195 protein-coding genes, 1 tRNA gene, 7 pseudogenes and 1 riboswitch (2 of these 204 only partly in view) are annotated in these 230,686 nt (G+C 59.7%); of the genes and pseudogenes, 98 read left to right on the top strand and 105 right to left on the bottom strand.

The features are described 5' to 3' along the window. Positions 1-197, bottom strand: partial view of a putrescine utilization regulator PtrR gene (ptrR, locus tag NMB39_RS09815; RefSeq protein WP_046068948.1) — the beginning only. It extends 676 nt beyond the left edge of the window; the window shows 197 of its 873 coding nt (coding positions 1-197); it begins with the start codon at positions 195-197; its stop codon lies beyond the left edge, outside the window. 103 nt (positions 198-300) lie between these two features. Here ptrR and NMB39_RS09810 point away from each other — a divergent pair, with 103 nt between their 5' ends. Then, positions 301-1,692, top strand: a complete 1,392-nt coding sequence (locus NMB39_RS09810; RefSeq protein ID WP_494339336.1) for an aldehyde dehydrogenase family protein — start codon at positions 301-303, stop codon at positions 1,690-1,692. A gap of 38 nt (positions 1,693-1,730) precedes the next feature. Here NMB39_RS09810 and NMB39_RS09805 read toward each other — a convergent pair whose 3' ends face one another. Both NMB39_RS09805 and NMB39_RS09800 read right to left on the bottom strand, forming a co-directional pair. Further along, positions 1,731-2,036 carry a protealysin inhibitor emfourin gene (locus NMB39_RS09805; protein WP_057024626.1) on the bottom strand — a complete coding sequence of 102 codons (306 nt, stop codon included), beginning with the start codon at positions 2,034-2,036 and terminating at the stop codon, positions 1,731-1,733. A gap of 28 nt (positions 2,037-2,064) precedes the next feature. Further along, on the bottom strand, positions 2,065-3,126 hold the full coding sequence (locus NMB39_RS09800; RefSeq protein WP_464006325.1) for a M4 family metallopeptidase: 1,062 nt from the start codon (positions 3,124-3,126) through the stop codon (positions 2,065-2,067). Positions 3,127-3,260: 134 nt separating this feature from the next. On the opposite strand from NMB39_RS09800, the gene NMB39_RS09795 reads away from it, so the two are divergent. Further along, positions 3,261-4,190, top strand: a complete 930-nt coding sequence (locus NMB39_RS09795) for a DNA/RNA non-specific endonuclease (RefSeq protein WP_494339337.1) — start codon at positions 3,261-3,263, stop codon at positions 4,188-4,190. A gap of 8 nt (positions 4,191-4,198) precedes the next feature. Here NMB39_RS09795 and NMB39_RS09790 read toward each other — a convergent pair. After that, a pseudogene (locus NMB39_RS09790) lies at positions 4,199-4,288 on the bottom strand (outer membrane lipoprotein carrier protein LolA); the annotation flags it as partial. 23 nt (positions 4,289-4,311) lie between these two features. Next, a riboswitch (cobalamin riboswitch) is annotated at positions 4,312-4,505 on the top strand. Positions 4,506-4,609: 104 nt separating this feature from the next. Here NMB39_RS09790 and NMB39_RS09785 point away from each other — a divergent pair. From NMB39_RS09785 to NMB39_RS09775, 3 genes are read left to right on the top strand one after another with little or no spacing between them, the layout of a single operon-like run. Continuing rightward, positions 4,610-5,620, top strand: coding sequence for an ABC transporter substrate-binding protein (locus NMB39_RS09785; RefSeq protein WP_057024623.1), 1,011 nt, complete (start codon positions 4,610-4,612; stop codon positions 5,618-5,620). Next, positions 5,617-6,621 (top strand): FecCD family ABC transporter permease, encoded by a 1,005-nt coding sequence (locus tag NMB39_RS09780; RefSeq protein ID WP_494339338.1) that lies wholly within the window; start codon positions 5,617-5,619, stop codon positions 6,619-6,621. The genes NMB39_RS09785 and NMB39_RS09780 overlap by 4 nt, the downstream gene beginning before the upstream one ends. Then, positions 6,618-7,382, top strand: a complete 765-nt coding sequence (locus NMB39_RS09775) for an ABC transporter ATP-binding protein (protein ID WP_057024621.1) — start codon at positions 6,618-6,620, stop codon at positions 7,380-7,382. The genes NMB39_RS09780 and NMB39_RS09775 overlap by 4 nt, the downstream gene beginning before the upstream one ends. 160 nt (positions 7,383-7,542) lie before the next feature. Here NMB39_RS09775 and NMB39_RS09770 read toward each other — a convergent pair. The 7 genes and pseudogenes from NMB39_RS09770 to tspO all read right to left on the bottom strand — a co-directional run. After that, positions 7,543-7,740: pseudogene (locus NMB39_RS09770) on the bottom strand (GNAT family N-acetyltransferase); the annotation flags it as partial. Positions 7,741-7,927: 187 nt separating this feature from the next. Beyond that, positions 7,928-8,113 (bottom strand): annotated as a pseudogene (locus NMB39_RS09765) (GNAT family N-acetyltransferase); the annotation flags it as partial. Between the two features lie 198 nt (positions 8,114-8,311). Further along, a pseudogene (locus NMB39_RS09760) lies at positions 8,312-8,509 on the bottom strand (GNAT family N-acetyltransferase); the annotation flags it as partial. Between the two features lie 172 nt (positions 8,510-8,681). Continuing rightward, a complete protein-coding gene (locus NMB39_RS09755) occupies positions 8,682-9,173 on the bottom strand; it encodes a GNAT family N-acetyltransferase (RefSeq protein ID WP_367236549.1) in 492 nt (163 codons plus the stop codon). Further along, a complete protein-coding gene (locus NMB39_RS09750; protein ID WP_068967490.1) occupies positions 9,170-9,394 on the bottom strand; it encodes a hypothetical protein in 225 nt (74 codons plus the stop codon). Before NMB39_RS09750 ends, NMB39_RS09755 begins: the two co-directional genes overlap by 4 nt. Positions 9,395-9,429: 35 nt before the next feature. Beyond that, positions 9,430-10,383 (bottom strand): alpha/beta hydrolase, encoded by a 954-nt coding sequence (locus NMB39_RS09745; protein ID WP_367236550.1) that lies wholly within the window; start codon positions 10,381-10,383, stop codon positions 9,430-9,432. Beyond that, the gene (gene tspO / locus NMB39_RS09740; protein ID WP_043047529.1) at positions 10,383-10,823 is read right to left on the bottom strand and encodes a tryptophan-rich sensory protein TspO; all 441 of its coding nucleotides are present in this window, start codon (positions 10,821-10,823) and stop codon (positions 10,383-10,385) included. Before tspO ends, NMB39_RS09745 begins: the two co-directional genes overlap by 1 nt. Positions 10,824-10,996: 173 nt before the next feature. On the opposite strand from tspO, the gene chrA reads away from it, so the two are divergent. Then, entirely contained in the window at positions 10,997-12,196 is a 1,200-nt protein-coding gene (gene chrA / locus NMB39_RS09735; RefSeq protein WP_464006404.1) for a chromate efflux transporter, read from the top strand. Here the strand turns inward: chrA and NMB39_RS09730 are convergent. Continuing rightward, a complete protein-coding gene (locus tag NMB39_RS09730; RefSeq protein WP_198720698.1) occupies positions 12,185-12,757 on the bottom strand; it encodes a nucleotidyltransferase family protein in 573 nt (190 codons plus the stop codon). The genes chrA and NMB39_RS09730 overlap by 12 nt on opposite strands. Positions 12,758-13,011: 254 nt before the next feature. On the opposite strand from NMB39_RS09730, the gene NMB39_RS09725 reads away from it, so the two are divergent. The 3 genes from NMB39_RS09725 to NMB39_RS09715 are packed head-to-tail and all read left to right on the top strand — an operon-like array spanning position 13,012 to position 17,067. Next, entirely contained in the window at positions 13,012-14,352 is a 1,341-nt protein-coding gene (locus NMB39_RS09725) for a cytochrome C (RefSeq protein ID WP_494339339.1), read from the top strand. A 4-nt stretch (positions 14,353-14,356) separates the two neighbouring features. Further along, entirely contained in the window at positions 14,357-14,848 is a 492-nt protein-coding gene (locus tag NMB39_RS09720; protein ID WP_198720696.1) for a sorbitol dehydrogenase, read from the top strand. Then, positions 14,845-17,067, top strand: a complete 2,223-nt coding sequence (locus tag NMB39_RS09715) for a GMC oxidoreductase (RefSeq protein WP_494339340.1) — start codon at positions 14,845-14,847, stop codon at positions 17,065-17,067. The genes NMB39_RS09720 and NMB39_RS09715 overlap by 4 nt, the downstream gene beginning before the upstream one ends. 87 nt (positions 17,068-17,154) lie before the next feature. Here NMB39_RS09715 and NMB39_RS09710 read toward each other — a convergent pair whose 3' ends face one another. Next, positions 17,155-17,676 carry a DUF2846 domain-containing protein gene (locus tag NMB39_RS09710; protein WP_057024613.1) on the bottom strand — a complete coding sequence of 174 codons (522 nt, stop codon included), beginning with the start codon at positions 17,674-17,676 and terminating at the stop codon, positions 17,155-17,157. A gap of 63 nt (positions 17,677-17,739) precedes the next feature. After that, positions 17,740-18,342: a hypothetical protein gene (locus NMB39_RS09705; RefSeq protein WP_494339341.1), complete on the bottom strand. Its 603-nt coding sequence runs from the start codon at positions 18,340-18,342 to the stop codon at positions 17,740-17,742. Positions 18,343-18,869: 527 nt separating this feature from the next. Here NMB39_RS09705 and NMB39_RS09700 point away from each other — a divergent pair. After that, positions 18,870-19,103 carry a DUF6124 family protein gene (locus tag NMB39_RS09700; RefSeq protein WP_281914632.1) on the top strand — a complete coding sequence of 78 codons (234 nt, stop codon included), beginning with the start codon at positions 18,870-18,872 and terminating at the stop codon, positions 19,101-19,103. 216 nt (positions 19,104-19,319) lie between these two features. On the opposite strand, the gene NMB39_RS09695 is transcribed toward NMB39_RS09700, so the two are convergent. Then, positions 19,320-20,972, bottom strand: coding sequence for a hypothetical protein (locus NMB39_RS09695; protein WP_494339342.1), 1,653 nt, complete (start codon positions 20,970-20,972; stop codon positions 19,320-19,322). Positions 20,973-21,609: 637 nt separating this feature from the next. Here NMB39_RS09695 and NMB39_RS09690 point away from each other — a divergent pair. Both NMB39_RS09690 and NMB39_RS09685 read left to right on the top strand, forming a co-directional pair. Further along, positions 21,610-22,230, top strand: a complete 621-nt coding sequence (locus tag NMB39_RS09690; protein ID WP_494339343.1) for a tyrosine-type recombinase/integrase — start codon at positions 21,610-21,612, stop codon at positions 22,228-22,230. Between the two features lie 256 nt (positions 22,231-22,486). Then, positions 22,487-23,161, top strand: coding sequence for a hypothetical protein (locus tag NMB39_RS09685; RefSeq protein WP_494339344.1), 675 nt, complete (start codon positions 22,487-22,489; stop codon positions 23,159-23,161). Positions 23,162-23,412: 251 nt separating this feature from the next. Here the strand turns inward: NMB39_RS09685 and NMB39_RS09680 are convergent, their stop codons facing one another. Beyond that, positions 23,413-26,766: a P-loop NTPase fold protein gene (locus NMB39_RS09680; RefSeq protein ID WP_494339345.1), complete on the bottom strand. Its 3,354-nt coding sequence runs from the start codon at positions 26,764-26,766 to the stop codon at positions 23,413-23,415. Between the two features lie 641 nt (positions 26,767-27,407). Here NMB39_RS09680 and NMB39_RS09675 point away from each other — a divergent pair. After that, complete coding sequence (locus tag NMB39_RS09675; protein ID WP_494339346.1) at positions 27,408-28,319, top strand: ion channel; 912 nt, start codon at positions 27,408-27,410, stop codon at positions 28,317-28,319. A 272-nt stretch (positions 28,320-28,591) separates the two neighbouring features. On the opposite strand, the gene NMB39_RS09670 is transcribed toward NMB39_RS09675, so the two are convergent. Then, the gene (locus tag NMB39_RS09670; protein ID WP_494339347.1) at positions 28,592-29,107 is read right to left on the bottom strand and encodes a GNAT family N-acetyltransferase; all 516 of its coding nucleotides are present in this window, start codon (positions 29,105-29,107) and stop codon (positions 28,592-28,594) included. Between the two features lie 118 nt (positions 29,108-29,225). Between NMB39_RS09670 and NMB39_RS09665 the strand changes: the two genes are divergently transcribed. The 3 genes from NMB39_RS09665 to NMB39_RS09655 all read left to right on the top strand — a co-directional run bounded on the left by NMB39_RS09665 (position 29,226) and on the right by NMB39_RS09655 (position 31,486). After that, on the top strand, positions 29,226-29,708 hold the full coding sequence (locus tag NMB39_RS09665; protein WP_494339348.1) for a GNAT family N-acetyltransferase: 483 nt from the start codon (positions 29,226-29,228) through the stop codon (positions 29,706-29,708). A gap of 470 nt (positions 29,709-30,178) precedes the next feature. Further along, the gene (locus NMB39_RS09660) at positions 30,179-30,601 is read left to right on the top strand and encodes a hypothetical protein (RefSeq protein WP_494339349.1); all 423 of its coding nucleotides are present in this window, start codon (positions 30,179-30,181) and stop codon (positions 30,599-30,601) included. Positions 30,602-30,670: 69 nt separating this feature from the next. Further along, on the top strand, positions 30,671-31,486 hold the full coding sequence (locus NMB39_RS09655; protein WP_494339350.1) for a hypothetical protein: 816 nt from the start codon (positions 30,671-30,673) through the stop codon (positions 31,484-31,486). A 73-nt stretch (positions 31,487-31,559) separates the two neighbouring features. Here the strand turns inward: NMB39_RS09655 and NMB39_RS09650 are convergent, their stop codons facing one another. The 4 genes from NMB39_RS09650 to NMB39_RS09635 all read right to left on the bottom strand — a co-directional run bounded on the left by NMB39_RS09650 (position 31,560) and on the right by NMB39_RS09635 (position 35,118). Next, on the bottom strand, positions 31,560-32,564 hold the full coding sequence (locus NMB39_RS09650) for a DUF1176 domain-containing protein (RefSeq protein WP_494339351.1): 1,005 nt from the start codon (positions 32,562-32,564) through the stop codon (positions 31,560-31,562). A gap of 106 nt (positions 32,565-32,670) precedes the next feature. Beyond that, a complete protein-coding gene (locus tag NMB39_RS09645) occupies positions 32,671-33,321 on the bottom strand; it encodes a hypothetical protein (protein WP_046071939.1) in 651 nt (216 codons plus the stop codon). 3 nt (positions 33,322-33,324) lie between these two features. Next, a complete protein-coding gene (locus NMB39_RS09640; RefSeq protein ID WP_494339352.1) occupies positions 33,325-34,686 on the bottom strand; it encodes a M48 family metallopeptidase in 1,362 nt (453 codons plus the stop codon). A gap of 3 nt (positions 34,687-34,689) precedes the next feature. Continuing rightward, a complete protein-coding gene (locus tag NMB39_RS09635; RefSeq protein ID WP_494339353.1) occupies positions 34,690-35,118 on the bottom strand; it encodes a hypothetical protein in 429 nt (142 codons plus the stop codon). 173 nt (positions 35,119-35,291) lie between these two features. Here NMB39_RS09635 and NMB39_RS09630 point away from each other — a divergent pair, with 173 nt between their 5' ends. After that, positions 35,292-36,239: a helix-turn-helix transcriptional regulator gene (locus tag NMB39_RS09630; protein ID WP_057024603.1), complete on the top strand. Its 948-nt coding sequence runs from the start codon at positions 35,292-35,294 to the stop codon at positions 36,237-36,239. A gap of 170 nt (positions 36,240-36,409) precedes the next feature. Here the strand turns inward: NMB39_RS09630 and NMB39_RS09625 are convergent, their stop codons facing one another. After that, entirely contained in the window at positions 36,410-36,829 is a 420-nt protein-coding gene (locus tag NMB39_RS09625; RefSeq protein WP_046071936.1) for a tautomerase family protein, read from the bottom strand. Positions 36,830-36,938: 109 nt separating this feature from the next. Here NMB39_RS09625 and NMB39_RS09620 point away from each other — a divergent pair, with 109 nt between their 5' ends. Continuing rightward, a complete protein-coding gene (locus NMB39_RS09620) occupies positions 36,939-37,820 on the top strand; it encodes a LysR family transcriptional regulator (RefSeq protein ID WP_082636710.1) in 882 nt (293 codons plus the stop codon). A gap of 312 nt (positions 37,821-38,132) precedes the next feature. Here NMB39_RS09620 and NMB39_RS09615 read toward each other — a convergent pair whose 3' ends face one another. The 4 genes from NMB39_RS09615 to NMB39_RS09600 form a co-directional block, all read right to left on the bottom strand. Further along, a complete protein-coding gene (locus NMB39_RS09615; RefSeq protein ID WP_231989012.1) occupies positions 38,133-38,741 on the bottom strand; it encodes a hypothetical protein in 609 nt (202 codons plus the stop codon). A 183-nt stretch (positions 38,742-38,924) separates the two neighbouring features. Next, a complete protein-coding gene (locus tag NMB39_RS09610) occupies positions 38,925-39,554 on the bottom strand; it encodes a DUF3885 domain-containing protein (RefSeq protein ID WP_494339354.1) in 630 nt (209 codons plus the stop codon). Between the two features lie 336 nt (positions 39,555-39,890). Then, positions 39,891-40,334, bottom strand: coding sequence for a GNAT family N-acetyltransferase (locus NMB39_RS09605; RefSeq protein ID WP_124401323.1), 444 nt, complete (start codon positions 40,332-40,334; stop codon positions 39,891-39,893). A gap of 66 nt (positions 40,335-40,400) precedes the next feature. Continuing rightward, entirely contained in the window at positions 40,401-40,634 is a 234-nt protein-coding gene (locus tag NMB39_RS09600; protein WP_020302473.1) for a hypothetical protein, read from the bottom strand. Between the two features lie 161 nt (positions 40,635-40,795). Here NMB39_RS09600 and NMB39_RS09595 point away from each other — a divergent pair, with 161 nt between their 5' ends. From NMB39_RS09595 to NMB39_RS09580, 4 genes are read left to right on the top strand one after another with little or no spacing between them, the layout of a single operon-like run. Next, positions 40,796-41,338, top strand: a complete 543-nt coding sequence (locus NMB39_RS09595) for a GNAT family N-acetyltransferase (RefSeq protein WP_057024599.1) — start codon at positions 40,796-40,798, stop codon at positions 41,336-41,338. A 33-nt stretch (positions 41,339-41,371) separates the two neighbouring features. Continuing rightward, positions 41,372-41,614 carry a hypothetical protein gene (locus tag NMB39_RS09590; protein WP_057024598.1) on the top strand — a complete coding sequence of 81 codons (243 nt, stop codon included), beginning with the start codon at positions 41,372-41,374 and terminating at the stop codon, positions 41,612-41,614. A 58-nt stretch (positions 41,615-41,672) separates the two neighbouring features. Continuing rightward, positions 41,673-41,972: an META domain-containing protein gene (locus NMB39_RS09585; protein ID WP_043047549.1), complete on the top strand. Its 300-nt coding sequence runs from the start codon at positions 41,673-41,675 to the stop codon at positions 41,970-41,972. A 15-nt stretch (positions 41,973-41,987) separates the two neighbouring features. Beyond that, positions 41,988-42,353 carry a hypothetical protein gene (locus NMB39_RS09580; protein WP_494339356.1) on the top strand — a complete coding sequence of 122 codons (366 nt, stop codon included), beginning with the start codon at positions 41,988-41,990 and terminating at the stop codon, positions 42,351-42,353. A gap of 10 nt (positions 42,354-42,363) precedes the next feature. Here the strand turns inward: NMB39_RS09580 and NMB39_RS09575 are convergent, their stop codons facing one another. After that, positions 42,364-43,083, bottom strand: coding sequence for a class I SAM-dependent methyltransferase (locus NMB39_RS09575; protein ID WP_306958411.1), 720 nt, complete (start codon positions 43,081-43,083; stop codon positions 42,364-42,366). 205 nt (positions 43,084-43,288) lie between these two features. On the opposite strand from NMB39_RS09575, the gene NMB39_RS09570 reads away from it, so the two are divergent. Further along, the gene (locus NMB39_RS09570) at positions 43,289-43,732 is read left to right on the top strand and encodes a putative periplasmic lipoprotein (RefSeq protein ID WP_198720831.1); all 444 of its coding nucleotides are present in this window, start codon (positions 43,289-43,291) and stop codon (positions 43,730-43,732) included. A 57-nt stretch (positions 43,733-43,789) separates the two neighbouring features. On the opposite strand, the gene NMB39_RS09565 is transcribed toward NMB39_RS09570, so the two are convergent. Then, entirely contained in the window at positions 43,790-45,250 is a 1,461-nt protein-coding gene (locus NMB39_RS09565; protein WP_367236576.1) for an MFS transporter, read from the bottom strand. A gap of 134 nt (positions 45,251-45,384) precedes the next feature. Between NMB39_RS09565 and NMB39_RS09560 the strand changes: the two genes are divergently transcribed. Beyond that, positions 45,385-47,145, top strand: a complete 1,761-nt coding sequence (locus NMB39_RS09560) for a S8/S53 family peptidase (RefSeq protein ID WP_494339357.1) — start codon at positions 45,385-45,387, stop codon at positions 47,143-47,145. A gap of 19 nt (positions 47,146-47,164) precedes the next feature. Here NMB39_RS09560 and NMB39_RS09555 read toward each other — a convergent pair whose 3' ends face one another. Next, positions 47,165-47,647, bottom strand: a complete 483-nt coding sequence (locus NMB39_RS09555) for a GNAT family N-acetyltransferase (protein WP_057024593.1) — start codon at positions 47,645-47,647, stop codon at positions 47,165-47,167. Positions 47,648-47,781: 134 nt separating this feature from the next. Here NMB39_RS09555 and NMB39_RS09550 point away from each other — a divergent pair, with 134 nt between their 5' ends. Next, on the top strand, positions 47,782-48,162 hold the full coding sequence (locus NMB39_RS09550) for a cupin domain-containing protein (protein WP_057024592.1): 381 nt from the start codon (positions 47,782-47,784) through the stop codon (positions 48,160-48,162). Positions 48,163-48,339: 177 nt separating this feature from the next. Here NMB39_RS09550 and gbdR read toward each other — a convergent pair whose 3' ends face one another. The 7 genes from gbdR to NMB39_RS09515 all read right to left on the bottom strand — a co-directional run bounded on the left by gbdR (position 48,340) and on the right by NMB39_RS09515 (position 55,881). Next, complete coding sequence (gene gbdR, locus NMB39_RS09545; RefSeq protein ID WP_494340601.1) at positions 48,340-49,425, bottom strand: choline metabolism transcriptional regulator GbdR; 1,086 nt, start codon at positions 49,423-49,425, stop codon at positions 48,340-48,342. Between the two features lie 22 nt (positions 49,426-49,447). Continuing rightward, on the bottom strand, positions 49,448-50,854 hold the full coding sequence (locus NMB39_RS09540) for an amino acid permease (RefSeq protein WP_057024590.1): 1,407 nt from the start codon (positions 50,852-50,854) through the stop codon (positions 49,448-49,450). Positions 50,855-50,992: 138 nt separating this feature from the next. Beyond that, the gene (locus NMB39_RS09535; RefSeq protein ID WP_494339358.1) at positions 50,993-51,733 is read right to left on the bottom strand and encodes a BPL-N domain-containing protein; all 741 of its coding nucleotides are present in this window, start codon (positions 51,731-51,733) and stop codon (positions 50,993-50,995) included. Between the two features lie 117 nt (positions 51,734-51,850). After that, entirely contained in the window at positions 51,851-53,581 is a 1,731-nt protein-coding gene (locus NMB39_RS09530) for an OPT family oligopeptide transporter (protein WP_494339359.1), read from the bottom strand. Positions 53,582-53,767: 186 nt separating this feature from the next. Then, positions 53,768-54,394 (bottom strand): glutathione S-transferase family protein, encoded by a 627-nt coding sequence (locus tag NMB39_RS09525; protein WP_198720836.1) that lies wholly within the window; start codon positions 54,392-54,394, stop codon positions 53,768-53,770. 67 nt (positions 54,395-54,461) lie between these two features. Continuing rightward, the gene (locus tag NMB39_RS09520) at positions 54,462-55,157 is read right to left on the bottom strand and encodes a tRNA (adenine(22)-N(1))-methyltransferase (RefSeq protein ID WP_494339360.1); all 696 of its coding nucleotides are present in this window, start codon (positions 55,155-55,157) and stop codon (positions 54,462-54,464) included. Between the two features lie 10 nt (positions 55,158-55,167). Continuing rightward, the gene (locus NMB39_RS09515; protein WP_057024585.1) at positions 55,168-55,881 is read right to left on the bottom strand and encodes a FadR/GntR family transcriptional regulator; all 714 of its coding nucleotides are present in this window, start codon (positions 55,879-55,881) and stop codon (positions 55,168-55,170) included. On the opposite strand from NMB39_RS09515, the gene NMB39_RS09510 reads away from it, so the two are divergent. From NMB39_RS09510 to gudD, 3 genes are all read left to right on the top strand, one after another. After that, entirely contained in the window at positions 55,874-56,128 is a 255-nt protein-coding gene (locus tag NMB39_RS09510; RefSeq protein ID WP_494339361.1) for a hypothetical protein, read from the top strand. The two genes, NMB39_RS09515 and NMB39_RS09510, sit on opposite strands and share 8 nt — an antisense overlap. Before the next feature lie 89 nt (positions 56,129-56,217). Further along, complete coding sequence (locus NMB39_RS09505; RefSeq protein WP_494340602.1) at positions 56,218-57,576, top strand: MFS transporter; 1,359 nt, start codon at positions 56,218-56,220, stop codon at positions 57,574-57,576. A 20-nt stretch (positions 57,577-57,596) separates the two neighbouring features. After that, positions 57,597-58,922 carry a glucarate dehydratase gene (gene gudD / locus NMB39_RS09500; protein WP_057024584.1) on the top strand — a complete coding sequence of 442 codons (1,326 nt, stop codon included), beginning with the start codon at positions 57,597-57,599 and terminating at the stop codon, positions 58,920-58,922. Positions 58,923-59,118: 196 nt separating this feature from the next. Here gudD and NMB39_RS09495 read toward each other — a convergent pair. The 5 genes and pseudogenes from NMB39_RS09495 to NMB39_RS09475 form a co-directional block, all read right to left on the bottom strand. Then, positions 59,119-60,120: pseudogene (locus NMB39_RS09495) on the bottom strand (chitinase); the annotation flags it as partial. A 40-nt stretch (positions 60,121-60,160) separates the two neighbouring features. Continuing rightward, positions 60,161-60,796, bottom strand: coding sequence for a lytic polysaccharide monooxygenase auxiliary activity family 9 protein (locus NMB39_RS09490; RefSeq protein ID WP_057024582.1), 636 nt, complete (start codon positions 60,794-60,796; stop codon positions 60,161-60,163). A gap of 323 nt (positions 60,797-61,119) precedes the next feature. Next, entirely contained in the window at positions 61,120-61,464 is a 345-nt protein-coding gene (locus tag NMB39_RS09485) for an addiction module antidote protein (protein ID WP_494339362.1), read from the bottom strand. A gap of 31 nt (positions 61,465-61,495) precedes the next feature. Beyond that, positions 61,496-61,798: a type II toxin-antitoxin system RelE/ParE family toxin gene (locus NMB39_RS09480; RefSeq protein WP_032896084.1), complete on the bottom strand. Its 303-nt coding sequence runs from the start codon at positions 61,796-61,798 to the stop codon at positions 61,496-61,498. Between the two features lie 320 nt (positions 61,799-62,118). After that, positions 62,119-63,000 (bottom strand): MBL fold metallo-hydrolase, encoded by an 882-nt coding sequence (locus NMB39_RS09475; RefSeq protein WP_057024580.1) that lies wholly within the window; start codon positions 62,998-63,000, stop codon positions 62,119-62,121. A gap of 122 nt (positions 63,001-63,122) precedes the next feature. On the opposite strand from NMB39_RS09475, the gene NMB39_RS09470 reads away from it, so the two are divergent. The 3 genes from NMB39_RS09470 to NMB39_RS09460 all read left to right on the top strand — a co-directional run bounded on the left by NMB39_RS09470 (position 63,123) and on the right by NMB39_RS09460 (position 65,465). Further along, a complete protein-coding gene (locus NMB39_RS09470; RefSeq protein ID WP_057024579.1) occupies positions 63,123-64,133 on the top strand; it encodes a GlxA family transcriptional regulator in 1,011 nt (336 codons plus the stop codon). Between the two features lie 76 nt (positions 64,134-64,209). Continuing rightward, positions 64,210-64,821, top strand: coding sequence for an LbetaH domain-containing protein (locus NMB39_RS09465; protein ID WP_124401337.1), 612 nt, complete (start codon positions 64,210-64,212; stop codon positions 64,819-64,821). A gap of 338 nt (positions 64,822-65,159) precedes the next feature. Next, on the top strand, positions 65,160-65,465 hold the full coding sequence (locus tag NMB39_RS09460; RefSeq protein ID WP_494339363.1) for a DUF6124 family protein: 306 nt from the start codon (positions 65,160-65,162) through the stop codon (positions 65,463-65,465). Between the two features lie 269 nt (positions 65,466-65,734). On the opposite strand, the gene NMB39_RS09455 is transcribed toward NMB39_RS09460, so the two are convergent. Next, positions 65,735-67,093: a hypothetical protein gene (locus NMB39_RS09455; RefSeq protein ID WP_494339364.1), complete on the bottom strand. Its 1,359-nt coding sequence runs from the start codon at positions 67,091-67,093 to the stop codon at positions 65,735-65,737. Between the two features lie 79 nt (positions 67,094-67,172). After that, positions 67,173-67,685, bottom strand: coding sequence for a hypothetical protein (locus tag NMB39_RS09450; RefSeq protein ID WP_494339365.1), 513 nt, complete (start codon positions 67,683-67,685; stop codon positions 67,173-67,175). A gap of 232 nt (positions 67,686-67,917) precedes the next feature. Between NMB39_RS09450 and NMB39_RS09445 the strand changes: the two genes are divergently transcribed. Both NMB39_RS09445 and NMB39_RS09440 read left to right on the top strand, forming a co-directional pair. After that, positions 67,918-68,946, top strand: coding sequence for an alpha/beta hydrolase family protein (locus NMB39_RS09445; RefSeq protein WP_494339366.1), 1,029 nt, complete (start codon positions 67,918-67,920; stop codon positions 68,944-68,946). A gap of 23 nt (positions 68,947-68,969) precedes the next feature. Beyond that, complete coding sequence (locus NMB39_RS09440; protein ID WP_494339367.1) at positions 68,970-70,364, top strand: aminotransferase-like domain-containing protein; 1,395 nt, start codon at positions 68,970-68,972, stop codon at positions 70,362-70,364. Here NMB39_RS09440 and panB read toward each other — a convergent pair. Beyond that, the gene (gene panB, locus NMB39_RS09435; protein WP_494339368.1) at positions 70,352-71,167 is read right to left on the bottom strand and encodes a 3-methyl-2-oxobutanoate hydroxymethyltransferase; all 816 of its coding nucleotides are present in this window, start codon (positions 71,165-71,167) and stop codon (positions 70,352-70,354) included. The genes NMB39_RS09440 and panB overlap by 13 nt on opposite strands. 153 nt (positions 71,168-71,320) lie before the next feature. Here panB and NMB39_RS09430 point away from each other — a divergent pair, with 153 nt between their 5' ends. Further along, complete coding sequence (locus NMB39_RS09430; RefSeq protein WP_494339369.1) at positions 71,321-71,491, top strand: DUF2986 domain-containing protein; 171 nt, start codon at positions 71,321-71,323, stop codon at positions 71,489-71,491. Here the strand turns inward: NMB39_RS09430 and NMB39_RS09425 are convergent. The 5 genes from NMB39_RS09425 to NMB39_RS09405 all read right to left on the bottom strand — a co-directional run bounded on the left by NMB39_RS09425 (position 71,463) and on the right by NMB39_RS09405 (position 75,501). After that, on the bottom strand, positions 71,463-72,458 hold the full coding sequence (locus NMB39_RS09425; protein WP_494339370.1) for a GlxA family transcriptional regulator: 996 nt from the start codon (positions 72,456-72,458) through the stop codon (positions 71,463-71,465). The two genes, NMB39_RS09430 and NMB39_RS09425, sit on opposite strands and share 29 nt — an antisense overlap. Before the next feature lie 4 nt (positions 72,459-72,462). Continuing rightward, the gene (locus NMB39_RS09420) at positions 72,463-73,005 is read right to left on the bottom strand and encodes a cysteine hydrolase family protein (protein WP_057024571.1); all 543 of its coding nucleotides are present in this window, start codon (positions 73,003-73,005) and stop codon (positions 72,463-72,465) included. Positions 73,006-73,095: 90 nt separating this feature from the next. Further along, the gene (locus tag NMB39_RS09415; protein WP_198720851.1) at positions 73,096-73,629 is read right to left on the bottom strand and encodes a GNAT family N-acetyltransferase; all 534 of its coding nucleotides are present in this window, start codon (positions 73,627-73,629) and stop codon (positions 73,096-73,098) included. Further along, complete coding sequence (locus NMB39_RS09410) at positions 73,619-74,830, bottom strand: YeeE/YedE family protein (RefSeq protein ID WP_274355155.1); 1,212 nt, start codon at positions 74,828-74,830, stop codon at positions 73,619-73,621. Before NMB39_RS09410 ends, NMB39_RS09415 begins: the two co-directional genes overlap by 11 nt. A gap of 53 nt (positions 74,831-74,883) precedes the next feature. After that, positions 74,884-75,501 carry a TetR/AcrR family transcriptional regulator gene (locus NMB39_RS09405; protein ID WP_367236593.1) on the bottom strand — a complete coding sequence of 206 codons (618 nt, stop codon included), beginning with the start codon at positions 75,499-75,501 and terminating at the stop codon, positions 74,884-74,886. Between the two features lie 133 nt (positions 75,502-75,634). Between NMB39_RS09405 and NMB39_RS09400 the strand changes: the two genes are divergently transcribed. After that, positions 75,635-76,075 carry a hotdog fold domain-containing protein gene (locus NMB39_RS09400; RefSeq protein ID WP_494339371.1) on the top strand — a complete coding sequence of 147 codons (441 nt, stop codon included), beginning with the start codon at positions 75,635-75,637 and terminating at the stop codon, positions 76,073-76,075. A gap of 12 nt (positions 76,076-76,087) precedes the next feature. On the opposite strand, the gene NMB39_RS09395 is transcribed toward NMB39_RS09400, so the two are convergent. Further along, entirely contained in the window at positions 76,088-77,305 is a 1,218-nt protein-coding gene (locus NMB39_RS09395) for an MFS transporter (protein WP_494339372.1), read from the bottom strand. Positions 77,306-77,426: 121 nt separating this feature from the next. On the opposite strand from NMB39_RS09395, the gene NMB39_RS09390 reads away from it, so the two are divergent. After that, entirely contained in the window at positions 77,427-78,092 is a 666-nt protein-coding gene (locus NMB39_RS09390) for a TetR/AcrR family transcriptional regulator (RefSeq protein ID WP_494339373.1), read from the top strand. A gap of 17 nt (positions 78,093-78,109) precedes the next feature. Here the strand turns inward: NMB39_RS09390 and NMB39_RS09385 are convergent, their stop codons facing one another. Together NMB39_RS09385 and NMB39_RS09380 are read right to left on the bottom strand one after the other, a co-directional pair. Continuing rightward, positions 78,110-79,420 (bottom strand): sensor histidine kinase, encoded by a 1,311-nt coding sequence (locus tag NMB39_RS09385; protein ID WP_494339374.1) that lies wholly within the window; start codon positions 79,418-79,420, stop codon positions 78,110-78,112. Further along, on the bottom strand, positions 79,413-80,087 hold the full coding sequence (locus NMB39_RS09380) for a response regulator transcription factor (RefSeq protein ID WP_057024564.1): 675 nt from the start codon (positions 80,085-80,087) through the stop codon (positions 79,413-79,415). The genes NMB39_RS09385 and NMB39_RS09380 overlap by 8 nt, the downstream gene beginning before the upstream one ends. Positions 80,088-80,377: 290 nt before the next feature. On the opposite strand from NMB39_RS09380, the gene NMB39_RS09375 reads away from it, so the two are divergent. Together NMB39_RS09375 and NMB39_RS09370 are read left to right on the top strand one after the other, a co-directional pair. Beyond that, positions 80,378-80,680: a hypothetical protein gene (locus NMB39_RS09375; RefSeq protein ID WP_082636708.1), complete on the top strand. Its 303-nt coding sequence runs from the start codon at positions 80,378-80,380 to the stop codon at positions 80,678-80,680. Positions 80,681-80,770: 90 nt separating this feature from the next. Beyond that, on the top strand, positions 80,771-81,322 hold the full coding sequence (locus NMB39_RS09370; RefSeq protein WP_057024562.1) for a hypothetical protein: 552 nt from the start codon (positions 80,771-80,773) through the stop codon (positions 81,320-81,322). A 13-nt stretch (positions 81,323-81,335) separates the two neighbouring features. Here the strand turns inward: NMB39_RS09370 and NMB39_RS09365 are convergent. From NMB39_RS09365 to NMB39_RS09330, 8 genes and pseudogenes are all read right to left on the bottom strand, one after another. Beyond that, positions 81,336-81,508 (bottom strand): annotated as a pseudogene (locus NMB39_RS09365) (ParA family protein); the annotation flags it as partial. A 901-nt stretch (positions 81,509-82,409) separates the two neighbouring features. Further along, a complete protein-coding gene (locus NMB39_RS09360) occupies positions 82,410-83,825 on the bottom strand; it encodes a TolC family protein (RefSeq protein ID WP_494339375.1) in 1,416 nt (471 codons plus the stop codon). Then, complete coding sequence (locus NMB39_RS09355; protein WP_494339376.1) at positions 83,822-85,996, bottom strand: peptidase domain-containing ABC transporter; 2,175 nt, start codon at positions 85,994-85,996, stop codon at positions 83,822-83,824. The genes NMB39_RS09360 and NMB39_RS09355 overlap by 4 nt, the downstream gene beginning before the upstream one ends. A gap of 11 nt (positions 85,997-86,007) precedes the next feature. Next, positions 86,008-87,264: an HlyD family secretion protein gene (locus tag NMB39_RS09350; RefSeq protein WP_494340603.1), complete on the bottom strand. Its 1,257-nt coding sequence runs from the start codon at positions 87,262-87,264 to the stop codon at positions 86,008-86,010. Positions 87,265-87,337: 73 nt separating this feature from the next. Then, positions 87,338-88,324: a tetratricopeptide repeat protein gene (locus NMB39_RS09345; RefSeq protein ID WP_198720859.1), complete on the bottom strand. Its 987-nt coding sequence runs from the start codon at positions 88,322-88,324 to the stop codon at positions 87,338-87,340. Beyond that, positions 88,281-89,510: a retropepsin-like aspartic protease gene (locus NMB39_RS09340; protein ID WP_198720860.1), complete on the bottom strand. Its 1,230-nt coding sequence runs from the start codon at positions 89,508-89,510 to the stop codon at positions 88,281-88,283. The genes NMB39_RS09345 and NMB39_RS09340 overlap by 44 nt, the downstream gene beginning before the upstream one ends. Beyond that, the gene (locus NMB39_RS09335) at positions 89,497-89,817 is read right to left on the bottom strand and encodes a bacteriocin (protein WP_494339377.1); all 321 of its coding nucleotides are present in this window, start codon (positions 89,815-89,817) and stop codon (positions 89,497-89,499) included. Before NMB39_RS09335 ends, NMB39_RS09340 begins: the two co-directional genes overlap by 14 nt. Before the next feature lie 94 nt (positions 89,818-89,911). Next, positions 89,912-90,694 (bottom strand): Fic family protein, encoded by a 783-nt coding sequence (locus NMB39_RS09330; RefSeq protein ID WP_494339378.1) that lies wholly within the window; start codon positions 90,692-90,694, stop codon positions 89,912-89,914. Positions 90,695-90,961: 267 nt separating this feature from the next. Between NMB39_RS09330 and NMB39_RS09325 the strand changes: the two genes are divergently transcribed. After that, complete coding sequence (locus tag NMB39_RS09325; RefSeq protein WP_057024556.1) at positions 90,962-91,474, top strand: DUF6932 family protein; 513 nt, start codon at positions 90,962-90,964, stop codon at positions 91,472-91,474. 2,348 nt (positions 91,475-93,822) lie between these two features. Here NMB39_RS09325 and NMB39_RS09320 read toward each other — a convergent pair. Further along, positions 93,823-93,898: transfer RNA gene (locus NMB39_RS09320), tRNA-Asn, on the bottom strand. Positions 93,899-93,958: 60 nt separating this feature from the next. Next, positions 93,959-94,855: a LysR family transcriptional regulator gene (locus tag NMB39_RS09315; RefSeq protein WP_494339379.1), complete on the bottom strand. Its 897-nt coding sequence runs from the start codon at positions 94,853-94,855 to the stop codon at positions 93,959-93,961. A 100-nt stretch (positions 94,856-94,955) separates the two neighbouring features. On the opposite strand from NMB39_RS09315, the gene lldD reads away from it, so the two are divergent. Both lldD and NMB39_RS09305 read left to right on the top strand, forming a co-directional pair. Continuing rightward, positions 94,956-96,086, top strand: a complete 1,131-nt coding sequence (gene lldD, locus NMB39_RS09310) for an FMN-dependent L-lactate dehydrogenase LldD (protein ID WP_068967522.1) — start codon at positions 94,956-94,958, stop codon at positions 96,084-96,086. A gap of 458 nt (positions 96,087-96,544) precedes the next feature. Then, positions 96,545-97,471 (top strand): GGDEF domain-containing protein, encoded by a 927-nt coding sequence (locus tag NMB39_RS09305; RefSeq protein ID WP_057025475.1) that lies wholly within the window; start codon positions 96,545-96,547, stop codon positions 97,469-97,471. A 21-nt stretch (positions 97,472-97,492) separates the two neighbouring features. Here the strand turns inward: NMB39_RS09305 and NMB39_RS09300 are convergent, their stop codons facing one another. The 5 genes from NMB39_RS09300 to trhO all read right to left on the bottom strand — a co-directional run bounded on the left by NMB39_RS09300 (position 97,493) and on the right by trhO (position 104,256). Then, positions 97,493-98,269 (bottom strand): iron-containing redox enzyme family protein, encoded by a 777-nt coding sequence (locus tag NMB39_RS09300; protein ID WP_232923421.1) that lies wholly within the window; start codon positions 98,267-98,269, stop codon positions 97,493-97,495. 77 nt (positions 98,270-98,346) lie between these two features. Next, the gene (locus tag NMB39_RS09295; RefSeq protein WP_198720434.1) at positions 98,347-100,809 is read right to left on the bottom strand and encodes an EAL domain-containing protein; all 2,463 of its coding nucleotides are present in this window, start codon (positions 100,807-100,809) and stop codon (positions 98,347-98,349) included. Positions 100,810-100,880: 71 nt separating this feature from the next. After that, on the bottom strand, positions 100,881-102,683 hold the full coding sequence (locus tag NMB39_RS09290) for an ABC transporter ATP-binding protein (protein WP_057025477.1): 1,803 nt from the start codon (positions 102,681-102,683) through the stop codon (positions 100,881-100,883). Next, positions 102,676-103,311 carry a DsbA family protein gene (locus tag NMB39_RS09285; RefSeq protein WP_057025478.1) on the bottom strand — a complete coding sequence of 212 codons (636 nt, stop codon included), beginning with the start codon at positions 103,309-103,311 and terminating at the stop codon, positions 102,676-102,678. The genes NMB39_RS09290 and NMB39_RS09285 overlap by 8 nt, the downstream gene beginning before the upstream one ends. A 3-nt stretch (positions 103,312-103,314) precedes the next feature. After that, complete coding sequence (gene trhO / locus NMB39_RS09280; RefSeq protein WP_043047608.1) at positions 103,315-104,256, bottom strand: oxygen-dependent tRNA uridine(34) hydroxylase TrhO; 942 nt, start codon at positions 104,254-104,256, stop codon at positions 103,315-103,317. A gap of 323 nt (positions 104,257-104,579) precedes the next feature. On the opposite strand from trhO, the gene NMB39_RS09275 reads away from it, so the two are divergent. Genes NMB39_RS09275 through NMB39_RS09265 form a run of 3 tightly spaced genes read left to right on the top strand, consistent with a single transcriptional unit; the run spans position 104,580 to position 116,362 of the window. Continuing rightward, positions 104,580-106,931 (top strand): Tc toxin subunit A, encoded by a 2,352-nt coding sequence (locus NMB39_RS09275; protein WP_494339380.1) that lies wholly within the window; start codon positions 104,580-104,582, stop codon positions 106,929-106,931. 36 nt (positions 106,932-106,967) lie between these two features. Continuing rightward, complete coding sequence (locus tag NMB39_RS09270; protein ID WP_494339381.1) at positions 106,968-111,845, top strand: Tc toxin subunit A-related protein; 4,878 nt, start codon at positions 106,968-106,970, stop codon at positions 111,843-111,845. Then, positions 111,842-116,362: a SpvB/TcaC N-terminal domain-containing protein gene (locus NMB39_RS09265; RefSeq protein ID WP_494339382.1), complete on the top strand. Its 4,521-nt coding sequence runs from the start codon at positions 111,842-111,844 to the stop codon at positions 116,360-116,362. The genes NMB39_RS09270 and NMB39_RS09265 overlap by 4 nt, the downstream gene beginning before the upstream one ends. 55 nt (positions 116,363-116,417) lie before the next feature. Here the strand turns inward: NMB39_RS09265 and NMB39_RS09260 are convergent, their stop codons facing one another. The 3 genes from NMB39_RS09260 to NMB39_RS09250 form a co-directional block, all read right to left on the bottom strand. Then, positions 116,418-119,117: an RHS repeat domain-containing protein gene (locus tag NMB39_RS09260; RefSeq protein WP_494339383.1), complete on the bottom strand. Its 2,700-nt coding sequence runs from the start codon at positions 119,115-119,117 to the stop codon at positions 116,418-116,420. A gap of 137 nt (positions 119,118-119,254) precedes the next feature. Further along, positions 119,255-119,548, bottom strand: coding sequence for a BolA family protein (locus NMB39_RS09255; RefSeq protein ID WP_057025482.1), 294 nt, complete (start codon positions 119,546-119,548; stop codon positions 119,255-119,257). Positions 119,549-119,554: 6 nt separating this feature from the next. Further along, positions 119,555-120,073, bottom strand: coding sequence for a DUF2059 domain-containing protein (locus NMB39_RS09250; protein WP_003236690.1), 519 nt, complete (start codon positions 120,071-120,073; stop codon positions 119,555-119,557). Positions 120,074-120,269: 196 nt separating this feature from the next. Between NMB39_RS09250 and NMB39_RS09245 the strand changes: the two genes are divergently transcribed. After that, positions 120,270-121,652, top strand: coding sequence for a class II fumarate hydratase (locus NMB39_RS09245; RefSeq protein WP_464006377.1), 1,383 nt, complete (start codon positions 120,270-120,272; stop codon positions 121,650-121,652). On the opposite strand, the gene NMB39_RS09240 is transcribed toward NMB39_RS09245, so the two are convergent. The 3 genes from NMB39_RS09240 to pap form a co-directional block, all read right to left on the bottom strand. Continuing rightward, positions 121,649-122,605, bottom strand: coding sequence for a DMT family transporter (locus tag NMB39_RS09240; RefSeq protein WP_494339384.1), 957 nt, complete (start codon positions 122,603-122,605; stop codon positions 121,649-121,651). The two genes, NMB39_RS09245 and NMB39_RS09240, sit on opposite strands and share 4 nt — an antisense overlap. 177 nt (positions 122,606-122,782) lie before the next feature. After that, complete coding sequence (locus NMB39_RS09235) at positions 122,783-123,967, bottom strand: thiolase family protein (RefSeq protein ID WP_494339385.1); 1,185 nt, start codon at positions 123,965-123,967, stop codon at positions 122,783-122,785. Positions 123,968-124,223: 256 nt separating this feature from the next. Then, positions 124,224-125,738 (bottom strand): polyphosphate:AMP phosphotransferase, encoded by a 1,515-nt coding sequence (pap, locus tag NMB39_RS09230; RefSeq protein ID WP_057025486.1) that lies wholly within the window; start codon positions 125,736-125,738, stop codon positions 124,224-124,226. 153 nt (positions 125,739-125,891) lie between these two features. Here pap and mnmC point away from each other — a divergent pair, with 153 nt between their 5' ends. Further along, on the top strand, positions 125,892-127,883 hold the full coding sequence (gene mnmC / locus NMB39_RS09225) for a bifunctional tRNA (5-methylaminomethyl-2-thiouridine)(34)-methyltransferase MnmC2/FAD-dependent 5-carboxymethylaminomethyl-2-thiouridine(34) oxidoreductase MnmC1 (protein ID WP_494339386.1): 1,992 nt from the start codon (positions 125,892-125,894) through the stop codon (positions 127,881-127,883). Between the two features lie 7 nt (positions 127,884-127,890). Here the strand turns inward: mnmC and NMB39_RS09220 are convergent, their stop codons facing one another. Next, positions 127,891-132,705: an NEL-type E3 ubiquitin ligase domain-containing protein gene (locus tag NMB39_RS09220; protein ID WP_494339387.1), complete on the bottom strand. Its 4,815-nt coding sequence runs from the start codon at positions 132,703-132,705 to the stop codon at positions 127,891-127,893. Positions 132,706-133,015: 310 nt separating this feature from the next. On the opposite strand from NMB39_RS09220, the gene NMB39_RS09215 reads away from it, so the two are divergent. The 4 genes from NMB39_RS09215 (at position 133,016) to NMB39_RS09200 (ending at position 138,196) form a co-directional block, all read left to right on the top strand. Continuing rightward, positions 133,016-134,788 carry an N-acetylglutaminylglutamine amidotransferase gene (locus NMB39_RS09215; RefSeq protein WP_057025489.1) on the top strand — a complete coding sequence of 591 codons (1,773 nt, stop codon included), beginning with the start codon at positions 133,016-133,018 and terminating at the stop codon, positions 134,786-134,788. 3 nt (positions 134,789-134,791) lie between these two features. Continuing rightward, positions 134,792-136,537: an N-acetylglutaminylglutamine synthetase gene (ngg, locus tag NMB39_RS09210; protein ID WP_057025490.1), complete on the top strand. Its 1,746-nt coding sequence runs from the start codon at positions 134,792-134,794 to the stop codon at positions 136,535-136,537. Positions 136,538-136,708: 171 nt separating this feature from the next. Further along, on the top strand, positions 136,709-137,893 hold the full coding sequence (locus NMB39_RS09205) for an osmoprotectant NAGGN system M42 family peptidase (protein WP_057011711.1): 1,185 nt from the start codon (positions 136,709-136,711) through the stop codon (positions 137,891-137,893). Between the two features lie 75 nt (positions 137,894-137,968). Further along, positions 137,969-138,196, top strand: a complete 228-nt coding sequence (locus NMB39_RS09200) for a YheU family protein (RefSeq protein ID WP_003192759.1) — start codon at positions 137,969-137,971, stop codon at positions 138,194-138,196. Between the two features lie 10 nt (positions 138,197-138,206). On the opposite strand, the gene csrA is transcribed toward NMB39_RS09200, so the two are convergent. Both csrA and NMB39_RS09190 read right to left on the bottom strand, forming a co-directional pair. Further along, the gene (gene csrA / locus NMB39_RS09195) at positions 138,207-138,410 is read right to left on the bottom strand and encodes a carbon storage regulator CsrA (protein ID WP_057025491.1); all 204 of its coding nucleotides are present in this window, start codon (positions 138,408-138,410) and stop codon (positions 138,207-138,209) included. 127 nt (positions 138,411-138,537) lie between these two features. After that, entirely contained in the window at positions 138,538-139,353 is an 816-nt protein-coding gene (locus NMB39_RS09190) for an SDR family oxidoreductase (protein WP_367236853.1), read from the bottom strand. Between the two features lie 327 nt (positions 139,354-139,680). Here NMB39_RS09190 and NMB39_RS09185 point away from each other — a divergent pair, with 327 nt between their 5' ends. After that, on the top strand, positions 139,681-139,833 hold the full coding sequence (locus tag NMB39_RS09185) for a DUF3309 family protein (RefSeq protein WP_015885095.1): 153 nt from the start codon (positions 139,681-139,683) through the stop codon (positions 139,831-139,833). Positions 139,834-139,904: 71 nt separating this feature from the next. Here NMB39_RS09185 and NMB39_RS09180 read toward each other — a convergent pair whose 3' ends face one another. Next, entirely contained in the window at positions 139,905-141,992 is a 2,088-nt protein-coding gene (locus NMB39_RS09180; RefSeq protein WP_124412775.1) for an LTA synthase family protein, read from the bottom strand. Positions 141,993-142,710: 718 nt separating this feature from the next. Between NMB39_RS09180 and NMB39_RS09175 the strand changes: the two genes are divergently transcribed. From NMB39_RS09175 to NMB39_RS09140, 8 genes are all read left to right on the top strand, one after another. Further along, positions 142,711-142,887 carry a hypothetical protein gene (locus tag NMB39_RS09175; protein ID WP_156382953.1) on the top strand — a complete coding sequence of 59 codons (177 nt, stop codon included), beginning with the start codon at positions 142,711-142,713 and terminating at the stop codon, positions 142,885-142,887. 77 nt (positions 142,888-142,964) lie between these two features. Continuing rightward, the gene (locus NMB39_RS09170; RefSeq protein ID WP_057025494.1) at positions 142,965-144,182 is read left to right on the top strand and encodes a YcaO-like family protein; all 1,218 of its coding nucleotides are present in this window, start codon (positions 142,965-142,967) and stop codon (positions 144,180-144,182) included. A 7-nt stretch (positions 144,183-144,189) separates the two neighbouring features. Further along, entirely contained in the window at positions 144,190-144,864 is a 675-nt protein-coding gene (locus NMB39_RS09165; RefSeq protein ID WP_057025495.1) for a TfuA-like protein, read from the top strand. A gap of 10 nt (positions 144,865-144,874) precedes the next feature. Next, the gene (locus NMB39_RS09160; protein WP_198720800.1) at positions 144,875-145,609 is read left to right on the top strand and encodes a hypothetical protein; all 735 of its coding nucleotides are present in this window, start codon (positions 144,875-144,877) and stop codon (positions 145,607-145,609) included. A gap of 3 nt (positions 145,610-145,612) precedes the next feature. Continuing rightward, positions 145,613-145,885, top strand: a complete 273-nt coding sequence (locus tag NMB39_RS09155; protein WP_494339388.1) for a MoaD/ThiS family protein — start codon at positions 145,613-145,615, stop codon at positions 145,883-145,885. A gap of 1 nt (position 145,886) precedes the next feature. Then, positions 145,887-147,011, top strand: a complete 1,125-nt coding sequence (gene moeB, locus NMB39_RS09150) for a HesA/MoeB/ThiF family protein (RefSeq protein ID WP_082636737.1) — start codon at positions 145,887-145,889, stop codon at positions 147,009-147,011. Positions 147,012-147,057: 46 nt separating this feature from the next. Continuing rightward, complete coding sequence (locus NMB39_RS09145) at positions 147,058-148,362, top strand: MFS transporter (RefSeq protein WP_494339389.1); 1,305 nt, start codon at positions 147,058-147,060, stop codon at positions 148,360-148,362. Positions 148,363-148,403: 41 nt separating this feature from the next. Then, positions 148,404-149,537 carry a spermidine synthase gene (locus tag NMB39_RS09140; RefSeq protein ID WP_494339390.1) on the top strand — a complete coding sequence of 378 codons (1,134 nt, stop codon included), beginning with the start codon at positions 148,404-148,406 and terminating at the stop codon, positions 149,535-149,537. A 76-nt stretch (positions 149,538-149,613) separates the two neighbouring features. Here the strand turns inward: NMB39_RS09140 and NMB39_RS09135 are convergent, their stop codons facing one another. The 4 genes from NMB39_RS09135 to NMB39_RS09120 all read right to left on the bottom strand — a co-directional run bounded on the left by NMB39_RS09135 (position 149,614) and on the right by NMB39_RS09120 (position 152,893). Beyond that, positions 149,614-149,805 (bottom strand): PLDc N-terminal domain-containing protein, encoded by a 192-nt coding sequence (locus NMB39_RS09135; protein WP_003172956.1) that lies wholly within the window; start codon positions 149,803-149,805, stop codon positions 149,614-149,616. Positions 149,806-149,873: 68 nt separating this feature from the next. After that, on the bottom strand, positions 149,874-150,404 hold the full coding sequence (locus NMB39_RS09130) for a hypothetical protein (protein ID WP_057025499.1): 531 nt from the start codon (positions 150,402-150,404) through the stop codon (positions 149,874-149,876). A 40-nt stretch (positions 150,405-150,444) separates the two neighbouring features. After that, positions 150,445-150,960, bottom strand: a complete 516-nt coding sequence (locus NMB39_RS09125) for an ankyrin repeat domain-containing protein (RefSeq protein WP_057025500.1) — start codon at positions 150,958-150,960, stop codon at positions 150,445-150,447. A 106-nt stretch (positions 150,961-151,066) separates the two neighbouring features. Continuing rightward, on the bottom strand, positions 151,067-152,893 hold the full coding sequence (locus NMB39_RS09120) for a long-chain-acyl-CoA synthetase (RefSeq protein ID WP_494339391.1): 1,827 nt from the start codon (positions 152,891-152,893) through the stop codon (positions 151,067-151,069). Positions 152,894-153,301: 408 nt separating this feature from the next. On the opposite strand from NMB39_RS09120, the gene NMB39_RS09115 reads away from it, so the two are divergent. Continuing rightward, the gene (locus tag NMB39_RS09115) at positions 153,302-153,580 is read left to right on the top strand and encodes a DUF3509 domain-containing protein (protein WP_003172952.1); all 279 of its coding nucleotides are present in this window, start codon (positions 153,302-153,304) and stop codon (positions 153,578-153,580) included. Positions 153,581-153,638: 58 nt separating this feature from the next. On the opposite strand, the gene NMB39_RS09110 is transcribed toward NMB39_RS09115, so the two are convergent. The 4 genes from NMB39_RS09110 to aroC all read right to left on the bottom strand — a co-directional run bounded on the left by NMB39_RS09110 (position 153,639) and on the right by aroC (position 156,960). Further along, positions 153,639-153,908, bottom strand: a complete 270-nt coding sequence (locus NMB39_RS09110) for a response regulator transcription factor (RefSeq protein ID WP_043047637.1) — start codon at positions 153,906-153,908, stop codon at positions 153,639-153,641. Positions 153,909-154,119: 211 nt separating this feature from the next. Further along, positions 154,120-154,650, bottom strand: coding sequence for a 1,2-dihydroxy-3-keto-5-methylthiopentene dioxygenase (locus NMB39_RS09105; RefSeq protein WP_198720806.1), 531 nt, complete (start codon positions 154,648-154,650; stop codon positions 154,120-154,122). After that, positions 154,647-155,810 carry an MFS transporter gene (locus NMB39_RS09100; protein ID WP_306958450.1) on the bottom strand — a complete coding sequence of 388 codons (1,164 nt, stop codon included), beginning with the start codon at positions 155,808-155,810 and terminating at the stop codon, positions 154,647-154,649. Before NMB39_RS09100 ends, NMB39_RS09105 begins: the two co-directional genes overlap by 4 nt. Before the next feature lie 58 nt (positions 155,811-155,868). Further along, complete coding sequence (gene aroC, locus NMB39_RS09095) at positions 155,869-156,960, bottom strand: chorismate synthase (protein WP_306958451.1); 1,092 nt, start codon at positions 156,958-156,960, stop codon at positions 155,869-155,871. 143 nt (positions 156,961-157,103) lie between these two features. Here aroC and NMB39_RS09090 point away from each other — a divergent pair, with 143 nt between their 5' ends. From NMB39_RS09090 to NMB39_RS09080, 3 genes and pseudogenes are all read left to right on the top strand, one after another. Next, positions 157,104-158,066 (top strand): alpha/beta hydrolase, encoded by a 963-nt coding sequence (locus tag NMB39_RS09090; protein WP_198720809.1) that lies wholly within the window; start codon positions 157,104-157,106, stop codon positions 158,064-158,066. 99 nt (positions 158,067-158,165) lie between these two features. Next, a complete protein-coding gene (locus tag NMB39_RS09085) occupies positions 158,166-158,969 on the top strand; it encodes a hypothetical protein (RefSeq protein ID WP_494339392.1) in 804 nt (267 codons plus the stop codon). A gap of 434 nt (positions 158,970-159,403) precedes the next feature. Beyond that, positions 159,404-159,523 (top strand): annotated as a pseudogene (locus NMB39_RS09080) (outer membrane lipoprotein carrier protein LolA); the annotation flags it as partial. Positions 159,524-160,105: 582 nt separating this feature from the next. Here NMB39_RS09080 and prmB read toward each other — a convergent pair. Next, on the bottom strand, positions 160,106-161,014 hold the full coding sequence (prmB, locus tag NMB39_RS09075) for a 50S ribosomal protein L3 N(5)-glutamine methyltransferase (protein ID WP_046071857.1): 909 nt from the start codon (positions 161,012-161,014) through the stop codon (positions 160,106-160,108). A gap of 241 nt (positions 161,015-161,255) precedes the next feature. On the opposite strand from prmB, the gene NMB39_RS09070 reads away from it, so the two are divergent. The 5 genes from NMB39_RS09070 (at position 161,256) to NMB39_RS09050 (ending at position 164,032) form a co-directional block, all read left to right on the top strand. Then, on the top strand, positions 161,256-161,846 hold the full coding sequence (locus NMB39_RS09070) for a cysteine hydrolase family protein (RefSeq protein WP_043051836.1): 591 nt from the start codon (positions 161,256-161,258) through the stop codon (positions 161,844-161,846). A 135-nt stretch (positions 161,847-161,981) separates the two neighbouring features. Continuing rightward, positions 161,982-162,302, top strand: a complete 321-nt coding sequence (locus tag NMB39_RS09065; RefSeq protein WP_046071855.1) for a hypothetical protein — start codon at positions 161,982-161,984, stop codon at positions 162,300-162,302. Between the two features lie 75 nt (positions 162,303-162,377). Further along, positions 162,378-162,935: a Smr/MutS family protein gene (locus tag NMB39_RS09060; RefSeq protein ID WP_057022974.1), complete on the top strand. Its 558-nt coding sequence runs from the start codon at positions 162,378-162,380 to the stop codon at positions 162,933-162,935. Positions 162,936-163,013: 78 nt separating this feature from the next. Then, the gene (gene folE, locus NMB39_RS09055) at positions 163,014-163,559 is read left to right on the top strand and encodes a GTP cyclohydrolase I FolE (RefSeq protein WP_043051833.1); all 546 of its coding nucleotides are present in this window, start codon (positions 163,014-163,016) and stop codon (positions 163,557-163,559) included. Positions 163,560-163,660: 101 nt separating this feature from the next. After that, positions 163,661-164,032, top strand: coding sequence for a glutathione S-transferase N-terminal domain-containing protein (locus tag NMB39_RS09050; RefSeq protein WP_306958453.1), 372 nt, complete (start codon positions 163,661-163,663; stop codon positions 164,030-164,032). A gap of 120 nt (positions 164,033-164,152) precedes the next feature. Here NMB39_RS09050 and NMB39_RS09045 read toward each other — a convergent pair whose 3' ends face one another. Genes NMB39_RS09045 through NMB39_RS09035 form a run of 3 tightly spaced genes read right to left on the bottom strand, consistent with a single transcriptional unit; the run spans position 164,153 to position 167,089 of the window. Then, positions 164,153-164,473 carry an AtuA-related protein gene (locus NMB39_RS09045; protein ID WP_046071852.1) on the bottom strand — a complete coding sequence of 107 codons (321 nt, stop codon included), beginning with the start codon at positions 164,471-164,473 and terminating at the stop codon, positions 164,153-164,155. After that, the gene (locus NMB39_RS09040) at positions 164,470-165,795 is read right to left on the bottom strand and encodes an acyclic terpene utilization AtuA family protein (RefSeq protein ID WP_494339393.1); all 1,326 of its coding nucleotides are present in this window, start codon (positions 165,793-165,795) and stop codon (positions 164,470-164,472) included. Before NMB39_RS09040 ends, NMB39_RS09045 begins: the two co-directional genes overlap by 4 nt. A 1-nt stretch (position 165,796) precedes the next feature. After that, positions 165,797-167,089 (bottom strand): CitMHS family transporter, encoded by a 1,293-nt coding sequence (locus NMB39_RS09035; protein ID WP_046071850.1) that lies wholly within the window; start codon positions 167,087-167,089, stop codon positions 165,797-165,799. Positions 167,090-167,200: 111 nt separating this feature from the next. On the opposite strand from NMB39_RS09035, the gene NMB39_RS09030 reads away from it, so the two are divergent. Continuing rightward, positions 167,201-168,097: a LysR family transcriptional regulator gene (locus NMB39_RS09030; RefSeq protein WP_198719154.1), complete on the top strand. Its 897-nt coding sequence runs from the start codon at positions 167,201-167,203 to the stop codon at positions 168,095-168,097. Positions 168,098-168,582: 485 nt separating this feature from the next. On the opposite strand, the gene NMB39_RS09025 is transcribed toward NMB39_RS09030, so the two are convergent. After that, the gene (locus NMB39_RS09025) at positions 168,583-169,185 is read right to left on the bottom strand and encodes a glutathione S-transferase family protein (protein ID WP_043049804.1); all 603 of its coding nucleotides are present in this window, start codon (positions 169,183-169,185) and stop codon (positions 168,583-168,585) included. Between the two features lie 308 nt (positions 169,186-169,493). On the opposite strand from NMB39_RS09025, the gene NMB39_RS09020 reads away from it, so the two are divergent. Both NMB39_RS09020 and NMB39_RS09015 read left to right on the top strand, forming a co-directional pair. After that, positions 169,494-170,840 carry an NCS2 family permease gene (locus tag NMB39_RS09020; RefSeq protein WP_057022980.1) on the top strand — a complete coding sequence of 449 codons (1,347 nt, stop codon included), beginning with the start codon at positions 169,494-169,496 and terminating at the stop codon, positions 170,838-170,840. A gap of 66 nt (positions 170,841-170,906) precedes the next feature. Beyond that, entirely contained in the window at positions 170,907-171,536 is a 630-nt protein-coding gene (locus tag NMB39_RS09015) for a LysE family translocator (RefSeq protein WP_057022981.1), read from the top strand. Here the strand turns inward: NMB39_RS09015 and NMB39_RS09010 are convergent. Continuing rightward, positions 171,523-176,745 (bottom strand): dermonecrotic toxin domain-containing protein, encoded by a 5,223-nt coding sequence (locus NMB39_RS09010; protein WP_494339394.1) that lies wholly within the window; start codon positions 176,743-176,745, stop codon positions 171,523-171,525. The two genes, NMB39_RS09015 and NMB39_RS09010, sit on opposite strands and share 14 nt — an antisense overlap. Positions 176,746-176,907: 162 nt before the next feature. Beyond that, positions 176,908-177,261: a hydroxyisourate hydrolase gene (gene uraH, locus NMB39_RS09005; protein ID WP_038447273.1), complete on the bottom strand. Its 354-nt coding sequence runs from the start codon at positions 177,259-177,261 to the stop codon at positions 176,908-176,910. Positions 177,262-177,691: 430 nt separating this feature from the next. Between uraH and puuE the strand changes: the two genes are divergently transcribed. The 7 genes from puuE (at position 177,692) to NMB39_RS08970 (ending at position 184,662) form a co-directional block, all read left to right on the top strand. After that, a complete protein-coding gene (puuE, locus tag NMB39_RS09000; protein ID WP_057022983.1) occupies positions 177,692-178,618 on the top strand; it encodes an allantoinase PuuE in 927 nt (308 codons plus the stop codon). Then, a complete protein-coding gene (gene uraD / locus NMB39_RS08995) occupies positions 178,615-179,130 on the top strand; it encodes a 2-oxo-4-hydroxy-4-carboxy-5-ureidoimidazoline decarboxylase (RefSeq protein ID WP_057022984.1) in 516 nt (171 codons plus the stop codon). Before puuE ends, uraD begins: the two co-directional genes overlap by 4 nt. Positions 179,131-179,171: 41 nt before the next feature. Next, positions 179,172-180,167, top strand: a complete 996-nt coding sequence (alc, locus tag NMB39_RS08990) for an allantoicase (RefSeq protein WP_057022985.1) — start codon at positions 179,172-179,174, stop codon at positions 180,165-180,167. Between the two features lie 124 nt (positions 180,168-180,291). Beyond that, positions 180,292-180,795 carry an ureidoglycolate lyase gene (locus NMB39_RS08985; protein ID WP_005789953.1) on the top strand — a complete coding sequence of 168 codons (504 nt, stop codon included), beginning with the start codon at positions 180,292-180,294 and terminating at the stop codon, positions 180,793-180,795. 50 nt (positions 180,796-180,845) lie between these two features. Beyond that, entirely contained in the window at positions 180,846-182,120 is a 1,275-nt protein-coding gene (locus NMB39_RS08980) for a urate hydroxylase PuuD (RefSeq protein ID WP_494339395.1), read from the top strand. A 175-nt stretch (positions 182,121-182,295) separates the two neighbouring features. Further along, positions 182,296-183,645, top strand: a complete 1,350-nt coding sequence (locus NMB39_RS08975; RefSeq protein ID WP_124412796.1) for a nucleobase:cation symporter-2 family protein — start codon at positions 182,296-182,298, stop codon at positions 183,643-183,645. Positions 183,646-183,876: 231 nt separating this feature from the next. Continuing rightward, on the top strand, positions 183,877-184,662 hold the full coding sequence (locus NMB39_RS08970) for an outer membrane protein OmpK (protein ID WP_198719152.1): 786 nt from the start codon (positions 183,877-183,879) through the stop codon (positions 184,660-184,662). 111 nt (positions 184,663-184,773) lie between these two features. Here the strand turns inward: NMB39_RS08970 and NMB39_RS08965 are convergent, their stop codons facing one another. Both NMB39_RS08965 and NMB39_RS08960 read right to left on the bottom strand, forming a co-directional pair. After that, positions 184,774-185,922 (bottom strand): patatin-like phospholipase family protein, encoded by a 1,149-nt coding sequence (locus tag NMB39_RS08965; RefSeq protein WP_494339396.1) that lies wholly within the window; start codon positions 185,920-185,922, stop codon positions 184,774-184,776. Between the two features lie 30 nt (positions 185,923-185,952). Continuing rightward, positions 185,953-186,888, bottom strand: coding sequence for a lipid A biosynthesis lauroyl acyltransferase (locus NMB39_RS08960; protein ID WP_057022989.1), 936 nt, complete (start codon positions 186,886-186,888; stop codon positions 185,953-185,955). A 119-nt stretch (positions 186,889-187,007) separates the two neighbouring features. Between NMB39_RS08960 and minC the strand changes: the two genes are divergently transcribed. The 8 genes from minC (at position 187,008) to NMB39_RS08920 (ending at position 195,214) form a co-directional block, all read left to right on the top strand. Beyond that, a complete protein-coding gene (gene minC / locus NMB39_RS08955; RefSeq protein WP_034117002.1) occupies positions 187,008-187,745 on the top strand; it encodes a septum site-determining protein MinC in 738 nt (245 codons plus the stop codon). 200 nt (positions 187,746-187,945) lie between these two features. Beyond that, positions 187,946-188,758: a septum site-determining protein MinD gene (minD, locus tag NMB39_RS08950; protein WP_003175251.1), complete on the top strand. Its 813-nt coding sequence runs from the start codon at positions 187,946-187,948 to the stop codon at positions 188,756-188,758. 3 nt (positions 188,759-188,761) lie between these two features. Next, a complete protein-coding gene (gene minE, locus NMB39_RS08945; RefSeq protein WP_003175252.1) occupies positions 188,762-189,016 on the top strand; it encodes a cell division topological specificity factor MinE in 255 nt (84 codons plus the stop codon). 96 nt (positions 189,017-189,112) lie between these two features. Continuing rightward, the gene (locus NMB39_RS08940; protein ID WP_005789965.1) at positions 189,113-189,748 is read left to right on the top strand and encodes an RluA family pseudouridine synthase; all 636 of its coding nucleotides are present in this window, start codon (positions 189,113-189,115) and stop codon (positions 189,746-189,748) included. A gap of 184 nt (positions 189,749-189,932) precedes the next feature. Beyond that, positions 189,933-191,222, top strand: coding sequence for a M18 family aminopeptidase (locus tag NMB39_RS08935; protein ID WP_005789967.1), 1,290 nt, complete (start codon positions 189,933-189,935; stop codon positions 191,220-191,222). A gap of 214 nt (positions 191,223-191,436) precedes the next feature. Next, on the top strand, positions 191,437-191,613 hold the full coding sequence (locus NMB39_RS08930; protein ID WP_164484829.1) for a hypothetical protein: 177 nt from the start codon (positions 191,437-191,439) through the stop codon (positions 191,611-191,613). 72 nt (positions 191,614-191,685) lie between these two features. Further along, the gene (locus NMB39_RS08925) at positions 191,686-193,851 is read left to right on the top strand and encodes a mechanosensitive ion channel family protein (protein WP_306958460.1); all 2,166 of its coding nucleotides are present in this window, start codon (positions 191,686-191,688) and stop codon (positions 193,849-193,851) included. Between the two features lie 16 nt (positions 193,852-193,867). Then, positions 193,868-195,214, top strand: coding sequence for an amidohydrolase (locus NMB39_RS08920; protein WP_306958461.1), 1,347 nt, complete (start codon positions 193,868-193,870; stop codon positions 195,212-195,214). Positions 195,215-195,323: 109 nt separating this feature from the next. Here NMB39_RS08920 and NMB39_RS08915 read toward each other — a convergent pair whose 3' ends face one another. The 5 genes from NMB39_RS08915 to NMB39_RS08895 form a co-directional block, all read right to left on the bottom strand. Next, the gene (locus NMB39_RS08915; protein WP_057022992.1) at positions 195,324-195,548 is read right to left on the bottom strand and encodes an MbtH family protein; all 225 of its coding nucleotides are present in this window, start codon (positions 195,546-195,548) and stop codon (positions 195,324-195,326) included. A gap of 82 nt (positions 195,549-195,630) precedes the next feature. Then, positions 195,631-197,028: an aspartate aminotransferase family protein gene (locus tag NMB39_RS08910; protein WP_494339397.1), complete on the bottom strand. Its 1,398-nt coding sequence runs from the start codon at positions 197,026-197,028 to the stop codon at positions 195,631-195,633. Positions 197,029-197,290: 262 nt separating this feature from the next. Then, the gene (locus NMB39_RS08905; protein ID WP_494339398.1) at positions 197,291-198,058 is read right to left on the bottom strand and encodes an N-acetylmuramoyl-L-alanine amidase; all 768 of its coding nucleotides are present in this window, start codon (positions 198,056-198,058) and stop codon (positions 197,291-197,293) included. Positions 198,059-198,182: 124 nt separating this feature from the next. Continuing rightward, positions 198,183-199,502, bottom strand: coding sequence for a sensor histidine kinase (locus NMB39_RS08900; protein WP_057022995.1), 1,320 nt, complete (start codon positions 199,500-199,502; stop codon positions 198,183-198,185). After that, on the bottom strand, positions 199,502-200,182 hold the full coding sequence (locus NMB39_RS08895; protein ID WP_057022996.1) for a response regulator: 681 nt from the start codon (positions 200,180-200,182) through the stop codon (positions 199,502-199,504). The genes NMB39_RS08900 and NMB39_RS08895 overlap by 1 nt, the downstream gene beginning before the upstream one ends. A gap of 177 nt (positions 200,183-200,359) precedes the next feature. Between NMB39_RS08895 and dsbD the strand changes: the two genes are divergently transcribed. The 3 genes from dsbD to dsbG are packed head-to-tail and all read left to right on the top strand — an operon-like array spanning position 200,360 to position 203,684. After that, positions 200,360-202,087 (top strand): protein-disulfide reductase DsbD, encoded by a 1,728-nt coding sequence (gene dsbD / locus NMB39_RS08890; RefSeq protein WP_198719147.1) that lies wholly within the window; start codon positions 200,360-200,362, stop codon positions 202,085-202,087. Beyond that, entirely contained in the window at positions 202,087-202,932 is an 846-nt protein-coding gene (locus NMB39_RS08885; protein WP_367236093.1) for a prolipoprotein diacylglyceryl transferase family protein, read from the top strand. The genes dsbD and NMB39_RS08885 overlap by 1 nt, the downstream gene beginning before the upstream one ends. Continuing rightward, the gene (gene dsbG / locus NMB39_RS08880) at positions 202,908-203,684 is read left to right on the top strand and encodes a thiol:disulfide interchange protein DsbG (protein WP_057022999.1); all 777 of its coding nucleotides are present in this window, start codon (positions 202,908-202,910) and stop codon (positions 203,682-203,684) included. The genes NMB39_RS08885 and dsbG overlap by 25 nt, the downstream gene beginning before the upstream one ends. Before the next feature lie 115 nt (positions 203,685-203,799). On the opposite strand, the gene NMB39_RS08875 is transcribed toward dsbG, so the two are convergent. Beyond that, on the bottom strand, positions 203,800-216,696 hold the full coding sequence (locus NMB39_RS08875) for a non-ribosomal peptide synthetase (RefSeq protein WP_494339399.1): 12,897 nt from the start codon (positions 216,694-216,696) through the stop codon (positions 203,800-203,802). A gap of 66 nt (positions 216,697-216,762) precedes the next feature. Next, the gene (locus NMB39_RS08870) at positions 216,763-217,515 is read right to left on the bottom strand and encodes a thioesterase II family protein (protein ID WP_057023002.1); all 753 of its coding nucleotides are present in this window, start codon (positions 217,513-217,515) and stop codon (positions 216,763-216,765) included. A gap of 301 nt (positions 217,516-217,816) precedes the next feature. Here NMB39_RS08870 and NMB39_RS08865 point away from each other — a divergent pair, with 301 nt between their 5' ends. Next, positions 217,817-218,368 (top strand): RNA polymerase factor sigma-70, encoded by a 552-nt coding sequence (locus tag NMB39_RS08865; protein WP_043049829.1) that lies wholly within the window; start codon positions 217,817-217,819, stop codon positions 218,366-218,368. Between the two features lie 185 nt (positions 218,369-218,553). On the opposite strand, the gene NMB39_RS08860 is transcribed toward NMB39_RS08865, so the two are convergent. Further along, positions 218,554-219,342, bottom strand: a complete 789-nt coding sequence (locus NMB39_RS08860; RefSeq protein ID WP_198719142.1) for a substrate-binding periplasmic protein — start codon at positions 219,340-219,342, stop codon at positions 218,554-218,556. Positions 219,343-219,435: 93 nt separating this feature from the next. Further along, positions 219,436-220,059, bottom strand: a complete 624-nt coding sequence (locus NMB39_RS08855; RefSeq protein ID WP_046071823.1) for a TetR/AcrR family transcriptional regulator — start codon at positions 220,057-220,059, stop codon at positions 219,436-219,438. A gap of 153 nt (positions 220,060-220,212) precedes the next feature. Here NMB39_RS08855 and NMB39_RS08850 point away from each other — a divergent pair, with 153 nt between their 5' ends. The 8 genes from NMB39_RS08850 (at position 220,213) to ppnP (ending at position 229,397) form a co-directional block, all read left to right on the top strand. After that, positions 220,213-221,991, top strand: coding sequence for an acyclic terpene utilization AtuA family protein (locus NMB39_RS08850; protein ID WP_494339400.1), 1,779 nt, complete (start codon positions 220,213-220,215; stop codon positions 221,989-221,991). A gap of 12 nt (positions 221,992-222,003) precedes the next feature. Beyond that, complete coding sequence (locus tag NMB39_RS08845) at positions 222,004-222,876, top strand: SDR family oxidoreductase (RefSeq protein ID WP_057023006.1); 873 nt, start codon at positions 222,004-222,006, stop codon at positions 222,874-222,876. Positions 222,877-222,880: 4 nt separating this feature from the next. Beyond that, complete coding sequence (gene atuC / locus NMB39_RS08840; protein WP_494339401.1) at positions 222,881-224,497, top strand: geranyl-CoA carboxylase subunit beta; 1,617 nt, start codon at positions 222,881-222,883, stop codon at positions 224,495-224,497. Positions 224,498-224,520: 23 nt separating this feature from the next. Then, a complete protein-coding gene (gene atuD, locus NMB39_RS08835; RefSeq protein WP_494339402.1) occupies positions 224,521-225,678 on the top strand; it encodes a citronellyl-CoA dehydrogenase in 1,158 nt (385 codons plus the stop codon). Beyond that, on the top strand, positions 225,675-226,436 hold the full coding sequence (locus NMB39_RS08830; protein ID WP_494339403.1) for an enoyl-CoA hydratase/isomerase family protein: 762 nt from the start codon (positions 225,675-225,677) through the stop codon (positions 226,434-226,436). Before atuD ends, NMB39_RS08830 begins: the two co-directional genes overlap by 4 nt. 111 nt (positions 226,437-226,547) lie before the next feature. Next, positions 226,548-228,431: an acetyl/propionyl/methylcrotonyl-CoA carboxylase subunit alpha gene (locus tag NMB39_RS08825; protein ID WP_494339404.1), complete on the top strand. Its 1,884-nt coding sequence runs from the start codon at positions 226,548-226,550 to the stop codon at positions 228,429-228,431. A gap of 75 nt (positions 228,432-228,506) precedes the next feature. Further along, positions 228,507-229,049: a 3'-5' exonuclease gene (locus NMB39_RS08820; RefSeq protein ID WP_057023011.1), complete on the top strand. Its 543-nt coding sequence runs from the start codon at positions 228,507-228,509 to the stop codon at positions 229,047-229,049. A 63-nt stretch (positions 229,050-229,112) separates the two neighbouring features. Further along, complete coding sequence (gene ppnP / locus NMB39_RS08815; protein ID WP_494339405.1) at positions 229,113-229,397, top strand: pyrimidine/purine nucleoside phosphorylase; 285 nt, start codon at positions 229,113-229,115, stop codon at positions 229,395-229,397. A gap of 48 nt (positions 229,398-229,445) precedes the next feature. Here the strand turns inward: ppnP and NMB39_RS08810 are convergent, their stop codons facing one another. Then, entirely contained in the window at positions 229,446-230,249 is an 804-nt protein-coding gene (locus NMB39_RS08810; RefSeq protein ID WP_494339406.1) for an MOSC domain-containing protein, read from the bottom strand. A gap of 38 nt (positions 230,250-230,287) precedes the next feature. Continuing rightward, positions 230,288-230,686, bottom strand: partial view of a chemotaxis protein CheV gene (locus tag NMB39_RS08805; protein WP_046071813.1) — the final stretch only. The gene runs 537 nt beyond the window's last position; only the last 399 of its 936 coding nucleotides appear in the window; its start codon lies off the right edge, out of view — the gene reads right to left on this strand; it ends in the stop codon at positions 230,288-230,290.

Raw genomic sequence — 230,686 nt, 5'->3', positions numbered from 1 at the left:
CCGAGGAAATTCCAACCGGCCGGGGACAGGCGCAAACGGCTTTTCTCGCGGATAAACAACTCCACGCCCAGGTCCTGTTCCAATTGCTTGATGCGCGTGGTGAGGTTTGACGGCACCCGATGAATCAGCTGCGCGGCAGCGCTGATGCTGCCTTGCTCGGCAACGGCCTTGAAAATTTCCAGCTGCACCAGATCCACATCATTCTCCAATCGTGAATGTATTGCTTAATATTATTCAGTTTCCAGAAAAGATACAGCCCCGTACGCTGGCCCCATTCCACTTATTCAGCCGGACGGTGCCATGAACGCAATGACCCACCAGACCCACGCCTTGTCGATCAACCCCGCCAATGGCGAAACAGTCGCCAGCTATACCTATGAAACCGCGGCACAGTTGGACGCCGCCCTCACCCGTTCGGCCAGCGCGTTCCGCACTTGGCGCCGCCAGCCGGTCAGCCAACGCGCAGAATTGCTGCTGGCCCTGGCCGCCGCCTTGCGCGGGCAAGCCGAAGCCATGGCGCAAATGATCACCCTGGAAATGGGAAAGCCCATCGCCCAGGCCCGCGCCGAGATCGAAAAATGCGCCCAACTCAGCGAGTGGTACGCCGCTCATGGCCCGGCCATGCTCGCCCCTGAGCCGACCCTGGTAGACAACGGCAGCGCCCGGATCGAATACCGCCCGCTGGGCCCGATCCTCGCGGTGATGCCGTGGAACTTCCCGGTCTGGCAGGTGCTGCGCGGCGCCGTGCCGACCTTGCTCGCCGGCAACACCTACGTGCTCAAACACGCGCCGAACGTGATGGGCAGTGCCTATCTGATCCAGCAGGCGTTGCGCACAGCCGGTTTCGCTGAAGGCGTGTTCGAAGTGATCAACGTGACCCAGGACGGCGTGTCCAGCGCCATCGCCGACCCGCGCATCGCCGCCGTGACCCTCACCGGCAGCGTGCGCGCCGGTATCGCCATTGGCTCCCAGGCCGGCGCAGCATTGAAGAAATGCGTGCTGGAACTGGGCGGCTCCGACCCGTTTATCGTGCTCAACGACGCTGACCTCGACGCTGCTGTGCAAGCGGCCGTGATCGGCCGATTCCAGAACAGCGGCCAAGTCTGCGCCGCCGCCAAGCGCCTGATCATTGAAGCTGGGGTGGTAGAAGCCTTCACTGCCAAATTCCTTGAGGCCAGCCGCGCCCTGGTGATGGGCGACCCGACATTGACCACTACCTATATCGGCCCCATGGCCCGCTTCGACCTGCGCGACGAACTGCACGGCCAGGTCCAGGCGACCCTGGAAGAAGGCGCGACCCTGCTGCTGGGCGGCAACAAAGTCCCAGGCGCGGGCAATTACTACGAACCGACCGTGCTGGCCGGCGTCACCGATCAGATGACCTCGTTCAGACAGGAACTGTTCGGCCCCGTGGCGTCGATCATCACCGCCCGCGATGCCGAGCATGCTGTGGCCCTGGCCAATGACAGCGAGTTTGGCCTCACCGCCAGCATCTTCACCACCGACTCAGCCAAGGCCCGCGATATTGCCGAGCAACTGGACACCGGCGGGATATTCGTCAACGCGTTCAGCGTGTCAGACCCTCGGGTGGCGTTTGGCGGTGTGAAGAAAAGCGGGTTCGGCCGCGAGCTGTCGCACTTCGGCGTACGCGAGTTCTGCAATGCGCAGACAGTGTGGCTGGATCGCAAATAGCCAGACAGGGGCGACTGCGCAGCAACCCCAGTCGTGCATCAACTGCGGATGTGCCGTCGCACGCATTGCACCAACCCTTCCAACGCCTGCGACTTCACCGGCGCGAGCACACAGACCGTGTGCTCACGCTCGCCCTCCGCCACTGTCAGGGTGTAGTGCACTCGGTCGGGGTTACCGGCTTCGGGCACGGTGCTTTGTGGCAACTGAAAAAAATCCGAAGCTTCGATCAGTTGCCGCAATTCCTGCTGGTCCGGCTCGGGTAGCTTCTCCAGCTCTACCGTACGCGGCTTGGCCAGCCCCGGAAAAAACGCCGGCCCACCGCTTTCCTTGATTGAGATTCGCATGGCTGTTCCTCGCCGCCCAAGCGGCTGGTCAAACATTGATGCCCACGGCTTTCCACCCCTCCTTGACCGCTTTCTGTTCATCCTTGTTCGCGCCGTAAAGACCCCCGGCCACATCATAGGTAATACGCGCAAAACGCAGGAACCCCGAGTTCGGTCGCAGCCGCGCATCCCGCAGTGCGTCATACCAGATGCGCCCTGCACGCTCCCAGGCGAACCCGCCAATCTTGGTCGCCACCTGATAGAACGCGTGGTTGGGAATGCCGGAATTGATATGCACCCCGCCATTGTCCTCGTATGTCTGTACAAAATCATCCATGTGACCCGGCTGCGGGTCCTTGCCCAGCAGCTTGTCATCAAACGCAGTGCCTGGGGCTTTCATCGAGCGCAGAGCGGTGCCCTTGATCTTCTTGGTGAACAACCCTTTGCCGATCAACCAATCAGCCTCCTCGGCGGTTTGCTTCAACGCATACTGCTTGATCAGTGAACCGAACACGTCGGACAGCGACTCGTTCAACGCGCCGGACTGGTTGAAGTACATCAGCTTGGCCTCATCCTCGGTAACGCCATGGGCCAACTCATGGCCAATCACGTCGAGCGCCACGGTGAAGCGATTGAATAACTGCTGGTCACCGTCGCCGAAGACCATCTGGGTCGAATTCCAGAACGCGTTGTTATAGTCCTGGCCGAAGTGCACCGTGGCGTCCAGGGCCATGCCGGCATCGTCGATGGAATTGCGGTCGAATACCTGGTCGAAAAAATCGAAGGTCGCGCCCAAGCCTTCATAGGCTTCGTCCACCGCGGCATCGCCACTGGCCGGTTGCCCTTCGCCGCGGATCAGCTTGCCAGGCAGGCTGTCGGTGTTTTCAGCGCTGTAGATCGAGCGCTGTTTCTCGGCGCCCATGGCCAACGCCATGCGGGCTGGGCCCTTGGCGGGTACCGCGACCATGCGCAACGAGCGGAACGTGCTGTCCTTGGCGCGAGTGCGTAATGCGACTTCCCGTTGGGCTTTATCCCCGTGGCGGGCGATCTGGTCGAGCATATAGGGTGGGATCAGACAGAAAATCGGGTTGCGCGGCTGGCGAACACACATAAGCTGGCTCCTTTTTGGCGTGTGATGAACGTCCGGTAGCGGTTTCAGGATAGCCCTGTGTTCGCCACCTGGGCCAAATTGTCATGAGTTTGTGTTGCAGTGGTGTTTATCCGAGGCCCATAAGGAACATGCCCATGCCCGCCCGCACAGCCAAAATCGACCTTTCCCACCGCCCCAGGCTTTCCGACCTGCGCCCATTGGTCGCGCTCAGCCCCACCCTGCTGGAAGCCAGAACCGCGACACCGCGCGTCACCGCGGCCAAGGACCTCAAAAACCGCGATGGCTATGCCCATGATTTCCTCAGCGACTTCGTGGTGCCATGGCCCACGGTCGGCGAGCCACTGTCGAGCGACGTGCAACCCAAGCGCCTGGACTACACGCATTTCTCCATCACTATGTCGCGTTCCCGACGACTGGCGCTCTACGTGGGGGTGAATATCGACGGCTCAAAGCATGTGGACATCACGCGCAGCAACGACACTTGGGCCTACGATGGTCGCCTGCCCCTGGATGCGCAGGTAGGTGAAGACCTCTACGCCAGCAATGGCCTGGACCGCGGCCACCTGGTGCGGCGCCAGGACCCCAACTGGGGCGAGGAGGCCAACACCGCCAACTTCGACACCTTCCATTTCACCAACTGCTCGCCGCAAATGAGCGGCTTCAACCAGAAGACCTGGCTGGAACTCGAAGACTACATTCTTGACAACACCCAACGCTGGAAAGCCCGGGCCACGGTGTTTACCGGCCCGGTATTCGCCGATGACGACCGACTTTATCGTGGGGTGAAAATCCCCAAGGCGTTCTGGAAAGTTGTGGCCTACCTCGGCGACGATGGCAAACCCTCCGCCAGCGCCTACATGATCGACCAAAGCCGTGAGCTGGGGCAGCTCGACCTGGTGTTCGGCCAGCTTCGCACCTACCAGCGCAGCGTGATCCAGATCGAGCAACTGACCGGCATCCGCTTCGCCAACCTGGCCGACTATGACGGGTTCAGCAATGAAGAACGTGCGACAGGTACGCGGATTGAAGCGCTGATCCGCGGCCCCCAAGACATACGACTCTGAGAGCGGCCCATTGTAGGAGCGAGCTTGCTCGCGAAGCACCTGAGAGCGCTGCGGCGTATCAGGTTTCCCGCGTTATCGTTGACGACCTTCGCGAGCAAGCTCGCTCCTACAGGGGGTGATCGCTTACCATACCGCCGCCGGTTCCCGTATGGGACTAATAGGGAATTCGAAACGCCGCCCGCGACGTCAATCGAAACTGCCCCCGCAACTGTAGGTGCCGAGCCTGCTCCCCACTGCCACTGGACCCTGTCCGGGAAGGCGGGAGCGAGGCGACGACGCATCAGTCAGGAGACCTGCCGGCCCAGCAAAACCACTAACCGGCGGGGTGTCCGGGAAGGACATCCTTGCCTGCCCGATCGGCAGCGTTCGAGGCTGTATTTCCGAGCCGTACCGCCCCTGCTGCACTCGGAGATCACCCCATGCTGCCACGCGTTACCGCCCTGATCGCAGGCTTGGGTGCCTGTGCAATGGCCCAGGCCACGCCCACCCATTACCCGCTGACCCTGGAAAACTGCGGCAGTACCCTGACCTTCCAGCACGCGCCTGCACGCAGCGTAACCATCGGCCAGGCCGCCACCGAGATGCTCTACGCCTTGGGCGTGGGCGATAAAGTGGTTGGCACTTCGCTGTGGTTCAACAACGTGTTGGCGCAGTACAAGGCACAGGACGCCACCATCGAGCGCCTGGCCAACAACGAGCCGAGCTTCGAAGCGGTGATCGCCAAGCGCCCGCAACTGGTGGCCGCCGAGCTGGAATGGGTGGTGGGGCCACAAGGCGTGGTCGGCACCCGCGAGCAATTCCATGAGCTGCAGATCCCCACCTACCTGCTGCCCTCGGACTGCGAAGGCAAGGACAACCTGGTAGGTGCCGACGGCACGCGGCTGGAGCCGTTCCGCATCGACACGATTTATAAAAGCATCCGCCAACTGGCGCAGATTTTCGACGTCCAGGATCGCGGCCAGCAGCTCAACGACGAACTACAGGCGCGCCTGGCCAAGTCCATCGCCACCGCGCAAGGCAAAGGCTTGAAGCAAGCCAGCGCGCTGGTGTGGTTCTCCAGCGCCGAAATGGCCAGCGATCCGTACGTGGCCGGGCACAAGGGTATTCCGCAGTTCATGTTGCAAACCCTCGGCCTGCGCAATGTGGTGCAGTCCGATGAAGAATGGCCCGCCGTCGGCTGGGAAACCATTGCCAAGGCCAACCCGACGTTCCTGGTGATCGCACGCATGGATCGGCGCCGCTACCCCGCCGACGACCACGAGAAGAAACTCGCCTTCCTGCGCAACGACCCGGTGACCCGCAACATGGACGCGGTGAAAAACAACCGCATCATCATCCTCGATGCCCTGGCGCTGCAGGCCAGCCTGCGCACCTTCGATGGCCTGGAACAACTGGCCGCCGCCATCGACGGCTACGACCTGCCGAAATGATACGGACCCTGCTCGCCCTCACACTGCTGTTGCTCGCCCTGCTCGCCGGCGTGGCCATCGGCGAGACCGCCATCTCGCCACAGGTGGTGCTCAAGGTGCTCGCCAACAAGCTGTGGGCCGCGGGCTTCGTGCTCGACCCCATCGATGAAGGCGTGGTGTGGAACTACCGCCTGACCCGCGCCCTGGTGGCCGCTGCCTGCGGTGCGGGGTTGGCGACCTGTGGCGTGATCCTGCAATCGTTGCTGCGTAACCCGCTGGCTGATCCTTACTTGCTCGGCATCAGTGCCGGCGCGTCGACCGGCGCGGTCCTGGTCGCCTTGATTGGTGTGGGCGGCGGGCTGGTGTCGCTGTCGGCGGGGGCATTTGTAGGGGCAATGGCAGCGTTTGCGCTGGTGATCCTGCTGGCGCGGGCCAGTGGCTCGTCCAGCGGCACCGGGCAGATCATCCTCGCGGGCATCGCCGGCTCGCAATTGTTCAATGCCTTGACCGCGTTCCTGATCACCAAGTCAGCCAGCTCCGAGCAAGCCCGCGGCATTATGTTCTGGCTGCTGGGCAACCTCAGCGGCGTGCGCTGGCCGTCGGTGTGGCTGGCGGTGCCGGTGGCGATCGTTGGGCTGGCGGTGTGCCTGTGGCATCGTCGCGCATTGGATGCCTTTACCTTCGGCAGCGACTCGGCGGCGTCCCTGGGCATCCCGGTGCGTCGCGTGCAGTTTGTGCTGGTGGCCTGCGCTGCGCTGGTGACGGCGGTGATGGTGTCCATCGTTGGCTCCATCGGTTTTGTCGGCCTGGTGATTCCCCATGCGGTGCGCCTGCTGCTGGGCACCGGGCATTCGCGGTTGCTGCCGGCGAGCGCTCTTGGCGGCGCGTTGTTCTTGATTGCGGCCGATGTGCTGTCGCGCACCTTGATCAAGGGCCAGGTGATTCCCGTCGGTGTGGTCACGGCGTTGGTGGGCGCACCGGTGTTTGCGCTGATCCTGATTGGCCGCAGGAACGCGCGATGAGTGTGCTCAGTTGCACCGGCCTGGGTTTCAAGGTGCGTGACGCTGAGTTGCTGCGCGATGTTCACCTGGACGTGCAGCAAGGGGAAACCCTCGGCATCGTCGGGCCCAACGGCTCGGGCAAATCCACCCTGCTCAAATTGCTCGCCGGCTTACGCGCCCCGGCCAGTGGTGAAGTACGCCTGGGCGCCAAGCGCCTGGGTGAGCTGTCGCGCCGCGCCATCGCGCAACAGCTGGCGGTGGTGGAACAGCAGGCTGACACTGACGATGCCATCCGCGTGTTCGACGCCGTGGCCCTGGGCCGCACGCCATGGCTGTCGGCGCTGAGCCCGTGGTCTAGCGAAGACGACGCCATCGTCCGCCAGGCCCTGCACGACGTAGACGCCACCCACCTGAGCCACCGTGCCTGGCGCAGCCTCTCCGGCGGCGAACGCCAACGCGTGCACATCGCCCGAGCCCTGGCGCAACGACCGCGGATTCTGTTGCTGGATGAGCCGACGAATCACCTGGATATCCAGCATCAACTGGCGATCTTGAAAGGCGTGCAAGGCTTGCCGGTGACCACCTTGATTGCCCTGCATGACCTGAACCAGGCGCTGACCTGTAATCGCCTGGCCGTGCTGGATCGCGGACGATTGGTGGCGCTGGGTACGCCGTTGGAGGTGCTGACGCCAGAGCGCCTGCAAGAGACATTCGGGGTGCAGGGGCATTACCTCACAGACCCGTTCGACGGCGCGCAAATCCTGCGCCTGCGCCCTACCTGACCTGAAACACCTCGGTCAAAAATGTTGGAGGGGGCTTGCCCCCGATGAGGGAGTGTCAATGAATACACCTGGGGCTGACCCACCACCATCGGGGGCAAGCCCCCTCCCACATTTTTGACCCAGGGGTGTCAGCCAGGCCGCCGCCCCTGCCACATTTGATCTACAGAGGCCGGTGCATACGGGTGGTCTGCCATACCGGATCAGCTTCCACATCCACCACCTCGAATCCTTGCCGGATCCAGAAATCAATCGCCCCGGGCAGAAACGGGTGGGTATGCAGGTAAACCACTTCCACCCCGTCCGCCCGCGCCAGTGCCTCCAGCGAACGGTATAACTCACCCACCAGACCGCAGCGACGCCCTACCTGACACACCTGGGACAAATGTGGGAGGGGGCTTGCTCCCGATGAGGGAGTGTCAGTGAATACACCTGGGGCTGACCCACCGCCATCGGGGGCAAGCCCCCTCCCACATTTGACCGAGGTGTGTCAGTCAGGCCGCCAGCGGCGTACCCGTGATCGTCGCATCGCCACTGCCACATTTGATCTACAGAGACCGGTGCATATGGGTGGTCTGCCATACCGGGTCAGCTTCCGCATTCACCACCTCGAATCCTTGCCGGATCCAGAAATCAATCGCCCCGGGCAGAAACGGGTGGGTATGCAGGTAAACCACCTCCACCCCGTCCGCCCGCGCCCGCGCTTCCAGCGAACGGTAAAGCTCACCCGCTAGCCGCATCGACGCCCTACCTGACACACCTGGGACAAATGTGGGAGCGGGCTTGCCCCCGATGAGGGAGTGTCAGTGAATACACCTGGGGCTGACCCACCACCATCGGGGGCAAGCCCCCTCCCACATTTGACCGAGGCGTGTCAGTCAGGCCGGCGGCGGCGTACCCGTAATCGTCGCATCGCCCCTGCCACATTTGATCTACAGAGACCGGTGCATATGGGTGGTCTGCCATACCGGGTCAGCTTCCACATCCACCACCTCGAATCCTTGCCGGATCCAGAAATCAATCGCCCCGGGCAGAAACGGGTGGGTATGCAGGTAAACCACTTCCACCCCGTCCGCCCGCGCCCGCGCTTCCAGCGATCGGTATAGCTCACCCGCCAGACCGCAGCGACGCCCTACCTGACACACCTGGGACAAATGTGGGAGGGGGCTTGCTCCCGATGAGGGAGTGTCAGTGAATACACCTGGGGCTGACCCACCGCCATCGGGGGCAAGCCCCCTCCCACATTTGACCGAGGTGTGTCAGTCAGGCCGGCGGCGGCGTACCGCCCTTCCCGCATTTGATCTACAGAAGCCGGTGCATATGGGTGGTCTGCCATACCGGGTCAGCTTCCACATTCACTACCTCGAATCCTTGCCGGATCCAGAAATCAATCGCCCCGGGGAGAAACGGGTGGGTATGCAGGTAAACCACCTCCACCCCGTCCGCCCGCGCCAGCGCCTCCAGCGAACGGTATAGCTCACCCGCCAGGCCGCAGCGACGAAATGCCGGATGTACGTACAGGCGCACCACCTCCACTGTCTTGCAGCCCTGGTAGTTCAACTGTGCAAAGCGGCCGTCGTACGGCAGGTAACCCACCGCCGCAACGATCTGGCCTTCGGCACGAGCAATCAGAAACTGCCCGTCGCCCTGCAGGTAAATAGTTTCGAACTGCGCCAGGTCATCCGGTATCCCGGTTGCGCTGAGCTTTGGGAACAGTTCATCACGTGCCTGCAACGCGAAGCTGAGTACTTCGGGCAGATCAGCCAGGGTGACGACCTGGATTTTCGGCCTCATACCACCTCGATCCGTGTGATCCCCACCACCTGCGCCTGCTCCAGGACCTCCTCCGGCGTTGCATCCGCGGCAGGCATGATCAGGCCGTTTTCCGCATCGCCGAAATGCAATGCCAGCAAATGCATCGCCGCCTCATGCTTGGGCAATTCAAGCTGCTTGAGGTCGAAGCTGTGAGTGCGAGGCTCATCATTGAAAAGGTAGTTCAGGGTGTAGGCACGCATGCGGGAATCCTTGTAAGGGAAGAAGGCGCAACTGATTAACCTGACTCGGCGATCAGCTTTTTAGTTCCTACTTGATGCAGGTGCTGCGTTATCCATTTGCGGCTGTAGGCCAACACGTTGTCTGCCATCGCCAATGGAAAATGAATGAAACCATGGGCCGCCTCCGGCAGCAGATGCGCTTCTGCCCCGCCCCAGCGCTCGGCGATCAGCAGCGTGTCGTCTTTGAGCGGGTCCAACTCGCCCACAAACATCAGCGCTGGCGGCAACCCCGCGAAGTCCCCGTACAACGGCGACAACGGCGGCTGCCGGCGCGCCTCGTCGGTGATGCCCGGCGTCAGCATGCGTAGCGCCTCGACCATGCCCGGCCCGTCCAGCAACAAGGTATCCGGCCCTGCCGTGCGCACGCTCGGCGTGCCGGTCAAGTCGTAGACGCCGTAATACAACACCGCGCCGCTTACCCGCTCGAGCAACTCCGGCCACTGCTTGAGCGCCAGCAACGTGGCCGCCGCCAAGTGCCCGCCGGCCGACTCGCCGACGACGAACACCGGCAGGTCGGCAAACTCCGGGCAATCCCCCAGAAGCCAGCGTGCAGCGACCAGGCAGTCTTCCAGCAGCCCTTCTATCGGCGTGTCCACCGCCAGCCGATAATCCACCGACACCACCGCCACGCCGCAGGCGTTGACCATGCCGAGGTTGAGGTCGTCATCCATCTGCGCATTGCCGATCACCCAGCCGCCACCGTGGATATCCAGCACTACGCCTTTGGGCTTGCCGCTGGGCCGCAGGATGCGCACCGGCACCGAGCCCACCTTTTTGCGTTCTGCCACGGGCGCCTTCTTCAGCGTTTGACTGGCGCGCAACAGCGCCTGGATCAGACGCGGCGTGACGCGGTTGCGGATTTTAAAGCGCGGCATCCACCCAAGCTTCTGATTGAAGCGGCGCATCTGGGCCAGTTCCGGCTCGCTGGCCGGCCAATGTTGGTAGGTCATCAGCGGTTATTGCGCAGGATCGAGAAGTTCAACGCCGCGGCTACACACAACCAGGCGAGGTAAGGGAACAGGATCAAACCGGTGATCAGGTCCAGGCGCACGGCCAGCACCACCATCGCCGCCACGGTGAGCCACAGCAGCACGATAATCACCATCCCGGCCAGCAGTCGGTGGGCGCCGAAGAACACCGGTGTCCACAAGGTATTCAGGGCAATCTGCGCCGCCCACAGCGCCAGCACCATTTGGCTGCCGGGGATCAGGCTCAAGCGGTAACCGGCCCAGGCCAGCAGCAGATAGATGATTGTCCATGCCACCGGAAACAGCCAGTTAGGCGGAGTAAAGCTGGGCTTGACCAGGGATTCGTACCAGGCGCCGGGCTTGAAGATCACACCGGTACTGGCGGCGGCGGCGCAGGCCAGGAGGAAGATAAAGAAGGTCATGGTCAGTCCTTGAGGTCGGGTGGGTGAAAGCAACGCTATGCTTCAATGACTCAAGCCACCACCGATAAATTCAATGAATAGGTCAAAAACGCCGTCTCTTCTGCACGTCATGAAAATTGGGTATGGTCTGCAAAATACCGGCTACGCCTACCCCACCAGCAGAGCACCCGACCTTGGCCAACTCACCTACCGATCGCCCTGACAGCCCCTGGTCGGTGTTCCTGATCTTCCTGCGCCTGGGCTTGACCTCCTTCGGCGGGCCGATTGCGCACCTGGGCTATTTCCGCGAGGCGTTCGTCACTCGGCGGCAATGGTTGAGCGAGCGCAGCTACGCTGAACTGGTCGCCTTGTGCCAGTTCCTCCCCGGCCCGGCCAGCAGCCAGGTCGGCATTGCCCTGGGCTTGTCCCGCGCAGGCTACGGCGGCGCCGCAGCGGCCTGGGCCGGGTTTACCTTGCCGTCGGCCATCGCCCTGATTCTCTTTGCCGTCGGCCTCTCGCACTACGGCACCGCCATCCCCGGTGGCGCCTTGCATGGCCTCAAGGTCGTCGCCGTGGCCGTCGTCGCCCAGGCCGTGTGGGGCATGGCGCGCAACCTATGCCGAGGTGCCGTGAAGCTCACGCTGATGCTGATCGCCGCATGCATCGTGCTGCTGGCGCCATCCGCCTGGAGCCAGGTCGGGGTAATCGCCGCCGCAGGCGTGGCCGGCCTGCTGCTGTTCAAGCCCCAAACCCAGACCGAGCCCGACAGCCTGCCCATCGCCATCAGCCGCCGCGCCGGGGCCATATGGCTGGTGCTGTTCGTGGTGCTATTGGTGGGCTTGCCGATCCTGGCCGACGGGCTGCCCAATCCCGTCCTCGCCCTGGTGGACGCCTTCTACCGCACCGGCGCCCTGGTGTTCGGCGGCGGCCACGTGGTGCTGCCGCTGCTGCAAGCTGAAGTGGTGCCGCCGCAGTGGGTGAGCAATGACGTATTCCTCGCCGGCTACGGCGCCACCCAAGCCGTGCCCGGCCCGCTGTTCACCTTCGCCGCCTTCCTCGGCGCCTCGATGACCCACGCCCCCAGCGGTTGGCTCGGCGGCGTGATCGCCCTGCTGGCGATCTTCGCCCCTTCGTTCCTGCTGATCTGCGGCGCCTTGCCCTTCTGGGCCAGCCTGCGCACAAGCCCGCGCACCCAGGCGGCACTGGCCGGGGTGAATGCGGCGGTGGTTGGGCTGTTGCTGGCGGCGCTGTACCGGCCGGTGTGGACCAGCGCGATTTTCAACGGGTATGACTTTGCCCTGGCCGTGCTCGCATTGGTCGCGCTGATGGTCTGGAAGCTGCCGCCCTGGCTGGTGGTGATAGGTTGCGGCATGCTCGGCGGCTTACTCGGCTAAGCCTGGCTCGACGATCCTGAGCCAGGGCCAGCGCGCCTGATAACTTCTGGCCTTGTGCAAAAACAGCTGCGGTTCGGGATGCAGTGGGTTGATGCGCAGCACGCCCTGCTCCACATCCTCTAGCCCATAGGGTGCATACACCTCGCCGGTGGTGATATCCAACGCGATGCAAGTGCCCGCCACCAGGTAACGATCAACCCCCTGCCTGGCCGAGTGCAATTGCGGATAGGGCCGGCCGAATCGCTCAGGGTACCAAAGGTGCACACGGGCCTGATTCCTGACCTCCACATTCACCCCCAGGTCCTGGAACAGCGCCTGCGCCGCACGAATCACCGCGTCTTCCGCCTCGTAGGACAGGTCTGTGTCGAAGTAAAAAACATCGTAGTCCTTCACGCCCTGATCAGCCGGCAGATTCGCCTGATGATTCCACACCGCCTGGAACAGACAACCCGCGGTGAGCAGGCACTGCTGCACCCCAAGGTCCGGCAGGCGCGCCGTGATTTGGGCATTGAGCGGGTTAGCCATGGCCAATTCGAACAAGGTGTCGACAGTCAATGTCAAGTTCAGTCCTCCATAGTCTGGCGCAACCATACCACCCCCAACATGTCACTCCTGTAGGAGCGAGCTTGCTCGCGAAAACCCCAAGCCACGCCGTGCGGCGATCCTGCTTATCCCTACCTTTAGTCGGATATTTCTGAGGGTACTGACGCAACGGCTAGCCTTCAGCCTAGCGTAAGGGATAACGCTGAACATTCGGTCCATGAAGGGCCAGTACGCCTCGTCGTCCCGACGCTTTATCTGCTGAGGAGACGATAATGAAAATAACCTTGAAACGGTTGGCGTGCCTGGGTGCAAGCTTCACCAGCGCGCTCGCCATGGCCGATGCGGCCGGCCCGCCAGTGCTGTCCCCTGCGATACCCTTCGACGTCACTGCCAACCCTCCCTTCACCCTGGACAACCTGCAACACGAGTTCGACGTGCTTTCGTGGCAGACCTTCGTCGCCCTGAACTGGCCCGCAAAGGCCGACGGCAGCGCCGACACCTCGGTGAAAATCGGCGCGCCGGGGCAGACGGTTTGGGAGTCGTGGAAGGAGAGCTACGCGATTTTCCTGCCCCAAGGCCAGAAGCCGCTCGCCTGGGACCAGCACACGCCGCCACCCGCCGCCTGCCAAGGCAAGGGTGACCTGCCCGTACTGCAACAGATGGGCAAGGTCGCCGGTGTGCTCGACGAATTCATCCAGCCGTTCAAGACCGGCCCGCTGGTGGACCAGAACGGCACCTACACGCGCAACGCGATCATGGTCAACCAGCCGATGTTCGACGACATCGTCAACAAGGGTCTCTACAGCAAGGAAGGCCAGCAAGCGTTCCTGAGCAAGGCCGACAACCGCATTGCCTTCTCCTGCGGCACGAAGGAGACCCAGCAGGTCGGCGCGATCATGGTCAAGTCGGCCTGGAAGGTGCTCGGCGGCAACGACAACCCGCAGGAATTCCACGCCGTCGACGCCTTGGTCTACACCCCGGGCAACACCGACCCGAACACGGGCGCGGTGATCCCCGAGTCGTGCAGTGCGCAGAAAGTCGGGCTGGTCGGCCTGCACATTGTGCACAAGACCAAAGATGCGCCGCAGTGGGTGTGGTCGAGCTTCGAGCACATGCGCAACGTGCCGGAAAAGACCACGCCGATGAACGAGCGCAAGGGCCCCTACCTGTTCTACGACGCCCAAGCCAGCGACCGCCCGGTGAACGAGCCGCCAGCGCGGCCGTGGGACCCGTCGAAGAAAGCCACGCCGTCGCAGATCGTGCGGGAAATACCGCTCACCGCCGCGACCCACCAGCTCAACGCGCAGTGGCAAGGCGCGCTGAAGGGCACGGTGTGGGCCAACTACCAGCTGATCAGCACCCAGTGGCCGACCGCCCCCGCCGATGACTGCCAACTGCCGTCGCCAACCAACCCGCTGGGCACACCCGCCCCGTCCTTCCTGGCCAACGCGACCCTGGAAACCTACAACCAGGGCACCACGCCACAGGCCTCGTCCAGCTGTATGGAGTGCCACAACAACGCGACCACCCGGGTGACCCAGTCCCCGCGCACCAGCTTCGCCGATTTCACCTTCCTGCTTGAACGTGCCCAATCCACTGGCGCCAAGGAGTGATGCCATGAGCGACCCGAACCTGCAAGACTTCATCGACCTGTCCGCTGTGCTCACTGGCCTGTCAGCCAAACTGCTGGCGCCTTCCCCCGACCCGATCAAACTGCCGCCGCTGTTCTTCGCCACTGCCCAGCAAGGCATGGGCACTGCTGCGTTCAGCAACCTGCTGGGGCTGTACGCCAGCATCAAGAACCAACCGCCTGCGCAAATCGCCAGCGCCGTGCTCGGCAACTCGGACCCGCAGATCGCCCAGGGCGCCCGCTCGATCATGAAGCTGTGGCTGCTTGGCAGCTGGTACCAGCCTTATGTCCAAGGCAACGCCCACACAGGTGACACCCGCGTGGTCTCCGACCAGGCCTACAAGGAAAGCTGGGCGTGGAAAATCGCCCAATCCCACCCCATGGGCTACAGCCAGTACCACTTCGGCTACTGGGCCGAGCAGCCACCGACCCTCAAGCAATTCACCGGTGTCGACGCCAAGGAAGGGCAGCAACCATGAGCACTCTACACACCCAGAACATCGAAACCGCCGATGTGATCGTCGTGGGCGCCGGCATGGCCGGCAGCGTCATGGCCTATCAGTTGGGCCTGGCCGGCTTGAAAGTGCTGGTGCTCGAGTCGGGCCCGGCGATCCCGCCTAACCGCAGCGAGTACCTGGAGCGTTTCTACACTGCCGTGTTCAAGTCGCCCGAGTCGCCTTACCCACCGGAGCAGACCGAGCAGACCCCGGCCAAACAGTTCGCCCCGCGGGCGACTATCCAGGACTTGATCACTGCCGGCAGCGACGACCCGGACAAGGTGCAGAAGAGCTATCTGGTACAAAAGGGACCGCACCTGTTCGCCAGCACCTACGAGCGGGTAGGCGGCGGCACCATGTGGCACTGGATGGGCACGGCCCTGCGCCTGCTGCCCAACGACTTTCGCATGCGCACTGCGTACAACGTCGGGGTCGACTGGCCGATCAGCTACGACGACCTGCAAACCGCCTACTGCCGCGCCGAGCAAGAGATAGGCGTCTCCGCCGATGTCGCGTCGCAGACCTACCTGGGCGTGACCTTCCCCCAGGGCTATCAATACAGCATGCACGGCATCCCGCCGTCGTTGGTCGACCAGGGCCTGGGCAAGGCCATCGATGGCACCCAGTACCAGGGCATCACCCTCAACGTGCGGCAGACCCCGGCCGGGCGCAACTCGCAGAGCGACAACGGCCGCCGGGTGTGCGCCGGCAACACCAGCTGCACGCCGATCTGCCCGATCCAGGCCAAGTACGATGCCACCGTGACCATGGCCAAGGCACTGGATACCGGCAATGTGCGTATCCTCTACCAGGCCGTGGCGAGCCAGGTGCAGGTCGATGCCAACGGGGTCACGGGTATCGATTTCATCCAGTACCAGAACAACGGCACACAACAGAACGGCACGGCCCAGGGCAAGCGCTACGTGATCGCCGCCCACGCGATCGAAACGCCGAAGCTGCTGCTCAACTCCATCGGCCCGCACAGCGCCAAAGGGGTCGCCAACAGCAGCGGCCAGGTCGGCCAGGCGTTGGCCGATCACCCGGTGTACCTGGCCTGGGGCCTGATGCCCGAAGGCAAGCCGCTGTTCCCGTTCCGCGGGCCGTTGTCCAGTTCGGGGATCGAGGACATGCGCGATGGCCCGTTCCGCAGCCAGCGTGCCGCCTGGCGTATCGAGATCGGCAACGAGGGTTGGAACTGGTCGGTAAACGACCCCTACACCTCGGTCTGCGATTTCATCGACGGCACCAACCATGGCGGCGCCAACCCCAATAACCAGGCGTTGTCCGGCGTGGCGCTGGTGCAGCAGCTCAACAGCGTGCTGACCCGCCAATTCCGCCTGGGCTTCTTGATCGAGCAGGTCGAGAAAGATCCTGACAAAGCGCTGTGCCGGGTAGAGAGGGCCGAGGGGTTCACCGACGGTTTGGGCCTGATCAGGCCACAGATCACCTACGAACTATCCGACTACACCAAGGAGGGTTTCAAGCAGGCGCGCCTGGCCGCCACGCATATCATCACCAAGCTGATGGGCGCCACCGAGCTGACCGACCTGAACCCTGAACTCAAGCCCGGCTCGCAAACGGTGTTCAAGTACGACGGCCAGAACTACGCGTTCTTCGGCGCTGGCCACCTGATGGGCACCTACCGCATGGGCTCGGACCGCACCAAGTCAGTGGTAGACAAGGACCAGCGCAGCTGGGACCACCCCAACCTGTTCCTGGTCGGCGACGGCGTGTTCCCCACCACCGGCACTGCCAACCCGACCTTGACCATCACCGCGCTGACCTTCCAGGCCGCCGACGTGGTCGCCAGCGACCTGCTCAAGCGTACTGTGCAGGTGCAGGCCAACCAGGCCTGGCAAGGCACCGGCGTGCAGGTCAACGGGCATAGCTGGCAACTGGCGGTGTGCACCGGTGGGCAGTGGACGGCCAACCCGGGCACCGGGATGGTCGGCGCGGCGGGCAACTCAAGGTTGACCGCCAAGCCCGGCTATACCTTGCCCGGTCAAGCGGAAGGTGCGTTGATCGGGCGTATCGGCAACAGCGGCGCGCCGTTCCTGGTCGGCAACCAGGCGCAATTGCCGCGTGCCCAGCAGGGGGAGTTGCAGTTGTGCATCAATGACGACCTGACCGGACGTTACGGGGCTGGCCTGAGCGATAACAGGGGCAGCCTGTCGGTGGAGGTGCGTTTCGGCACGGTGTAAGCGCTGGCATAGCAACCCCACAGTGCTGCGGTATTGTGGGGCTGCTCTCTTTCGGCAAGTTGGCTTTTGACGAAGTGGGACGCCCGGTTACCGTGCGGTTGCCGGCAACTCCTGGCACCACTTGATAGAACGCAGCGCTTCCTCGGCAGGCACAAGCGCGTAGCGCGAGTAAAACATTGTTCCACCGAAACTACCCTCGTCGACTTCACCCAAGGTCTGCCCGTCCTTGTAGACGGAGATGCTGAGTTGGTCGGCGATGTAATACACCTTGCCATTCTCGACGTTGATATCGAAACGCTTGTTCACCATACCGCTGATGATCGGTGGCGAGGTGGAGGCGATGCTGTGCTTGCCGGCGGGCATGCCGGCCTTGAAAAAACTACCGGAAGGCAAGCTGCCGACAGCGCGGCCATCGACCTGAATGGTCGGGGCCACCCCGTCACCGATGCTGGCCGCCGTGCGATAGAAATACACCGTGGCCTCATCCGCACGGGGCTCTGCCGGTGACGTGAAGAACGGTTGGCCTTTGAGGTCCGGACCGCTGATGCAGCCGGTCAGTGAGGCCAGGGCTGCGAACAGGCCGACCCAGAGTAGCGTAGAGCGCTTCATGCATGAATTCCTTGAACGTGAATCAATGGGCGTCGGGTTTGATGACTGTCACCGTTACCGGGTTCAGATCGTGCACAGCCCTTTACCGAAGTCAGTGGCATCAGAACTCGGCCAAGGCGCAAAACCGCTCTTCGGCGTCAGATTCACGATGTTGCGGTCCTTGAGCATCGGGTACTTGCGCTTGAGCGCCTGCACCGTGTCCTCGGCATTGTTCACGTTGGACAAGCAAAAGCGCAGGGCATCGGCGCGCAGATCGCCGATATAGAGGGTTTCCCCGGCCTTCACCGAGAAAACCGCAGGCACAGGGCGCGCCATCGATTTACCCGCGTAATACACGTAATGCCACTGCGTGTACTCATACTCACCCGGCGGCACTTCATACATGAAGTAATGGCCCAGCACAGAGGGTGATGGCTGATCATCTTCATTGCCTAAGGTCGTCAGCCGTATTGCGGTGCCGGGTGCTCCCTGTTGGTCGATTTCAACCACCAGCCCATGGGCCTGCATCATCGGAAAGCTCTCACCAATCGAACCCACAATGATCGCCTTACTCGGGTCCGGCGCGTGCTTGCCGTCGTAGCGTGACGTAGCGCACCCGGACAGAAGGGTCGCGCAGAGCGCGACCGCGCCCCAGACGAGATGTTTACTGCTGACTTTCCCTAGCATTGGTCTTTTTTCCGATCAGTAATCTTGCAGTTTGTAGAGCCCAGCTGAGCGAACCAAACGTTCGCACGCCTGGTGCTTCGTTGTTGGCTCGTCGGCATCTATTGTCCAGCTACCCGCACCTTGATAACAACCCACTCTTGACCCACTCCTGTAGGAGCGAGCTTGCTCGCGAAAAACCCAAACGATAACGCAGCGCCTGAAGGCAAAATCCGATTCCTTCGCCACGGCTTGCTCCATTGCCTACGCGTGCGTCAGAATCCGCCGGCTTGTGCGCTGGGGTGGCCGTCTCTAAGGTGGCTCGGTCGCTGAATTGTTCAGTGATCGGGTTTAGTAGCCTGAGGGTTTATCCAAACAATGTGCACAAGCTTCATCGATCAGACATTGCGTTTGTGTTTGATGGTGGCTGTGCGCAGGGCACCTTCGGGTGCGCCGGCTTTGTTTGGATTCCCCGGTCTACTAACCTGCGCACAGCCGCCACCCTTATGTTTAGTAGCTAAAGGATGGTGGCCCTAAACGGGAATTCAAACATGCTCAAATCAGATTCAACCACGCTCTTCACCGTTGCCCCCAACGCCAGCAACGAAACCCTCATCACCAACAGCTACGAAACCTTCACCAGCGTCAGCACCCTGCTGCTCGACCTGTCCGAAGACCTCAACGGCAAACACCGCGACATCGCCCTGGCGATCCACCAACTGAGCGAACTGGGCGTACTGCTTACCGCCAGACTCCTTGACCGCGAAGCGCCCTGCCCTGGCTGATGGTTAACCCTTCAATTCAATAGCTCGATAACTCGCCGCGTCGTCATAAGCCACCTACAACGACTCGGCGATTTGGCTTGATGGGCGTGTGATGGGTGGGTTGGATGACGACAGCCACGTCTGCTCTCGATCAGAAGCTGCCCTTCGCAAAGGACTGCTATCGGCCATAAGCAGACGTTCGACTCGGTCTGCTTTCGACTCGCATCAAAGAGCAAATCAAAGTGAGAGAGCGTTAAGCTCATCTTTGAATGAGAGTTTAGGAGAGTATAAGTTATGAAAAGCCCTGCCTATAGCGCCGGAGAATATTACAAGCTTTGGATTTTTACTACCTCCCATTAAAATATGACTCATCGCAATCCCTGGATAAGGATCAATGTAATAAATCTCTTTGATCCCTAATTGATAAGCTTTTTTTGAACATAGTTCACAGGGACTAGCTGTCGTGAATAATTTCCCATCTTCAACGCCTCTTCCACCATACTTTGCAATTTGCAGAAAAGCATTTTCTTCTGCGTGAAGTGACCTTGTGTGAACTTGATTGTCCTTTCCTGTAAGCTGGTTGTATTCATCCTTAAAGCAATAGGAGATATTTCTTCCTGCACTTGCGACTTTTAAGAATTTTTCATTCCCGGCCAGAGCGGCACTTATGAATTTAACATCAAGCTTTTCATATTCTGAATAAGCGTCTTGGTCATGTCCATTCGTTAAATCAAACCGATTACGTAGGCTGCACGGAACTTGTCCAAACGGTGTGTCATTCCAACCAACAGACTGCACTGAAAAATTGACATCGGTTACTACAGCACCTACTTGCCTTGAGATACACCCAGAGTTTAGTTTTGCGGTATAAGCAATTTGCATGCATCGCTCTAAAGGAGTAGGCGTTACTAGTCCGGGCCTGATCATTAGCGCGACAAATGTCAACAACTGGTCGGCTAAAGAGTTAAAATGCGAGACCATATTTCCCGAGTCCGGGTTGCTCACATGTAAGTCTGCTCGCTGCAGGCAGGCTTTGATGTCTTGCTTAACATAAGCTTTTTGATTGGTCGCATCTAACTTGCCGTACTCTTCTTTGTCAACAACATCTATTTCAGCGTCTGTATAGCCAAGCCCGCGCAATCGCCGCTTACGTTCGTCGTCATTGCAAGAAACAGCCATCAGATAAAATGATGAGTATCTATCTTGGAAGTATATAGCCTCAAACGGGTTTCTTATTGCATCGATCACTATAAATGTTTTGTCACCATCCACTCTCGCTTTACGAATCTCCTTGATTATTATATTGATTCGCTCAGCCAATGAAAATAATTTGCCACTAACTACCTCGCCTGAAGTAACGTCGCCGGAGTTTCGCAAATTATTTCCAATAAGCTGAAATAGTTTTACATATGCTGCCCCACCCATCACAGTTTTTAGCTCGGAGTTTTTCTCCGGTAGAAATTCAGTATAAAACCTTCGCAATGAGCTGATATCATCTAAATCAAATTTCTGGTCTCGAATAGACTTTAGGATATCAGTGGTCTTTTTGGCAGTATCAGCTTTCAAGTCACCTGAGCGACCTATAAAAACCCCCGAATCTTCGATGCTTACTTCGGAGAGCATCATTAGCAAAACGGTGCTGGCTTGGATGGTTATGAAAGGCTCCCAATTATGCTTGAAACAATTGAATATAACTTTTTGCTTTCTTTGAACATTGTCTTTTGGGTTGTGGCCTGAAAATAGAGAGTGTCTAATTTCGTGTTTCTTGCTTGAGAGAATATTTGCCACTGTAGAACAACCACTCCCAGTACGGCCGGTCAATCCAATAACGACAAAGTCATCATCGTCGCCATAGATTTTTGAGATTGTATCTTGAAAATAATTATCCATTTTGTACTCCTCATCCATCAGCACTTTTTATTGATACGAAGGTACACGAGGGGAAATCAAAATGCCATCATGCCTTCGCTCATATTAAATCTGTAGAAATTGATTTTTTGCCGCTGTGGAAGAGTTCGCGGGTTCTGCATTCACCGACCTGTTTTCTGCTTCTTGGCCTCTCAGTCAAAGGCTGACGGTTGCGACCTGATGGGACTGATGCGAATTTGAGCCAGGTCGCTGAGTTTGACTGCCCCATATATGGCACGCTGAAATCCCGCGCAAAGACATGGTTCGCTGAGTATTCGGGTAGGTAAATGAATCCCGGCAGTCTGGGTAAAAATCGCGTCAGCGCCAGTTGGGAGGATCACCGGAGCACTTCGGAGAGTGGGTTGCCTAGGGAAGTCCGGTTGATCGTTTTAAGCAGATCGCCCATTTGCATTGCTGACCAGTGGCAGATTTCTGCTGGCATTTATTGGACAGGGAGGTTTGCCACGTGCGAAATCAAGGAGATCAGCTGACTGAGGCGGTGCCGAGCTGATCGAATTGCGCCGGGTTTTCTAGGCAGGCCTGACAGGCTCCGTTTGGCCGGTTAGCGACCGTTGCTCCGATTAGCCATCCTTGTCCTTCCACACGTGGAGGACTTGTCATGAACATCATCGCTACCTGCAGCCGTCAGCCCTGGAACAAAGGAAAACTAGTCGGGCAGAAAGCCCCACTCCGACTGAGAGATATCTGGGCCATCCGAGTAAGGCTTCAAATTGCGGAAAGAACCCGGGATCTGGCTCTCTTCGATCTGGCCATCGACAGTAAGCTTCGAGCCTGCGACCTAACCAAGCTCCGCGTGCGCGATGTCGCCCATGGCGAGCACGTATCATCACGAGCCATGGTGATGCAGCAGAAAACACAGCGGCCAGTGCAGTTTGAGATCACTGAGCAAACACGATCTGCTCTCGGGGCCTGGATACATCGGGCCCGGCTACGCAGCGAGGACTACCTTTTTCCTAGCCGGCTGCATACTTCAGACCATCTATCTAATCGTCAATACGCTCGTATCGTCAAAGGCTGGGTGAAAGCCGTGGGCCTTGATCCAGCCATGTATGGCACACACACAATGAGACGTACGAAGGCATCACTGATATATCGCAGGACGAAGAACCTACGGGCGGTTCAGTTGCTGCTCGGCCATACGAAGCTGGAGAGCACTGTTCGATATCTGGGGATTGAGGTCGATGACGCTCTGGAGATGGCGGAACAGACTGAGGTTTGACCATGCATAGCAACGGTCGAAGTCAGACCGTCGCTAACCGGCCAAAAGTAGCCAGTCGACGGCGTCTAGGAAATTCGGAGCGACTCAATACATCCTGCAGAGCTTTCAAACAAATTTGCTGCACGCGAAAAGTTAAATGAGTATTTTGAGCCGGCCATACGAGGTGTTGATGCTTTCATGCGAGACATCTAACTACTGAATGCAGCCGACTCGCTAAAGCGGCTGGCTGATTTCTTGCATCGTGGGAGCCTGGTAAATGTTTAAATATTCAGACCGTGATTTTATGTCGAAAAACATGAAGGTAGTTGTTGAGTCAATTGAGTCAAAGCTGAGTGAGCCATTCTTTTCGGAGTTCAAGGACGTCGCGATAGCCGCAATATCAAGATCCATAGAAGCAATTAAGGCATTTGAGGCGTCAGGGTTGCACCGAGACCTTTCGTGCTTCAGAAGCAATCAGGCCGAAGATTTGATAAATGCGCTTTTCTGCGAGATCACTGACGAGATAGTAAATAGCGAAGCGTTTCAGGTGCTCGACGCCTTGCGACATTCATTTGTGTGTTATGCATACAATGGCCTGCATCAACTTTATACGCGTCAAGAAAATGAGTGTTGGCACCCCCAAATAGTGCTCACAGAAGTGCTTGAGCCAAACGATATTGACTCATTGCCTCGGGTTTTTACCCTATATCGAGGCTGCGATAGAAGCGAGCTTGAAAACCGCTCCTTCGGGCAAGCGTGGTCTACATCGTTAGAGTCCGCCCAAAAATTTGCGTATGCTCATTATTTAGGCCAGGACTGGTTTGATGAAAATAACAGGGTCGTATTGGAAGCGAGATACCGAAAAGACTATGTTTTATTTTCGGATCAATCAATAGAGTATGAGGTGGTAGTTGATGTCAACAAATTGGATGGTGTACGTAAACACGCTTAATAATTCGCTGTAGATGCGACGCCCTGAGCTCAGACGTCAACTTCAACTTCAACTTCAACTTTGGCTGATAGCGGTTATACCTCCTAACCGACCGACTGCCCTTCATGGTCTCGACTCAAACCGCTCCGCTAGACGTCACGACTCTAAGCCGACCCACTACATAATTGATTACCAGAGTGCTGCTAGAAGTTTCGCCTGCTTTCCTCCCCCACGTTTTGTGTCGTCAAGTCGATGCAGACGACTTCAATTTTTCACTCTTTGCCGAAAAGGGCTCTTGCCAATTTCTGCATGCGTCCCTTGTTCCCATGCTGCTCGGACAGGTTAGTGTAGATATTTGGGAGGCGTTCCTTAAGCTTGGTTACCTGGGAAGCGTACGTGTCTTTATGTTCATTAGAGATTTTCCAATCAGCGAATTGAGACGCTCTTGAATCTATAAAACTCGCTGCGGATCTTGTGCCCTCAGGATCATTGTTCATCTGCAGTAGTATCTGAAGAAGGCGTTCCTCCTCTTCAGGTGTTCTAGGGGTGATGCTCGGCAACAGCTCGCCGTATTCGCCCAGAATAAAGATTGAGGCCTCTACAGAGACTTTGAGATCGTATACAGACGGTCGAAGCATGGTGCCAGTAATGGCGCGGGTGTCTTTTTCAAAGAGGTTGAGCAGTAGCTTTGAATTCTGAATGATCGTGGAGGGCGGTTTGGCGAACGTGGCTTGTTTGACTGCAGCTATAAGCCAGACGGACATAGCTTGGTGAGCCGAAGTCTCACCCGCAAAATCGATTTTGTGGTCGATCATGTATCTCAACGCAGTTCGCTCATTGGTGCTGGCAGCTTCAATGAGGTTCGTCCATCCAGAAGCATCAATACCTATCCCAAAGCTTCGATCAAGTATGGCGGCTCGCAACTCCAGCAACTTGGCGTTGGATCCCTCAAGGGCGTGTCTCAAGAACAGCGTGTCGATATCTGGGAGCGCGGGTACTTTCTCGGATGCCAAGTTGAACGAGGTGAACCAATCAAGAAATTCATTATCCGTTAGGTCGTAGCCACTCAGCCTATCCGCAAGGGTCGAATACGACTCATAGACGTGGTCAGAGGCAACGTTTCCGATGGCTCCGACCTTAATCAGCCTAGACAGAATCGGTGCCACTAGGTGTGAAGACTCATCTTCAATTGTCAGTTTGAAGAGGTTTTCAGAGATGATCGCTGCCCGAACCAACGCGTCCAGATAATCCTGTTCGGCTTCAAAGGCCTCCTTGATGCCTGGAATCTCGCTTAGTGGTACCCCCGTGTTCAGCCTCATGTACATGACTGCAATTGAGACTTTGATGCGGTTGGATTTCACGTTAGGTAGATGCACCAGAATCAGCTGTGGTATCGCGCTGGAAAGCTTTCCGAACAGGGCTGCTGCGAACCAGACCCTATGTTCAGTAGGGTTCAAATCAATTGCCGTCGTAACTGCCGCAGTGGGCTCAACACCTAAGAAATAAGGCCTAGGGATAGTGCTCAGTATTTTTTGGCCAAAATAGGCTGTGAAACATGGCAGCCAATCGCTTTCATTGAGTGGAACTCGATTCAGCTTTGCATGCTCAGTCGCTGCCAGTTGCAGCACTGCGTCCCTCAAGCCATTGTCGTTGAGGCTGATTTTACTCGTATCAATCTTTTTGAGATCTGGATCGGGCATCACCATATGGAACAACAGTTCAGCGCCACCCATGGTCAAGGGTTCAAAGGGGGCGTTCACAGAATCCAGGTAGCTGTCGTACCTGGAAATGGTCTCTGTGTAGCCTTCAACAGACTCAGGGTCATAGGCCTCTTCTGCCATTTCTTCGAACGCGATTTTGGCAGTCGCCAGTGTTTTCTCGAAGATGTCTCTGCGTAGGCCTAACCCAATCAGTCCTTTGATGGATTCAAAGTAACCGGGTTCTGTGCTTACCGTATTTAACTGATCCCCATTCCCGAATTTCGCACTCACGTGCGGCAGCAGGTCATCAATGCTGCATCCCTCCATTTGAGACGCTTGATGGAGGGTTTTCAGAAGACTGACCGGGGAAACGGGTGTCTCCAAGCGGCGAACAAAAGAGTCCTTGAACCCAAAGTAAGGGACAAGTGCGGCGAGCCTTTTACCGTCTTGGGAGTCGATAGCATCTTCAAGTGGCTGGTCGATCAGCTCAGCGATGGCGATATCCGAAGATGTCTGGAAATGGATCTGTAGGATCTGGATGGGCCAGCCTGTTTTCATGTCCTCTCCCAGAAGTGCCTTCAGGGAGCGTTTGGTTTTATCGATGTTCAGCGCCACGGCTTGGGCGGTTTCATCTTCAGCCTCTGTGGCGCTCTTAGCGCTCTCACCGACCGTCGGAGCATCTGGGTCTTTCAGCATCTCCTCGATGGCCACGCCATTATATTTACAGATTGCCAGGTAGGCAGCGATGCAGACTACGCTTGGTCTATCTGCAGTGACCAGCAGTGTGGTTGCGATGTCGTTGATGAATCTTTTCTGTAGGCGAGGAGTCACCAACCCGCCAGCCATGGGGCTATGACGCTGGAGAATCACGCTGCACGCATCAGCATCCAACAGGTTGGATGCACCAAAACTCTCACTCCAAAGTTTCCTGAATGCATCTTTCCAGCCGGATGTGATGATCGGCGGGGTACGGAACACCACAGGGAACTTTTTGGCGATGAAGTCCTTCGAGTCGTAGCTCTGCTCGTTGTCACCATTGAGATATTTGGATACCTTTGTGGAGCAGAATGGCACTATGACACTGAGATTTTCCTCGCCTGTGACGGACGTGAAAATTTCTAGATCGCTCCATACTGCTCGTAAGACATCCCGTGGGAGCCTGTCCAAGTTATCGATCACAATGATGATGTGGTAATCCTTCACTGCATGTAGCTGCTTCCGGAGGGCCTGCTTCAAATCGAGAGGGCTTACCTCTTTGCTGACTTCGATAGTTTCGGTGATTCGATCATCGGAGCTGCCTTTGAGCAGACTGGCCAAGTTCCAGCGTTTCTTAGGATCCTCTTCTCGTCGGCTAGCCAGATACGCGAACAGGAGAATAATGCCAGGCGCTGTGCACGCCAGCAGGTAAAGAGCATGGAGCCCTAGGGCGAGAGAATCGCTGCCATGAAGGCGAATTAGATAGTCACGAATAAAGGTCGGCGTAAGTACACCACTTGCGATCAGTAGCACTGCCCAGATACTGATATGACTGCGGGTGTCCTTCGTGTAGCTGTAGTGCCGACCTAAGGCGATGTCGCGGCTGGTTTCGACCTCCGCGATTTGCTTTTCTCGACCCAATGTCTTGAGCAGTTCTGTCACTTGCTCGGTCAGTTGTTGGATAAAATTGCTTTTGATAGAGCCTTGATAATTCTGCTCGCAGTCAAAGAGCCACAGCTTCGTCTTCGACTTCTCCGTAACGATCTTCTTTTCGAGCATCTGAAGGATCGAGCTCTTCCCTGAACCGAATTCACCGTCCAATCCAATCACCCGGTGATTGGTTTTAGGCTTTAGATAATCATGCATCGCTTGAGCCACGCGGTCGTGACTCTCGCCCTTGAAAACATCGACATCGGACGGGCTTTCATTTTGGAAGTTTAGGTTGTTCATCAGTCCCTTGCACCTCGGCCGGCCAGTACCGAATGGCCAATGGCCTCCAGCATACGACTTTGACGGCAATTTGCACCAGAGTGGTTAGATGCGTCGCGCTAGGAATGTACGGTAATCGTGCTGGATCTGGAGAGAGTTGGCAGCAGGTCTTCTGCATAGCTTACAGGTATGTCCTTTGCTGTATTCAAGGTAAAGGGCACAGCCTAAGGTTAGGCGATGATCGCTTTCGGCCGATTCTGTTGAAATAGTCGGCTTCGAATTCCACGCCAGAAAAGTACGCGCCTGAGATTGAAATCTGAATTTTTGGCAGAAGGTTCAGTACTCGGATTTCACGTAGCGCCGGGCGACAGAGGTGTTTTCATCCATCAATATTCGAGTGTTTTGGGAAAACCGACTTTTTCAACACAATCGGCCAGAAGCGGTCCTTTAGAGTAGGAAAAATAAGTCTGCCCCGTAAGTCCGTGATCCGTGCCGAATCTTCTCGAGGACGAAAAAGGACGAAAAGTGTTTTCATCTATCATTGCAGGCGCTAGCCGCCCACAGGACTTATCATGCGCGTCCTAGAAAATGCTTTGCTTGTCTAAATTCAAATGGTTCGGAGGCAATCGTCGGCAGTGTTCAATAAAATAAACGGATGGCTGTTGAGCTATCTCGCAATCGTGTTGCTGTTTAGTGGGGCGTACTACTCCATCTGGGGCGCCCGGCCAGACAGTTTTATCATTAACAGTGAACTGAACTTGGACCCACTGTCGGATATTCCGTTGCTGGCCTGGCAGGAAATGGATACTCACGCCACGACCGGTGCTCCTAACTTGGGTGAGATCAGTGCAAAGCTGGCAGGCATCAAAGCCGGAATCAACGAACTCGACCTCAAGGTAAGGTCGTTGGACCAGCAAGTCGACTCTGGTCGCGCAGAGCTCGCCGAGGTCGGCAGGCGCAATCAAACTATCACCATGGCCAATGGCGAGCATTATCGGCTGGGCATTACCGCAGAGGCTAGCCGAAGTGTTGTTGATGCCGAGCGAGTCTTGAAGGCGTTCTCGGAGCGTGACTCGTCAGAGCGGGATTATGGTGTCGCTGAAGCTAACCTGAGGGTGAAGCTTGCAGAGATGCGGGTCGTTCAGGCTGAACAAATGGCCGAGGCTTACCGATATTTCATCAGCGACATCGGGCAGTTTGGCGATCCCCAGCTTATGGCACAGATGGATCAACTGCATGACAAGACCCAAGCCCAGGCCCGTGAGCGTGAACAGGCTTGGGAGCTACTTAGTCAGAAGCGTACAGAACTCATCGACGTTGCCCAGACCTGGCGCAAACAACGCCTAGACGCCGTATCATGGTTGGATTTCCTCTTTTTCAGTATCGGTATTTCCACGACAACTACGTATGGTGATGTGGTCGGCAATTCAAGGTTGGTGCGTAGTCTGATCGCGATACAACTGTTGATCTGTGTATTCGTAATGGCGGGCTTCGTGTCGTCGGTGGTATCCAGGTCTGGACGGCGGGATGGTGGCACGTCGCTTAGCCCCGCTCCGGACATCAGAGGGTCCTAGGGGGGCTCTCGTCCTTCAAAAGAAAAGAACGCGCAATTTTTTCATTTGAATGGTGGACCTCCCCGGGGTCGAATCGGGCACCAACGAATTATGCATACCGCTTCAGCCTTCGCTGCCAATTTCTCCAATGGCGGTTGTGCCTGAGTTGAAGCGTGTTAAAAATCCGACTGTTTTCAACAGAGTCGGCCGATAGCGGTCCATCATGAGTGGCTGCTTCTGGCCGATTTCTGCCGTTCGTAAAGGGCATCAATCGGCCAACCTGACACCCAGAGTTAAACCACCGGTATCTGATACACAACCGAATCATATTTCTCCAACGTCCGCCTCTCAATGACAACTCCCCCCAAAGCTTCGGCAATACGTCGACTCGCACGATTCTGCGTCGCAACAGGGTAGACAAAGTGCTTTGCCGCCACCCGTTTGCTAGCCCACTGAACAACCGCCCGCACCGCTTCACCACCAAAGCCCAGCCCGTGTCTATCTTCACGGATCCAGATACCCAACTCCGGTGTTTCACTGCCGGTATGATGCAGCCCGACCAATCCGGTAAAACGGGCATTCACCAGCTCCCTGACCGTGAACACGATGTCGCTGCCATCCGCTATCGCAGGCAGCCACTGCCTCCAGACTTGCGCGTATTCCTCCAGAGAGGCAGGCGGCTCCCAGGACATGTAGCGAGTCAGAGACGGTGTGAGGCAAGGGAAGGACTCAGCAGCGTCCTGCTCGCAGAAGGGCTCAATGCTAAGGCGTTGCGAGAGAATGCGGAATGGGTGGGTGTCTACGGGCATTGCAATTTCCTTCCTGGGGCCGTTACTCCATTTATGCCGTGAACATACCATGCGGGTCGCTTCATCAGTATCAGGCTCCCTATACTGGCCCCCCAGGATGGTAGTTGGAGCACACCCTATGCCCGTCGCACCCAATCAAAATTCCCGCATCATTTTGGTCCCAGCTCAACAAAGCGACTTGGATAATCTTGTAGCCATTCGAATTGCGGCCATGCGCGAAAGTCTGGAGCGTGTTGGGCGGTTTGATCCGGTCCGTGCGCGGGAGCGGTTTCTTAGCGGCTTTGAAGCTCGCTACACACGTTACATCGAGGCAGCTGGAGAGAGGGTGGGGTTCGTAGTGGTCAAACATCACCACAATGAACTCTTGCTCGACCACTTGTATGTAAGGCCGAGCGCGCAACGATCAGGGGTGGGGTCTGCTGTTCTCACGCAGATTTTCAAAGAGGCGGATGCAGCTGCGCTTCCTATTAAAGTGGGGGCTCTCAAAGAAAGCGCTTCGAATCGCTTTTATACCCGCCATGGCTTCCAATTCATCGAAAGCAGTGAGTTCGACAATTATTATGTTCGCCAGCATATTCCGGCGATTGGCCCAGCTTGCTAGCTGGATATGATGCACCTCGACGTACGCAAAGCTTTGCCTTTTCAACAGACTCGTTTTCAGCTTGGCCAGCCGGGTTCAAGCGCTGCAACGCGACCAGGCACTGGCCACCGTCCAACAGAATCAGTTCCTAGTCCTGACCCGCCTTTGGGGTGAACGGAGGATCTGCTGGCAAGGTCAGCGGCAGTGGTAAGGGCTCTCGCTGCGCAATTCCTCGCCACTAAGGTGATAGCCGGTAGCGGCAACCAGGACCACTGCGCAAGCTATTGAAATTGAAGGGTTGCAGGCTGGATATGTGTTAGTTCCTGCAGGTTGTGAAATCGTTATTCATCCGATGTGTCAAAAACAGCAACCCTTGGCTTAAAGAATTCTGGTTACCTGCCGCTATAGAGGTTGAGTCTTGCTGTCTTTTCTATACAAGACGACCGCACAAGGACAAGAGTCATAGTGATTATCAAATTAAAGGGATATTTATGAGATTCGCTAAACTGTTCGGGGCAGCAACTTTATTCGCCTCTATGATTGCATCTGCCCAGGCAGGCATAATCGTCACCGTGAAGGTGAAGAACTCTACGACCGGTCCAGCCGCCTACACTTTCGAGTACTTTTCAGGGAGTGTAGCCCCCTCCCCCAGTACGATTCTGCCGTCTGCAACGACAACATTTGCCCTGACCAGCGTGGCGGATACGGTTTCAGGAATGCGGTTCGTCTATACGTCAGGTAATAAGAAATGTCGTTTTGCAGCAAGCCACCAAGTCAATCCAACGACTAAAACCCCTAGCTGGACTAAAATGGGCACTAGCACTGGTTCCGAAAAGGCTACTTGCAACGCCAATATCACAGCAATTCAATCGGCGCCTCCCTATAACTACTCTGTCGAATTTGAAATCAAATAATCCGACATTTGTATAGGCACCCTAGCTGGAGATAGCGCTCGATCTATCGCCAGCGTATGGAGTATCACCATGGATATTTCGATTAAATCGTATCAAGCAAGTACACAGGCAAAGGTTTCTACCCAAGAGAAGCCTCCTTCGTCCAACCCTGTAAATTCACCTTCAGGGGATGCCGCTCTCAAGCCGACGGAGACCGTCACAATCTCCGATTCTGCACGGGCACTGTACGCATTAAGTAGTGCTGATGATAAACAAGCCTCTATGTCCACTAGGGATTTAAAAGGACAATATGCAAAAGGTCAGAGCGATATGTACAGTTTCGGGCAGCGGATTGCTGGGGGGAATTTTAATAATGAGGATCTACTTCCCAAAACAGACGACCCTGCCCGCTTGGCGTTAGGTCAGCGGTCACTGGATTACGCAATTGGGCTTTCTAAGCTCCCCCCGGAAAAACTTCCAAACCCATTTGAAGGTATGGCCCGAAACGGGCTAAGCGATATTGTTTATGATGAGTCAGGAACCTATACGGATGCAGAACGATATGCCGCCTATGGGGAGCTTAGCAAGCAGGATGAAACCTATTTTTCCAAGTTATACGCCAATATAACGAACGGCGGTGACAACAGTGAAATATTCAAAGGCATCATGGACTATTTCGATGATCTTCCAGCGGTCGAGAAAGCGGCATACCCTGATGGCTTTAGGGACGGTATAAAAAGTCTTTATCAAGAGCAGTTAGAACAATCGGGGCCGCTCGCCCTCCTCAGGCAGTCGACTGAAAACGACTCTGATAAATTGTCATCGAGCGTCTTCAACAAGGCACAATCACCGGAGAAGATGTTACAAGCCGTTTTAGAAAAAGCGATTGCTCTTTCGACGGCCTGATCAGTCCAAAGCAACCAATGTGTCACTGCACGGATCAATCAGGAACGTCAGCATGGTGGTATATCCGACAGTATCAGCTGCTTGCTTGGGTACGCCACAGCACAGGCCAATACACCTGATCCAGCCCCATGCACGGGATCATTTCAGCCGCATGCGTCAGCGTGAAACCCTTACCATCGTAACGCCAGCGCAGCGCAGTGCCACAATTACCCATACTCATCGCCCTTACCTGACTGCTAAGTTCACCCGTGGCCGGATCAAACTCTACGAAGCCCTGGGGCTCTCTTTCCGGCAGGTTTGGCACTTCGGCGATCAGCGCTGCACGCGCCTGCTCCGGGTGGTCCAGAGGCGCTTGGTAAATATTGTAGAAACAGTTGTAGGCCCCACAGCCGGTTTCGATGATCACTAGCGCTTGATCTGAACTCAATGCGTACGCTTTGGTTTTTGGCGCGGCTCCTTCATCTAGATCTTCTTGCCATGCCCTACGCGTGGCAACCACCACGGCATCCGTGATCTCTTTTGCTTTTTCCAGAGTGAGCGCGGCAGGTGCCTGCCAACTGGGCGCTATCGCAGCGGCAGAGGCTTGCGGCACGCTGCTAGCGGGCGCCGGCCCCTTAGCGATCAGTGCGTCCTGGGTGCCGACCCGGCCCTGAACCGAGTCCATCAGCAACAGCGCCGCACTCATCCCGCTTAGCGATGCGTACGACTTGCCCTCCTCGAGCGGCAGCACCAGGTAGTTCCCGTCGCGCAACTCGGTGATCAGGGCTTGGGCAGACTTACCGTTCAGCGCATACACCTCGTGGGTATCGCCTTCTTTCAGTTCGCCAGGCTCAAATTGAGACTTCAGCGGTTTGTCATCAAGTGTTGGCTGGCCGCGGGGTTTTGTATAGCTGAACACCCCGACATGCAAGGCGCCCTGAGGGCCGGCTTCACGTGTGACTCGTACGCTGAAGGTTGAAAAGCCAGTGTCATCGCGCTGCTGCACGGCACTGATGGCCGTGCATGTTCGTGTGTTATCGCAGCCGATAATCCAGTCCTTGATTTCGCGCGCCAACGGGACCTTCTCGGCAGCGTGCACGCAGCCAACGCCTGCAGCCAAAAGGAATATGAAAGTGCTTCGTATCATCAGGCGACGCCTTTGAACAAGTAAAAGCCGATTTCCCATCGTGGTCTGACCCCGTTTTTTACTGGCGCAGCGCATCGAGATGTTGTTGTGCGTGGGCTGCTTTGCAATAGGCGTTGAGGATGTCTGCGATCTGGTCGCAATCCAGGGTAACGCCCTCATGCATCAGGCCGGCAGATTGGATGCGGATCTGCGGCTGGGGCTTTTTCAGGGCCAGGGCCTGGTTGCCGAACAGCTGTCGCGCGGAGCGATGAACAGGCAGGGGCGCATCGGGACGCAACATCAGTTTCTGCACCGTCAGCCAGCCTTCCTCACTGACGGAGACGTCGACAATGTCCACCAGATCCAAGGGTGCGCTCAGGGTGTCCGCAAACAGCTGGCGGCGGGTCAAGCGCATAAACGCGTGTTGCCCGGCGTTGCGGTGCTGCCAAGTGATCAATCCACACACCACCGCTATCACCGCCGCACAGACGGTCAGGCCGGTGCCCCCGCGATTCAAGGCGAGCCCCAGCAAACCCAGGGCAATCAGAAAAAACAGCGGGCCGCGCACCTTGTACCGGCGCGAGTTGGTGAATTCGGTCTGCTCGGGTACGCGCTGGATAACTTGCTCGAGTTCGGCGATCGCACGCTCGCGCTGGGCGTCGCGGGAGTCGGCATATTCTTGGCTGAGTGTGCTGGCGAGATCCGATAGCGGATCGAAGGGTTGGGTCATGGGTCATTCTCCTTGGACGGTTGGTATTGGCGGTGATTCGGACTGCGTGGCAGCCGGCGACGCCGTACGGGTGAGTTGGCTGAACCAGTGCCGGTCGTGTTCGGTGGGCACACGGGTGGCCTCGGCCAGCAGCGTCTGATCCAGGGTTACGCCCAGTTGCTGGAGCCGTAATGCCGTCGGCGGGTGTGTATCGAAAGGGTGCGCGATGGCGTAGTCCAGTGCCGCCTCTTTCAGGCGCAGCGGCGTGTGGCTCAGGTGGTCGGCCAAGGCCTGGATCAGGTTGGAGTGACGCTCGGCGAGCAGCGTGTTGATTTCACCGTCCAACGCGATCACCCGTAACAGCGCCTGGCAGAACAGGCGCTCACCGCCGATGTTGCCACCCACCCGATCCGCGACCAATTCCTGAGCGCGGCCCCAGTGATGCACCGCCAGTTGAAAGTAATGCAGGAAACGTTGCGTCATCCAGATCGCCGGGCGCTCGATCCAGGCCGGGTCGGCATCCTCAGTACGGATAAACGCAAAGTGCAGGCACATCAGGCTGAACTGCGCACTTATCTCGCTGCCCCGCTCGGTGTCGCGGCGGCTGAAATGGCCCAGCTCATGACCGATGATCGACGCGGTCTCGGCCTGGCTCAGGGTCGAGAGGTAGGTCAGCGGCAGGTAAAGGGTACGCCCGCAGAGCAAGTCGCAGGCCGGTTGCAGGACCACATCGACGCTGGTGACGAAAAACGATTGGTCGATGCCCACCACTATATGGTCGGGCACCGGCGCGCAGGTGGCTGTGGCCAGTTGTTCAATCCATGCCCACAAGGCCGGGGCCTTGTCACGCCCGATCCTTTGCCCCAGAAGCGTCGAGGACGGGCTGCCCATGGCATCCCATTGCTGGCGCAGACGCCCGATCAACAAACATCCCGCCCACAGCACGGCAACCAGCGGCACCGCCACCAGCAGCATGGACCAGCCACCGGTCTTGAAGTGGCTCCAGCCCCAGTTCAGTTCATACAACAGGCTCAGGGCCAACGCGCCCATCAACAATCCGGTATACGCCACCAGCCAATGCCCCAAGGCGTGCCAGCAGAGGAATAGGCGGTCGTAGAGAAAATCCCTGGACTTCAGCGCGCGCCAAGCATCCAGCCTCAGCTTGAGCCACGTCGCAGGCCCGGCCACCAACGCGGCAAGGGCCAGCCAGTAGGCCAACCCAGCCAGCACCTGACGCACGCGGAGCCAGGCGTAGTCGCTGCCGATACTCTGTGCTTGGCGCAGCACGTCATCGACGCGCCCGCTTTGCACACTGGCCCAGCCCATCAGTACCAGCGGCAGCAGCCACATCGTCAGCGGCCACGACCACCGCGCGAATCGGCCCATGGCTCAGTTGGCCTGCAAATAATCGGTCAAAAAAGCCTGTGCATTGCCTTGGCTGGACAGGAACTCGTCATAGCCGACGTTCAGCGCCTGCGATTCGCCAGGCAGGTATAGCTCGCCCCAACCTCGTTGCAGCACCAGCACCACGAATTTTTGGCCGTCCACGGTGGTGGAATAGCGGGTGTCTTTGCTGGTCTTTTCCACGGCCATCTTCTGGATCTTCATGTTCCAGTCATGGTCCACGCCCTCTACTTGCACCAGCGCCTGATTGTCACTGCGCGCGCCGATGCGCAGGGTCCAGACTTTCACGCCGCTTTCGCCGGTATAGGCCAGCACTTTTTCCGCGACTTCCGGGCGGTTGTCAGCATGGGCGACTCCCGCGATCACAGCCAGAACCAAGCCCAGCAGCGCTGCCCACTTGCGATACATCAACATTTATGGCTTCCTCGACAGTTCAAAGCCAACCATTGAAATCAAAGCTGCGGCGCCTGCCAAGCGGTCCGGCCGTGGCGCACAACAATAAGGCCGTGACTCACAACAACTGATCGGGCCGCCCGATGTCGATATCATGCAACGCTGCCCACCAGCTCTGACGGACGCTTTTGCCAATGCATCGCCGCAACCCCTATATGGACACCCACTTCTGCTTCGATCACCCGGAGGCCCTGGACCAGGCCGGTGTATTCGATGCCAGCGCACGGCAGGTCATGGGCAGCGCGATCGGCCATTACCGCGCGCAGACGGTGCGGTCACACCTGCAGTATTTCGACTGCGATTTGCAGTTCCCCGAACCGTTACGCATCCACAAGGTGCTGCCCGACAGCATGTGCATCGTGCAGGTACTGGGTGGGCAATGGCAGCATCGGGTAGACGGTCGGCTAAATGAATACACGCTCGGCGCGCCTCATGTGCTGGGCTTGAGCGAAAGCATGGAAGCCATGGACCAGATGCCTGCCGGCAGCCGTGCGCGCATGGCCGGGCTGCGCATCGGCGGCGACTATCTACGCGAATTGGCCGAAGAAGACCCGTCACTCCAATCGCTGGCCAGGCTACTCGACGATGGCATGCACTTTTCAGAACTGCACGGCTGTCGTATCGTCGGGCGTTTGTTCGAGCGCCTTTATCACTCGCCCTACCAGGGGACGTTGGAACGACTGAATCAGGAAAGCCTGAGCCTGGCCGTGCTGGTCGAGCTGGCGACGCATCTGGCGCCACAGCCGGCCAAACCTGTGGCCGCGTTGCGCAGCCATGCGGACCTGGCACACGAAGCGCGCTTCAAGCTCGACGCCGACCTGATGAACCCACCCGGCACTCTGGCGCTGGCACGGGAACTGGGCGTGGGTGAAACCACTTTGAGACGTGCGTTCAGCCGGGTATACGGCCAGTCGATGCTCGATTACGTACGCCAACAGCGCCTGGAACTGGCGCGCAATCTGCTGCGCCAGGGCAAATGGCACGTGGCACAGATTGCCCACCGTATGGGCTACGCCAACCCTGCCAACTTCAACCATGCCTATAAGGCGTATTTCGGCCATACGCCAGGGGCAGAATCCTGACGTTCGCTACGACTACTCTGCCGCCTTACGCATCAGCACGCCTAAAAGCTCAACGCTCGCCGGGCTTTAGAGGCTAAGCGAGCTGACAGAGCTGCGTCTGTCCGGTAGCCACAGGCTACTACCGACCCAAAGCGGTCATCCCACCGAAGTCAGTACCTATGTGAACTCCTTTATGCCGGACGAGGTGAATCTGGGGAGTAAGGGTGATGGAGCTTGTACTCCTGGCTCAACCCACCATAGCCGTAGGCACTGGCACGGCAGTCGATCACATGGATGTTTGAGTGCGCATGTACATTTCCTATTTCTGTTGCCAACAGTTCGAAAGCCTCGCGCAGAAAGCGTGCCTTCTGGGCCTTGGTATTGGTTTCATCTGTGATGGTGACCTCCAGACGGAAGGAGTTAAGCCCTTGTTGGGCCAGCGAACGACTGTCGATGAACCACTGCGCATGAGGAAGGAACTGCACCATTACCAATGTCTGATCCGGTCGTTTTTCCAGTAGTTCACAGGTCAGAGTGGTGAGTTTGGGGACGATGCTATGGATCAGGTCAAGGTTTGGCTCGCCAGAAATCTTGAGTGTAATGCCGGGCATGTTGAACTCCTTTGCGGGTAATGAATGTCCAGCGCAGAGTAAGAAGTTGCGATGCCGCTGAAAAGCCGGAAGATATGCATCTATCTATCGTAAAAACAGCAGGATGAACATGCGACCCCTTGACTTGGATCTCTTGCGATCTTTCACCGTTGCCATCGATTCAGGCAGCCTTTCGAAAGCAGCGCCGCACTTATGCCGGTCGCAATCGGCGTTGAGCGAACAATTACGTAAGCTCGAAGCATTCACCGGGGTAACGCTGCTGGAACGGGGCAAAAAGGGGGTTCGGCCTACGCCGGCGGGGCAGCGATTGATGGCGCATGCACGAGAACTATTGGCCTTGAGTGATCGCGCTCTTGAAGACGTACGTGGAGTGACGTTCGCCGGCGAATTAAGATTGGCAATCACCGACTACTTCTTACCTGGCTCGATTGCTGAGTTATTGAAACAACTGCGCCTGAGCTACCCACGCCTTCGAGTGCATGTGTCGGTGCGAAAGAGCCTGCAAATAGAGGGCGGGGCAGATGTTGGAGACTTTGATATCGGCCTTTCAATGCGCATACTCGACGGCCGCAGCTTTCCCGAGGGTATTCCGGTGCGTCGGGAAGCATTGCATTGGGTATCAGCCTCGGGGTTAGAGCCGAAGGGTGAAGAAGATAGCGTGTTGCCACTTTTGGTGCTGCCGGAGGGATGCAGCCTCCAACGCCTAACTCGAGAGACGCTGGACGCACACAAAGTGCCTTATGTGATTGCCCATTCCGCGTCCGGAGTGGCAGGGCTGCAATCAGCACTGATGGCAGGGCTGGGCGTCGCTTGTCTGAATGCCTCCGCGGTTCCGCTGGGGGCAGAGGTTTGCCGGCCGGCCCTCCGCTTGCCGACTTTACCCGATGTTGAGTTCAGCCTGTTACCTGCGCGTGCTGGCGAGTCTCATTTGGTCGGTGCTGTACGGGAAATGCTTGCCAGCAAATTTGGCAGAGGAGTTACAAATCCCTGAGGTAAAAAACGTGGGCTTTCAATTCGGACGATGAAGGTCCGCTTCTGGCCGGTTGGTGCCTGTCGTGAAGGGACGCAGTCGGCCAATTGCAGGCGGTCCAACCGTTGCTGAGTGCACAGCCGCTCACTTTTCCCACTGGTTTAGGTCAATGGGCTTCAGGCCGAAAAAAGGCTCTGCACAGAACGAAACAGTTCGGAAAGTAACGGCTCAACGTCTCTGCGGTTGCTACGGGTTGAGAAGCAAATCCCTCAGCTACCGGTTAATACCTGCCTGAGTCGGTTGTTCGCGGTCTGGCACCCTTACAACGCGGGACTAGTTCAAACCACATTCCTTTGAAACTGGTTCGACCATGAGGGTGTCTGGCACTTTTCCTGTTTGTACATCTATCACTTCTAATGAACAGCCGGAGTCAGGAGTCGACAAGGTTATCCGATAGGTCGCTCCCGTGTGGGGGATGAAGCTGCGGATGGTCAAACAACTTTTGTGAATAAGTGACTCATCAGTGGTCTTGCGATTTTTTACGCCCGTACTGAGAGCGTTCAGGTAAATACGTCTCTCAGGTTTGATCAAAAAACGATTAATTTCGGGGTTCGACGCTGAAATTCCACCCAGTACGCCGGTCTCTTCCGTGTCATTGCAGTTGTTATCATAAAACGCGTAAAACGCTTGAGAGCCCCCAGATACTAAATTGTTACTGCCCCACTTGGCCTCCAGTGTTGCATGCGCTGCGTCCGGCGCTGGCTGCTGGTAGTGACCAACGCAACCGGTCAGCAATGCTAGGCATGAGATTACAGAGGATTTAATCAACTTCACACCGACGGCAAAAAGACTGGAAGGGAGACGAGCTGGTTTTGTATCGACCGGATTGCAGAGAACAATAGGGTTAAAGGCCGCATCGAGCAACTTTGTTGAAAAGGTCACATAAGCGAGCTTTCTGACTCATCGTGATACCTGTGAGACGGCCTTGCGGCATCCGGCCTCGACGATTGGCAGGAAGCTGCGGACGGCTGACATCGCTGCTCGCGATCGACCCCTTCCGACCCAAAGGAGACGGTGGCCATGTGGGCTGTGGGCACGATTTCAGCTCCAATGTAAGCAATGAGGCTAGCGCGCAGGCCCTGCAAATGTGGTGTCCATCGTGTGTCGGTCGTAATCCAGCAGGTATGTATGATGCAGACGATACAGCTGTGAAAGCAGATCTTTGTTGGGGCCGACCACATCCATACCTCTATCGTCGTAGGGAAAAACCATGACGTGCTTCTTCAAATTGAAGAGGTATAAAACGCAGTTGGGTTTAGGCTGAATTGCGGCAAAGTCCCTAGCCAAAGCACACCAAAGAAATGCTTGAAGCAGAGTCGCAGGCGCTTCAAATGCGATGTTGATCCAATACTCCGGCTCCCTTTCGCAAAACCATTCCTCCGGATCTATCTCCTCACTCCAGACTGAGAATTCCGTGGGTATGTTAATGTCGGCAGATCGAAGAGCGTGAATCAGGGGCCGATGAGCAAATCGGTTGCTGCCAGAATGAATGCGCAGACAAGCAACAAGCGTCGCGTCATCAAGGAAGATATCGCTGCAGATCTTTGTTGATTTTCGTAGTGCTGTTAGAAATTGCTCAATCACTCCGCCAGTTTCAGAGAGCTCAAAACGCAGACCTCCTGGATAGGAATAGAAAAGTGGCCTGGCAAATGCTTTACCCCCAAAGATCCTCTCAATTTCAAGTTGTAGATTCACTTGATCCTCATGGCTAATAGCCCGACTCCATAGCTTGGGCGGTGCAGACGGATATTACTGTATACGTAAGATCTGAGCTAAGCCGCGAGCGTCCGCTGTTGGCCGATTTCTGCCGTTCGTGAAGGACAGCAATCGGCCAACGTAATATCCAGGGTTAAACCACCGCTATCTGGTACACACCGAATCATATTTTTCCGACAGCATTCTGCTCGCAGAAGGGCTCAATGCTAAGGCATTGCGAGAGAATGCGGATTGGGTGGGTGTCTACTGGCATGGCGTTTTCCTTCCTGGGGGCCATTAATCCATTTATGCCGTGAAAATACCAAGCGGTTCGCTTCACGCGTGTCGCTTATACGTCAAGTAATCATGTGCCCCGGTACCGGTGCATATAAACCCTGCCTTCTCGTACATCCTCTTCGCGGGGTTATCAGGTCGCACACTCAGCCGCAACTGCGTGAGTCCGTGCTGTACCGCGTCCAGGGCATAGGCTTCCAACAGCGCCATGCCCACCCCGCTACGCCGGTGTTCTGGCATGACATGGATAGTGCAAAGTTCTGCGTAATGCTGCTCAGGCGTCCAGAGTGAGTAACCCGCGAAGGTATTACCCATAAGCGCGACATTCAGACGATCAAAATTATCTACCCAACGCGTCAGGTGCCGTTCCAGTTGGGCGCGCCAGGATGCTTCATGCTCGGGCTCCCAACAGCGGATATAGCTCTCCTCGCCGCGGTAGATGGCCGGAAGATCGGTCACACGTGCTTGTCTGAGTCGTAGTGCCATTCCATTAGCCCTTGATGAGTTGAAGGGATGGTATGGCCTCATCCCGCAGCCATGGACTGACTCACATTAGCCCTTCAACTCACTCGCCCGATTGCTCGCGGCGTCGTCATAAGCCACATACAGCGACTCTGCAATTTGGCTTTTGATCGCCTTGGTAGCCTCCAAACCCAACACAAAACCCTCGGCTTTACCGCCAGCACGGTTAAGTTCTTCATGGGTGGAGGCGCCAGTAATAGCGTCAAGAAGCTTGGCGGCGTGGGGGCCTACGCCTTTGGGGAGGGAGATCTGGTCGATGGACATTATCGCTACCTTGAAAAATTGAGTTCGGGAGCGAGTGGAACCACTGCCGGGGCAGGTATGGTAGACCTGTTTGCCGTGAAAGGGGTCGCTTTACGCGCAGCGGCGCTATTCTTCGCGGTTACGCAGTCAGCGTCGGGGCATTGATAAATCTGGAGGGGTTTATGGAGTATTGCGTTGAGGGCTACTGCCTTCGGCCATTGTCGCGTGACGATTTCGAGCGGATCAGCCGTTACGAACGCGTTAACCGCAGGCATCTGCAACCCTGGGAGCCGCTCAGGGATGAGGAATATTTCACAACGGGCAGCGCCAAGGCCAGGGTCGAGCAGCAGGTAAAGAGTATGCAAGCTGGCAATGCTCTGTTTTTCCTCTTGCTTGAGCCCGAGAACGGAGAGGTTCTAGCGCGGTGTAACTACGCGAACATTGTGAAGGGGGTTTTTCAGGCCTGTCATCTCGGCTTCTCGCTGGCGGAATCGGCCCAAGGTCGCGGCCTGATGAAAAAGACACTTCAGGTCACCAACCGTCACTGTTTTGAGCAACTGGGCCTTCACCGGATCATGGCCAATCATTTACCCCGCAATGTGCGAAGTGAACGTCTTCTGGAATCGCTGGGGTTTGAGAAGGAAGGTTATGCGCGAGCCTATTTGAAAATTGCCGGCGTCTGGGAGGACCATACGCTGAGATCACTGATCAACCCTGAACAATAAGCGCGCCACCCACCCCACTCAGGAATAAAGCCGATGCCCACCGAGCCCCTCTGCCTGGTTTTCGTCCCCGCCCTCGCCGCCGTGCTGACAGCCGCCGAATCGAAAAAAGGCGCCCCCCTCAGCGAAGTCGAAGTCTGCAATATCCGCGACCAAGCCACTTGCATTGCGGTAACCTTCTCCACCGCGCTGGCGATGGAACAAGAGCGGGGTTACCCGGATATCATTGCCGAGGATTGCTGGAATGAGTGGCAACGCTTGCGCCCCTCGCTGCAATAACCCTCGCGCTGATCAGCCTATCGCCTGACGCCCCAACCCACTCCCAGGATTCACGGACTTGAAAAAATTACTCTCGCTTGGATGCATCACCCTGGCTTTGAGCGGCTGCACATTCACCGGCGCCAATGAAGTTGCCCCGGGTGAATACATGATCAGCAGCCATGGCAGCATCTTCAACTCCAGGGAAGGCCTGCTGGAAAATATCAATCAGAAAGCCGCAAAGGTCTGTAACGGCAAACCTTATCGCTTGGAAGGTGACACCGGCGCCAATATGCTGGTGAGCACGACCTCCCATCTGGGCCCGACGCCTACTACCGTGCTGGGTCTGAAAGCCATTTGCGAGGGCGACAAGCCATAAGCCGTTGGAGCCTTTATGCCGCCTGCCTCACGCGACCACGCACGTATTGAACGCCGTCTCATCGCAACCCTGACCGAAGCCTGCGAAATCGCGAAAGCTGAAATCCCGGGCTTCGGCTGGTTGACCCACACTGTCGACTACCGCGCCTTCCCCCAAAGCCTGCGCGTGACCTGGGTGTTCGACAGCCGTGCGAGCAAGGAGCACGCCCTCTCCACCGGGGCCGACGCACGCATGCGCGAGCTGACCGCCGCGGCGCTGGATGACGCTGGCGTGCAGGTTACGCACATGGCCCGTTGCGTCAGTTTCGACTCCGAAGAGGAATGCCATCACCAGCATGGCGGCGATTGGCATCGGCGATTGGCCAATGTGCGGGCGATCTGAAATCGGCCTTTCACTCCCCCGCTTTACACGTCAACCAGGCCCCCCAGAAAAGGCTGCTGAAGAAACGCGTCGCGTCGCCAAACCCGGCGTCGTGCAACAGTTTCTGAACCGCCGCTTCGGAATGTGGAGGGTCGGCGCCTTGGAGGATTTTCCCAAGCTTGGCCTTTACTTCGTCCGAGCTGGATCCATGCTGGCGCCACCGTTGCCCCCAGGCCGCCAGCAGTAACGGCTGGCTGGCGTAAGCATAGTGATTGCCCGCGACAATCAGCGGTGCACCCGGTTTGAGATGCGCCCGGATCGATTGCAGAATCTGGCGCTTGGCCTCATCTCCCTCCAGATGGTGGAGTACACCGATCAAGGTGGCGGCGTCGTATGACGCATCTGCTGGCAGGTCTTCGAGGTGCCCAAGATGCAGGGTGGTTCTTTCAAGCAAGTGGTTGGCTTGCAACTGCTGCCTTGCTGCTTCCAGCATCGGCTGGGAAGGATCAACGGCCATGAAGCGCCAGCCCGGCTCGAGCCCGGCCATGGCTATGATCTCCTGCGCCGTACCGCCCGCGCCGACCACGAGTATGTTGGCCGAGGGCGCATCGCCAAGGCTTGCCGCCAGCATGCACGCGGCCAGATCCTGGCAAGCGTCATATCCCGCCAGGGCAATACGGCTCTGGCGTGCGTATTCACTGGCTCTTGAGGTATCGAATTTTTCAGCAGGGTTGGATGGGGTCGAGTTCAAGGCGGTTCTCCGTGGCCTTGAAGCAACTTACGTCACCCACAGAGATAAGAAAAATTCATTAATTTTATCTGCTGCATTCCTATAGGGAATACGCGCCGAGGCCGTCGCTCGCATGCTCAACACTCGGAAGACTCTATAGCAATTGCCTCACCCGATCCCTATCATGCCTACGCACGGAGCCCCCCGCCCCTTCAAGGAGAATGCAATGAAAGCGTTAATAGCCGCGGCCTTACTGGTCACCCTGGCAGGTTGTGCATCATCGGGTAAAAGTGACCAGCAGATTTACCAGGAAGCCGCTGACGCCCATGTCATGACACTTGCTGCCGGCCAGAACTCCGTGAGCCTGCCCAGTGTAAAAATACCAAGTCATGGCCTGATCGGTGACAGCATGGCGATTGCTGCGGGCGGCGGCGCCAATGCAACGGCTCTCAAGCAAGCCCTGCTGCAGGCAAAAAGCGCGGGCGACAGCGGCTTTTTAATTATGGGTGCGGGTACCGCGCTCGACGTGGCGATTATCAAGAACGCGTTTGATTCGGTCGATTTGAGCGGCATGCGTATCTATTACGCCGGTAATGAAGCGCAAAAAGACGCAGTGCGCAGCGCGGTCGAAAAAGCGCAGGCGCATTTCCAGTACATCAGCATGCAGTGATGTTTTAACGCGCAGCCCACATGCCTGCGTTGTGGGCTGAGGTGAGTGATGCGCCCCTCAATCCTCAGCCTGTGACAACGGCCGCGCCACCGCCTCCAGCGCCTGGCGCTCCGCCGCCACGCCCCACACCGCCTGCACCAGCGCCGCCGCGCACATCAACCCTGCGCCGATCAAATACCCAATCAGCAAACTCCCGCGCTGCTGGGTTTGTATAAGTTGCCCGAACAACGTCGGGCCGATAATCCCGCCCAGCCCGGTGCCGAAGGCATAAAACACCGCAATCGCCAGTGCGCGTATCTCCAGCGGGAAGGTTTCCGCCACGGTCAAATATGCCGAGCTCGCCGCCGCCGAGGCGAAGAAGAAGATCACCATCCACGCCAGCGCCTGCTGGGTCACATCGAACCAGCCTTGTTGGAACGCGTAGCCACTCAACGCCAGTAGCACGCCGGAGATGGCATAGGTCGCGCTGATCATCACCCGGCGGCCGATCACGTCGAACAAGCGCCCCAGCAGCAGCGGGCCGCAGAAGTTGCCGAGGGCCAGTGGCAGCACGTACCAGCCGACCTTTTCGGCAGGGACTTGGTAGAAATCGGTCAGCACCAAGGCGTAAGTGAAGAAGATCGCGTTGTAGAAGAACGCCTGGGCGGTGAGCAGGGTCATGCCGACCAAAGCGCGGCGACGATAGCTGACGAACAGGGTGTGGAAGATCTCGCCCAAGGGCGTGTGGTCGCGGGCATGCAGGCGCAGCGCTGGACCAGTGACGGCAGGCAGCTCGTGGCCGGTGTCGCGCAGGCGCGCTTCGATGCCTTCGACGATGCGCCGGGCTTCGTCGTGCCGGCCGTGGATCATCAGCCAGCGCGGGCTCTCGGGCAGCCACAGGCGCATCACCAGGATGATCAAGCCCAGGGCGGCGCCGATGCCGAAGCACAGGCGCCAGCCAAGGTCACCGCCGACCACTTGAGGGTCGAGCAGCACAATCGCGCCGCCGGCACCGAGGGCCGCGCCGAGCCAGAACGTGCCGTTGATGGTGAGGTCGACCCAGCCACGAAAGCGCGCCGGGGTGAATTCCTGGATGGTCGAGTTGATCGCGGTGTACTCGCCACCGATGCCCATGCCGGTCAGGAAGCGGAACAGCAGGAAGGTTTCCAGGCTGAAAGAAAACGCCGTGGCGGCGGTGGCGCCGATGTACAGCCACAGGGTGATGAAAAACAGCTTGCGCCGGCCCAGGCGGTCGGTGAGCCAGCCAAACAGCAGGGCCCCAAGCACAGCGCCGGCGATGTAGACGCCGCCGGCCAGGCCGATGTCGAAGTTGCTCATGCGCAGCTCGGGGCTGTTCTTCAAGGCGCCGGAGACCGAGCCGGCCAGGGTCACTTCCAGGCCGTCGAGCAGCCAGGTGATGCCCAGGGCAAACACCAGCAGGGTGTGGAAGCGGCCCCAAGGCAGGCGGTCGAGACGTGCGGGCAGGTCGGTTTCGAAGACCGTGCCCATTTCGCTTTTGAGTGCCTGTTGTCGGGTCATTGCCACATCCATCCTGTGCACTTGCTCCTTCGTTATGAGTCAGCCCACACAGCGGGAGTTCAGTTGCGCAGGCTGAACGAAGCAGGCCCTGGTGCAGTCGGAACAGCAGGCCATAAAGGCAAGGAACCCTGCTCATGTCGTTACGCTGCGCCGCCCTCCTCAGCTTGTTCACCGTTACTGCCAGCTCGTATGCCACAGCCCAGGAGCCATTGCGCCTGGAAAACCTCAAGCGCTGTGGCGACCTGCTGGGCAACCGTCAGCAGGAGTGGTGCCTGACCGTGCGCGGCCTCGGCGCTGGCACCCCGCAGTTGAAACTGGCAGGCCAGGCATTGCCGACGAAGGCCGTCCAGCACGACGGCAACCAGTTGCGCCTGCACCTGGACAGCGCCACCTACCAGAGCGGCCCGCTGTGGCTGGAAGACGGCCCGCGCACCAGCAACGCGGCCTGGCTGAGCCTGCGCCACAGCCAGGTGGTGGCCGCCGGGCCAAGTGAAGTCGCCAAGAACATGGATGGGTTGACCACCTATGTCGATCTGGTCAGCGTATTGATTGAAGAAGACCACGAGGGTCGCCAGGAAGCCGAGCGCCTGGCGCGCAAGTACGGCGCAACCGTGGTGGGCAGCATTGCGCCACTGAACGTCTACCAGCTGCGCCTGCCGGCCAAGGACCTGGTGCAACGCGATGCACTGGTGCTGCGCCTGGGCAGCGAGACCAGCGTGGATGCGGTGGTCATCGAAGAGTCCGCAGCCGAAGAGGCCGAACAGGCCCGCCCTGAAAAGCCAAACAAGCCGGCGCCAGATTCTGATGAATGGGCCGCCAACCGCTTTCTTGACGCCGTGGCTTACTACCAGCGGCGCATCCCCGGGCAGCACACGCCTATAGCGCCCAAGCCGGTACGCATCGGCGTGATCGAACGCGGGGTGGATTTCGACACTGCGGATTTTGCCGACTACCTCGGCCCCTGCTCACCCAAACGCACCTGCGTGTATGCCCGCGATACGCAGGCGCCGGACAGCCACGGCACCACGGTCACCGGCATACTCGCGGCAGGCTGGGATAATGGCGGCAACAGCGGCTTTCTGCGCGGGCTGGACAAGGCCAGCGATGGCTTTGAGGTGATTGTGGACCGCAACTCTGATGCCGGCATTACCGCCAACATCGCCGCGTCAGTCAACCTGGTGGAAGACGGCGTGCGCGTGCTCAATTGGAGTTGGGGCATTCATCGTGTCGGGACCAAGGACGTCAATGGCAACGACGTCGATTCCCTGGTGCGCTCGGGCATCGCCATGAGTGGCTATGAAGAACTGCTGGAAGAGTTTTTCCTGTGGCTGCGCAAGGAACATCCCGACGTGATCGTGGTGAACTCCGCCGGCAATGGCTCGGCGTTTTCGGGCAGTGATGACTACCGCCTGCCCTCCTCCTTCATCACCGAACAATTGCTGGTGGTCGGCGCACACCAGCGCAACCAGCGCACCGACATTGCCGTTGAAGACCCGGCTTACGCCGTCACACGCAGCTCTTCGAATGTCGACATGCGCGTAGACATCACCGCCGCCGCCTGCACCCATGCCTCCACCGCCACTGCCGGCGAGGAAGGCGCGGTGCATTGCGGCACCTCCTACGCCACGCCGATGGTCGCAGGCCTGCTGGCAGCGATGCTGTCGATCAACCCGCAACTGGAACCCGAACAACTGCGCATGCTGCTGCGCCGCAGCGCCATGACCATTGGCGACAACCATGATTTCGAACGCAGCGATGCCCAGGACCTCACGGCGCCCATCCTGCCATCGGAGCGCAACTACCAACTCAATGACAAGGACGTGGGCCGTTCGGCACGGCTGGATATGCAAAAGGCGTTGGACCTGGCGGTGCAGAGTCGTACGCGGGTGCGCTGAGCTCAAGGGTTGCTGGCCGTTACAGGCGCAGGCCCATCTCAACCGCACGGGACTCGAATCCGAATTCGGTGTACATGCGCATCGCCCGCTCATTAAACGGCCAGACCGCCAATCTCAGGTCCTGGGCATGGTTTTCAATGGCCCACTGCTTGATGCGCTCAATCAGCCCGCGCCCAATGCCTTTGCCCCAAAATCGCTCGGCGACGCACACTGAACCAATACGTACCACGTTCAATGGCTGCATCAGTGGCCCGGCGCTTGCTGAGAGGCTGGCGGTAATAAATGCGACGGTTTGGTGGCCGACATGGGCAATGAACACTACATGCTCGGGTTTCTCGAACAGGCCAAGCCAGTGCGGCAGGTCTCGGGCAAAGTCCTGGGTGGCTGCCGCGTAGATATCCGGTCGCGCAGCGTGGTGCAATTCGTTGAGCAACTGCCCCAGTTCGCAGATGCTCAGTGCGTCGGACGCAGTAGCGTGACGATAGGTTACAAGATCTTCCATGGTGCATCGTTCTCCTGGTACAGAAGATGAGTCGAAGGCACGTGCATTTCAACAGTGCCCTTGCAGGATCGTACAAGCCCATTGACCGGCGGCTTGGATACTCTAGCTTCTCTGACCGAAAAGAGTGATCCAGCATGACTCAACTACAGCATCCCACCCAGCCTGTAAATCTCACGCAAAAAGCCTCGCTCATCGACCAGCAATGGAGCCCAAGGGTGGTCGCCGAAATGAACGACTACCAGTTCAAGGTGGTGCGCATCGAAGGCGAATTCATCTGGCACTCGCACCCGGAAACCGACGAGGCCTTCCTGGTGCTCGAAGGCACGCTGCGCATCGACCTGCCGGACGGCCCTGTGTACGTCGCGCCGGGTGAGTTGTATGTGGTGCCGCGTGGCATTGAGCACAGGACGGCGGCCGAGGGAGAAGCCAAGCTGATGATGATCGAGCCGCGAGGGATCCTGAATACGGGGCATGAGGGTGGAGAGCGTACGGCTTTGAATGACCAGTGGATTTGAGCGCTGAGGCGCACGACTTCAGGTACGTCCGCTGAACCCTGTGGGAGGGGGCTTGCCCCCGATGGCGGATTGTCAGTCACTGCATGTGTTGGCTGAACCACTGCCATCGGGAGCAAGCCCCCTCCCACAGGGGCCAGCGGGGTACGCAAAGTTGTGTTGATACCTAACACCGCGGCCTTATCGTCTTTGAACCTGCACACTCGCAAACGTCGGCTCGTCGCGCGCCTGCTCCAATGTGTCCTTGGGCCTTTCCGATACTGGGGCTGGCCTCACCGGTCGCACTGCGGCGGGCGGGTGCAGGCGCATGTCCAAGCGTTCGTCACTGGGGGCCACGCCGAAAAAATCCCGATAGCACTTGGAGAAGTGCGGCGTAGACACGAAGCCACAGATCACCGCCAGCTCGACGATCGAAATCGGCGTCTGCATCAGCAATTGGCGCGCACGGGTCAGGCGCAGCTTGAGGTAGTAGCGCGACGGTGTGCAGTACAGGTACTTCTGGAACATGCGCTCCAACTGGCGGCGGGACACTTGCACATAAGCCGCCAGGTCGTCGAGGTCGATGGGCTCTTCCAGGTTGGCTTCCATCAAGGCCACCACTTCCTGCAGCTTCGGCTGTTGGGTGCCGAGCAGGTGTTTGAGCGGTACGCGTTGGTGGTCGCGTTCATTGCGAATGCGCTCGTACACGAACATCTGCGAAATCGCCGCCGACAGCTCATGCCCGTGGTCGCGGCCGATCAGGTGCAGCATCATGTCCAGCGGGGCGGTGCCGCCGGAGCTGGTGAAGCGGTTGCCATCGAGGGTGAAGACGCTGGAGCTGACCCGCACGCGGCTGAACGCCTCCTGCATCGACGCCATCAGCTCCCAATGCACGCTGCACTGGAAACCGTCGAGCAAACCCGCCTGGGCCAGCGCCCAACTGCCGGTGCACACCGCACCGAGGCGCTTGCAATACAAGCGTGCCTGGCTGCGCAACCAGGCAATGTGGGCAGAGCTGATGGCCTGCTGAATGCCAATGCCGCCGCACACGATTACCGCATCGAAGCCACGCTGATCCAGCGCGCAGGCATCCGGCGTAACCGATACACCATCACTGGCCCACACCGGCCGGCCGTCGAGGCTCAGGGTCTGCCAACGGTAGAGTTCTTCGCCGGCCAACTGGTTGGCCATGCGCAACGGCTCGACCGCACACGACAGCGATATCAGCGTAAATTGGTCCAGCAGCAAAAAGCCGATGGTCTGGCAAACCGGCGCGTCAGCGTCCATCACGGCGATTCTCCACGCGGGATCAGGACTGTTCCAGCGCAACCGGCTTGGTTGCCCGATTGTGCTGGCGCGCCGTGACCAGGCCGATGAAGGAAATCACCAACGCCAGGCCAATGGTCGAAGACACTTCGGTGCGATGTTCCGGCGTCACCATCATCACCCCCAGCGCCAGGCAGATGAACACGATCACCAGGTAAGTCAGCCAGGGAAACAGCCACATGCGAAAGGTCAGCTCGATGTTCTGTCGAAGCAGGAGCCGACGCATGCGCAGTTGCGAGATCGCGATCACCAGGTACACCAACAACGCAATGGCCCCGGAGCTGGCGAGCAAGAATTGGAACAACCCCGCCGGCATGAAATAGCTCAGCAGCGTGATGCCCGCGCCGATGATGGTGCTGGCGATCACCGCAGCCCTGGGCACGCCCGCCGCCGAGGTGATTTTCAGTGCGCGTGGCGCATCGCCGCGTTTGCCCAGGGAGAACAGCATGCGCGAGGAAATGTAGATCGAGGAGTTCATGCAGCTGGCCACCGCAATCAAGACCACCACGTCGACCATGAACTTGGCATTGGGGATATTCATCAGCTCCAGTGCGCGCTGATAGGAGCCCACGGATGCCAGCAGCGGGTCGTTCCAGGGCACCACGGAAATAACGATGGAGATCGACAACAGGTAGAAAATACCGATGCGCCAGATCACCGAGCGTGTGGCCTTGGCGATGTTCTGCGCCGGGTTGCTCGATTCGGCTGCGGCGATGGTCACCGCTTCGGTGCCGATGAAACTGAACATGATGGTGATGAACGCGCCCACCACCGCCGACAGGCCGTTGGGGGCAAAGCCACCGTGCTCCTCCATCAAGCGGCTCAAGCCGCTGGCTTCACGATCCGGGATCCAGCCCATCAGCACGCTGAAACCCAGGCCAATAAAGCCAACGATGGCAATCACCTTGGCCATCGCGAACCAGAACTCGAACTCGCCGTATTTGGCGACGCTGAACAGGTTGGTGATCACCAGCAGGATGATCGAGAGCAAGGCGAACAGCCAGGCATCGACCTGGGGGAACCACTGGTTGAGCACATGCCCGGCGGCCAGCGCCTCGATGGGGATCACCAGCACCCAGAACCACCAGTACAACCAGCCGATGGTGAACCCCGCCCAACGGCCGATGGCCTGGTCGGCGTAGGTGGAAAACGAACCGGTGTCGGGGCGCGCCACCGCCATCTCCCCGAGCATGCGCATCACCAGCACCACCAGCAGGCCGGAGAACAAATAGGCCAGCAACACCGCCGGCCCGGCGGCGGCGATAGCGTGTCCGGAGCCTACAAACAGCCCCGCGCCGATAATGCCGGCGATGGACAACATGGTCACGTGGCGGGGCTTGAAGCCCTGCGCCAGCTGACCGTTGGAATCGTTGGGAGTCAGGCTAATCATTGTTTTTGTTGTGCTCAGGCGGCCAATGACCCTCACCTTAAGTGCGCGGGGCCCGGTACAAGTAGCCTGGTTACGCCATCATCGAGTCTGATATCGACATTGGTGATGGCGGTGCACGGGTTTAGCGGGTGCCGCGTCTTACTCTTGAACGCTGCGAATCAGCGCGCCAAACAGCTCCCCACGCGGCATCTTGTGCAGTGGGATATCGGCATTCTCAAACCACTCCCGGCCGGCTTCCGGATGCGGCCCGCTCAGCACCACAACGCCTTTCTGGTAGACGTAGCGCGCCGCTGCTACATCGCCGTTGTGGTAGGTGGCGAGGGTTTTGTAGGGCGCGTCAGCGCTGGCCTTGGGAAAGTACGGGCCATCCTGATAGAACACATGATCAGCCTGGCCGGCCCACGTCACCCGCACAGCAGCGTCGTCGATACCGGTCACTCCAAAACCGGGGCGGCCGACCTCGGTGTCCAGCGCCTGGGGGATCAGCCCGAGGTTGTTGTCATCTGCCAGGTAGGCGCCCATGCACAGGCCGAGGTAGCGGCCACCCTTGGCGACATAGTCGCGGATAGCCTCGGCACGCTCATCACCGAGACTGTCGAGGGCACCGGGGATGTCCTGGCCGCCGCCGGGTTGTACGTAGAGGTCGTAGCGGGCCAGGGTGTGTGGGGTGATGTCGATGGGTTCGCCGGCGCCGACGAAGTCGATCTGGTAATTCGGGTTAAGACGCTGCAAGGCGGTTTTCACGTTTTCCGAGCAGTCCGCGCAACCTGCCGGGCCACGGTAGATGGCGACATGGGTGATGGGCGTTGCGCCATGTACGGGTAACGGATGCAGCGTAGCGAAGGCGAGCAACGTGGCAGCGATGGCGGGCAGTTTCATGGGGTAGGCTCAACGGTCAGTTGAATGGGTTTGATCCAGACGTCGCAGCGCCAAGCCTATAACGATGAGCTTTTTGAAGTCGTGAAGAGTTGTAAATCAGCTGTTGGACTTGGACCGCTAGCCATTCCCCAGCATCTGCCACAACGACGCACCCACGCCGGTAATACTCTCCCCAGCGATCAACCCTGCCGCTGCCGTGATCGCAAAACGTTGCGTCACGCTCGGCCAGCGACAACTCACCGCCCAGGTGATCACCGCGCCCAGGGCCATCATCAGCGACACCGAGGCGGGCAAGACGAAGGCCAGTCCCAAGGCTGCCGCACTCGGCAGATAGCGAGCGCGATGGGCCGGCAGCGTGCTGTCGAGCAGGCCCAGCAGTACGCCGAACAGGCTGGCAATACCGATGGCCCAGCGGATGCTCGGCGATAGTGAATCCAGGCCATGGGTCAGGGTCTGGGCCACGGCTTTCCAGGTGGCCACCGCCGGGGCCGGCCATTCTTCAGTGAGCAGCATGGTCTGAGGGTCGGGAATCAACGCCAGGTAAGCGAACACGCCGACGATGCTGCCGACGAAAATCCCCAGGATCTGGGCGATCACTTGCTTGTGCGGCGTAGCACCAATCGCCTTGCCCACTTTGAAGTCATTCATCAAGTCGGTGCATTGCCCCGCCGAACCGCCGGCGGTATTGGCGCTCATCAGGTTGATCGGCACCTGGCCGGGCGCAACGATGCCAAAACTGAGCTGGGACAGTTGCCCGATGGCGCCAATCGGTGGAATGCCGGTGGCCCCCACTACCCGCGCCGCCACAGCGGCCAGGCAGATCGCCAGGGGAATGGTCAGCAGCGCCATGCCCAGGTTGATGCCGAACAGCAGCGCCTGCAGGCTTACCACCAGCACGATCGCCAGGGCAAAACCGGCGGCAGGTCCGAGCTTGGGAACCGCCCATGGCGTACCGCCAGCGGCCTGGGTCGAGCGATGCAATGCCCATAATCGGATCGCCAAAGACGCCAGGGTAGAACACACCATCAGGCTCACCCCCGGCCACAACAGCCATTCCACCAGCACCGCAAACTGCGGGCCGCTGCTGCCGGCGGGCAGGCTCACCAGCCCGTTCGCCAACAGCCACGGACCCAGCCCACCCCATGCGAGCAGGGCGCCGAGCAGCAGGGTCAAGCCCACGCGAATGCCGATAATGCCGCCAAACCCCAGCAACAGCAGCGAAGGGTCTGCGGTGAAGGTCAGGCGCTCCAACTGGGCACTTGGCGACCAGCGCGGGAAGGCCCACATAAAGGTATCCACCCACTTGACCAGTCCGGACAACAACGCCGCGCCGAGCAGCACTTTCAAGCGCGTTGCGGCTTCGCGCCCGTGGTTGTAGATGTGCAGGAGGGTCTCCAGGGTGGCCATGCCTTCGGGAAACTTCAGCGCCTTGTCATTGAGCAATGAAGGCCGCAGGTACCACGCGATCCAGATCCCCAGGAAGCTCACCGAAAACACCCAGGCGATCATTGGCAGCGCGGCCAGTTGGTTGCCGGTGAGCAAGGTATAAGCCGGGATGGGTGCGACCAGCCCGCCGGAGATGATCGAAGCGGCGGCCGAGGCCACGGTCTGGTTGATATTGCTCTCGTGCAAGGTCCACGGCAGGTGCTCGCCGGAACGCCGGGCCAGGCCTTGCCAGATGCCATAGCCGATCAACAGGGCGATGATCGACATATTGAATGACCAGCCGATCTTCAAGCCTGCGTAGACGTTGGAGGGGGTCAGCAATATCCCCAGTACGATGCCGGTGATGACCGCCCGCAGGCTCAGTTCGCGTTCTACGGGGACGGTTGCCGAGGTGGAGTGCATGCAGATTCCTTTCGAGAAAAACCAGTGCCGCCTCTTAAGTGAGCGCTGGAGGACTCGAAGGTTCACCTGGTTCCAAATGTGGGAGGGGGCTTGCTCCCGATAGCAGTCTGTCAGTCAGCATTTTTGTAGCTGACCCACCGCTATCGGGAGCAAGCCCCCTCCCACATTGGTCCTCTTCACCTCTGGCTATTTGGCGAACGCATATTCCCCGCCCCGCTCCACCGCCTTGCGGTAAGCCGGGCGCGCCTGGAGCTTTTTGACCCACGCCGCCAGGTTCGGGTACGCCTGCAATTTGCCCTGGGCCTGGGCCACTTCACCGATAAAGCTCATCTGGATATCTGCGCCGCTGAGTTCGTCGCCCACCAGGTACGGCGTGCGCCCCAGCACATCATTCAAGTAACCCAGGTAGTTGGCCAACTCCGATTCAATCCGCGGATGCAGCGGTGCGCCCGCTTCACCCAGCCGCCCCACATAGAGGTTGAGCATCAACGGCAGCATGGCCGAGCCTTCGGCAAAATGCAGCCATTGCACATAGCTGTCGTAGGCGTCGGTGGCCGGGTCGGGTTGCAGTTGGCCGTTGCCGTGGCGGCGGATCAGGTAGTCGATGATTGCGGCGGATTCGATCAGCACGCGGGAACCGTCTTCGATCACCGGGGATTTGCCCAGGGGGTGAACGGCCTTGAGTTCAGGTGGCGCCAGGTTGGTCTTGGCGTCGCGCTGGTAGCGTTTGATGTCGTAGGGCAGGCCCAGTTCTTCAAGCACCCACAGGATACGTTGTGAGCGCGAATTGTTGAGGTGGTGAACAGTGATCATAGCGGGCAACACCTTGGGGGATTTAGGAGAAGACTACAGGGTAGCGGTGAAGTGCCGTGAATGTGGCTCAGGCGAGCAACTGATCGATCCACTGCACCTGCTGCACGATCTCCTGCACTTTCTGCTCGGGCACGGCCTGCCGCGCTTGTTCGAGGCTGGCCAGTGTCTTGCGTTTCTCGCGCACTATACGTTGCCACTTCGCCAGGAAATCCGGGCTGCGCGCCTGCATTTGCAACGGGCCGAAGTACAGCTGCTCGGCAGTATAGGTCACCGTCTCGGTGGGTTCGGCGACGATGATTTCGTAGTAGAAGCGGTTTTCCCGCAGCAACTCTTCATGGAGGATCTGGTAGCCGTTGTCCATCAACCATTGGCGCAGCGGTTGCTCGCCGCCGTTGGGTTGCAGGATCAGGCGTTCGCGGCCATTGAGGTGAGCCTTGCCGCTGTCGAGGATGTCGCGGATGGTCTCACCGCCCATGCCGCACAGGCTGATGGCGGTGATTGCGTCGGCCGGCTCGATGGCCGCCAGGCCATCGGCCAGGCGCACCGTGATGTGCTGCGCCAGGCCGTTATCGTTCACGGTACGCTGGGCAGCGTGAAATGGCGTAGCAGCCACTTCCCCCGCCACAGCCGCCGCAATGGCGCCACGACGCATCAAGGCCACCGGCAGGTAGGCGTGGTCCGAGCCGATATCGGCCAGGCGTGCGCCGGTCGGCACATGCGCCGCCACACGCTCAAGGCGCATGGACAAGGTGTGTTGGTTCAACGGTGGTTCCTTATGATTGCCCGGAAAATCGATCCCGGCTGTTGGTCAAGTGCAACACCATGGCCGCCCGTGCGGCGTCCGGGTCCTGGCGCTTGATCGCATTGTAGATCGCCTCATGCTCAAGGTTTGCCAGTTGCCCCAGCTTGGCAAAATCCGCGCCGCCACGTTCGGCGGCCTTGACCTGGGTGCGCGGGATCATCCCGCTGCCCAAGTGCAACATGATGTCGGTAAAAAACCGATTGCCGGTGGCCTCGGCGATCAGTTGGTGAAAGCGCTTGTCTTCCTCTACGCAACTGTCGTTGTTGGCCAACGAGGCTTGATAGTCATCCAGGGCCTGGCGCATGTGGGCCAGTTGCGCGTCGCTCCTGCGCAGCGCGGCCAGGGCCACGGCCTGCACCTCCAGGCCCAGGCGTAATTCGAGCATGTTGCGCACGCTGGCGACCGTGTCCACATGCAGGCGCAAGCCTGGCTGCGTGTGCTGCTCCAGCACGAAGGTGCCGATGCCATGACGCGTCTCCACCAGCCCGGATGCCTGCAGCTTGGACAGCGCTTCGCGCACCACGGTACGGCTCACCCCGTGTTCACGCACGATGGTGGATTCAGACGGCAGCTTTTCACCCGGCTTGAGTTGCCCGAGCAGGATGCGCTGGGTCAGCGACTCGACCACGCCTTGGGCCAGGTTGGTTGAACGTCTACGCACAGGTGTTGTGCTTTCAATGGGCATTGTCACGGTCCACGGGCTTGGGCTGGAGGGAGCTTATCACTCTGAATGCAAAGGACACCTCATTGCTGAAAAAACACCCCACTTGTATGACAACAACACCACACGTCCTTTTTATCAGCTGTTTCGCGCTGAAAGCGCCACCCCACCACTACGCCCTCATCCCAACGATAAAACCCAGCAAAGACTCACAAATAACCAAAATACGCCGCCAGACCTGGCCCTTATAAACACAAAATCACTGAGCTGAGCATTGCGATACTCAGAAAAGCACTTGTATGATGTCTGGCAACAAAACACCTAACCCGCATAAAAACAATCAGGGGACGTTTTCAAATGGTGAGCCATTCAAGCCCAGCATCCGCCGCACCCGAACGTGATTCGGTACTCGCCCGCGCCGTAAGCAAAGTGAAGCGCCATGTGCTGCCACTGTTCGTCATCATGTTCATCCTCAACTACATCGACCGGGTCAATATCGGCTTCGTGCGTACGCACATGGAGCATGACCTGGGCATCGGCGCGGCGGCCTACGGCTTCGGTGCCGGGTTGTTCTTCATCGGCTACGCGCTGTTCGAAGTGCCGTCCAACATGCTGCTGCAAAAAGTCGGTGCACGTATCTGGCTGACCCGCATCATGTTCACCTGGGGCATCGTCGCCACGCTGATGGCGTTTATCCAGAACGAAACCCACTTCTACATCCTGCGTTTCTTGCTGGGCGTGGCCGAAGCGGGCTTTTTCCCGGGGGTGATCTACTACTTCACCCGTTGGTTGCCCGGTGTGGAGCGTGGTAAAGCCATCGCCATCTTCCTCAGTGGTTCGGCGGTGGCGTCGTTGATCTCCGGGCCTTTGTCGGGGGCGTTACTGCAGATCGAAGGGCTGGGCCTGCACGGCTGGCAATGGATGTTCGCCATCGAGGGCCTGGCTTCGGTGGCGCTGGGGTTCTTTGTGTGGTTCTGGCTGGACTCCAAGCCCCATGATGCCAAGTGGATGACCCGCGAAGAACAGGACGCCCTGGTGGACGCCATCGATCAGGAGCAGCGCGAACGTGAAGCCCTGACCACGGTGAAACCGAACATCGGCAAGCTGCTCAAGGACCGCCAGATCCTGCTGTTCTGCGCCCTGTACTTCTGCATTCAACTGACGATCTACGCCGCGACTTTCTGGTTGCCGAGCATCATCAAGAAAATGGGTGACCTGAGCGATGTGCAGGTCGGGTTCTTCAACTCGATTCCCTGGCTGATCTCGATCATCGCCATGTATGCGTTCGCGACGCTGTCCGGCAAGTTCAAGTTCCAGCAGGCCTGGGTCGCCGCGGCGTTGCTGATCGCAGCGGCCGGGATGTTCATGTCCACCACCGGCGGACCGATCTTCGCCTTCGTGGCGATCTGCTTTGCGGCCATCGGCTTCAAATCCGCGTCGTCGCTGTTCTGGCCCATCCCCCAGGGCTACCTGGATGTGCGCATCGCCGCTGCCGTGATCGCACTGATCAACTCCATCGGCAACCTGGGCGGCTTTGTGGCACCGACCACCTTTGGCTTTCTGGAGCAGACCACCGGCTCGATCCAGGGCGGGCTGTATGGCCTGGCCGGCACCTCGGTGCTCGCGGCCATCCTGGTGTTTTTCGCCAAGACGTCGCCCTCTGTCGTGCAGACCTCACATAGCGCTGCACCTGGCGCCGCCATCAGCAAACCCCTTTGAGCGTATATAAGGACCTTGCCATGAATACCCCTGTAGTCACCCATTTCCAGGTCATCCCGGTCGCCGGCCACGACAGCATGCTGCTCAACCTCAGCGGCGCCCACGGCCCTTATTTCACGCGCAATATCGTTATCCTCAAGGACAGCAGCGGCCACACCGGCGTCGGCGAAGTGCCCGGTGGCGAGCGCATCCGCGAAACCCTGGAAGACGCCCGCAGCCTGGTGATCGGCCAGCCGATTGGCCAGTATCAGCGCGTCCTCAACCAGATGCGCAGTACCTTTGCATCCAGGGATAGTGCCGGCCGCGGCCTGCAAACCTTTGACCTGCGCATCACTATTCATGCCGTCACCGCCATGGAAGCCGCGCTGCTCGACCTGATGGGTCAGTTTCTCGAAGTGCCGGTAGCGGCCTTGCTTGGCGAAGGCCAGCAACGCGACGCGGTGAAAATGCTTGGCTACCTGTTTTATGTGGGGGATCGCAACGCTACCGACCTGGCCTACCGCAACGAGGCCGACGCCGATGATGAGTGGTTCCGCCTGCGTCACGAAAAAGCCCTGACCGCTGACGCCGTGGTACGCCTGGCCGAAGCGGCCAAAGCTAGATATGGCTTCAACGATTTCAAGCTCAAGGGCGGCGTGTTGAGTGGCGATGCAGAAATCGAAGCCGTCACCGCCCTGGCCGAACGCTTCCCGGATGCGCGCATCACCCTTGACCCAAACGGGGCCTGGTCGCTCAAAGAAGCCATCCGCCTGTGCCGTGACCAGCATCATGTGCTGGCCTACGCCGAAGACCCGTGCGGTGCAGAAAACGGCTACTCGGGCCGCGAAGTCATGGCCGAATTCCGCCGCGCCACGGGCCTCAAAACCGCTACCAACATGATCGCCACCGACTGGCGCGAAATGGGCCACGCCATCCAGCTGCAATCGGTGGACATCCCCCTCGCCGACCCGCACTTCTGGACAATGCAGGGCTCGGTGCGCGTCGCGCAAATGTGCAACGACTGGGGCCTGACCTGGGGTTCACACTCCAACAACCACTTCGATATTTCCCTGGCGATGTTTACCCAGGTGGCCGCGGCCGCACCGGGCGAAATCACCGCCATCGATACCCACTGGATCTGGCAGGACGGCCAGCGCCTGACGCACGAGCCGTTGAAGATTGAAGGCGGTTACGTAAAGGTGCCGGCCAAGCCGGGCCTGGGTGTGGATATCGATATGGACGCCGTAGCCAAGGCCCATGAGCTGTACAAAGGTATGGGCCTAGGGGCGCGGGATGACAGTGTGGCGATGCAGTTCTTGATTCCGGGTTGGGGCTTTGATAACAAGCGGCCTTGTTTGGTGCGGTAAATCGGCTTTATGAACGCTCAGCGCAATTTGAGCGTGACGCAAAAAATCCGATGCCCAAACAGGCATCGGATTTTAGTCAGATCAGAAGCTTAGCTGTTTGACCTCTGGCACGTCTGCCAGAGGTCTCTTTGCGCTACTGCTGATTGGCGACCTCGAGATCCGCCGTATCCTCCTCAAGGCCAGAGAGAGCAGTGCCATTGATCAACGGCCCATAACGGCGGCTGAATTCCCAGTTGTAGGGCACGTGGTCTTTGCTGACCCCGTTGTCCCAATTCACCGACCAGGTCATCAGGCCCTTGATCGACAATCCTTTGTCGTACAAACGCTTGAATGCACGGGTCACGGCTGCTGGGTTGATCACATAACCGGTGGCAGCCGCATCGACGTTCGCGGGCAGGCCAATGACGAACTTGTCTGCCGGGATTTTGGTAAACCCGCGCGTTCCGCTCACCAGGCTTTCGGTCAGGTAAAACAGGAAGTCCTCTTTCATCGCGTCGTTGTTCTGGGCAATCCAGGCGCCGTTGCCGTTGTTGACCTCTTGCACCCAGATCCCGTCGCCACCCTGGTTGTAATACTGCGGGGCGATGAAGTCGTAATAGCCTTCCAGCGCCTGGATGTAACCGACGTATTTGCCGGCGGTGGTGAGGTAGGGAAACTCCGGCGCCATGCTGATGATGAAGTGTTTGCCTTGACCTGCGTAGTGGTCCTTGACCAATTTCAACGCGGCGGGCAGGACAGTCTTGTTGTCGGCGAAATCAATCGCGCTCTGTTCAAGATCGATATCCAGGCCATCAAAGCCATAGGTTTCCACCAGGCGGATAATTTCGTTGGCCAGTGGCTGCTCGTTGCCTTTATGCAGTTCGATGTGTGCATCGGCGCCGCCAAGGGAAATCAGCACCGCCCTGCCCCGGCTGTTCAGCACGCCCACCTGACGACGGAACTCGGCGTCGGACAGGTTGTACGGCTTGAAGGTTGGGATACCGTTGCCCTTCATGAAGGCCACGGCCACCACGTTGTAATCCTTTGGTACATCCGCCAGGCTCATATTGGCGAACTGGCCACGCTGGTAGCCATCGCTCGGGCCGGCAGGCCAGTTGTGCCAGAAGCCCATGAGGATCTTTTTGCCGGCAATGCTGGGCATCAGCGAAGCGGCATCGTTCAGTGGCGATTGCAGTGAGGTAAAGTCGATATTTGACATGTTCTAATCCTTCAGAACCTGTGGGTTTAATGGTGCGGGCTTATTTGAAGTCCACGTCGAAGGCTTGATAGAAGGCGTTGCCGGTGTTGGCGACGATCCACATCAATACGATCACATGCTGGCCCTTTTTGTTGGCCGGCAGTTTCACTTCATGATTGACCTTGGCCTTCAGTTCGCCTGCATGGCTGTAGTACGGCACCTGGGCATAGAAATCTTCAGCGAACGGCTGGGTTTCCAGTTGTGCGCGGGTGATGCGCTGTTTCGGATCCCAGCCATCCTTGGTGATCAGCCAGCGATAGCCACGGGTGGTGTGCGCCGCGGTGTATGCCCAGGTGACCTTGAAGGTCTGACCCGGCTCGACATTGAGCAACGGCCAGGTGAAGGCGCGGTTGAGTTTCTTGGCCATTTCCTCGCTGGTTAAGTTGATGCAGTCACGGGCATCGGTCTTGCCACCGCTGAGGATGAAGCCGTCGGCTGGTGGGGTGACGCTGTCACTGTCGGTTTGATAAGGCGCCGGGAACGGACCGGCCATCAGTGCCGGGAAGTTCTTGCCGCCTTCCATTTCATTGACCTGCCAGGTCTCCAGCAGGCCGAGATCCACGGCGACTGCACCGCGGCTGGAAGGGGATGTGACACGACCATGGCGAAGCGGTGTCTGGGTTTGTGGTTTGTTCATTTTGTAACTCCATTCACTTGATTAAGAACTCTCCTTTCTTGAAGGAGAGGACCTCAAACTAACGGAGTCGCTTTTTTTTGCCATAGGCCCATTTTTCAATCATTTTCGTTTCATGAGCTCGCCGCCCCGAAAACACTGGATATATAACCAGTATAATAGGAATAGCCTTACGCTATCAGAGGTCGATTTCCTACAAGACCAAGCGCACATCAACTCAGCTTCTCTCTTAAATCGTTTGATCCCGTTCGTAAGGGAATGGCCCTCTGTGGACAAAAAGGGACGTCTCTATTTTCAATCAAATAAACCGTCCTCTTTTGGGTCCATCAGGTTTTGCCGATGACGGCCGTTTTTTTAATTGCGGTCGCGGCAATCGGTTGCACCGTCAGTTCCACCCCTAATGCCATCATCAGCTTCTGGACCGTCTCATAACGCGTCTTTGAGCCGCCTTTCAGGGTTTTATACAGGCTCTCCCGATTCACCCCCGCCGCTTCGGCAACCTTGTTCACACCCTGGGCCTTGGCAACCTCGGCCAGCGCCTTCATAAGGACTTGCGGGTCATGGCACGCCATGCTTTGCGCAAGATAGGCACTGATGGTTTCCGGGCTATCAAGGAAACGTGAAGCCTCATAGGCGCTGGTGCCGGATGTATCCAGCTCGAGGATCGGCATGTCCTCTGGTTTGAATGTCGACTTACTCATGTCATTGACCTCTCAGGGCATCGAGAATCTCTTTTGCCCGCTTGATTCCTCGTTTCTGGTCGGTTTTATCGCTCCCCCACAGCATCAGGTAAGCGGTGATGCCTGTGCGCACAAAGTAAATCCTGTAGCCGGGCCCGACAAACACACGCATTTCACTCATGCCATCGCCTACAGGCTGGCAATCGCCAAAATTGTTTTCTTCGGCTCGATCCAGGCGGATCAGCACAGCCGTTTTTCCCCATACATCCCTCATACCGTCGAGCCATGTATCGAACTCGGGCGTCCTGCCAATCGTATTGATCACAGAGTCACTTGTAGCCTACTGGCTACTCCTTGTAGATGCCAGTGAATTTTTAATGTCGGTGAGCACCGCAAGAAAAAATCCTAGTCCAGCCGCCGCGCAGGCAGCCGAGCAATACTATTAGCACTTGTGTACCTTGCATCCAGAGCAGTTGATCAGGCATTGAGCCGAGGGCAGCGCCAGCCGAAAAGGGAGGGCCAATCAACGCCTATCAATGTGGGAGGGGGCTTGCTCCCGATAGCGGTGTATCTGCCACTAAGAGGTTGGCTGACCTGCCGCAATCGGGAGCAAGCCCTCTCCCACATTTTGCCCTGCGCCTGGCCTCAGAAAGCCAATGAAGTGCCATCCTCAGGAATATCCACACGCCCCTCGATGCCGTGCTGCTTGACGTAGCTACGCAACGCCTCGCGGGTTAAGGACATGTGATTGATGGCATCCATATGCACAGCCACAATCTTCGCGTTTTTCGCCACCTGTGCAGCGCGCAGCACGTCTTCCTCACCCATGATGATCGAGCCCTCATACCCCGCCATCATGGCCTTCCCGGCATTGAGCACGATCACCTCGGGGTGGAACTTCTCGATGGTCTGGTCGACCTCTTTACGCCACACCGTGTCACCCGCCAGGTATAGGGTTTTGTAACCGGGTGCTTGAAAAACCACGCCCATGGCTTCGCCTAATGGCTTTGCCAGCGCCGGCACGGCATACATCTCATCGGTGCCATGCTGGCCGCCGGTCTTGGTGATTTTGACGCCGCCAAATTCCGCTTCGTCGGTCAACACACGCACATTCTTGAAACCTTGGGAACGGATCAACTGCGCGTCTTCTTCATGCTGGGCAAACAACGGGATGTCTTTGGGCAGCGCTTTTTGTGCTGCGTCGTCCCAGTGGTCAAGGTGCGTGTGGGTGACGATCACAGCGTCGACACCGGCGATGACCTGTGCCGGCGACTCGGTCAAGTCCACCAGCGGATTGCGCAGCTCGCTACGGTAGGTATTTTCGAAACCTGGGTAAGTGCCCTTTTTGGCCAGCATCGGGTCAATCAGAAAGGTGATACCACCATAGGTGATTTTCACCGTCGCGTTACGTACTTGCTGAAGGTCTAATTTGTTGGCTGCATCAGGGGCGGTCGAGCCTGCCAATGCAGGCGTGGCAGCTGCGCCGCAAGCGATGCTGAAAACCAGAGGGAGCGTGGTAAGTTTCATGAGTTGAGTCCTGTTATGTATCGAGGCGTTTATTCTTGCCGAACCCCGTAACGGCCAACAGTGGCCTGAATGACAGATAGCGATATAATCGGGCCATTCGATCCCGCCCCCAAGGTGGCCTCATGCCTCCCATCCGCGTAGCCGTTCTCGCCTTTGATGGCGTAAGCCTCTTCCATCTTTCCGTGCCGGGGATGGTGCTGGGAACCGCCCAATCCACAACCCACGAGCCTCATTACCAGATCAGCTACTGCGCAGAAGTGCCTGGCACGATCAGCAGTGACCAGGGCCTGGGTTTGTCGGTAAGCCTGGGCCTGGAACTGATGCACACCGCCGACGTCATCATCATCCCCGCCTGGGGCGATCAATCGATCGTGGCCTCTCCCACGCTCGTCCAAGCGCTGCAACTGGCCGACGCACAGGGCAAGCTGATCGTCGGCTTGTGCCTGGGCGCATTCGTGCTGGGCGATGCTGGCCTGCTGGACGAAAAGGAAGCCACCACCCACTGGGCCGCCCGCGACGAGTTTGCGCGACGCTTTCCCAGTGCGCGATTCAGGCCAGAGGCGCTTTATGTGTGTGCCGATAACATCATCACCTCCGCCGGCACCGTCGCGGCCATCGATTGCTGCCTGCACTTGATACGCCAGCGGCTCGGCGCCGATGTGGCGAACCGCACCGCAAAAATGCTGGTGACCCCGCCCCACCGCCAGGGTGGCCAGGCGCAATACGTTGAACACTCCGTGCCGCAACTCTTAAGCGAGACACACCTGTCGGAGGTGCTGGCATGGGCGCGCGTCCATCTGGCCAGCGACCTGTCGCTCGATGTGCTGGCCGACCGGGCAAAGATGAGCCGGCGCACCTTTACCCGCCGTTTCAAGGAAGCCACCGGCACCACCGTGTTCAAATGGCTGAACGCTGAGCGCGTAGCCAGGGCGCAGGCGCTGCTGGAAACCACGGAACTGCCGGTTGAATGCATTGCAGGCGAAGTGGGGTTTGGCACCGCGCTGTCGTTGAGGCAGCATTTTGCAGCGCAGCTGGGGACGTCGCCTTCGGAGTATCGGAAGATGTTTTGCCTGGGGGTGGGCGAGTCGGCGGCTTTCTTCGGGGTGACGCAGATCGGTGGCAGCCCATTGTAAGATGTGGCCTGAGCCCCCTGCCCTACCATTAACAGCGCGGCTCTATCTTCCCACCCCGACATCGGAAGCGCTCTGCATGAAGCTACCTGAGATCAGTACATTCATTGCTCAATGGCCCGCCCTTGGCGTGACGCAGCCTGCCGCTTGGCGGGTGTCTCAAGACTGCGAAAACCAGGTTCTGGCCTTGCTGTCACGCCTCGGCACGGGCTACCGGCGCCACGGAGACTGTGCCATCCACGAAAGCGCCATTGTCGAAGAAGGCGCTGTGTTGAAAGGCCCGATCATCATCGGCGAAGGCTCATTCGTAGCAGCGGGAGCCTACCTGCGTGGCGGCGTTTATCTGGGCAGCCATTGCATTGTGGGCCCAAGCTGCGAACTGAAAAGCACCTTCATGCTGGCCGCAAGCAAGCTGGCACACTTCAACTTTGTCGGCGATTCATTGATTGGCGAAGGGGTAAATATTGAAGCCGGTGCAATCATCGCCAATTACCGTAACGAGTTGGATGGGGCGGATATCAAGATCCGCTATGCAGACATTGTGATCGAGACTGGCGTGAACAAATTCGGTGCCTTGATAGGCGACGGCTGCAAAATTGGCGCGAATGCCGTCATTGCTCCAGGCGCAATATTAGAGCCGAACAGTCGTGTTCCGCGTTTGGGGTTGATTGACCAGTTCGCCTACGAGTAGCGATAGCCTGTAGACATGTCCTACAGCGCGCTGCACCACCTTGCTCCGTTGCCTACAGTTGCGTCAGAATCCGCCGGCTTGTGCGCTTGGATGGGCGTCTCTAAGGTGGCTCGGTCGCTGACAACTCAGTGATCGGGTTTAGTAGCCCGAGGGTCAATTACACTTAGTGCATGAGCTTCATCTATCAGACGTTCCTGTCTGTGCCTGATGGTGGCTGTGCGTAGGGCACCTTCGGGTGCGCCGGCTTTGTGTAATTCCCCGGTCTACTAACCTGCGTACAGCTGCCACCCTTTCGTTTAGTAGCGAAACGGTGTCGGCCCCACTCAGGAATTACGCATATGTACAAAATCACGCCTAACCCTCCAAACGATCCAAACCTCAAGCTTGATCAGCCCCCCCTTAACACCCACGCCGAACCACCACCCTCGCCGCTGTTCAGCGTTGCCGACGATGCCAGCAGCGAAACGCTCATCGCCAATAGCTACGAAACCTTTTCCTCGGTTACCGCCTTGCTGCTTGATCTGTCGGATGAACTGACAGGTAAACAGCGCGATGTCGCGTTGGCGATTCATCAGCTGAGTGAATTGGGGGTTTTGTTGGTGGACAAATTGATGGCGAGGGAAAGTGCTTCAACGGTTAGCTAGTCTTGCAGCCAACCGATAGACCGCCGCGTCGTCATGATCGACTTCACGACGACTCGGCAGCGCCTTGGCGCCGGTTAGGCCTTCGGGGCCTGGCGGGCGCTCTTCTCTTGGAAGACGCCGGAGCCACCCCTTCCTCGCGCAGACGATTAATCAGCAACTGCGCATTCTGCACATGCCATACCCTCGGGTTTACCTTCGAATACCATTGACCTCAAAGCTGGCTTTAAACCTAAGTCATTGGGTGGCCAAGGCGTGTGATTGCCGCCTCCTCATGGTTTTGGATTTTTCATCAATTTTAATAAATACCCAGGCCAGCGCCATCGCGAGGTGGACTGATCGGGGGTGCCTGCAAGGATGTCTACCAGTGAGCGCGTCTTCAAAGGGTTGGCTACGGCCTCACCGACGACGCTGTGCGGCTGCCTGTCGTCGACTGAAGGCGCAGCCGCCCGACGCGGTTTTCCGGTGGCCGGGTCCATGGTGTAACCCGCGGCCTTACCTTTTTCGGTGATGGTCCAGATGCCATCGGTGTTGATAAGCACGGGCTCATCAAATGTGAGCGTTACCTCTTCGGCTACTGTGACCACCATATTGTCGTTGATACTTATCGGTGTATAAGTCGCGAACTCCCTGCCCAGCAAAGCTTGCGTGGCACCTGCACTGGAAAATTTCAGCACCATCTGCTCAAGAAAAGCGATGCTGCCCATATTGCTCAGCGCGCCGAAGTCCGGGTTCAGGACATGACGCAAAAAACCCTGTTCGAGGCGGGTAGAGTCAATGGCCGAGCCGTTCAGAATGCGTGATGCCGCAGCTACATCATGCTCCTTGAAGTTGAACGTCACCCGGCGCCCCTCCTGGTTGTAGCCATTGTTACCGCTCAAGAGCTGGCGACCATTGTCGTGATGGCGGTAGTTGCCGAGGTCGTAGGCCAGCATGTCGACATATGCCAAGTCGGCTCCTTGCTCCTGCGCATAGGCGTACATGTCTGACAACAGGCTGCGATCATCACGAGTCAGGAAGTCGTAACTGCTTTGGGCCATATTGCTAAAGGTCAGGGTGCCTTCGGCCACCGCAGGTTCATGCCCCAGGAAGAGCCGAGAAATCATGAGTTCACGCCCAATGGCGGAACCTGAAGAGGCGCTGAGCCGCTGTTCATTCAGGCGAACCTCCTGCCAGGCTGCGCGCCGTTCGTTGACGGTGAACGTACCGCTTTCGTCGCGAGCAATCAGCGTCAATTGATCGACCGCGAGTCCTTTGAAAGGGTTACTGGCCAAACCGTTGGCAAAGGCGGTGGCTTGCTTGGCGCGCTCAAGCAATTCCAGAACGTGAGTATCGGGAACCTCGGCATCATGCTGAGCCTTGGCAGCGAAATATCTTTCGTCGCTGATCGCATCGAGCGGGTTGGAGAGGTTGTTGCCTGGGTCTGCTTGACGCATGCCGGCGTCATGGTTGGCAGCGTCACTTAGTTGCCTCGCCAGGATCGATAAGGTGTTGTCAGCATCGGCTTCAACAACGGCAGGCGCGCCGATAGGGTCTCGAAGAGGCAACACCGAGGCTGGGCTCAAGTCACGGACAACAGTACTACCCAGGCGATTATTGGCTAACGACGTATCAACGTTGATAGTTACCATAAATGGCCTCGCGATCGATTAACAACGCTTTTGAGCTGCAAGTAAGCCCCGCAGGCTGATCGCGAGCGGGGCTCGCAACTTAGTCCCTATACCGAACTGTCACCGTGTCGCTGCCAGCGGGATAACCCAGTCGTGCACCGCCGCCCAAAACATGATGCTTGATGGTCACACCCGCACCTTGGCCGAAGGGCTGATCATTGAAGTCGGTCGACGTTCCGGAAGATCCAGGCCAAATCGGCACACACGTTCGCTGGGCGGTGTTATAAGGACGCGAATAGCACAACTCAACGCTTTCCTTTATGTTTTCGGGGTAGGAGGTCGTATTCCAATCAATCCCTAGCAACTGTTTGGGAACGCCGAAGGAACCGGCTGGAAAATCGCTGGGGGACAAGCTAAAAATGGCCAGTCCAGTCCCACCAATAGAAATGACGTTGATAACAGTGGGCGTGACCGTTTTACTGATCATTTTTTCCTCGGCATTAACTACACCGGAGGGGGAAAAAGTCATTCCGATCAGCAAAAAGATTAAATAACTACGGCCAGACAGGTCATACCTCGGCTTCGAACCATGTGATGCACTTATAAGCTCCATAATCATCACCCTTTAATTAAAGGTCAGTGTCGACACATCCAGTAGGATTTACGCTCCAACACTGCATGATTTACAGCTTCAAGTAAGCCAGCTACTTCCTAAAAACGTGAAGTCCGCATCTGTAATACCAAGCAGTAGGACTCTGTCAGCCACTTCGTAGTCCCGCCTCCCCTCTACCTGAACCGACCGTTTCAGGTCATGCTGCGCCCTCCCTTTCAAGGACGAAAAAAACATGAAAGCCCCCCGCTCCGCTCTGTTGCTGATGTGCCTGACCGCTCCCGTATTCGCCAGCGACAACCCCATCGGCTTCCAAACCACCACCCTGCCCGACACCCTTAACAACCGCCCGCTGGAAATGGCCGTGTGGTACCCCGCCACCACCAATGCCAACCCCAAGCTGATCGCCGACAATGTGGTGTTCATCGGCGTGCTGGCGGTTCCGGATGCAGCGCCGACGCCCGGCAAGCATCCTTTGGTGGTGCTCTCCCACGGCTACGGTGGCAATTGGGGCAAACAGGCGTGGCTGGCCAGTGCGTTGGCGCAGCAGGGTTATATCGTGGCGGCGGTCAACCACCCAGGCACTACCAGCCAGGATCGCAGCGCCCAGGCCGCTGCGCAGTTATGGCAACGGCCGAAGGATTTGAGCCGGGCCATTGATGCGTTGCTGGCGCAGCCGGCGCCATTCGGTGCGGTGGATAGCGGGCGGATCGCAGTGGTGGGTCATTCCCTAGGGGGTTGGACGGTGATGGAGACGGCCGGTGCACGTTTTGATCCGGCGCTGTTTGCCCGGGACTGCGGCGCCCATCCGGCGCTGGTCGCCTGTACCGCCTACCGCGAGATGAACCCTGAAGGCACTGCAAACGGGAAGGAGCAATTGGCGGCGGACTTGAGCGACAAACGCGTCAGCGCCGTGGTGTCTTTGGACCTGGGCCTGTCGCGCGGGTTTACAGATGCGAGCCTGGCGGTGCTACCAGTGCGGGCCTTGGTGATAGGCGCCGGTGCGCCGTCGGCGGATTTGCCGGCGCAGATGGAATCGGCCGACATGGCCAAGCGGTTGCCAAAAGCCTCGACGCAGTACGTGGAGATCCGCGACGCCAGCCATTTTAGTTTTATGTCCCAATGCAAACCGGGCGCGGCGGCGATACTCGACGCCGATGTGCCCGGCGATGGCATTATTTGCCAGGACGGCGAGGATGCGCGGCCACGCCCGGTGATCCAGCAGCAGGTGATCACGTTGATCAGCGAGTTCCTGGCACGCTGAACCATTAATTCAGGACCACGGCGATGAATAGCGGCAAATCATCCACCTTCGCCTATCAGGCGGTGTACCGCTACCTCATCGAGCTGATCGAGGCTTGCCCTGCCGACGGCGAACGCAAATTGCCGTCCCTGCGCGAACTGGCGCAGCGCCTGGGCGTGTCGGTGTCGACCACCAAGTACGCCTATGCATTACTCGAAGACGAAGGGCGTATCCAGGCCAGGCCCAAGCTCGGGTATTTCATCAAGCCGAGCCCGGCTCCCGCACTCTCCCAAAATTCATCCTCTTTGCTCGACCAGGTCTTCGCCAACGCACGCCAACCCGGCATGCTGGCCCTGAGCAGCGACGCGCCGGCGATGCTGCTGTCGCTGGAGCAGCCTTTGTTGATGCTGGAACGTGAACTGACCCGGCAGTACCCGCGCTCGCTGGCGCCGCTGTATCTGCCAATGGGGGAACCCGAGTTGCGCGCCGCCCTGGCCGAACGTTACAGCCGCTCCACGGCGCACTACTGGCAGGCCGACCAGGTCTATATCGGCTCGGACCTGCACAGTGTGTTGGAGGTTTCGCTCAATGCCCTGGAGCTGGCCGGCACGCTCGCGCTGGTGGAGTCACCCTGTTCGTGGGCGATACTGCGGCAATTGCAGGCGGCGAAGATCCGCGTGATCGAGATGCCGCTCGGCGCGGATGGACGTTTCGACCTGGACGCTTTGGGTGCGCTGCTCAAGCGTGAGCCGATCCGGCTGGCGGTGCTGTCATCGACGGTGAATATGCCCCAGGGAGGCGTGGTGCCGCCACAGGACAAACAGCAGATCTGCCAGTGGTTAGCCGAGCGCGATATCTGGCTGTTCGAAAACGATACCTACGGCGAGCTGTACTTTGGCCCGCAACCGGCGCGCTATCGCGACTATGCCGCCCCGCAGAAACTGTTGGTGTTTTCGACCTTCGACAAAGTCATCGGCTCGGAGGCGCCCTACGGCTATGTGCTGTGTCGCAGTGCCGGGGCGCCGTTGCAGCGGCTGTTTCTGGAGCGCGGTTTCCGCCTTTCGCCGATCCGCCAGAAGGCCATTGCCAGGCTGTTCACGACCCAACGTTTCGACGCTCACCTGAAGGCGTTGCGGGCACTGCTGCTGGAGCGCATGACCCAGCTCAAGGCCTTGCTGCACGCCTATGGCGATGACCTATGGCGCGTGGTCGCCCCCCACGGTGGTGCAAGCTTTTGGCTGGAGGCCACGCGCCCCGTGCAGATGCGCCAGGTGTTCGCGCACTTGCTAAGCCAGCGTATCGTCATCGCCCCCGGCGAACTGTTCAGCCAGCAAGGCGCCTGGTCTCATCACCTGCGCCTGAGCTACACACTCGACTGGAGCAAGGACATTACCCAGGCCGTCCAGCTACTGGCCCAGGCGTTGCGTCAAAGCCCGTAGCAGTGCCGGTCTTCGGGAAAACGACCCTGGCGCACATCGTCGGCAAAACGTTCGCACGCGTCACGAATCACCGCCCCCACGTCAGCGTATTGCTTGACGAAGCGCGGCATCGAACCGCCGCCCAGGCCCAGCACGTCCTCGGTGACCAGCACCTGACCGTCGCATGCCGGCGATGCACCGATACCGATCGTGGGTTTGCTCGAGTCCAGGGTGATCTGGCGCGCCACGCCCTCGGCCACGCCCTCCAGCAGCAGGCTGAAAGCACCGGCCTCCAGATTGGCGCGGGCATCTGCCGCAATCATTGCAGCTGTTTCAGGCGTAAGCCCCTGGGCCTTGAACCCGCCCATCACATTGACGAACTGCGGCATCAGCCCCACGTGGGCCATCACCGGTACACCCCGTGCAACCAGAAACTCCACGGTACCGGCCAGGGCCTGATTGGCCTCCAACTTGACCGCATCGCAACCGGTACGCGCCAGCACCTGGGCACAATTGCGAAACGCCTGCTCATGGGATTCCTGGTAACTGCCAAACGGCATATCGGCGATCACACAGGCCAAGCGGGTACTGTCGACCACCGCCCGAGTGTGGCCGATGATTTCTTCGAGCTGCATGCTCAAGGTCGAGGCGCGGCCATAGCCGACCATGGCGGTGGAGTCACCGATCAGGATGAAGTCGACAATCGGGTCGATCAGCTTGGCGATAGCGCTGGAATACGCGCTGAGGGAGACGATCTTCTGCTGGCCCTTCATGGCAACCAATTGGGGAACGGTGGTGCGTTTAGTGCGGGTATGGATACTCATTGGGGGGCTTCCGTTTGCGCTGGATACCCGACCTGATTATTGGTAAAACCCAGCCCCGTTCAATGCACAGATTGCCGCGAAAAAGCGACCCAGGCCCGGCCATGTTTTTTCAAGCTGGTATCATCCACTCCTTTCCTCCCCAGGCAGCAAGACATGAACCGCCAGAAAAAACTCCAGCAGCTCTTCAAGGCCAAAGCCAAGAAGGCCAGTGCCAAGCTGGCGCCAAAAAGCAAAGATAAATACATCAGCAAGGCCGACCGTTTGAAGCTGGAGACCGAAGCCGGTGAAAGCCCTGTCACGCCCCCCGAGACGCCTGCTGAATAAGGCGCGCCGCTGAAGGGGTGGCCGCTTCATATTTGCCCCAGATACGCCGCAGATGCCGCGCCGAACCAAAGCCTGCGCGCTCGGCAACAGTTTCAATGGCCAGGTCAGACTCGCTCAGCAGTTCACGAGCCACGGCCAGACGCAGGCGGTTCAGGTAATCCAGCGGGCTGATTCCTACGTGCTCCTGGAACAAGCGCCCGAGGTGGCGGCTGCCGGTGCAGGCCAGGGCAGCCATGCGTGTCACCGTCCAGGCTTCACAGGGGGCCGCTGCGATAGCGTCCTGCACCCGATGCACCGCGGGATGCAGGTGATTACGCCCGGCTATCCAGGGCGACAGCTGCGGGTCGCTGCCACTGCGGCGCAGGTACACCACCATGTCCCGCGCTACCGCACACGCCAGCCGTGGCCCGGCCAGTTCGGCGACGAGGTGCAGCATCAGGTCGATACCGGCCGTGACACCGGCGCTGCAACTGACCGGGCCATCGGTCACGTACAGGCGGTTTTCCAGGACCCGGGCCTTGGGCGCCATGGCTTGCAAGGTGGCGCACAACGAGTGGTGCGTGGTGCATTGGCGCCCATCGAGCAATCCGGCCCTGGCGGCACTCAATGCACCGGCGCATACGCACACAAGGCGTTCCGCGGAGGGCGCGAAGACGCTTTGCAGCCAGTGGGTCAGGTGGTTGCTGGCCGACTCGAAAGCCTGTTGGTGCACCTTGTCGACCTTCATCGTGGAACCCACCAACACGACCAGGGTTCCGGGGGCCAGGGCCGGTGGCAGTGGCGCCAACCCTGTCAGCGGCAAGCCGATGGACGTGTGCAGTGACGCCACCGGGCTGACGTATTGCAAGTCGAAATCCACAGCCGTCGGGTCGTCGACTTGCGCGGCCAGGCGCAGCACTTCGGCAGGCCCCGCCAGGTCGAGCATCAGCACATTGGGCAGCAACACGAACAGCACCGGCACGCTCATTGACTCATCCCGCCAGGGCCTGGGCGACCGTCACAATGCGCGCAAATCGGTCATCCAGGACCAGCTCCGTGCGCTGGCGAATCTCAGCCGGCGTGTAGACCCGGCCGCTGTACACATGAGTCATCGGGAAGGTCAGCGTCGCCTCGCTGACAAAATCCACCGCAAAGCCGCTGTCCGAAGCCTGCCGTGTGGTGGTCTCGCAGCATTGCTCGGTGCGAATGCCGCTGATGATCAGCGTGGTGACGCCCATCTCCGTCAGGCGAGCAGCCAGTGGCGTACCGGCAAAGGCACTGTGGTAGCGCTTGTGGATTACCAACTGCGGATCGATCGACAACTCGCTCAATGCCCTGACGTTGCCCGATTGCATGGAGAAATGCCCCTGGTCTTCAACATGGAAGACTTGTACCACCGGGATGCCTTGCTGAACACAACCATCGATGAGGGCCTGTTGTTTTTCCAGGTAATCGGGCAGGTCATTTTCGGACCAGTAGGTTGAATGCCGGAACGAATGCTGGGCGTCGATCACGATCAGGGCTTTACGGCTCATGGATTGTCCTTGTGGCTTGTATCAGTGGCTGAACGATGCAGCCATGGTATGGGCAACACACTTCGCACGACAGACGCGCGACGGACTACTTCAGGACGGATTCGGACTTCCTACCGACCAGGACATGGCGCATCGGCTGCCAGGTTCGAAGCCATGGGCATACTCATCCGCCAGGAGATTTTCCAAACGCTGATCGGTATGCGCTACAAACCCCAGGCGCCGATAGAACGGGGCATTCCACGGCACCTGCAGGAAAGTGGTCAGCGTCACCGCACGCAGGTGCCGAGCACGTGCATGGCCCATCGCCGTTTCCACCAACTTGCGGCCCCAGCCTTGGCCTTGCAGCGGCTGGGCCACCGACACTTCATGGATATGCAGGTCGTCACCGACAGACTCTGCGCTGAGGAAACCCTGGGGCTGGCCGCGTTCATCAACCACTACCCAACAGGTCATCAAGGCGATCCACTGCCGATGGCGCTCGACGCTGATCGGCGCGGCATCCGCCAGCCAGCCCAGCCCCTCGATTGCCCGGAACGCTTGGGCGGCAGAGCGCTCGATGGCGGGCAATAGTCCGGCATCCTCCATGCGCGCCAAGCGAATGTGAGCGGGCCGCTCAGCACCCACTCAAGGCCACCTGGGGCCGTTCGCCCGCGAAGAAAAACGGCCGCAGACGCACGCCGACGCTGTTGCCGATAAACGCTGCCACCAGCCACACCCAACCGTGCAGGCTGCCCGAAGCGATGCCGCTGAAATAGGCGCCGATGTTGCAGCCGTAGGCCAGGCGCGAACCATAACCGAGCATCAGGCCGCCGATCACCGCCGCAATCAACGAGCGCGCCGGAATATTCAGGCTGGGCGCGAAACGCCCGGCCAGGCCAGCAGCCAGCAGCGCGCCGAGGACAATGCCGATATCCATGACGCTGGTAATGTCTTCCCATACCGGCGCGGCCAGCGCCTTGGCATTGGCCGGCATCTGCCAGAACGCCCAGCTCGCCACATCCACGCCCAACCCACTCGCCACCTTGGCGCCCCATAGCGCGAACGCCGAGGTGATGCCCCACGGCCGCCCGGCCAGGGCCAGGGTGGCGTAGTTGAGCAACGCCAGGCCAACGGCGCCCCATACCAGCGGCCACGGCCCACGCAGGAATCGGCGCAGGCCTTGATGCTCGCTTTGCACGCCTTGCTCAAGCTCGCCGTGACGGCGCTTTTCCAAGCGCACACTGACAAGCGCAATCAGTGCGAACAGCGCCAGGCTCAGGACCAATGCCGGCAGCACACCGAAGCTCTTGACGATGGAAACCGCCGGGAACGACGGCAGTGCAAACCACCAGTCGACATGGTGGGTGGCGATCAACGAGCCACAGATAAAGAACAACAGCGTCACCAGCATGCGCGCATTACCGCCGCCCACGGTGAACAAGGTGCCCGATGCACAACCGCCCCCCAGTTGCATGCCGATCCCGAAGATAAACGCCCCGAACACCACCGACACCCCGGCAGGCGCCACCAGCCCCACCACGGGCTGGCCGAACAGGCTGCCTGCGCCCAGCGCCGGGAAAAACAGCAGCACCGCTACCGCCAGCATCACCATCTGCGCACGCAAGCCGGCGCCACGCCGATCATTGATAAACACGCGCCAGGCCGAGGTGAAACCGAAGGCGGCATGGTAGAGGGTCAGGCCCAGGGCCGCGCCGACCACCAGCAACAGCACCTGGCGCGCGCCAACTGTGTTTTGCAGGAACAGGGCGCCCGCCACCAGGATGACAAAGGCTATTAGTGGCGCGATGGGCGTGCGCGCCGGAGGGAGGGAAACAGAGGTGCTCATGGGGATCTCGATGTATTTGAAGAAGGCCAGTATAGACCCTTAAGTTGCGGGTCCTATTTGAGGCTCAAGGAATTCCACGCTGCTTCGGCCAGCAGCTCACGGTACTCAAAGGGGCTCTTTTTGACCTTCGCCGACAGCCACGCACGGGAGTAGCTTTCCGCCGCGCCGATGATCAACGAAGGGATAAGTTCTGCAGGCAAATGACTGAAATATTCCTTGCGCCCTTCCCCACTCATCCAGGCCTTCAACTGCTGGTTGCGCTGCTGGTTGCGTGCAATCAGCTCGTCCTTGAACGGGCCGTTGGACACGGCAAAACGGCTTTGGAACACAAACCGCGCCCACTCCGGCTGTGCGCTGACCCATTCAACGTAGCTGTACACCAGGCCGACCACGCCGGCGTGGGCGGTGTCCGCCGTTTGCAGGTAGCGATCACGCAAACTGGCCTGGTCTTGCAGCGCAGCGAAGAACAGCGCCGCCACCAAGCCCTCTTTATTGCCGAAGTGGTGATAGATAGCGCCGACGCTGGTATCACAGCGCGCACGGATGGTTTCGATATTGGTCGCTTCGATACCCGCCTCGTTAAAGCACGCCAGCGCTTCACGCAGGATGGTGCGCTTGAGGTCGCTGCGCCGACCGGGAAAGGTGCGCTCGATAAGATCGATAGAGTGCATGGGGGGACGCCAAATAAAAACAGTTTATAGGTTGAGCGACCGCCAGAGAAAGCCTGGTTGACAGACCGGGAAACAACGGAATATTGTTCTGTTACAGAATATTATTCTGTATACCACTTCTGAGGATACTTTTATGAGCCAAGCCCTGAGCATGTTCAATAGCGTCGGCCCCGCCGCATTCAGCAACCTGGCCTGCCAAATGGCCCCTTACTTCAGCACGATCACGCCGCAAATCGCCGAGCTGAAGCCCAACCACGCGGTGGTCACCGTGCCGTTTCGCAAGGAAATCACCAACCACCTGGCTTCGGTGCACGCCATCGCGCTGTGCAACGCCGCTGAACTGGCTGGCGGCATGATGACCGACGCTTCGATTCCCCCAGGTGCACGCTGGATTCCCAAAGGCATGAACGTGGAATACCTGGCCAAGGCAAAAACCGATATCCGCGCCGTCGCCGACGGCAGCGCTATCGATTGGCAAACCGCGGGGGACAAGATCGTGCCGGTAGAGATCTTCGATGCGAGCGACATCAAGGTGTTCACCGCCCACATCACCATGAATGTGAAACTCGCTTAGGCACTCGGCCATTCAGTGCCCCGCCGCCGCAGGCCCATTGGCAGACCGCCGTCCCGGCTTGAAACCATGGGCATGCGCCGTCCAGGCGATCAGCAGTGCGAGGATGATCAATACCAGCATCGCCCAGGGAAACGCGGCCACGCCCCAGCGTTCCAGCAGCACCCCGCCGATCACGCCACTGCCGGCAATCGCACTGTTCCACGCTACTACGTTCAGTGACAGCGCTACATCCGCGCCGTCACCGGCGGCATCGGCCAGGGCGGTTTGCAGCAAGGTGGCGGCGCCGCCAAAGCTCAGGCCCCATATCGCCACGCCGAGGTAGACCACTGCCGGCTGGCTGCCCAGCAGGCCGAACGCCACACAGATCGCCGCGAATATTCCCAGGCTCGCCAGCACGGTTTTGCGCAGCATCGGCTCGACCAAACGCGCCGTCAGCCATATACCCGCCAATGCGGCAACACCGAACACCAGCAGCACCAGGTCGACCCTGCTCGCCAAGCCAGCCCGCGCCACGAATGGCGCGATGTAGGTGTACAGAATGTTGTGGGCCAGCATCCAACTGATGACGACCGCCAGCACCGGGCGTACGCCGGGCGTAGTCAGCACCTTGCCAAGGGACACGCGCTGATGCGCAGGCTGTGGCGGATAGTCAGGGACCTTCACCAGCACCCACACGATCAGCCCTAGCGTCAGCACCGACATCAGGCCGAATGTGGTACGCCAACCCACCAGGCCACCGAGCCAGGTGCCCAGCGGCACACCCAGTGACAGCGCAATCGGCGTGCCGACCATCGCCAAGGCCAGGGCCTTGCCTTGTTGCTGTGGCGCTACCATGCGCCGCGCATAACCGGCCAGCAGGCTCCAGGCCAACCCTGCCGAAACGCCGGCAAAGAAGCGCGCCACCAGGGTCACGCCATAGTGAGACGACCACGCGGTGATGGAGTTAAACAACAAAAAACCAACGATGGTCAGCAGCAGCACATTGCGCCGGCGCCAGCCACGAGTAGCGATGGTCATGGGGATCACCGCCAGCACCGAGCCCAACGCATAGGCGGTCACCATCTGCCCGGCCATGGACGGCGAAATGCGCAGGCCTGCGCTGATCAACGGCAACAGCCCGGCGGGCAGGGTTTCGGTGACGATGCAGATGAAACCGGTCATGGCCAGTGCGAGCAACGCGCCGATGGGCAAGCGCTCGGACGACGCCGAAAGGCTGATTGAGGGTGTCATGGGAAACTCCTTGGCGCACTTAAATACTGATCGATACAAATGTTGCGCGACCTGGCGCCGCATTGTCAACGACTTATGTATCGACTAGTATTTATCTCATCTCCCCAAGAGGATTGCCGTCATGGCGCAAATGGGCCGCCCCCGCAGCTTCGACCGAGAACAGGCCGTTGAACAGGCCATGCACCTGTTCTGGCAGCACGGCTACGACGCCACCTCCCTTGCCCAACTCAAGACGGGCCTGGGTGGCGGCATTTCCGCACCGAGTTTCTACGCCGCGTTCGGCTCCAAGGAAGCATTGTTCGATGAGTGCGTGCAGCGCTACCTGGCAACCTACGCCCAGGTCACCGAATGCCTGTGGGATGAAAGCCTGCCGCCACGCCGGGCCGTCGAAACCGCATTGCGCCAGTCAGCGCGCATGCAATGCGACGACGCCCACCCCAAGGGCTGCATGGTGACCCTTGGGGTGATGAGCGCGCCGAGCCCGGAGCATGCGCGGGTGGTGGATGCACTGACCCAATCCCGGGCGCGAACCCGGGCGGGGATTGTCGCGTGTGTGCAGCGGGCGATCCAGGCCGGCCAGTTGCCGGACACGCTGAATGTTGAGGCGATGGCGACCGTGTTCGATTGCTTCTTGCAGGGCGTGTCGATCCAGGCGCGGGATAACACGCCCCATGAGCAGATCGATGCGGCGATCAACCATCTGCTGCTGACCTGGGACATCGCGGCCTCTACGGCAGCGCCTATTCGTCACGGCACGCCAGCGCTGTTGAAAACATCACAGTCGTAAGGAAGAACACGGTCGCACTATCTATGTGCAGCGCTCGGCATCACGCTGGTGAAATCGAGGATGACCGTGAAGCGTTGTTGCTCGCGGATCACGTCAATCTGCCAGTTCAGTTTTGCGCACAATTGCCGCATCAACTGCAACCCAAGGCCATAGCCATAGTCGTCGGATTCCTGGCGCGGCTTGACCTCCCTGATGTGATTGGCAATCACCAGCCGAGGGTATTTGAAGCTGATATCTACTGCGCCCTCTTCCGCGTATTGCAGTGCATTGCGCAGGAAGTTGCCGATCACGATGCGGCACGCGGTAGGGGGCAGTCGGCAAGGTTCGTCGTGGATGTCGATGCTCAGCTCGATATCCCGGTTCCCGATCAGGTAGCGGTGCTTCTCAATCAGTTCGCCGACCACTTCGCTCAAGTTAACGTCTTCCTCCGGCAGCGATTCGGCGTGCTCGCGACTCATCCACAGTAAGGTCTCGGCGATAAGCTGCATATTCAACACAGAGCGTTCTATACGCTGCAAGGAGGGAGGCAGGACACCGCCGGATTGCAGGGCCAGCAGTTCTATATTGGCCTTGAGTACCGCCAATGGCGTTCGCAGTTCATGGCTGGTGTAGCGCAACAGGCGGCCTTCACGCTGGCTGGCGGCCTGCACCTGCTCGACACTTTTGGCCAGGGCATCGGCCAGCATATTGAACTCCTTGAAGTTGAAACCAGGCCGTGTGCCAGCCAGTGCATCAGGGTCTTTGAGTGTGCCGGACCATTGCACCAAGCGCCCCAACGGCCGAACCAGCCACCAGACCAGCAAGGCAATGATCATCAGCGCCGGCACGAAGACAGCCAGGCTGATGAACTTGACACTTTCTATGACCTGATCGAAATAGGCGTCAGACAACGGCGTCTCGACCTCCCCCCCGGCTTCCTTATCGTGGTCGATGTCGTACATGTAGAGGGTTTTGCCGTCACCCAGGGGCTGCTCGAGGATGATCTGGAAAGGCTCGTCGTCGTCATCGGAATAGAGATCGCCGAAGATATTCACCGCACCGAAGGACAGGCTCGGCGGGGTATTGAGCAACTCGCGGACGTCCTGCGGCAACGCCTCCTTGCCGATGACGCTGGTATAGAAATAATTGTGCGGAGTCGGTGTGGTCGGGTCCTGCTTGTAGTGCCTGACAAAATACTGGGCTTCCTCTTCCATCATCGCGCTGGCGGTATAGAACAAGCCGCGCACGGTAAATTCAGGCAGCAGCCTGCTGTAGATCACCAGCACCACCGCAATCAGACACAGGAAACTCCCGCTGATCACCCATTTCAAGCTCAGGCCGTTACGCATGGGCTTTCACCTGAATGCCGACACCCGGCAGGGTATGGATCAACGGCCGGCCGAAGGGTTTGTCTACCGCCTTGCGCAGCCGATGCATATGTACTTTGAGCGTATTGCTGTCGGGTGGCTCATCGCCCCAGATCTTCGCTTCCAGGCGTTCTCGGGAAACGGGTTGGGGACTTGCGCGCATCAGGCTTTCCAACAAGGTCCAGCAAATGGGTGACAAATGCAGCTCCTGGCCCGCGCGGCTGACTTTGCGAGTAGTCAGTTCCATCACCAGATCATCTACTTGCAGGCGACTGGTCTGACCGCTGCGGCGCAGGCTCAGTGCGCGGATCCTGGCCAGCAGTTCAGCCAGTTCGAACGGCTTGACCAGGTAGTCGTCGGCGCCCGCAGCAAAACTGGCGAGCTTGTCCGACAAGGCGTCCAGCGAGGTCAGCATCAGGATGGGGGTCTGAATGCCTTGCTGACGCAACCGCTCGCATAATTGCTGGCCGTCCAGTCGCGGCAGCATGATATCCAGGAGAATCACGTCGTAATGCTGGTTGAGTGCCAGGTTGAGCCCGGTCTGGCCATTAGTGACGTGGTCGCAGACGATGCCGCTGATCTCCAGGTACTCGATGACGGTGGTGGCCAGATCCAGGTTGTCCTCGACCAGCAGCAAGTGGATATGCACGGAAAAAACCTCGGACAGGGAGTGCGCAGAGGTTTGAAGGATAACGGAAGTCGAGCGGTTCCCTGCGGGTGTTTACCTGACGTTAACCCAGCGCTGATTAAGCTGAGGTTCCTCTCGTCCAGAGCTCGTCATCGCCATGAACCTGTCTTCGATGATCAAAGGCGTCCTGCTAGCCTTGATTTTCCTCACACTGCTGGTCGGTTGCCTGCCACCGCAAGCTCAGCGGGTGCGTATGGGAGGCAGCAGCTGGTTTCCGATTGGCCACAACGTCGAGCACTCAGGGTCGTGGTATGTCACCCGTGCATGCTGATGACGTCGGTGCCAGCTATACCAACCAGTTAGTCGCCTGTGTAGTGCTGATTGTTTGTGTGTCGGTTGCGGTGGGTATCTATATCGCGCGCTTGAATGCCCATGTTGATAAGCAACGCGAGCTGGCGTCGGTATACCTGCACGAATGTCACAATGGGCGCGGGGGCTTTATCGTCTACCCTGATGGCAGGCGCAGCGCAGACGACTGCTACACCGCCACAGGGGGTAAATCGACGGATGCCGACGAGCCACAGGATCTTCCTGGCTTGCTTGGGGCTCAATAGCGTTGAATTCATCTGACCCTGCGTTGAATCCGCGCAGGCTTTTGACGGTAGAATCGCTGCGAATCGAGCTCCACCAAGGATAGGAAAGCAATGTATTTCAATTTCATCACTCTGCTCACGCTCACATTGCTCACTGGTTGTGCAGCAATCCCTTACGAAAAGCCGCAAGACCAGTTGAGCATCCAGAAAGACTTGTCATTAAAACCTGAAGAAATTGTCACAATGACCCAGGTGAATTGGTGCGCCTACGCCTATGGTGAACTGACGCCTTGCCATCCTCAGGAAGCGCTGGGGGTTCAGACTCGGACAAAATTGATATTGGCCAGTTACGACAAGCCCCACTACAAAAAAATTGTTGAAGTACAAGCCAGCGATGTCATGTGCGCGCACCTACAAACGCCGGTAGACACCACTCCAAATCTGTTTTTGTTCGCGCAACACTACGCCGTGCAGATTTGGCCAGTAGAGCCGAGTTTTAAACCGGATATAGCGAAGAAAAAACTCATCGTGGACACCATGCTCCAACCAGGAAAGCGAACCTTAGTGGGCACTGAAAAGGATTATGTAAAGGCCACGGGGCATGGGAGAGCAAGCATGACGATGACCGCTATCGTAAATCTGGTTAATCCTTGTACGCTTTGAAACCAAAAAGGTTGGTAGGTCCCTCCCGGCGCCTCATGCGTTAGCGTATAGAACGAGGACAGTGACGGCTGGGTATCGAGATCGACGAGTACGAAGACCCGCGTCGGCGCAGAACGCGCCTGGATTAACGCCAACCGTGGTTTTACCCGGCCCGCGTTTGGTTGAAACGACTGCAGCGACTTTCATTGGCCTTACCTCTGAATCGAAGGATTAGAGATGGCGTCATGGGAATCGCGCTAAGCGTTTGGATTGCTGAGTCAAATCCCAGGCAAAAAAAAGCCTGTATCTCTACAGGCTTTTCTCTATCTGGCTCCACGACCTGGACTCGAATAGACAAATAAGCACCTGTTTTATAAAGACATTGTGCTGACCTCAAAAATACTTATCCCTACTATTATCCTAATTAAGCCCGGATTTTATACAACCTCTTTGGATCCCCCTGAGCACGGCAATCCGAACTGATGAGTTGTGACAGGAAACCAATCGGCCAGAAGAACAGTTGAGATTTACCCCCATAAGAACAATTGTTCAATTTGTGCTCGGTTTCAGCATCGACGGACATGGCGACTGGGTCATAACCTCTCTCCGCGGGTTCCCTTCGACCACAATGCTGAGCTGAAAATGCCGCTGCCATAGTGTATGGCCCCGACGAGTGACGAAGCAGAACCCGCTCTGTGGGGAAAGAAGGCCAACGTGCCCGCCACGGAATTGGCGACGATGAGCCCATTCATGGATATGTAGAAAAATATGGGGATGACCAAGCCCCAAATTTTTGGCGTTGATGTCGAATCGACCCAATGGCCGATGCCACACTGACCTAACCCCAATCGGCAAAAATCCAGCACTGATAATGGCTCACAAGGTAGGAGCCTGGGTCAGTAAAATTTCGGTAACTGGGTCAATCCTGCGCTGGCGATAACATTGCTTCCAGCAACCCCGACGTTGCGATTGCGATTTCAACCCAGTGAAGGTCAGTTTCATTCCGCAAGGTGTATTGCACAGACGCTTACCTCTTGATGGCAATCCCCTCTTTGATGCGTGCGACTCGTTGTGGGCGCCAACACCGAAGTGACCCAGGCAGCGAGCATTACAACGCCCAGAATCCCAGTCGACCAAGGCTGGCCGCCAGCCTGAGGCGTGATGTCTGCCAGCGGCTGAGGGTTTGAATATGCTCTTGCTCAGCACCGGAATACGCGGTCAAGGCATTGAGCAACTCGATCATGCTGCCCACCCCGGAGTGATAACGGCCCTGGACAACCTCCAGCGACTGGCGCGATTGATCGACCAACTCGCTGGTGCGCTGCAGACTTTGGGTCTCAACATTCAACGTCTGGTAGCTGGCCCACAGGTCTAGCGCGACCTCTTGCTCGACCTCAGCCAGTTCTGCTCGGCCCGCGTCTACACGGGCTTGTGCTTGGCGGATCTGGTAGGTCCGGCCAAAACCGTCAAAGATCGGGATGCTCAACTGCAAACCAATACTGCGGTCCCGCTCACGCTCATCGCCATTGAATATCTTCGATTGCTGGCTACGGGCGTACGTCAGGTCGGCGGTCAGTGCCAGGCTCGGAAGGTTGGCAGCGCGTCGCTCATCAACGGCCGCCTGAGCGGCTCTGAGCCTAGCGTGTGCGGCGAGTACTGCCGGGTGATCCTGACGCGCCTGGGTCAACAACTCATCGGCCGCCTGCAGGAACTGAGTGTTCGGCAGTGGAGTGAGGTCACCCGCCAACTGCAGAGTCGTTTGGGGTGATAGCCCCATGCGCAAGGCAATCACGCCCAAAGCGTTATGCAATGCTCCACGGTCGCGGATCTGGCGCAAATTAGCCTGGGAAAACGCTGTTTGCGCCTGTAAGCGATCAGAAAGTGCGGCCGCACCGGCTTTGTATTTGGCATCCGCTGCTTCCAGATTGCGAGCCGCCAGTTCGGTGATCTGCACCGAGGCGGCCAAGCTGCGCTGAGCTGACAAGGCATCGTAATAAGCCTGCGCTGCCTCAACAAAAGTACGCTGCAACATGGCGTCCTGGGTAGCGTTGGCAGCCACCAGCAACTGGCGGGCATTGCGCAAGGCGGCCCCGCGTCGACCGAAGTCCACCAACACCCAACTGAGCTCAAGACTGGCGCTGTCGTGCCGCCGGTGCCCTTCACCAGAACGCAAGGCCGGCTCATCGTAGTCAACCCGACCATTGCCGCGACTACTGCTAACGCGCCCATCCAGGCGCGGCAGATACGCCGCCTGGCTGAGCCCAACCTGGGCAGCCTGAGCCTTGGCGTTGGCCCAACTGAGACGCGTCTGTGGGTCGTGGCACAGAATCCGTTCGACCACTAGCGCTAACGGCAAACGTTCAGGCAGCCGGCCAAAACTACACGGCAGCTCGCCACGTGCATCGTCATACACCGCTTGCAGGGAAACGTTGCGTGCAGTGTCAAAAACGTCTGGCTCAAAGGCCCATGCAGAACGTGAACAACACAGCAAAACCATCATCAAAACCGAGGATAATCGCTTCATACCTGGCTCTGTTTCATCTCTGGCGAAGTGTTCGCGGTATGTGCGCTATTCGTTGGTCCATCAGCATCGTCATGCACCACCCTACCGGCCAGAATCCGGATGACACGGTCCGCAGAGGCAATGGTTTCAGGGCGGTGGGCAACCATGATGCGCGTAATTCGCAACCCTTGAATGGCCTGATTCACGCGCTGTTCACATGCGACATCCAAGTGACTAGTGGCCTCGTCCAGGAAGAGTATTCGTGGTTTCTTATACAGTGCCCTGGCCAGCAGCACGCGCTGCTTTTGCCCCCCGGAAAGCACCGTGCCCATGTCTCCCACCAAAGTGTTGTAACCCATCGGCATGGCTTGGATATCACTGTGAATCGACGCGATCCGGGCACATTCGATCAACCAGGACTGATCCACGTTGAGGTCGAAGAAACTGATGTTATCGCGCAAAGATCCCGCAAACAGCACATCGTCCTGAGTCACAGTACCTACCAGTTGCCGCAAACCATCCAGGCCCAGTTGCGCCATTTCGATACCGGCGATACGAATCTGCCCCCGAGTGGCCGGCAGGATACCGAGCATGACGTTCATCAGCGTGCTTTTGCCACAACCGGACGGCCCAACGATAGCCACCGACTCACCCGCAGCAATGTGCAGGTCGAGGTTGTCCAGCACCCAGGGCTCCTGCTCGGCATAGCGGTAGTGCAGTCCCTGGATTTCAATGCTCGCATCACAATCCATGAGTGTCTGCAGGTCGACACTGGAAACGGTTGTTTCCGGTGGGTGCAGAACAATATCTGCCAGCCGTTCGCCCTGCAGTTGCAACATACGCAGCTCGAAAAACTTGTCTATCAAGTTACCTACTCGGGTATCAAACTGCGTTTTATAGGCGATAAACGCGATCAACAGCCCGACGCTGAACTGGCCATCTATCACCATGCTTGCGCCAAACCAGATCACCAACAGGCTCTCAATGCCAAACAGCAACCCATTTAATTGTTGATAGAGCAACCGCAGCTTTTGCGTGCGCAATCCAGCGTTGATCTGCTCCACCAACAAGCCAAGCCAGGCTGAACGACGCTCTTCCTGGCGCTGAAACAGTTTCAAGGGGCGAATGCCACGCACTGTTTCCAGAAAATGGCTTTGCTGGCGTGCGGCATGGATGATTTGCTCTTCGGTCGCATTGCGCAGCGGTCGATACCAAAGGCAGCGTCCAACGGCATACAGCAGCATAGTGGCGATCGCGATAGCGGCCAGGGCTGGACTGTAGAGCAGCATCATTGCAAGGGTCGCGACGGACATAAGACCGTCGAGAATCGCCGATAGGAACGCCGCCGTCAGCGTTTGCTGAATAGTGTCTACGGCGCCGAAACGCGACACCACATCTCCCAGGTAGCGCTTCTCAAAGTATTGGCTGGGCAACCGTAACAAGTGGCTGAAGACATTCGCACGCCACTGCACGGAAAGCAGCGTACTCAAATGCATCATGACCCAGGCACGCACGCCGCTGACCGCTTGTTGCATCAACAATAACAAGGTAAAGCCCAGTACCAATGTACTGAGCAGATCGTGGTCGGCGCTGATAATGACGTTGTCGATCGTCCACTGAAGCAAGAACGGGGTGATCAGGGAAAAGACCTCGAGCGTCAGTGCCAGCAGCAGTACTTGCACCAACGAGCGGTACAACCCGCTAATGCGCCCCATCATGTTCAGGAGTTTGATTCTTGGTTTGTCTTCTTGCAGCTCGAAACCACTGTCCGGCCACAGTTCCAGTGCGACGCCGGTGAAGCTTTGAGATAAACCTTCATCATTGATCCGGCGCAACCCACGCGCAGGATCATGTACAACCACGCCTTGCCGATCGACGGACTTGAGTACGACAAAGTGGTTGAAGTTCCAGTGCAGGATACAAGGTAGTTTGAGCTGGCCGAGGCCGTCCACATCCAACGTGACGGCACGAGCACCCAGTTGCAGTTGCTGAGCACTATTGATCAGTTGTTTGAGGGCAATACCTTTGAGGGAGACGCTGCAACGGCGGCGCAAATCCAGCATATCGACCCGATGCCCGTGGTATCCAGCAATCATCGCCAGGCAAGCCAGGCCGCATTCAGTCGCTTCGGTCTGCAATACCACGGGAAGACGACGCCCGGGACGCAAGGCTATGGCGTCAAGAAAAGTCATGGGAGGGGTTCCTAGAATTTGCCGGTGAGGCTGTAGAGAGGCTCCAGCACCCATTCATAAAGGCGGCGGCTTTCCTGCAGGATGTCGGCATCCAACAGCATTCCGCTTTGCAGCAACTGAGGCTTGCCATAGGCCATAACGGTCTGCTCGTCGAGTTGTACACGCAAACGGTAGAGCTGTTCGCCGTTACGCGACAGCCCCGGCACCTCACCCGTCATAATGGCAAGATCCGCAGAGGGCACGGCAGTGCGCGATATGGACACCACTTGAGCGTGATATTGGCCAAACTTCTGATAGGGATAGGCCTGGTAGCGGATCAGCACAGCGTCCCCCGGCTTGATAAACCCCACCGCTTTGCTCGGGGCGTAGAGCTCAGCCTGCAGTTGGGCGTCATGGGGCATGATGCTCAACAACGTACGCGACGGGTCCACTGTCTGGCCAACTTCCGTCAGAACTGCCGTTGCCACACCGTTTCCTGGAGCGGTGATCAATACCGTACGCTTGGCTTCACTCTCTGCCAGCTCTTGTTCGATACCAGACAGTTGCCGATGTATCGGCGCCAGTGCATTGGCTTGGCGTGTTTCAAGCCCCGCCAACTCGTTGTTGCGCTCGGTGAGTTGTTGGGTGATTGAACTGCGCTCGCGAACCAGGCCCTGTAGGGCTTGACGCTGCCCCAAAAGCTCGGCTTGCCGCTGCTGGAACTGGTCCATAGAGATATAGCCCTTTTGCATCAAACCCTGATAGCGATTCGACGCATCCCCCGCCAGCGCCACGCGCTCGCGCTGGCTGACCAGTTGCGCAGCCAGGTTAGCTTGCTCATTACGCAGTGTGCTCACCTTACTGGTCAAACTGTCGCGCTCAACCTGTTGCAGTTGTCGAGTTTTAACGAGTTCTTGCTCCAGTGACTCCCTGCGTTGCTTGAGCTGATAACTCACGCGTGCCTGCACCGGGTCGGCGCCGGCATCATAACGTTCACTGGAAATAGTCAGCAGAGGATCGCCCATGACAACGGACTGTCCTTCGACGACAAACTTTTGCAGCACCACTCCGGTTTGCGGCGTACGGACCTTTATCTGGCCATTGGCTGGAACCAGTTGGCCACTCACCGTGCTGCGCTTGGTGTAAGAGCCCCAGATAAAAAAGCTGCCTACCAAGACCAGCATTCCCAAGGCGAACGTGATGAGAAAAGTGAAGGATGTCGGTCGGATCAGCACAATCTCCCCCAGCCATTTGACGCGCTGCGCTTCAGACGCGGCCCTGCGAAATATCCTGTCGCCCACAAATCACTCCTGACATCCCTGCACGCCCGATGCTTTGCTCAGCATCCATTCATGGTTGTTTTCACTTATTGATCATTAGTCCGCGTCGGTTATTGTCATCTTTGATGAACGTTTGTATTTGCTTTCGCCATGCAGCTTTTGTCTGCTCGTCGGCAGCATCACTGAGAGCGGGCATTTTTTTCTCGATAACTCCCAGGCGCTTGGCGGCTTCGGGAACCCGTGCACTGGCTAGCCAATACCACTTGTAGGCCTCGGGTAAATTGACCGCCTGACCAAGCCCTTTCTCGAAGATATAGCCAAGATTTGCTTGCGCCTGAGGCACGTCAAGCATCGCTGCCTCTGTGTACCACCGGGTGGCCATGGGCAGATTTTTTGGCATGCCAACACCCGTGGCGAAACACTTACCGGTTAGAAAAGCGCCTTCACCAAGACCGGCTTTCGCTGCCTTTTCATAGTATTGACAAGCCGATTCAGGGCTAGCGTCCGCGATCAGGTGGTTAGCACTCAAGGAGCCCAAACGAAACAACGCTTTTGAATAATTTAGCTGTGCCGATTTTTTATAGTACTCAACGGCTTGGGGTATGGACTTGCTTACCCCAAGACCGGACTCGTACATAAAGCCTAAATTGTAGATAGAGGTCGGGTTTTCATGTGCTGCTGAAAGCTCCAGATAATGTTTGGCCTTAACATAGTCAGCTGCGCCAATCGCCTGTCCGTCCAGATACAAGGCACCCAAGGTCGCTTGTGCAGCGGCATAGTTTTGTTGGGCCAAGTCGGTCCATAGGTTTAGTGCGGCGTTGACATCCCGAGTGTGCCCCTTTCCCGTGAATAGCAATCCCGCTAGCATATTTCTGGCATCAGGATCGTTAGCTTGCTTGGCTAGCGTAGAAGCCAGGGAATAGGCACTTGAATAGTCATCTCGGTTGTAGGCCGTCCGCGCGTCGTTTATGTTTGCCGCGTGCGCGACCGAGAAAAATAGGGCATAGCAGGCAGCCATCAGCCCCTTACTGAACTGGAATTTTTTGTTTGTAGCAGGCTCTTGATTCATGTGTGTTCCATATCAATTCATAGTCTTGAAACGCTGGCCATCCCAAGACATAGGGCGTCAGGTACTTTTGTTCGGCCAGTGTCGTATAGGAAACATCTTTCGCCCTCCCCCCTATGTTCAGATTGGTGGTGGTATGGGTAATTGCTCGGGGAAATGTACCATTCGCATCGGTCACTATTTTGCTTCGCTGATCACTCCTCGCTGAACCGACCTTGGTTTCGCCGCCACTTAAGTAGTAAAGATTACCGGTATCAAGGGAAGCAGCGGTTTGTTGGCCATCCACATTAGCGAGCACATATAAAAACTGAGTTTGTCGTGAGTAAGAGCTGCCTAGAAAGACGCTGCCCACGCACTGCTGTTCAAGCGCCTCTATTTCCGCGGAGGTTACGTTCAGTGCAATATGCTCACTTCCAACAATGACATTGTCGAAACTAGACATCAGGTCCAGACCAAACAAACTGAGCGCCCCGCCCACTACAACCAGAACGTTTCTGAGTTCAATGCCCGAAAGGTTCATCTCCCTGATCAAGCCGTACTGGGCATTCACCGATTGCCGACTGTAATAACTATTGATTCCCACCGGCAACTTAATCAATTCAACGCCATATCGGAGGGCATCAGACTCGCCGATAACTGTCACGCTCGCGCCCGTATCAAACAAGAGCTTTGCCGCATGCCCATTTATTTCAACTTCAAGCAAAGGTTCTGTGGCGCTTTTTAGATAATCATTTTCTTCACTACTTAACACTATTTGAGTGCGCTTCAATAAGCCGGTTTGCCGATCGCCCACACGTTTGAGCGTATCGACATCCAACTGAGCAATAAACTGTTCGGCTCGACGAAGCTGTTCTGCAGTCATGGACGCCAGGACCTGCGCATAAGCCGCGAAGTGCCCATCATTCAGGTGATTACCGAGCAGTATGAGTTTGCAGGCGGTCGCCGTGTTTTCCACATTGAGGACTGCGCAATCACTAAGGTTGATTTGCGTCGCGGGCTTCTTGGACTGGGCCCTGGCCAGAACGGCGGAAAGCAGCGTATTAGCGTCTATTCTTGATGCTTCCAAACCGCGTAATGGAATAGAACTCGGGGCATACAGTTTAGCTTGTATGTCCTGCAACTCGACAGCACTCACTGGGTTCGACAGCAAGAATGCGACCACGTATAGAGTGAGGCTATTGCGGCCCATTATTTAGTCCAAATGATCGCTCGAGCCTTTTAATTTCGTCTTCCGACAGCAGCGACTTCGGTGGCACGGTGAACGCCTTTTCCGGCGACGGCAGCGGATTGGCGATAGTGGTCTTTTTTACTTTTGTTGCAATTTCTCCGCTGCTCATGGGGTACAAGGCCTCATCCTCCGAAGTCCAGGTCGGTCCTGTGTAACCGCCATTTGATCCCAACCACTCAAACTCTCCGGGTTCCCAATCAGTGACAGGCTCAACCGTCGTCTGGCCGCCCGAAACAAGCGCCAACTCTTTTTCCGTCAGTACACGCATTTGATAACTCCTTGGCGACGGATAGAGCCTTCCATGGCCCGCCCGTTGGTTATTTGCCCTGATGGGCGCCTCAATTCCCTCTGAGAAAATAAACCTAGTGACCGGCCATAAAGCCAATGATGTCGCAATGGAAACGCACCCAATCATCCCACTCACCAAATAGCTCAGCCTGCCGGATGCGCAATACATGAGCGCCGGGCGAACAGTTATAAAAGTCATATAAGGGAATGTAGTTTTGCGATGTACGCCCCATCAGGGCATTGAACAACACACGTGCCAATCGCCCATTACCATCTACGAACGGATGACAATTCATTAGCCCTACGGCAGCAACGGATGCACCCAATAAGTCTTGGCGACTGCTCGGCAAATCGGCCACATACTTCCAAAGGGCCATAAGTGCCGATGGTATATCAGCCGCCTGAACAAACTCTACTGTGCAACCACGCTTATCAGGCCTGACACCTACTCGCGTCGTCCTGATTGTTACAGCGGTGCTTGTGAGCGCGCAGGCAGCGGCTTCCAACAGTTCACAAATCGTCGAGTAGTTTAAGGTGAACAGAGACTGTTCAAGTGCTGATGAAAACACCTCAACATACTGTTGTTCAGTAGGCGTTCTATTCTTCAAGGGCTCCAACGCATTATTCGTCGCATAATGCTCGAACAGCGGATGTCGGAAGCACCGCGATTTGCCATCGCACGCCAACACTGCCGATACCGATTCGGGCGAAATAGGCCACGGCTTATTTTTATACGTCTCAAGTCTTGCCTGAGCGCTAAGCACTGATTTAACCGTTCCCTCAGCCAGCACCAATCCAACCGGGTACGTTAGGGATTTTCTAAAATGCGCTTTTACTTTTGCCACGACAAAATCCATTTCATTCCGGTCCTATGCCTCGTGCACAAATAAATCTTGCGACGACAACATTTGAAAATAGCTATTCCCTCAAGAAAAAGCACTCTACCAACGAAACATGACACTTTTCCAAAATTCGTGTGAAACTTTTATTGATTTGTTATTTTATTAGCCCTCCCTACTTAACAAGTTGCACCCCTCAGCAGACACGTAATACATTGTCTACTCCCGCCGCCCCACCAAATTATAATAAACCAGCTCTCTCCTCACACAATTGGATAATTCAAAATGGCCAATACCGACTTAGACTCGCTTTTTTCACAGCATTACTCCAACGCCAAGACCATGGAATTCCCAGCCTTCATTGACAACAAGTCAACTTGCAACCCAATCAATTCAGCACCTTATATAACGTCCCTTTCAAGCTTTTTTGAAGAACCTAAAGATCCAAAAAGGAGCTTGCTCTGCGCACGACTTAAAACCGCTATAGCAGAGTTGGCGATGGCTGATATTGGCGTTGAAATCATACTGATAGGTGGAAGTTTTCTGGACTCAACGGTCATCCCAGGCGATCTGGATTGCGTGCTCTTCTACTCATTGAGCACCGAAACGAGCACACTGGACTTTCAGCAATGGCAATATCAGATGAAAAAGCAAGACCTGGATGCCCGACTAATTCCTATGGACTCCAATCCGCTCATCATGTGGAAAGCCGCGTTATTTTTTGCCGTACTGTACACGCAAAGAAAAAACGCCGAGGGTGTCCCTACCGGCTTGATATTAATTGACTGCAAACGCTGAACGCGCACTCGAGCCATCTCAAAGAAACCGTCACGAATACGGCGTCATTCAGAAACATTCTTATATTTAACTATGAGCTGCCCGCACGACCCTGCGGATTAATTGACTCGATGTGACATACCCTTTAATGATCTTGACACAAAAAACCAACTTCACTCGGCAATTATAGAACCCACACAAGAGAACTGATAATGAGAGCGTTAACGGCAGAAGAACTATTGCTAGTTTCCGGTGGCACCACCACTGATTCGACGACTCCTGATCCTGACGATGGCGCCCTTGATACAGGCATGTCGTTTTAACTGAAGCAGCCTGGCTCACGTTGCGAGCCAGGCTACAACGTTTACTGAACCACTTCTGAATTGCTCGATCCGCTACCCGCTTCAAAACTCCTTGCCAGATGGCCTTAGCACGCTAGACTTAACGCCGCACAGACCGCTGTCGATGAGAAACGTGCTGCTGACCATCCAACCTTGGCACTGACGGCGGACCGGCCTATGCGCAAAGCCTGCAATCAAAGATATTCAATGGCAATGAGCGCGGCCGCGACCGCGGCGTTGGCTTGCAATTGAGCATTCCGATCTTTGAAGGTTTTGGGCGTACCTGCCAGATCCGTAATGCACAGACCCTTGTCGAGGCGATCCAAGCGCAGTTGGCTGAGGTCGAAAACAGGTCGCGCGTGAGGCTGGCTGCCAATCTGGGTCGCCTGGGATTCTGGACGCTGAAATGAGATTATAGACAGTCTGTGAAAGTCACCCTCGATACAAGGTGTCCAGATAGAGGTTTTTTGCCTAACATTTGCCCCAGGCGTTCCAAACGCATAGCACGATTCGCTGGGCTGCTATTGATGCCTGACCATTTGCCATCTACGATTCACACGGGCGGCTAAATAAATACCTTCGGTTCAGTCACGATATCGCACAAATTCAACAGTAGGCTTGCTTTAACTACTGCACGAGGAGCTTGAAATTGAAATCTCTGTTATTCGTTTTTTTAGTGCTGGGGGTTTCTTGCAACTTCGTAAACGCAGCGCCTGTAGGAAAAACCCAGATTATTGAAGCGGCCATAAAGGAATGTAAAGGCTTGACCAGCTTGATAAACCCTTCAGTCCTGAGGTCGTCGGCGTTTTTCCCTGAGCCAGATGGAATCGTTGCCGTTTTAATACAGGGTATAAAGCCTCCACCGTCCATGAAAAATCAAGTAGGTGCTGAATTATGCCTATATTCTTTACACGAAAAAACGGCACGCCTTGCCAATTGGGATGCTTTGGCAAGATCAAAAGGTCTCCCCACTTATATAAGACCTCCTAGCAATCTCTAAATGAATAAAAATTGGCTACATGTATCGATATACACAACCCCTATAAATGACATGACTCACACTGTGAGTCATGTCCTTTCCAATCACATTGAAATAGTATCTGGAGGAGATACGTCCCCTGGGTCATGACTCATATCATCATCCAGACCTGGCCCAGGATCATGGGAAATCGGATCCTGTGATGTATCCCCCCCACCTGCAACAAGTAGCAGCTCTTCAGCGGTCAATTCCCTTAACGTACTCATCTTTAATCACCTGATTTAATAATGGATAATGTTTAAGCCTCTTTGCACATCCCCCCTCTGGTGACATCTTTAAAGTGTGCATACCTTGCGCCTGAGATGTCGCCCGCAAAATATTTCTCGATACTTCAAATAACGAAGTGCGTAGATGCCGAAGTATCTAAGCCATGCAAGCATGTCAAAACAGTTAAGGCCAAGTTAAGGTTTTATTGCATTCTGCAAGGCCTTCTCGCTTGCATATAACGCTTCAAAAAAGCCAGCGGAAATTTTGGTGGGTTACTGAGTTCACGATGCTCTAAAGGTTTCGGACTAACCTTCCAATTCCGTATGTCGAAGCAAGCCAGACAGCGCTGAACAAGGTCGAGCAATAGGTCACGCTGGACCTATGGTTCGGCTATCGAATGTTGAATATCAAGATTTAAAGTCCGCTGCGTACCAATGGGTGAGTCAATCAATCTCGCCAGTCTTGGATGTAGAAACGCAGATTTGGCCCAACAGTTACCGGATTTTCGTTCATGGTTGGCAGATAGCTAATGATTGGGAGCTACCTTCGTATGGTGGGTTAACCGGCGCGTCAGTTCCCTGTAGCAATGACTTGACCCACGCCTCCCCGCTGTTCGCGGTTTCGATTCACGCTTGCTCCCCACATTCGGTCGCCCTCATGCAGTTGCGCTTCACTTCGTTCGCTGTGATCAGCTTACGGTGGGACTTTTACCCACAAGATTGCGCCCCATGGTGGGCGCAAAGCAAAAAAAAAGCCTGCATCTCTGCAGGCTTTTCTCTATCTGGCTCCACGACCTGGACTCGAACCAGGGACCCAATGATTAACAGTCATTTGCTCTACCAACTGAGCTATCGCGGAATGCGCCGTATGTTACTGATTAAAAAGAAGAAGTCAAGCCTTCCCTGACACTTGTCGCGATTAACCGCCATGACCGCTTGAAAACGCCGGCTCCAGGGCCAAATCCAGCCAGGCCCGGGCCGCGGGTGGCAGGTGGGCGCTGGCGCGCCAGGCCAGGGCGATGTGCCAGTCGGTGTGGGGTTCGTCCAGGGGGATCAAGGCGATGCCGGCGTGTTGGTGCTTGTGCGCCAGCATGCGTGGCAGGAAGGCGACTCCCAGCCCGGCGGCGACCAGGTCGACGATAAAGTCGATCTGCCCGCTGCGGGCGGTGACTTTGGGGGCCACGCCCTTGCGCTCGCAAGCGCTGAGGATCTTGGCGTTGAGGGCGAAGCCGGCCTCGAACAGGATAAATGGCGAGTCCGCCAGATCGGTGAAGTCGATGCGCTTGCGACGCGCCAACGGGTGACTGATAGGCAGCACAGCGATCAGGGGTTCGTTGCGTACCGGCTGGTAGTCGAAGCCTTCGTCTACCGGCAACAGCAGGGCCGCGAGGTCGACCTCCCCCGCCTCCAGGCATTCGCGCAGTTTTTTACTGCCGTATTCGGTCAGTTCGATATCGATATCCGGGTAACGGCTGCGGTAAGCGGCAAACATGGCGGCAAACAACACGCCACATCCTACGGGCGGCAGGCCAATGCGTAGCACACCACGCTTGAGGTCGCGCAGGTCATTGATTTCAGCCACCAGGTCGTTGCGTTCGGCGAGTATCACCAGGGCGCGGCGGTAGGCAATTTCACCGGCAGCGGTAAGTTCGTTCTTATGGCCGAGGCGATTAAGCAGCGGCGTGCCCAGCTCGTCCTCCAAGGTCTTGACCGCCTTGCTGACGGTGGACTGGGTCAGCGCCACCGTGTCGGCCGCCTGGGAAAAGCCGCCTTGGCGTACCACTTCGACAAATGCACGCAAGGTTCGCAGGTTCATCAGTATTCCCTTTGCGACTGGATAGTAGCGATAAAAGTTGTTTTTATCATGTCACAACTTTGCTTATGGTGTAGCACTTTGCCCTGTGGAGACACCGTAGATGATCATCTCGTCCGCTTCCGACTACCGCGCTGCAGCCAAGCGCAAGTTGCCGCGCTTTCTGTTCGACTACATCGACGGCGGCGCCTATGCCGAGCACACCCTGCGCGCCAACAGTTCGGACCTGGCCGAGATCAGCCTGCGCCAGCGCATCCTGCGCAATGTCGACAACCTGAGCCTGAGCACCGAGCTGTTTGGCACTGAACTGGCGATGCCGGTGATCCTCAGCCCAGTGGGCCTGACCGGCATGTATGCGCGGCGCGGGGAAGTGCAAGCGGCCAAGGCGGCGGCCAATAAAAACATTCCCTTCTGCCTGTCGACGGTATCGGTGTGCTCGATTGAAGAAGTGGCCTCGCAAAGCCCGCAGTCGATCTGGTTCCAACTGTATGTGCTCAAGGATCGCGGCTTTATGCGCAACGCGCTGGAGCGGGCGCAGGCGGCTGGAGTCACCACGCTGGTGTTCACTGTCGACATGCCGACACCCGGCGCACGCTACCGCGATGCACACTCGGGCATGTCCGGCCCATACGCGGCGCAACGGCGCATGTTGCAGGCGATCACCAAGCCGCAATGGGCCTTCGATGTAGGCTTGATGGGTCGCCCCCACGACCTGGGCAATATCTCCAAGTACCTGGGCAAACCCACCCACCTGGAAGACTATATCGGCTGGCTCGCCAACAACTTCGACCCATCGATCAGCTGGAAAGACCTGGAATGGATCCGCGAGTTCTGGAAAGGCCCGATGATCATCAAGGGCATACTCGACCCACAGGATGCCAAGGATGCGGTGAGTTTCGGCGCCGACGGTATCGTGGTCTCCAACCATGGCGGTCGCCAGCTCGACGGCGTGCTGTCCACGGCCAAGGCGTTGCCGCCGATTGCCGAAGCCGTGGGCGACGACCTGACTGTGCTGGTGGACTCCGGCATTCGCTCGGGGCTCGACGTAGTGCGCATGCTCGCCCTGGGTGCCAAGGCATGCCTGCTCGGGCGTGCCGCCGCCTATGCACTGGCCGCCGAGGGCCAGCACGGGGTGGAGAACCTGCTGGATATCTTCGCCAAGGAAATGCGCGTGGCGATGACCCTGACCGGGGTTACTTCAATTGCACAGATCGATCGCAGCACCCTGGTCTAGCCTTGCTGCTCGGCGATACCTCTCGACCTTAACGTATGCCTGGATTTTATCGTGATGGGAGCCGTGCTGTATTTGCGGCTCAATCCAGATTTCTTTATTTTCGACAAACAACCTGACCCGCAAAAAGAGTAAAACTGGGCAAGCTGTAGCAACTCCAGCTCCAACCAGCCAATTAACTGGCGCCATTGTTTGCCAGACTTTTCTGACCTTAAATACAGTCGATTGATTTATAACGAGTTTTATTGACTGTATAAACTTGGCACGAATCTCGCTCTAATACTCTTCAAGCAGGTGAGGCGATGACAAGACGTGCGGCAGTGCCCCGGGGTTATAACCCGAGGCAAAGCGGTTTAAACTGTTTCCAATGTTTTACGGTACTGAAGGAACAGTAAGACGCTTGGCGTTCGCCACTCTCATCCCGCCTGTAAGACAGCCAAGTGCTTAGAGGCCATTCGTTTATGAAAACACCCACCCAGACCAACGCAATTGACTTCGACAGTGCCAAATTGCAGCGCCTGGGGTTGGGTCAGCCTTCCCTTCGCCCACGTCGCCCTGCAACCCTCACCGAACTTCGCCAACAATTGAGCCAGCAGCTGCAAACCAGCCTTGAGCCGGAGCGTATCCTCAGTCTGTTCTTTCGCGAAATACAGCGCCTGGTACCACTGGATGCGTTGCAATATCGCCATGCCGCCAGCGACCTGCGCCTGGAGTTCGGCCATCGTGGCCACCATTCGGTGAGCTACACCTTGAGCCACGAGGGCGAGCACTTGGGCGAACTGGTATTGCGCCGTAACCAACGCCTGATCGAAGAGGAGCTGAACCAGCTCGAGGCGCTGTTGGTAACGTTGCTTTACCCGATGCGCAACGCCCTGCTCTACCGCGCCGCCACCCGCAGCGCCCTGCGTGACCCGTTGACCGAAACCGGCAACCGCGTCGCCATGGACCAGACCCTGCAACGGGAAATCGACATGGCCAGGCGGCACCTGCATCCTCTGTCGTTGCTGATGCTGGACATCGACCATTTCAAAAAAATCAATGACACCCATGGTCACGCCGCTGGCGACAGCGTGCTGCGCGCCGTGGCCGGGGCGATCAAGCGCCAGTTGCGTAACGTGGACATGGTGTTCCGCTTTGGCGGGGAAGAGTTTCTGATCCTGCTGTCCAACACCAGTCGCGAGGCCGCGAGGATGGTCGGTGAACGCCTGCGCCAGGCGGCACAAGCCCAGGACTACTGGGTGGAGGGCACGCGGATCGAATTGACGGTGAGCCTGGGCTGCTCGACGCTATTGGCGGCCGAGTCGGCTGAAAGCCTGTTGCGCCGGGCAGACAACGCGTTGTACGTGGCCAAGCGCGAAGGCCGTAACCGCTTGGCAATGGCGGGGTAAGCCCCCGCCATCGCACTTACCTCATGCCTCGCTGGCGACGCGCATTGGGCGCTCGCGAACCGCCGCCTTGTCTTGGTCTTTCTGCGCGTTCTCCAGGCGCATGCAGCTTTCCAGAAACAGGTACATGTAGTCGTAGCTCTTGCACACCGCCTGGCGCAGCTCTTCCTGGAGCGCCTTGCTCGGGTTGGTCCCGGCCAGGGTGCAGATGATTTCCAGGGCTTCCCACGGGTGGGCATCGTCGTACTGGGCGTGCATCTTGAGCCACTTCATCGCGCGCTTGCGATCTTCCTCAGGGAAGGCGGCAGCATACACTCCGGTCGAGCAGACCACGGCGGACCACTCCCCAGTCGCCCCCTCGATCGCGTAGTTGGTGGCGGCAATCGCGACGATCAACGGATCGGCCGAACTGGTGTGCCAGCACCAATGGCTCAGTGCGTGCAGTTCCGGCGGTACGTCCTGCGCCTGCAGTTCTTCCAGGCTGACGCCGTGGGCGCGCGCCCAGTGCACCCAATAGTCGGCATGGTTGAGTTCCACGCGGATATTGCGCATCAGCCAACGTCGTGCCATGTCCTCCCCCGGGTGGCGGGCAAACTTGGTCTTGGTCAGGTTCTGCGCCATGTACAAGGCAAACTGTTCGACCACCGGCCAACCACCAATGAGGTAGTGGCGCATGGTCTGGGCGCTGAGGGCGTTGTCGCGCATGCGCTGATACAGTTCGTGCTCGACAACCCGGCGCTTGCTCTCGCTACAGGCCTGGATCAATTGCTGCGCCCAGGCGGGGTAACTCGAGGCTTCCATAAGCGGGCCGGTTCTGTTGAAGGTGTCGATCACTGTAGGGCTCCTTTTAAGTGTGATTGTACAGACCAGCAAATGTTTCAGCGGAAAGTGCCGGGCGCCTTGAATAACAGTGGCTGCGGCCGGGCAGGTCGACACTGCAAGCTATCAAAGGTAAACAACTGCGGGCGTTCAATCAGGTAGCCCTGAGCGTAATCTACACCGATCTCAAGCAACGCCTGTTCGATCTGGGGTGTTTCAACAAACTCGGCAATTGTGCGCTTACCCATGACGTGGCCGATGTGGTTGATCACTTCGACCATAGCGCGGTTAATCGGGTCGTCCAGCATATCCTTTACGAAACTTCCATCGATCTTCAGGAAGTCTACAGGTAAATGTTTCAAATATGCGAATGAGGACATTCCGGCGCAAAAGTCGTCGAGGGAAAAATGGCAGCCTAAGGCTTTGAGTTCATTAATAAAGCGAATCGCACTACCCAAATTGGCTATAGCACTGGTTTCAGTTATTTCAAAACAAATCATTTCTGGCGGTATGTTGTAAGTGTCGAATTTCTCACGCAAAAAACCGAGAAAATCATCATCGCCAATAGTTATGCCTGACAGATTTATCGCACACATCGCCATGGGCCGGCCCGGACGTTCATTCATGCAACGGGCGATAATCTTGAATACGTTCTCCACCACCCAGCGATCCAGGGAAGTCATCAAGCCGTAGCGTTCGGCCGCGGGGATAAAACTGTCAGGCAGGATGATTCGCCCCGCCTCATCATGCAGGCGCAGGAGAATTTCGATGTGCCCGTTGCCGGCTTCGGTCTGGCCCAAAGGCGCAATTTCCTGGGCGTAGAGACAAAAGCGATCGTCTTCAAGGGCCATGTGCAGCCGCTGCACCCAGGCCATCTCACCAAAGCGCAGGGACAGCTCGGAATCGTCGGCGTGGTAGACCTGCACGCGGTTGCGGCCCTTCTCCTTGGCCATGTAGCAGGCCATGTCGGCAGCGCGCAGCGAGGTTTCCAGGGTGGTCGGGGTTTGCGAGATATGCACCAGGCCAATACTGACGGTGGTCATGAACGGCCGGCCCTTCCACACAAAGTGCAGGCTTTGCACGGTATGACGCAAGCTCTCGGCGATCTTTTCCGCCACCGTCGGCGGGCAGTTCTCCAGCAGGATGCCGAACTCATCGCCGCCCAGGCGCGCCAACGTGTCGCCCTCACGCAAGTCCGATTGCAACAATGCACAGATGTGGCGGAGTAACTCGTCGCCTGCGGCATGGCCGCAGGTGTCATTGACCAGCTTGAACTGGTCGAGGTCGAGGAACATCAGCGCATGTCGCCCAGTTTGCTGGCGTGCGATGTGTTGCAGCACCTGTTCAAGGCGGAACTCGAATTCGCGACGATTGGCCAGGCCGGTCAAGGCATCGTGGGTCGCCTGCCAGGAAAGGTTGGCGATGTACTGGCGCTCCTGGGTCATGTCGTGCAGCACCAGCACCGCACCACTGATCTTGCCGGCGCTGCGGATCGGCGCGCCGACCAGGGTGACCGAGACGGTGCTGCCGTCCAGGCGCTGGATCAGCTTGGAATGCTCGCTGCCGCCACTGAGCTGGCCCTTGATGATGTGTTCGATCAAGGTGAATCCATCGGGCTCGGCGTTTTCATCCAGCAACTTGAACAATGCCGCCAACGGCAAGCCCTGGGCTTGTTCCGACTTCCAGTGGGTCAACACTTCGGCCGCCGGGTTCATATAGGCAATGGCCCCGTCGACGTCAGTGGTAATCACTCCATCGCCGATCGACTCCAAGGTGATCTGCGCACGCTCCTTCTCCGCTTGCAGGGCGTCGGCGAATGCATGGCGCTGGGCCAGCAACTTGTGGGTGCGCAGCAGCGCCAGGATGATCAAGCCAAGGGCCGTGGCCAGGTTGGTGATCAACAACAGGCGCAGGATCATCCGCGAACCTTCGCCCAAGGCATCGCTGAACGCCTTGGCCGCCGGGGTCACTCCCTCGTTGATGGCGATGATGCGCGCCTTCCAGCTACGCACATCATTGTCCGTGACCTGGTCAGTGCCGATGGCGCGGTGCATCTCCCGGGCCAGTTCATCCAGTTGTTCCAGATAAGCATCGCCGACTGTCCACAGTTCAATGGCTTTTTCCAGATAACTGAAATGGCGGAAGTTGAGGTACAGCCAGATCAGGCTGGGGACGTCATCCGGGTGATTGCCGCCCTTGAGGATGCCCAGGCGTGCGGCAGCCAGGTCAGGCGTGGCACTGTCCAGGGCGACACGCAATTCATGCCCGCCCTGGGGCACGGCAATGGCCTGTTGGTATTTGAGGTAAGTGGCGTCGTCACGGCTATCGGCATAGAGCGTCAGGTAGTAGATCGCGTCTTTCTGGCCCTTGGACCACAAGCTTTCGCCAGCCACATAGCCACGCACCGCAGAAAGCACGTAGAGACTGCCGCAGCCTAACAATGCCTGGAACAAGACAACGGCGATAAAGGGCCAGACGATACCCAGCAGCCGTGGCGTTCCGAGAGTCCGCTTTTGCTTCATGAAGTCCCTTGCACATGCACAGCTCAATACGCACGCGAAAATCCGCCTCCGATAGCACAGCCTAAGCTAAATCAACGCACTTGTTGCAGATGACCGTACAGTTTTGCGTACAATCCGCCATCGGCGATCAGTTGCTGATGGTCGCCATCCTCGGCGATATGCCCGCCATCGAATACCAGCACCCGGTCAGCCTGCTTCACTGCAGACAGCCGGTGGGCGATGATCAGTGTAGTACGCCCACTGAGAAACCGCGCCAGTGCCTGGTGCAGGTTATATTCGGTAGCCGCATCCAGCGCCGAGGTGGCTTCGTCCAGAATCACCACCTTAGGCTCGGCAAGCACCATGCGGGCGATGGCCAGGCGTTGCCTTTGCCCACCGGAAAAACGCACGCCAGAGCGCCCTACCACGCTGTCCAGGCCCAGGGGCAGTGCCTTGACCGTCGCCTCCAACTGGGCGATTTCCAGCGCCTGCCAGCAGGCCTGGTCGGAACGCGTGCGGCCCATGGTCAGGTTGGCGCGTACGGTGTCATTGAACAACGCCGGGTGTTGCAGCACCACCGCGACGTTCTCGCGAATGGTTTCCAGGCCGATCTCCTGCTGGGTCGCACCGCCAAAACGAATACTGCCCGCCTGCGCCGTGTACAGCCCCAGCAACAGTTGCACCAGGGTACTTTTACCGCCGCCGCTGGCGCCGACAATCGCGACCTTCTCACCCGGTGCGATGGCCAGGTTCAATTGATCAAGCACCAGGTCTTCGCCGTAGCCGAAGTCGAGGCCGCGCACCTCGATGCCGACGGTTTCCCGCCCGCTGAACGGATCTGCGCCGCCTGCGTATTGCGGTTCATCGGCACGCGCCAACAGCTCGTTGATCCGCGTCAGCGCGCCACCGGCCGCGTAATAGGCGTATTGCAGGTTCAGCAGTTGTTCCACCGGGCCGATCATGAACCACAGGTAGCTGAACACGGCGAGCATCTGGCCGATGGACAGGTCGGAAAACAGCACGGTCAGCATGGCCGCCGCACGAAAGATGTCGATACCGAACTGGAACAGCAAACCACTGGCGCGGCTGGACGCGTCGGTTTTCCATTGCGAATGAATGGCGTAGTCGCGCACTTCCTGGGCACGCTGGCCAAGGCGCCCCAGGAAAAAGCCCTGGCGATTACCGGCGCGCACTTCCTGGATGGCATCCAGGGTTTCAGTCAGCGCCTGGGTAAAACGCGAAGTACTGTCGTTCTCGAGCTTCTTGAGGTGTTTGACGCGTTTGCCCAACTGCACCGTGGCGTAGATCACCAGCGGGTTGAACAACAGGATCAGCAGCGCCAGCTGCCAATGCATCCACACCAGGATCGCCGAAGTGCCGACCAGTGTCAGCATCGCTACCAGAAAACGGCTGAGGGTTTCACCGACGAACTTGTCCAGGGTGTCCAGGTCGGTGACCAGGTGCGTGGTGACAGTTCCGCTGCCCAGGCTTTCGTACTCGCCCAGGGAGATTCGCTTGAGGCGCTCGATCAGGCGCACGCGGAGGCGATAGACGATGTCCTTGGCCAAGCGCGCAAACAGGCGCGCCTGCACTACGTTGAACACCAGCGCGCCACAACGCAGGGCCAGGGTCACCAAGAGCATCAGGCCGATATAGCCGGCGGCTTTCTGCCAACCCAGGGGCAGCGCGTGGTTCATCACCTTGAGCGCGGCGTCGCCATGGCCGAGCAGCACTTCGTCCACCAGCAAGGGCAACAGCAGCGGGATGGGCACGCTGCACAGGGTCGCCAGTACAGCGACACCGTTGGCGACCCACAGGGACTTCTTGTGACGCAGGGCCAGGCGGCGAATTTCGGCCCAGGTCAGGCGGTCGGTGCGTTGGGGTTGTTCATACACAGGCGGCTCGCTCCAACCAGCGGGCGAGCAATGGCGACAGTTCGGACAACGGTTGGTAGCCGTTGGTCAGCAAGGCCAGTTGCCCATCGCGCTCGGCCAGCAAGGTAGGGAAGCCAGCGATGCCCAAATCCTGCACCCAGGTAAAATCGGCCGCCGTCGCCGCATGCTGCTCGGCACGGTCGAAGGCGCCGGCAAACTCGATGCGCGGTATGCCCGCCTGCTCCGCCAGTTCCACCAGCACACTGGCAAGGGTCACATCGCGGCCCTCGACATAAAATGCATGCTGGATCAGGCCCAGCAACGTCCATGCGCAATCCGGCGCCAGGCTGCGCGCCGTGACGATGGCGCGGCAGGCCGGCTCGGTGTCGTAGACAAAACCGTCGGGCAACGCACCCTCGCGCTTGAACGGCTGGCCGGTGGCCTCGGTGACGGCCTGCCAGTGCTCCAGGATATAGCGCCGGGTGGTCGGCTCCAACGCCGCGCCGCTGCCGGTGCGCAGGCCGCCCACCACCAGGTGCACGTCCACGCCGGCCTCCCGGGCCTGCTCAACCAGCGCCTGCGCTACCGGGGCAAAACCCCAGCACCAGGAACACATCGGGTCCATTACATAGAGCAGGCGCGCTGACATGGTTCAGGCCTCGGAAGGGGTTTGCTTGTAGTTGAAGCCAATCGGGTGCGGCATGTTGCGGGCCTTGGCCAGCTCAATCTGCTTCTGGCGGTCAATCGCGCTGCGACGGGTCTTCTCCGGCAGCTTATCCCAGCAATGGGGGCAACTGATGCCGGCCACATAATGCTCGGATGCACGGTCCTCGATGCTCACCGGTGTGCGGCAGGCATGACATTGATCGTAGTCGCCTTCGCTCAAGTCGTGGCGCACGGTGACACGGTTGTCGAACACAAAGCAGTCGCCCTGCCATTTGGTCTCTTCCTGGGGCACTTCTTCGAGGTACTTCAGGATGCCGCCCTTGAGGTGGTAAACCTCATCGAAACCTTCGCTGAGCATGTAGCTCGAGGCTTTTTCGCAACGAATGCCGCCGGTGCAGAACATGGCGACCTTCTTGTGCCTGGCCGGGTCGAAGTTGGCTTTGATATAGTCGGGAAATTCGCGAAAACTGGTAGTTTTCGGGTCGATTGCGCCCTCAAAGGTACCGATGGACACTTCGTAGTCGTTACGGGTGTCGATCAACAGCACTTCCGGATCGCTGATCAACGCATTCCAGTCCTTCGGATCGACATAGGTGCCGACCTTCTTGTTCGGGTCGACGCCTTCAACGCCCAGGGTCACGATCTCTTTCTTGAGCTTGACCTTGGTGCGGTAGAAGGGCTGGTCGTCACAGTAGGACTCTTTATGGTCGATATCGACCATGCGGGGGTCTTTTTTCAACCAGGCCATCAGGCCATCGATGCCTTCGCGGCTGCCGGAAACGGTGCCGTTGATGCCTTCTTCGGCGATCAGCAAGGTGCCTTTGATGCCGTTGTCGACCATCGCCTGCAACAGGGGCTCGCGCAGGGCGACGTAATCTTCGAGGGTGACGAACTTATACAGTGCCGCCACGACAATCGGTTGAGTCATGGGTGTTGTCTCCAGGTGGCTACCCTCGTAAGGGGTGAACCGGATGCAGAAAAATGCAGGCCAAGCCGCGCGGCGCACATTCTAGCAAAACCACAACACCACTGCATCGACACTCAGTCACCGATATTTCCCTGACTCGCTCACGGCATTGGCTGACCTCGGGCCGTACAGCCTGCGTGATAGCGTCTTGCGTCGTCCATTGGATCCACCTTTGGGCTCACAGGAAGATCGATGACATGGAAACTTCAAACCGTTCGTTATTGGCCAGACTAGTTGAACGGCCCGTCCCTCCAGGTGTTGGGAAGGTCGACTTCAGCAGCGCCATGAATCAACTCGGCTTCACCAGCGTCTTCGACATCGTCGAGATGCCCAAGGCCGAGTTCATCCGTCAACTGGCCCGCTACAATGATGACGATGGCGCCCACGCTTACGAAAACGCGTTGTCCTACACCACGCAATTGCAATGGCTGTACGACCAACAACCAGTCAACGCCCCCCCAGCCTCCACGCGTAGCAAACGCGACCTGGGATCCAACGTACCCAGCCTGCTCAACGAGGATTGGGGGAACGTCTGTAATCCCGATGCCATCGCCGCTATCGACTCACCGGTTGCCTACCTGCGCACACTGTTTCTTTTTGCAACTCAGCTTGAAAACAACGGGACGGGAACGCAACACAAAATCCTCCTGAGCCAGCGGCGCCCGGACCTGAAAAACTTACTGATTGACCACGACACGACCTTTGCCCAGCGCCCGCTGCTGACGCTGATCGATGACCTGTTGCGCAACCAGATCAAACACCATCACCCGCAAGAGGAGTTGCCCCTGCTGCTCAGCAAGCAACACTACCCCTTGACGCTGCCTTATCACCATCATCACCTTCAATGCCGCCTGGGGCTGTCGGGAACCCAACACGCCTTGGGCGAATTGAATTATCGACTCAGCAAGCGGCTGCCGTTTGACGACACCGGCAACGCACTGTACGGCACGGTCAACACGCGCAATGGTGACGCGCAATGCCTGCTAAGCGAACTGAATCCGCAGCAGCAACAACTGTTGACGCAACCACCCGTCACGCAAAGCACACTGTTTGAAACCTACTTTGGCAGATCCCGTGCACCGGCAAACATTGACGACTTTTTGAAATGTACAGCGCTGGACAGTACCCAGTTGCAAGCCCTGCTGGCGCACAACAGTTTCGCCCCCCATGCCTCCCGCTCGGCGCCTAAACAAACGTTGCTGATCTATGGTGCGCGTTATGTCAATGGCACAGACCGTCTGCCCAAGCTGGAAGTCGGCCACGCCGACGGCGGGAAAATTGCGACACTACTCAATACCAGCCCCGACCGGTTCGACCGTCTGCATCGGATGATCCGCCTGCAAAAGTGGGTCGATCTACCGTTTGCCGAACTGGATACGCTGATCGTCAGCGCCATGGTGCTTGAGGGCACCGCCAACGCCGCTCTTCAGATAAGCCACACCACCCTGCGCGCACTAGGTGTCTACCGCTACCTCCGTGGGCGCTACCGGCTCAAGCCGCTGGAGTTTGTGGCGTGGCTGGATCGCCTGCCCGTACAGGCCAGCGCCAACGAGCAACCCTTATTCGATCAGGTGTTCAATCGCACACTGTTGTCCGGGCGACCACTGGCGCTGGACGACCAAGTCTTCGATTCGCATACCCGCCAGCAGCTTTGCGCCGCGTTGGCGTTGAGTGACACCCCGGATTCGCTGCAACTGCTGACAGACGTGCTCCCCACCCCTGTCCTCAGGAACCTTGTCACATACTCCCGGATCTATCGGCTGGCACGTATCGCCCAGGTTTTCGGCCTTTCTGTGCTGCACTGCAAACAGCTGGCCGACGTGCTCGGCCCGTCCACCTGGAGCAAGCTGGCCACCCCCACATTGAGCACCGAGATGGACTTTCTCGATGTACTCATGCAGTTGGACTGGGCCGTCACCTGGCTCAGGAACAGTAACACCAGCGTAACGCAGTTGCGCCAGCGACTGCTGCTGGAACCCGCCACTGATAACCCAGCGCTCAAGCGCTGGGTCGACTTACTGCCAAAGGGACTTGAGGCTTGCATCCAACAGTTCCTGGAAAAACCGGCGCCGGCCCTCTACAGCAATGAGCTTAAGCTTTACTACAACCTACATTTCAAAAAAACGCAGACTGAGCCCAACCACCTGATTCTGCTGGCGCCGGACATCACCACGCTGTTGCCGTTGCCAGTCAACAGCGCCTCACTGCGTCAATTACTGATCAACCCCCACTGGCTGGACAGCAAAAAATCCCCCACGGAACTGGTCGAGCTGAACCTGGGCACACTCTATCTATTGCAGCGTTTCAGAGACTGCTGCGATACGTATGGCCTGGCACAGGACAGCCTCTTGGCGTACTTCCAGAGCGCCAACAGCAACGGGCCTCAACCCCTCGATACCCGGCTAAGCCAATGGTTGGGGTGGGACGAAAAAGAACTGCGGGTACTCACTGAGACCTTGCCCACAGGCGCGGTCAAGTCCATGGACCAACTGGATTGGATCATGCGCTGTCGACAAGCCTGCACCATCACCCGGCTCTCCAGCCAAACCCTGCTCAACACCAGCGAACTGGATAACGCCAGCGACTTCAATCAATGGAAGCTCGTGGGCGAAGCCATCATCGCCGCACATCAATAACCGCTTACTCTCTACCAGCAGACTCAAGGAATGACCATGTCTGAGCCCCTCGACCAGCGCCTCAATGAAGCCTGGCGTGATGCCATGCTGAGCTACTATCTGGCTCACTGCATCAGCCCCGCCCTTAAAGACTCGTTGCGCACACCCAGCGACCTGTACGACTACTGGCTAGTGGACGTACAAGTCAGCCAAGCGGTGCCAACCAGCCCGGTCGCCAGTGCGATCACCAGCCTGCAGCACTACATCAACCGGATTCACTCGGGCCTCGAACCAGGTTATGAAACCCGGGGCATGTCGGTTCACGAAACCCTCGCCTGGCAGAAGTCCCTGCACAGTTACCCCCTGTGGAGCGCCAGCCAGCAACTGCGCTATCACCCGCAAAACTTCCTCGACCCCACGCTGCGCGAGGACAAGAGCCAGAGCTTCGAGCAATTGGAAAACGAGCTCAACCAGCATCGAATCCAGCCTGGCACCCTGCAGAACGCCGTACAAGGCTACCTGTCACGGTTCGAAGAAGTCGCCAACATTCAAACGCTCAATGGCTACATCGATGGCAATGTCAAACAGTGGAATACCAGCACCTACTACTTCGTCGGCAAATCCACCAGCGATGAGCTCTATTACTGGCGTTCGCTGGACCTGTCCAAACGCTCCACCGTCAAGACCGAGGGACCTGCGCCCCTGGCCTGGACAGACTGGACACCGATCAACCTGACGTTTTGCGCCGATACGCCCGCCCACAGTATTCGCCCCGTAATGTTCAATCATCGGTTGTTCATTGTTTGGGCCGAGAGCATCAAGCCCGCCCCCTACCAATCCTTCAAGGCACCGGGAAACGGCAATGGTGAGTATGAGAACGACGACAACGACGAAAAACAACGCCAGGCTGAGTGGCTGAACAGCCGGTTCGTGAAGTTTCGCCTGTGTTTCTCCTATAAAAAACTGGATGGCACTTGGAGCCTTCCGCACACGGGCCTGGAAGAGCACTGCGTTACGCGGGGCATCAACGCACTCACGTCAGCGCAACTAATCAGCCTCACGCAGACCGTTGCCGTGGTCGATAGCCGCTCCCCTCACACACTGTTCCTGGGTATAAGGGCCAATACGCTCAATCATGGCAGCGGCCAAATGGGCGAGTTCTTCCAAGCCATCAGTGTCGATCAGTCATTAGGGATAAAAATCGTCGCTTGCGCGGGCAGCCCTGGCCGATACAAGATCGTGCCGGGCTCAGAAGTTGCCCAGGAAACCGTGAGGTTGCTGGAAGCCTATGAGTCCACAAAAAATACCCCACTGCAGACCGCTTTGTTGGGCGGCGTCGATCAGGACAACGTATTTTCCAGCGTGTTGCTCCCCTCGTTCGCCCACCAATACTTCCGTCTGTTTTTCGATATAAACAAGGACAACTTACAATTCAAGACTCACGTAGCGCAGGGAGAGGACAAAAGCACGGTAGTCCTGGAAGCTCACCCCCCCCAAATAGAAGATCAACAGAAGTGGAACTTTGAATCCAAAAGCACCGATATAGTCGTAACCGATACTGCCAGCAAAAACTTTGATCCCGTCACCAACGAGTTCGTCTTCACCTCGAAAATCGCCAAGCCCTTCCTGCAGACGTACAGCATCACCCTTGCCTCCCATTACGCGCAGATGAGCATTACCCTGGTCACCAACTCTGCGTTGCATGACCCGGCTTTATCCGAAGTTGAACTCATCAGCGGCTCGGTCCTGAGGATCGACTGCGCGATATTCCCCGAAGTGAAGGCTACGTATCACTCGATGTTTTTCAAAAACCCCAGGAGCGGAAAAAGCTATTCCAACGCCATTTATGACAAAGGCTCCATATTATTTAGCCTCGACAAAAAAGAGACGATAACGAGGAACGACTTGAGAAGAGGCTATGAAGGTCAATCCTACACCGCCTTTGAATTCTCCCTGGCCGGGAAGCTTCTCAACAAAAATGCATTCCTGCACTTATATACCCATTATCAGGATCCCTTCCTGACGATACTCGACCGCTACAGCGGCTATAACCTGCCAGGTGACGAGACCGCCAACCAAAAACTGCACTTTGTGAATGACGTGAGGCTAGAGTCCACCAACACTTCCGCGCCCATTTTGCGTTTCTACAAGCACGTCATCATGCAGTCCAAACTCACAGACGTGCCGACTCCGCAAGCCATCAACAACAACACCGCCCAAATCCTCAACTACACGGACACCGAACACGAAAGCCTGGCGGGTGCCTCCCCCGAATTAGCAGCCGGGCATTTGGCGAGTACACGGATAACGTTACCCAGTGAGCAACCCGCATCAGCCATCACGGTGATCCATGGGGTCATCACGCTTGAGAGCCAAGAGTATAAGGTGAAGGTTCTCGGCTATGCGCTCAAGGCAGTCAAATGCTCCCTTGCCACATCCGTTGCCGTTGACAAGTCTGCGCATTCTCCGCGTATCACGCGCCAACAGCAAAATACCGGAGAGACAACCGAGTACATTGATTTTTCCACAAGCTTCGCCCCGGCTATCCCAGCCATTCGACTCAATACCACCGTTGCGAGTAAATTGACGCAGACTGCCAGGCTCGGCTTCGACCCATCATTTTTACGTTCCCCCGAGGACTGGACAGAACCGGCGCTGGACGCAGGTGCCTCCCCCGAGCCTCTGGATTTTCAGGGTGCCCACGGTAAAAGTCTGCGCGAACTGTTTATCTATTTACCCTGGACCATCGCTCATTACTTCAACCAGCAACAGCAATACGCTTACGCCGAAACCTGGTTGCACTACCTGTTCGACCCTCACCACCCAAACAAGGGCGCTCTCGGCGCGCTGCCAAGCAACCCCATAGAGCTGAGCTACGCCTGCCAGCACCCCGAGAGCCCGCATTACCGGGCGCTGAGTTTTCCGATATACCTGCGCAAAGCGTTGTACCACCTCAATGTGGATATTTTGATCAACCGGGGCGACGCGGCTTATCGCCAACTGAGCCCCGACAGCCTGGCCGAAGCCAAACTCTGGTACATCCAGGCGCAGAACCTGCTCGGCATGCGTCCGACGGTCACGCGCGCCGATACCTGGACGTCGCGTGATCTGAACGCACTGGCGACGACATCCTCCCAGGCAATACGCCGGTTGGAACATCAACCCGAATACACCTCGCTATTGTCCCAGCAGTGCAAATTCACCGGGCAACACGCCTGGTTTACAGACAGCCCCTATTTATACCGGCCGTTGAATACGCAACTGGTAGCACGCTGGGACACATTGGAGAGTCGCCTGCACGGGCTACGCCATCATCTGGATATTTCCGGCAAGCCTTTACGCCAGACACTCTTTGCGCCCCCCTTGTCCCCTGCCGCGTTGCTGACGCGCAACGCACCGGGCGCTGCGGGTGGCACCAGTGCCTATCTACCGAGCCGTCCTGAAGTGGGTCACTACCGGTTCCAGGTCATGCTGGGGCACGCTTTGAGTGCGGTCGACAGCCTGGCGCAGTTCGGCACCACGCTGCTCACGCTGATCGAGCGCAAGGAACAGGCGCATTACCTTGAGGTGCAACAGCAAAACGCCTGGCAGTTGGCCGAACTGGTGCTGACCCAGCAGACCCAGGCCCTGGCCATCGATGAAAAAAACAAAGACGCGCTGCGCCGCAGCCGAGCAATCGTCGAGGGGCGATTGGACTTCGTGACGCGTCAGTTGCGTGAAGGTATCAGCACCGGTGAAATTTCGGCCGGCCAGCACTATCTGGAGAGCGCCGCGTGGGAGAGAAAAGTCGCAATTGCCGGGATGGGCGCCGGGGCCGCCATGCTCGCGCCCAATATCTTCGGTACGTCGTTCGGTGGCATGCGTTTTGAGGGCGCATTCCATGCCTTCCAGGCCTTCGCCCAGGGTGAAGCCAACACCGCTCGCGCCAACGGTAATGAACTGGAGCGCATTGAACAGTTAAATCGTCGCGCTCAGGAGTGGGCCCATGCCGAGCAACAGGCCCGCCTTGAACTGGCCCAGATCGACACCCTGCTGCTGGTGCATGCCGAGCAGGAAAAAGCCACTCGCCTGCAACTACACAGCGCCCACACCGCATTGAGCCAGGCCAAGTCCGCCTACCAACTGCTCGGCATGCGCTTTACCGGAGCACAACTCTATCAATGGCTCACGGCACAACTGAGCACGTTCTATTACGCGCTGTATGACAGCGTCCACTCCCTGTGCCTGGCCGCTGAAGCCTGCTGGCAGTATGAGACCGCCGACAGCCGACAGTTCTTTCAAGGTGGGGCCTGGCATCACACATCCCGCGGACTGTTAAGTGCCGAAAGCTTGAAACTGAACCTGGTAAAAATGAACACCGCGTACCTGCAACACACGCCACGCGAGCTGGAAATCAGCAAAACCGTGTCACTGCGCCATCGTCTGATCGAGTGCCTGGTCACGACCGACAAACGCCCCCCCGAAATCACCGCTCCCGCCAAAACCTGGGCTGAGCATAAGGCGCAACTGGTAAGCAGCGGTACGATCAGTTTCGCCCTGACTCAAGCGTTGCTGGATGAGGACTACCCAGGGCACACCCTGCGCCGCATCAAGCACGTCAGCGTCTCACTACCTGCCTTGCTGGGGCCTTATGAAGACATCAAGGCAACACTGACCCAGACCCGAAATGAAATCCAGATGCCCGACGGCACCACCAGGACCGACTTCAGGGCACACCAGCAAATCGCCTTGTCACGCGGGCTGGACGACGACGGCCTGTTTACCCTCAACTTCGACAACGATCCACGTTACCTGCCGTTTGAATACACCGGGGCAGTGTCGTGCTGGCGCTTGAACTTTAACAATGCGCTGCAACAAAAAGCCCTGCTTGAATCCATCACCGACATCATTGTCCATGTGCGCTATACCGCAAGGCCTGGCAGGAGCGATACATGAGCAACCCAGCCAATGAATCGCCCCTGAAGGTGCCTTCGCTGCCCAATGCCGGCACCGTCATCGAAGGGGTCGCCAAAGGCTGGGGCAACGTGGGCGCCGATGGCACGGCGACCTTCGAGGTTGCGTTGCCGATTTCCACTGGCCGTGGTTATGCACCCACGCTGTCATTGACCTATCAAAGCACGGCGGGTAACAGTGCGTTCGGCTTCGGCTGGGACGTCAAGCCGGGTGCCGTCACACGGCGCACCCAGCAGGGCGTCCCCCATTACACCGCAGCCGATACGTTCCAAGGCCCGGATGCACAGCACTGGATGCCCGAACGCACCACTGAGGGCACGCTTGTACAGACGCCGCGTGATCATTTTGACCAGGTGCCGCTGGGACGCCACTACCTCGTCACGCGCTACTTTCCCAGGGTCGAACAGCGTTTCGAGCGCATCGAGCATTGGCACTCAGACGGCGACGCCGCCGGGTTCTGGCTGATCCAGGCGGCTGACGGCAGCCGGCATGTCTACGGCAAAACCTACGCGGCGCGCATCGCTGACCCCGACAACCTGAGCCATGTGGCGCAATGGCTGCTCGAGGAAAGCCTTAACGCCCATGGCGAGCATATCGGCTACCAGTACCTGACCGAGACCGATACCGGCACTGGCCCCCATGACTGCCGAGCCCAGCGTTATCTGCATAAAGTGTGTTATGGCAACGTCAAGGCCAGGGAAAAAGAGACACTGTATCTGCTCAAAAGCGACGACCTTTCCAGTCAGGCATGGCATTTTTACTTGCTGTTCGACTATGGCCAACGCAACACCGCCAGCGACGCGCTGCCTTCCTATGAGGCCCTCAACCCGTGGCTCTCACGCGAAGATGCGTTTTCCAGCTTCATCTTTGGCTTTGAATTACGAACACTGCGCCTATGCCGGCAAATCCTGATGTTTCACGCCTTTGCGGATGAGCCCGACATGGGCCCCAGCCCTATACTGGTCAAGCGCCTGAGGCTCGAACACTACACCTTTCGCAACGGGCTCAACACTCTGCTCGCGGTCTACGAGCAGGCCGTTGATGCCCAAGGAACACTCACCAGCCTGCCGCCGCAAGAATACCTGTATCAATCCTCCAGCCTGAAACTGGATACCCGTCGCTACCAGCGTTTTGTTGACGTGCCGAGCCTCAATGACGGCCAGCGCTATCAACTGGTGGATCTATACGGCGAAGGCGTGCCGGGGATCCTGTATCGTGGTGATCAAGCCTGGTATTACCGCGCACCTCAGCGGGCCGAGGCGTCCACAGGCGACCAGGTGGCATACGCTCCTCCTCAAGAACTGCCTGCTATTGCGGTGGCCGACCGTTCACGCCCGGTCTATCAGGCCTTGCTTGATATAAATGGGGACGGACGTCTGGAATGGGTGCTGGCCCGACCGGGTATGAGCGGCTTCTTCAGCCTGGCCCCCCAGCGCAAAGAAGCGGGTTTCGTACGGTTCGACGCGTTCCCGGTGGAGTTCTTACACCCCCATGCGATATTTGCCGACCTGATGGGCAGCGGGTTGGCTGATCTCACGCTCGTGGGCCCGCGTAGCGTGCGCCTGTATGCCAATCGGCAAAGCGGTTTCGGGCAGGGCGTCGAGCAGGCGCACAAGGTTGACGGCGATGACTTGCCGTCCTTCACCCGTTCTTCCGCCGACTGGGTCGGCTTCAGCGACATACTTGGCAGCGGCCAGCAGCACTTGGTGCGTATCCGTCACAACGAAATCAAATGCTGGCCCAATCTGGGCCATGGGCGGTTCGGCAAGGGTAGAGTGTTGGCTGCCCTGCCCTTCAGAGAAACAACCTTCAACGCCGCCAACGTATTGCTGGCCGATCTGGATGGCTGCGGTGCCAGCGACCTGCTGTACCTGACGACCGATGAAGTACGCATTTTCGCCAATAAGGGCGGCAATGGCTTTGCCACAACCCCCTTGGTATTACCGTGGCCATCCGGCGTACAGTACGACTCCCTGTGCCAGGTGAACGTGGCGGATCTGCAAGGTAATGGTTACGCCAGCCTGGTCATCAGCGTCACGCACCCGCATCCGCGCCATTGGCGCTACGATTTTTTTGATCGCAAGCCCTGTTTGCTCAGCGGTACTCACAACAACCTCGGCGCGCAAGTCGAGGTGCGCTATCGCAGCAGCGCCCAGGAATGGCTGGACGAGAAACAGCAATGTCAAAGTGAAGACAGGCCTGTGGTTAGCCAGCTGCCATTCGCGCTCAACCTGATTAAACACCAGGAATGGCGCGATGAGATCAGCCATCAGCGACTGACTCAGCGTTTCAGCTACCGTCAGGCGTATTACGATGCCGATGAGCGCGCCTTCCAGGGTTTCGGCTTGTTGCTGCAAACCGACGAAGAAACCCGCGACAGTGAAGTTTCTGTAGCAGGTTCGCAAACCAAGCGCTGGTTTCACACCGGCCAAGCGCTGGACATGCCCCAAGACCATTACAGCCGCCATGACGCCGACGCCACCAAACTCGGCCCCACATTGCTGGCCACACACGATGCCCCCGAACAGCCGCAACCGACCGACCACCACGACAGCCTGATCGCGTCGCCTACGCCACAGGAAGCACGGGCAGCAGCCTACGCGCTCAGGGGCCTGCCGGTACGGGTGGAGGTGTTCGCCCTTGACTCGGCCGAGCGCACACCCTGCTCGGTGCAGCAGTACCGCTATATGGTCCGTCGGTTGCCCCAGGCTGGCTCACACCCCAGGCCACGCATGCTGCCGCTGACGCTGGAGTCCGTACACTATCAATACGAACAGGTGCCCGATGATCCGGTCTGCGAACACCAGGTCAACCTGCGCTGGGACGCCTATGGCAGCCTGGTCCACAACGTCATTGTGCACGGCGCGCGGCGCAAGGCCGCCCGCGATGCGCCTGCGGCACTGCTCAAGGATGAGCATCAGCAACAATGGTGGCGTGATACCCACGACCCGGCTCAGCAGGTCTTTTACCTGAGCGAAACCTTGGCGCAATGGATTCATCTATCAAACGACGACCAATGGCGATTGGGTTTGCCCTATCGTCGACGCGACAACGCCTGGACCCTGCCCAACGGCCAGCCACCTGCCGGGTTGAACACGACGGCGATCAACTACGAGACGTTGATCAACCGGCTGTCAGGGCCGCTGGGGCCGCAGGCACCACGCGAGCTGAGCGGCTTGTCGATCCAGTACTATCGTGAGCCGGGCGGCAAGGGGCTGACCCTGGCCCCTGGAACGGCAACCTTCCAGGGGCTGGCTGATTATCAAGAAACCGCGGAGCTGGCCCCTGACGCGCTGCAGGCGCTGGAGAGCATTCCCGACATGCCGGGCCAACCCGCCGAAGACCTTCCGAGCCGGCTGCGCCGAATCGGCTATCGCCCCATGGCGGTGTTTTTCCATGCCAATGATCAGGAACGCCAAGCCCCTTCCCTTTGGTCGATCCGCCGTCAGTTTCCACGCTACTTCAACGCCAAGCACTTCTATCGCTTACGCACCTGGCGTCTGACGCTGGCCGAGAACGAAACCACGCTGACCTATGACACTTACGGGCTTCAGGTCATCCAGGTGAAACAACCCGATGGCTGCATCACCCGCGTCCAGCACGACTACCGTCTGCTGCAGCCGATCAGTATCACCGATCCAAACGGCACGACCGAGCAAGCCCTCTACGATGGGTTCGGTCGTTTGATCGCGACCAGCATCCAAGGGCAAGAATCGGGAAAGTCCATCGGTTTCGGGCAATTGTCAGCGTATCGCAGGCCGCTAGACACACCTATTGAACTCGCAATTCAAACACCCGCAACCCTCCTGCGCGAAGCGGCCAAAGCCTGGCTCTACGACGCGTTCAGTTGGATGGGCTCGATTGCCACCACAGACAGGCAGGCGGACTGGGTCACTCAGCGCTACCTTTTGCCCGACGGGCATATACGCGCCACCGCCAGGTTGCGCTTGAAAAAAAAGGCCAGCACGTTGAGTGCGAGTGAGAAAGCCTTGTCTGACTTGATCCAAAAGGCCAGGCGCGAACCCGCACGAAGCCTGATGCTGGCCGCTGATCGCTATACCGACGATCAGGAACAGCTCATCCACATGACCCTGGTCGCCCAGGACGGCTTTGGCCGCATCTTGCAAAGTAAACAGAAAGCCGAGCCGGGGCCGGCCTATGCCGTGGACGACAAGGGTGACCTGAGGGTCAAAAACGGCGCCCTCCAGACGGTTCAGGCTGACCCGCGCTGGTGCGTCAACGAGCACAACGAATACAGCCCCATGGGGCTGATTATCCGGGTGTATCGCACCTATTACGCCGATCATCACAGGTACATCGACGGTAACCCCCTGCTGCACAGCGACACACAGTTTCATGACGCCCTGGGGCGGCCCGTGCGTACTCTCACGGCCCGAGGGGGAATGCGACAAACCACCTACTGGGCCTGGTACACCGTCAGCGAGGATGAAAACGATACCTGGGAGCCGCCTCCGACAGAGCAAACCTCTAAACCTTAACCATGTAACCACCGTGGCCGACGCCGTTGAGGCACCGCCACGGTGATTCGTTCAATCAGCGTACCGCCCGCCTTGAAGCCCTGGTACTGGCGGGTTTATAGCTGCGCCACGCGGACGAGTTGGACTCCCAAGGCGCATCGACCCGCTGTTGGCGCCGATAGAACGTCACGCGGCCTGCCAGTTGCTGTCGATGCCGATAAAGCCAGCGCAGTTCCGAACCTGTGGCAGAAGACTGAGACTTATCGATCACCAGATTCAGGTCCAGATCATCAAGAGCAAAATGCACATGACGCATGCTTTCAGGGGCCGTCAGGGTCTTCAATGACGACTTACTGATGCGGCTGACCAGCTTATGCTGGAAGTCAATCAAGTCCACGTCTATGTAGTCTTCAAGGGTGCGCTCGAATGAATAGTCGCCAGACGCAAGATCACTGACAAATTTCTTCGCGAACTCCCGGTTGGCGGTGGTCGATGTACAGCCCGAATACTTCGCCACAACAGCGCCATAGAACTGTCGTGCGACCTGTACGCCTTGCTCACTGATCGTTTGCCTGTACCTGGCCTCGCTCATCCTGCCGAGCCCGTACCGAACGTGCACACTGACGCTTTCTGCCAGCGCCGCCGTTGCCGGCCCTATTTCATCAATTCCGACATAGGCGGCCATGATGTCTCCACGTGCCGTCAGCTTCGACCAGAAGCTACGATAGATACGCACAGTATTCGCCAAGCCGAAAAGGATATCGCCTCGACCTGGTTGGAATTGCTCGCCGAACAACGTTTGCCCACCATCGGCATCCCTGAACCGCAAGGGATTGCCCAGCGCCATCACATACAGATTCAAGCCATCCACGTCACCCAGTGGGTCCGGACTGATCCAGCGTTGCAGCCACGGCGCGTAATACCGATATCCGTAGTAATACAATCCTGTCGCGTCGCGCTCCTTACCCGCGTGGCGGCGAACCTTATAGTTGGCTCGCTGCGTATCGTTGGTAGCCCACCACGCCGTCATGCCATAAGGATAGTAGTGCTCCTGGCTCAGCAACTGCGCGTGTTCGTCCAGCTCCAGTAAATTGCTACTGAGGTGATCGAGGATGCTGAATTGCAACTGCTCGGCGCTCATATCGCTGGGGCGACCGTGCTCCCATTGCAACACCGTGACACGACCACCGCCCGTATCAATCTCCAGCACGTTCAAACGCTTGCCAGGTTGTACATGCAGGTGCAAACCCGGCAGGTAGCATGTCAATTGTGTATGGGGTTTACCCGCGACCCGTTGGCTTCTGATCTTGACAGCCCGCTGGCCCTGGCCGTCGTAGAGGTAACTTTCCACATCAGGATCACCCTGGTCACGCCGCACCTGGGTGGCATGGGTGAGTTGATTACGCACGTTCCAGCCTAACTGTTGGCCGCCGCCCAGCGCTTGCTGGTTACCGTTGGCATCAAACATCGTCGCCCAGTGTTGCGCCGCACCGTCAGTGACCGACAAGGCGCGATTGCTGCCCACCGCTACACTCATGTCCCGGGTATACCCTGCGCCACTGCTCGCCACATGGCGCAGGCGTGTCAGGTTGCCATGCTCGTCGTAGGTATAATGCTGGGTGTAATTGCGCCAGAGTCCGTCGTCGGTTGCACCAAACGCCACCCGCCCCGGGGCTGCCTGACCACCGCTGCCAGCAGCATTTTCCCGACCGCTGGCCTGGGTTAACTGGTAAAGACTGTCGTACTGGTAACGGCTGACCGCATCAATGCGCGCATTGCTGTGCCATTGAGTCGGCTGGGCCTGGTCGCTGAGGCTGAGGATATTACCGACCGGGTCGTACTCGTACACAAGGTCCTGTAAAGGCTGGGCGGCCTCGCCCTTGCGATACACCGTCAACTGCAGCAAACGGTTATCCTCAGCGGCGTATTTCGCCACCTTGGTGACTTCATTGCCCAGCCGCTCGGACTCCACCAAGCCGCTGGCGTTGTACACCCGCTGGTTCATCAACACTTGGCGTGTGCCCTCACGCAGGGTCAGCGCAACCTCCTGCAGCCAACCTTGTCGCCCATAGCGCCAGTGCCGGCGATTGCCCCTGGCGTCGATCTGCTCCAGCAGCGCCCCCAAGGCATCGTAGCGCCAGGTCGTGGTATGGGCTTTGGTTTCCAGCTGTTCAGCTTGATTGTCATCGCTCGATGGCCAGTCAACTGCCGAAGTGTCCATGCGAAACCGTCGAGTCTGCTTGATGACGTTCCCACCGATCCCGTACTCATCCATCAACACAACACCGGCCGGGTCCGCATGACGAATCAGCCGTCCACAACGGTTGCCGGCCACCTCGGCTGCCCCATAGGCCAGGCGCTCTACACAACGCGGCCGTGGCTCATTCGCAGTCTGTTCAAATACTGCCACCGGGCGTAGCAGACGGTCGTAGCGTTGCTCCTGGTGGGCTTGACGCGAATCCCAGGTGTGCAGCGGCTGGCCCGCTTCGCCGCGTAATATCAGGCGCCAGCCGGCATCGGCGCTCTCGGTGCGAACCGCCTCGCCCGACAGACTTAAAATGTTCGATTGTGATGCCGCACCACCAGCTCCGCGCGCACATTGCCGCGGGTCCCACTGACTGGACAAAAAACCATTGGCCCCAAAAACCTGGCGGGTAACCCGTGCCTGCGGAGTCTGGGTCACGCTCTGGCGGTGATATTCAACAGTACGTACAGCCAGTCCGCGAGGATCCGTGGCCTTCAAGATAGGTGTATTTCGATGGATGGAAGCAGACATGACCTCAAGACCTTATTGCTGGATAAGTAGTCCTGAAAGCCTAGGGATGAGGTGTGGAGAAAGGTGGTGCTGGAGGATGTTTTGTGTATCCAGGTACTGGCATCGCCCCGACCCGCTCGCGCGGGCCGGGGCTGCGCTCAATGCCCGCCGGCGCAGGTCGGCGAGGCCGGGGCTGCGTCGATTTTCGCCCATTCATCAGGCGTATAGGTATGCAGCGCCAACGCATGAAACTCGCTCATCAGGTCACCCAGGATGGCGTAGACCTTCTGGTGGCGCTTGACGCGGTTGAGCCCCTCGAACTGCGAGCTGACCAGCACGGCCTTGAAGTGGGTCTGCAACCCACGACTATGCATATGGCTTTCATCCAGCACGTTCAAGTGTTGCGGCTCCAGGGCGGCGAGCGCCGTTTCGATACGCTGTTGCATGGTCATTCCTGCTTACTTCTTCTTGGCCGGTGCGGCGGCTTTTGGCGTCAGCTCGTTGGTCATGTCTTCCAACAGCTTGTTCACCACCGGCACCGCGCTTTCCAGCTTGGCCTGGGTCATCTGGGCCGATTGCTGGGTCAGTTGTGGCATTTTTTCCAGGACTTTCTTGCCCAATGGCGACTGGTAGAAGGCGACCAGGTCCTTGAGCTCCGACTCGCTGAAATTGGTGGTGTAGAGCTTGACCATGTCCGGTTTCAGCTTCGGCCAGCCGATAGCCTGGTCCAGGGCGGCGTTGGCCTTGGCCTGGTAGCTGTCCAGTACAGACTGCTTGGCGGCAGGCGCCTTGGTCTGTTCGAAGCGCTGGGCGAACATTTGCTGCACTTGCATGTACACCGGGGTCCCCAGCTTGTCAGCATGGGCCAGGGTAAGGAAGGCTTCGGCACTGGCGTTGTGGCTGGCGGTATCGGCAAAAACCTGGCCGCTGGCGCAAACCAGAGCAACCGCGGTACAGATGGCACGAAGACGAGTCATCGAGTTTCCTTTTCTAGCAGGCGAGGTAAGACCCCAAGGGCGACCATTCTGCGCCTAAAAAACCTCAGGGCTCAACCCCACCCCTACGCAGGCCCTGGTTTTGCGGGGCGCGAAGACACAAATGTGGGTTTAGGGAACCCACGGCGGTCGCCAGGGCCTAAACTGACCAATCACGACTGGATAAGGAGGGTGCCCGATGAGCCGTATCGAAACCGACAGCCTGGGAGAAGTACAGGTCCCTGATGATGCGTATTGGGGCGCGCAAACCCAACGTTCGCTGGTCAACTTCGCGATTGGCGAGCAACGCATGCCGCTGGCGGTATTGCATGCCCTGGCCATGATCAAGAAGGCCGCCGCCCGGGTCAACGATCGCAACGGCGACCTGCCCGCCGATATCGCCCGGCTGATCGAACAGGCCGCCGACGAGATCCTCGAGGGTCAACATGACGACCAATTCCCCCTGGTGGTCTGGCAGACCGGCAGTGGCACCCAGAGCAACATGAACGCCAATGAAGTGATCGCCGGTCGCGCCAACGAACTGGCCGGCAATAACCGCGGCGGCAAGAGCCCGGTGCATCCCAATGATCACGTCAACCGCTCCCAGAGCTCCAACGACTGCTTCCCTACTGCCATGAGCATTGCCGCAGTGCAGGCGGTGCATCAGCAGTTGCTGCCGGCGATCGCAACCTTGTCCGGTGGCCTGGCGGAGCTGGCTGCACGGCATATGAAGCTGGTCAAGACCGGGCGCACCCACATGATGGACGCCACGCCGATCACCTTCGGCCAGGAACTCTCGGCGTTTATCGCCCAGCTCGATTACGCCGAGCGAGCGATCCGCAGCGCCCTGCCCGCCGTGTGCGAGCTGGCCCAAGGCGGCACAGCGGTGGGCACCGGGCTCAATGCACCCCACGGCTTTGGCGAGGCGATTGCTTCCGAGCTGGCAGCGTTGTCGGGCTTGCCCTTCGTGACCGCGCCGAACAAATTCGCCGCCCTCTCCGGCCATGAGCCGTTGGTGACCTTGCACGGCGCATTGAAAACCCTGGCCGTAGCGTTGATGAAAATTGCCAACGACCTGCGCCTGCTGGGTTCAGGCCCACGGGCCGGCCTGGCCGAAGTCAAGTTGCCGGCCAATGAGCCCGGCAGTTCGATCATGCCGGGCAAGGTCAACCCGACCCAGTGCGAAGCCCTGTCCATGCTGGCCTGCCAGGTGCTGGGCAACGACGTGACCATCGGCATGGCGGCCAGCCAAGGGCACTTGCAGTTGAATGTGTACAAGCCGGTGATCATCCACAACCTGCTTGAATCGATCCGCCTGCTGGCCGACGGCTGCAACAACTTCCAGGAGCACTGCATCGCCGGTCTTGAGCCCGACGCCGAGAAAATGGCCGAACACCTGGAGCGCGGGCTGATGCTGGTCACCGCACTCAACCCGCATATCGGCTACGACAAGTCGGCAGAGATCGCCAAGAAAGCCTACGCCGAAGGGCTGACACTGCGCGAAGCCGCGCTGGAGCTGGGCTACCTCACCGACGCCGAGTTCGACCAGTGGGTACGCCCGGAAAACATGTTGGGTAACTAAGCCATCATACGCAGCCGCCGGGCCTTGAGCCCGGCGAGCAGCGACGGCGCCAGGGCGACTGCAGCCGACCCCAAGACCACCACGAATGCGCCGAAGTAGCCCAGGGCGTTGATCTCTTCTGCCTGGACATAATCCGGCCACAGCCACGCCGCCAGCGCGACTGCGACAAAGGTCACCAGCGGCGTCAACGCCAGGGTTGCACTCACCCGCGACGCCTCCCAGTGGGCCAGCGCTTCGGCAAACGCGCCATACGCCACCAGCGTATTCATGCAGCACGCCAGCAACAACCAGCCTTGCAGCGGGCTCAACTGCAACGCTTCCAAGGGGTGCGCCCACGGCGTGAGCAGCAGCGCGCAGAACAGGTAGATCACCATCATCACCTGCAAGGAATTCCATACCGTCAACAATTGCTTCTGGCCCAAGGCATAGAACACCCAGATCGAGGTGGCCAGCAGGATGGTCAGCACCCCGGCGGTATAGGTGCCCAGGGACGTCAGCAACTCCACGAGGCGCTGATTGAAAAACAGGCCGAAGCCGATAATCAGCACCACCAGGCCGAGGACCTGCCCCAGGCTGAAACGCTCCTTGAAGACAAACACGCTGGCGATCATCAGGAAGATCGGGCCCATCTGCACCACCAGTTGAGCGGTGCCGGGGCTGAGCATCTTCAGGCCAACCAGATACAGCACGTAGTTACCCACCAGCCCGCACACGGCCATGGCCACCAGCCAACCGCCCTTGGGGCCGAGCACCTTGCGGCTGGGCAGGCGCTTGGTGACGGCGAGGTACACAAACAAGCAAGTGCCGGCCACTGTGAGACGAAACCAGGTGACGGTGATCGGGTCCATGACCTGCAGGACCTGCTTGAGCTTGATCGGAAGAATGCCCCACAGAAACGCGGTCAGCAGAGTCAGCAAGAAACCGTAGACCCAGCGGCCGGAAGAGATGTGCATGAGCGCCCCAAAAAAAGCCAGAGGTGGAGGAGCCGCCATTCTAGGGGTAAGTGACCAGATTCGGATACGCGGATGACCAAATGTGGGAGTGGGCTTGCTCCCTATAGCGGTGGGTCAGCCAACATCAATGTTTGCTGGGCCGACGTCTTCGCGGGCAAGCCCCCTCCCACATTTTGATCAGCGTACGGCTTCGAAGAGCCCGGTAGCGCCCATACCCCCGCCCACGCACATGGTGACAATCCCATAGCGCAAATTACGTCGTTGCAGTTCGCGCACCAGATGCCCCACCTGCCGCGACCCGGTCATGCCGAACGGGTGGCCAATGGAGATCGAGCCGCCATTGACGTTGTACCTGGCGTTATCGATTTCCAGGCGGTTGCGTGCATACAGACACTGTGAAGCAAAGGCTTCATTGAGCTCCCACAGGTCGATATCTGCCACCTGCAAGCCCTTGGCCTTGAGCAGCTTGGGCACCGAGAACACCGGGCCAATGCCCATCTCATCCGGTTCGCAACCGGCGACGGTAAAGCCACGAAAAAACGCCTTGGGTTTGAGCCCCAACGCCAGGGCTTTTTCCAGGCTCATCACCAGGGTCATCGAGGCCCCGTCGGAGAGCTGCGAGGAATTGCCCGCCGTCACCGAGCCATCTTCGGCAAATACCGGCTTCAAACCGCTGAGACTTTCCAGTGTAGTGTCCGGGCGGTTGCAGTCGTCGCGGTCCACCACGCCGTCGAGGATCTGCACTTCACCGCTGTGCTTGTCCTCGACCTTGTACTTGACCGCCATCGGCACGATTTCATCATTGAACAAGCCATCGGCCTGGGCCTGGGCAGTGCGCTGCTGGCTCTGCAGGGCGTAGATGTCCTGCTCCTGGCGGCTGACCTGATAGCGACGGGCGACGATTTCGGCGGTCTGCCCCATGGGGAAGTAGATGCCCGGCACCTGCTCTTTGAGCAGTGGGTTGATCAGGTTGTCGGTGTTGACGCTCTTCATGGTCAGGCTGATGGACTCCACACCGCCAGCGACAATGATGTCGCTGCAGCCCGAGGCAATCTGGTTGGCGGCGATGGCAATCGCCTGCAAGCCCGACGAACAGAAACGGTTGAGGGTCATGCCCGCCGTGCCGGTACCCAGTTGCGAGAGCACCGCCACATTACGCCCGATGTTATAGCCCTGGGCGCCTTCGTTGGAGCCGGCGCCGACGATGCAATCCTCCACCGTGGCCGGATCGATGCCATTGCGGACCAGCAGCGCATTGACGCAATGGGCCGCCATATCATCGGGGCGGGTCTGGTTGAACTTGCCACGAAAGGACTTGGCGAGGCCGGTTCGCACGCTGTCGACGATCACTACTTCACGCATGGGCTTACCTCGATCTTGTGGTTGTGGATCGAGGATAGAGCCAGGCCCGGTCGGCTGCGATGATCATTCACTGCGTAAATGCAAAAGTATGGGGCCAACACACGGCCTACCTGATGTGTGGCGATCCAATGTGGGAGGGGGCTTGCCCCCGATAGCGGTGGGTCAGTTGCAAATGCAGGTACTGACAGCCTGCTATCGGGAACAAGTCGAATCGTCGCACCGCCCCTCCCACATTTGGACCAATGTTTGATCCGCGCTATTTCTTTTTCTTTTTGTCGTGCTTGTCGGTTTTATCGAATGCGTCTTCCAACGCACGATTGATGGTGCGCAGCACCTTGACCCGCGCCCAGCGCTTGTCATTGGCTTCCACCAGGGTCCAGGGCGCCACCTCGGTGCTGGTGCGATCAACCATGTCGCCCACGGCTGCACGGTAGTCGTCCCACTTGTCGCGATTGCGCCAGTCGTCCTCGGTGATCTTGAAGCGCTTGAACGGGATCTCTTCACGGGCCTGGAAACGTTCCAGCTGCGTTTGCTTATCAATGGCCAGCCAGAACTTGACCACGATCACGCCAGCATCGCGCAACTGCTCCTCGAAATCATTGATCTCCCCATAGGCGCGCATCCAGTCCGTCGGGGTGCAGAAGTCCTCGACGCGCTCCACAAGCACACGGCCATACCAGGAACGGTCGAACACGGTGAACATGCCGCGTGCCGGGATCTTCTGCCAGAACCGCCACAGGTAGGGCTGGGCGCGTTCGTCTTCGCTGGGCGCGGCAATTGGCACGATATGGTACTGGCGTGGGTCCAGGGCCGCGGCGACACGACGGATCGCGCCGCCCTTGCCCGCCGCGTCGTTGCCCTCGAACACCGTCACCAACGCGTGCTTGCGCATGCGCTTATCGCGCATCAGGCCGGATAAGCGCGCCTGCTCGGTGATCAGTTGCTCTTCATAGTCGTCCTTGTCCAGGCGCAGGGTCATGTCGAGGCTGTTGAGCAGGCTTACCTGGTCCACGGCCGACGGCAGCGGCGCCGGGTTCATGCCGCTGGCCCTGCCCTTGGGCATTTTCAAGGCATTTTGCAGGCCTTCGAGCAGGATCTTGCCCACGGTAAGGCTGCGGTAATTGCTGTCCACCCCTTCAATCACATGCCAGGGTGCGTAATCCCGGCTGGTGCGACGCAGCACGCGCTCACCGAAATGCACGAACTTGTCGTAGGTCTTGGACTGTTGCCAGTCCAGCGGGCTGATGCGCCAGCTGTGCAACGGGTCGTCTGCCAGGGCCTTGAGGCGTGCTTTCATCTGCTTCTTGGACAGATGGAACCAGAACTTGAAAATCAGCGCGCCTTCGTCACAGAGCATTTTTTCCAGGCGCTCGGCACCGGCAATGGCCTGGTCGAGACGGGCGTCCTTGATCTGGCCATGGACCCGGCCTTGCAGCATCTGGCTGTACCAATTGCCGAAAAAGATACCCATGCGGCCCTTGGCCGGCAGTTGCCGCCAGTAGCGCCAGGCCGGTGGGCGCGCCAGTTCCTCGTCGGTCTGCTGGTCGAAGGTACGCACTTCGATCAGGCGCGGGTCCATCCACTCATTGAGCAGCTTGACGGTCTCGCCCTTGCCGGCGCCCTCGATGCCGTTGATCAGAACGATCACCGGGAAGCGCTTCTGCTGCTGCAGTTCGTATTGCGCCTCCAGCAAGGCTTCGCGCAGGGCCGGCACTTCGGCGTCATAGGTGTCTTTGTCGATGGCGTGACCGATTTCGGCGGATTCGAACATGGGCAGCTCCGTTTCAAGATGGCTCAAGACTAGCGGATTGGGCAACGGCCTGTGGCAGGAAATTCCACCCGGGATTGCCTTGGGTCAATCCAACCCCTGTTGATCGGCTAGAATGGCCGCCTTGTCTTTGCCCGCTTTCCTTTATGAGCCGCCATGAACCCCATCACCCACGCCCAGCTCGACTGGGATGACCAAGGACGCCCGCACTCGCGGATGTTCGACGATGTGTACTTCTCCGACCAGTCGGGCCTTGAAGAAACCCGTTATGTGTTCCTTGAGCAAAACCGCCTGCAGGAGCGCTTCGCCGCCTTGCCTGCCGGCGGGCGACTGGTAATCGGCGAGACAGGCTTCGGCACCGGCTTGAATTTCCTCTGCGCCTGGCAACTGTTCGAGCAGCATGCGGTGGCCGGCGCACGGCTGCACTTTGTCAGCGTGGAAAAATACCCGCTCAGCCACACTGACCTGCAACGTGCCCTGGCCCTCTGGCCTGAACTGCAACCCTTGGCCGAACAACTCTTGGCGCAATACATCGCCATCCACCAGGGTTTCCAGCGCCTGGTGCTGGGCCAAGGCCGCGTGACCCTGACCCTGTTGATCGGCGATGCCCTGGAACAACTGCCGCAACTGGATGCACAGATTGACGCATGGTTCCTCGACGGCTTTGCCCCGGCGAAAAACCCCGATATGTGGACCGCCGAGCTGTTTGCCGAACTGGCGCGCCTGGCGGCGCCGGGCTCGACCATCAGCACTTTCACCAGCACTGGCTGGGTGCGGCGCCTGATCAACGCGGCGGGCTTCAAGATGAAGCGCACGCCGGGCATCGGCCACAAGTGGGAAATCCTGCGCGGTGAGTTCGTCGGCTGGCCAGCCGATATTCCCAGGCCCACGGCTACACCACCGTGGTTCGCCCGCCCAACCACCCACTATGCAGAACGCCGCGCCCTGGTGATCGGCGCGGGGCTGGCCGGTTGTGCCACCGCGGCCAGCCTGGCGGCACGCGGCTGGCAGGTGTGCCTGCTGGAGCGGCATGCGGCGCTGGCCCAGGAGGCGTCCGGCAACCCGCAAGGGGTGCTGTACCTCAAGCTGTCGGCCCATGGCACCACACTGTCGCAGTTGATTGTGAGCGGCTTCGGCTACACCCGCAGGCTGCTCGAGCAGTTGCAGCGCGGTGTGGATTGGGACGCTTGCGGCGTGCTGCAACTGGCGTTCAACCCCAAGGAAGCCGAGCGCCAGGCACAACTGGCGCAGGCGTTTGCCCCGGACCTGCTGCACCCGGTGGATGCAGCCCAGGCCCAAGCCCTCGCTGGCGTGGCGCTGGACCAGGGCGGGTTGTTTTTCCCCGAGGGCGGCTGGGTCCATCCGCCAGCGTTGTGCGAGTGGCAGGCCCGCCATCCAGGTATTGAGGTGCGCCTTCATCAGGAAGCGCTGACCTTGCAGCAGGTCGACGGCCAATGGCAGGCCCGTGACGCCGAGGCGCTGATCGCCAGTGCACCGGTGGTGGTCCTCGCCGGGGCCGCCGAGGTCAAACGCTTCCCCTTCAGTGCCGCCCTGCCCCTCAAGCGGATTCGTGGGCAAATCACCCGCTTGGCGCAAACCACTGAAAGCCAACACTTGAGCACGGTGGTCTGTGCCCAAGGCTACGTCGCCCCCGCACGCCTGGGCGAACATACCCTGGGCGCCAGTTTTGCTTTCAACAGCGACGACTTGACCCCCACCCTGGCCGAACATGCCGATAACCTGGCCCTGCTGAGGGAAATCTCCCCACCGCTGCTGCATGCCCTGCAAGCCGATGCCTTGCCGCTGGAAACCTTGAAAGGCCGTGCGGCATTTCGCTGCACCAGCCCCGACTACCTGCCCATCGTCGGCCCGCTGGCCGATGCAGCGGCCTTCGCCCAAGCCTACGGCGTACTCGCCCGGGATGCCCGGCAAGTGCCCGATATGCCCTGCCCCTGGCTGGACGGCATGTACATCAACAGCGGCCATGGCTCACGCGGTTTGATCACCGCGCCCTTGTCGGCAGAATTGTTGGCCGCCTGGCTGGATAAAGAACCGCTGCCATTGCCCGCTCCTGTCGCCCAGGCGTGCCATCCCAACCGCTTTGTCTTGCGCGAGCTGATTCGCGGCAAGCCTGGGCAGACCCCATGAACCCTGCCTAGCGAATTTCGCACACCCCCAGTTCATCAGCGCGCATGGCCGCCAGGGTCAGGCGCTCGAAGGCGACCTCTTCGGCGGTGACCTGCTCCCGCAGAATGCCATCCATGCGTGATCGGTAGGTTTCGTCATCAAGATCCGCGCCTTGTTCGAACACTGCCTGCATACGCGTCTCGAACGGCTCGTTAAGGGTGCTGAAACTGGCGGCATAGGCGCGCTTGAGGTAGTCCGTCCAGAACGGCAGATTAATGAGGAAACGCAACAGTAGAGGCGATATTTCCGCGGCCTTGATCTTCAGTTCCGCATCACTCAGCGCCGCCGGGGTGACACCGCCCAAACTGGCATAACGCATGTGCTTAGGCTGCCCTGGCAGATAGAAACGGCTGGCCAGACCGGTACGGTAGGCCAGGCTGACCTCCAAGGCATCGCCGCCGGGGTTGGCGATGCTGTGGTTGCGCGCAATGCTTTCCAGGCGATCGAGCCGATACAGGCCGCGCCCCAGCGCCAACAAGGGCCTGGCGGACAGCTGGCCGCCCTCGACCTGCATGCGCGCATCGCTGATTTCAACCAGGATTTCCAGGGCGCTGAAGCTCACCGCCGCGCCGTCATCACAGTTATACGGGGTGAATGCACGTTCAAATACTTCGGTGGCCAGGTCGGCGCGCTGGCTGCTCGCCTCGAGTACCCGCCACACGCGCCGGGTCATGTCTTCACGCACATGCTCGCTGTCGGCCGCTCCACCCAGCTCGGCCAGCAACTTGAACAAGCCGTCACTGTGCCTGTCATCCTTCAACATCCGCCACATCAGGTCTTTTTGCGCGTAGTCCGCCTGCCGCGAATCGGGCATCCACAACTCGCGAGCGGCCTGCTCGTTCAAGCGTGCGTCATCGTCTTCGTAAAAGCCCATGCCCACGCCGCGCTGGCGACGATAATCGAGCACTTGCCGGCTTGTGGATGCCGACAATGGATTGTGGCGCAAGTTGATACCCCGGGTGCGATCCCGATGCGCCGTGAACAACCACGCCGGCAGCTCGGTAATGTCGTTCTCGCGCAGGTCCACACTGGTCAGGTAGGGCAAACGCCACAAGTGTTCGGGAAAGGTCTTGAGCCGGCAGTCATGCAGGATCAATTGGTGCAAGTCGAACAGGTGATCGACCTTAGGCGGATCAACCAGCGGGTTGCCCGCCAGGTTCATGATCCTGAGGGTGCGCAGGTCTGCCAGCTTGGTGCGCATGTAGTTGGTCAGCACCAGTTGATTGTCATCCAGGTACAAGGCTTGCAACTGCGGCATGTGCGACAGTACCTCCGGCAGACGGGTCAAGCGGTTGCCCGACAGCTCCAGGGACTTGAGCCCGGGGAAGTGTTTGAGGAAATACGCCACTTCATCGCCGACGCCCATGTTCTTCATCGACAGTTGGCGTACATGCGTGAATTTGATCTCGGGTGGCAATATCGGCAGCGGCCCGCCGAGCATCCCGTCGAGGGACACGCCGGCCTCTTTATTCAAGGTGGTCATCCGCCGCCAGCAGGCTTTCAGCCGCCGTGCGATGATTTTGCGACCAAACCGGGCGTCCGCAGGCGTACCGGGGATTTTCGCCAGCGCGGCCCGGTCATGGCGCCAGGTATTGAGCACTGAGCGCAGGGTTTCATAGTCGTTCTGCAGGCCCTTGACCGCGCGGGCACGGGCCATGTGGTCAGCCCCCAGCTCTTCGATCAGGCTTGAGGCCTGGGCGTCGTTCAGCAAGGGATAGAGTTTTTTCACCTTGCGTATCAGTGCCGCCGGCTGTGGCGTGACCTCAGGCGGTGAAGCCTGCACGCAACCCTCGCGCCACAACGGCAGGGGTTCGGCAGAGGCGCGGCGCAGATGCCCGGCTACCAGGTCACGTTCATCCCCGACCCGCCAGCGCAGTTTCAACTGCAGCTGTCTGGCCCCCCGCTCGCCGGTGGAGTAAATCCCCAGGCCGGTGCGTTCTGTGGCCGAAAGCGTGCTCAGCAGCGCCTGGTAAAAGCCCAACGGCCCCGGCAGCGGCTCATGCAGGGCCTGGCCCTGCTCGTCGAAGGCCTGGTAGCCCCGGGCGGACTTGACCAGCTTGCGCAAACGCGTCGCGGTGGGAGTTTCCAGCTTGCCGAGCAAGGCGCCGTCCAGCGCCTGTTCATGCACTTGCAAGCGCAGTTGCGCCGGCCATCCCGGTAACCGCCCCAGTAGGCTGACCGCGAGGCGCTCAGTTGATTCGGTGGCCAACGGTGGCAGGTAGAAACCGGCCACCGCACGGTCTTCCTGCAGTTCGCGCAACGCCTGCCCGGCACGCTGAAAAAGGCGCAAGGGCACGCTGCCAGTCTCACGCAGATACAGACGCTCAAGCGATGACGCCTGGGACAATAGCTCCTCGATCATCCCGGTGGGCAATTCTGGGAAGCGGTGTTTGAGCACGTCGGCAATGCCCGAAGCGGGCGGATCAGCATGTTCGCAGAGCTGGTCGAACAGCGTGCGGTAATGCCGTTTTACCCCCGCCAGCAAACGCGCACGCAGTAGCTTATGGGCCTGCTGGATGTCGGCTTTTTCACCCAGCAGCACGTCGCGCTCCTTGGCGCTGAAGGTCTCGAGCAGCGTGTGCATCACCTGACCGTCCTTGAGTTGCTGCTCACTGACGTGGATGCTCATGTCTTCGTAATCGAATGGAGCGGTATCGGGATAGCGCTTGAGCAAGTTTCCCTCGGCGTCCAGCAGCTCGAAAAAACGCCCCTTGGGCCACCCTTCCAGCATCGGCAAAGCCAGCATTTGCACGACCCCCGTACCGGCATCGGGCTGGTTCTGGAATTCCAGTTGCCAGGCCAGGTCGCGAATCAATTGCTCCTGGCGCCAACGCATCACACAGTCGCGCAGCCGCTGCGGCAAGGGCTGGTTGTACTGGGCCAGTTGGCGTAACCAGGGCAACCGGCTGTTGGTGGTGCTGATGATTTCATCCAGGCGGCCGTCGGGCAGTGATCTGAGTCCGGGAGACAGGCGTTCGAGTACATAAGCCGGGCTGTTCCACTGCTCGACCTGCTCGGCCTGATGGCGCCAGCCGCCGAAACCATTGTGTTCCAAGAGCGGGCGATAAGCCGTTTGACGCACCGGATGCAGTACCCGCCAGCGACCGACGCCAGCATCGAAAGACACCCGGTAGATCGCGCCGTCAATCGCGATATAAGAGCGCCCTTGATATTGGTAGATGCCTTTGTAACTGGGCGTGGCGAGCACCTCGGCAGCCACCGACTGCTGGTAAGGACGCAGGTCGCGTCGCCATAACCGTGACTCGCCGTGCGCGGCTTTGACCGCCTCGAACTGCTCGAAATAACTCGCCGGCGTACGCGAAGCGTCCTTGAACAGAGCCCCCACGGCTTTGCCCCCGACGGCCATCAGCGCCATTGACGCAATGCCTTCAGCCACATTGGTCATGTGCTCCAGCGCATCGGTCTTGTGCCCGTGCTGCCAGTCCTGTACGCCCTCATAGACCTCGCCCAACAGCTGGCCGACACCCACCCCGAGCATCAACTGGCCCAGGCCCGGCACGAAAAAACCGGCGATATTGGCCAATGTCAGCCCCAGCTCCACATACCGCTCGATCAGTGATCGGCGGGCCTCCTCGTCGACCTCTGCCACCGGCACCGCCAACACCCTGGCATCCAATTGCGCCTTGCCCACGTAGGCATCGAAAAAAAACCGCGACACGCTGACCGGGGCCGATACCGCCTCCAGGCTTTCCACGGCCTTGCGGGTATCAAAGCGCTGGAAAAAGTCCACGCGTTCGGATTCATCCAGATAGCCTTTGAAGAACTCGCGATAGGCAGGCTCCTGCAGCTTGGACGATAGATAGCCCTTGAACGCCGCCAGGGTGTCGTACTCGAACCATGGGCGGGCTGGATCGTTGGGCATGTACACCACGCAGCGACCCGAGGACAGGTCTTGCTCGGCACTGCCGGAAAACACCAGCACACTCCACGCGCAGGCCTGGTCGATGTTCAACCCATGCCAGACCAGCGCGCGGCCCTCCAGCAACAGGTCGCGGGTTGGATAAGTGTCCCTGCCTGACCAAAGCACCTTGAACAGCAGCGTGCCGGTCTCCTGGCGCATGTGCCCCTTGCCCAGGGCGATATGCAGGTCCAGGCGCATGTCGCTCAACTTGAGCCGGCCAATGTCCCTGGCCGCCGGGTTAAAGGCATCCGCCGCCATCACTTCACCGGGGGCGGGCAAATCGAAGACCTCCCGTAGATGTTCCTGATAGGCCGCGCCCAGATCCAGCTCGCGACAGTAACCGGCAAACTCGACAGCGCTCATTGACTCGACCTCAAGCCCCGTGCCGACGTTACGCACCAGTGCGCCGATCCCCAGGCCACCGTCCTCAGCCTGGGAAGCGCTGAAATTCTGCATGGCGGCCTGCAGCAGCGTGCGCTTCTCGACCGTCACCGTCATCAACAGCGGGCCCAGCAGGTCGGGGTTGGCGTTGGTCATTGAGCGGTGGGGCAACTCCAGCACATCGTGTTTCACATCCAGATGCTGCCCCTTGGAAACCAGCAACGCTTCAAGTCGCTCGCTGCAGAATTCATCGAGCGGTTCCAGGTTCTTCAGTAGCGTATTGAGCGCCTCGCGCAGTACTTCACTGTCCACGTGCTCGCGCTTGATATGCGCCAGGCTGCGAGCGTCAGCACGAACCATCCAGCCGGGCAACCGGTCGAGCAGCACTTGGGTTATATCCAGATCCTGGGTGGCCTCCAGCAGCTTGCCGGGCAACTGTGCCCACACCTTGGGTGTAACCACCTCACTTACCTGTGACATCCATGACCTCCATGACAACCTTGAATAATGACGCCCCACCATATGCCCGCCGCCGCCGGGAATGGGTTTGAATACCTGCTGGTTTGCGCGGTCCATCAGCCCACAATTTGCGTGCATCCTTGACCTATCTAACGCCCTGGCCCCAGAGCCTGCGCCAAGCCGCGAACACTGATCAGCGCCTCATGCCCTGATCGCTTATAACTTATCGTTCTAAAACTCCACGGGTATGCCTGGGTCAGTTTCAGAGTACCTGCGCGTTCAGCGCGCGATCTGTTGACCCCTCCCCAACGGAAAAACCGGTAAGGAACTTATGTGTGGATTAGCTGGCGAGTTACGCTTTGATCATCAACCTGCCGACCTGGCAGCGGTAGAACGCATCACTCATCACCTCGCCCCCCGAGGCCCCGACGCATGGGGCTTCCATGCCCAAGGGCCGATTGCCCTGGGCCACCGTCGCCTGAAAATCATGGACCTGTCGGATGGCTCCGCCCAACCGATGGTCGACGCCCAACTAGGGCTGTCCCTGGCCTTCAACGGCGCGATCTATAACTTCCCGGAACTGCGTCAAGAGCTGGAAGCCCTGGGTTACGCCTTCTATTCGGGCGGCGACACCGAAGTGCTGCTCAAGGGTTATCACGCCTGGGGTGAGGCACTGCTGCCCAAGCTCAATGGCATGTTCGCGTTCGCCATCTGGGAACGTGACGCCCAGCGCCTGTTCATCGCCCGTGACCGCTTGGGCGTAAAACCTTTGTACCTGTCGCGCACCGGCCAGCGCCTGCGCTTTGCCTCGGCCTTGCCGGCGCTGCTCAAGGGCGGCGATATCAACCCGATCCTGGACCCAGTGGCCCTTAATCATTATTTGAATTTCCACGCCGTTGTGCCCGCACCGCGCACCTTGCTGGCGGGTATCGAAAAGCTGCCGCCCGCCACCTGGATGCGCATCGACGCCAGCGGCAAGACCGAGCAGAAAACCTGGTGGACCCTGCCTTACGGCCCCCATGAGGATGAGCAGAACCTCAGCCTTGAAGACTGGACCGACCGCGTCCTCGACAGCACCCGCGAAGCCGTGGCCATCCGTCAACGCGCCGCTGTGGATGTGGGCGTGCTGCTTTCCGGTGGCGTCGATTCGAGCATGCTCGTCGGCCTGCTGCGTGAAGTCGGCGTGCAGGACCTGTCGACCTTTTCCATCGGCTTTGAAGATGCCGGTGGCGAACGCGGCGACGAATTCCAGTACTCGGACCTGATCGCCAAGCACTATGGCACCCGTCATCACCAACTGCGCATCGCCGAGAGCGAAATCATCGAGCAATTGCCGGCGGCGTTCCGCGCCATGAGCGAGCCGATGGTCAGCCATGACTGCATCGCCTTCTACCTGCTGTCGCGGGAAGTGGCCAAGCATTGCAAGGTAGTGCAGAGCGGCCAGGGCGCCGACGAACTGTTTGCCGGTTACCACTGGTACCCGCAGGTGGATGGCGCGAGCGATCCCTACGCCGCTTACCGTGATGCCTTCTTCGATCGCAGTTACGACGACTACGCGGCCACTGTCGCGCCGAAATGGCTGACCGCCAACGACGCCGCCGGTGACTTTGTGCGCGAACATTTTGCCATGCCAGGAGCGGATGCCGCCGTAGACAAGGCCCTGCGCCTGGACAGCACGGTGATGCTGGTGGATGACCCGGTCAAGCGCGTGGATAACATGACCATGGCCTGGGGCCTGGAAGCGCGTACGCCATTTCTCGACTACCGCCTGGTGGAGCTGTCGGCCCGCGTGCCGGGCAAGTTCAAGTTGCCCGACGGCGGCAAACAGGTACTCAAGGAAGCGGCGCGCCGGGTTATCCCCAGCGAAGTCATCGACCGCAAGAAAGGCTATTTCCCGGTGCCCGGCCTCAAGCACTTGCAAGGCGACACCTTGAACTGGGTGCGTGAGCTGCTGCTGGACCCGAGCCAGGACCGTGGCCTGTTCAACCCGGCCATGCTCGACCGCTTGCTCACCGACCCCCAGGGTCAACTGACCCCGCTGCGCGGCTCCAAGCTATGGCAGTTGGCGGCGCTGAACCTGTGGCTCAGCGAACAAGGAATCTGATCGATGAAACCGAATGCCGCGGCGTATAGCCAACGCTTACTCAAGGGCCAGGCGCCGACCTACGAGCGCCTGCAGGCGCGCCTGGCCGAAGATGGCAGCCCACTGGCCGCCGAGCCGATTGCCGTGCATTGCGGCTGGGGGCGGTTGCTGATCGGCCATACCTTCCCGGACCCGGCCAGCCTGGCCCAGGAACTGCTCAATGAGCAGCCCGGCGAGCGCGACATCGCGCTCTATGTGGCAGCGCCCCAGCAGATCCTCGGGATAGACCCGCAGCAGTTGTTCCTGGATCCGTCCGACACCCTGCGCTTGTGGTTCAGCGATTATCGCCCGGCAACCCGGGTGTTTCGCGGCTTTCGCATTCGCAGGGTGCAAAGCGATGCCGATTGGCAGGCCGTCAATCAACTGTATCAAGGCCGCGGCATGTTGCCCGTCGATGCCGAGCGCCTGACCCCGCGCCACCAAGGCGGCCCGGTGTACTGGCTGGCCGAGGATGAAGACACTGGGGCGGTGATAGGCAGCGTGATGGGCCTCAATCACCATAAAGCCTTCCAGGATCCGGAAAACGGTTGCAGCCTGTGGTGCCTGGCCGTCGACCCGCAATGCACGCGCCCAGGCGTGGGTGAAGTGCTGGTGCGCCACTTGGTGGAGCACTTCATGAGCCGTGGCTTGAGCTATCTGGACCTGTCGGTGCTGCACAATAACCGCCAAGCCAAGAGCCTGTATGCCAAGCTTGGCTTCCGCGCGTTGACCACCTTTGCGATCAAGCGCAAGAACGGCATCAACCAACCGCTGTTCCTCGGCCCCGGACCGCAGGCGGAGTTCAACCCCTATGCACGGATCATCGTCGAGGAAGCCCATCGGCGCGGCATTGATGTGCAGGTCGACGATGCCGACGCGGGCCTGTTCACCCTCAGCCATGGCGGGCGCCGCGTGCGTTGCCGGGAATCCCTGAGCGACCTGACCAGCGCCATCAGCATGACCCTGTGCCAGGATAAGAGCCTGACCCACAAGGTGCTCAAGGCCGCCGGCCTGCAACTGCCCTCGCAGCAGTTGGCGGGCAGTGCCGACGACAACCTGGAGTTCCTCGATGAACACCAGCGCATCGTGGTCAAGCCGCTGGACGGCGAGCAAGGCCAGGGCGTGGCGGTAGACCTGCAAACCATTGAGGAGGTGCAGCAAGCCATTGAGGCGGCGCGCCAGTTCGACAGTCGTGTGTTGCTGGAAAGCTTCCACGAGGGCCTGGACCTGCGCATCCTGGTGATCGGTTTTGAAGTGGTCGCCGCCGCGATTCGTCGCCCGGCCGAGGTAATCGGCGACGGCCAGCATTCCATCCGCGCGTTGATCGAAGCCCAGAGCCGACGTCGCCAGGCTGCCACCGATGGCGAGAGCAAAATCCCCCTGGATGCGGAAACCGAGCGCACCCTCAAAGCCGCAGGTTATGGCTACGACAGCATCCTGCCCCAGGGCGTGCAACTAGCCGTGCGACGTACCGCCAATCTGCATACCGGTGGTTGCCTGGAAGATGTCACGGCGATCCTGCACCCAACGCTGGTGGACGCCGCCGTGCGTGCTGCCCGCGCCCTGGACATCCCCATGGTCGGGCTGGACCTGATGGTGCCGGCGGCCGACCAACCGGAGTACGTGTTTATCGAAGCCAACGAACGGGCCGGGCTGGCCAACCATGAACCGCAACCTACCGCAGAAAAGTTTGTGGATTTGTTGTTTCCGCACAGTCAGCCGACCGCTTGAGGATTGTGTTGAATGTGAAACCGCTATCGGGGGCAAGCCCCCTCCCACATTTGCCTGTGTTCACACATCAAGGGTGGGAGGGGGCTTGCCCCCGATGAGGCCGGCACAGGCAACGAATCTCTCAACCCTTTCATCGAAACCATCGATGCCCCCAACTCATCAGGAGTTTCCATGACCCGAACTATCCCCGAACCCGATCTCGCCTACCTGCAAAAAGTGCTGCTGGAAATGCTCGCCATCCCCAGCCCGACAGGATTCACCGACACCATCGTGCGCTACGTCGCCGAACGCCTGGAAGAACTTGGCATCCCGTTTGAGATGACCCGGCGCGGCACCATTCGCGCCACTCTCAAGGGCCAGAAAAACAGCCCGGACCGGGCCGTCTCCGCGCACCTGGACACCATCGGCGCCGCCGTGCGTGCGATCAAGGACAACGGCCGCCTGACCCTCGCCCCAGTGGGCTGCTGGTCAAGCCGCTTTGCCGAAGGCAGCCGTGTCAGCCTGTTCACCGATAACGGCGTGATTCGCGGCAGCGTGTTGCCGTTGATGGCCTCCGGGCACGCGTTCAACACCGCCGTGGATGAAATGCCAGTGAGCTGGGATCACGTGGAGCTGCGCCTGGACGCCTACTGTGCCACCCGCGCCGACTGCGATTCCCTGGGCATCAGCATCGGTGACTATGTGGCCTTCGACCCGCTGCCGGAGTTCACCGAGAGCGGGCACATCAGTGCTCGCCATCTGGATGACAAGGCCGGTGTCGCCGCCCTGCTTGCCGCGCTCAAGGCGATCATCGACAGTGGCGAGCCGCTGCTGATCGACTGCCACCCGCTGTTCACCATCACCGAGGAGACCGGCAGTGGCGCGGCGGCCGCCCTGCCCTGGGATGTCAGTGAGTTTGTCGGCATCGATATCGCCCCGGTCGCCCCCGGCCAACACTCCAGCGAACATGCGGTGAGCGTGGCGATGCAGGATTCCGGCGGGCCATATGACTATCACCTGTCGCGGCACCTGCTGCGCCTGGCGGCTGATAACGACCTGCCGGTGCGCCGCGATCTGTTCCGTTATTACTTCAGCGATGCGCACTCGGCTGTGACTGCCGGTCATGACATCCGCACCGCCCTGCTGGCCTTCGGTTGCGATGCCACCCATGGCTACGAACGCACCCACATCGACAGCCTGGCCGCTCTGAGTCGCTTGCTGGGCGCGTACATCCTTAGCCCGCCAGTGTTCGCCAGCGATGCGCAACCGGCCCAGGGCTCCCTGGATCGGTTCAGTCATCAGATTGAGCATGAAACGCAAATGGAAAGCGACACCCGCGTGCCGTCAGTGGACAGCCTGGTCGGTCAGAAGTCCTGACACGGGCAATTCCTGGTACTGGCAACAAAGGTCCCGGCGCAGTAGCATCGCCGGGACCTGACCCCAGAGGCTTGTATGCTGATTCCCTACGATGCACTTGAAGTCGACACCCTGACCCGCCTCATCGAAGACTTCGTCACCCGCGACGGCACTGATAATGGCGACGATACGCCCCTGGAAACCCGCGTGCTGCGCGTGCGCCAGGCGCTGACCAAGGGCCAGGCACTGATCGTCTTCGACCCCGAGAGCGAGCAATGCCAACTGATGCTCAAGCACGATGTGCCCAAGCATCTGTTCGACTGAACACCTGCGCCTAGAGATTGGGGACCGGCACCGGATGGGTGGCGGGCCCCTGGTGTTTGACAATCCTCTGGTACACCTCGGCTCGGTGCACTTTCACGTCCTTTGGCGCGTCGATGCCGAATTTCACGTGGGTCCCGTTTACTTCGAGGATATGCACGACGATGTCATCGCCGATGGAGATGGCTTCGCCTAGGTTGCGGCTCAAGACCAGCATGGCGGTTGTCCTTTTCGAGTGACAGGACCTTGACCATGCGCCCTTGAAAATGGACCGGCAATGGCTTGCGATCAAATCAGGCGCTGCCTACCCAAGAAGGTAATTTAACTGACAGACCTCGCCCTGATCAGCCTTTAACTGCTTGGGCCTTGGCGCGCATTTTGTCAGCCATCAGCGTCATTTCGTCATACAGCAACTGCGGGTTTTTCTGTTTCAACGCCCAGGCCATGCGCCCTTGCTCATGGGGCAGGATCATGAATTCGCCTGCGGCCACGCGCTGGTAGATGTAATCGGCGATGTCAGTCGCGGTGATGGGCGAACTCTCGAGCAGCTTGCCCACCTGTGCCTTCATGGCCGGGGTCGGCCCCCGGAAGGAGTCGAGCAGGTTGGTCTGGAAAAACGATGGGCATACCACATGCACGCCGACTTCCTGCTGCTTGAGCTCCACCAGCAGGCTTTCCGACAACGCCACCACGCCGGCCTTGGCCACGTTGTAGTTGCTCATGGCCGGGCCCTGCATCAGCGCGGCCATCGATGCAATATTGATAATCCGGCCCTTGCTCTTTTCCAGCAGCGGCAGGAACGCCTTGCAGCCCTTGACCACGCCCATCAGGTTGATTGCGATCTGCCAGTCCCAGTCCTCCAGAGACAGTTCGGCGAAGAACCCGCCTGAGGCCACGCCGGCATTGTTGACGATCACATCAATGCCACCCAGCTTCACCTCGCACGCTTGGGCCAACGCGGTGAGCTGGCTGTAGTCACGCACGTCACAGCGCTGGGTGAACCCGTCACCGCCCACCTCGCGAACCAGCCTGAGGGTTTCCTGCAACCCGGCCTCGCTGACATCCGACAAGGCCAACTGCCAACCCTCACGGGCCCAGCGCAGAGCGATTTCACGACCCAGGCCGGACCCGGCGCCAGTGATCATCATGCGGTTTTGCATAGGAAGTAGCCTTGTGGTTCACGAAAGAAGTGACCGGCAGTGTAGCGAAGGTTTTTCCTGCACCCACGCACCATCAGAGTGATGAATGCCCCAGGCAAACCGCGGGCTCGGTCAGATACCGGCCTATAGCCTAAGTTCAATAAACTTCAACTAGTCAGGTAGATCCGCGTACGTGTTAAAAGAAATAAGCGTCTGAACGAAATGCTTTTAAAAAACACTGAATTTTCTGTGCAATGACAGAGTCGGAGTTAGTAAGGCGCCCGTAATCAGATAGACGGGGGTATCGTAAATAACCGGTCTTTACCAAAGACCTATAAGGAAAAAACCATGAGCCTCATTCTGATCATTATCCTGATTCTCCTGCTGGTGGGTGGCCTGCCGGTGTTCCCGCACTCGCGTAACTGGGGCTATGGCCCGTCGGGTATCCTCGGCGTCGTGCTGGTAGTGCTGCTGGTACTGTTGTTGCTCGGCCGGATATAAACGCCGCGCCAAGCGTTTAAGAAGCAAAAAAAAGAGGCCTTCTGGAAGGCCTCTTTTTTATTGCCAGTCAGTTAGTCCGGCTTACCATCCACGACACCCGCGGTGTTATCCAGCAGGCTCTTGGTTGCGGTTTGCAGGAACGACTCTAGTTTCTGCTTAAGTGCAGCTTCGTCCGGCGACTCCGGGATCACCTTGCCGGTCGGCTCGGCGCCCAGTGTGTATTCCCACAACTTGGGTGGCATTTCCTTGGGCAATACCAGCACACGGTCACCGGTGAGCAAGGCTACGGTCTGGTCGCTGCCCGACGGCTTGATCACGCCAAACCCCTTGTCGCCTTCCGGCAGGTTGAGCAGGTCACGACCCCAGCACTGGTGCAGTGTGTCGCCGCCCAGGCGCCCCATGATGGTCGGCACGATGTCGATCTGGGTGCCCACCGTGTGATCACGCTCGCCGAACTTCTCCTGCATGCCCGGCGCGATCATCAGCATCGGTACGTTGAAGCGGCCCAGGTCCATCTCGGTGATCTGCTGCTCGTTGCCGAAGCCGTGATCACCCACGATCACAAACAGGGTCTCCTTGAAGTACGGTTCCTTGCGGGCCTTTTCAAAGAACTGGCCCAAGGCCCAGTCGGAGTAGCGCATGGCCGTCAAGTGCTCGTTGAGGCTGCCACGGTCGGTGACTTTTTCAACCGGCAATGGCGTCGGCAACGCGTACGGCGTGTGGTTGGACAAGGTCTGCAGCAGCGCATAGAACGGCTTGCCGCCTTCACGGGCTTTCAATTCTTCCAGGCCACGGTTGAACATGTCCTGGTCGGACACGCCCCAGGTCGGGTCGGAGAACACCGGGTCCACGAAGTCATTTCTGCCAATGAAGTTGGTCATGCCCTGGTTGCTGAAGAAGCCCGACTGGTTGTCCCAGGCGAAATCGCCGTTGTAGACATACACATCGTCGAAATCACGGGCGCTGAGTAACTGCGGCAGGCCCGACAGCTTGTGGCTGCCTTCCGGGGTCTGCATCAGGTATTCGAAACCCGGCAGGTTCGGGAAGCAGGCCATGGTGGCGAACATACCCTGGTGGGTGTGGGTACCGTTGGAGAAGAAGCGGTCGAACAACAAGCCTTCCTTGGTCAGCTTGTCGAAGTACGGGGTGATATTGCCCGGACGTCCCAACGCACCCACCGAGTGACCGGCGAAGCTTTCCATCAGGATCACCACGACGTTCTTGATCGGCAGGGTCTTCTCGGCCGGTGGCGTGAAGTCACGGCGCACGGCGGCGGTGTCGGTATCCACCAGTTTTTCCTGCGGTAACACCAGCATGTCACGCACGGTCTGGGTGGCCAATGGCTGTTCCAGGGTGGCTTTCCAGATATTGGAGCGATCTTCGGAGAAGCGCGACTTCGCCGCAGCGATCAGCGACAGGGTGCCATTGAGGCCCAGCTGGTTGGCGAAGTTGGAATCGGTGGTGTAGACGTCACCCCAGCGCAACGGCGGGCCCTGACGCAGGGTGCCCCGGATGGCGACCACGGCGACCAGCAGGCAGACCACGAACACCGCGATGCGGCTGTACCACGGTGCCACCTGGCGCGTACTGATAGTGCCGCCGCTGAACGGGCCGCGTGGGCGCGTTGCGCGGTCGGCGCCCTTGAAGGCCATGCTCAGGATCAGCGTGCCCACGGCCCAGGCCAGCAGGTAACGCACCACCGGGAACCCGTACCAGAGCATGCTCATCACGGTTTTCGGGTCTTCCTTCACATACTGGAAGACCAGACCGTTGAGGCGCTGGTGGAATTCGCGGTAGAAGTCCATCTCCATCAGGCCCAGGAACAAGGCGATGCTCGACGCAACGGTCAGCCACAAGCGGAAGAACCCGCGCGCCGCCATGGCCCGCACACTGAACAGCGCCAACAACAGCGGAATCAGCAGGTACATGACCAGGCGGATGTCCAGGCGCAGGCCGTTGGCGAACGCTTCCAGGAACGTCGAGGCCGGCGTATCCAGGATCATCTCGCGGTTGTAGACCAGCAACGCCAGGCGCAGCAGGGAGAACATCACCATCATGACCAGTGCGCACAGCAGCGTGTAAGCCAGATGGGATTTGACGGTCGGTTGCAGCAGGCGATTTGCAGCTCGCTGCTGATTCAGGGCGTCCGGGTTTGCCATGTCGTTTTAGGACCCATTGGAAGTTTAAGTTGCGAAATAAGGCAGTGGCGTCCGTCCCTCGCCCAGGCTGGCTGGGGTAGGCGGTTAACGCGGCGGCACAAATGGTGCCCGATCAAGGCCGGCAAGGCTATTAATTACTGAACGTGCAACGTGGCAGGGTCTTTAGAAGTCCCAGGAATAGAGCCTTGCCAGGCGATTAAAGCCGGCGAATTGTCTTGGATGGAATGTGAAAATTCTGTGCAGCGAATATCTCGATACACAAAATACGAATTGCCCGGTCATTCTTAGTCCACGCAGCTGAAAAAAATGATCGGTACGGGTGACGCATCGCAGATGCCATTCTTACGCCATCACTTTTGCGCGGTGTATCCGCCAATCGCACCGGTAATTTGCCGAAGGCAGTCGTCCCCATTATGGGGGTCATGAAACCGACTGGACACGCACCCAATCACCGAAGCCAAGTCATACACCAAACTACGCATCGCCGTTGCGCGCGACGGCGCAAACCTGCTGCTGCATTAGACTTCGGCTCCTTTTGCATGAAACGCAGACGCGCCTATCAGCCTATATTTTCAATTAACTATTCAGTCCTTTCATGGCAAAAAGGCAGAATTGAAAATAATTGTATTGTCTTGACACCCGCTCTCCCGCCTGCAAGTTTCATAGCCGTTGCGCAACACACATCCTTAAACGCAATGCTATGGATAGGAAAAACAAAATGGACGCTCTCGTTAACAATGCAACCTTTGAACTGGAACTGGATTCGGAAACCGCGGAGAAGTTTTCCGTCATTCTGAACGATGAAAGCCTGATGCATGCTGGCTTTGTTGCACACCAGTCGAACAACAACGTGTTGACGCTGGCCCTGGCTGAAGAAGTGAAAATCGCAGCCTGAAAAAACGGGAGGGAAGTCATTCCCTCCCGTTTCCAGTGTGTGCTTGTTTAACTTTCATCACGCCAAGGTAACAACTTATGCAAAGGCTTAGTTCGAGCCTTCGTCGTCGCAGTGCCGAAGAAACATTAACCATCATCACCAACGACCTTGCCCCACGCCTGGGCATTACTCGTGTAACCGACACAACCTGGCTGGACCGTATCGGTATCCCAGTGTTTGCCAGTATCCGACCCGATGCCCTCAAGGGCTCGCTGTGCGTCAATGCAGGCAAAGGCCTCAGGCCAGCCGAAGCCAAGATAGGCGCGTACATGGAGGCTATCGAATTCAGCCTTGCGCAATACAATACAGCCCAACTGACACTGGTGCAGACCACTCCCCGGCAACTCATCGACAGCCATGAGGGCCGCATAGCGTTCAATCAGTTCTGCATGCTGTATGGCTTCTCTGCCAATGCCGACGCGCTCATCATGGCCGTCGAAGTCGAAGACGTATTGCGCGAGAAAAAGGTTCTTGCACCCGCCGAACTAGTGTTCATTCCCTACCCCGAGAACCCAGGGCAACAACTCTTTGGGGAAAGCTCCAGTGGCCTGGCCTCCGGCAATGACTTGGTGGAAGCCTCGGTGCATGCGGTGTGCGAGCTGATGGAGCGCGATGTCCAGGCCTTTAATCACCTGCGTGACCGTTCCTGCCTCGTCCATCTGGACCAATACAGCGCAGAGATCGCTGCCCTGATCAGCAAGGTCAATGACGCGGGCCTGAGCCTGTCGGTCCGTTACACCGAGAACTGCTTTGGACTGGCCTACTTCCAGGCGTTCATCATGGAAGAGTCCCCCCAGGCCCCTATCTCTGTGGCGACTGGCTCAGGGCTGCATCCGATCAAGGAAATCGCCTTGATCCGGGCAATCTGCGAAGCGGCCCAAAGCCGTCTGAGTCACATCCACGGAGGCCGGGACGACATCATTGAGCGGGTCAAATACTTTGAGAAGAAAGGCCGCTCCGTGGAGCTTGAAGCGATCTCACGCTTGCGTAACGTGGCGACCTCCCGTGAACAGATGATCGATTACTCCGCCATCAACTGCCAGGAAGCCGCGATCCCCACCATCGAATCGGCCTGGACGTTGCTTATCGAGCGGTTGCAGGCCATCGGCCTGAGTAGCGTGCTGAGGGTTGTGCTTAGCAAGGCCACGGACGACATCACGGTGGTCAGAATCATGATTCCGGGGCTTGAAGCCTTTGAACCCGGGTTGAAAAGGGTCGGTCCGAGGTTACTTACGTATGTCAAACAAAGCGCTTGAACCCTGCATGCTATTTGCGGGCCCTTCCCTGCAAGGCATCGACAGCCGACTGCTGTGCAGCGACGACCTGGTGGTATGCCCTCCCGTCAAACGCGGCGACATAGAACGCCTGGTTGCGCAATCGCCGCCTTCGGATCTTGCGATTGTCGATGGCGTTTTCCATGCACACCCTGCTGTCGGGCATGCCGAGATCCTGACGGCCCTGAACGCCGGTTGGCGCATTTGGGGCCTGTCTTCCATGGGGGCCATTCGCGCCTGTGAAATGGACAGGTTGGGAATGACCGGCTTTGGCGAAGTCTATCGGCAATTCGCCAGCGACCCGGACATGTCCGACGACGAAGTGACATTGGTGCACCAGGCACAAGCACCTTACCTTTCGCTCAGCGAGCCGCTTATCCATATCCGGCAGTTTTTGAAGCACTGGACGGCGGAGCAAATCATCACGCCAGCCCACGCACAGCAAACCCTGCACTACCTGAAAAACATGTGGTACGGACATCGCACGCTCAGTTGTCTGAAAGACGCCTTGATGGCACTGCCTGTCGCGGAACCCACCATAGACAGTGCCCTGGCCAACTTTTCGGCCTACAGAATAAAAAGCCTGGACTTGATCGATTTTCTCAAACTGAAACCATGGACGAAGACGGTAAAACAGAATGTCGCCATCAGAGATACTGTGTGAAATAAACGGCTTGCCGTTTGTAAATCCACACTTCAACAGCACCAAACTTCTAACCCTCGTCGCCGTTGTACGCAGGAATATCGCCGGCAGCGAGTTACCGTTAGCCACTTATCTGCAACCTGATTTTGCCACCGCCCTGTATCACCAGCACGTCGAAGGCGCGCCTGAGTTCCCACCCCATCAAGCGCTGGGTAACGCCGAGCAGTTCATGCTGGCCGAAGCCAGGAGCAACCTTAAAGCCTTGCTGCCGCACTGGAGCAAACTGTTCGATCTGCCAGTGAATATCTATAAGTTGCTGACGCACCAGGTCAGCCTGACCAATCCGGTGCTGCCGCAACAGATGTTCCTGGGTGAAGACGCGTTCACCAGCATCACCGATCTTGAGGAACTGCTCGTGCATGAGCTGTCGCATATCTGGTGCAGCATGATCGCCGAGATTTACGACTTCCAGCTCAAGGACAGCGCGAACGACTACGTGCTGCCATCGGGCACCGGCGGCAAGAACCCTCGAGGTGTCCTGCTGGCTTGCCTGTTCGCGGTCAGCGCCGTGAACTATCACCAGCGCCTGGTGGCGAGCGGCTCCGAGCGGGCGCGTCCCGAACGGCTGGATTTTCTGCACCAGTATTTCCTGCAGAGCCTGGCCACGCTCCAGGCATCCGCCGAACTGTCTGAAATCGGCAAGCTGATCACCTCCAGGCTGGATACGTTCTCCAGTGAACTGACCACTGACAACGCTCAAGGATGACCCATGGCAGTCGTACACTTTCCCCGCCAGTTCCTGCTTTACACCGACCAACATAAAACCCACGAGGCCGAGGGTTTGTGTGTCAATGATGTACTGGGCAACCTGACCGCGCGGTTTCCCGCGCTGATTGGCCCGGTGTTCTCCGAGGACCTTCACCCACTGCCGTTCGTGGGCTTGTTCGTCAACGGGGTTCCGGTAATGAGTGCGCAAGACCGCGGCCGCGTCCTGGACAGTAATGCGCAGTTGATTCTGATCAACGCCGTGGCAGGTGGCTGACATGCAGTGCGACCTGAAGACGGACACCTCCCGTTATGCCCGCCAGATAATCCTCAGTGAAGTCGGTGCCCAGGGCCAGCAACGCCTCAAAGAAAGCAAGGTGCTGGTGGTCGGCGCCGGAGGGCTGGGCTGCCCGGTGCTCTTGTACCTGGCAGGCGCCGGGGTCGGCACGCTCGGCATCGTTGATAACGACATCGTCGACCTGAGCAACCTGCATCGACAGATTCTCTATGGGGTGGCCGATGTGGGCGAACTGAAAGTGTCGGCCGCCAAGCGGCGCGTCAACCAGTTGAACCCGGACATCGTCGTCGATACCTTTGCCACCACGCTGAACCCGGACAATGTGCTGTCGCTGCTGGCGAGCTACGACATCATCGTCGACGCCACGGATAACTTCGACACCAAATACCTCATAAGCGATGCCTGTGTCGCCGGTGAGAAACCGATGGTCTATGCCTCGATCAGTCAGTTCGAAGGCCAGGTGTCGGTATTTAATCACTACCACCAAGCCACCCAGGAGCGGGGGCCGTGCTTTCGCGATCTGTTCGAAACCCCACCGCCTCCACACTTGACGCAAAACTGTGCGCAAGCCGGCGTGCTGGGCGTCATACCTGGCCTGCTCGGCTGCTTTCAAGCCAACGAAGTGCTCAAACTCATCCTCCAGGCCGGGGAGCCATTGAGCGGCAAATTGTTGTCCATCGACTGCCTGGACAACACCTTCCACCTGTTGAGCGTCCATAAAAACCGGAACCGCCTTCCCGCACCCGCCCTGGGGGCTTCCACCACGCCTGCATGGCGTGACAGCGATTGGCTGTCGCCCGACAAATTGCATGATTGGCTCGAGTCACAAGCGCCCTTTCAACTGGTCGACGTACGCGACAGCCATGAACACCTGCACGCTTCGCTGGGCGGCCGCTTGATTCCGCTCAAAGACATACTCGATCGCCGGCAAGAACTGGATACCACCCGCCGTATCGTCTTCTATTGCAAATCCGGGGTCAGGAGCAAGGCCGCCCTGCTGGCGGTTCGCAGCATCCACCCACACGCGGAGCTCTTCAGCCTTGAGGGCGGCATCGAGCGCTACCTGACGACTTTTCCTGACAACGCCACGCTGGTCGCGCCGTGAACGCCGCTGATTGCGCAGTTATTCCCTCCGGATCAAAGGTCCCTCAATGAGTGCAAATTCTTCAGGCATCACCTGGGGTTTTCCCGGCATCGACCGACGTCTGCTGAAAGTGCAATTCAGCTTTTTGTTGATGGTGCTGGGGGGCCGCTGCAATCAACTGGCGGTGGCCTGGTGGGCGTTGCAGGAAACCGGGTCTGCACTTTATTTTGCCAATATGATTGCCTGCTCCATCGCAGCCGAGGTATTAGCCAAACCCCTGCTGGGGTGGTTGGGGGACAAGTACAACAAGATCCTGATCATCAAGCTGGCTTCCTGGCTCAGCTTACTGACTGCCTTGTTGATGGTGGTACTGTCTGCCACGGGGTCTTTCAACCCCTGGACGGTGGGCGCGCTGATGATGGTCAGCAGCGCGATTGTCGGCGTACGTGATCCGCTCCAGGCCTCGATCATTCCTTTATTTGCGCACGACGATAAAGTCTCCCTGGCCTTTCGCACCAAAAGTGTGATGTCGTCCTTTTCGATCCTGCTGGGGCCCGTCATGGCCAGTGGGTTGATCTATGGGTTCGGGATCACATTTGCGTTTGCCGCCGATTTCGTTGCGATTCTCTTCGCCGGGGCGCTGATAGCGACCATACCTAACTCCGTCGGTGCCACCAGCCACAGCGACAATGCCCCCTCCACCAGCGGCTGGCGCATGATCTACTCCGGCTTCAAGGTGGTGTATGGCGTGAAGGTCGAGTTTTACCTGGCCATTGTCGCGATGCTGATCAACTTTGCCTTGTTTCCCTTTTTCACCATCCTGCTGCCACTCTACGTAAAAGACGTCATCCACTATCCGGTCACTTACATCGGTCTTCTGGACTCATGTTTCGGACTGGGGATTCTGGCAGGCAGCTACAAAATCATCGGCTGGTTATCCGATCACCTCCCCCGCGACCTGTGTGTATCCGCAGGCTTTGCGTTACTGGGGTTAAACCTGGTGGTGGTCGGCACCGTGTCTTCGTCGTTGCTGGTGCCGGCGGCCTTTTTCTGCGGGGGCGTCGGCCTGATGCTGATCAACATCCCCACCTCGGCCGTGAGGTTACTGGCAACCCCCAAACTCCATCGCAACCGGATCTTTGCCACGGTGGCGTTTCTCTCTGCCGCAGCCAGCCCCTTGGGCAGTTTCGCGATGACCGGCCTGATCGCCCATCTGGGCGTCGCGCTGACCATCACCCTGCTGGGCCTCATGGTGCTGCTGTTGTCGTTGCTGGTGTTTTTGGTACCCGACTTCAAAACGTTCATGCGCACCCAGGACACGCAACTGAGCGATGCCTACCTGGACAAATACCCGGCAGCGTTCGCGCGCTGACGCGTCTCGTCATCACCCACCACTTGCAAATGGAGTTGCCTTTGACCACGCCAGACCTCAAGGACCGGCTTGAACCCGCTCGCCATGAACAGATCTTCTGCGGCCAATATTATGACGACATGGGTTGCATCGGCTTCCTGGGCGACCCATCGAAGGCGGGCATCTCGGTGTTGATGCTGGGGCTTTCGGATGGCGTGGCGCTGGCGCCCATCGCAGCCAGTACCCGGGTGACCCGCCTGTTGGCCGTCGACCTGGACGAGACCGCCGCCGTGCGAAGCCTGGAAAACCGCAACCGACTGGCAGCGCATCTGCGCTTTGACAGTGTGGTCGACGATGCCGCGCACTTCCTGGGCGCGACCTCCGAGCGGTTCGATGTGATCATCGTCGATCTCTACACCGAGGAGGGTTACGCCCCGATCGTGTTTGATCAGGGTTTTCACCAACGGCTCAAAAGCCGCCTGAACCCTCGCGGTCATGTGGTATTCAACGGTTTTGGCGTGCCCATGAACCTTGAGCCGTTCATAGGTTCTACGCCGCAGGCCTGGCTGGCCAAGCGCCTGAATGACAGCTGGGGCGACATTCACCACCTGCCCCACCGACGCAATGCGACGTTCATCATCGGCCCACCGCCCTCCACCACTGCAGCCGTGGGGTCGTTGTGTGTCAGTGACCAGCTGTTCATGGACCTCATGGGCCTTCGCCTGCGCTACCTGACGCCAACGGTTATCCAAGACACGCCGGATGTATCGCCAGCACTGGACTTCGCAGGGATTGATCGGGAGGTGCATAAACGTTGGGTGGGTGCGTTACCGGCCTTGTCCGCACTGCTTGTGCCGCCGTTGGTGCTGGACAAACCCGGCGATCTGCTTGAGCTGCTGGATCACCCGCAAGCTTGCCTGGCACTGCAGGAGCGCCTGCTGAAAGACCCATCATCGCTGCGCACCACTCTGGCATTGCTGATCGCAGGTGAGGTCAACTTCTCTGATCGCGATATGTCATGGTTGCCGGACTGGGTCGTCGCGACCCTGGACGATAGCGTCGAGGCACGCCCTCGAGACTGGCTGGAGGGGCTGCTTCCTTACGCCTATGGCGTTATTACCCACAGGACCCGCGGGGATGCGAACAAGGTGGATGGCTTCCGCAGAGCGCTGGCTCGATTGTCACAGGCAGCGTGACCAGCTACGCGGCTGCGCCTGCGGTGCATCAGACGCACCGTAGACCCAGCCGCGCTGCACCGCCTCTACGGCGGCTTCAGATCCGCACGTTACCGCGTGGCCCGGCAATCGCCCAGATGATCAGGCCCAGTACCGGCAACAACAGGATCAACAAGATCCACAGCACCTTGGCGCCCGTGCTCGCGCCGCTTTTGAACACGTTGATGATCGCCCAGATATCCAGCGCGAGGATGATCAGGCCAATCAGGCCATTAAAAGTGGAACCCATGGTGTCGCTCCTAAGTGAGGGCATGCCCTTGTAGGATAGCCAGGCCTGGCGGGGGTTCCGTTTTATTTTCAGACGTGTACGGCAATCTTCAAGGCTTCCAGGGATGGCTCGGCCTTGATGCCGACTTCGGCGCACAACTCCAGCACCCGTGGCAGGTCGTTGCCAAATACCAGTACCGCCTGGATCTCGTCGTCCAGCAACTGGCTGAAGTTCATCAGCACATAACCGCCGTCTTCCGGGCTCAGGGCACTCATCTGGATCTGGATACGGTTCAGCGCAGTCAGGTCTTCGGTCTTGGCCAATTGCTTGGGCTTGAGGTTGAACGCCACGCCCGGGCCGAACGACGCGACGATCTGGGCAAACAGGTCGACATAGGTATCGGCCTGGAACAACACCGTGTCCGGCAAGCTACCGACCACCACCCATTCACCCAGCGGGATCGGGAAGCTGTCGTCGTAGTTGATATCCGGGTTGGCCGCCAGGAACGCCGCCGGGTCCGCGTAGGCCTGGGCCGCTTCTTCGGCGATACGCACGACCTCATCGTCGCCCATGACGCCGGCGCTGATTTTGCTGATGAGTTCGACGAGGGCGGTTTTCATGGGCGATCCTATGGCGGGCGGGTTTTGGAGGGCGCGTAGCCTACACCAGTTTCTGCAACTGCGCCGCCGTATCCACCGCGCCCATGGTCTTTGCCGCCGCCAGCGCAGTGGCACCCTGTGCATCGGTGGCCTTGGGGTTTGCGCCCTTACTGAGCAGGTAATCCACCATTTCAACGCGATTGAACATCGCCGCCATCATCAAGGCCGTACGCCCGTCCGACGACGCCGCCTCAACCGGTGTGCCGCCGTCGATCAGCGCCTGCACCACCGGCAGGTTGCCTTTGAACGCCGCGCCGGCAATCGGCAACTGGTTCTTGTCGTTGGCGATCAAGGGGTCGGCCTGGTGTTCCAGCAGTACTTTTACCGCCTCGGGGTGGCCGTGGTAGGCCGCGAGCATCAATAAGGTATCGCCATTGTGATTACGAAAGTTGGCCGGCAAGCCCTTTGCCAACAACGCCGCGAGCATGGCGGCGTCACCGCGGCGGGCAACGTCGAAGACCTGCTCGGCAAACTCGGCAGCTTCGTCTTCGGTCATTTGTTTGGGCTGGTCTGACATGGGGGCTCCTTGCTGAGGCGGCTTATGTAATTGAATAAGGCGCTCAGTGTCGCGAGGGAGTTCCCCAGTGTCATGGCTTTTTTGTCAAAAGCCGCCATAGCCAGAATCAATAACGCAACTGCCCGCCCTGGATCTGCGCCAACAACTGCCCGGTGACGGGCACGTAGCTGTCCGTACCTGGCAACCAGGCGTAGACCGGATCATTGCCGACCTTGTCCGGGTCGAACGCCTCCTCCTTGAGCTTCACTTTCTGGTACTTGAAGGTGCCGGTGGTTTCCATCTTTACCTTGATACGCAGGAACAGCGGCACCGCATAATGCGGCAACTGCCCGTGGGCGAATTGCAACAATTGGCGCATGTCCAGGGCGGCCAGGGATTCGCTGGGGGTGATGGCGACCATGCCTGCACGACCATTGGTGTTTTCGATCTCGACACCGTAGGCCACCACCTCGGCGATCTGCGGGTGTTGCAGCAGGACGTTTTCCACTTCGGTGGTCGAGACGTTTTCGCCCTTCCAGCGATAGGTATCGCCCAGGCGATCGACAAATTGCGCGTGGCCAAAGCCAATGCTACGCACCAGGTCGCCGGTGTTGAAATAGCGGTCGCCCTTTTCGAACACGTCGGTCAGCACCACCTTGCGATTCTTTGCGGGGTCGGTATAGCCATCGAAAGGCGATTTCTCATCGATTCGCGCCAGCAACAGGCCCTGGCCGCCGGTGGCTACCTTGTGCATGAATCCGTTGCTGCCACGCAGCGGCTCACCCGTGTCATGGGCGTAATCCACCAGCGCCCAATGCTGCAGGCAAAAGCCGATGGTGTTGTCGAAATTCAGCACATTGGTGAAGCCGATATTGCCGTCGCTGGCGGCATACAGTTCGCAGATATGCTCGACCCCATAACGCTGCTTGAACGTTGCCCACACACCGGGGCGCAAGCCATTGCCAACCATCTTGGTCACACGGTTATCGCGATCCTGTTCGCTGGGCGGCTGGTCGAGCAAGTAGCGGCACAACTCGCCGACGTAGCCAAGGGTGGTCGCGTTGAACCTGCGCGCATCGTCCCAGAACTGGCTGGCACTGAATTTGCGCCGGATGGCGAAGCCGGACGCGCCAATAATCGCCGAGCCCCAGCACACACACAGGCCGGTGGCGTGGTACAGCGGCAAGGTGCAATAGAGAACGTCCTGCGGGCCCATGTCCAGTGCGATGCTGCCGAAGCTCACGGCGGTCTTGGTCCAGCGCCCGTGCTTCATGATGCCGGCCTTGGGCAAGCCGGTAGTGCCGGACGTGTAGATATAGAAGCAGGGGTCGTTGAAGAAAACCTGCGCGGAGCTCGCCGGGTTGTCTACCGGGCCGTCGACGCTGGCGGCCATCAGGTCGATGTAGCCTGCGGGCGTCGCGCTGCCGGGTTGATCCGCGACGAGCCAGGTCCGCTCGGCCGGGATCCCGATCTGATCGCGCACCGCCGCATAGGCGCTCAACAGCTCCGCGCCTACCACGATGGCTGCCGGACTGACCAACGTCAGGCTGTGCTCCAGCGGCGCATGGGTTTGCGAGGTGTTGAGCATGGCGCAGATGCCCCCCAGCTTGGCCACGGCCAACACGCTCAACAGCAACTCGGGGCGGTTCTCGATAAACAGCGCCACCACGTCCCCCTTGCGAATGCCTTGGGCCAGCAGGTAGTGGGCGATGCGATTGGCATGCTGATTGGCGTCGCGATAGCTGATCGCGCTGTCCGCATAAAGCAAGGCGTTGCCATCTGGGTTGCGCAGCGTGGCTTGCTCGAAATGCCAGCCCAAGCCGCAGGGTTGCCTGGGGTCAGTGACATTGGCAGCGCGCATACCGCGAACCACTCGCGGCAGCGCTCGTACGATAGCAGGCACCTTGCGAAGCATCATGCTCCAGGTGATGAGGTCGTTTTGCGGATGACTCATGGCGGAACGTCCCTTTTTCTTATTCTTGGTCTGGTCCAGAAACATCGACGGCCCCATGGGAATTCGCCGAATGGCTCGCAGGAAAATACGTCAGCCATTCTTTGGCTGTACACGCAGGATTTGAAAAGTTTTGTATCCCAGGCAACGGCGGCCATTGGCGATGGAATTTTCTGGGAAAAATCGTGGTCAATAGTGTGAAGGGCCGACGGCCCAGTGTGAAAAATGCTCGACCCGATAACGCAAAATGCAGGATGCACGATGGGCCTTCATGCAAAATGCACGAAAATGAAAACTGCAAAAATTTATAACTAGCTGATTTGTAACGTTTTTTTGAGACAAGCAATACTGGCACAATCACTGCACCTATCACTCCATGCTTGCCAACTTGAGCCAACGGAGCTGATAGACATGAGCCTGATCCAAGATAAATTCGCTTCAGTATTCTCCAACTACGACGTCACCACCCAACCACGTCCAGACGGCGGCATCCTGTTGACCCTGCGCAACAGCGAAGGTAAGCAGGTCAAGCGTTCGATCTCTTACCAGCAGCTGCACACCGCTGATCAACTGACCTGGGTGATCAGCGCCATTCGCCGCGACCTGGCCGAACAAGCCAGTGAGCTGCCACAGATTTCGATGCTGCAAAGCCAGAACCGGTTTGCGCTGCCGACTTACCATTCGGCTTAAGCCATCGACGTGAAAAGGGCCGCGACGCTTTTAGGCTTCGCGGCCCTTTTTTATGCCTTCAACACAAGCCCTGGCGGGAGGCTTCATTCATCGCCTGTACACGGTTGGTGACATCCAGCTTGCCGTAGATATTGCGCAGATGGAATTTCACTGTGGCTTCGGAGGTGGCGCGAATCTGGCTGATCTCCCAGACGGTCTTGCCCTCTGAGGCCCACCGCAGGATTTCCAGTTCCGTCGGCGTCAGGGGCTTGCCAGACAAGCTCAGACGTTTCCTGACAGCCGTGGGTACGATCACCAACGGGCGATATGTCTGCTCTGGGCCATTCATTGCTCTCTCCTTTGATATCTGCTGATGCGCTGCCACCTTTCGGATTCCTCCTATTGACAGATGGCTTAAACATTGACGCGGAACAGAGAGTTACATAACGAATGGAGTGAAAGCGTAAAGCACAGAATAAACAGCTTCGCCCTACAACTAATTAAGTTTCTTCCCACAGCAAATTCCAACTTGCCTGGGTTGAATATTCAATTTTTTATGCTTAGTCGTCCAATTCCGGAAAACGAACCGCTATATCGTCGCCGGTGAGTTTTGGCACCCGGCCGTGAGCGGTGTTGAACAAGCGCAGCGTCACACAGTGCGGGTTCTCGCCCATATCGAACCAGTGGGGTAAACCTGCCGGGATGATCAGCAGGTCATGTTTCTCACAGCGCACGCCGTATACATAATCGTCTACATGGAGAGTGAACAGCCCCTGGCCGGCGACGAAGAAGCGTACGTGGTCTTCACTGTAGGTTCGTTCGGCCAGGCCCTGGGTGCGCAACTCATCTTTCTGTGGATGATCATTCTCTACGCGAATCACTTCCACGGCGGCGTACCCAAGGGCATCGATCTGCGCCCGGTAAGCCTCGATCATTTCAGCCTCACTGGCGCCCTTCTCGACCGGGCTGGGCTGCCAGCGCTCAAAGCGAACGCCGTGCTCGGCCAGGGTCGACTGGATGTCAGCGACATGGGTGAGCACCTTGTTCGGAGTATCCGCGGTGGCGATGGGGTAGACGGCTACATAACTCATTGCACGGTTCCTTGGTTCGGCTCTTGCAATCGAAGGCCAATGATAATGGCGGCAGCCAGGGCCGCGGCGCTGGCGATACTGAACGTCAGGGTCGGCCCCAACAGGTTCCAGCTATAGCCGGAATACAGGGCACCAAGGGCGCCGCCCGTGCCGGCCAATGCCGCGTACAGCGCCTGGCCCTGGCCTTGCTGGCGGTCACCGAAACTGCGTTGCACAAAGGCAATTGCCGCCGCGTGAAAGCTGCCGAACGTGGCGGCATGCAGCAGCTGCGCCAGGAGCAGCACCCAGAAAAACTCGGCGAATGAACCCAGCAGCAGCCAGCGCAACGCCGCCAGCAGAAAACTTGCCAATAGCACCCGACGCACGGAAAAACGCGCAAGGATGCGGCTCATGGCCAGGAACATCAGCACCTCCGCCACCACCCCCAGCGCCCACAACAGGCCGATCACCCCACGGCTGTAGCCCAAGTGTTCCAGATGCAGGGTGAGGAAGGTGTAGTACGGGCCATGGCTCATTTGCATCAGCGCCACGCAGGCATAAAACGCCAGCACCCCGGGACTACGCAATTGCATGAGGAAACCGTCTCCGGCCAGGCGCTTGCCGTGACTGGTGGGCTGCGCGTTCGGCACCCACAGGCTGGCACCAATGATGCCGGCCATGATCACCACGACCACCACCGGGTAGATATCCAGGCTCAGCCAGTCGAACAGACGCCCCATGATCACCACGGTGAGGATAAAACCAATGGAGCCCCACAGGCGGACCTGGCTGTAGCGCGAGGTCTGCTTGTGCAGGTGAGCCAGGGTGATGACCTCAAACTGCGGCAGCACCGCGTGCCAGAAAAACGCGTGCAGGGCCATGACCATCGCCAGCCAGGCGTAGGTCTTGCTGACGAAGATCAGGCAGAAACTGGCCAGGGTGCACACCGCGCCAAACCGCACGATAGCCAGGCGCCGGCCAGTGTAGTCGCCGATCCAGCCCCACAGGTTCGGCGCCACGCAGCGCATCAACATGGGGATGGCCACCAGCTCGCCGATGCGCGCGCTGGAGAACCCCAGGTGATCGAAGTACAGCGCCAGGAACGGCGCCGTCGCCCCCAGCAGGGCGAAGTAGAACAGGTAGAAGCTGGAGAGGCGCCAGTACGGGAGCGGTGGGGTCATTGTATGGGGGGCTGCGCCGCAGCCCAGCGCGAGCAAGCTCGCACCTCGCCACAGAACGTCACAGCTGGCCCAGTACCGGCGTACTCACGCGTACATCGGCATTTTGCCCACGGTTGCGCAGCAGGTGGTCCATCAGCACGATGGCCATCATGGCCTCGGCAATCGGCGTGGCTCGGATGCCGACGCACGGGTCGTGGCGGCCCTTGGTGATCATGTCCACCGGGTTGCCGTGTACATCGATCGAACGACCCGGCGTGGTAATGCTCGAGGTCGCCTTGAGCGCCAGGTGCGCCACGATCGGCTGACCGGAGGAAATACCGCCGAGGATACCGCCCGCGTTATTGCTGAGGAAACCTTCCGGGGTCAGTTCATCGCGGTGTTCGGTGCCGCGCTGGGCGACGCAGGCAAAACCGGCGCCGATTTCCACACCCTTCACCGCGTTGATGCTCATCAGTGCGTGGGCCAGCTCGGCGTCGAGGCGGTCGAAGATCGGCTCGCCCAGACCCGGCTTCACCCCTTCGGCCACTACGGTGATCCTGGCGCCGACGGAGTCCTGGTCGCGGCGCAACTGGTCCATGTAGGCTTCCAGTTCCGGCACCTTGTCCGGGTCGGGGCAGAAGAAGGCGTTGTCTTGCACGCTGTCCCAACTCTTGAACGGGATTTCAATCGGGCCCAGCTGGCTCATGTAGCCACGGATGACGATGCCCTGGGTGGCCAGGTATTTCTTGGCGATGGCACCGGCAGCCACGCGCATCGCAGTTTCCCGCGCCGAGCTGCGGCCACCGCCACGGTAGTCGCGCTCGCCGTATTTATGATGGTAGGTGTAGTCCGCGTGGGACGGGCGGAACAGGTCCTTGATCGCCGAGTAGTCCTTGGACTTCTGGTCGGTGTTGCGAATCAACAGGCCAATGGCGCAGCCGGTGGTGCGGCCTTCGAAGACCCCGGAGAGGATCTCGACCTCGTCCGGTTCCTGGCGCTGGGTGGTGTGGCGGCTGGTGCCGGGCTTGCGGCGGTTGAGGTCACGCTGCAGGTCGTCCAGGCTCAGCTCCAGGCCTGGCGGGCAGCCGTCGACAATGGCGACCAACGCCGGGCCATGGCTTTCGCCCGCGGTGGTGACGGTGAACAATTTGCCGAAGGTATTGCCGGACATGCAGGGCGCTCCGTGAAATCAGTTGAATCAAGTCAACCGTAATAACTTAAGACGGCCAGTATACGCAGGCTAACCGACTAGTTCATCCTCGAAACCTTACCGGTAGACGTTGGTCCAACCGGCACCTCTCTGATGATGGCGCGATGATGCTGCGAGTTTTACTGTTCACCCTCACCCTGTTGACCACTGTGGCCCAGGCCGCCTCCCCTGTCGTACTGCAACGCCCGATCAGCCTGGACACCGGCAGCGGCGAGCTATTTGGCTCGTTGCTGTTGCCGCAGTCCGATAAACCGGTGCCGGTGGTGCTGATCATCGCCGGCTCCGGCCCCACCGATCGCAATGGCAACAGCGCCGACGGCGCCCGCAATGACAGCCTCAAGCGCCTGGCCTGGGTACTCGCCCGGCACAACATCGCCAGCGTGCGCTACGACAAGCGCGGCGTGGCCGCGAGCCTGGCGGCCACGCCGGATGAGCGCAACCTGACGCTCGACGCCTACGTGTCCGACGCCGTGGCCTGGGGCAAGTTGCTTAAGGCCGACCCGCGCATGGGCCCTTTGATCGTGCTGGGCCATAGCGAAGGCGCCCTGGTGGCGGCACTCGCCGCCCCGCAACTGGCGCCGGCGGGGGTCATTTCCTTGTCCGGCAGCGCCCGCCCGGTGGACCAGGTGATTCGCCAGCAACTGGCCGATCACTTACCCCCCGCCCTGCTGCTGCGCAGCAATCAAATCCTCGATCACCTCAAGGCCGGCCAGGTGGATGCCGATGTGCCGCGTCCGCTGGAGGGCATTTTCCGGCCGAGCGTACAGCCTTACCTGATCAGCCTGTTCCGCGCCGACCCCTCGGCCGCGTTCGCCAAGCTGAGCATGCCGGCGTTGATCATCCAGGGCACCAACGACATCCAGGTTGGTGTAGCGGATGCCCGGCAACTGAAGAAGGCCAAGCCCGACGCGCAGTTGACGGTGATCGAAGGCATGAACCACGTGATGCGCATCGTGCCCAACAACGTGAAGCAGCAACTGGCGTCCTACAACGACCCGAAACTGCCCCTCGCCGCTGAGCTGGGCCAGCGCATCGTCGGCTTTATCGACGGACTTCAACCCCGTTAAGCGACTATTGGCCTCCAGTCCTGGGAAAAACGGCCGATAAGCCCTGGGTCGACAGTAAAAAGACTGTCGGCTCGCCGGGCTTGGACAGGATCGCGCCGCATGACAACCACCGAAGCAACACCCGAATCGACTGCCGACACCCCGACTGGGCCCGAGGCCGTCGTGGCGCCGGCCCTTCCGTGGGCGGACGTCCACGCCGAACATTTCAAGATGCTGCGCCTGGCACCCCTGGCCACCGACCGCGCCACCGGCGCCCGGCCGTTGCGCTTCGTGCAGTTCGGCTATGCCGAGCGCCATGACAAACATCACAGCTTGCTGCGCATGGTCATTCAGTTGCCAGGTCAACGGGTGCGTCGCGAGCAGAATCACTTGGATATCTGGGTCGATCACGATAAACACCGCGTGCACTTTGGCCCAGGCAACAGCTTGGAAATCGAACCGGCCAACCGTGGTCTCGGCCGTTTCCTGGTCGCCCAGGCAGCTGCATGGGCAAAGAAGAAGTGGTCACACTACCGCGTCGATGGCGTGGACCTGGCCAACAAGGACGCCCTCAACGAAGCCACGCGCCTGCGCCGCGATCATTTCCTGCGTATCCAGGGCTTTGATGTGGCCTATGCCGATGTGCAGCACCTCAAAGGCAATGTACAGCCGGGCAAGGTCAGCGGCGTGCTCGACAGCTGGAACACCGAGAAGGTGCAGTTCGTGGAGATTCTCGAAGCCGCGCAGATGCTGCAACAGGCCGAGCAGAACCTGTTGGAACAGGAAGTGAAGCTGCGCAAGGAGGAGGAAAAGGTCACCAAGTTCAAGCGTGAAGACAGCGGGCTGCGCTTTACCATCACCTGCCTGGTGGCGTTTACGGTGTTTCAGGCGGGCTTGTTGATCTGGATTGCCACGCACCGGTAGCAGACTGGAATGCAATTACAAATGTGGGAGTCCCCACCACATCTTCGATGTGACGCTGTCGCGCAGCAAACCAGGGAGCTTGCTCCCGTGGCGGCCTGACAGCCGAGGATGTTGGTTTTCGTCCTGGGTACATATCCGTTGTTTAGGTAACGGCCACTATAGGTTCCGCTCTTACAGCGGCTCACTTTGCAAAAGCGGCAAAGTAAGCAAAACGCTCTTGCCCCACCACTCGGCACCTCGCCCAGGCTCGGTGTGCCCGTAATCCGACATTGATTTGGGGGGCCGCCGCCACGCGCCATCCATGGCGCGGGGCGGCTAAACCGGCATCCCTGCCGGTTTACCCCCCAAATCCCTGTCGAATTCCGGCCAGCGTGGTTTAACGGGGCGCCTAAGATCAAAAACACAGCGAGGCGGCCTTATAGCCGACCTGATCGTTGAAGCTTGCGCGTACCCCTGTGGGAGCGGGCTTGCCCGCGAAGGTCGTTAACGATGACGCGGGAAACCAGAAAGAACGCGGCGTTCTCAGGTTTTTCGCGAGCAAGCTCGCTCCTACAGAAAAGCAGAAGCGCCGCCAGCGTATCTGCGATGCGCAGCGAGTCGCTCTTGATCTTGCTTTTGATCTTAGGCGCCCCGTTAAACCACGCTGGCCGAACGCAGGCTTGAAGCCGTGGGCAACCCGGCAGGACGCCGGGTTAGCCGTCCTGGGCCAAGGATGGCCCATGACGGCGGCCCACGGTTTCAAGCCGGAGAGAGGGCACACCGAGCCTGGGCGAGGTGCCGAGTGGTGGGGCAAGAGCCTTTTGGTTACTTTTGGGCTCTTTTCAAAAGTGACCCGCTGTAAAAGCGGAACCAATAGTGGCCGTAACCTAAATAACGGATATGTACTCGCCCCAACAACCCAACAACCCGGTCACATCGTCGACGTGGCGCCGTCGTGCAGCAACCTGGGCCGCCTCCAAAATATCCGGCGTTAAGACTAAATTTTAACTCTTTAAAATCAGTAGATTACTTGAAGTTTGATAAGAAGGGGCTTGCCCCCGATAGCGGTGTGTCAGTTAGCAATGCACCTACTGACACTCCCCCATCGGGAGCAAGCCCCCTCCCACATTGGCCCAGTTTCTTCAGTTAAACCTGGGTTAAACCCTGGCAGCGAAAATGGCCTGGTGTTGGCGACACTGCTCAGCCGTCAACATGAACACCCCATGCCCACCGCGCTGGAAGTCCAGCCAGGCGAAGTCCACTTCCGGGTACAGCGCTTCGACGTGCACCTGGCTGTTGCCCACTTCGACAATCAACAACCCCTTCTCGGTCAGGTGATCGGCCGCTTCGGCGAGCATCCGGCGCACCAGGTTCAGGCCGTCGTCACCGCAGGCCAGGCCCAATTCCGGCTCGTGCTGGTACTCATCTGGCATGTCGGCGAAATCTTCGGCATCCACGTAGGGCGGGTTGGACACGATCAGGTCGAAACGCTGGCCAGGCAGGCCGTCGAAACCATCGCCTTGTACGGTATAGACGCGCTCGTCGACGCCGTGGCGTTCGATATTCTGATTCGCCACTTCCAGGGCTTCGAAAGACAAGTCACCCAGCACCACTTCAGCGTCCTGGAACTCGTAGGCACAGGCAATGCCAATGCAACCAGAGCCAGTGCACAGGTCGAGGATGCGTGCCGGCGGCTGGGCCAGCCATGGCTCGAAGCGGTGTTCAATCAGTTCGCCAATCGGTGAGCGCGGAATCAACACGCGCTCATCGACGATAAACGACAGGCCGCAGAACCACGCCTCTTTCAACAGGTAGGCAGTGGGCACACGCTCGTGGATACGGCGATGCAGCAAACGCTGCACATGGGAGATTTCCTCTTCTTCCAGGTTGCAATCCAGGTAGCTGTCGGCAATTTCCCACGGAAGGTGCAAGGCGCCGAGCACCAATTGCCGGGCTTCGTCCCAGGCGTTATCGGTACCATGGCCGAAAAACAGGTCTTCCCCATGGAAACGGCTGACAGCCCAACGGATGTGGTCGCGCAAGGTGCGCAGGCGGGAAGTGATCACGGGGGCAGACTCCTGGAAAAAACGACTGGCGATTCTAACAGCCTTCACCTGTACCGACGATGTACGAAAACCCCGGCGCCGTACGTCGGATTTCATCCAATTGGCCCGCTTTGTGTTAAACAGGCCCACCTCTTGACATGGCTGCACGCCAGCAACGGCGTACCTTACGATAGTAGCGATTCACAGAAGCGCTCAGCCAGTGGACAATGTCGCAAAAGCCCCACTCACAGGAGCCCCCAGAATGTCCGTTCCAAAGACGATGTTTCAACTCAGCGGTCGCGGTTACGCAGCAGCCAACCTCAATCATGCGACCCTTGTGATCATCGACGCCCAGAAGGAATACCTCAGCGGCCCACTCGCCCTTTCGGGCATGGACGCGGCTGTCGAGCATATCAAGCAACTGTCGGCGGCGGCACGCAACGCCGGGCGCCCGATCGTGCATGTGCGCCACCTGGGCACCGTCGGCGGCCTGTTCGACCCCCAGGGCGAGCGCGGCGAGTTCATTCCGGGCCTGGAGCCTGAGGGTGACGAAACCATTATCGGCAAGCTGCTGCCCAGCGCCTTCCACGGCACCGGCCTGGAAAAACACCTGCAGGACCTTGGCTCTCTGGATCTGATCGTCTGCGGCTTCATGAGCCACTCCAGTGTCAGTACCACCGTGCGTGCGGCCAAGAACCTGGGCTTTCGCTGCACCCTCGTGGAAGACGCCTGCGCCACCCGCGACCTGCCTTACAAGGGCGGCATCCTGAGTGCCGAGCACGTACAGCAGACCGAAATGGCGATCATGGCCGACAACTTCGCCACCCTCGCCTTGACCAAAGATCTGATCTGATCACTCCCCAATGAGCGGCGTATTGACTGCGCCGCTCATCCGCAAAGCCCTCTCATTTGGCGCTTTTACCTCGAGCACTGGAACAACCTGTGTATCTTCCGGTCGAAGGGCCGATACCCTGGAGGAAAGGTCGGAATGAAGATATCCGATGGTTTTGATGCTCGTCGCTTGCGCCCCAAGGGCCCGAGCAACTGGCGTCTGCGCCTGGTAGCCGGCATTGCCGCGTTGCTGGCCATAGTAGGCGTGCTGTTGGCGGGCGCTGGTGGCGCCGGCCTGTTTGGGCATTCACCGGCACTGGGCGAACTGAATGCCAGCCCCGGCGGCTCGGCGATCCTGTTAGTGATTGGCCTGCTCGTAATATGGCTGGGTGTATGGCTGTGGCGCCGCAGCCGTCGGCGGATGCGCCAGCCGTTGTCGTTGAATATCGCCTCGCACCTGATGAAAAAGCACGACTGATGGCGCTTGGATAGCATTTGCTGCGCCCTGGCCGCCGCGATTTAGGTAAACTGCCCGCCCTTCGCGGAGGCTGACATGCAAGACGACGATTTTTCCCTGTTCAAGAACGAGCTGCGCGGCGTCAAGCCGATCAAGCACGACCGCGCCGACACCGGCAAACCCAAGACTGACCGGGCGCAGATCGCCAAGCTGCGCCAGGCCGCGACCGTGCGCACCGATGCCACCACGGTGGATGGCCTGTCAGACCAGTTCGTTATCGACGTCGGCCCCGAAGATGAGCTGATGTGGGCTCGCGACGGCGTGCAGGAAAGCCAGATACGCAAGCTCAAGGCCGGCCAGATCCCGTTCGAAGGCAGCCTCGACCTGCACGGCATGAACGTGGAAAAAGCCCGGGAAACCCTGTGGGCCTTCCTCGCCGAAGCCACCCGGTTCGAAATCCGCTGCGTGCGCGTCACCCACGGCAAGGCTGTGCGGCTGGACGGCAAGCGGCCGATGATCAAGAGTCACGTCAACACCTGGCTGCGCCAGCATGCCCAGGTGCTCGGCTTTACCTCCTGCCAGCCCCGCCATGGCGGTGCCGGCGCGGTGTATGTGATGCTCAAGCGCACCATGCTGGAAGGGCGCGACGAGTAACAAGTGCCATCGTCAGGCTTGCAGCGATGTGTCCGCCACCGTAACCTTGCACTTTGCGAAAATCCCACAGGTAGTTTCATGTCCCTGGAACAGAATTACACAGAGATTCTCGGCCAACTCGGCGAGGACGTCTCCCGCGAGGGCCTGCTCGACACGCCAAAGCGTGCCGCCAAGGCGATGCAGTATCTCTGCCGCGGTTATGCACAGACCCTCGAAGAAGTCACCAACGGTGCCTTGTTCAGCTCCGACAACAGCGAAATGGTGCTGGTCAAGGACATCGAGCTGTACTCGTTGTGCGAACACCATCTGCTGCCGTTTATCGGCAAGGCTCACGTTGCCTATATCCCAAGCGGCAAAGTGCTGGGCCTGTCGAAGGTCGCACGGATCGTCGACATGTATGCGCGCCGCCTGCAGATCCAGGAAAACCTCAGCCGCCAGATCGCCGATGCCGTGCTGGAAGTGACCGGCGCCCTGGGCGTGGCCGTGGTGATCGAGGCCAAGCACATGTGCATGATGATGCGCGGTGTAGAGAAACAGAATTCGTCGATGATCACCTCGGTGATGCTCGGTGAGTTCCGCGACAACGCGGCTACCCGCAGCGAATTCCTGAGCCTGATCAAGTAACGGGCGAGTGGTAAAAAAACCGGCGTTCATCGCCGGTTTTTTTTCGCCTGCAGAAATCAGGTAAGCTGCGCCCCCTCAGTTATGGGCAAGAGGTAACAGCCATGTTCGTCAAAGCACTTCGAGTGGGCCTCGGCCAAATCATCATCGCAGGCGATTTCCTGACCCGCCCACGCAAAAAACAGCGCCCCGCCGAACAACAGGCACTCGTGAACGAAGCGGCCAAGAGCCTGACGCTGTATCAGTTCCACGCCTGCCCGTTTTGCGTCAAGACCCGCCGTACTCTGCATCGCCTCAACGTGCCGGTCGCCCTCAAAGACGCGAAGAACAACGAGCAGGACCGCCAGGCTCTGCTGGAGCAAGGTGGCAAAATCAAGGTGCCGTGCCTGCGCATCGAAGAGAATGGCCAGGCCACCTGGATGTACGACTCCAAGGTGATCATCGATTACCTGGACAAGCGCTTCGCTGCAGTCTGAAGCACGCTGCAGTCAATGTAGGAGCGAGCTTGCTCGCGAAAAACTCATAGGCACCGCGTTTACTCAGGAAGCACGCGTTATCGTTGACGTTTTTCGCGAGCAAGCTCGCTCCTACAGAAATCAGGTCGGTGTTGTCAGGTCCAGATCCAGCAGTGCCGAGCCCAGGCACTTGCCGTGGGCGTCCAGGGCCAGTGAGCGGGTCACGCCCCCACGCAAGATCCCCGGCAACACGAAGTTCAGCGCCTGCACATTCGGCAATTCATAACGCCGAACGGGGGCCGCTAACGGGTCCAGCAAATCCTTGAAAAACGCTGTGACGCGCTCCACCGTAAGCTGTTCGCACAGCAACGGGTAGTCTTGTGCGCGATAGGCAATGATCGAGATGTTCGACGTGTCGCCCTTATCCCCGGTACGGGAATGGGCCAGCGTATGCAGTTTCATTCTTCAATCCTCGGTTTCACCGCTTCACGGGGCAACAACAACGACGCCACCGCCACCACTTGGCGCACGTTCTTGCTCGCGCCTCCACCACCGCTAGGGCCGTTGGTATAGAGGGTTTCCACTTCATTGGCGACGCGCACGGCTTCACTGCGGTCCTCACAACGGGCCGCCACCCGCAGACGTACTTCCCAGGGTTCAACACTGCTGCGCTGGCCGTGCAGCGCGTCCATGCCGATCAACTCGGCGCGCACCTCCTGCATCCTCACGCCCATCAATTCCAGACGTTTGAGTACAACGTCTCGCGCCAGTTGGGCCCGTGCGATTGCACCCGGACCGCCGTAGGACATCTGCCCCTCACCGATCCAGCCATCCAGATAACCGACGCTGACCTTCAACTGTTCAGGCCGGGCTCGGCCATCAGCGCCCTGGACACGCACCCGGTCCACGTTCTCCTCGACAAACCCCACCTGGGAAAAATCGGCGATCACATCCGGGGTCAAATAGGCGGCAGGGTCATGCACTTCGTAGATCAATTGCTCGGCGCATGTGGCCCGGCTGACCCGCCCCCCGGAGCCTGCGACTTTGGTGATCAAGGCTTGGCCATCCGCATCGACTTCAGCCAGTGGAAAACCCAGGCGCGCCAGGTCATCCACATCCTTGAAACCCGGGTCGGCAAAATAACCGCCACTGACCTGGCCCGCGCATTCGAGCAAATGCCCGACCAAGGTGCCGCGGCCCAGGCGTTGCCAGTCATCAAAGGCCCAACCGAACTCAAACATCTGCGGCGCCAGGAACAACGAAGGGTCGGCCACACGCCCGGTGATCACCACATCAGCGTCGACGCGCAGCGCCTCAAGAATGCCGTCCACACCCAGGTAGGCATTCGCGGAAATCAGCCGCTCGCCGAGGGACCCGACGGTCTGGCCGTTATCCAGTAACTGCTCGCCAGGCAAGGCATGCAGTACATCATCGCCCACCACGGCCACCACCTTGAGGCCAAGGCCGAGTTCGGCGGCAATACGCCGTACTTCAATGGCAGCCGCCAGCGGGTTGGCCGCGCCCATATTGGTGATCACGCGCAAGCGGCGACGCCCTGCAAGCCGTCCGACAAAGGGCAAGACCCGGCGCATGCGCTCACCCAGCAGCGGGTCGTAACCGCCCTGCGGATCGCTGATACGCACCTGCTGCGCCAGGGCAATGGTGCGTTCGGCCAGGCATTCGAACACCAGGTAATCCAGGTCGCCCTGTTCGGCCAGTTCCACAGCCGGTTCTATACGGTCGCCGGAATAGCCGGCGCCGGAACCGATACGCAATGTATTCATCTCAAATCACTCCCAGGAGCAATGCCGTCAGGGTCATCAACACCGACGCGGCAAACAGGAAAGGGATGGTGAAGCGCTGGTGATCGGCCAGTTCGATCTTGCACAGGCCCACCAACAGGAAGGTCGCAGGGGTCAGCGGGCTGACCGGGAAACCAGTGGTGTGCACGCCCAGCAACGAGGCCTGGGCCACTTGCAGTGGGTCGACGCCCAAGGCCTTGCCGACTTCGGCGATCACCGGCATCACACCGAAATAATAGGAATCGGGATCAAACAACATGCTCAGGGGCATGGATAAAAAGCCCACCACTGCCGGGATCAACTTGCCGTGACCCGCCGGAATCTGCGCCACCGCCACTTCAGCGATGGCCTTGAGCATGCCGGTGCCTTGCATGATGCCGGTGAACACCCCGGCGGCGAGCAGGATACTGGCCATCGTCAGCGCGGTTTTCGCATGGGCGTCGATGCGTGCACGCTGGGCGTCGACGTTGGGGTAATTGATACACAGCGCGATCACGGTGCCGAGCATGAACATCACCACCGGGTCGACCCAACCGGCGATCATCACCACCATCACCAGCACGGTCAAAATCAGGTTGAGCCAGAACAATCGAGGGCGGCGCAGCTTGATATCTTCATCACTGAGCACCCGTTGCGGTACCGCATCCACCGTCGAACCAGCGCCCAGGCCCAGGCGTTTTTCTTCACGATGGCCCAGCCACCAGGCACAAGCGAAGACAAAGATCAGCCCGACGATCTGCACCGGGATCAACGGCTGGAACAAGTCAGCGACAGGCACATGCAGGGCTGCCGACGAGCGTAGTACCGGCCCGGTCCAGGGCAGAAAGTTGACCCCCGCCGCCATTGCGCAGACGCAGGCGAGGATGCGCTTGTCGATGCCCAGCCGCGTATACAACGGCAGCATCGCCGGCACGGTCACCAGAAAGGTGACTGCGCCGGAACCGTCCAGGTGCACCAGCAGAGCCAGGGTGGCAGTACCAACAACAATGCGCGTAGGACGCGTCCCTACCGTGCGCAGGATGCGATCAATGATGGGGTCAAGCATGCCGGCGTCGGTCATGATCCCGAAAAACAGGATTGCGAACACAAACATGCCGACCACGGGGGCGACGTTCTTGATCCCGGTAATGATGAAGGCACTGGTCTGCAGACCGAAACCACCGAGCAGCGCGGCGATGATCGGCAAGGCGATCAGGGCCACCAGCGGTGAGAGGCGTTTGCTCATGACGGCAGCGAGCAGGCAGAGGATGGTGATGACACCCAGGGTTGCGAGCATGGGTTACTCCAGGGCGGCCTGGTTGGCCGGTTATTGTTTTCCCTGGAGTATTGGAAGCGGGTTAGTCTTTGTAAATTGGAATATTCGGCCTAGCACGTTCGGAAAAACAGAATGAAAAACTCGATCCAGCACATCCAGGCTTTCCTTGCCGTTGCCCGCACCGGCAGTTTCACCAAGGCCGCCAACGAGCTGCATTTGTCGCCGTCGGCCCTGACCGTGCAGGTGCAACAACTGGAAGACTGGCTCGGCGTCGCCCTGCTCGACCGTAGCCCGCGCCACGTGAGTATTACCGCTGCCGGCCATGAGGCCCGCGGGCCGATGGAAAAACTGCTGCTGGACCTGGACAACATCGTCACCGGCTCCCGCGACCTGGCCGCCCTGCGCCGGGGCGTGGTGACCATCGCCGCCCTGCCTTCGGTATGCGCCGGCGCCCTGCCCCCGGCCTTGCGCCTGTTTCGCGAACGCTTCGCCGGTATTGAGGTGCGCCTGCATGATCTGGTGGCCCATCGCATTCATGCCCAGGTCCGCAACGGCGAGGTGGATTTTGGCGTCGGGGTACGTGCGCGCTTGAGTCACGGCCTGGAATTCGTGCCGGTGCTGAATGATCGTTTGTGTGCTTTTGTGCCGCAGAATCATGAGCTGACTCGCTATCGATCACTGACCCTGGAACAACTGGCAGACCAGCCGATCATCCTTACCGGACGCGACAGCAGTGTGCGCGAACAGGTGGACGCATTGTTCGATCAAACACGGTTGAAGCTGAACGCGGGCATGGAGGCCAACTACATGTCGACGGTATTGGCGTTGGTGCGCCAGGGATTGGGGATCAGCGTGCTGCCGGAGTCAGCGGCAGACAGCCTGGAAGGATTGAAGCGGATCGACATCAAGCACCCCGGGGTAAATCGAGAGATTGGCTTGATCAGTCGCAGTGGGATGACGTTGAGTCCGGCAGCACAACGCTGCTTTGAACTGCTCAATGAAGAATTATCTGATACGCCGCTGCGCTGAATGTGGGGGCTTGCTGCCTGGCAGCTTATCGCTATCTAACTGTGGGAGGGGGCTTGCTCCCGATGGGCATGGGTATCTACACAACTCTGACATGCGACCGTCAGTAACCACGATGCGAAGCGAGCCGCTCTTGATCTTGCTCTGCTTTGGTTACTTTCGCGCTTTTCAAAAGTGACCCGCCGTAAGGGCGGAACCAATAGCGGCCGTCACTTAAACAATGGATATGTACGCGATCCAACCGAACATCCTGGTCGGCTGTGAGGCCGCCATCGGGGGCAAGCCCCCTCCCACATGGGCCGGCGGCGTACCAGAAGTTGTGTAGATCCCCATGTCCCGATGGGGGAATAACAGTCATAAATTATTAACTGACCCACCGCTATCGGGAGCAAGCCCCCTCCCACACTTGGATCGCGGTGCATCAGTCAGATAGCTGTACGCTGTCAGGCCGCTAGTAGGAGCAAGCCCTCCTACCTTTGCGCCTGCGATTAATCCACCATCGTCACATGCTTCGGATGCCTGGCCACCCGCTGCAACCACGCCTGCACCGCCGGGTAAGGCGCCAGGTCGAAGCCTCCTTCATGGGCCACATGGGTGTAGGCATACAGCGCAATATCGGCAATCGAATACTGCTCACCCACCAAGTACGGCGTGGCTTGCAGCTGGCGCTCCATGACCCTCAAGGCCTTGTAACCGCCCTTGTGGGTGGTCTTGTATTCCTCAAGGCGATCTTCCGGCATGTTCAGGTAGAACTGGATAAACCGCGCCACCGCGATATACGGCTCATGGCTGTACTGCTCGAAAAACTGCCACTGCAATACCTGGGTGCGCAGGCGCGGTTCGGACGGCAGGAACTCACTGCCATCGGCGAGAAAGTTAAGAATCGCATTGGACTCCCACAGGCAGGTGCCGTCTTCCAGCTCCAGCACCGGGATCTTGCCATTGGGGTTCTTGGCCAGGAATTCGGCAGTCTCGGTGTCGCCGTTGAGGATGTCGACATCGATCCATTGATACGGGATGCCCAACAGGTTAAGCATCAATTTGACCTTGTAGCAGTTGCCCGACTTGTAATCGCCATAAACCTTGTACATGGGGCTCCCCTTATGCCACTGGTGCGCTCTGACCGAATGCTTGCGCCGATAAGGTGCGGGTGTCGAAGGATTGTTTCAAGGTAACGGACCGAATAAATTGCTCCTGCTTCATGAAAATCCGCCTTTCATCTTCTTTCGCCCAGACAATCGAAAACATTATTTGCTTTATTTGTATACAAAAGCATAATTCGTTTCGTGCGAGTTCCTGACCTTTCAGTCAACAAAACCCGCCAGTACCTCAAAGCGCTGTGCCCACTTAAGGTAACCGGCGCTGGACATAACAATAAAACGCTTGAGGAGTACTCGCTGTGGATAGCCGCAAAACCGAAGCCCCTACGCTTGACCTCGCCGCGCCGCAAGGTGGTTGGCTGGAACGCCTGTTCAAACTGCGCTTGCATGGCACCACAGTGAAGACCGAGCTGATCGCCGGCCTCACAACCTTTATCACCATGGCCTACATCATCTTCGTCAACCCCAACATCATGGCCGATGCGGGTATAGATCACGGCGCGGCATTTGTCGCCACTTGCATCGCCGCCGCCCTGGGTTGCCTGTTGATGGGCTTGTACGCCAACTGGCCGGTGGGCCTGGCGCCGGGGATGGGCTTGAACGCGTTTTTCACCTACACCGTCGTCGGCACTATGGGCTACACCTGGGAAACCGCACTGGGCGCGGTGTTCATTTCCGGCGTGCTGTTCATGGGCCTGACACTGTCGCGGGTGCGCGAATGGCTGCTTAATAGCATTCCGGTGAGTCTGCGTCATGCCATGGGCGCAGGCGTCGGTTTGTTCCTCGGGGTGATCGGTCTGAAAACCGCGGGCATCATCGTCGACAGCCCAGCGACCTTGATCAAGCTCGGCTCCCTGCACGAACCTGCACCGCTGCTGGCGGCGGTGTGTTTCCTGCTGATCGCCATTCTCAGTTACCACCGGGTATTCGGCGCGATCCTGATCAGCATCATCGTCGTGACCCTGGCCGGTTGGGGCCTGGGCCTGGTGCACTACAACGGCATTCTTTCCACGCCACCGAGCCTGGCACCCACCTGGATGGCGATGGACATCAAAGGTGTATTCAATGTCAGCATGATCAGCGTGGTATTTGCATTTCTTTTTGTACACATGTTTGATACCGCCGGTACACTGATGGGCGTCGCCCAACGTGCCGGGCTGGTGAATGCCGATGGCAAGATCGATAACCTGTCGCGCGCATTGAAAGCCGACAGTGCGTCCAGCGTGTTTGGCGCCATGGTCGGCGTACCGCCGGTGACCAGCTATGTGGAAAGTGCTGCGGGTGTTGCTGCAGGAGGTCGTACCGGCTTGACCGCGGTGACCGTGGGCGTGCTGTTTGTGGCGGCGATGTTCTTCGCACCGCTGGCTGGCATGATTCCAGCTTATGCCACCGCCGGCGCGCTGATCTACGTCGCGATGCTGATGATGGCGAGCATGGCCCATATCAATTGGGATGAAGCCACTGACAGCATCCCGGCGATCGTCACCGCGATCATGATGCCGCTGACGTTCTCGGTCGCCGATGGGATCGCCCTGGGCTTTATCACTTATGTGGCGCTCAAGGCTGGCACCGGCAAGTACCGCGAGATTTCCGTCAGCCTGTGGGTGCTGTGCGTGATCTTTATCGCCAAGTTCATCTTCCTGTAGGCCGGGAATAGCTGAAAAAATCGCCTCACCTCCGGGTGAGGCTTTTGCACCAATGGAGGACTGTGAATGACCCTGGAAACCTGGCTGCTGTTCAGCGGCGCTGCATTGATTGTGATCCTGATCCCCGGCCCGCTGTCGCTGCTGATGATCAGCAACAGCCTCAACTACGGCCTGCGCCGTTCATACCCGGCGTTTCTGGGCGGCGTGTTTGCCTCGATCTGCCTGCTGAGCGCCTCGGCCTTGGGCCTGGGCGCGCTGTTGCTGGCGTCGGAGCAGTGGTTCAGCGCGTTGAAAATCGTCGGCGCACTGTACCTGTTCTATCTTGCCTGGCAGAGCTGGCAGCAGGCGCGGCAACCGGCCCACGTGGCGCAGTCCCCGCAGGCGCCGGCAGTGCCACGCTTTGGCGCTCTGTTTGGCCGGGCTTTTGTGTTGGGTGCCAGCAACCCCAAGGACATCCTGTTTTTTGCCGCCTTCCTGCCGCAATTTCTCAACAGTCAGCAAGCGTTCTTTCCACAGCTGCTGGTCATGATTGCCACCTGGGCCGTGCTCGACCTGCTGTGCAAGCTGGCTTACGGCCTGGGCGCCCATGGCGCCGCGCGGTATCTGCGCAGCGGCAAGGGCCAAAGCTGGTTCAACCGGGTGAGCGCCACACTGTTCGGCGGTGCCGGTGTGGCGTCGCTGCTTAAGGGACAGTAGTCAATTTGATGAAGTAAACACTGGCAGGCACCCGTCCAAAGACTGGCCATTGAATGCCGGACATGATGGGAACCAGGCGCCCTTCCTCCAGCGCAAGTTTAACCTCGGCGTCTGCTGTCGCACTTTTGCGCAGCCAACGCTCCTTGAACTTGCTCAACATCCTGATGCTCCCCTTCTCAAGCCACTGATATGCCACGTAGTACAGTCGGTTTGGAGAATTGGGATGGGTTGCGATCAAGTCCGGTATCACACCTGCCCCGTCGCGTCCTACCGGGAGCTCCCGTACAGTGAAACCCTGATCATTGAGTACTCTGCGGATTGCCACTCGTTGCGTAGCCTGTCGAGCTGCAACCAGGTGCTTATCTCTCTGGAGCCTGGCCTCTAAAGGGACAGGCGGAGTGAAGTCTACGCGCGTGAAACCAGGCGCTTTACCATCGAAACCGATGTGTATGTACGCCTCGCCCAGGTCGTGAGGGCGCAACATCCGCAGCAAGTCATCCGTCTGGCCAGGCCGCGCAGGGGGCTGGGGTATCCAATCGTCGATCGCCGCTCGCAGGTTGAGCAGATGGGTGGCCGTTGCAGGGCGCTCTGGGCCTGATAACTCAATCAACCTTGCGACGGTGAACTCCCGGCTTTGGGGTGTCATGGTGGGGAACGCCGTGCCCACATAGTCCGTCAAAGGCCTGTCGAACAGGGGGGCATGGAACCGCCATTCACTGGCTTGAACATGGGTTACCGGAACAGGCTGCTCAAGCGTTTGCGTAATCGTCCAACGCTCAATATCAGCGCGGGCCAACGAAACCAGCGGCTCGTTCCTGTGGATAAACTGGATGCCCTGCAGCGGAGCCCGGTTGCCCTCGGGGAGCATTCTGTAATAGCTGCTCACCGGATACATCAGTTGGGTATTGGCAGGTGCCACTCGGATGACATTGTGGGGAAAACCTCGGGCATCCGGATCAATGTAAAACACCCCGGCAGACGGAGACCGCGATATTTGCCCCACTTCCCCGGGTGGGATGCGCCAATTTTGCCAATGGGTAGCCGTTGAGCTTGATTGCACAATTCTGGTTTGCGTAGCAGTACGCACAATCGGTGGTTGCCAGTCCTGCACCGTCTCTGCCTGCCCGCGCCACGGGTTGAGCACGCCCGAACTGGGTCCCGGTTGCGGCGCATCGGCCCCCAGCAACCATTCCCTGGGCTGGTCGATGTTCAAGAGCAACTCATCTTGTCCATCGCCCTGCGTTACTTTCAGGCGCAGCGCCGATTCATTCTTGCGTTGATACACCGAGTAGGCCTCTTGGCCCTCGGTAACCATCTGCTGGCCATTCTTCACATACCGCCCCTTGCCTTCCGGCCACTTCAACTCAACGGCGCCCTCCAGACTGTTCAAGGATTTGAAATGGCTCAGCAGGCTGAGCGGTTTGCCAGGCGACACTTTCAGGCCGGCGAGTACGCCACTGGCGAACCCATGGTGACGATGCAAATGCGACAGGGAGGCCCGCGCAACACGCGTGCCCTTGGGGGCAGGACCAAAGGACAACAACACATCGAGAAACGCCATCAGGGTAAGGAACGCTACATCCACGGCGTCATGGGCATCGCCGCTGAAATGATAGCGCCGCGCCGCGAGCAGCATTTCATACAAGCTGATACCCACGCCCAACACCGGTACGAATGACAACAGCCCACGAATGCTCGCGGCGTGCTGCTCGCCCAGGCGCTGCTCGCGATACGCCTCTAATGCCAGGGAAGAATTGGACTGGGCCTGGGCACGGCGTTGCAGCTCGAACATCCGCGCGTGGGCCAGCAGCGCCCTGGCGTTGCCCTGGGAGGTGGCCACCGTCGCCAGCCAACCGTCGGGCGCCAGCGCAATCTGCTCGCTGATTTGTACTTCGACACTGCCTTGGTCTACCGCTGGCACCTTGTGCCGCACCGTGAAAAAACTGACGAGCTGCCTGACAAAACGCGCAACCGCCGGTACATAGACCCGGTGTATAAACAATCGGCGGGGTTCCACCTGCGGATCTTCCCCGGGATAGCTGTCGACGGCCTGGGCCTCCCAACCGGGCGCCACCTGGCGCGCCAACGCTTTCAGGTTCAAGGACAAGGCACCGACCTTGTTCAAGGCTTGCTCGGCCAGGGCCATGCTGGCGTACTCGGCGATGGGTGGGCTTTCCAGAGCGGCGGGCCAGTACACGACGCACAGTCCGGAAAGGCTGTCCTGCATGACCAGTATCCCGGCGATATGGCGGTCATGTTCCAGGGTATGGCCCACCAGACGCACCAAGCCCAATTGCACATCCAGCCCATCACCTTTCAGATCGCTCGCCACCTGCGCCGCCATGACGCGACTGAACACACGTTGCGCCTGTTCGCTCAAGCCTTGGCGAATGGCGCTGTACACCTGCATCTGGGCCCTTTGCTGTAAGGCCCGATAAACCAACGCCTGGGATAGGCCCGGGGCGGGCACCTGGGTCGATCCAGACGGGTAGAATGCACGCTGGATCAGCTTGTCGTATTCCCCGCCCACGTCCAGGGACGCAAGAGTCTTGATCAGGTAAGACACACTCAGTCGGTCTTTCCAGGCCGAGTCCAGCCAGCGTGCACGGTTCAAGCGCCAGCGAGTCCAGGGGGCCTTGGGATCAAGGTTATGCAGCGCCAATTGCAGCAGGCTGAAGGTGGTGCGCTGCTGACTGACGGTGATTTTTACATTGCGGTCCCCTACCGCGCATTGGCTTGACCAGCTACACATTTGGGAATTCACATCATCGGGCATATCGAGCAGGGGTTTATCGATATCCAATTGCGGGTACAAACCGTCTTGGCTCAAACGGGCGATCAGTGCCTGGCGGGCATAGGATTCCAGGTCGGGCAACTCCAGCCACAGTTTGTGTTCAACCGCCCAGGCATTGGCCAGGTAGCGGCGACACAGACCCTTGTAGTGCTGGCGTTGGGCGCGGGTTGCCGTGGCCATCCAGGCGGGCAGCTTGCTCGCCTGGATGGCTGCCGACTGCAGCAGGTTGAGGTTGGCCAAGGCCAGGGTTCGTGCATCATTGGCCGGCACCTGCAGGCCGTCGAACAATTCCTGGGCCAATAACAGGCGGCTCAACTGCCGGTCACTCACCTCGCTGAACAGCCGCTCTCCCTGATCAATCAGCTTGTTCATCGCGACGTGATGTTGCAGATGCTTGATGAACAGGTCCTTGAGCAAGGCACGCTTGATCATTTCATAGCTCACCACCAGGGAGGCCTCCGTGGGCAACGCGCTGATCGCCGTGCGCACTTGTTCCCGCTGGTGCCGCCCGATACAGCGCCACAGCATAGAGCCATCGCGGCTTTTCAGGCTGGCGTCAAGCGCCTCGGCAAAAGCATTCAGGGAGTCAAACGCTACCAGCCCTCCGTACTGGCCGGCCACATATAGCAGCACCGGGTACGAGGCGCCGGGGTCGGCCTGGGCCGCGTTGCCGGTCACCAGCACCGCGCCGAGCAGCGGGTACAAGGTAGCGGCATCGCCGCCTACCGCGACTTGCAGCACGCAGGTATCCGTGGCCTGTTGCCCAGGCTGCCAGGCTTCACTCAGCGCCGCTTCCAGATGCGCCAGGTGCACATCGCTGATCAGATTCAAGCGCTGCTGCATCTGCGCCTCGTACAGCAGAGCCTGCAGCTGTGCCGCGCCCAGCAAGGAAGCACGATTGCGCGAACCCTCGGGTTGCTCCTGCCAATGCTGTTTTTCGAACACACGGGCCAGCGGCCCCTGGGCCCACTTGCGCGCCGCCGCTACCTGGGCCTGCCATTGGCGTTCAAGGCTGAGGAAATCCTCGTAGGCCACGCTGTCCTTGCCCACATCCGTCGCATCGAGCAAGCCCATCAAGGCTTTTTCATAACGTTTGAGCTGCGCCTGGCGGGTTTTCAACGCAAGTTCCGGCGCCAGGTGCCCCGCCACGATCTCGCCGCTGCGGCGCTGCCGATCCCACTCCAGCAAAATCTGCAGGGTATGTCCCAAGCGCGGGAAGGCGACCAGGCGCCGACGCCCTTTCTCGATGAATTTGAGCAAGCGCCACACATCGGGAGCCGCGGACGCGTTCGCGCCCTGAAGGCCCACCGCGGCGTGGTTGATCGACAAGGCGCACGCCAGTTCGTTATCCCATTGCCCGTCCAGCACCTCGCTGGCGCTGGCGAACAGCGCGTCGTCACGCAACAGGCTCCCACGCTGAGGGATGAACGGCGTAGGGGTAACGCCAGGCGCCTCACACAGTTCATGCCAGCGCCGCAACGGCAGGCACTGCCACAACACGCGACTCAGCGGGCCATTGACCAGTATTGGCAGATCACACACCAATTGGTGCCAGGAACCGAACTCGTAGAACTGGCGAAACAGGCCGGGCAGATACACCACGTGTGGCGAATCCCCCTCACCGCCCTCGCGATAGATATGCAAGGCCCCTGGAACCGGCACGCTGCGCTGGTTGGTGCCGGGCCACATGACCCTGCACACGTGCACATTCGCCCATTCGCCGCCGGCCCGCTGGCGCTGGTCAGCGTCGGGTATTTCGAGCAATTTGCGCAGCATGTCAAAGCCGCTGTCGGACAGTTGGTATACGCGATGGGCCAGCAACGCATTGGCTGCGAACATTGACGTACGCAATTGCGCCCAGCGCCTGCGACGGGACAACCACGAACCATGGGCCAGCTGTTGCCAGTACTCACGGGTCGCCTGTTCGATGCGCCCGAGCAAGGCCAACCCCTTGACCCGCACCAGCGCATCCCAGGCCGTATAGGGCAAGGTACGGGCCGGATCGCCCTTGATAGTCAGCGCGGTGAAGTGGTTGATATTGATTGGCACGTGGGGCTGGATCAGCAAGGCCAGTGCGCGTTCGGTCAGGCTGTCGACCTTCTGGGGCGGGGCCGGTGGCCGCGGTTCGGTGAACAGCACGGTGTCCGGGTCCAGGCCAAACGCCTCCTGCAGCGCGCTGCGCATGATGCCCAGTACTCTGGGCGCGCGCCCGAGCAAGCCACTGAGGGTCTTGGCCGCTTCGCTGGCGCTGGCCTGTGCTTCGTGGAGCCGATTGATTTCCAGGCTGGGTTGCGCGACCGCGTTGAGCCGACGGGTCAGCAACGTACGCATCGCCTCCTCACGGTCTGCGGGTGAAGTGTGCGGGTCGTCGAAGTCGAGCTTATCGGCCCAGGTGGAGGTGGTGTCAGTGCTCATGGTGGGCTATCCCGTACAGAAAAAGCCGAGCCTAGGCACCCCGCCCCCCCAGGGTGCGTTACATAGTTGGGCGTGCGGCGCACAAGCCGCGGGCAAAAAAAAGCCCGCAGTGTGCGCGGGCGAAACCAACGAAGAGCATTTGGGGGCAAGCGCGGCGACGACTTAGCTACCGCGGTAGGTGGAGTAGCTGTAAGGCGAAATCAGCAGGGGCACATGGTAATGATCCTGTTCGGCGCTGATGCCGAAGCGCAGCACCACCACATCGAGAAACGCGGGCTGGGGCAATTGCACACCACGGGCGCGGTAATAGTCGCCGGCACTGAATTGCAACTGGTAGACACCGCTGCGGTAGTCGTCACCTTGCAGCAGCGGCGCGTCGCAACGGCCGTCGCTGTTGGTCAGGGCGCTGGCAACCAGTTCCAGCTGCGCGCCTTCGACGCGGTACAGCTCGACCTTGATCGCGCTGCCGGGGCAGCCGTGCGCAGCGTCCAAAACGTGTGTGGTCAAACGTCCCATGGCGTTTACGCGCCTCCTGAAGTCAGTAGAAGAGAAACCCGCACTTTTTCAGGGCAGTGAAAAAGTCGGCGATGAGCGATTAAGACACTTTCCACTAAAATTGTACACAATAAATTCAACCTACTCATCGCGTCTCTTGACCTGCTCCCAGTAGGAGCGAGCTTGCTAGCGAAAAACGCCAACGATACCGCGGGTCTTCAGGAGAAACGCGGTGACTTAAAGCTTTTCCCAAGCAAGCTCGCTCCTACAGTTCTATGCACCTACGCAGACAGCGGAGTTATTTTGTTTAAATTGACCAGTCAGGCAGGTTTCTTGCAACCCTTGTAAACCGACCGTTCAGAAAAAATGCAGAAATGCACACTTACAAAGTGGCGAATAAGTTGTATACAATCACTCATCGCCACCTCGACGAACAAGAAGGAAGACTGCAGTGAGCGCTGACTACCCACGCGACCTGATCGGTTACGGCAGTAACCCTCCTCACCCCCATTGGCCGGGCAAGGCACGCATCGCGCTATCGTTCGTACTCAACTACGAAGAAGGCGGCGAGCGCAATATCCTGCATGGCGACAAAGAATCCGAAGCCTTCCTCTCGGAAATGGTCTCGGCCCAGCCGCTGCAAGGCGAGCGCAACATGAGCATGGAGTCGTTGTACGAATACGGCAGTCGTGCCGGCGTGTGGCGCATCCTCAAGCTGTTCAAGCAATTCGATATCCCGCTGACCATCTTCGCCGTGGCCATGGCCGCCCAACGCCACCCGGATGTGATCCGTGCGATGGTCGATGCCGGTCACGAAATCTGCAGCCATGGCTATCGCTGGATCGACTACCAGTACATGGACGAGGCCCAGGAACGCGAGCATATGCTCGAAGCGATCCGCATCCTCACCGAGCTGACCGGCGAGCGCCCACTGGGTTGGTACACCGGGCGCACCGGCCCCAACACCCGGCGGCTGGTGATGGAGGAAGGCGGCTTCCTCTATGACTGCGACACCTACGACGACGACCTGCCCTACTGGGAACCCAACAACCCCACCGGCAAGCCGCACCTGGTGATCCCGTACACCCTGGACACCAACGATATGCGCTTTACCCAGGTGCAGGGTTTCAACAAGGGCGATGATTTTTTCGAGTACCTCAAAGACGCGTTTGACGTGCTGTATGCCGAAGGCGCCGAGGCACCGAAGATGCTGTCCATCGGCTTGCATTGCCGCCTGATCGGTCGCCCTGCCCGCCTGGCCTCCTTGAAGCGTTTTATCGAATACGCCAAGAGCCACGAACAGGTGTGGTTCACCCGGCGTGTCGACATTGCCCGCCATTGGCAGCAAACCCACCCCTGCACGGGAGCGGCGAAATGACTGCATTCCAGACCTTGAAACCTTCGACCTTGAGCCGCGAAGCTTTCGTCCAGGCCTTTGCCGATATCTACGAACACTCGCCATGGGTGGCCGAAAAGGCCTTCGAGCTGGGCCAGGATGCTTCGATCGACCAGATCGAAACCCTGCACCAGCGCATGAGCGATATCCTGTTGAGTGCTGATCACACCCGCCAGTTGGCATTGATCAACGCTCACCCGGACCTGGCCGGTAAAGCCGCCGTCCAGGGCCAACTGACCCAAGCCAGCACCGATGAGCAAGCTGGCGCGGGGATTCACCAATGCACGGCCGAAGAGTTTTCTCGCTTCACCGAGCTGAACGACGCCTACAAGGCCAAGTTCAAGTTTCCCTTCATCATGGCGGTAAAAGGCAGCAACCGGCACCAGATCCTCGCCGCGTTCGAAACGCGCATACACAACTCGACAGACACCGAGTTCAAGTGCGCGCTGGACGAGATCAACAAGATCGCGTTGTTCCGTTTATTGACCCTCTAAACGACCATCCCCAGCCACTCTATCTAAGGCAGACAAGAAGAATGAAAGCTTACGCCGTACCTTTCGAGAAGTTCGTCAACCTGGCCGACGCCCGCCTGGGCACCAAGATCATCTCGGTGACCGATGACTGGTTCGCCGACGCCAACCGCCTGTTCCAGCCGACCCCGGCCGTGTGGAAGGAGGGCGTTTTCGATGACAACGGCAAGTGGATGGACGGCTGGGAATCACGCCGCAAGCGCTTCGAAGGCTACGACAGCGCAGTGATCCGCCTGGGCGTGCCCGGCTCGATCAAGGGCGTGGACATCGACACTTCATTCTTCACCGGCAACTACCCGCCATCGGCGTCCCTGGAGGCCTGCTTCCTGGCCTCGGGCGAGCCGGATGCCAACACCCAGTGGGTGGAAGTGCTGTCGGCGGTAGAGCTGCAAGGTAACAGCCACCACTACCACGAAATCAACAACGACCAGGCGTTCAGCCACCTGCGCTTCAACATCTACCCGGATGGCGGCGTAGCCCGTCTGCGCGTGTATGGCGTGCCGTTCCGCGACTGGTCTTCGGTGGGCGACAACGAACAGGTCGACCTGGCTGCCGCGCTCAATGGCGGGCGTGCCCTGGCCTGCTCTGACGAACACTTCGGGCGCATGAGCAACATCCTCAACCCGGGCCGTGGCATCAACATGGGCGACGGCTGGGAAACCGCACGCCGTCGTACACCTGGCAATGACTGGGTGATCGTCGCGTTGGGTCACCCGGGCGAGATCGAGAAGATCGTCGTCGACACCCTGCACTTCAAGGGCAACTACCCGGACACCTGCTCGATCCAGGGCGCGTTCGTGAAGGGCGGCACTGACAGCCAGATCGAAACCCAATCGCTGTTCTGGCGCGAGCTGCTGCCGGCGCAGAAACTGGAAATGCACGCCGAACACACCTTCGCCGAGCAGATCAAGGCGCTGGGGCCGATCACCCATATCCGCTTGAATGTGTTCCCGGATGGCGGTGTGAGTCGCCTGCGCGTCTTGGGCAAGGTAGCGAAATAAGGGTGAACCCAATCGCGGGCAAGCCCGGCTCCCAAAGGGGTACGCGGTCAAATGTGGGAGCCGGGCTTGCCCGCGATAGCGGTAGACCAGACAACATCAAATTCGGAAACTTAAGAAGACAGCCATGCGCACACTGATGATCGAACCCCTGACCAAAGAAGCCTTCGCCCCTTTCGGAGACGTTATCGAAACCGACGGCAGCGATCACTTCATGATCAACAACGGGTCGACCATGCGCTTTCACAAGTTGGCTACGGTCGAAACAGCCCAGCCTGAAGATCACGCCATCATCAGCATCTTCCGCGCCGATGCGCAGGACATGCCGCTGACCGTATGCATGCTGGAAAGACACCCGCTGGGCAGCCAGGCTTTTATTCCGCTGCTCGGCAACCCCTTTCTGATCGTGGTCGCGCCACTTGGCGATGCACCTGTATCAGGCTTGGTCCGCGCCTTCGTCACCAACGGCAGGCAGGGCATCAATTACCATCGCGGCGTCTGGCACCACCCGGTGCTGACGATCGAAAAGCGGGATGACTTCCTGGTGGTTGATCGCAGTGGCACAGGCAATAACTGCGATGAGCATTTTTTCAAAGAGGATGAGCGGTTGATCCTCGCCCCCCACCAATAAGAGAAGGCCGGATCACCCGACAACAGGGTGACAGGCGAGAGGTAAAGACTGTGGAAGCACATTTGATGGAATGGCTGAACCTGAGCGTGCGCTGGGTTCACATGATCACTGGCGTCGCCTGGATCGGCGCTTCGTTCTACTTTGTCTGGCTGGAAAACAACCTCAATCGCGTCAACCCCAAGAGCGGCCTGGCCGGTGACTTGTGGGCGATCCACGGTGGCGGTATCTACCACCTGGAAAAATACAAACTGGCCCCGCCGACCATGCCGGACAACCTGCACTGGTTCAAATGGGAAGCCTACTTCACCTGGATGTCGGGCGTCGCGCTGCTGTGCGTGGTGTTCTACTGGAACCCGACGCTGTACCTGCTCGCCCCCGGCAGCAGCCTCAGCGGCACCGAAGGCGTGTTGCTGGGCATCGGCTCGTTGTTCGCCGGCTGGTTCATCTACTCCTTCCTCTGCGACTCGGCCCTGGGCAAGCGCCCTGCCCTGCTCGGCTTGATCCTGTTCGTGCTGTTGATTGCGGCGGCCTACGGCTTCAGCAAGGTGTTCAGCGGCCGCGGTGCCTACCTGCACGTGGGCGCGGTGATCGGCACGATCATGGTAGGTAACGTATTCCGCATCATCATGCCGGCGCAACGCGCACTGGTGGCGGCCATCGCCGAGAACCGCACGCCGGATCCAGCGCTGCCGGCCAAGGGCCTGCTGCGTTCGCGGCACAACAACTACTTCACCTTGCCGGTGCTGTTCATCATGATCAGCAACCACTTCCCGAGCACCTATGGCAGCCAATACAACTGGCTGATCCTGGCCGGGATCGCGGTGGCGGCAGTGTTGGTACGGCACTACTTCAACACCCGGCACAACAGCCAGAAGTACGCGTGGACCTTGCCGGTGGGCGCGTTGGCGATGATCAGCCTGGCGTATGTGACCGGGCCCAAGCCGGCTCCGGAAGTGGCCAAGGCGCCTGCGGCGATTGAATACCAGCCACTGCCGGAAACGGCATTGGGCGGGGGTTTGAAGCCCGCAGCGCCTGCCGCTGAACCGGCACCGGCCCAGGCCACCACCGACTTCGGCCAGGTGCACCACGTGATCGAGCAACGCTGCACTGTGTGCCATTCGGCCAAGCCGACCAGCCCGTTGTTCAGCACCGCGCCGGCTGGGGTGATGTTCGACACGCCGGCACAGATCCAGCAGCAGGCGGCACGCATTCAAGCGCAGGCCGTCGCCAGCCAGATCATGCCGTTGGGCAACATCACCCAGATGACCCAGCAGGAAAGAGACCTGATCGGCACTTGGATCAACCAAGGAGCCCGCACCAACTGACAGGTTCACACAGGATCAATGTGGGAGGGGGCTTGCTCCCGATTGCGGTGTGTCATTCAAAGCATCAGTGACTGAAACACCGCTATCGGGAGCAAGCCCCCTCCCACAGGGGTTCTGCTGTGTTTTGAAAATTGCTTTGCAAACAACACAAAAATAAAAAGATCCGAGGTGTTGCATGACCGAGTTAGTCGAACCGCAGATTCCTGCCGCGCCCGCCATGGTGCGGCTGCCCCTCTTGCAACTGATTCTGGTTGGCCTGCAACACGTCTTGCTGATGTACGGCGGCGCCGTCGCCGTGCCCCTGATCATCGGCCAGGCCGCGGGCTTGAGCCGTGAAGAAATCGCCTTCCTGATCAACGCCGACCTGCTGGTGGCCGGGATCGCCACCATGGTGCAATCGTTCGGTATCGGCCCGGTGGGCATCCGCATGCCGGTGATGATGGGCGCCAGTTTTGCCGCCGTCGGCAGCATGGTCGCCATGGCCGGCATGCCCGGTATCGGCTTGCAGGGCATCTTCGGCGCGACCATCGCCGCCGGGTTCTTCGGCATGCTCATCGCGCCGTTCATGTCCAAGGTCGTGCGCTTTTTCCCGCCGTTGGTGACCGGCACCGTGATTACCGCCATCGGCCTTTCGCTGTTTCCCGTGGCCGTGAACTGGGCCGGGGGTGGCAGTGCCGCCGCCACGTTCGGCTCACCGATCTACCTGGCGATTGCCGCCCTGGTATTGGCCACCATCCTGCTGATCAACCGCTTCATGCGCGGCTTCTGGGTCAACATCTCGGTGTTGATCGGCATGGCGCTGGGCTACGGCTTGTGCGGCCTGCTCGGCATGGTCGACCTCAGCGGCCTGGCCCTGGCACCGTGGGTGCAGGTGGTAACGCCGCTGCACTTTGGCATGCCCAGGTTCGAGTTGGCGCCGATCCTGTCGATGTGCCTGGTGGTGGTGATCATCTTTGTCGAGTCCACCGGCATGTTCCTCGCCCTGGGCAAGATCACCGATCAGGAGGTCACACCGAAGATGCTGCGTCGCGGCTTGCTGTGTGATGCCGGCGCGTCGTTCTTTGCCGGTTTCTTCAACACCTTTACCCACTCCTCCTTCGCGCAGAATATCGGCCTGGTACAGATGACCGGCGTGCGCTGCCGCTCGGTCACCATCATGGCCGGCGCTTTCTTGATTGTGCTGAGCCTGCTGCCCAAAGCCGCTTACCTGGTGGCGTCGATCCCGCCGGCGGTACTCGGTGGCGCGGCGATTGCCATGTTCGGCATGGTGGCGGCGACCGGGATCAAGATCCTGCAGGAAGCCGACATTGCTGATCGCCGTAACCAGTTGCTGGTAGCGGTAAGCATCGGCATGGGCCTGATCCCCGTGGTACGCCCGGAGTTCTTCGCGCAATTGCCGCTATGGATGAGTCCGATTACCCATAGTGGCATCGCTATGGCCACCCTCAGCGCGTTGTCGCTGAACATACTGTTCAACATCCTGGGCGGCGCTGAGCGCGTTGCCGTTGAGCACGTCCACACCTGAAGCATGCTCCATGGCCGTCCTGCGTGCGCTGTAACGGCGCACTTGAGCCCGGCCGTGGGAGCCAGTATTCTCCGCGCCCGCTTGAATCGACGGTTTTTAACCGCCTTGGCGCGGCTTTTGCTGTAAGCATAAAAGCTGACCAAACAGATGATTTTTTCAGCGAATCCAAAGGCGCCACATCAGAGCGCCAGATTAGAAAACCATAAAAAACTTTAACTCGGGAGCAACCGAATGAAACCTATGTTCAAGGGCCTGATGCTGGCAGGATCCCTGCTGGCCGCTGGCCAAGCCGGAGCCGGCGACTTGTTGCAGTGGCAGAACAACAGCCTGACTTACCTGTGGGGCAAGAGCTTTACCGTCAACCCGCAGATCCAACAAACCGTCACCTTCGAACATGCTGACGCCTGGAAGTATGGCGACAACTTCTTCTTCCTGGACCGTATCTTTTACAACGGCAAGGAAGACGGCAACGTCGGCCCCAATACTTACTACGGCGAGTTCAGCCCACGGTTGTCATTCGGCAAGATTTTCGACAAGGACCTGTCGTTCGGCCCGATCAAGGATGTGTTGCTGGCCTTCACCTACGAGTTCGGCGAAGGCGATAACGAATCCTACCTGCTCGGTCCTGCCATCGACTTGAACATTCCTGGCTTCGACTACTTCCAGTTGAACTTCTACCAGCGCCAGACCGAAGGCAACCGCCCGGGTGATGGTGTCTGGCAGATCACCCCGGTGTGGTCCTACACCATTCCCGTGGGCAACTCCGATGTGTTGATCGACGGTTTCATGGACTGGGTGGTGGATAACGACAAGAACGCCCGTGGCACTTATCACGCCAACCTGCACTTCAACCCGCAGGTCAAATACGACCTGGGCAAGGCGCTGCATTGGGGCGACAAGCAGTTGTATGTGGGTTTTGAATACGACTACTGGAAGAACAAGTACGGGATCGAAGACAGCGGTGCCTTCAAGACTACCCAGGACACGGCGAGCTTCCTGGTCAAGTACCACTTCTAATAAACACTGCTGGACAAAATGTGGGAGGGGGCTTGCTCCCGATAGCGGTGTGTCATTCAAAGTATCTGTGACTGAATCGCCGCCATCGGGAGCAAGCCCCCTCCCACATTTTCAGTTCGGCGTCAGGCCGAGGAACCGAGTGATTTCTTCGCGCTTGGCCAGCGCATCCTTGCGCCCCAACTCGATCAATTCGCTGCAATACCCCGCCTCGAACAGCAAGTAACTTAATACCCCCGCGCCACTGGTCTTGGTCGCCCCCGGCCCACGCAAGAACAAACGCAACGCCGCCGGCAATTCCTGGCGATGCCGCGCAGCGATCTCATCGATCGGCTGGCTGGGCGCAATCACCAGCACTTCCACCGGCGCCAGGCCCTGTACCGCTGCATCAGCAGGCACGACGCGGCTGAACTGGTTCAAGCGCTCCAGCAGTTCGATATCGCTTTCCAGGCTGTCGATGAACGTGCTGTTGAGCATATGCCCGCCAATCTGCGCCAGCGTCGGCTGCTGGCCGGTGTAGGTGCGTTGCATCGAAGGTTCATTGCCCCGTGGGTTGCCGCTCACGCCGACCACCAATACGCGGCTGGCGCCCAGGTGCAGGGCCGGGCTGATCGGCGCCGACTGGCGCACCGCGCCATCACCGAAGTACTCCTGATCAAGCTTGACCGGCGCAAACAACAGCGGAATCGCCGAACTCGCCAGCAGGTGCTCCACCGTCAGTTGGGTGGGCACGCCGATCCGGCGATGGCGCAACCAGGCATCGATGGTGCCGCCGCCCTGATAGAAGGTCACCGTTTGCCCGGATTCATAACCGAAGGCCGTGACCGCCACCGCCTGCAAATGCTTGCAGCGAATGGCTTCGTCGATGCCGTCCAGGTTCAGGCGTTCTTGCAATAATTCGCGCAGCGGCGAGCTGTTGAGCAGTGCCACTGGTACCTGTGCGCCCAGGCCCAACAGGCTGTGGATGAGGAAACGACTGGCCTGGCGTATCACCCCCGGCCAGTCGCTGCGCAGCACTTGGTGACTGCGAAAGCCCTGCCAGAACGCCGTCAATCGTTGGATAGCCGCACGGAAATCGGTGGCCCCGCTGGCCAGGCTCACCGCATTGATCGCACCGGCCGACGTGCCGACAATCACCGGAAAAGGATTCGGCGCCCCTGGCGGCAGCAGCTCGGCAATCGCCGCCAATACTCCCACCTGATACGCCGCTCGCGCCCCGCCGCCAGAAAGAATCAAGCCTGTGACCGGTTCAACTGGGCGCATTGCGTCACTCCATGTGGGAAAAGCCAGCGCTTATCGGCGGCGTTTTTCGTACAGCTTGGGTTCACCCGCCGGTCGGCTCTTGAAGCGGCGGTGGGTCCACAGGTATTGCTCGGGGCATTCGCGTACCGAGGCTTCGACCCATTGGTTGATGCGCAGGCAGTCGACTTCGTCGGTTTCGCCGGGGAAGTCGGTCAACGGCGGATGGATCACCAAGCGGTAACCGCTGCCATCGGCCAGGCGTTCCTGGGTGAACGGCACAACCAGCGCCTTGCCCAGGCGTGCGAACTTGCTGGTAGCGGTGACAGTGGCGGCCTGGATGCCGAACAGCGGCACGAAGATGCTTTGTTTGGCGCCGTAGTCCTGATCCGGTGCGTACCAGATGGCGCGGCCGGCGCGCAGCAGCTTGAGCATGCCGCGCACGTCGTCGCGCTCCACGGCCAGGGAATCGAGGTTGTGGCGTTCGCGGCCACGGCGCTGGATAAAGTCGAACAGCGGATTGCCGTGCTCGCGGTACATGCCATCGATGGTGTGTTTCTGCCCGAGCAGCGCCGCGCCGATTTCCAGGGTGGTGAAGTGCAAGGCCATGAGGATCACGCCCTTGCCTTCCAACTGCGCCTGCTTGAGGTGCTCCAGCCCTTCGACATGGGCCAGGCGCGCCAGGCGCGGCTTGGGCCACCACCAGCTCATGGCCATCTCAAAGAAGGCGATGCCGGTGGAGGCGAAATTTTCCTTGAGCAGGCGTTTGCGTTCCTTGGCGGACTTTTCCGGGAAGCACAGCTCAAGGTTGCGCGCCGCGATACGGCGGCGATCGCCGGCCACGCGGTACATGCCCGCGCCCAGCAGGCGACCAATGGTCAACAGCGCCCGGTACGGTAACTGGGTGACCAGCCACAGCAGGCCGAGCCCCAGCCACAGCAGCCAAAAACGCGGGTGAAGAAATACAGCTCGAAAACGCGGGCGATCCATTACAGATTCCGGTAAAGACAAGGGCCGCGCATTCTACAACGGTTCGACTCGGCTTGCGGCGGGTGAGTGTTCTCGTTATAAGTCTCGACACTTTTCGTGACAAGCCGCTTTCGCCGACCATGAGCCAAACCGAACCGCTAGACCAAGATCCCGTGTTCCAGCTGAAAGGCAGCATGCTCGCCATTACCGTGCTGGAACTGGCCCGCAACGACCTCGATGCCCTGGACCGCCAACTGGCCGCCAAGGTCGCACTGGCGCCGAACTTTTTCAACAATGCCCCACTGGTGCTGGCCCTGGACAAGCTCCCGGCCGGCCAAGGGGCGATTGATTTGCCCGGGCTGATGCGCGTATGCCGCTCCCATGGCTTGCGTACCCTGGCGATTCGCGCCAGCCGTATCGAAGACATTGCCGCAGCCATCGCCATTGAACTGCCAGTACTGCCACCGTCCGGCGCCCGTGAGCGTCCGCTCGAACCATTGGTCGGTGAAGAGAAGAAAAAACCGGAAAAACCGCCCGAGCCTGCGATCAAGCCAACAAAGATCATCACCTCGCCCGTACGCGGCGGGCAGCAGATCTACGCCCAGGGTGGCGACCTCGTGGTGATCTCCTCGGTCAGCCCGGGGGCGGAACTTCTTGCCGATGGCAACATCCATGTATACGGCCCGATGCGCGGACGCGCCCTCGCCGGCATCAAGGGTGATACCAAGGCCCGGATTTTTTGCCAGCAGTTGACCGCTGAGCTAGTGTCCATCGCAGGCCAGTACAAGGTTTCAGAAGATTTGCGCCGTGATCCGCTGTGGGGGGCTTCGGTGCAGGTCAACCTGTCGGGCGATGTGTTGAACATCATTCGTCTTTAACGGATACTGCCGCATTTTCCAAGCATCTCTAGACTCTGATAGCAAAGCGAAACCGGCAAGACTTGTGTAGGAATATTTGGAAGTTGGTGTTTCCCTGCGGAAACTGCATCTTTTTCCTACAAAGGCTGTCCGCCTGCAGCGAGTTCCAAGAGATGTTTTTCAGGGACTGAAAAGTCCTTTTTCCTTAGGGGTGAAACACCTTGGCCAAGATTCTCGTGGTTACATCCGGCAAGGGTGGTGTGGGTAAGACCACCACCAGCGCCGCTATCGGTACCGGCCTCGCTCTGCGCGGCCACAAGACAGTCATCGTCGACTTCGACGTCGGTTTGCGTAACCTCGACCTGATCATGGGCTGCGAACGCCGCGTGGTGTACGACTTCGTCAACGTAGTCAACGGCGAAGCCAACCTGCAACAGGCCCTGATCAAGGATAAGCGCCTTGAAAACCTGTACGTGCTGGCCGCCAGCCAGACCCGTGACAAGGATGCGCTGACCAAGGAGGGCGTGGGCAAGGTCCTCGCCGAGCTGAAAGAAACTTTCGAATACGTGGTATGCGATTCCCCGGCCGGTATCGAGACCGGTGCTCACCTGGCGATGTACTTCGCCGATGAAGCCATCGTGGTGACCAACCCGGAAGTCTCCTCGGTACGTGACTCGGACCGCATGCTCGGCCTGTTGGCCAGCAAGTCCAAGCGCGCCGAAGAAGGCCAGGACCCGATCAAGGAACACCTGCTGCTCACCCGCTACAACCCTGAGCGCGTCAGCAATGGCGAAATGCTCGGCGTTGAAGACGTGAAGGAAATCCTCGCCGTGACCCTGCTGGGCGTGATCCCGGAATCCCAGGCCGTGCTCAAGGCATCCAACCAGGGCGTGCCAGTGATCCTCGACGACCAGAGCGACGCCGGCCAGGCGTACAGCGATGCCGTGGATCGCTTGCTGGGCAAGACCGTGGAACACCGCTTCCTCGATGTCAAGAAGAAGGGATTCTTCGAGCGTATCTTTGGAGGCAACTAAACAATGAAATTTCTCGACTTCTTTCGCGCCAACAAAAAGCCAAGTACCGCGTCGGTAGCGAAAGAGCGTCTACAGATCATCGTGGCGCACGAACGCGGCCAACGCAGCACGCCGGACTACCTGCCAGCCTTGCAGAAGGAACTGGTGGAGGTGATCCGCAAGTACGTCAATATCGGTAACGATGACGTGCATGTCGCCCTGGAAAATGACGGCAGTTGCTCGATTCTGGAACTCAATATCACCCTGCCCGATCGTTGATCGAAAGGGCGGTCGCCACGGCGGCTCGGTCACCTTGATCCCTCTTCGGGAGCCAGGTGGTCGAGCCGCCGTTGGCGTTTGTTACGAGGCTGTTTAATGCCGCTGTCCAATATCCATATCCTGCATCAGGACGATGCCGTCCTGGTGGTGAACAAGCCGACCCTGCTGCTCTCGGTGCCGGGTCGCGCCGACGACAACAAGGATTGCCTGATTACCCGCCTGCAGGAAAACGGTTACCCCGAAGCCCGTATCGTCCATCGGCTTGACTGGGAAACCTCGGGGATCATCCTGCTGGCCCGCGACGCCGACACCCACCGCGAACTGTCCCGCCAGTTTCACGACCGCGAAACAGAAAAAGCCTACACCGCCCTGGCATGGGGCCAGCCGGAACTGGACAGCGGCAGCATCGACCTGCCCCTGCGCTACGACCCGCCGACCAAGCCACGGCATGTGGTGGACCACGAGTTCGGCAAGCACGCCCTGACCTTCTGGAAAGTGCTGGAGCGTTGTGGCGACTGGTGCCGCGTGGAACTGACGCCGATCACTGGGCGTTCGCATCAGTTGCGTGTGCATATGCTGTCCATCGGGCATCCATTGCTGGGTGATGGCTTGTATGCCCATGAACAAGCGTTGGCTGCCTGGCCGCGGCTGTGCCTGCATGCAAGCATGTTGAGCTTCACCCATCCGCAAAGCGGCGAGCGCCTGCGCTTCGAGTGCCCTGCCCCCTTTTAAGCTGCGAACACGGGTAAATGTGAGAGGGGGCTTGCCCCCGATGGCGGAGTGTCAGTCACTGTATTTGCTCACTGACACACCGCAATCGGGAGCAAGCCCCCTCCCACATTCAGTTCTGTGTCAGTTCTAGACACCGAGTCAAACCAATACGGTAAACTCCGCGCATTGCTGTCTGGAGCTATTTATGCGCGAAGCGTTGAATCAAGGCCTGATCGACTTCCTCAAGGCCTCCCCTACTCCTTTTCATGCCACTGCCGCCCTCGCCCAGCGCCTGGAAGCGGCCGGTTACCAGCGACTCGACGAGCGCGACACCTGGGCGACCGAGGCCAACGGTCGCTATTACGTGACCCGCAACGATTCCTCGATCATCGCCTTCAAGCTCGGCCGTCACTCGCCGCTGCAGGGCGGTATCCGCCTGGTCGGCGCCCACACCGACAGCCCATGCCTGCGGGTCAAGCCCCAGCCTGAGCTGCAACGCCAGGGTTTCTGGCAGTTAGGGGTGGAAGTCTATGGCGGCGCGCTGCTGGCACCGTGGTTCGACCGCGACCTGTCCCTGGCCGGCCGCGTCACCTTCCGCCGTGACGGCAAGGTCGAAAGCCAGCTGATCGACTTCAAACTGCCCATCGCGATCATTCCCAACCTGGCCATTCACCTCAACCGTGAAGCCAACCAAGGCTGGGCGATCAATGCCCAGACCGAGCTGCCGCCGATCCTCGCGCAATTTGCCGGCGACGAACGCGTGGACTTCCGTGCCGTTCTCACCGAGCAGTTGGCCCGCGAGCACGGGTTGAACGCTGATGTGGTGCTCGACTACGAGCTGAGTTTCTACGACACCCAAAGTGCCGCGGTCATCGGCCTCAATGGCGACTTCATCGCCGGTGCGCGCCTGGACAACCTGCTGTCGTGCTACGCCGGCCTGCAAGCCTTGCTGACCAGCGAGACCGACGAAACCTGCGTGCTGGTGTGCAACGACCACGAAGAAGTCGGCTCCTGCTCGGCCTGCGGCGCCGATGGCCCGATGCTGGAACAGACCCTGCGCCGCCTGCTGCCCGAAGGTGATGAGTTCGTACGCACCATTCAGAAGTCCCTGCTGGTATCGGCCGACAATGCCCACGGCGTGCACCCCAACTACGCCGAGAAGCATGACGCCAACCACGGCCCGAAACTCAACGCCGGCCCGGTGATCAAGGTCAACAGCAACCAGCGCTACGCCACCAACAGCGAAACCGCCGGGTTCTTCCGCCACTTGTGCATGGCCGAGGAAGTGCCGGTGCAGAGTTTTGTAGTCCGCAGCGACATGGGTTGCGGCTCGACGATTGGGCCTATTACCGCCAGCCACCTGGGCGTGCGTACCGTGGATATCGGCTTGCCGACCTTTGCCATGCACTCCATTCGTGAACTGTGCGGCAGCCATGACCTGGCGCATCTGGTGAAGGTGCTGGGTGCGTTTTATGCGAGCCGCGACCTGCCCTGATTTGATGGGCGAAATGTGATCGAATGTGGGAGGGGGCTTGCTCCCGATAGCAGTGGGTCAGCCAATAGATTCAGTGACTGACGCTCCGCCATCGGGAGCAAGCCCCCTCCCACAGTGGGTTCTGTGTACTGCCAAACTGACTTGCATCACCTGCACTTCCTGCAATCGCGCCTAGACTTGTCAAAACTTCCACTGTGACAAGGCTATTGCTCCCATGATCTCAATGTCCTCCTTCCACGCCATGCTGATTCCCATCGTGATCGGCATGATCATGCTCGCGGTCGGTTTCAACTTTCGCGACAAGCCCCTCGGCGTGTTCGGCATGTGGATCGGCATGCTGTTGATCCTGGGTACCGTGGTGTACAAGATTCTCGCCAAACTGGCGGAATGATAAATGCGCTCGCATTGGGCATAGCGGCCTCGTACACTCGGTCAATTCGTCGTTTTCAAGGTTGACCGCCTCGTGTTCTCCCGTTTGTTTGCCCTGCCCTGCTACCTGCTGATCGCCCTGCTCACACTGCTGCCGCTGACGTCCGCCCAAGCCGTAGGCTTGCCCGGCATGCTGGGCAGCTCCAGCAAGACCCAACCCCAGGCCGAAGTGCCACTGGGGCAGTCGCTGGACGAGGTGATCAAGACCCTGGAGAATGACCAGCAGCGCACCCAATTGCTGAGCGACCTGAAGAAACTGCGTGCCGCCACGCAAAAGGCCCAGCCCGCCGCCGAACAAGGCGTGCTCGGGTTGATCGGCAGTACGCTGTCGGGCTTTGAACAGCAGTTTTCCGGCGCCGACAGCCCGCTGGGGCGCTGGTCGAATGAAGTCGACCTGGCCAAGGATGAACTGGGTGCACTGATGCTGCCGGCCAACGAGTGGCTGCCGATCATCTTCGGCTTTGCCGTGATCCTGGCGGTGTGGAGTCTGCTGGCCGCCGCGTTGATCTGGCTCAGCCACCGGGTACGCGAGCGCTTCGGCTTGCCCGAGGAGTTGCCGCAACACCCGCGGACCTGGGACATGCTGCGCTTTGCCCTGCGCAAGCTCGGGCCCTGGCTGATCGCCCTGGTCATCACGGTTTACCTCAGCTACGCCCTGCCGTCATCCCTGGGTAAATCCCTGGCGATGGTGCTGGCCTATGCCTTGGTGATCGGTACCTGTTTCTCGGCGATCTGCGTGATTGCCTTCTCCGTGCTCGACGGCCCACACCGCCACCGCGCCCTGTATATCCTGCGCCATCAGGCGTTCCGCCCGTTGTGGTGGATCGGCAGTTTTGCCGCCTTCGGTGAAGCCCTGAGCGACCCGCGCCTGGTCGAGGCGCTCGGCCAACACCTGGCCCACACTGCCGCGACTGTGGCCAATGTGATGGCGGCGCTGTCCACGGGCGTATTTATCCTGCGTTTCCGCCGGCCGATCGCGCACCTGATCCGCAACCAGCCGCTGTCGCGCCGCCTGACCCGCCGCGCCCTCACCGATACCCTGTCGATCATCGGCACCTTCTGGTACATCCCAGCCTTGCTGTTGGTGGGGATCTCACTGTTCGCCACCTTCCTGTCGGCCGGCGACACCAGCACCGCCCTGCGCCAGTCGCTGCTGTGCACGGTGCTGCTGGTGTTGTGCATGGTGATCAACGGCTTGGTGCGCCGCCACGCCCTCAAGCCGCAACGCGGGCACAAGCGCCATGCGCTGTACTCCGAGCGCCTCAAAGGCTTTGTCTACACCCTGGTGCACCTGGTGGTGTGGCTGGTGTTTATCGAGTTGGGGCTGCGGGTGTGGGGCCTGTCGATGATTCGCTTTACCGAAGGTGACGGCCATGAAATAGCCGTGAAGCTGTTCGGCCTCGGTGGCACCTTGCTGTTTGCCTGGCTGATCTGGATCCTCAGCGACACCGCGATCCACCACGCCCTGACCCGCTCACGCAAAGGCCTGGCCAACGCGCGTGCGCAAACCATGATGCCGCTGATCCGCAACGTGCTGTTCGTGACCATCTTCATCATCGCCGCCATTGTGGCCCTGGCGAACATGGGCATGAACGTCACGCCACTGCTGGCCGGTGCGGGCGTGATCGGTATCGCCATCGGCTTTGGTGCGCAGTCGCTGGTAGCCGACTTGATCACCGGCTTGTTCATCATCATCGAGGACTCCCTGGCCATCGACGACTACGTAGACGTCGGCGGCCACCTCGGCACGGTGGAAGGCCTGACCATCCGCACCGTGCGCCTGCGCGATATCGACGGCATCGTGCACACCATCCCGTTCAGCGAAATCAAGAGCATCAAGAACTACTCCCGGGAGTTCGGCTACGCGATTTTCCGGGTGGCGATCCCCTACAACATGGAAATCGACGATGCGATCAAGCTGATGCGCGATGTCGGGCATGCCATGCGCAACGACCCGCTGCAACGCCGTAATATCTGGTCGCCGCTGGAGATCCAGGGTGTGGAAAGCTTCGAGTCCGGCAGTGCGATCCTGCGCGCACGCTTCAAGACCGCACCGATCAAGCAGTGGGAAGTGTCGCGGGCGTTCAACCTGTCGCTCAAGCGCCACCTGGATGAAGCCGGGCTCGACCTGGCGACACCGCGCTTGAGTGTGCAGGTGGTCACCGCCGGCACGGTGCAGGAGAAAGAACCAGAACAATAAAGAAGGAGAGGTTTGTATGCGTTTGAACGGTTTGACACATCAATGGGTGTTCGGCTTGCTCTGCGGGGTTGCCAGCAGCGCAGTGATTGCCGCCAGCAGTGGTCAGGATAGTGCCCGGGAGGAAATTGCCGCCCAGGCGAAGATCCTTGAACCGAGCCTGCTCGAAACCCGCCGCGATATCCACGCCCATCCAGAGCTGGGCAACGCCGAAACCCGCACCGCCGAGCTGGTCGCCAAACAGCTGCGCGAACTGGGCCTTGAGGTCAAGACGGGCGTGGCGCGAACCGGCGTCGTCGCCGTCTTGAAAGGCGCCCTGCCCGGCCCGACCGTGGCCCTGCGCGCCGACATGGATGCGCTGCCGGTCAAGGAAGTCGCCGACCTGCCCTTCGCCTCCAAGGCCAAGGGCACCTACCTGGGCAAGGAAGTCGATGTGATGCACGCCTGCGGCCACGACGCCCACACCGCGATTCTGCTGAGCACTGCGAAAATTCTTACCGGCATGCGCGAGCGTTTGCCCGGCACCGTGGTGTTCTATTTCCAGCCGGCCGAAGAAGGCCCGAGCGACTTCAGCCCCGACGGCAAGAACACCTGGGGCGCGAAGATGATGGTGCAGGAAGGCGTGATGAAAGCGCCGAAGCCGGATGCGGTGTTCGGCCTGCATGTGTGGGCCGGCGTACCGGCCGGGCAGATCGCCTACCGCCCGGGCCCGACCCTGGCCAGCTCCGACGACCTGCGCATCAAGATCCTCGGCAAACAGACCCACGCGGGGCAGCCCTGGAACGGCATCGACCCGATCACCGTCGGCGCACAAACCATTGTCGGTTTGCAGACCGTGGTCAGCCGCCGCACCAATATTTCGTCATCGCCCTCGGTGGTGAGCATCGGCACCATCAACGGTGGCACCCGCTACAACATCATCCCCGAGTCGCTGGAGATGACCGGCACCATCCGCTCCTATGACTACGGCATTCGCCAGAAGCTGCATGCAGATGTGCGCCAGACCGTAGAGAAAATTGCCGAAAGCGGCGGCGCCAAGGCCGAAGTGACGATCATCGAGAAGTACGACCCCACCATCAACAACCCGGCACTGACCGAGAAAATGCTGCCGAGCCTGCGTTGGGCAGCCCGGGATGACGTGGTGCAAGGCCCGTTGGTAGGAGGCGCGGAAGACTTCTCGTTTTATGCCAAGGAAGCGCCGGGATTGTTCGTGTTCCTGGGGGTGACCCCGAGGGATCAGGACATGAGCAAGGCGGCGCCGAATCACAACCCGGGGTTCTTTGTGGACGAGTCGGCGTTGGTGGTGGGAGTGAGGACGCTGGCGTCGCTGGCGACGGATTACCTGTACACCCACACCCCCCTGTAGGAGCGAGCTTGCTCGCGAAGTACTTCAGAGCGCCGCGTTTACTCAGGGTGACCGCGGCGTTCTTGCGTTCTTCGCGAGCAAGCTCGCTCCTACAGGGTATTGTGGTGAATCAGTTGACCAGCTCAGCGCTGTCCATCTTCTGGCGCAGGCTCAGCGGGCGCATATCGGTCCACACTTCCTCGATATAAGCCAGGCACTCTTTCTTCATGCCGCTCTTGCCCACAGTGCGCCAGCCTTCGGGCACGGCCTTGTAGTCGGGCCAGATCGAATACTGCTCTTCGTGGTTGACCACTACCTGAAACAGGATGTCATCGCGGTCAAATACTGAGGTCATTGCTGTTCTCCGTCGCTCAAAGGCTGGCTGCGCACCACGCGCAGCACTGATATCTGTAGAAACGTATCAAGGGCCTGGAAAATTAGACGCCGGCAACCGCCGCCGCCAAGGCGCGCCCGAAGATCTCGGCCACTTGGTCGATTTCGCCGGCGGTAATCACCAACGGCGGCAGGAAGCGCACCACGCTGCCATGGCGCCCACCCAGCTCCAGGATCAGGCCGCGCTTGAGGCACTCACGCTGCACCAGCGGCGCCAACTGGCGATGCACCGGTGGGTGGCCCTGGACATCCGGCGTGCCCGTCGGGTCCACCAACTCCACCCCCAGCATCAGCCCGCGGCCACGGATATCCCCCAAGTGCGGGAAGTCGCGCTGCAGGATGCGCAGGTGTTCCGCCAGGCACTCACCCATGGCGGCGGCATGGCCCGCCAGGTCGTGCTCCTTGAGATAGCGCATGACCGCCGAGCCCGCCGCCATCGCCATCTGGTTGCCCCGGAACGTTCCGGCATGGGCGCCCGGGAGCCAAGTGTCGAGCCAGTCGCGATACACCACTACGGCCAACGGCAGGCTGCCACCAATGGCCTTGGACATGACCACCACGTCCGGGATGATGCCGGCGTGTTCGAAGGCAAACATCTTGCCGGTGCGTCCAAAGCCACTCTGGATTTCATCGACGATCAGTGCCACACCGGCCTGCTCGGTGATACGCCGCAGCCCGCGCAACCAATCGAGGTCTGCGGGAATCACACCGCCCTCGCCCTGCACCACCTCAACAATCACCGCCGCCGGCAGCAACACGCCGGCCTCCGGATCGTTGAGCAGGTTTTCCAGGTAATGCAGGTTGACCCGCACACCTTGCGCGCCGCCCAAGCCGAACGGGCAACGGTAGTCATACGGGAACGGCAGGAATTGCACGCCATTGCCGAGCAACGCACCCAGGGGTTTTTTCGGCGCCAGGCTGCCCATCAGGCTCAAGGCGCCCTGGCTCATGCCGTGATAGCCGCCCTGGAACGACAGCACAGTGCTGCGCCCAGTGGCGGTGCGCACCAGCTTCAATGCAGCTTCCACCGCATCGGTGCCAGTGGGGCCGCAGAACTGGATCTTCGCTTCCCGCGCCAATTCAGCGGGCAGCATGCCGAACAGGTCTTGCACGAACTGATCCTTGACCGGCGTAGTCAAGTCGAGGGTGTGCAGCGGCAGTTCGTCGCTCAGCACTTGCCGGATGGCCTGGATCACCACCGGGTGGTTATGCCCCAGCGCCAGCGTCCCGGCACCGGCCAAACAGTCGATGAAGCGACGCCCCTCGACGTCTTCCACATAAATACCTTTGGCGCGCTTGAGCGCCAGGGGGATGCGCCGCGGGTAGCTGCGGGCGTTGGACTCCTGCTGGCGCTGGCGGGCCAGCAGCGGGTTTTCGTCGAACTGATAGAGCGTTTCCGCAGGCGCCGCGGCGTCTTCGGTACGGCTGGTAGCGACTGACATCTCTGGATCCCTCAATACGCGGGTGATGGTGACCAAACTGCCAATCCGTTGGCGTCTGGCCCAAGGGCATGCGCACGGATTTCCTGTTCTGGAGACGCATCAGCGAGAAGAGGATTTAGGGAACGGGCTGGTTAACTGATGAATGAAGAGCCAAATGTGGGAGGGGGCTTGCCCCCGATGGCGGAGTGTCAGTCACTGTATTTGCTCACTGACCCACCGCTATCGGGAGCAAGCCCCCTCCCACATTTGAACAGGGGTTGAATCAAATTCCGCGGTATTTTTCGTTTAGCGCATACAGGATCGCGCAGGTCTGTGCATCCAGGACGCCGCGATAATCCTGGGCCCGAAAGTGCATCTGGAACGCCCGGGTTCGCAGCTCGAAGGCCCGGCGATTCTGCGCCGGCTTATACCCATAGCGCTGGAAAGCCCGCTCCACTTCTACCTCGGGTGGCAGCCTGACATTGAACCGGCGCTGGTACATCGCGCGCGTCGCCTCATCAAACCAGGCCCCCAGTCCCGCGTCATGCAATCGATGCCACGGGAACCGCGGCCCCGGATCATTCTTACGCCAACACGCCACATCCGCGTGACCGAGAATCTCAGTCGGTGCAATCTGCGGATAGCGTGCGAGGATGTCGCGGATCAAGACAATAAGCATATCGACCTGAGCCTGGGGGTACGCCGGAAAACTGAATACGCCCTTGTCCTCCCGCGCCAGGTTGACGATCTCAATGCCAATCGACCCGCTGTTGAGATTGTCACACCCCTCCCAGTGACTCACCCCCGCATGCCAGGCACGCTTGCCCTCGTCCACCAGGCGGAACACGCGCAACTCTTCATAACCGGCAGCACGGTAACTGGGCTCATCCGGGTCGGGCAACAGGTAATGAGCGCTCACTCCACCCTGGGTCAGGGTGCGCAGGGCCGAGGCAAAGGGCCCGGTGGTGTAATGCAGGATCACCTGCCGCACGCTTTCGCCGTCGCGGTCATTGAAATCCCTGGCAGGAAAACTGGTATCGATCACCAACATAAAAAGAGCCGTCCTTTTCATTTCGGACCGAATCATTCGGCCCGTTCAAGCGCAAAAAATTACCGCCATCCTGAAGGCTAGAATGTCAGGCGGGCGGTAATTATTTGGCACGTGAAAAAGCGGTTCAGCGACGCAGCGGCATGCCCAGGTCAACCCGCAGCCCATCGGGCTGGCTGTCGAATGCCAACGAGCAGGAGCAGCGCTGCACAATCGCCTGGACGATAGCCAAACCCAGGCCACAGCCTTCGCTGTTGCCGTTACGCCAGAAACGCTGGGTGAGGTATTGCAGGTCTTCGCTGGAGATCTGCTTGCCATGGTCTCGCACGCGGAAAATCACCTGGTCAACACTGCTGTACACGCTCAACTCCACCCGGGTATCGGCCGGAGTGTGGCGCAAGGCGTTGTCCAGCAAGTTGCGCAAGGCCGCGACAGCCAGGCCCACGGGCATCTCCACCGGGCTGGCGGCAAGATCATGGGCCAGGACCAGGTCGATCCGACGATTGTCGCCAGCGTTGGCATCCTGGATCGCCAACCTGGCGACTTCCTCGGCACTGGACTGCAAGCCGTCGTCAAACGACAGGCTGCCTTCCACCCGCGCCAGCAGCAATAACTGCTCCAGGGTGCGATGCAAGCGGTCGGCGCCTTCCTCGGCGTGGGCCAGGGACTGGTCGCGGGCAGCGCCCTCGGTCATGCGCGCTACTTGCAGGTGGGTCTTGATCGCCGTCAGCGGGCTGCGCAGCTCATGGGCGGCGTCACCGGTGAGGCGGCGCTCGCGCTCAATGGTCTTGGCGATGCGTTGCAGCAGTTGGTTCTGGGTGTCGAGCAACGGCTTGAGTTCGCTGGGCAATGGATGGATCTGCAGCGGTTCGAGGGAATCGGCACTGCGGCGCATCAAGGCGTCACGCATGCGGTTGAGCGGCACCAGGCTTTGACCGATACCCAGCCACAACAGGCACAGGCAACCCAGCAAGGCTACGCCGACGGGCACCGAGGCGGCGAGCAGGATCGACAGGTTCAGCGCCTCGCGCTCCACCTGGCGGTCGGCGGTGGTGATCAGCAAGTCACCTCGGGACAAGGTGAAACTGCGCCAGCCCACGCCATCGATCATCTGGTCGCGAAAACCGCTTCTGCGCGACTCCAGCCCTTCCTCCGGCGTGGTGTGGCTGCGCGCCAGGATCTCGCCGCGCAGGGAGCTGACCTGGCACGCCATACCCCCAGGCACATTCAGCTGTTCGGTGCGCAGATGCGTAGCGGCGCTGACACTGGCCAACCCCGGCATCTGCTCGGTCAGCCCCGCAACCATGCGCGCCGAGGCCACCAGGCGCTGGTCAAGGGAAAACATCATCTGGTTGCGCAAGTCGTTGAGCATCCAGGCGGCCGCCAGCACCCAGATCAGCACAAAAGCAGCGCCCAGCTTGAACGTCAGGCGCAGGCGCAGGCTCATCACTTGCTGTTCTCTCCAGCATCCGCCGAGCCCAGGCGATAGCCGAGGCCGCGCACGGTCTCGACGATGCCGTTGCCCAATTTGCGCCGCAGGTGATGGATATGCACATTGAGCGCATTGCTTTCCAGTTCGTCGCTGAACCCGTAGACGCTGTCCTTGAGTTGCTCGCTGGACAGCACACGGCCCTTGTTGTGCAGCAGCGCCTGCAACAGCGCCTGTTCGCGACGGGACAGGTCCACCGGCTGGCCACCCAGGAAGGTTTCACGGCTGCTGGGGTCGTAGGCCAGGCGCCCATGTTCGATCAGGTTGACGCTGCGCCCCGCCACCCGGCGCAGCAGGGTTTGCAGGCGGGCGGCGAGTTCGCGCAGGTCAAAGGGCTTGAGCAGGTAGTCATCGGCGCCGGCCTGCAGACCATCGACGCGGTTGGTCACCGAGTCCCGCGCCGTGAGGATCAGCACTGGGATCTCAAGGCCCTGGCTGCGCTGTTGTTGCAGCAGCTTGAGGCCGTCTTCGTCCGGCAGGCCGAGGTCGAGCACCATGATGTCGAAGGCCGCCGCCTTGAGCATTGCCCGCGCAGCGGCCGCCGTGGCCACGCGCTCCACGGTAAAACCCTGGGCGGTGAGGCCGGCCACGATACCGCTGGCAATCAGTTCGTCGTCTTCACAGACCAGTACGTGCATGCTGAGCCCTTCATAAAAGATGCGGGTGATTAGAAAAGGCACGGATTAAGCGCGCATTATGCCGCCAAAGTTCACAACATCGGATTATCCCTACACTCTAGAATAGCGTCCGGTTAATCATCGGTTAATCAACGCCACACATTGTGTGCCTCACTTGCATCGAACTAAGGCTTGACCATGCGGCATCTGTTTATCTTTCTGCTGGTGTTGTTCGCGGGATTCGCCCAGGCAGCGCCGGGCAACCCCTTCGAAACCAAACCCGACTTTCTCCCGGTGGGCAAAGCTTTCACCTTTACCTCCGAACGTCTTGAAAGTGGCGAGACCCAACTGTATTGGCAAATTGCCGACGGTTACTACCTGTACCAGCAGCGCATGAAGTTCGACGGCCTGGCCGAACAACCCGTGCTGCCCCAGGGTGAAGCCCATAGCGATGAGTTCTTCGGCGAGCAGCAGGTGTATCGCCAAGGCCTGGAAGTGAAGATCCCCGCCGGCGCCACCGGCCAGGTCAAGCTGGGCTGGCAGGGCTGTGCCGATGCGGGCCTGTGTTATCCGCCGCAATCGATTACCGTGGACCTGGGCGGCAACCCGGCCGTCGCCGCTACCGCGCAGGCCCAGGATCAGAGCCTGGCCAGCGGCCTGCAACAGCGCAGCCTGGGCTGGAGCCTGCTGGTGTTCTTCGGCCTGGGCCTACTGCTGGCATTTGCGCCCTGCTCGCTGCCGATGTTGCCGATTCTTGCCGGCCTGGTGGTTGGCAGTGGTGCCAGCCCACGGCGCGGCTTTGCCTTGGCCGGCAGCTACGTGGTGTGCATGGCGCTGGTGTATGCGGCCCTGGGGGTGATGGCCGCGTTGCTCGGCGCCAACCTCGCCGCGCTGCTGCAAACTCCTTGGATCCTCGGCAGTTTTGCCGCGCTGTTCGTGATCCTCGCTTTGCCGATGTTCGGCTTCTTCGAACTGCAACTGCCCGCTTTCCTGCGTGACCGCCTCGACAACGTCAGCCGCCAGCAAAGCGGTGGCAGCCTGGTGGGTGCCGGCATTCTCGGCGCATTGTCCGGCTTGCTGGTGGGCCCCTGCATGACTGCGCCCCTGGCCGGCGCCCTGCTGTATATCGCCCAGAGCGGCAATGCGCTGCACGGTGGGCTGATCCTGTTCGCCATGGGTATCGGTATCGGCATTCCGCTGTTGTTGCTGGTCACCGTGGGCAATCGCTTCCTGCCCAAGCCGGGCACCTGGATGAACGTGCTCAAGGGCATCTTCGGCTTCCTGTTCCTGGGCACGGCCGTGCTGATGATTCGCCCGGTGGTCGGCGACAGCCTGTGGATCGGCCTGTGGGGTGCCTTGGCCCTGGTAATGGCTTATTGCGGCTGGACGCTGGCCCGTGAGTCCGGCCTGGCAGCCAAGGTGTGTGGCGCAGGCTCCCTGGTACTGGGCCTGTGGGGCGCAGTACTGGTGGTAGGCGCGGCCGGTGGCAGCGATGAGCTGTGGCAACCGTTGAAGGTCTACAGCGGCTCACGGGTCGCCAGTGCCCCGAGCGCCCACGATGCGTTCACCACCATCAACGACCCGGCCGCTCTGCAAAGCCAGCTCGAGAGTGCCAAGGCACAGGGCCAATGGGTATTGCTGGACTACTACGCCGATTGGTGCGTGTCGTGCAAGATCATGGAGAAACAGGTATTCGGCAAACCTGAGGTGATGGCCGCGCTCAAGGACGTGCGCCTGCTGCGCCTGGACGTCACCGCCGACAACGCCGCCAGCCGCGAGCTGCTGGGCCGCTATAAAGTGCCGGGGCCACCGAGTTTCGTGTGGATCGGCCCGGACGGTGAAGAACGCCGTGCCCAACGCATCACCGGCGAAGTGGATGCCGCCACCTTCCTGCAACGCTGGACCCAGACGCGGGACGCCCTCTGATGCTGACCTTCACCATCGGCACCTTCGCCATCGCCCTGAATCACCTGCTGCTGATCAGCGCGTTGATACTCGCCACCCTGGTGGGCTGGCGGGTGGCCAAGCGTGGTGGTGAGAACCCGGAGTCGGTGCTGTTCAGCCTGTTCCTGCTGGGCATGCTCGCCGCCCGCATCAGCTTTGTGCTGATGTACTGGAGTTATTACAGCGACGATTGGGTAGAAATGGTCGACCTGCGTGACGGTGGCTTTCTTGCCTGGCCCGGGATCATCACGCTGATCCTCGGCTCGCTGGTCTACGGCTGGCGCCGCCCGGCCCTGCGCAAGCCCCTCAGCGCCGGAGTGGTCACTGGCCTGCTGTTCTGGGGCATGACCAGCCTGTCCCTCAGCGTCTACGAAAAAGGCACGCGCCTGCCGGACATCACCCTGCGCAATGCCAATGGCGAGGTAGTGCAATTGGCGGATTACCAGGGCGGCCCGTTGGTGATCAACCTGTGGGCCACCTGGTGCCCGCCGTGCCGCCGCGAAATGCCGGTGCTGGAAAACGCCCAGCGCATGCGCCCCGACGTGACCTTCCTGTTCGTCAACCAGGCCGAAAGCATGCAAAGCGTCAGCACCTACCTGGCCACCCAAGGCCTGAACCTCGACAACGTGCTGTTCGACGCCAGCGGCCGCCTCGGCCAGGCCGTGGGCTCCATGGCCCTGCCGACCACGCTGTTCTACCAAGCCGATGGGCGCCTGATCAACAGCCACCTGGGCGAACTCTCCGATGCCAGCCTGGCCCGTGCCATGGAACCCTTCGACAACACCCAGACAAGGAAACCGACATGCCTCGCCTCCGCCACCTGCTGACCCTGCTGCCTTTGACCTTCTTGTCACTCAGCGCAACCGTCACCCTGGCCCAGGCCGAAGACTGGCCAGCACCGATCAAGCAGATCGAAGCCAAGGGCGCCAAGATCCTCGGCAAATTCGACGCCCCCAGCGGCCTCACCGGCTACGCTGCCCAGTACCAGAACCGTGGCATGGCCCTGTACCTGACGGCCGACGGCAAGAACGTCATCGCCGGCAACCTCTACGATGCCCAAGGCAATGACCTGAGCAGCGCGCCCCTGGAAAAACTGGTGTACGCGCCGATGGCCAAGGAAGTCTGGGCCAAGATGGAAAAAAGCAGCTGGATCCAGGACGGCGATAAAAACGCACCACGTATCGTCTACCTGTTCAGCGACCCCAACTGCCCCTACTGCAACATGTTCTGGGAACAGGCCCGCCCGTGGGTCAAGGCCGGCAAGGTGCAGTTGCGCCATATCATGGTCGGCATCATCCGCGAAGACAGCCCAGGCAAGTCCGCGGCCCTGCTCGCCGCCAAGGACCCGCAAAAGGCCTTGCAGGAACACGAAGCCGCCGGCAAGGGCAGCCAGCTCAAGGCGCTGGAGAAGATCCCGGCTGACGTCGAGGCCAAGCTCGATGCCAATATGAAGTTGATGGACGAACTGGAGTTGTCGGCGACGCCGGCGATTTTCTATCTGGATGATAAAGGCGGGTTGCAGCAGCAGCAGGGGGCGCCGTCGCCGGATAAGTTGGTGAAGATTTTGGGGCCAAAATAAGCGGCACCCTTGCGGGCGCCATCGCAGGCAAGCCAGCTCCCACAGTTGAATGTATTCACAACTCAAAAGGCGGGAGCTGGCTTGCCTGCGATGAGGCCCTAGCAGACAACGAAGATTAAAGCCCCTCCAACTCCGCCATCAAATCACTCAACCGATCCACCTTCTCGGCACTGATCTCGTTGCCCGCCAACCCGTCGATATACTCGGCCAATTCCGCCACCGTGCTGCATTCGAACATCGCCCGCAGCGGCACATCGCGCTGCAGGTTTTTCTGCACCCGCGAGGCGATCTGCGTAGCCAGCAACGAGTGCCCGCCCAGTTCGAAGAAGTTGTCCTGTACCCCAACCCGCTCAACCTTCAACACCTCGGCCCAGATCCCGGCCAGGGTGGTTTCCAGTTCATTGCGCGGCGCCAGGTAGTCCTGGCTGTGCAACTGGCCGATGTCCAGGGCCGGCAGGGCCTTGCGGTCGAGTTTGCCGTTGGCGTTGAGCGGCAGGCGTTCAAGCCAGAGCCAGTGCAGAGGCACCATGTATTCCGGCAGTTCGGCCCGCAGGCGTTGCTTGATGCGGTCCAGGCGCTCGCTCGGGTTGAGCGTTGCGTCGGCGGCCACCAGGTAGCCGACCAGATGCTTGCCATTGACGCCCTCTTGCACCCCTACCGCCGCATCGCGCACTTCGGGCTGTTCGTGCAGACGCGCTTCGATTTCACCAAGTTCGATGCGGTAGCCGCGAATCTTCACCTGATGGTCGATACGCCCGACGTACTCCAGCACACCGTCACTGCGACGCCGTGCCAGGTCGCCGGTGCGGTAGAGACGCTCGCCCGGCGCACCAAATGGGTTGGGCACAAAGGCCTGGGCGGTGCGCAGCGGATCGCTGACGTAGCCGCGACCGACGCCGGTGCCGGCAACGCACAATTCACCGACCGCGCCCTGGGGCACCAACTCCAGTGCACCATCAAGCAGGTACAACCGGTTGTTGTCGGTCGGCGTACCAATCGGCAGGTAAGTGCCACGGGTCGAGGCCAGGTCGACGCGAAAGAACGCCACATCGTCCGAGCATTCCGCCGGGCCGTAGGCATTGACCAAACCTATATCCGGATAGCGCAACAGCCACTGATGGGCCAACTCCGGCGGCATGGCCTCCCCTGTCGGCAGCATCCAGCGCAGGCCGTCGAGGCTGATGTGCTCCTGGGCCTGCATGCCCTGGATCAGCGACGGCACACTCTCCAGCACCGTGATGCCGTGGGCTTGAACGTGTTCCAACAAACCTTGCGGATCATGGGCAATGGCGTTCGGCACAATATCTACCCGCGCACCGAACAACGGCGCGGTGAGGAACTGCCAGACGGAAATGTCGAAGCTTTGCGAGGCCGTTTGGGCGATCACGTCCGCATCAGTCAGATCCAGGTACGGCACCTTGCTCAACTGGTTATTGAGCATGCCGCGCTGTTCGACCATCACGCCCTTGGGCAAACCGGTAGAGCCCGAGGTGTAGATCACGTAGGCGAGGTTGTCCGGACCGCTGTAGACACCTGGGTTCTCACCACGGGCAGGCACTTCCTCCCACACCAGCAACTGGCAATCGACACCTTCGAGCAACTCGATGGCCTGTTCGCGGCACGCCTGGGTACAGACCAGCAACGGCGTGCGACTCAGGTCAATGATGCGGCTCAAACGCTGGCTTGGCAGACCCGGATCCAGCGGCAAATAGCCGGCACCGGCCTTGAAGCTGCCGATGATCATGCCCAACAGGTCGAGGTTACGTTCAGCCAGCAACGCCACCGGTTGATCCAGGCCGACACCCGCCGCGATCAGCGCGTGGCCCAGGCCGTTACTGCGGCGGTTCAGCTCGTCGTAGCTCCATTGCTGGCCGAGGCAGTTGGCGGCGATACGCTGCGGATGTTGCGCCACCTGTTCTTCGAACAACTCAACGTAGCTGCGTTCCAGCGGATAGCTACGCTCGCTCTGGTTGCAGCCGTCCACGAGGAATTCACGCTCCTGCTCGCCAATCAGCGCCAGCTCGGCCATGTCGCCATGGAAGCCCTGCATCAGCGCCAGCAGCAGGCGCTTGAATTCGCCGAGCATGCCTTGCACGGTGCTTTCGTCGAAATAGCGCTGGTCATAAGACAGGTGTAAGCCGAGGTCATCGCCCGGATAACACACGGCAGTCAGCGGGAAGTTGGTGTGGGTACGCCCGGAATCGGACGTAGCATTCAGGCTCTGCGCACGGTCCAGCACCGAAACTTCCACCGGCGCGTTCTCGAACACGAACAGGCTGTCGAACAACGGCTGGCCCTTGGGCAATTCGCTGTGTTCCTGGATAGTCACCAGCGGCAGGTATTCGTACTCGCGCAGCTGCATGTTGCTGTCGAGCAAGCCGTTCAACCACTGGCGCACGCTGCAACGCTGGTCATCCTCAGGCAGCTTCACCCGCAACGCGATGCTGTTGATAAACAGGCCGACGGTGCGTTGCATCTGCGGCATGTCTACCGGGCGCCCGGCCACGGTGACGCCGAACAGCACGTCACGCTCGCCGCTCAAACGCCGCAGCACCAAGGCCCAGGCCGCCTGGGCGAAGGTGTTGACGGTGAGCTGGTGGGCCTGGGCCAATTCACGCAATTGCGCACCGTCACAGGCATCAAGACGGGTGTAGCAATCACCCACCACCATGCCGCCGCTGCCACCGGCATGTTCGCGCAGGAACGGGCGGTCGCTCGGGATCGGTGTGGTGCGCTCGAAACCTTGCAGGTTGTGCTGCCACCATTGGCGCGCCTCATCCAGGTCCTGGCGTTGCAGCCAGGCAATGTAGTCGCGGTAGCGCGGCGGCGTCGCCAGTTGCGCGTCGCGGCCCTCGCCCAGGGCCATGTAGATATCGAAGAAGTCATTCATCAGCAGCGAACGGCACCAGGCATCGATCAGGATGTGGTGGTTGCTCATCATGAACCAGTAGCGCGCCTCGCCCACACGGATCAGGCGCAGGTGGAAAGGCGCCTGGTTGAGCAGGTCGAAACCGGCTTCGCGCTCGGCCTTGAGCAGCGCTTGCAGGCGCGGCTCCTGCTCGGCCTCGGGGTCGGCGCTCCAGTCCAGGTACTCAATCGGCGTGCTGCCGGGTTTGTGGATCACCTGCAGCATGTCTTCGCCGACGTTCCAGCAGAACGATGCGCGCAAGGCTTCATGCCGGGCGATCACCGCTTGCCAGGCCTGGGCAAAACGCTCGGGGTCCAGGGCGCTGTTGATGCGGTAGCGGTCCTGCATGTAATACAGGCCGGTGCCCGGTTCCAGCAGGGTGTGCAGCAGCAGGCCCTCCTGCATCGGGGTCAGCGGGTAGACGTCTTCGATGGCGCTGGCCGGCACCGGCAAGGCATCCAGTTGCGCCTGGGTCAGGCGCGCCAGGGGGAAGTCCGACGGCGTGAGGCCGCCGGCATCATCCCGCAGGCAATGGGCGATCAGGCTATGCAATTCGGCCAGGTAAGCCTCGGCCAGATCGCGAATTACTTGTTGATCATGACGCTCACGGCTGAAGGTCCAACGCAGCACCAGCTCACCGCCAAACACCTGGCCGTCGACGCTCAACTCATTGGGCAGCGGCGCATCCGGATCATGGGCCAGGCCGGCGGACTCCTCCAGCGGGTGGAACAGCGCGTCGGAGCCAAAGCTCTGGTCGAACTGGCCAAGATAGTTGAAGGTAATCGACGCGCTCGGCAGTGCGGCCATGTTCTGTTTGCACAGGTCATCGGCCAGGTAGCGCAGCACGCCATAGCCCAAGCCTTTGTGCGGCAGGGCGCGCAGTTGCTCCTTGATCGCCTTAATCGAGTCGCCCTGCCCGGCCTGCGGTGTCAGGCGCAACGGATAGGCACTGGTGAACCAGCCAACGCTGCGGGTCAGGTCGATGTCATCGAACAAGGCCTCGCGACCATGGCCTTCCAGCTGGATCAATGCCGAGTCGTGCCCGCTCCAGCGGCAGAGCACGCGGGCCAGGGCGGTCAACAGCAGGTCGTTGACCTGGGTGCGATAGGCGCTCGGTGCCTCTTGCAGCAACTGGCGGGTGTGTTCGGCATCCAGGCGCACGCTGACGGTTTCGGCAACGCAATTGCGTAATGCTCCATGCGGACGCTGCACCGGCAAGGCCACGGCCGGGCCGGCCAACTGCGCCTGCCATACGCTCAACTCTTCGCGCAGGGACTCGCTATGGGCATAGGCCTGCAAGCGCGCCGCCCAATCGCGCAACGCGCTGGTCTTGACCGGCAGGCTGACAGACTGGCCTTCACTGAGTTGGCGATAGACGTTTTGCAGGTCTTCAAGCAACACACGCCACGACACGCCGTCCACCACCAAGTGATGAATCGCGATCAGCAAGCGCTGCTGACCTTGTGGACCGTCCACCAGCAAGGCGCGCAACAGCGGCCCGCGCTCCAAGTGGAGGCTGCGCTGGGTGTCGGTGAACAGTGCAGTGCACTGTTGCATATCACCCACCTGGGCCTGCATCAGCACGCCACCTTCCGGCACGGCCAGATGTTCGGCGTGCCACTGCGCGTCGCGCTGGCTGAAGCTCAGGCGCAGCGCGTCGTGATGTTCCAGCACCGCCAGCACGGCTTGCTCCAGGCGATGGGGGTCGAGCAGTTGCAGCGGCTTGAGCACCAACGCCTGGTTCCAGTGCTGGCGTACCGGTATGTCAGTGTCGAAAAACCAGTGCTGGATCGGCGTAAGCCCGGAGCTGCCGGTCAATACACCTTGCTCGGCGGTGACCTGCTCCGAACGGGTGGCGACGGCCGCCAGGGTCTGTACGGTCTGGTGCTGGAACAGGTCGCGGGGGCTGAAGTGAATGCCGGCCTGGCGCGCACGGCTGACCACCTGGATCGACAGGATCGAGTCGCCGCCCAGCTCAAAGAAGTTATCGTCGAGGCCGACTTGCTGCACGTTCAACACCGCGCACCAGATCGCCGCCAGGGTGCTTTCAAGCGCGTTGCGTGGTGCCACGTAGTGTTGACGATTGGCCTGCGGATCCGGCTCAGGCAAGGCGCGGCGGTCGAGCTTGCCGTTGGCGGTCAGCGGCATGCTGTCCAGCACGATCAAATGCGCCGGCACCATATAGTCCGGCAGTTGCGCCTTGAGGTGGGCCTTCAGCGCTTCGCGCAGCGCGTCGTGTTCGGCGTCGCTGACCAGGTAGGCCACCAGTTGCTTGCCACTTGGCGCATCCAGCGCCAGCACTACCGCCTCGCGCACGGCGGGATGTTCCAGCAGGCGCGTTTCGATCTCGCCCAGCTCGATGCGGAAACCGCGGATCTTCACCTGATGGTCGATGCGCCCCAAGTATTCCACCAGGCCATCGGCGCGTTGGCGCACCAGGTCGCCGGTGCGGTACAGACGCCCGCCATTGGCGGCAAACGGGTCGGCGACAAAGCGCTCCGCCGTCATTCCCGGGCGGCGGTGATAACCCTGGGCCAGGCCGGCGCCGCCGATATACAACTCACCACTGGCGCCTTGGGGCACCAGCGCCAGGTCGGCGTCGAGAATGTAGGCCACGCGCGCACCGATGATGCTGCCAATCGGCACGCTGCCGGCGCCCTCCTCCAACTGCTGCGGCGCCAGGCTGGCCAAGGGCATCACCACCGTTTCGGTCGGGCCATAGGCGTTGAAAAACACCTCGGGCATGAACGCCGCCCGGATGCGCTGCAGGTGCTCCCCGGTCAATGCCTCGCCACCGGTGATGCACATGCGCACCGGCAAGGTCTGCCGCTGAGTCGCCAGCCACTGGGCCAACTGGCTGCCGTAGCTGGGAGTGAAGCCGAGGATAGTGATGCGATGGGTGCGAATCAATGCGCAGATCTCTTCGGCATCCCACTGCCCCTGGGCGCGCAGCACCACCTGTGCACCACTGAGCAGCGGCACCAGCAAACGCTCGGTGGCGGCATCGAAGTTGATTGAATAGAAGTGCAGTTCGCAGTCATCGGCACGCATGCCAAACCGCTCGATCACCGCCTGGCAATGCATGGCGATTTCACCGTGGGATACCACCACGCCCTTGGGCTTGCCGGTGGAGCCCGAGGTGTAGATCAGGTACGCCTGATGTTGTGGCAGGCTGACAAAGGGCAGCGCGTCGGCCGGGTAATTCGCCAGCACCGGCAGGTCATCTTCCAGGCACCAGCACGCCACCGTCGCCGGCAATTCGCCGAGGGCTTCGAACATCGCCGCATCACTGAGCAGCAGGCCGATGCCGCTGTCCTCGATCATGTAGTGCAGGCGGTCCAGCGGGTATTCCGGATCCAGTGGCACATAGGCGCCACCGGCCTTGAGGATCGCCAGCAGGCCAATGACCATTTCCAGCGAGCGCGGCAGCGCCAGGCCGACACGCACCTGCGGGCCCACGCCGCGTTCGCGCAGCATCCAGGCCAGGCGGTTGGCGCGGGCGTCCAGTTCAGCGTAACTCAGAGTCACCCCGGCAAAGGTCAGCGCTGGCGCATCGGCCCGCTGGCTGGCCTGCTGGCTGAACAACTGATGGATGCACTGGTCGAGGCGATGTTCGCCCTTCTCCACGCCCAGGCTGTCTTGCAATGCGCGCTGTTCATCTGCGCTCAGCAACGGCAATTCGCTCAGACGCTGCTGCGGGTTGGCGATCAAGGCTTGCAACAGGTTGCGCCAATGCTCGGCCATGCGCGCAATGCGTGGCTCGTCGAACAGGTCGGTGCTGTAGGTCAGGCAACAACCCAGGCGGTGGTCGAGGTCGGTGACTTCCAGGTTGAGGTCGAACTTGGTCGCCCGCGCATCGTTGGCCAGGTACTCGACGGTCATGCCCGCCAGTTGGCGGCGCTGCTGGAACTCCCAGCGCTGCACGTTGCACATCACCTGGAACAACGGGTTGTACGCCGCGCTGCGCGGCGGTTGCAGGGCTTCGACCAGATGGTCGAACGGCAGGTCCTGATGGGACTGGCCCTCGATCACGGTATGGCGCACTTGCTCGAACAGTTCGGCGACACTCATCTGCCCATTGAGCTGGCAACGCAGCACCTGGGTATTGAGGAACGCGCCGATCAGCCCTTCGCTTTCCGGGCGAATGCGATTCGCCACCGGGGCGCCGATGCGCAGGTCGGTCTGGCCGCTGTAGCGGTAGAGCAACACGGCCAGGGTCGCGGTCATGGTCATGAATAAGGTCAGGCCGCGTTCGGCATTGAAGGCGCGTACACGGGCGGCCAACTCATCACTCAGGTCGAAGCGATACAGCTCGCCCTGGTGGCTTTGTACCGCTGGCCTTGGGCGGTCGCCTGGCAGCTCCAGCAACGGGTGTTCAGTGCCCAGTTGCGCGGTCCAGTAATCCAGCTGGCGTTGGCGCTCGCCGGACTCCAGCCACTGGCGCTGCCACACGCTGTAGTCGAGATACTGCACCGGCAAAGGTGCCAGCGGCGAGTCGCGCTCGTCGATAAAAGCTTCGTACAAGGCGCTGAGTTCACGGGCAAAGATGTCCATGGCCCAGCCTTCGGTGACAATATGGTGCAGGGTCAGCACCAGGTAGTGTTCCTGCTCGCCGGCCTTGACCAGGCAGGCCCGCAACAGCGGCCCGGTTTCCAGGTTGAACGGCGTGTGGGCTTCTTGATCCGCCAGTTGCTGCAAACGCTGTTGGCGCTCGGTTTCGTTCAACGCCGAGAAGTCCTGCCAGTCCATGCGTACAGCGGTCTGCGGCGAAACCTTCTGGTATGCCACGCCGTCGACGCTCGGGAAGGTGGTACGCAGGGTCTCGTGCCGCATGATCAATGCCTGCAACGCCGCCTCAAAACGTTGCACATCCAGCACGCCGCGCAGGCGCGCCATGCCGCCGACGTTGTAGGCCGGGCTGTCGGGCTCCATCTGCCAGAGGAACCACATGCGCTGCTGAGAATAGGACAACGGCACCGGCGCGCCGCGGTCGACCTTGGCGATTGCCGTCTGTTGGTTGCGTTGGCCCGCCGCCTGGATCAACTCCACCTGCTCGACAAAAGCGCCCAACTCGCTGGCTTCGAACAGGGTGCGCAACGGCAGCTCGACGTCACACGCCTGGCGGGTGCGCGAGATGATTTGCGTGGCCAGCAACGAGTGCCCGCCCAAGGCGAAGAAGTCATCGCCCAGGCCGATACGTGGCAGGCCAAGCACTTCGCGCCAGATCGCGGCGATTTGCAGCTGCAACGCTGTGTGCGGTTCGACGTGCTCGCGGGTTTGCCAGGCCGGCTCCGGCAAGGCGCGGCGGTCAAGCTTGCCGCTCGGGCTCAGCGGCATGGCGTCCAGGCGCATCAGCAGCGCCGGCACCATGTACTCCGGCAACTCGGCGGCCAGGGTGGTCCTGACTTGCTGTTCGTCCAGTTCGTTGTGGGCAGTGTAGTAACCGATCAACTGCGCATCGCGTACCAGCACCACAGCTTGGGCGATGCCATCGAGGGCCAGCAGCCGCGCTTCGATTTCTTCTGGCTCCACACGGAAACCACGCAGTTTGACCTGCTGATCCAGACGCCCGAGGTATTCAAGTACGCCATCGGCATTCCAGCGCGCACGGTCACCGGTGCGATACAGGCGTGTGCCCGCCGCGCCCAAGGGGTCCGCGACAAAGCGTTCAGCGGTCAAGCCGGCACGGCCAAGGTAACCGCGGGCCAGGCCGATGCCGCCGATGCACAACTCGCCCGGCACACCGGCCGGCAACGGGTTGAGCTGCTCGTCGAGCACGCAGCAGATCACATTGCCCAAGGGCCGACCAATCGGCGAGCGCTCGCCATCGGCGGCGGTGCAATGCCAATGGGTGACGTTGATCGCCGTCTCGGTGGGGCCATAACGGTTATGCAATTGCACCGCAGGCAGCTGGGCCAGGACGCGATTACGCAACTCGGCGGGCAAGGCTTCGCCACCGGAGAACAGGCGGCGCAGGCTGGTACATTCGGCCACCAACGGCTCGTCGATAAACACCTGCAACAGCGGCGGCACGAAGTGCAGCGTGGTCACGCCATGTTCCTGCACCAACTGCGCGATGCGGTGCGGGTCGCGATGCTCACCCGGCCCTGCCAGCACCAGGCGGCAACCGGTGATCAGCGGCCAGAAGCACTCCCACACCGACACGTCGAAACTGATCGGCGCCTTTTGCATCAGCACATCGGTTTCATTCAATTGGTAAGTGGCCTGCATCCACTGCAAACGTTCGGCCAGCGCGCCATGGGTGTTGCCCACGCCCTTGGGTTGGCCGGTGGAACCGGAGGTATAGATCACGTAGGCAAGGTTATCGCCGTGCAGGTGCAGGCCCGGTGCCTGGGTTGGCCAGCTGTCGAGGTGCAGACTGTCCATGGCGATCACGCACACGCCTTCGGCAGTCGGCAACTGCGCCAGCAACGCTGTCTGGGTCAGCAGCAGGTGCACGCCGCTGTCCTTGAGCATGTAGGCCAGGCGCTCGGCGGGGTAATCCGGGTCCAGCGGCACATAGGCGCCACCGGCCTTGATGATGGCCAGCAGGCCGACCAGCAGTTGCGGCGAACGCTCGGCGGCGATGGCCACGCACACGTCCGGGCCGACGCCCTTGTCGCGCAAGTAATGGGCCAGGCGATTGGCCTGGGTATGCAGCTGGGCAAAGGTCAGGCTGCCATCCTGCCAGACCAGTGCGGTGGCATTCGAGACCTGTTGGTTGAGCAGCTCGGGCAACCATTGCCGGGCCGGCTCACAAGGTGCTGCGCTCCAGGCGTGCTGTTTGTCGGCCAGCATCAACGGCAGGTCGCCGAGGGCTTGCTGGGGTTGCGCGCACACGGCTTGCAGCAGGTGGATGAAATGCTCGGCCAGGCGCTGGATGGTCGCGGCCTCGAACAGCTCGTCGGCGTAGTCGAACGACAGGCTCAAGCGCCCGCTGCGGTCTTCTTCGCTGTGCAATTGCAGGTCGAACTTGGCTTCGCGGCTGTGCCATGGCAGTTCATCGGCGAGCAGGCCCGGCAGGCGGCGCAAGGCGCTGAGGTCACGTTGCTGGTGGTTGAACATCACCTGGAACAGGCCCTGTTCGCGGGCCTGGGGGAAGGCTTCCAGCAGTTGTTCGAAAGGCAGGTCCTGATGGGCCTGGGCGGCCATTGCCGTCTCGCGGGTGGTCGCCAACAGCTGGTTGAACGGCAGGCGCCCATCCAGTTCGGCACGCAGCACCAGGGTGTTGATAAAGAACCCGATCAGGCCCTGGGTTTCCTGCCGCGGGCGGTTGGCATTGGGCACGCCGATACGGATATCGTGCTGCCCGCTGTAGCGATATAGCAAAGTCTGGAACGCCGCCAACAACAGCATGAACGGCGTCGACTCGTGGGCCTGGGCGGTCTGGCGAATCGCGGCGCTGAGGCGTGCATCCAGGCGCACGCTATGGCGCGAAGCACTGTGCCGATGCTGGGCAGAACGCGGGTGATCAGTGGCCAGGCTCAGGGCGGGATGCTCTTCACCCAACTGTGTTTTCCAATACGCCAGTTGTCGCTGGCCCTCGCCTTCGGCCAACCATTGGCGCTGCCAACTGCCGTAGTCGGCGTAGTGCAAGGTCAACGGCGCAAGCTCCAGGCTCTGGCCTTGGACGGCTGCGGCGTACAGCCGTGAGAATTCGTCGATCAGGATATTCAGCGACCAGCCGTCAGCGATGATGTGGTGCAGCGTCACCAGCAGTTGGTGGTCTTCATCGTCCAGGCGCACCAGGGTGACCCACAGCAGCGGGCCTTTTTCCAGGTCGAACTGGGTACGCGCCTCGTCTTCGCGGATCTGTTGCGCACGGGCGTCGCGCTCGGCGTGGGGCAGGTCGCTGAGGTCGATGACTTGCAGCGCGAAATCCACCTGCGGTTCTACACGCTGGAAGGCTTGCCCATCACGTTCGTAAAAACGCGTACGCAGCGCTTCGTGGCGCTGGATCAAGTGCTGGAAGCTTGTGCGCAGCGCGTCTTCATCCAGTTCGCCGCGCAGGTGCAAGGCGCCGGGAATGGTGTAGGCGCTGCTGTGCGGGTCCAGTTGCCAGGTGATCCACAGGCGGTTCTGGGCCAGGGATTGGGGCAGGTCTTCGTGGCGCGACAGCGCATGGATCGCGCCCTGGGCAACGCCGCCGTCCTGTTGCAGTTGCGCCACGCCGGCGGCAAACGCCGACAACGTCGGGGCTTCGAACAGCAGGCGCAGGTTCAGCTCCAGGCTCAGGGTTTCGCGCAGGCGGGCGACCACCTGGGTGGCGGTGATGGAGTTGCCGCCAAGCAGGAAGAAGTGATCCTCGGCGGCCACGCTGGTCAGTTGCAGTTGCTCACACCAGATCGCCGCGATCTGGTTGTGCAGGTCAGACTCCAACGCCACCTCGCTCGCCTGCGTTGGCAAGCCGGGGAATTGCGCGTAGCTGTCGAGGCTGCCCTCGGCGTGGCGAATCGCGCACGCCGAGCGCTGCACCTTGCCGCTGGAGGTCTTTGGCAACGCACCGGGATTGAGCAACACCACCACGCTCGGGGCTTCTTGATAAGCCTCGGCCACGGCTTGACGGATCGTCTTGATCAGCGCATCGGGTGACAGGATTTTCTGCACGCTGCGGCTGATTTCCGCCGCAATGCCGATGCCTTCCACGCCCTGGTCATTCACCGCAAAGGCAGCAACCCGGCCCTTGCGCACCACTTCCACTTCGCGCTCGATGGTCTGTTCGATGTCCTGGGGGTAGAGGTTGTGGCCACGCACGATCAGCAGGTCTTTGAGGCGACCGGTGATGTACACCTCGCCGTCGCGGATAAACCCCAGGTCACCGGTACGCAGCCAGGTGCGGCCGGCGTGCTGGACGAAGGTCCTGGCGCTGGCTTCGGGGTTGCGCCAGTAGCCGTGGGCGATGCTCGGGCCCGTTGCCCAGAGTTCACCGACGTGGTTGTCGGCAAGCTCTGTCAGGGTATGAGGATCGACGATCAGCACGGCGTGGTCCGGCTGGCTGGTGCCGCAACTCATGATCGCACTGCCCTGCCCGGGTTCGGCGCGGTTGGCGGCCAGGGCCTGTTCATCCATGCGCAGCGCGGGGATGCCGCGGCCACGAGCGCCGCCGGCGACAAACAGGGTCGCTTCGGCCAGGCCGTAGGAGGCAAAGAAACTGTTCGAGGTGAAACCACAGGGGGCGAATTTTTCCGCGAAGCGTTCCAGGGTGTCGAGGCGAATCGGCTCTGAGCCGGAATAGGCCACGCGCCAGCGACTCAAGTCCAGGCGCTCCAGGGCCGATTCACTGACCCGTTCGCTGCACAGGCGGTAGGCGAAATCCGGGCCGCCGCTGATGGTGCCGCCGTATTCGCTGATCGCTTCCAGCCAACGTGATGGACGGCCGAGGAAGTAGGCCGGCGACATCAACACGCAGGGCACGCCACTGAAAATGGGTTGCAGCAGGCCGCCGATCAGGCCCATGTCGTGGTAGAGCGGCAGCCAGCTGACGATCACGTCATCAGGGTTGAGGTCGATGCCGAAACCACGTCGGATCAATACTTCGTTGGCGACCAGGTTGCCATGGCTGACCTGCACGCCCTTGGGCAAGGCGGTAGAGCCGGAGGTGTATTGCAGGAAAGCGATGTCGTCAGCTTGCAGCCCGGGCTCGAGCCAATGCTCGGCCTGCTGTGCATCCAGGCTGTCGACGCTCAATACTGGCGGTGCGTTTTCGATCTGCGCCAGGCCTTCGCTGAGGCTGGCAATGGTCAATAGCAGGCGCGGCTCGGCGTCCTGGATGATCGACAGCAAACGCTCCTGGTGATGACGGCGCGTAGACTCCGGCGGATAAGCCGGCACCGCGATCACCCCGGCGTACAGGCAACCAAAAAACGCCGCGACGTAGTCCGGGCCGCTGGGGAACAACAGCACCGCACGCTCGCCCGGGCCGGCCTTGGCTTGCAAGGCGGCGGCGATGGTGCGGGCGCGCAGGTCCAGGTCACGGTAGCAGAGCACCATGCTCTGCTCGGCCGACTCGGCCAGGAATCGCAGAGCCACCTGGTCCGGTGTCTGCGCAGCACGGCGTTGAAGGGACTGGACCAAAGTGCGGGGGAGTTCGAAGGCGTCCATCATGGGGTTCCTGCCTGAAATCGGCTTACGGGAAATTCGGCTTACTTGAAAATCAACAGTGGCGAGCGATCAGACGGCAAGCCGTTGCCGCGCCGCATCGGTGCGCCAGCGCGCCAGGTGTTCCTCGGTATAGCGGCGCACGCAACGCAGCACGGCGCTTTCGTGCTGCACGAGGAAGAAGTGGTGGCCGTCAAACATGTCCAGGGAAAAACCGCTGGCGGTGTCGAGCTGCCAGTCGAGCAACTGGTCGGCGCGCACGCTGTCCTGCTTGCCGCCGAACACATGGATCGGCAGGCCCAGGGGCTTGCGCTCGCCATAGGTGAAGCTGCCGCACAACAGGAAGTCAGCGCGCAGGATCGGCAGCATCAACTGCATCAACTCGGGGTTGGCCAGGGCTTCTTCGGCGGTGCCCTGCAATTGGCGCAAGCGGGCGATCAGTTCGGCATCGTTTTTTTCGACGGCGTATTCACTGACATCGCGTCGCGCCGGCCCGGCGGTGCCGGAAGCGAACAGCGCCAGCGGCGCCGGCACATCGCGCGCACTCAAGGCATGGGCCAATTCAAAGGCCAGTAACCCGCCAAGGCTGTGGCCAAACAGGGCATAGGGGCCGTCGAGTTCATCGCTGATTTCCTCGGCCAACTGCGCCGCCAGGGCCTTGATATCGCGCTGCAACGGCTCGTCCATGCGCAGGCCGCGCCCGGGCAATTCCAGCGGGCACACCTGCAGCCAATCCGGCAGGGCGCGACGCCAGCGGGCGTAGACCGAGGCACTGGCGCCTGAATGCGGCAGGCAAAACAGGCGCAGCCGGGGTGGCGCACTCATGAGGCGAGGACTCCAAACTGCAACATGCCGATTGCACGATAAAAACCCATCTGGTCCTCCTGCGGGTACTGATCCTTGGCCGTTGTACTAACAGGCCTGTCACCCAGAAGAACGGACGGCAGAGGTAAATAATTAGTCGTCGGGGACGAGCGAGACGTGGTTCACACCTTCCACAAAGGCATAAGATTAGTTCGCCTTCTCATTTGACAATCATTATCATTCAGCATAATTTGTTGCCCGATGTGTAGGAGGCCTCAGCAGGGACGCCCTCCCCTAACCTAATAGCAGTAAGGTGATTTCCATGACGGAACAAGTATCCACAGGCAGGTGCGATTCACCCCTTCTCCAGGCTTTTGTCGACAACCGGCTCATGCTGGTGAAGATCGCGGCACGTATCACCGGTTGCCGCTCCCGCGCCGAAGATGTGGTTCAAGACGCCTACTTCCGATTGCAGTCTGCGCCGACGATCACTTCATCGTTCAAGGCCCAGCTGAGCTACCTGTTCCAGATCGTGCGCAACCTGGCCATCGATCACTACCGCAAGCAGGCCCTGGAGCTCAAATACTCCGGGACCGAAGAGGAAGGCTTGAATGTGGTTATTCACGGCGCTTCACCGGAAACCTCCCACATCAATTTCAACACTCTGGAAAACATCGCCGACGCCCTGACGCAACTGCCCCAACGCACCCGCTACGCGTTCGAGATGTACCGCCTGCATGGCGTGCCGCAAAAGGATATCGCCAAGGAACTCGGGGTGTCGCCGACGCTGGTGAACTTTATGATTCGCGACGCGCTGGTGCATTGCCGCAAGGTCTCGGGCAGCCATAGTGATACGTTTGCGCGCAGGGTTTGAACGCGGCGCAAACACATGTGGAAGGAGCGGCGCGGGGATTCGACTGGCCTCTGATAACAGATGTCGAACGCGATCAATGTGGGAGGGGGCTTGCCCCCGAAGACGTCAGCCAGCAAACATTGACGTTGGCTGACCCACCGCTATCGGGAGCAAGCCCCCTCCCACATTTTGCCCCCCGTGAGATCTCAGGGCAGTGGTGTCACATCAATGCGATAAGGCTCAAAGATCTTCAGCATCTGGCCATTGTCCCGAAGGCCCTTGAGCAACGCGGAAAACGCATCACCCGTGATCGGTGCCTTGGGACGCAGCAATGCGTAATGGTGATACACCTGGTCAATGCGCTCCGACACCAGGAACTGCCTGGCCATGCTCACGTTGCGCACCATGAAATCACTCAGGTAAGAACGGGTGACCAGCGCGATATCCGCACGCCCACGGGCCACCATCAGCAAGTTGCTGTCATGGGAATAGGTCAACGTGGCGTTGAAGTGTTCGGCCATGTTTTTGGGGTCGGGGTTGAAGTTGGCGAAGGCGTAGTGATAGCCGCTGAATACCGCCAGGCGTTTGCCAGTGAGATCGGCGAAGTAACTCTGGTCGCGCCCGGCCTGGCGTTGAGCGACGAAGATTTCTGCGTCCTCCAGGCCCATGTCGACGCTGGTATGGGCAATCTCCTGCCAGCCCCACGACGGGTTTTCGAAGATCGCCATATCGACCCGACCTTGCTCGAAGTCGCGAAAACGCCGGGGGATAGAGGTGGGTACCAGTACAAACTGATAGTCGGTTTGCTCAGCGTTCAGCGCCTCGAGCAATTGCGGCAGCAAACCGGTGTCTGCCCCTTGCTCGGGACGCACGGTGTAGGGCGGAAAGTGCGCCGCACCGACCCTCACCAATTGCGCAGCGCCCGCCTGCGTCCACGCGGCGCTGCCCAGTGCCCATAATGTAAGTCCTGCAGCCAGCCGCCATGGCGAAAACATTGAGGCACACACCGTTGAATTCTTTGATGGCGATAAGCTAGGCGTTTTTATCTGGAGAGACAACTTTCGCCATCAAATTTAATAAGTTGCGCCTCAGTCTGACTTAAGCACCATCAGCAACGCCTCTTCAGCCAATTGCTCAAGGGTCAGGCTGCCCTGGGCGCGGAACCAGGTGGTGGTCCAGGACAGCGCGCCGGTGAGGAAGCGCCGGGTGATAAACACGTCGCCCTTGATATAACCAGCGGCCTTGGCCTCGCCCAATACCTGCAGCCAGATCTGTTCGTACACGTCGCGCAGGGCGAGCACCTGGGCCTGACCTTCGGCCGACAACGAGCGCCATTCGTAGACCAGCACCGCCATGGCCTCGCCACTGCCGCCCATGATCGACTGCAACTCGCAGCGAATCAGCGCCAGCACACGCTCGCGCACGTTATTCGCCTCCTCCAGCGAAGCACGCATCATCGCGGTGTTGTAATGGATGGTTTCCTCCATCACTGCCCGCAGGATCTCGTCCTTGCTCTTGAAATGATGAAAGATGCTGCCCGACTGGATGCCCACGGCGCTGGCCAAATCCCGCACGGTCGTGCGTTCAAAGCCCTTGTTGCGGAATAGGTGAGCTGCGGTTTGCAGCAATTTGCCCCGCGCACTTTCCGGGTCGGTCAATTGGCCACCGTCAACCATGGTGCGCATCACCCCCAGGGCTTTGTGCTCATCCACGCGACTCTCCTTCACTTCTGCTGACGTCTTGGGCGGCAATTTAGGCCGTAGCTGCCACCCAAGCAAGCGCTTGGGTAAAACTTGTTTCGACAGTTTACAAACCAAGCGCTTGCTTGGTAGTCTCGACGCCAGCCATTGGAGCAAGGATTTCTCATGAGCAAGACGGTTCGTATCGGCTGCGCCAGCGCCTTCTGGGGTGACACCTGCACCGCTGCCGCCCAACTGGTGCACGGCGGCGCCTTGGATTACCTGGTATTCGACTACTTGGCCGAAGTCACGATGTCGATCCTGGCCGGTGCGCGCATGAAAGACCCCAAGGCCGGCTACGCCACGGATTTTGTCGAGGTGCTCACGCCCTTGCTGGGGGATATCCAGCAACAGGGCATCCGGGTGATCAGCAATGCCGGCGGCATCAACCCCCAGGCATGCGCCGCCGCCCTGCAAGCGGCCTGCGACCAGGCTGGCATCGGCCTGAAAATCGCCGTGTTGCTCGGCGATGACCTGCACTCCCAACTCAAACACCTGCCCACGGTCACCGACATGTTCACCGGTGCCCCACTGCCACCGGTGTGTGTGTCCGCCAATGCCTATCTCGGCGCACCAGGCATTGCCCAGGCCCTGGGGTTGGGCGCCGATATCGTTATCACCGGCCGGGTGGTCGACAGTGCAGTGGTCAGCGCAGCACTGGTGCACGAATTCAACTGGTCATGGCAAGACTACGATCACCTTGCCCAGGCCGCCCTGGCCGGGCATATCATCGAATGCGGAGCACAGTGCACCGGCGGCAACTTCACCGATTGGCGCGATGTACCCGACTATGAGCACATCGGTTTCCCCATCGTCGAAGTCAGCGCCGACGGCCACTTCACCGTAAACAAGGTCGAGGGCAGCGGCGGGCTGATCAGCGAACTCAGCGTGGCCGAACAGCTGCTGTATGAAATTGGCGACCCGCGTGCCTACCTGCTGCCGGACGTGATCTGCGATTTGAGCCAAGTCAAATTGCAGCAACAGGGCAAACACTCTGTACGCCTGCATGGCGCCAGGGGACTGCCACCCACCGATCAGTACAAGGTCAGCGCCACCTACCCCGATGGCTTTCGCTGTACCGCCAGTTGCCTGCTTGCAGGCATTGACGCGGTAGCCAAGGCCGAGCGGGTCAGCCAGGCAATCATCAACAAGACCTCGGAACTGTTCAGCCAACGCGGCTGGGCGCCCTACACCGAAGTCAACATCGAACTGCTCGGCAGTGAAGCCACCTACGGCGCCCATGCTCGGCGTGAGGATTGCCGTGAGGTGGTGGTCAAGCTAGCCGTACGGCACCCGAGCAAGCAGGCGCTGGTGCTCTTCGCCCGCGAGATCGCCCAGGCCGCTACTGGCATGGCGCCAGGCTTGACCGGCATCGTCGGCGGGCGGCCCAGGGTGTATCCGCTGATACGGCTGTTTTCGTTCCTGATCGACAAGTCGTGCTGCGAAGTGGTCATCGACTACCAAGGCCAACGTCATGCTGTCGAACTGCCCGCCTCTGCCGCCATGCTCACCCCGGCCGCACCCATTGAGCCCGCCAAACCCCAGGGCCGCGCCGACGCCAGTGTGCCGCTGGTGAAACTCGCCGTGGCGCGCTCCGGTGACAAGGGCAACCACAGCAATATCGGCGTGATCGCCCGCCACCCCGACTACCTGCCGTGGATCGCCGAAACGCTGACCCCGGAAGTGATCGTCGACTGGATGGGCCATGTGCTCGACCCGATCTGTGGCCGTGTCGAACGCTGGTATTTGCCCGGCAGCCACAGCATGAATTTCCTGCTGGAAAATGCCTTGGGCGGTGGCGGCATCGCCAGCCTGCGCATCGACCCGCAAGGCAAAGCCTTCGCCCAGCAGTTGCTGGAAATCCCCATCGCCGTGCCGCAGCACATTGCCGATCAACTCAGCTAAAGGACCGTCGCCGTGGCCTTCAACTCGATCTTTAAAGCCGACCTGTTCCAGGGGCAAACCGTGATTGTCACCGGTGGCGGCAGTGGCATTGGGCGCTGCACCGCCCATGAACTGGCGGCCCTTGGCGCCCGTGTCATCCTGGTGGGGCGCAAGCCGGAGAAGCTGCAGAAGGTCGCGGCGGAAATTGCCGAAGACGGCGGCATCGCCCATTGGCTGGCCTGCGATATCCGCGATGAAGAGGCGGTAAAGACGTTAGTCACCCAGGTCATGCACGATCACGGCCCGATCCATGGCCTGGTCAATAATGCGGGTGGCCAATATCCGTCGCCTCTGGCCGCGATCAATCAAAAAGGCTTTGAAACCGTACTGCGCACCAACCTGGTGGGCGGTTTCCTGATGGCGCGGGAAGTGTTCAACCAATCAATGAGCCAACACGGCGGCGCCATCGTCAACATGCTCGCCGACATGTGGGGCGGCATGCCCGGCATGGGCCACTCCGGCGCGGCGCGCTCGGGCATGGACAACTTCACCAAGACCGCTGCGTTTGAATGGGGTTATGCCGGGGTGCGTGTGAATGCCGTGGCCCCCGGTTGGATCGCCTCCAGCGGCATGGACACCTATGAAGGCGCGTTCAAGGCGGTGATCCCTACCCTGCGCGAGTATGTACCGCTCAAGCGTATCGGCACCGAGTCGGAAGTCAGCGCCGCCATCGTGTTTCTGCTCAGCCCGGCCGCGGCCTTCGTCAGCGGCAGCACCCTGCGCATCGACGGCGCCGCCAGCCTGGGCAGCCGGGCGTGGCCGCTGCACAAGGCGCAGGCGCCGAGTGAAGCCTTCAATGGTTTCCACCGCGCTTACCTGCCGGATGTGCTCAAGGCGGAACAATAACCCCATGCCGATAATTGAAAGCCTGATCGACGCCCACAGCCCGCAGTTCGCGCAAAACCGCGAAGTCATGCTCGCCGCCATCGCCCAGTTGCGCGAGCTGGAACACACCCTGCTTGCCAAGGCCCAGGAAGCCAAGCCCAAGTTCGACAAGCGCGGCCAACTGCTGCCCCGCGAGCGCCTCGACATGCTGCTCGACCCCGGCGCGCCGTTCCTCGAGCTGGCAAGCCTTGCCGGCTACAAACTCCATGACGACAAGGATGGCAGCGCGGCCGGTGGCGGGTTGATCGCCGGCATCGGCTATGTCAGCGGCGTGCGCATGCTGGTGGTGGCCAACAACAGCGCGATCAAGGGCGGCACTATTTCTCCCTCCGGCCTGAAAAAATCCCTGCGCCTGCAACAGATCGCCATGGAAAACAAACTGCCGGTGGTGACCCTGGCTGAAAGCGGCGGCGCCAACCTCAACTATGCCGCCGAGATTTTCGTCGAAGGCGCGCGCAGCTTCGCCAACCAGGCGCGGATGTCGGCCATGGGCCTGCCGCAGATCACCGTGGTGCACGGCTCCGCCACCGCCGGCGGTGCGTATCAACCGGGCTTGTCGGATTACGTGGTGGTGGTGCGCGGCAAGGCCAAGCTGTTCCTCGCCGGGCCACCGTTGCTCAAGGCCGCTACCGGCGAAGTCGCCAGCGACGAGGCACTGGGCGGCGCCGAGATGCACGCGCAAACCGCCGGCACCGCTGAGTACCTGGCGGAAAACGATGCCGACGGCGTGCGCATCGTGCGTGAAATTGTCGGCTTGCTGGCGTGGAATCAGCGTCTGCCCCTCGCGCCCAAACGTGCCTACGCAGAGCCGCTATATCCCATTGAAGAATTGCTGGGGCTGATCCCCGATGACCCGAAAAAACCCTACGACGTGCGCGAGATCCTCGCACGCCTGGCAGACGGCTCGCACTTCCTTGAATTCAAGGGCGAGTTCGACGCCCACACCGTCTGCGGCCACCTGCAGATCCAGGGGCGCGCCGTGGGCGTGATCGGCAACAACGGCCCCATCACGCCCAAGGGCGCGAGCAAGGCCGCGCAGTTTATCCAGCTGTGCGACCAGAGCCGCACGCCGCTGCTGTTCCTGCATAACACCACCGGTTTCATGGTCGGCACCGAGTCCGAACAGCAAGGGGTGATCAAGCACGGCGCGAAGATGATCCAGGCGGTGGCCAATGCCCGCGTGCCGAAGCTCACCCTTGTGGTCGGCGGTTCCTACGGTGCCGGCAACTATGCAATGTGCGGCCGCGGCCTGGACCCACGCTTTATCTTCGCCTGGCCCAACAGCCGCACGGCGGTGATGGGCGGCGCGCAGGCCGGCAAGGTGCTGCGCATCGTCACCGAAGCCAAGCAGTTGAAGGACGGCCTGGTGCCCGATCCCAAGGTGCTGGACATGCTCGAACAGGTCACCGCGCAGAAGCTCGACAGCCAATCCACCGCACTCTACGGCAGCGCCAACCTGTGGGACGACGGGCTGATCGATCCACGGGATAGCCGTACCTTGCTCGGGTTTCTATTGGATATCTGTGATGAAGCCGAACGGCGACAACTGCAACCGAACAGCTTTGGTGTAGCGCGTTTCTAACGACGGCCAGGAGAACCATAAAAATGATCTTCACCCAGGAACATCAGGAACTGCGCCGCACCGTGCGCGCTTTCGTCGACCGCGAGATCAACCCCCATGTGGATGAATGGGAAAAGGCCGGGCGTTTTCCCATCCATGAAATCTTCCGTAAGGCCGGCGACCTCGGTCTGCTGGGCATTTCCAAGCCGGAGCAGTTCGGAGGCATGGGCCTGGACTACAGCTACTCCATCGTGGCCGCCGAAGAATTTGGCACCATTGGCTGTGGCGGCATCCCCATGTCCATCGGTGTGCAGACCGACATGTGCACCCCGGCCCTGGCCCGTTTCGGTTCCGATGAGCTGCGCGACGAATTCCTGCGCCCGGCCATCAGCGGCGAACAGGTCGGCTGCATCGGTGTTTCGGAAACCGGCGCCGGCTCCGACGTGGCCGGGCTCAAGACCCATGCGCGCAAGGACGGCGACGACTACGTGATCAACGGCAGCAAGATGTGGATCACCAACTCGCCCAGCGCCGACTTTATCTGCCTGCTGGCCAACACCTCCGATGACAAGCCGCACATCAACAAATCCCTGATCATGGTGCCGATGAACAGCCCGGGCATCAGCGTCAGCCCGCCCCTGGAAAAGCTCGGCATGCACAGCTCCGAGACCGCCCAGGTGTTCTTCGACAGCGTGCGCGTGCCGCAGCGCAACCGCATCGGCCAGGAAGGCGCGGGCTTCATGATGCAGATGCTGCAATTCCAGGAAGAACGCCTGTTTGGCGCGGCCAATATGATCAAGGGCCTGGAGTACTGCATCGACAGCACCATCGCGTACTGCAAGGAGCGCCAGACCTTCGGCAAAGCGTTGATCGACAACCAGGTGATCCATTTTCGCCTGGCCGAACTTGCGACCGAAATCGAATGCCTGCGCGCCTTGGTCTACCAGGCCACCGAGCAATACATCAAGGGCCAGGACGTCACTCGCCTGGCGTCGATGGCCAAGCTCAAGGCCGGGCGCCTTGGCCGCGAGGTCAGCGACAGTTGCCTGCAATATTGGGGCGGCATGGGTTTCATGTGGGACAACCCGGTAGCCCGCGCCTATCGCGATGTGCGCCTGGTGTCGATTGGCGGCGGCGCCGACGAAATCATGCTGGGCATCATCTGCAAACTGATGGGCACCCTGCCCGGTAAAAAGCCATGAACACGTTGCTGCTCGAAGCCCATAACGGCGTGCTGCATATCACCCTCAACCGGCCCGAATGTCGCAATGCGATGAGCCTGGCAATGGTCAAGGAACTGCGTGCGGTATTGGCACAGTTGGACAGCCAGGTGCGCGCCGTGGTGATCAGTGGTGCGGGCGGGCACTTTTGCGCGGGGGCCGATGTGAAGGACTTGGTTGGCGCAGGCGCTCAGTTGCAAGCGTTGAACCGGGCATTTGGCACCTTGCTACAAGAGGTAGAAGCCGTACCGCAGGTGGTGATTGTGTTGCTGCAAGGCGCGGTGCTGGGCGGCGGCTTTGGCTTGGCGTGCGTGAGTGATATTGCGATCGCCGACCACCAGGCCCAGTTCGGCTTGCCCGAGACCCGCCTGGGGTTGCTGCCGGCGCAGATTGCACCCTTTGTGGTCAAGCGTATTGGGCTGACCCAGGCACGCCGACTGGCGCTGACGGCGGCGCGGTTCGATGGGGTTGAAGCCGAGCGGCTGGGGGTGACGCATTTCGTCGAGCACGATGCCCAAGCACTGGCGCAGCGCCTGGACGAAGTGCTGGGGCAGGTGTTGCAGTGCGCGCCGGGGGCGAATGCGCGGACCAAGGCGTTGTTGTTGGCCAGTGTGGATGAGCCGCTTGATGCAGTGCTGGACCGCGGGGCGCAGTGGTTTGCCGAGGCAGTCGCGAGCGAGGAAGGGATTGAGGGCACACAGGCGTTTGTGCACAAGCGCAAGCCACGGTGGTGCGAATGACGCCTTCGCGAGCAAGCCCGCTCCCACAGGTTGGAATGCATTTCAAATGTGGGAGGGGGCTTGCTCCCGATGAGGCCAGAACAGCCAATCCATCCTTCAAGGAATAGACCAATGCCCGCCTTCAGCAAAATCCTGATCGCCAACCGCGGCGAAATCGCCTGCCGCATCCAACGCACTGCCCAGGCATTGGGTTACCGCACCGTCGCCGTGTACAGCGACGCCGACAGCCACGCCCTGCACGTGCAGATGGCCGACGAAGCCGTGAACATCGGCCCCGCCCCTGTACATCAGTCATACCTGAACATAGCCGCCATCCTCGACGCCGCCCAACGCACCGGCGCCGACGCCATCCACCCTGGCTACGGCTTCCTCTCCGAAAACCCCGACTTCGCCCGTGCTTGCCAGAACGCCAATATCACCTTCATCGGCCCCGGCGTCGAAGCCATCGAACTGATGGGCAGCAAGCGCCTGTCCAAGCTCGCCATGCTCGATGCCGGCGTACCTTGTATCGCCGGCTACCAAGGCAGCGCCCAGGACGATGCCACGCTGCAACAAGAAGCCCAGCGCATCGGCTTCCCGCTGATGATCAAGGCCAGCGCCGGTGGCGGTGGGCGTGGCATGCGCCTGGTGCACCGGCCCGAACAGTTGCAGGAGCAACTGCGCACCGCACGCTCGGAAGCCATGAACGCCTTCGGCAACGACGAGCTGATCCTCGAACAGGCGCTGGTCTACCCACGCCACGTTGAAGTGCAACTGTTCGGCGACAGCCACGGCAACCTGATCTACCTCGGCGAGCGCGACTGTTCGATCCAGCGCCGCCATCAGAAAATCATCGAAGAAGCCCCTTGCCCGGTGATGACCGTCGAGTTGCGCCAGGCCATGGGCGAAGCCGCGCTCAAGGCTGGACGGGCGGTGAATTACGTCGGCGCCGGCACCGTGGAGTTTCTGCTCGACCGTAACGGCCGGTTCTATTTCCTGGAAATGAATACACGCCTGCAAGTCGAACACCCGGTGACCGAACTGATCACCGGCCTCGACCTGGTGGCCTGGCAACTGCACATCGCCGCCGGCCAGCCCCTTCCATTGGCACAGGCCGATGTGGCCCTCAATGGCCATGCCATGGAGGTGCGCCTGTACGCCGAAGACCCGGCCCAGGGTTTCCTGCCGCAAACCGGTGAAGTGTTGCGTTGGGAGCCCGCCCCCGGCGTGCGTATTGACCATGGTTTGTGTGAAGGAGACCAAGTCAGCCCGTTCTATGACCCGATGCTGGGCAAGATCATCGTCCATGGTGCTAACCGTGAAGAGGCACGACGTAAGTTGCTGCGGGCGGTGGAAGATACGGTGTTACTCGGCGTCACCACGAATCAGCAGCTATTGGCTGATTTGCTCAAGCATCCGGGTTTTATCGCCGGCGATTTGAGCACCGCATTTATCGCAGAACACTTCGGCGAAATACCGCCCCGGGTGCTATCAAACGAACAGCTCACCTTGGCAGCAGCGCTGTTTTATAGACACAGCGCCGACCAGCATCCCCAAGGTCTGGCAGGATGGCGCAACAATGCCAATGTCGCGTGCACCTATCGCCTTGAGGCCAATGGCGAAATCCACACCGTGAGTGCCGACGCCCTGCAACTCACCACCGACGGGCGTTGGGCCACACAGGTACTCAATGGTATCCGCCGGCGTGTCGCCTACCACCTCGACGACACCCAGCTGTGGCTGCCCGGCATGAAGGTGATCAACCGCACCCAGCAAGTCGCCAGTCGCCAGGCCGACGCCAGCAGTGGCACGGTCAAGGCCCCCATGGACGGCGCCATCGTCGACATACGCGTCAGCGTCGGTGAGCGGGTCAGCAAAGGCCAACTGTTGCTGGTGCTCGAAGCGATGAAAATGGAGCACCCGCTGAAGGCCGGCATCGATGGCATCATCAAGGGCGTGCAGGTCGTGACGGGCGATCAGGTGCACAATCGCCAGGTTTTGCTGGAGATCGAATAACGGCGCTGGGCGGAACTACAAGGCCGGGCTACGCTCTATCCCCAACAGGAAGGGACGAGTACGGGAACCTGCACCATGCCTCATTGGCTGATTATTGACCTTGAAGCCACAACGGATGACGGCGGTTGGCCCGTGACGGAGATGGAAGTCATCGAGATTGGCGCCAGCCTGGTCAACCGCCAGGGCCGCGAACTGGATCACTTCCAGCGCTTTGTGCGGCCACTGCGACGGCCATTGCTGACGCCCTTTTGCCGCAAACTGACCCACATCACCCAGGCCAATATCGACGCAGCCACACCGATCACCGAGGTGTGGCCGCTGTTCGAGCGCTGGCTGGGCCAGCATCAGGCACGCCTGGAAGGCTGGGCCAGCTGGGGGGATTACGATCGCGTGCAGCTTGAGCTGGAATGGCAACGCCATGACCTGGCCAGCGCGCTGGGCCAAACGCCCCATGTGAACCTCAAGCAACGCTTCGCCAAGGCCCGGCGCCTGGACAAGCCGCTGGGGCTCAACGGCGCCCTGCAATTGGCGGGGATGCAGTTCCACGGCCAGCAGCATCGCGCGTTGGAAGATGCACGCAATACCGCACGCCTGTTGCCGTTGATTTTGCCGGTCTAGGCAGCTCCCACAGGCTTGGGCATACTGGCCGGCCTTTCCAGACCCTTTTCTGAGGATTCACCCATGTTCAAAGTCAACGAGTACTTCGACGGCACCGTCAAGTCGATCGCTTTCGGCACCGCAGAAGGGCCGGCGACCATCGGCGTGATGGCCCCGGGTGAATACGAATTCGGTACCGCCCAGCGTGAAATCATGCACGTGGTTTCCGGCGCCCTGACCGTCAAGCTGCCCGACAGCAGCGAGTGGGAAACCTTCGCCGCCGGCAGCCAGTTCAACGTACCGGCCAACAGCAAGTTCCAGTTGAAGGTTGCCATGGACACCGCTTACCTGTGTGAATACCGCGGCTAAGCATCACCGGCAAACAAAAATGCCCGTCTCCAGCGAGACGGGCATTTTTTATTCCAGCACCGTCACCGGCATGCCGACTTCCAGGCGCCCGATGCCGTCGTTGACCAAGTTCTGGCCGAACATCGCGCCCTTCTCGGTCTTGCGATAGGTCTCCAGCGTGGCGAAAGGCTCTCGGTCGGGGCTGCGCTCGCCGTTCTGCGGGTCAATGGTGGTGAGGATGCAGCGCGAGCACGGCTTGACCACCCGAAACTCCACGTCGCCGATGCGCAAGCGTTTCCAGCCATCTTCGGCAAAGGCTTCGGCGCCCTCGATCACCAGGTTGGGCCGAAAGCGCAGCATTTCCATCGGCCGGCCGATATGCGCGCACAGGTCGTCCAGGGAAGCCTGCCCGATCAACAGCAAGGGGTAACCGTCGGCGAACCCCACCTGATCGTGATCCTGGCCATAACCGGAGTCGGTAGAACGCGCACGCTCCAGGGGCATATGCACCAGGCGCGTGGGTTTGCCGATGAACGCACTGACCCAGGCCGCCGCTGCATCGCCCGCATCCGGTACGCGCAGGGTGTCGCGCCAGATGGTGACACCGCGTAAGTCCTCGTCGCCGGGCAACGTCACCTCCAGCGGCGCATGACCGGGCGAACTGAGAGTCAGGCCGCCCATGCTGTTCCACAGCGCCGACAGTTGGCTCATCTTCGCCACCGCCCGCTGCGTCAGGAACCGCCCGCTGGCTTCGTCCACCAGCATCCAGCGTCGATCCCCCTGCAACCCGAGTTTATCCAGGCCGATCTGCTGCAAAGGTTCGCCCTTGCCGGATTTCAACGGGAAACGGTACAACGCACTGAGACGAAGCATGGGCCTGCATTCCTAGGACACAAAGTGTCATCCTAACCTCAGGCAGGCACTTCGTCCAACATCAGTCGTTGGCGCACCACATCTACCAGCTTGTCCGGTTGGAATTTGGAGAGGAAATTGTCGCAGCCGACCTTCTTCACCATCGACTCGTTGAAGCTGCCCGACAGTGAGGTGTGCAGCACCACGTAGAGCCCACGCAGGCGCGGATCGTTGCGGATTTCGGTGGTGAGGCGGTAGCCGTCCATCTCGGGCATTTCGGCATCGGTGAAGATCATCAGCAGCTTGTCGGTCATCACCTGGCCCGTGTCAGCCCAGGCCTTGAGCATGTTCAGGGCCTTGAGGCCGTCACTGGCGATGTGCATCTTCACGCCCAACTGGCCGAGGGTGTCACGCAACTGCGACAGGGCCACGTTGGAGTCGTCCACCAGCAGCACTTC

This window comes from Pseudomonas sp. FBCC-B545 (assembly GCF_059134095.1).
This window is presented reverse-complemented; position numbering and strand designations above follow the sequence as displayed.

Excerpts from the sequence above, each read along its gene's own strand:
- pap (WP_057025486.1), bottom strand. The coding sequence starts at position 125,738 with ATGTTCGAATCCGCCGAAATCGGTCACGCCATCGACAAAGACACCTAT.
- NMB39_RS08970 (WP_198719152.1), top strand. The coding sequence starts at position 183,877 with ATGAAACCTATGTTCAAGGGCCTGATGCTGGCAGGATCCCTGCTGGCC.
- NMB39_RS09170 (WP_057025494.1), top strand. The coding sequence starts at position 142,965 with ATGCAAAGGCTTAGTTCGAGCCTTCGTCGTCGCAGTGCCGAAGAAACA.
- NMB39_RS09810 (WP_494339336.1), top strand. The coding sequence starts at position 301 with ATGAACGCAATGACCCACCAGACCCACGCCTTGTCGATCAACCCCGCC.
- NMB39_RS09220 (WP_494339387.1), bottom strand. The coding sequence starts at position 132,705 with ATGTCACAGGTAAGTGAGGTGGTTACACCCAAGGTGTGGGCACAGTTG.
- NMB39_RS08965 (WP_494339396.1), bottom strand. The coding sequence starts at position 185,922 with ATGCGCCCAGTTGAACCGGTCACAGGCTTGATTCTTTCTGGCGGCGGG.
- NMB39_RS09045 (WP_046071852.1), bottom strand. The coding sequence starts at position 164,473 with ATGAAACTGCATACGCTGGCCCATTCCCGTACCGGGGATAAGGGCGAC.
- NMB39_RS09395 (WP_494339372.1), bottom strand. The coding sequence starts at position 77,305 with ATGACACCCTCAATCAGCCTTTCGGCGTCGTCCGAGCGCTTGCCCATC.
- NMB39_RS09110 (WP_043047637.1), bottom strand. The coding sequence starts at position 153,908 with ATGAATGGCCCAGAGCAGACATATCGCCCGTTGGTGATCGTACCCACG.
- NMB39_RS09605 (WP_124401323.1), bottom strand. The coding sequence starts at position 40,334 with ATGGCACTACGACTCAGACAAGCACGTGTGACCGATCTTCCGGCCATC.
- NMB39_RS09010 (WP_494339394.1), bottom strand. The coding sequence starts at position 176,745 with ATGAGCACTGACACCACCTCCACCTGGGCCGATAAGCTCGACTTCGAC.
- csrA (WP_057025491.1), bottom strand. The coding sequence starts at position 138,410 with ATGCTGGTCTTGAGCCGCAACCTAGGCGAAGCCATCTCCATCGGCGAT.
- NMB39_RS09115 (WP_003172952.1), top strand. The coding sequence starts at position 153,302 with ATGAGCCTGATCCAAGATAAATTCGCTTCAGTATTCTCCAACTACGAC.
- NMB39_RS09700 (WP_281914632.1), top strand. The coding sequence starts at position 18,870 with ATGCTCAAATCAGATTCAACCACGCTCTTCACCGTTGCCCCCAACGCC.
- NMB39_RS09755 (WP_367236549.1), bottom strand. The coding sequence starts at position 9,173 with ATGAGGCCGAAAATCCAGGTCGTCACCCTGGCTGATCTGCCCGAAGTA.
- NMB39_RS09275 (WP_494339380.1), top strand. The coding sequence starts at position 104,580 with ATGAATCAACTCGGCTTCACCAGCGTCTTCGACATCGTCGAGATGCCC.
- NMB39_RS08935 (WP_005789967.1), top strand. The coding sequence starts at position 189,933 with ATGCGCGAAGCGTTGAATCAAGGCCTGATCGACTTCCTCAAGGCCTCC.
- NMB39_RS09355 (WP_494339376.1), bottom strand. The coding sequence starts at position 85,996 with ATGACTTTTCTTGACGCCATAGCCTTGCGTCCCGGGCGTCGTCTTCCC.
- uraD (WP_057022984.1), top strand. The coding sequence starts at position 178,615 with ATGACTGCATTCCAGACCTTGAAACCTTCGACCTTGAGCCGCGAAGCT.
- NMB39_RS09315 (WP_494339379.1), bottom strand. The coding sequence starts at position 94,855 with ATGAACCTGCGAACCTTGCGTGCATTTGTCGAAGTGGTACGCCAAGGC.
- NMB39_RS09015 (WP_057022981.1), top strand. The coding sequence starts at position 170,907 with ATGACCCTGGAAACCTGGCTGCTGTTCAGCGGCGCTGCATTGATTGTG.
- NMB39_RS09180 (WP_124412775.1), bottom strand. The coding sequence starts at position 141,992 with ATGGCAAACCCGGACGCCCTGAATCAGCAGCGAGCTGCAAATCGCCTG.
- NMB39_RS09690 (WP_494339343.1), top strand. The coding sequence starts at position 21,610 with ATGAACATCATCGCTACCTGCAGCCGTCAGCCCTGGAACAAAGGAAAA.
- NMB39_RS08940 (WP_005789965.1), top strand. The coding sequence starts at position 189,113 with ATGCCGCTGTCCAATATCCATATCCTGCATCAGGACGATGCCGTCCTG.
- NMB39_RS09530 (WP_494339359.1), bottom strand. The coding sequence starts at position 53,581 with ATGCACTCCACCTCGGCAACCGTCCCCGTAGAACGCGAACTGAGCCTG.
- alc (WP_057022985.1), top strand. The coding sequence starts at position 179,172 with ATGAAAGCTTACGCCGTACCTTTCGAGAAGTTCGTCAACCTGGCCGAC.
- NMB39_RS09470 (WP_057024579.1), top strand. The coding sequence starts at position 63,123 with ATGCCTCCCATCCGCGTAGCCGTTCTCGCCTTTGATGGCGTAAGCCTC.
- NMB39_RS09640 (WP_494339352.1), bottom strand. The coding sequence starts at position 34,686 with ATGGGCCGATTCGCGCGGTGGTCGTGGCCGCTGACGATGTGGCTGCTG.
- NMB39_RS09060 (WP_057022974.1), top strand. The coding sequence starts at position 162,378 with ATGCAAGACGACGATTTTTCCCTGTTCAAGAACGAGCTGCGCGGCGTC.
- NMB39_RS09620 (WP_082636710.1), top strand. The coding sequence starts at position 36,939 with ATGCGACCCCTTGACTTGGATCTCTTGCGATCTTTCACCGTTGCCATC.
- NMB39_RS09135 (WP_003172956.1), bottom strand. The coding sequence starts at position 149,805 with ATGGGTTCCACTTTTAATGGCCTGATTGGCCTGATCATCCTCGCGCTG.
- NMB39_RS09635 (WP_494339353.1), bottom strand. The coding sequence starts at position 35,118 with ATGTTGATGTATCGCAAGTGGGCAGCGCTGCTGGGCTTGGTTCTGGCT.
- NMB39_RS09125 (WP_057025500.1), bottom strand. The coding sequence starts at position 150,960 with ATGTCAGACCAGCCCAAACAAATGACCGAAGACGAAGCTGCCGAGTTT.
- NMB39_RS09335 (WP_494339377.1), bottom strand. The coding sequence starts at position 89,817 with ATGCGTGTACTGACGGAAAAAGAGTTGGCGCTTGTTTCGGGCGGCCAG.
- NMB39_RS09580 (WP_494339356.1), top strand. The coding sequence starts at position 41,988 with ATGCCGCCTGCCTCACGCGACCACGCACGTATTGAACGCCGTCTCATC.
- NMB39_RS09455 (WP_494339364.1), bottom strand. The coding sequence starts at position 67,093 with ATGGTAACTATCAACGTTGATACGTCGTTAGCCAATAATCGCCTGGGT.
- NMB39_RS09270 (WP_494339381.1), top strand. The coding sequence starts at position 106,968 with ATGTCTGAGCCCCTCGACCAGCGCCTCAATGAAGCCTGGCGTGATGCC.
- NMB39_RS09710 (WP_057024613.1), bottom strand. The coding sequence starts at position 17,676 with ATGAAGCGCTCTACGCTACTCTGGGTCGGCCTGTTCGCAGCCCTGGCC.
- moeB (WP_082636737.1), top strand. The coding sequence starts at position 145,887 with ATGCAGTGCGACCTGAAGACGGACACCTCCCGTTATGCCCGCCAGATA.
- NMB39_RS09235 (WP_494339385.1), bottom strand. The coding sequence starts at position 123,967 with ATGCGTGAAGTAGTGATCGTCGACAGCGTGCGAACCGGCCTCGCCAAG.
- NMB39_RS08885 (WP_367236093.1), top strand. The coding sequence starts at position 202,087 with ATGCTGACCTTCACCATCGGCACCTTCGCCATCGCCCTGAATCACCTG.
- uraH (WP_038447273.1), bottom strand. The coding sequence starts at position 177,261 with ATGGGACGTTTGACCACACACGTTTTGGACGCTGCGCACGGCTGCCCC.
- NMB39_RS09655 (WP_494339350.1), top strand. The coding sequence starts at position 30,671 with ATGGATATTTCGATTAAATCGTATCAAGCAAGTACACAGGCAAAGGTT.
- dsbD (WP_198719147.1), top strand. The coding sequence starts at position 200,360 with ATGCGGCATCTGTTTATCTTTCTGCTGGTGTTGTTCGCGGGATTCGCC.
- NMB39_RS09390 (WP_494339373.1), top strand. The coding sequence starts at position 77,427 with ATGGCGCAAATGGGCCGCCCCCGCAGCTTCGACCGAGAACAGGCCGTT.
- NMB39_RS09550 (WP_057024592.1), top strand. The coding sequence starts at position 47,782 with ATGACTCAACTACAGCATCCCACCCAGCCTGTAAATCTCACGCAAAAA.
- NMB39_RS09705 (WP_494339341.1), bottom strand. The coding sequence starts at position 18,342 with ATGCTAGGGAAAGTCAGCAGTAAACATCTCGTCTGGGGCGCGGTCGCG.
- NMB39_RS08825 (WP_494339404.1), top strand. The coding sequence starts at position 226,548 with ATGCCCGCCTTCAGCAAAATCCTGATCGCCAACCGCGGCGAAATCGCC.
- NMB39_RS09665 (WP_494339348.1), top strand. The coding sequence starts at position 29,226 with ATGCCCGTCGCACCCAATCAAAATTCCCGCATCATTTTGGTCCCAGCT.
- NMB39_RS09595 (WP_057024599.1), top strand. The coding sequence starts at position 40,796 with ATGGAGTATTGCGTTGAGGGCTACTGCCTTCGGCCATTGTCGCGTGAC.
- NMB39_RS09145 (WP_494339389.1), top strand. The coding sequence starts at position 147,058 with ATGAGTGCAAATTCTTCAGGCATCACCTGGGGTTTTCCCGGCATCGAC.
- NMB39_RS09720 (WP_198720696.1), top strand. The coding sequence starts at position 14,357 with ATGAGCGACCCGAACCTGCAAGACTTCATCGACCTGTCCGCTGTGCTC.
- NMB39_RS09040 (WP_494339393.1), bottom strand. The coding sequence starts at position 165,795 with ATGAATACATTGCGTATCGGTTCCGGCGCCGGCTATTCCGGCGACCGT.
- NMB39_RS09250 (WP_003236690.1), bottom strand. The coding sequence starts at position 120,073 with ATGACTCGTCTTCGTGCCATCTGTACCGCGGTTGCTCTGGTTTGCGCC.
- NMB39_RS09175 (WP_156382953.1), top strand. The coding sequence starts at position 142,711 with ATGGACGCTCTCGTTAACAATGCAACCTTTGAACTGGAACTGGATTCG.
- NMB39_RS08875 (WP_494339399.1), bottom strand. The coding sequence starts at position 216,696 with ATGATGGACGCCTTCGAACTCCCCCGCACTTTGGTCCAGTCCCTTCAA.
- NMB39_RS09105 (WP_198720806.1), bottom strand. The coding sequence starts at position 154,650 with ATGAGTTATGTAGCCGTCTACCCCATCGCCACCGCGGATACTCCGAAC.
- NMB39_RS08975 (WP_124412796.1), top strand. The coding sequence starts at position 182,296 with ATGACCGAGTTAGTCGAACCGCAGATTCCTGCCGCGCCCGCCATGGTG.
- aroC (WP_306958451.1), bottom strand. The coding sequence starts at position 156,960 with ATGTCCGGCAATACCTTCGGCAAATTGTTCACCGTCACCACCGCGGGC.
- NMB39_RS09430 (WP_494339369.1), top strand. The coding sequence starts at position 71,321 with ATGAACCGCCAGAAAAAACTCCAGCAGCTCTTCAAGGCCAAAGCCAAG.
- panB (WP_494339368.1), bottom strand. The coding sequence starts at position 71,167 with ATGAGTATCCATACCCGCACTAAACGCACCACCGTTCCCCAATTGGTT.
- tspO (WP_043047529.1), bottom strand. The coding sequence starts at position 10,823 with ATGACCTTCTTTATCTTCCTCCTGGCCTGCGCCGCCGCCGCCAGTACC.
- NMB39_RS09295 (WP_198720434.1), bottom strand. The coding sequence starts at position 100,809 with ATGAAGCAAAAGCGGACTCTCGGAACGCCACGGCTGCTGGGTATCGTC.
- NMB39_RS09305 (WP_057025475.1), top strand. The coding sequence starts at position 96,545 with ATGAAAACACCCACCCAGACCAACGCAATTGACTTCGACAGTGCCAAA.
- NMB39_RS09805 (WP_057024626.1), bottom strand. The coding sequence starts at position 2,036 with ATGCGAATCTCAATCAAGGAAAGCGGTGGGCCGGCGTTTTTTCCGGGG.
- NMB39_RS09745 (WP_367236550.1), bottom strand. The coding sequence starts at position 10,383 with ATGACCTACCAACATTGGCCGGCCAGCGAGCCGGAACTGGCCCAGATG.
- NMB39_RS09255 (WP_057025482.1), bottom strand. The coding sequence starts at position 119,548 with ATGACCATGCAACAGCGTATCGAAACGGCGCTCGCCGCCCTGGAGCCG.
- ngg (WP_057025490.1), top strand. The coding sequence starts at position 134,792 with ATGAAACCGAATGCCGCGGCGTATAGCCAACGCTTACTCAAGGGCCAG.
- NMB39_RS09570 (WP_198720831.1), top strand. The coding sequence starts at position 43,289 with ATGAAAGCGTTAATAGCCGCGGCCTTACTGGTCACCCTGGCAGGTTGT.
- NMB39_RS09090 (WP_198720809.1), top strand. The coding sequence starts at position 157,104 with ATGATGCTGCGAGTTTTACTGTTCACCCTCACCCTGTTGACCACTGTG.
- NMB39_RS09465 (WP_124401337.1), top strand. The coding sequence starts at position 64,210 with ATGAAGCTACCTGAGATCAGTACATTCATTGCTCAATGGCCCGCCCTT.
- NMB39_RS09035 (WP_046071850.1), bottom strand. The coding sequence starts at position 167,089 with ATGCTCGCAACCCTGGGTGTCATCACCATCCTCTGCCTGCTCGCTGCC.
- NMB39_RS08830 (WP_494339403.1), top strand. The coding sequence starts at position 225,675 with ATGAACACGTTGCTGCTCGAAGCCCATAACGGCGTGCTGCATATCACC.
- mnmC (WP_494339386.1), top strand. The coding sequence starts at position 125,892 with ATGAACCCCATCACCCACGCCCAGCTCGACTGGGATGACCAAGGACGC.
- NMB39_RS09780 (WP_494339338.1), top strand. The coding sequence starts at position 5,617 with ATGATACGGACCCTGCTCGCCCTCACACTGCTGTTGCTCGCCCTGCTC.
- NMB39_RS09680 (WP_494339345.1), bottom strand. The coding sequence starts at position 26,766 with ATGAACAACCTAAACTTCCAAAATGAAAGCCCGTCCGATGTCGATGTT.
- NMB39_RS09185 (WP_015885095.1), top strand. The coding sequence starts at position 139,681 with ATGAGCCTCATTCTGATCATTATCCTGATTCTCCTGCTGGTGGGTGGC.
- NMB39_RS08850 (WP_494339400.1), top strand. The coding sequence starts at position 220,213 with ATGAGCAAGACGGTTCGTATCGGCTGCGCCAGCGCCTTCTGGGGTGAC.
- NMB39_RS09260 (WP_494339383.1), bottom strand. The coding sequence starts at position 119,117 with ATGTCTGCTTCCATCCATCGAAATACACCTATCTTGAAGGCCACGGAT.
- NMB39_RS09445 (WP_494339366.1), top strand. The coding sequence starts at position 67,918 with ATGAAAGCCCCCCGCTCCGCTCTGTTGCTGATGTGCCTGACCGCTCCC.
- atuC (WP_494339401.1), top strand. The coding sequence starts at position 222,881 with ATGCCGATAATTGAAAGCCTGATCGACGCCCACAGCCCGCAGTTCGCG.
- NMB39_RS09750 (WP_068967490.1), bottom strand. The coding sequence starts at position 9,394 with ATGCGTGCCTACACCCTGAACTACCTTTTCAATGATGAGCCTCGCACT.
- NMB39_RS09325 (WP_057024556.1), top strand. The coding sequence starts at position 90,962 with ATGGCCAATACCGACTTAGACTCGCTTTTTTCACAGCATTACTCCAAC.
- NMB39_RS09085 (WP_494339392.1), top strand. The coding sequence starts at position 158,166 with ATGACAACCACCGAAGCAACACCCGAATCGACTGCCGACACCCCGACT.
- NMB39_RS09340 (WP_198720860.1), bottom strand. The coding sequence starts at position 89,510 with ATGGGCCGCAATAGCCTCACTCTATACGTGGTCGCATTCTTGCTGTCG.
- NMB39_RS09510 (WP_494339361.1), top strand. The coding sequence starts at position 55,874 with ATGGGCATTGTCACGGTCCACGGGCTTGGGCTGGAGGGAGCTTATCAC.
- NMB39_RS08820 (WP_057023011.1), top strand. The coding sequence starts at position 228,507 with ATGCCTCATTGGCTGATTATTGACCTTGAAGCCACAACGGATGACGGC.
- NMB39_RS09555 (WP_057024593.1), bottom strand. The coding sequence starts at position 47,647 with ATGGAAGATCTTGTAACCTATCGTCACGCTACTGCGTCCGACGCACTG.
- NMB39_RS09460 (WP_494339363.1), top strand. The coding sequence starts at position 65,160 with ATGTACAAAATCACGCCTAACCCTCCAAACGATCCAAACCTCAAGCTT.
- NMB39_RS08915 (WP_057022992.1), bottom strand. The coding sequence starts at position 195,548 with ATGACCTCAGTATTTGACCGCGATGACATCCTGTTTCAGGTAGTGGTC.
- NMB39_RS09715 (WP_494339340.1), top strand. The coding sequence starts at position 14,845 with ATGAGCACTCTACACACCCAGAACATCGAAACCGCCGATGTGATCGTC.
- NMB39_RS09215 (WP_057025489.1), top strand. The coding sequence starts at position 133,016 with ATGTGTGGATTAGCTGGCGAGTTACGCTTTGATCATCAACCTGCCGAC.
- NMB39_RS09050 (WP_306958453.1), top strand. The coding sequence starts at position 163,661 with ATGTTCGTCAAAGCACTTCGAGTGGGCCTCGGCCAAATCATCATCGCA.
- NMB39_RS09285 (WP_057025478.1), bottom strand. The coding sequence starts at position 103,311 with ATGTCAGCGCGCCTGCTCTATGTAATGGACCCGATGTGTTCCTGGTGC.
- NMB39_RS09190 (WP_367236853.1), bottom strand. The coding sequence starts at position 139,353 with ATGCAAAACCGCATGATGATCACTGGCGCCGGGTCCGGCCTGGGTCGT.
- NMB39_RS09100 (WP_306958450.1), bottom strand. The coding sequence starts at position 155,810 with ATGACCCCACCGCTCCCGTACTGGCGCCTCTCCAGCTTCTACCTGTTC.
- NMB39_RS09120 (WP_494339391.1), bottom strand. The coding sequence starts at position 152,893 with ATGAGTCATCCGCAAAACGACCTCATCACCTGGAGCATGATGCTTCGC.
- NMB39_RS09345 (WP_198720859.1), bottom strand. The coding sequence starts at position 88,324 with ATGAATCAAGAGCCTGCTACAAACAAAAAATTCCAGTTCAGTAAGGGG.
- trhO (WP_043047608.1), bottom strand. The coding sequence starts at position 104,256 with ATGACTCAACCGATTGTCGTGGCGGCACTGTATAAGTTCGTCACCCTC.
- NMB39_RS09450 (WP_494339365.1), bottom strand. The coding sequence starts at position 67,685 with ATGGAGCTTATAAGTGCATCACATGGTTCGAAGCCGAGGTATGACCTG.
- NMB39_RS09670 (WP_494339347.1), bottom strand. The coding sequence starts at position 29,107 with ATGCCCGTAGACACCCACCCATTCCGCATTCTCTCGCAACGCCTTAGC.
- NMB39_RS09425 (WP_494339370.1), bottom strand. The coding sequence starts at position 72,458 with ATGAGCGTGCCGGTGCTGTTCGTGTTGCTGCCCAATGTGCTGATGCTC.
- NMB39_RS09515 (WP_057024585.1), bottom strand. The coding sequence starts at position 55,881 with ATGCCCATTGAAAGCACAACACCTGTGCGTAGACGTTCAACCAACCTG.
- gudD (WP_057024584.1), top strand. The coding sequence starts at position 57,597 with ATGAATACCCCTGTAGTCACCCATTTCCAGGTCATCCCGGTCGCCGGC.
- NMB39_RS08865 (WP_043049829.1), top strand. The coding sequence starts at position 217,817 with ATGACGGAACAAGTATCCACAGGCAGGTGCGATTCACCCCTTCTCCAG.
- NMB39_RS08895 (WP_057022996.1), bottom strand. The coding sequence starts at position 200,182 with ATGCACGTACTGGTCTGTGAAGACGACGAACTGATTGCCAGCGGTATC.
- NMB39_RS09385 (WP_494339374.1), bottom strand. The coding sequence starts at position 79,420 with ATGCGTAACGGCCTGAGCTTGAAATGGGTGATCAGCGGGAGTTTCCTG.
- NMB39_RS09785 (WP_057024623.1), top strand. The coding sequence starts at position 4,610 with ATGCTGCCACGCGTTACCGCCCTGATCGCAGGCTTGGGTGCCTGTGCA.
- NMB39_RS09725 (WP_494339339.1), top strand. The coding sequence starts at position 13,012 with ATGAAAATAACCTTGAAACGGTTGGCGTGCCTGGGTGCAAGCTTCACC.
- NMB39_RS09660 (WP_494339349.1), top strand. The coding sequence starts at position 30,179 with ATGAGATTCGCTAAACTGTTCGGGGCAGCAACTTTATTCGCCTCTATG.
- NMB39_RS08860 (WP_198719142.1), bottom strand. The coding sequence starts at position 219,342 with ATGTTTTCGCCATGGCGGCTGGCTGCAGGACTTACATTATGGGCACTG.
- NMB39_RS09535 (WP_494339358.1), bottom strand. The coding sequence starts at position 51,733 with ATGAAACTGCCCGCCATCGCTGCCACGTTGCTCGCCTTCGCTACGCTG.
- NMB39_RS09265 (WP_494339382.1), top strand. The coding sequence starts at position 111,842 with ATGAGCAACCCAGCCAATGAATCGCCCCTGAAGGTGCCTTCGCTGCCC.
- minC (WP_034117002.1), top strand. The coding sequence starts at position 187,008 with ATGAGCCAAACCGAACCGCTAGACCAAGATCCCGTGTTCCAGCTGAAA.
- NMB39_RS09030 (WP_198719154.1), top strand. The coding sequence starts at position 167,201 with ATGAAAAACTCGATCCAGCACATCCAGGCTTTCCTTGCCGTTGCCCGC.
- NMB39_RS09560 (WP_494339357.1), top strand. The coding sequence starts at position 45,385 with ATGTCGTTACGCTGCGCCGCCCTCCTCAGCTTGTTCACCGTTACTGCC.
- NMB39_RS09485 (WP_494339362.1), bottom strand. The coding sequence starts at position 61,464 with ATGCCGATCCTCGAGCTGGATACATCCGGCACCAGCGCCTATGAGGCT.
- NMB39_RS09565 (WP_367236576.1), bottom strand. The coding sequence starts at position 45,250 with ATGACCCGACAACAGGCACTCAAAAGCGAAATGGGCACGGTCTTCGAA.
- NMB39_RS09600 (WP_020302473.1), bottom strand. The coding sequence starts at position 40,634 with ATGTCCATCGACCAGATCTCCCTCCCCAAAGGCGTAGGCCCCCACGCC.
- NMB39_RS08910 (WP_494339397.1), bottom strand. The coding sequence starts at position 197,028 with ATGTCAGTCGCTACCAGCCGTACCGAAGACGCCGCGGCGCCTGCGGAA.
- lldD (WP_068967522.1), top strand. The coding sequence starts at position 94,956 with ATGATCATCTCGTCCGCTTCCGACTACCGCGCTGCAGCCAAGCGCAAG.
- NMB39_RS09130 (WP_057025499.1), bottom strand. The coding sequence starts at position 150,404 with ATGAAAACCGCCCTCGTCGAACTCATCAGCAAAATCAGCGCCGGCGTC.
- minE (WP_003175252.1), top strand. The coding sequence starts at position 188,762 with ATGAAATTTCTCGACTTCTTTCGCGCCAACAAAAAGCCAAGTACCGCG.
- NMB39_RS08960 (WP_057022989.1), bottom strand. The coding sequence starts at position 186,888 with ATGGATCGCCCGCGTTTTCGAGCTGTATTTCTTCACCCGCGTTTTTGG.
- NMB39_RS09475 (WP_057024580.1), bottom strand. The coding sequence starts at position 63,000 with ATGAAACTTACCACGCTCCCTCTGGTTTTCAGCATCGCTTGCGGCGCA.
- dsbG (WP_057022999.1), top strand. The coding sequence starts at position 202,908 with ATGCCTCGCCTCCGCCACCTGCTGACCCTGCTGCCTTTGACCTTCTTG.
- NMB39_RS08985 (WP_005789953.1), top strand. The coding sequence starts at position 180,292 with ATGCGCACACTGATGATCGAACCCCTGACCAAAGAAGCCTTCGCCCCT.
- NMB39_RS09630 (WP_057024603.1), top strand. The coding sequence starts at position 35,292 with ATGCATCGCCGCAACCCCTATATGGACACCCACTTCTGCTTCGATCAC.
- NMB39_RS08900 (WP_057022995.1), bottom strand. The coding sequence starts at position 199,502 with ATGAGCCTGCGCCTGCGCCTGACGTTCAAGCTGGGCGCTGCTTTTGTG.
- NMB39_RS09360 (WP_494339375.1), bottom strand. The coding sequence starts at position 83,825 with ATGAAGCGATTATCCTCGGTTTTGATGATGGTTTTGCTGTGTTGTTCA.
- NMB39_RS09685 (WP_494339344.1), top strand. The coding sequence starts at position 22,487 with ATGTTTAAATATTCAGACCGTGATTTTATGTCGAAAAACATGAAGGTA.
- NMB39_RS09165 (WP_057025495.1), top strand. The coding sequence starts at position 144,190 with ATGCTATTTGCGGGCCCTTCCCTGCAAGGCATCGACAGCCGACTGCTG.
- ppnP (WP_494339405.1), top strand. The coding sequence starts at position 229,113 with ATGTTCAAAGTCAACGAGTACTTCGACGGCACCGTCAAGTCGATCGCT.
- NMB39_RS09200 (WP_003192759.1), top strand. The coding sequence starts at position 137,969 with ATGCTGATTCCCTACGATGCACTTGAAGTCGACACCCTGACCCGCCTC.
- NMB39_RS08930 (WP_164484829.1), top strand. The coding sequence starts at position 191,437 with ATGATCTCAATGTCCTCCTTCCACGCCATGCTGATTCCCATCGTGATC.
- NMB39_RS09540 (WP_057024590.1), bottom strand. The coding sequence starts at position 50,854 with ATGATTAGCCTGACTCCCAACGATTCCAACGGTCAGCTGGCGCAGGGC.
- NMB39_RS09625 (WP_046071936.1), bottom strand. The coding sequence starts at position 36,829 with ATGCCCGGCATTACACTCAAGATTTCTGGCGAGCCAAACCTTGACCTG.
- NMB39_RS09405 (WP_367236593.1), bottom strand. The coding sequence starts at position 75,501 with ATGCACTCTATCGATCTTATCGAGCGCACCTTTCCCGGTCGGCGCAGC.
- NMB39_RS09795 (WP_494339337.1), top strand. The coding sequence starts at position 3,261 with ATGCCCGCCCGCACAGCCAAAATCGACCTTTCCCACCGCCCCAGGCTT.
- NMB39_RS09070 (WP_043051836.1), top strand. The coding sequence starts at position 161,256 with ATGTCCGTTCCAAAGACGATGTTTCAACTCAGCGGTCGCGGTTACGCA.
- NMB39_RS09025 (WP_043049804.1), bottom strand. The coding sequence starts at position 169,185 with ATGTACAAGGTTTATGGCGATTACAAGTCGGGCAACTGCTACAAGGTC.
- atuD (WP_494339402.1), top strand. The coding sequence starts at position 224,521 with ATGATCTTCACCCAGGAACATCAGGAACTGCGCCGCACCGTGCGCGCT.
- NMB39_RS08920 (WP_306958461.1), top strand. The coding sequence starts at position 193,868 with ATGCGTTTGAACGGTTTGACACATCAATGGGTGTTCGGCTTGCTCTGC.
- NMB39_RS09590 (WP_057024598.1), top strand. The coding sequence starts at position 41,372 with ATGCCCACCGAGCCCCTCTGCCTGGTTTTCGTCCCCGCCCTCGCCGCC.
- NMB39_RS09400 (WP_494339371.1), top strand. The coding sequence starts at position 75,635 with ATGAGCCAAGCCCTGAGCATGTTCAATAGCGTCGGCCCCGCCGCATTC.
- NMB39_RS09800 (WP_464006325.1), bottom strand. The coding sequence starts at position 3,126 with ATGTGTGTTCGCCAGCCGCGCAACCCGATTTTCTGTCTGATCCCACCC.
- NMB39_RS09775 (WP_057024621.1), top strand. The coding sequence starts at position 6,618 with ATGAGTGTGCTCAGTTGCACCGGCCTGGGTTTCAAGGTGCGTGACGCT.
- NMB39_RS09155 (WP_494339388.1), top strand. The coding sequence starts at position 145,613 with ATGGCAGTCGTACACTTTCCCCGCCAGTTCCTGCTTTACACCGACCAA.
- NMB39_RS09420 (WP_057024571.1), bottom strand. The coding sequence starts at position 73,005 with ATGAGCCGTAAAGCCCTGATCGTGATCGACGCCCAGCATTCGTTCCGG.
- NMB39_RS09330 (WP_494339378.1), bottom strand. The coding sequence starts at position 90,694 with ATGGATTTTGTCGTGGCAAAAGTAAAAGCGCATTTTAGAAAATCCCTA.
- NMB39_RS09065 (WP_046071855.1), top strand. The coding sequence starts at position 161,982 with ATGAAGATATCCGATGGTTTTGATGCTCGTCGCTTGCGCCCCAAGGGC.
- NMB39_RS08810 (WP_494339406.1), bottom strand. The coding sequence starts at position 230,249 with ATGCTTCGTCTCAGTGCGTTGTACCGTTTCCCGTTGAAATCCGGCAAG.
- NMB39_RS09645 (WP_046071939.1), bottom strand. The coding sequence starts at position 33,321 with ATGACCCAACCCTTCGATCCGCTATCGGATCTCGCCAGCACACTCAGC.
- NMB39_RS09525 (WP_198720836.1), bottom strand. The coding sequence starts at position 54,394 with ATGATCACTGTTCACCACCTCAACAATTCGCGCTCACAACGTATCCTG.
- NMB39_RS09245 (WP_464006377.1), top strand. The coding sequence starts at position 120,270 with ATGAGCCGTATCGAAACCGACAGCCTGGGAGAAGTACAGGTCCCTGAT.
- NMB39_RS09375 (WP_082636708.1), top strand. The coding sequence starts at position 80,378 with ATGTCACCCGTGCATGCTGATGACGTCGGTGCCAGCTATACCAACCAG.
- NMB39_RS09370 (WP_057024562.1), top strand. The coding sequence starts at position 80,771 with ATGTATTTCAATTTCATCACTCTGCTCACGCTCACATTGCTCACTGGT.
- gbdR (WP_494340601.1), bottom strand. The coding sequence starts at position 49,425 with ATGGACGCTGACGCGCCGGTTTGCCAGACCATCGGCTTTTTGCTGCTG.
- NMB39_RS09300 (WP_232923421.1), bottom strand. The coding sequence starts at position 98,269 with ATGGAAGCCTCGAGTTACCCCGCCTGGGCGCAGCAATTGATCCAGGCC.
- NMB39_RS09410 (WP_274355155.1), bottom strand. The coding sequence starts at position 74,830 with ATGAGCACCTCTGTTTCCCTCCCTCCGGCGCGCACGCCCATCGCGCCA.
- NMB39_RS09490 (WP_057024582.1), bottom strand. The coding sequence starts at position 60,796 with ATGAACAAACCACAAACCCAGACACCGCTTCGCCATGGTCGTGTCACA.
- NMB39_RS09440 (WP_494339367.1), top strand. The coding sequence starts at position 68,970 with ATGAATAGCGGCAAATCATCCACCTTCGCCTATCAGGCGGTGTACCGC.
- NMB39_RS09205 (WP_057011711.1), top strand. The coding sequence starts at position 136,709 with ATGACCCGAACTATCCCCGAACCCGATCTCGCCTACCTGCAAAAAGTG.
- folE (WP_043051833.1), top strand. The coding sequence starts at position 163,014 with ATGTCCCTGGAACAGAATTACACAGAGATTCTCGGCCAACTCGGCGAG.
- NMB39_RS08905 (WP_494339398.1), bottom strand. The coding sequence starts at position 198,058 with ATGTTGGTGATCGATACCAGTTTTCCTGCCAGGGATTTCAATGACCGC.
- NMB39_RS08870 (WP_057023002.1), bottom strand. The coding sequence starts at position 217,515 with ATGAGTGCGCCACCCCGGCTGCGCCTGTTTTGCCTGCCGCATTCAGGC.
- NMB39_RS09240 (WP_494339384.1), bottom strand. The coding sequence starts at position 122,605 with ATGCACATCTCTTCCGGCCGCTGGGTCTACGGTTTCTTGCTGACTCTG.
- NMB39_RS09695 (WP_494339342.1), bottom strand. The coding sequence starts at position 20,972 with ATGGATAATTATTTTCAAGATACAATCTCAAAAATCTATGGCGACGAT.